At 44.3% G+C, this 230,686-nt stretch carries 168 protein-coding genes, 2 tRNA genes and 1 other RNA gene (2 of these 171 cut by a window edge); 67 read left to right on the plus strand and 104 right to left on the minus strand.

Features of this window, described 5'->3' with window-relative positions:
• The 3 genes from AC07M6_RS08810 to AC07M6_RS08820 form a co-directional block, all read left to right on the plus strand.
• A protein-coding gene (locus tag AC07M6_RS08810) for a M56 family metallopeptidase (RefSeq protein ID WP_494888639.1) crosses the window boundary here: on the plus strand, positions 1-77 show its 3' portion. Its footprint begins 1,744 nt before the window's first position; only the last 77 of its 1,821 coding nucleotides appear in the window; its start codon lies off the left edge, out of view; the stop codon is at positions 75-77.
• A gap of 93 nt (positions 78-170) precedes the next feature.
• Positions 171-1,607 carry a TlpA family protein disulfide reductase gene (locus AC07M6_RS08815; RefSeq protein WP_494888640.1) on the plus strand — a complete coding sequence of 479 codons (1,437 nt, stop codon included), beginning with the start codon at positions 171-173 and terminating at the stop codon, positions 1,605-1,607.
• 109 nt (positions 1,608-1,716) lie between these two features.
• Positions 1,717-2,523, plus strand: a complete 807-nt coding sequence (locus tag AC07M6_RS08820) for a hypothetical protein (RefSeq protein ID WP_494888641.1) — start codon at positions 1,717-1,719, stop codon at positions 2,521-2,523.
• A 4-nt stretch (positions 2,524-2,527) separates the two neighbouring features.
• Here AC07M6_RS08820 and AC07M6_RS08825 read toward each other — a convergent pair whose 3' ends face one another.
• On the minus strand, positions 2,528-3,613 hold the full coding sequence (locus AC07M6_RS08825; protein WP_494888642.1) for a DNA topoisomerase IB: 1,086 nt from the start codon (positions 3,611-3,613) through the stop codon (positions 2,528-2,530).
• A gap of 124 nt (positions 3,614-3,737) precedes the next feature.
• Positions 3,738-4,028, minus strand: a complete 291-nt coding sequence (locus AC07M6_RS08830; protein WP_494888643.1) for a hypothetical protein — start codon at positions 4,026-4,028, stop codon at positions 3,738-3,740.
• 113 nt (positions 4,029-4,141) lie between these two features.
• Between AC07M6_RS08830 and AC07M6_RS08835 the strand changes: the two genes are divergently transcribed.
• On the plus strand, positions 4,142-5,449 hold the full coding sequence (locus tag AC07M6_RS08835) for a tetratricopeptide repeat protein (RefSeq protein ID WP_494888644.1): 1,308 nt from the start codon (positions 4,142-4,144) through the stop codon (positions 5,447-5,449).
• Here AC07M6_RS08835 and AC07M6_RS08840 read toward each other — a convergent pair.
• Together AC07M6_RS08840 and AC07M6_RS08845 are read right to left on the minus strand one after the other, a co-directional pair.
• Positions 5,412-5,996: a riboflavin synthase gene (locus AC07M6_RS08840; RefSeq protein WP_494888645.1), complete on the minus strand. Its 585-nt coding sequence runs from the start codon at positions 5,994-5,996 to the stop codon at positions 5,412-5,414. The genes AC07M6_RS08835 and AC07M6_RS08840 overlap by 38 nt on opposite strands.
• Positions 5,997-6,070: 74 nt before the next feature.
• Positions 6,071-6,568 carry an SRPBCC family protein gene (locus AC07M6_RS08845; protein WP_494888646.1) on the minus strand — a complete coding sequence of 166 codons (498 nt, stop codon included), beginning with the start codon at positions 6,566-6,568 and terminating at the stop codon, positions 6,071-6,073.
• A 42-nt stretch (positions 6,569-6,610) separates the two neighbouring features.
• Here AC07M6_RS08845 and AC07M6_RS08850 point away from each other — a divergent pair, with 42 nt between their 5' ends.
• Complete coding sequence (locus AC07M6_RS08850; protein WP_494888647.1) at positions 6,611-7,075, plus strand: NUDIX hydrolase; 465 nt, start codon at positions 6,611-6,613, stop codon at positions 7,073-7,075.
• 11 nt (positions 7,076-7,086) lie between these two features.
• Here AC07M6_RS08850 and AC07M6_RS08855 read toward each other — a convergent pair whose 3' ends face one another.
• Positions 7,087-7,638 carry a dihydrofolate reductase family protein gene (locus tag AC07M6_RS08855; protein ID WP_494888648.1) on the minus strand — a complete coding sequence of 184 codons (552 nt, stop codon included), beginning with the start codon at positions 7,636-7,638 and terminating at the stop codon, positions 7,087-7,089.
• 214 nt (positions 7,639-7,852) lie between these two features.
• Here AC07M6_RS08855 and AC07M6_RS08860 point away from each other — a divergent pair, with 214 nt between their 5' ends.
• Positions 7,853-9,100: a TPR end-of-group domain-containing protein gene (locus AC07M6_RS08860; protein ID WP_494888649.1), complete on the plus strand. Its 1,248-nt coding sequence runs from the start codon at positions 7,853-7,855 to the stop codon at positions 9,098-9,100.
• On the opposite strand, the gene accC is transcribed toward AC07M6_RS08860, so the two are convergent.
• Positions 9,101-10,585: an acetyl-CoA carboxylase biotin carboxylase subunit gene (accC, locus tag AC07M6_RS08865; protein ID WP_494888650.1), complete on the minus strand. Its 1,485-nt coding sequence runs from the start codon at positions 10,583-10,585 to the stop codon at positions 9,101-9,103.
• A 341-nt stretch (positions 10,586-10,926) separates the two neighbouring features.
• Here accC and AC07M6_RS08870 point away from each other — a divergent pair, with 341 nt between their 5' ends.
• The 4 genes from AC07M6_RS08870 (at position 10,927) to AC07M6_RS08885 (ending at position 15,199) form a co-directional block, all read left to right on the plus strand.
• A complete protein-coding gene (locus tag AC07M6_RS08870; protein WP_494888651.1) occupies positions 10,927-11,598 on the plus strand; it encodes a hypothetical protein in 672 nt (223 codons plus the stop codon).
• A gap of 276 nt (positions 11,599-11,874) precedes the next feature.
• Entirely contained in the window at positions 11,875-12,777 is a 903-nt protein-coding gene (locus AC07M6_RS08875; protein ID WP_494888652.1) for an ABC transporter ATP-binding protein, read from the plus strand.
• A gap of 3 nt (positions 12,778-12,780) precedes the next feature.
• Positions 12,781-14,109, plus strand: a complete 1,329-nt coding sequence (locus AC07M6_RS08880; RefSeq protein WP_494888653.1) for an ABC transporter permease — start codon at positions 12,781-12,783, stop codon at positions 14,107-14,109.
• A 163-nt stretch (positions 14,110-14,272) separates the two neighbouring features.
• A complete protein-coding gene (locus tag AC07M6_RS08885) occupies positions 14,273-15,199 on the plus strand; it encodes a Ppx/GppA phosphatase family protein (protein ID WP_494888654.1) in 927 nt (308 codons plus the stop codon).
• On the opposite strand, the gene AC07M6_RS08890 is transcribed toward AC07M6_RS08885, so the two are convergent.
• Positions 15,200-15,934: a carboxypeptidase-like regulatory domain-containing protein gene (locus AC07M6_RS08890; RefSeq protein WP_494888655.1), complete on the minus strand. Its 735-nt coding sequence runs from the start codon at positions 15,932-15,934 to the stop codon at positions 15,200-15,202.
• 171 nt (positions 15,935-16,105) lie between these two features.
• On the opposite strand from AC07M6_RS08890, the gene AC07M6_RS08895 reads away from it, so the two are divergent.
• The 11 genes from AC07M6_RS08895 (at position 16,106) to AC07M6_RS08945 (ending at position 25,150) form a co-directional block, all read left to right on the plus strand.
• A complete protein-coding gene (locus tag AC07M6_RS08895) occupies positions 16,106-16,504 on the plus strand; it encodes a GNAT family N-acetyltransferase (RefSeq protein WP_494888656.1) in 399 nt (132 codons plus the stop codon).
• Positions 16,505-16,513: 9 nt separating this feature from the next.
• The gene (locus AC07M6_RS08900) at positions 16,514-16,975 is read left to right on the plus strand and encodes a DinB family protein (RefSeq protein WP_494888657.1); all 462 of its coding nucleotides are present in this window, start codon (positions 16,514-16,516) and stop codon (positions 16,973-16,975) included.
• A gap of 94 nt (positions 16,976-17,069) precedes the next feature.
• Positions 17,070-17,444, plus strand: coding sequence for a hypothetical protein (locus AC07M6_RS08905; protein WP_494888658.1), 375 nt, complete (start codon positions 17,070-17,072; stop codon positions 17,442-17,444).
• Positions 17,445-17,672: 228 nt separating this feature from the next.
• Positions 17,673-20,024 (plus strand): TonB-dependent receptor, encoded by a 2,352-nt coding sequence (locus tag AC07M6_RS08910; RefSeq protein ID WP_494888659.1) that lies wholly within the window; start codon positions 17,673-17,675, stop codon positions 20,022-20,024.
• Between the two features lie 4 nt (positions 20,025-20,028).
• A complete protein-coding gene (locus tag AC07M6_RS08915; protein WP_494888660.1) occupies positions 20,029-21,483 on the plus strand; it encodes a hypothetical protein in 1,455 nt (484 codons plus the stop codon).
• A 2-nt stretch (positions 21,484-21,485) separates the two neighbouring features.
• Positions 21,486-21,695 carry a heavy metal-binding domain-containing protein gene (locus AC07M6_RS08920; protein ID WP_494888661.1) on the plus strand — a complete coding sequence of 70 codons (210 nt, stop codon included), beginning with the start codon at positions 21,486-21,488 and terminating at the stop codon, positions 21,693-21,695.
• 15 nt (positions 21,696-21,710) lie between these two features.
• Positions 21,711-22,118: a hypothetical protein gene (locus tag AC07M6_RS08925; RefSeq protein ID WP_494888662.1), complete on the plus strand. Its 408-nt coding sequence runs from the start codon at positions 21,711-21,713 to the stop codon at positions 22,116-22,118.
• Positions 22,115-22,768, plus strand: a complete 654-nt coding sequence (locus tag AC07M6_RS08930) for an SCO family protein (RefSeq protein WP_494888663.1) — start codon at positions 22,115-22,117, stop codon at positions 22,766-22,768. Before AC07M6_RS08925 ends, AC07M6_RS08930 begins: the two co-directional genes overlap by 4 nt.
• A complete protein-coding gene (locus AC07M6_RS08935) occupies positions 22,765-23,184 on the plus strand; it encodes a c-type cytochrome (protein WP_494888664.1) in 420 nt (139 codons plus the stop codon). The genes AC07M6_RS08930 and AC07M6_RS08935 overlap by 4 nt, the downstream gene beginning before the upstream one ends.
• A 102-nt stretch (positions 23,185-23,286) precedes the next feature.
• Positions 23,287-23,659, plus strand: an RNA gene (rnpB, locus tag AC07M6_RS08940) — RNase P RNA component class A.
• Between the two features lie 111 nt (positions 23,660-23,770).
• On the plus strand, positions 23,771-25,150 hold the full coding sequence (locus AC07M6_RS08945; protein ID WP_494888665.1) for a sigma-54-dependent transcriptional regulator: 1,380 nt from the start codon (positions 23,771-23,773) through the stop codon (positions 25,148-25,150).
• A gap of 1,119 nt (positions 25,151-26,269) precedes the next feature.
• On the opposite strand, the gene AC07M6_RS08950 is transcribed toward AC07M6_RS08945, so the two are convergent.
• A complete protein-coding gene (locus tag AC07M6_RS08950; RefSeq protein WP_494888666.1) occupies positions 26,270-26,707 on the minus strand; it encodes a nuclear transport factor 2 family protein in 438 nt (145 codons plus the stop codon).
• A 178-nt stretch (positions 26,708-26,885) separates the two neighbouring features.
• On the opposite strand from AC07M6_RS08950, the gene AC07M6_RS08955 reads away from it, so the two are divergent.
• Complete coding sequence (locus AC07M6_RS08955; RefSeq protein ID WP_494888667.1) at positions 26,886-29,741, plus strand: S9 family peptidase; 2,856 nt, start codon at positions 26,886-26,888, stop codon at positions 29,739-29,741.
• A 68-nt stretch (positions 29,742-29,809) separates the two neighbouring features.
• Here the strand turns inward: AC07M6_RS08955 and AC07M6_RS08960 are convergent, their stop codons facing one another.
• Both AC07M6_RS08960 and AC07M6_RS08965 read right to left on the minus strand, forming a co-directional pair.
• Positions 29,810-31,438, minus strand: coding sequence for an acyl-CoA carboxylase subunit beta (locus AC07M6_RS08960; protein WP_494888668.1), 1,629 nt, complete (start codon positions 31,436-31,438; stop codon positions 29,810-29,812).
• A 677-nt stretch (positions 31,439-32,115) separates the two neighbouring features.
• Positions 32,116-32,700 (minus strand): LOG family protein, encoded by a 585-nt coding sequence (locus tag AC07M6_RS08965; protein ID WP_494888669.1) that lies wholly within the window; start codon positions 32,698-32,700, stop codon positions 32,116-32,118.
• A gap of 188 nt (positions 32,701-32,888) precedes the next feature.
• On the opposite strand from AC07M6_RS08965, the gene AC07M6_RS08970 reads away from it, so the two are divergent.
• Positions 32,889-33,263, plus strand: a complete 375-nt coding sequence (locus AC07M6_RS08970; protein WP_494888670.1) for a PH domain-containing protein — start codon at positions 32,889-32,891, stop codon at positions 33,261-33,263.
• Positions 33,264-33,410: 147 nt separating this feature from the next.
• Here AC07M6_RS08970 and guaB read toward each other — a convergent pair whose 3' ends face one another.
• The 26 genes from guaB to rhaT all read right to left on the minus strand — a co-directional run bounded on the left by guaB (position 33,411) and on the right by rhaT (position 77,947).
• Positions 33,411-34,883 (minus strand): IMP dehydrogenase, encoded by a 1,473-nt coding sequence (gene guaB / locus AC07M6_RS08975; protein WP_494888671.1) that lies wholly within the window; start codon positions 34,881-34,883, stop codon positions 33,411-33,413.
• Between the two features lie 176 nt (positions 34,884-35,059).
• A complete protein-coding gene (locus AC07M6_RS08980; RefSeq protein WP_494888672.1) occupies positions 35,060-36,337 on the minus strand; it encodes a M16 family metallopeptidase in 1,278 nt (425 codons plus the stop codon).
• Between the two features lie 145 nt (positions 36,338-36,482).
• Positions 36,483-37,739 carry a M16 family metallopeptidase gene (locus AC07M6_RS08985; RefSeq protein ID WP_494888673.1) on the minus strand — a complete coding sequence of 419 codons (1,257 nt, stop codon included), beginning with the start codon at positions 37,737-37,739 and terminating at the stop codon, positions 36,483-36,485.
• A 279-nt stretch (positions 37,740-38,018) separates the two neighbouring features.
• Positions 38,019-39,170 carry a glycoside hydrolase family 88/105 protein gene (locus AC07M6_RS08990; RefSeq protein ID WP_494888674.1) on the minus strand — a complete coding sequence of 384 codons (1,152 nt, stop codon included), beginning with the start codon at positions 39,168-39,170 and terminating at the stop codon, positions 38,019-38,021.
• A gap of 110 nt (positions 39,171-39,280) precedes the next feature.
• Entirely contained in the window at positions 39,281-41,428 is a 2,148-nt protein-coding gene (locus AC07M6_RS08995) for a hypothetical protein (protein WP_494888675.1), read from the minus strand.
• Positions 41,429-41,435: 7 nt separating this feature from the next.
• The gene (locus tag AC07M6_RS09000; RefSeq protein WP_494888676.1) at positions 41,436-42,503 is read right to left on the minus strand and encodes a glycoside hydrolase family protein; all 1,068 of its coding nucleotides are present in this window, start codon (positions 42,501-42,503) and stop codon (positions 41,436-41,438) included.
• Positions 42,504-42,507: 4 nt separating this feature from the next.
• On the minus strand, positions 42,508-44,949 hold the full coding sequence (locus AC07M6_RS09005; protein ID WP_494888677.1) for a beta-galactosidase: 2,442 nt from the start codon (positions 44,947-44,949) through the stop codon (positions 42,508-42,510).
• 49 nt (positions 44,950-44,998) lie between these two features.
• Positions 44,999-45,823 carry a rhamnogalacturonan acetylesterase gene (locus tag AC07M6_RS09010; RefSeq protein ID WP_494888678.1) on the minus strand — a complete coding sequence of 275 codons (825 nt, stop codon included), beginning with the start codon at positions 45,821-45,823 and terminating at the stop codon, positions 44,999-45,001.
• A 5-nt stretch (positions 45,824-45,828) separates the two neighbouring features.
• Entirely contained in the window at positions 45,829-46,602 is a 774-nt protein-coding gene (locus AC07M6_RS09015; RefSeq protein ID WP_494888679.1) for a rhamnogalacturonan acetylesterase, read from the minus strand.
• On the minus strand, positions 46,599-47,393 hold the full coding sequence (locus tag AC07M6_RS09020; protein WP_494888680.1) for a rhamnogalacturonan acetylesterase: 795 nt from the start codon (positions 47,391-47,393) through the stop codon (positions 46,599-46,601). Before AC07M6_RS09020 ends, AC07M6_RS09015 begins: the two co-directional genes overlap by 4 nt.
• A gap of 6 nt (positions 47,394-47,399) precedes the next feature.
• Positions 47,400-49,736 (minus strand): glycoside hydrolase family 2 TIM barrel-domain containing protein, encoded by a 2,337-nt coding sequence (locus AC07M6_RS09025; RefSeq protein WP_494888681.1) that lies wholly within the window; start codon positions 49,734-49,736, stop codon positions 47,400-47,402.
• A gap of 23 nt (positions 49,737-49,759) precedes the next feature.
• On the minus strand, positions 49,760-52,693 hold the full coding sequence (locus AC07M6_RS09030; protein ID WP_494888682.1) for an exo-beta-1,4-galactosidase: 2,934 nt from the start codon (positions 52,691-52,693) through the stop codon (positions 49,760-49,762).
• Between the two features lie 11 nt (positions 52,694-52,704).
• Positions 52,705-54,297, minus strand: a complete 1,593-nt coding sequence (locus AC07M6_RS09035; RefSeq protein WP_494888683.1) for a sialate O-acetylesterase — start codon at positions 54,295-54,297, stop codon at positions 52,705-52,707.
• Between the two features lie 240 nt (positions 54,298-54,537).
• Complete coding sequence (locus AC07M6_RS09040; RefSeq protein ID WP_494888684.1) at positions 54,538-56,067, minus strand: RagB/SusD family nutrient uptake outer membrane protein; 1,530 nt, start codon at positions 56,065-56,067, stop codon at positions 54,538-54,540.
• Positions 56,068-56,088: 21 nt separating this feature from the next.
• Complete coding sequence (locus tag AC07M6_RS09045) at positions 56,089-59,355, minus strand: SusC/RagA family TonB-linked outer membrane protein (RefSeq protein ID WP_494888685.1); 3,267 nt, start codon at positions 59,353-59,355, stop codon at positions 56,089-56,091.
• Between the two features lie 167 nt (positions 59,356-59,522).
• Positions 59,523-62,381 (minus strand): glycosyl hydrolase, encoded by a 2,859-nt coding sequence (locus AC07M6_RS09050; RefSeq protein WP_494888686.1) that lies wholly within the window; start codon positions 62,379-62,381, stop codon positions 59,523-59,525.
• A gap of 58 nt (positions 62,382-62,439) precedes the next feature.
• A complete protein-coding gene (locus tag AC07M6_RS09055) occupies positions 62,440-63,669 on the minus strand; it encodes an oligogalacturonate lyase family protein (RefSeq protein ID WP_494888687.1) in 1,230 nt (409 codons plus the stop codon).
• A gap of 19 nt (positions 63,670-63,688) precedes the next feature.
• On the minus strand, positions 63,689-64,444 hold the full coding sequence (locus tag AC07M6_RS09060; protein WP_494888688.1) for a polysaccharide deacetylase family protein: 756 nt from the start codon (positions 64,442-64,444) through the stop codon (positions 63,689-63,691).
• 4 nt (positions 64,445-64,448) lie between these two features.
• The gene (locus AC07M6_RS09065) at positions 64,449-65,783 is read right to left on the minus strand and encodes a rhamnogalacturonan acetylesterase (protein WP_494888689.1); all 1,335 of its coding nucleotides are present in this window, start codon (positions 65,781-65,783) and stop codon (positions 64,449-64,451) included.
• A 468-nt stretch (positions 65,784-66,251) separates the two neighbouring features.
• Positions 66,252-67,856, minus strand: a complete 1,605-nt coding sequence (locus AC07M6_RS09070; protein WP_494888690.1) for an arylsulfatase — start codon at positions 67,854-67,856, stop codon at positions 66,252-66,254.
• Between the two features lie 154 nt (positions 67,857-68,010).
• The gene (locus tag AC07M6_RS09075; RefSeq protein ID WP_494888691.1) at positions 68,011-71,664 is read right to left on the minus strand and encodes a DUF4450 domain-containing protein; all 3,654 of its coding nucleotides are present in this window, start codon (positions 71,662-71,664) and stop codon (positions 68,011-68,013) included.
• Complete coding sequence (locus AC07M6_RS09080) at positions 71,636-73,015, minus strand: FGGY-family carbohydrate kinase (RefSeq protein ID WP_494888692.1); 1,380 nt, start codon at positions 73,013-73,015, stop codon at positions 71,636-71,638. The genes AC07M6_RS09075 and AC07M6_RS09080 overlap by 29 nt, the downstream gene beginning before the upstream one ends.
• Before the next feature lie 4 nt (positions 73,016-73,019).
• Complete coding sequence (locus tag AC07M6_RS09085; protein ID WP_494888693.1) at positions 73,020-74,294, minus strand: sugar isomerase; 1,275 nt, start codon at positions 74,292-74,294, stop codon at positions 73,020-73,022.
• Between the two features lie 18 nt (positions 74,295-74,312).
• A complete protein-coding gene (gene rhaM, locus AC07M6_RS09090; RefSeq protein ID WP_494888694.1) occupies positions 74,313-74,627 on the minus strand; it encodes an L-rhamnose mutarotase in 315 nt (104 codons plus the stop codon).
• 92 nt (positions 74,628-74,719) lie between these two features.
• A complete protein-coding gene (locus AC07M6_RS09095; protein WP_494888695.1) occupies positions 74,720-76,840 on the minus strand; it encodes a bifunctional aldolase/short-chain dehydrogenase in 2,121 nt (706 codons plus the stop codon).
• 24 nt (positions 76,841-76,864) lie between these two features.
• Positions 76,865-77,947, minus strand: a complete 1,083-nt coding sequence (gene rhaT / locus AC07M6_RS09100) for an L-rhamnose/proton symporter RhaT (protein WP_494888696.1) — start codon at positions 77,945-77,947, stop codon at positions 76,865-76,867.
• Positions 77,948-78,146: 199 nt separating this feature from the next.
• Here rhaT and AC07M6_RS09105 point away from each other — a divergent pair, with 199 nt between their 5' ends.
• Positions 78,147-79,178: a GntR family transcriptional regulator gene (locus AC07M6_RS09105; protein WP_494888697.1), complete on the plus strand. Its 1,032-nt coding sequence runs from the start codon at positions 78,147-78,149 to the stop codon at positions 79,176-79,178.
• A gap of 134 nt (positions 79,179-79,312) precedes the next feature.
• Here the strand turns inward: AC07M6_RS09105 and AC07M6_RS09110 are convergent, their stop codons facing one another.
• The 4 genes from AC07M6_RS09110 to AC07M6_RS09125 form a co-directional block, all read right to left on the minus strand.
• Entirely contained in the window at positions 79,313-80,860 is a 1,548-nt protein-coding gene (locus tag AC07M6_RS09110) for an alpha-N-arabinofuranosidase (protein ID WP_494888698.1), read from the minus strand.
• A 207-nt stretch (positions 80,861-81,067) separates the two neighbouring features.
• Positions 81,068-81,529: an IS200/IS605 family transposase gene (gene tnpA, locus AC07M6_RS09115; RefSeq protein WP_494888699.1), complete on the minus strand. Its 462-nt coding sequence runs from the start codon at positions 81,527-81,529 to the stop codon at positions 81,068-81,070.
• Positions 81,530-81,710: 181 nt separating this feature from the next.
• On the minus strand, positions 81,711-82,637 hold the full coding sequence (locus AC07M6_RS09120) for a glycoside hydrolase family 43 protein (RefSeq protein ID WP_494888700.1): 927 nt from the start codon (positions 82,635-82,637) through the stop codon (positions 81,711-81,713).
• A gap of 20 nt (positions 82,638-82,657) precedes the next feature.
• Complete coding sequence (locus tag AC07M6_RS09125) at positions 82,658-84,307, minus strand: glycoside hydrolase family 43 protein (protein WP_494888701.1); 1,650 nt, start codon at positions 84,305-84,307, stop codon at positions 82,658-82,660.
• Positions 84,308-84,527: 220 nt separating this feature from the next.
• Here AC07M6_RS09125 and AC07M6_RS09130 point away from each other — a divergent pair, with 220 nt between their 5' ends.
• Positions 84,528-86,030, plus strand: coding sequence for an alpha-L-fucosidase (locus tag AC07M6_RS09130; RefSeq protein WP_494888702.1), 1,503 nt, complete (start codon positions 84,528-84,530; stop codon positions 86,028-86,030).
• 202 nt (positions 86,031-86,232) lie between these two features.
• Here the strand turns inward: AC07M6_RS09130 and recQ are convergent, their stop codons facing one another.
• Positions 86,233-88,428, minus strand: coding sequence for a DNA helicase RecQ (recQ, locus tag AC07M6_RS09135; protein WP_494888703.1), 2,196 nt, complete (start codon positions 88,426-88,428; stop codon positions 86,233-86,235).
• A gap of 234 nt (positions 88,429-88,662) precedes the next feature.
• On the opposite strand from recQ, the gene AC07M6_RS09140 reads away from it, so the two are divergent.
• Complete coding sequence (locus AC07M6_RS09140) at positions 88,663-89,748, plus strand: mannose-1-phosphate guanylyltransferase (RefSeq protein ID WP_494888704.1); 1,086 nt, start codon at positions 88,663-88,665, stop codon at positions 89,746-89,748.
• A gap of 105 nt (positions 89,749-89,853) precedes the next feature.
• Here the strand turns inward: AC07M6_RS09140 and rlmB are convergent, their stop codons facing one another.
• Positions 89,854-90,663: a 23S rRNA (guanosine(2251)-2'-O)-methyltransferase RlmB gene (rlmB, locus tag AC07M6_RS09145; RefSeq protein WP_494888705.1), complete on the minus strand. Its 810-nt coding sequence runs from the start codon at positions 90,661-90,663 to the stop codon at positions 89,854-89,856.
• Between the two features lie 312 nt (positions 90,664-90,975).
• On the opposite strand from rlmB, the gene dnaB reads away from it, so the two are divergent.
• The 3 genes from dnaB to AC07M6_RS09160 are packed head-to-tail and all read left to right on the plus strand — an operon-like array spanning position 90,976 to position 93,558.
• Positions 90,976-92,541, plus strand: a complete 1,566-nt coding sequence (gene dnaB / locus AC07M6_RS09150) for a replicative DNA helicase (RefSeq protein WP_494888706.1) — start codon at positions 90,976-90,978, stop codon at positions 92,539-92,541.
• 30 nt (positions 92,542-92,571) lie between these two features.
• On the plus strand, positions 92,572-93,144 hold the full coding sequence (locus AC07M6_RS09155) for a YeeE/YedE family protein (protein ID WP_494888707.1): 573 nt from the start codon (positions 92,572-92,574) through the stop codon (positions 93,142-93,144).
• Between the two features lie 3 nt (positions 93,145-93,147).
• Positions 93,148-93,558: a DUF6691 family protein gene (locus AC07M6_RS09160; RefSeq protein WP_494888708.1), complete on the plus strand. Its 411-nt coding sequence runs from the start codon at positions 93,148-93,150 to the stop codon at positions 93,556-93,558.
• A gap of 6 nt (positions 93,559-93,564) precedes the next feature.
• Here AC07M6_RS09160 and chrA read toward each other — a convergent pair whose 3' ends face one another.
• Positions 93,565-94,764, minus strand: coding sequence for a chromate efflux transporter (gene chrA, locus AC07M6_RS09165; protein WP_494888709.1), 1,200 nt, complete (start codon positions 94,762-94,764; stop codon positions 93,565-93,567).
• Between the two features lie 126 nt (positions 94,765-94,890).
• Positions 94,891-95,235: a tetratricopeptide repeat protein gene (locus AC07M6_RS09170; RefSeq protein ID WP_494888710.1), complete on the minus strand. Its 345-nt coding sequence runs from the start codon at positions 95,233-95,235 to the stop codon at positions 94,891-94,893.
• A 47-nt stretch (positions 95,236-95,282) separates the two neighbouring features.
• On the opposite strand from AC07M6_RS09170, the gene AC07M6_RS09175 reads away from it, so the two are divergent.
• The 3 genes from AC07M6_RS09175 to AC07M6_RS09185 all read left to right on the plus strand — a co-directional run bounded on the left by AC07M6_RS09175 (position 95,283) and on the right by AC07M6_RS09185 (position 97,727).
• A complete protein-coding gene (locus tag AC07M6_RS09175) occupies positions 95,283-96,020 on the plus strand; it encodes an electron transfer flavoprotein subunit beta/FixA family protein (protein ID WP_494889368.1) in 738 nt (245 codons plus the stop codon).
• Positions 96,021-96,119: 99 nt separating this feature from the next.
• The gene (locus AC07M6_RS09180; protein WP_494888711.1) at positions 96,120-97,097 is read left to right on the plus strand and encodes an electron transfer flavoprotein subunit alpha/FixB family protein; all 978 of its coding nucleotides are present in this window, start codon (positions 96,120-96,122) and stop codon (positions 97,095-97,097) included.
• Positions 97,098-97,124: 27 nt separating this feature from the next.
• Positions 97,125-97,727: a bifunctional nuclease family protein gene (locus AC07M6_RS09185; protein WP_494888712.1), complete on the plus strand. Its 603-nt coding sequence runs from the start codon at positions 97,125-97,127 to the stop codon at positions 97,725-97,727.
• Positions 97,728-97,788: 61 nt separating this feature from the next.
• Here the strand turns inward: AC07M6_RS09185 and AC07M6_RS09190 are convergent, their stop codons facing one another.
• The gene (locus AC07M6_RS09190; RefSeq protein ID WP_494888713.1) at positions 97,789-98,397 is read right to left on the minus strand and encodes a porin family protein; all 609 of its coding nucleotides are present in this window, start codon (positions 98,395-98,397) and stop codon (positions 97,789-97,791) included.
• A 159-nt stretch (positions 98,398-98,556) separates the two neighbouring features.
• Here AC07M6_RS09190 and AC07M6_RS09195 point away from each other — a divergent pair, with 159 nt between their 5' ends.
• Positions 98,557-99,852 (plus strand): nucleoside permease, encoded by a 1,296-nt coding sequence (locus AC07M6_RS09195; protein WP_494888714.1) that lies wholly within the window; start codon positions 98,557-98,559, stop codon positions 99,850-99,852.
• A 100-nt stretch (positions 99,853-99,952) separates the two neighbouring features.
• Positions 99,953-101,023 carry a DUF3667 domain-containing protein gene (locus AC07M6_RS09200; protein ID WP_494888715.1) on the plus strand — a complete coding sequence of 357 codons (1,071 nt, stop codon included), beginning with the start codon at positions 99,953-99,955 and terminating at the stop codon, positions 101,021-101,023.
• Positions 101,024-101,026: 3 nt separating this feature from the next.
• Here AC07M6_RS09200 and AC07M6_RS09205 read toward each other — a convergent pair whose 3' ends face one another.
• From AC07M6_RS09205 to AC07M6_RS09235, 7 genes are all read right to left on the minus strand, one after another.
• Positions 101,027-101,623 carry a porin family protein gene (locus AC07M6_RS09205; RefSeq protein ID WP_494888716.1) on the minus strand — a complete coding sequence of 199 codons (597 nt, stop codon included), beginning with the start codon at positions 101,621-101,623 and terminating at the stop codon, positions 101,027-101,029.
• Positions 101,624-101,841: 218 nt separating this feature from the next.
• Positions 101,842-103,158: a TolC family protein gene (locus AC07M6_RS09210; RefSeq protein WP_494888717.1), complete on the minus strand. Its 1,317-nt coding sequence runs from the start codon at positions 103,156-103,158 to the stop codon at positions 101,842-101,844.
• Between the two features lie 6 nt (positions 103,159-103,164).
• The gene (locus AC07M6_RS09215) at positions 103,165-103,842 is read right to left on the minus strand and encodes an ABC transporter ATP-binding protein (protein ID WP_494888718.1); all 678 of its coding nucleotides are present in this window, start codon (positions 103,840-103,842) and stop codon (positions 103,165-103,167) included.
• A 260-nt stretch (positions 103,843-104,102) separates the two neighbouring features.
• The gene (locus AC07M6_RS09220; protein ID WP_494888719.1) at positions 104,103-106,511 is read right to left on the minus strand and encodes an ABC transporter permease; all 2,409 of its coding nucleotides are present in this window, start codon (positions 106,509-106,511) and stop codon (positions 104,103-104,105) included.
• A 152-nt stretch (positions 106,512-106,663) separates the two neighbouring features.
• Positions 106,664-109,084, minus strand: coding sequence for an ABC transporter permease (locus AC07M6_RS09225; RefSeq protein ID WP_494888720.1), 2,421 nt, complete (start codon positions 109,082-109,084; stop codon positions 106,664-106,666).
• Positions 109,085-109,192: 108 nt separating this feature from the next.
• Positions 109,193-111,559 carry an ABC transporter permease gene (locus tag AC07M6_RS09230; RefSeq protein ID WP_494888721.1) on the minus strand — a complete coding sequence of 789 codons (2,367 nt, stop codon included), beginning with the start codon at positions 111,557-111,559 and terminating at the stop codon, positions 109,193-109,195.
• A 109-nt stretch (positions 111,560-111,668) separates the two neighbouring features.
• Positions 111,669-114,056 carry an ABC transporter permease gene (locus AC07M6_RS09235; RefSeq protein WP_494888722.1) on the minus strand — a complete coding sequence of 796 codons (2,388 nt, stop codon included), beginning with the start codon at positions 114,054-114,056 and terminating at the stop codon, positions 111,669-111,671.
• Positions 114,057-114,441: 385 nt separating this feature from the next.
• Here AC07M6_RS09235 and AC07M6_RS09240 point away from each other — a divergent pair, with 385 nt between their 5' ends.
• Positions 114,442-114,846, plus strand: a complete 405-nt coding sequence (locus tag AC07M6_RS09240; protein WP_494888723.1) for a DUF1761 domain-containing protein — start codon at positions 114,442-114,444, stop codon at positions 114,844-114,846.
• Positions 114,847-115,086: 240 nt separating this feature from the next.
• Here the strand turns inward: AC07M6_RS09240 and AC07M6_RS09245 are convergent, their stop codons facing one another.
• On the minus strand, positions 115,087-116,784 hold the full coding sequence (locus AC07M6_RS09245) for an amino acid permease (RefSeq protein WP_494888724.1): 1,698 nt from the start codon (positions 116,782-116,784) through the stop codon (positions 115,087-115,089).
• Between the two features lie 318 nt (positions 116,785-117,102).
• On the opposite strand from AC07M6_RS09245, the gene AC07M6_RS09250 reads away from it, so the two are divergent.
• On the plus strand, positions 117,103-119,400 hold the full coding sequence (locus AC07M6_RS09250) for a serine hydrolase (protein ID WP_494888725.1): 2,298 nt from the start codon (positions 117,103-117,105) through the stop codon (positions 119,398-119,400).
• Between the two features lie 296 nt (positions 119,401-119,696).
• Here AC07M6_RS09250 and AC07M6_RS09255 read toward each other — a convergent pair whose 3' ends face one another.
• A complete protein-coding gene (locus AC07M6_RS09255; protein WP_494888726.1) occupies positions 119,697-120,371 on the minus strand; it encodes a hypothetical protein in 675 nt (224 codons plus the stop codon).
• 190 nt (positions 120,372-120,561) lie between these two features.
• On the opposite strand from AC07M6_RS09255, the gene AC07M6_RS09260 reads away from it, so the two are divergent.
• Positions 120,562-121,716, plus strand: a complete 1,155-nt coding sequence (locus AC07M6_RS09260; protein WP_494888727.1) for an MFS transporter — start codon at positions 120,562-120,564, stop codon at positions 121,714-121,716.
• A 67-nt stretch (positions 121,717-121,783) separates the two neighbouring features.
• Here the strand turns inward: AC07M6_RS09260 and AC07M6_RS09265 are convergent, their stop codons facing one another.
• The 3 genes from AC07M6_RS09265 to AC07M6_RS09275 form a co-directional block, all read right to left on the minus strand.
• Positions 121,784-122,026: a hypothetical protein gene (locus AC07M6_RS09265; protein ID WP_494888728.1), complete on the minus strand. Its 243-nt coding sequence runs from the start codon at positions 122,024-122,026 to the stop codon at positions 121,784-121,786.
• Between the two features lie 135 nt (positions 122,027-122,161).
• Entirely contained in the window at positions 122,162-124,165 is a 2,004-nt protein-coding gene (locus AC07M6_RS09270) for a glycoside hydrolase family 127 protein (RefSeq protein WP_494888729.1), read from the minus strand.
• Positions 124,166-124,282: 117 nt separating this feature from the next.
• Positions 124,283-125,473, minus strand: coding sequence for an aldose epimerase family protein (locus tag AC07M6_RS09275; protein ID WP_494888730.1), 1,191 nt, complete (start codon positions 125,471-125,473; stop codon positions 124,283-124,285).
• A gap of 321 nt (positions 125,474-125,794) precedes the next feature.
• On the opposite strand from AC07M6_RS09275, the gene AC07M6_RS09280 reads away from it, so the two are divergent.
• From AC07M6_RS09280 to AC07M6_RS09295, 4 genes are read left to right on the plus strand one after another with little or no spacing between them, the layout of a single operon-like run.
• Positions 125,795-126,604 carry an MlaE family ABC transporter permease gene (locus AC07M6_RS09280; protein ID WP_494888731.1) on the plus strand — a complete coding sequence of 270 codons (810 nt, stop codon included), beginning with the start codon at positions 125,795-125,797 and terminating at the stop codon, positions 126,602-126,604.
• Positions 126,605-126,609: 5 nt separating this feature from the next.
• Positions 126,610-127,383 carry an ABC transporter ATP-binding protein gene (locus AC07M6_RS09285; RefSeq protein WP_494888732.1) on the plus strand — a complete coding sequence of 258 codons (774 nt, stop codon included), beginning with the start codon at positions 126,610-126,612 and terminating at the stop codon, positions 127,381-127,383.
• A gap of 6 nt (positions 127,384-127,389) precedes the next feature.
• Complete coding sequence (locus AC07M6_RS09290; protein ID WP_494888733.1) at positions 127,390-128,385, plus strand: MlaD family protein; 996 nt, start codon at positions 127,390-127,392, stop codon at positions 128,383-128,385.
• A 55-nt stretch (positions 128,386-128,440) separates the two neighbouring features.
• Positions 128,441-128,659, plus strand: a complete 219-nt coding sequence (locus AC07M6_RS09295) for a hypothetical protein (RefSeq protein WP_494888734.1) — start codon at positions 128,441-128,443, stop codon at positions 128,657-128,659.
• Between the two features lie 284 nt (positions 128,660-128,943).
• Here AC07M6_RS09295 and AC07M6_RS09300 read toward each other — a convergent pair whose 3' ends face one another.
• The 7 genes from AC07M6_RS09300 to AC07M6_RS09330 all read right to left on the minus strand — a co-directional run bounded on the left by AC07M6_RS09300 (position 128,944) and on the right by AC07M6_RS09330 (position 136,423).
• Entirely contained in the window at positions 128,944-129,276 is a 333-nt protein-coding gene (locus AC07M6_RS09300) for a hypothetical protein (RefSeq protein ID WP_494888735.1), read from the minus strand.
• Between the two features lie 366 nt (positions 129,277-129,642).
• Complete coding sequence (locus tag AC07M6_RS09305) at positions 129,643-130,083, minus strand: SRPBCC family protein (protein WP_494888736.1); 441 nt, start codon at positions 130,081-130,083, stop codon at positions 129,643-129,645.
• 21 nt (positions 130,084-130,104) lie between these two features.
• Complete coding sequence (locus tag AC07M6_RS09310) at positions 130,105-130,425, minus strand: ArsR/SmtB family transcription factor (protein WP_494888737.1); 321 nt, start codon at positions 130,423-130,425, stop codon at positions 130,105-130,107.
• Between the two features lie 134 nt (positions 130,426-130,559).
• Positions 130,560-131,036, minus strand: coding sequence for a DUF4920 domain-containing protein (locus tag AC07M6_RS09315; RefSeq protein ID WP_494888738.1), 477 nt, complete (start codon positions 131,034-131,036; stop codon positions 130,560-130,562).
• Positions 131,037-131,143: 107 nt separating this feature from the next.
• Positions 131,144-132,460: a DEAD/DEAH box helicase gene (locus AC07M6_RS09320; RefSeq protein WP_494888739.1), complete on the minus strand. Its 1,317-nt coding sequence runs from the start codon at positions 132,458-132,460 to the stop codon at positions 131,144-131,146.
• A 338-nt stretch (positions 132,461-132,798) separates the two neighbouring features.
• Positions 132,799-133,875, minus strand: a complete 1,077-nt coding sequence (locus AC07M6_RS09325; protein ID WP_494888740.1) for an acyltransferase — start codon at positions 133,873-133,875, stop codon at positions 132,799-132,801.
• Positions 133,847-136,423: a DUF3857 domain-containing protein gene (locus AC07M6_RS09330; RefSeq protein WP_494888741.1), complete on the minus strand. Its 2,577-nt coding sequence runs from the start codon at positions 136,421-136,423 to the stop codon at positions 133,847-133,849. The genes AC07M6_RS09325 and AC07M6_RS09330 overlap by 29 nt, the downstream gene beginning before the upstream one ends.
• A gap of 236 nt (positions 136,424-136,659) precedes the next feature.
• On the opposite strand from AC07M6_RS09330, the gene AC07M6_RS09335 reads away from it, so the two are divergent.
• The 3 genes from AC07M6_RS09335 (at position 136,660) to AC07M6_RS09345 (ending at position 141,488) form a co-directional block, all read left to right on the plus strand.
• Entirely contained in the window at positions 136,660-137,391 is a 732-nt protein-coding gene (locus AC07M6_RS09335; RefSeq protein WP_494888742.1) for a proteasome-type protease, read from the plus strand.
• Positions 137,388-138,233 carry a transglutaminase-like domain-containing protein gene (locus AC07M6_RS09340; protein ID WP_494888743.1) on the plus strand — a complete coding sequence of 282 codons (846 nt, stop codon included), beginning with the start codon at positions 137,388-137,390 and terminating at the stop codon, positions 138,231-138,233. The genes AC07M6_RS09335 and AC07M6_RS09340 overlap by 4 nt, the downstream gene beginning before the upstream one ends.
• Before the next feature lie 303 nt (positions 138,234-138,536).
• The gene (locus AC07M6_RS09345; RefSeq protein ID WP_494888744.1) at positions 138,537-141,488 is read left to right on the plus strand and encodes a TonB-dependent receptor; all 2,952 of its coding nucleotides are present in this window, start codon (positions 138,537-138,539) and stop codon (positions 141,486-141,488) included.
• A 70-nt stretch (positions 141,489-141,558) separates the two neighbouring features.
• Here AC07M6_RS09345 and AC07M6_RS09350 read toward each other — a convergent pair whose 3' ends face one another.
• Both AC07M6_RS09350 and AC07M6_RS09355 read right to left on the minus strand, forming a co-directional pair.
• Entirely contained in the window at positions 141,559-142,278 is a 720-nt protein-coding gene (locus AC07M6_RS09350; RefSeq protein WP_494888745.1) for a head GIN domain-containing protein, read from the minus strand.
• A 175-nt stretch (positions 142,279-142,453) separates the two neighbouring features.
• Positions 142,454-142,636 (minus strand): hypothetical protein, encoded by a 183-nt coding sequence (locus AC07M6_RS09355; RefSeq protein WP_494888746.1) that lies wholly within the window; start codon positions 142,634-142,636, stop codon positions 142,454-142,456.
• A gap of 178 nt (positions 142,637-142,814) precedes the next feature.
• Between AC07M6_RS09355 and AC07M6_RS09360 the strand changes: the two genes are divergently transcribed.
• From AC07M6_RS09360 to rnhA, 4 genes are all read left to right on the plus strand, one after another.
• Positions 142,815-143,345, plus strand: a complete 531-nt coding sequence (locus tag AC07M6_RS09360) for a hypothetical protein (protein WP_494888747.1) — start codon at positions 142,815-142,817, stop codon at positions 143,343-143,345.
• Positions 143,346-143,497: 152 nt separating this feature from the next.
• Positions 143,498-143,571 (plus strand) — tRNA-His (locus tag AC07M6_RS09365).
• Between the two features lie 163 nt (positions 143,572-143,734).
• Positions 143,735-145,837, plus strand: a complete 2,103-nt coding sequence (locus AC07M6_RS09370) for a heavy metal translocating P-type ATPase (RefSeq protein WP_494888748.1) — start codon at positions 143,735-143,737, stop codon at positions 145,835-145,837.
• Positions 145,838-145,929: 92 nt separating this feature from the next.
• Positions 145,930-146,400, plus strand: coding sequence for a ribonuclease HI (rnhA, locus tag AC07M6_RS09375; RefSeq protein WP_494888749.1), 471 nt, complete (start codon positions 145,930-145,932; stop codon positions 146,398-146,400).
• A gap of 80 nt (positions 146,401-146,480) precedes the next feature.
• On the opposite strand, the gene fbp is transcribed toward rnhA, so the two are convergent.
• From fbp to AC07M6_RS09390, 3 genes are all read right to left on the minus strand, one after another.
• Positions 146,481-147,530, minus strand: a complete 1,050-nt coding sequence (gene fbp, locus AC07M6_RS09380) for a class 1 fructose-bisphosphatase (RefSeq protein ID WP_494888750.1) — start codon at positions 147,528-147,530, stop codon at positions 146,481-146,483.
• Between the two features lie 22 nt (positions 147,531-147,552).
• On the minus strand, positions 147,553-148,044 hold the full coding sequence (locus tag AC07M6_RS09385; RefSeq protein ID WP_494888751.1) for a metallophosphoesterase family protein: 492 nt from the start codon (positions 148,042-148,044) through the stop codon (positions 147,553-147,555).
• A 101-nt stretch (positions 148,045-148,145) separates the two neighbouring features.
• The gene (locus tag AC07M6_RS09390) at positions 148,146-148,853 is read right to left on the minus strand and encodes a tRNA1(Val) (adenine(37)-N6)-methyltransferase (protein ID WP_494888752.1); all 708 of its coding nucleotides are present in this window, start codon (positions 148,851-148,853) and stop codon (positions 148,146-148,148) included.
• Between the two features lie 99 nt (positions 148,854-148,952).
• Between AC07M6_RS09390 and AC07M6_RS09395 the strand changes: the two genes are divergently transcribed.
• Entirely contained in the window at positions 148,953-150,155 is a 1,203-nt protein-coding gene (locus AC07M6_RS09395) for a DUF763 domain-containing protein (protein ID WP_494888753.1), read from the plus strand.
• A gap of 95 nt (positions 150,156-150,250) precedes the next feature.
• Here AC07M6_RS09395 and AC07M6_RS09400 read toward each other — a convergent pair whose 3' ends face one another.
• From AC07M6_RS09400 to AC07M6_RS09410, 3 genes are all read right to left on the minus strand, one after another.
• Positions 150,251-150,784 (minus strand): DUF4142 domain-containing protein, encoded by a 534-nt coding sequence (locus tag AC07M6_RS09400; RefSeq protein WP_494888754.1) that lies wholly within the window; start codon positions 150,782-150,784, stop codon positions 150,251-150,253.
• A gap of 94 nt (positions 150,785-150,878) precedes the next feature.
• On the minus strand, positions 150,879-151,601 hold the full coding sequence (locus tag AC07M6_RS09405; RefSeq protein ID WP_494888755.1) for a ThuA domain-containing protein: 723 nt from the start codon (positions 151,599-151,601) through the stop codon (positions 150,879-150,881).
• A 3-nt stretch (positions 151,602-151,604) separates the two neighbouring features.
• On the minus strand, positions 151,605-154,187 hold the full coding sequence (locus tag AC07M6_RS09410) for a phosphoenolpyruvate carboxylase (RefSeq protein ID WP_494888756.1): 2,583 nt from the start codon (positions 154,185-154,187) through the stop codon (positions 151,605-151,607).
• Positions 154,188-154,358: 171 nt separating this feature from the next.
• On the opposite strand from AC07M6_RS09410, the gene AC07M6_RS09415 reads away from it, so the two are divergent.
• Positions 154,359-156,548 carry an FUSC family membrane protein gene (locus AC07M6_RS09415; protein ID WP_494888757.1) on the plus strand — a complete coding sequence of 730 codons (2,190 nt, stop codon included), beginning with the start codon at positions 154,359-154,361 and terminating at the stop codon, positions 156,546-156,548.
• A gap of 177 nt (positions 156,549-156,725) precedes the next feature.
• On the opposite strand, the gene AC07M6_RS09420 is transcribed toward AC07M6_RS09415, so the two are convergent.
• Positions 156,726-158,075, minus strand: a complete 1,350-nt coding sequence (locus AC07M6_RS09420; protein ID WP_494888758.1) for a PhoH family protein — start codon at positions 158,073-158,075, stop codon at positions 156,726-156,728.
• A gap of 182 nt (positions 158,076-158,257) precedes the next feature.
• On the opposite strand from AC07M6_RS09420, the gene AC07M6_RS09425 reads away from it, so the two are divergent.
• Complete coding sequence (locus AC07M6_RS09425; RefSeq protein ID WP_494888759.1) at positions 158,258-159,049, plus strand: class I SAM-dependent methyltransferase; 792 nt, start codon at positions 158,258-158,260, stop codon at positions 159,047-159,049.
• Between the two features lie 214 nt (positions 159,050-159,263).
• Here the strand turns inward: AC07M6_RS09425 and AC07M6_RS09430 are convergent, their stop codons facing one another.
• The 13 genes from AC07M6_RS09430 to AC07M6_RS09490 form a co-directional block, all read right to left on the minus strand.
• Entirely contained in the window at positions 159,264-159,584 is a 321-nt protein-coding gene (locus tag AC07M6_RS09430; RefSeq protein WP_494888760.1) for a hypothetical protein, read from the minus strand.
• A 526-nt stretch (positions 159,585-160,110) separates the two neighbouring features.
• On the minus strand, positions 160,111-160,881 hold the full coding sequence (locus AC07M6_RS09435; protein ID WP_494888761.1) for a sterol desaturase family protein: 771 nt from the start codon (positions 160,879-160,881) through the stop codon (positions 160,111-160,113).
• A gap of 8 nt (positions 160,882-160,889) precedes the next feature.
• Entirely contained in the window at positions 160,890-161,786 is an 897-nt protein-coding gene (locus AC07M6_RS09440) for a S1 family peptidase (protein ID WP_494888763.1), read from the minus strand.
• A 56-nt stretch (positions 161,787-161,842) separates the two neighbouring features.
• Positions 161,843-163,159 carry a MutS-related protein gene (locus tag AC07M6_RS09445; protein ID WP_494888765.1) on the minus strand — a complete coding sequence of 439 codons (1,317 nt, stop codon included), beginning with the start codon at positions 163,157-163,159 and terminating at the stop codon, positions 161,843-161,845.
• 5 nt (positions 163,160-163,164) lie between these two features.
• Positions 163,165-164,475 (minus strand): MutS-related protein, encoded by a 1,311-nt coding sequence (locus AC07M6_RS09450; protein ID WP_494888767.1) that lies wholly within the window; start codon positions 164,473-164,475, stop codon positions 163,165-163,167.
• A 4-nt stretch (positions 164,476-164,479) separates the two neighbouring features.
• Complete coding sequence (locus AC07M6_RS09455; RefSeq protein ID WP_494888769.1) at positions 164,480-166,825, minus strand: Gldg family protein; 2,346 nt, start codon at positions 166,823-166,825, stop codon at positions 164,480-164,482.
• 14 nt (positions 166,826-166,839) lie between these two features.
• Positions 166,840-167,766, minus strand: a complete 927-nt coding sequence (locus AC07M6_RS09460) for an ABC transporter ATP-binding protein (RefSeq protein ID WP_494888771.1) — start codon at positions 167,764-167,766, stop codon at positions 166,840-166,842.
• 10 nt (positions 167,767-167,776) lie between these two features.
• Positions 167,777-168,544 carry a hypothetical protein gene (locus AC07M6_RS09465; RefSeq protein WP_494888773.1) on the minus strand — a complete coding sequence of 256 codons (768 nt, stop codon included), beginning with the start codon at positions 168,542-168,544 and terminating at the stop codon, positions 167,777-167,779.
• A 15-nt stretch (positions 168,545-168,559) separates the two neighbouring features.
• Positions 168,560-170,041, minus strand: a complete 1,482-nt coding sequence (locus AC07M6_RS09470; protein WP_494888775.1) for a RagB/SusD family nutrient uptake outer membrane protein — start codon at positions 170,039-170,041, stop codon at positions 168,560-168,562.
• 11 nt (positions 170,042-170,052) lie between these two features.
• A complete protein-coding gene (locus AC07M6_RS09475; RefSeq protein WP_494888777.1) occupies positions 170,053-173,394 on the minus strand; it encodes a SusC/RagA family TonB-linked outer membrane protein in 3,342 nt (1,113 codons plus the stop codon).
• Between the two features lie 70 nt (positions 173,395-173,464).
• Positions 173,465-174,610 (minus strand): redoxin domain-containing protein, encoded by a 1,146-nt coding sequence (locus tag AC07M6_RS09480; RefSeq protein WP_494888779.1) that lies wholly within the window; start codon positions 174,608-174,610, stop codon positions 173,465-173,467.
• A 54-nt stretch (positions 174,611-174,664) separates the two neighbouring features.
• Positions 174,665-175,831, minus strand: a complete 1,167-nt coding sequence (locus AC07M6_RS09485) for a FecR family protein (RefSeq protein WP_494888781.1) — start codon at positions 175,829-175,831, stop codon at positions 174,665-174,667.
• A 73-nt stretch (positions 175,832-175,904) separates the two neighbouring features.
• Positions 175,905-176,492, minus strand: a complete 588-nt coding sequence (locus AC07M6_RS09490) for an RNA polymerase sigma factor (protein ID WP_494888783.1) — start codon at positions 176,490-176,492, stop codon at positions 175,905-175,907.
• Positions 176,493-176,832: 340 nt separating this feature from the next.
• Here AC07M6_RS09490 and AC07M6_RS09495 point away from each other — a divergent pair, with 340 nt between their 5' ends.
• The 6 genes from AC07M6_RS09495 to AC07M6_RS09520 all read left to right on the plus strand — a co-directional run bounded on the left by AC07M6_RS09495 (position 176,833) and on the right by AC07M6_RS09520 (position 181,116).
• Positions 176,833-177,051: a CHC2 zinc finger domain-containing protein gene (locus AC07M6_RS09495; RefSeq protein ID WP_494888785.1), complete on the plus strand. Its 219-nt coding sequence runs from the start codon at positions 176,833-176,835 to the stop codon at positions 177,049-177,051.
• Positions 177,052-177,290: 239 nt separating this feature from the next.
• Positions 177,291-178,868, plus strand: a complete 1,578-nt coding sequence (locus tag AC07M6_RS09500; RefSeq protein WP_494888787.1) for an AAA domain-containing protein — start codon at positions 177,291-177,293, stop codon at positions 178,866-178,868.
• 148 nt (positions 178,869-179,016) lie between these two features.
• Complete coding sequence (locus tag AC07M6_RS09505) at positions 179,017-179,394, plus strand: hypothetical protein (protein WP_494888789.1); 378 nt, start codon at positions 179,017-179,019, stop codon at positions 179,392-179,394.
• A gap of 215 nt (positions 179,395-179,609) precedes the next feature.
• Positions 179,610-180,470 carry a sigma-70 family RNA polymerase sigma factor gene (locus AC07M6_RS09510; RefSeq protein WP_494888791.1) on the plus strand — a complete coding sequence of 287 codons (861 nt, stop codon included), beginning with the start codon at positions 179,610-179,612 and terminating at the stop codon, positions 180,468-180,470.
• Positions 180,471-180,644: 174 nt separating this feature from the next.
• Positions 180,645-180,929 (plus strand): hypothetical protein, encoded by a 285-nt coding sequence (locus AC07M6_RS09515; protein WP_494888793.1) that lies wholly within the window; start codon positions 180,645-180,647, stop codon positions 180,927-180,929.
• A 28-nt stretch (positions 180,930-180,957) separates the two neighbouring features.
• Positions 180,958-181,116 (plus strand): hypothetical protein, encoded by a 159-nt coding sequence (locus tag AC07M6_RS09520; RefSeq protein ID WP_494888795.1) that lies wholly within the window; start codon positions 180,958-180,960, stop codon positions 181,114-181,116.
• A gap of 185 nt (positions 181,117-181,301) precedes the next feature.
• Here AC07M6_RS09520 and AC07M6_RS09525 read toward each other — a convergent pair.
• Positions 181,302-181,375, minus strand: a tRNA-Pro gene (locus AC07M6_RS09525).
• Between the two features lie 297 nt (positions 181,376-181,672).
• Here AC07M6_RS09525 and AC07M6_RS09530 point away from each other — a divergent pair.
• From AC07M6_RS09530 to AC07M6_RS09540, 3 genes are all read left to right on the plus strand, one after another.
• Positions 181,673-188,842 (plus strand): beta-propeller fold lactonase family protein, encoded by a 7,170-nt coding sequence (locus AC07M6_RS09530; RefSeq protein WP_494888797.1) that lies wholly within the window; start codon positions 181,673-181,675, stop codon positions 188,840-188,842.
• Between the two features lie 90 nt (positions 188,843-188,932).
• Positions 188,933-189,403, plus strand: a complete 471-nt coding sequence (locus tag AC07M6_RS09535; RefSeq protein ID WP_494888799.1) for a helix-turn-helix transcriptional regulator — start codon at positions 188,933-188,935, stop codon at positions 189,401-189,403.
• Positions 189,404-189,549: 146 nt separating this feature from the next.
• Positions 189,550-191,295 carry a hypothetical protein gene (locus AC07M6_RS09540; RefSeq protein ID WP_494888801.1) on the plus strand — a complete coding sequence of 582 codons (1,746 nt, stop codon included), beginning with the start codon at positions 189,550-189,552 and terminating at the stop codon, positions 191,293-191,295.
• Positions 191,296-191,372: 77 nt separating this feature from the next.
• Here AC07M6_RS09540 and AC07M6_RS09545 read toward each other — a convergent pair whose 3' ends face one another.
• Positions 191,373-191,714: a cupin domain-containing protein gene (locus AC07M6_RS09545; RefSeq protein WP_494888803.1), complete on the minus strand. Its 342-nt coding sequence runs from the start codon at positions 191,712-191,714 to the stop codon at positions 191,373-191,375.
• Between the two features lie 267 nt (positions 191,715-191,981).
• Between AC07M6_RS09545 and AC07M6_RS09550 the strand changes: the two genes are divergently transcribed.
• Positions 191,982-193,829, plus strand: coding sequence for a CocE/NonD family hydrolase (locus tag AC07M6_RS09550; RefSeq protein WP_494888804.1), 1,848 nt, complete (start codon positions 191,982-191,984; stop codon positions 193,827-193,829).
• A 144-nt stretch (positions 193,830-193,973) separates the two neighbouring features.
• A complete protein-coding gene (locus AC07M6_RS09555) occupies positions 193,974-194,315 on the plus strand; it encodes a hypothetical protein (RefSeq protein ID WP_494888805.1) in 342 nt (113 codons plus the stop codon).
• 22 nt (positions 194,316-194,337) lie between these two features.
• Here AC07M6_RS09555 and AC07M6_RS09560 read toward each other — a convergent pair whose 3' ends face one another.
• Positions 194,338-196,257 carry an AAA family ATPase gene (locus AC07M6_RS09560; protein WP_494888806.1) on the minus strand — a complete coding sequence of 640 codons (1,920 nt, stop codon included), beginning with the start codon at positions 196,255-196,257 and terminating at the stop codon, positions 194,338-194,340.
• Between the two features lie 204 nt (positions 196,258-196,461).
• Here AC07M6_RS09560 and AC07M6_RS09565 point away from each other — a divergent pair, with 204 nt between their 5' ends.
• The 3 genes from AC07M6_RS09565 (at position 196,462) to AC07M6_RS09575 (ending at position 199,454) form a co-directional block, all read left to right on the plus strand.
• Complete coding sequence (locus AC07M6_RS09565) at positions 196,462-198,147, plus strand: GH39 family glycosyl hydrolase (RefSeq protein WP_494888807.1); 1,686 nt, start codon at positions 196,462-196,464, stop codon at positions 198,145-198,147.
• 81 nt (positions 198,148-198,228) lie between these two features.
• Positions 198,229-199,203, plus strand: a complete 975-nt coding sequence (locus AC07M6_RS09570) for a glycoside hydrolase family 43 protein (protein ID WP_494888809.1) — start codon at positions 198,229-198,231, stop codon at positions 199,201-199,203.
• Positions 199,204-199,271: 68 nt separating this feature from the next.
• Positions 199,272-199,454 carry a hypothetical protein gene (locus AC07M6_RS09575; protein WP_494888811.1) on the plus strand — a complete coding sequence of 61 codons (183 nt, stop codon included), beginning with the start codon at positions 199,272-199,274 and terminating at the stop codon, positions 199,452-199,454.
• Between the two features lie 52 nt (positions 199,455-199,506).
• On the opposite strand, the gene AC07M6_RS09580 is transcribed toward AC07M6_RS09575, so the two are convergent.
• From AC07M6_RS09580 to AC07M6_RS09635, 12 genes are all read right to left on the minus strand, one after another.
• Positions 199,507-199,851 (minus strand): phosphoribosylpyrophosphate synthetase, encoded by a 345-nt coding sequence (locus tag AC07M6_RS09580; protein ID WP_494888812.1) that lies wholly within the window; start codon positions 199,849-199,851, stop codon positions 199,507-199,509.
• Positions 199,852-200,004: 153 nt separating this feature from the next.
• Positions 200,005-202,470, minus strand: a complete 2,466-nt coding sequence (locus AC07M6_RS09585) for an ABC transporter permease (protein WP_494888814.1) — start codon at positions 202,468-202,470, stop codon at positions 200,005-200,007.
• Between the two features lie 86 nt (positions 202,471-202,556).
• A complete protein-coding gene (locus AC07M6_RS09590; protein ID WP_494888816.1) occupies positions 202,557-204,938 on the minus strand; it encodes an ABC transporter permease in 2,382 nt (793 codons plus the stop codon).
• Positions 204,939-205,016: 78 nt separating this feature from the next.
• Positions 205,017-207,392, minus strand: coding sequence for an ABC transporter permease (locus AC07M6_RS09595; RefSeq protein WP_494888818.1), 2,376 nt, complete (start codon positions 207,390-207,392; stop codon positions 205,017-205,019).
• Between the two features lie 106 nt (positions 207,393-207,498).
• Entirely contained in the window at positions 207,499-209,970 is a 2,472-nt protein-coding gene (locus tag AC07M6_RS09600; RefSeq protein ID WP_494888820.1) for an ABC transporter permease, read from the minus strand.
• Between the two features lie 226 nt (positions 209,971-210,196).
• Positions 210,197-212,575, minus strand: a complete 2,379-nt coding sequence (locus AC07M6_RS09605; protein ID WP_494888822.1) for an ABC transporter permease — start codon at positions 212,573-212,575, stop codon at positions 210,197-210,199.
• Positions 212,576-212,683: 108 nt separating this feature from the next.
• Entirely contained in the window at positions 212,684-215,044 is a 2,361-nt protein-coding gene (locus AC07M6_RS09610) for an ABC transporter permease (RefSeq protein ID WP_494888824.1), read from the minus strand.
• Between the two features lie 107 nt (positions 215,045-215,151).
• Positions 215,152-217,521, minus strand: coding sequence for an ABC transporter permease (locus tag AC07M6_RS09615; RefSeq protein ID WP_494888825.1), 2,370 nt, complete (start codon positions 217,519-217,521; stop codon positions 215,152-215,154).
• A 106-nt stretch (positions 217,522-217,627) separates the two neighbouring features.
• Positions 217,628-219,997, minus strand: a complete 2,370-nt coding sequence (locus AC07M6_RS09620; protein WP_494888826.1) for an ABC transporter permease — start codon at positions 219,995-219,997, stop codon at positions 217,628-217,630.
• A 104-nt stretch (positions 219,998-220,101) separates the two neighbouring features.
• On the minus strand, positions 220,102-222,498 hold the full coding sequence (locus tag AC07M6_RS09625; RefSeq protein ID WP_494888827.1) for an ABC transporter permease: 2,397 nt from the start codon (positions 222,496-222,498) through the stop codon (positions 220,102-220,104).
• 101 nt (positions 222,499-222,599) lie between these two features.
• The gene (locus tag AC07M6_RS09630) at positions 222,600-223,277 is read right to left on the minus strand and encodes an ABC transporter ATP-binding protein (RefSeq protein WP_494888828.1); all 678 of its coding nucleotides are present in this window, start codon (positions 223,275-223,277) and stop codon (positions 222,600-222,602) included.
• A 106-nt stretch (positions 223,278-223,383) separates the two neighbouring features.
• Positions 223,384-224,634, minus strand: coding sequence for an efflux RND transporter periplasmic adaptor subunit (locus tag AC07M6_RS09635; RefSeq protein ID WP_494888830.1), 1,251 nt, complete (start codon positions 224,632-224,634; stop codon positions 223,384-223,386).
• A gap of 410 nt (positions 224,635-225,044) precedes the next feature.
• Between AC07M6_RS09635 and AC07M6_RS09640 the strand changes: the two genes are divergently transcribed.
• Positions 225,045-226,400, plus strand: a complete 1,356-nt coding sequence (locus AC07M6_RS09640; protein WP_494888831.1) for a sigma-54-dependent transcriptional regulator — start codon at positions 225,045-225,047, stop codon at positions 226,398-226,400.
• Positions 226,390-227,739 (plus strand): sensor histidine kinase, encoded by a 1,350-nt coding sequence (locus AC07M6_RS09645; protein ID WP_494888833.1) that lies wholly within the window; start codon positions 226,390-226,392, stop codon positions 227,737-227,739. The genes AC07M6_RS09640 and AC07M6_RS09645 overlap by 11 nt, the downstream gene beginning before the upstream one ends.
• Positions 227,740-227,748: 9 nt before the next feature.
• Here AC07M6_RS09645 and AC07M6_RS09650 read toward each other — a convergent pair whose 3' ends face one another.
• The 3 genes from AC07M6_RS09650 to AC07M6_RS09660 form a co-directional block, all read right to left on the minus strand.
• Positions 227,749-228,243 carry a hypothetical protein gene (locus tag AC07M6_RS09650; RefSeq protein ID WP_494888835.1) on the minus strand — a complete coding sequence of 165 codons (495 nt, stop codon included), beginning with the start codon at positions 228,241-228,243 and terminating at the stop codon, positions 227,749-227,751.
• Between the two features lie 367 nt (positions 228,244-228,610).
• Positions 228,611-229,954 (minus strand): RIP metalloprotease RseP, encoded by a 1,344-nt coding sequence (rseP, locus tag AC07M6_RS09655; protein ID WP_494888837.1) that lies wholly within the window; start codon positions 229,952-229,954, stop codon positions 228,611-228,613.
• A gap of 3 nt (positions 229,955-229,957) precedes the next feature.
• On the minus strand, positions 229,958-230,686 hold the 3' portion of the coding sequence (locus AC07M6_RS09660; protein WP_494889369.1) for a 1-deoxy-D-xylulose-5-phosphate reductoisomerase. The gene runs 459 nt beyond the window's last position; the window shows 729 of its 1,188 coding nt (coding positions 460-1,188); its start codon lies beyond the right edge, outside the window; it ends in the stop codon at positions 229,958-229,960.

Below are 230,686 nucleotides of genomic sequence, written 5' to 3' on the forward strand. Positions count from 1 at the left end.
GAGATGATGCGGCTATTAGTAAATATGGCGATAAAGCAAAAAAAGGCGTTTTAATTATCACCACTAAAAAGAAATAACTCCCCCCTCACAATAATTTTTTGATTCAAAAATATAATAGCTTACTCATGCAATGTTTATGTATAATATCCATCTTATAAATAAACATTGCCATGAAAAAAACCATTTCCTTAGCACTCCTTCTCCTCCTGCCATTCGTTTTAAACGCTCAAACACACACACTGAGCTTTGAGGTAAACGATACCACAATAAAACAGATAAAGGTAGCAATGCCTGTAAACGGCGCCTACTTCCCGGATATGCATTCTTACGATTTTAGTAAGGATGGTCATTTTACGGTTAGCAATAATATTACTGTGGCCGGTAAAGTACAGGTATTATGCGGAAAAGGTTTTTCATTTTTTATCGAACCTAAAAAGAGTTACTCCGTTATATTTGATCATACAAACACTGCGCAATCATTCAAGTTTATTGGGGATAATGCAGAAGGCCAATACCTGCTAAATAAACTCCATCACTATAAGCAATACCAGGATGCAGGCGATGGATATTTGGCTAAAGATACCATTTTTGTCAGCTTACAATCGGCCTTAGACCGCGACGCCGATGCTGAAATAGCGCAGTATGCAGATCTGCTGAAACAAAAAAAGATCGACCAAACTTTTTACCAGTTTACCATTAGCGAGATCCGTTATTATTATGGAGCAGTATGGTCATACATCTGCTATACTAAACGCGCCAATAAGCAGTTTGCAGATGCCTGGCCGGCATTATTTGAAAAGTTAAGCTTAACCGATCCAAAGGCAATGACAGCAAGCACCTTTTACGATTATGCCAATGAGTACGCCGGGACTTACAAAACATCATATTACAGAGAGCTCACTAATACAGTGAAGCGGTTTAACATTAGATTATCAAACGATTACCTGGTAGACTGGTATCAAAAATACGCCAATAATTTAACAGGCCCCATTAGGGAATATATGTTAGCCCGGTTTTTAAACCAATTCACTTCCATGAAAAAGTATGAGCCGGAACTGGTTGACCTGTACAATGATTTTAAGAAATCATATCCGGCAAGCGTTTACGACAAATTACTGCTGCCTAAAGTAAACGATATTATCGCCTTCCATCAAAAAGCAAAGGGACAAGCCAGTGCCGAAAATAAGATCGCCGATAATTACTTAGCTATTAATTCGTTAGATGAGTTGCTTAACATTTATAAAGATAAAACGGTATTTATTGATATATGGGCTACCTGGTGCGGGCCATGTAAAGAAGAATTTGCTTATAATAAACCCCTGCACGATTTTCTAAAGGATAAAAAGGTCACTATGATTTACCTATCTACAGACGTGGCTGAAAGGGATAAGGATTGGCGCGATATGATCACCTTTTATGGCCTTTCCGGCACCAATATCCGCACAAATGATAAACTGCGCCAGGATCTGATCAGTAAAATATGGGGTGGTAAAGGCTATGCTATACCGCGTTATCTGATCATAAAAAACGGGCAGATTGTAGAAAAAGACGCGCTACGTCCAAGCGATAAACAGAAACTGTACGATCAGATCAGTAAGTATCTATAATGCTATGTTATTTTAATATCACGTTATTTTAACTGGCTTCGGCCAGTTTTTTTTTATGCATATTTTAATGTACGAATCTTATCGTATATCTTTGTTTAAACGAAACGATATGAAAATGACACTTAAAAACATATTAATGATCAGCGCGCTGCAAGCCATATTAGTTACCGCATATGCGCAAAAGCTCCCTAATAAGCAAATTGTTAGTTTACGCGCGCCAGTCAACATAAAAATTGATGGTAAAACAAACGAGTGGAATGATCTGTTACAGGCTTACAATCATGCTACCGAAGTTTTTTATACCCTATCAAACGATGATAATAACCTGTATCTTACAATTAAGGCCAGTAGTTATCCGGTTATTAACAAAATCATAAACGGCGGTATCACCTTTACTGTAACCGGGTCTGATAAAAAAAGCAAAGATGGGGTTAGCATTACCTATCCTGTTTTTGAGGGGAATAATAAACCTTCATTAAACATCAATAAATCACTTTTTGAACAGTCTGCATCCCATTCAGTTATACCCGATTCGATCGTGCTTGTCACCGATCGCAAGCTCGAAGAAAAATCAAAATTGATAATGGTTACCGGGATGAAAGGTGTAGATACCCTTATTTCGATTTATAACGAAGACCATATTAAAACTGCCGAAAGATTTGATAACAAGATGGCGTATACCTATGAACTGTCTGTGGCTTTAAGCCAGTTGGGCCTTTCAATAAATGATGAAACAAAATTCAATTATCATATTGTATTAAATGGCGAAAGTATACTCCCTGTTAAAAAATCGGATAATATGAAAAAACTAAGCCCTGATGTAACTAACGGATTGATATTTGCAAAGCTTGTCCTTGAAAACCAGACAACCGCCCCGACAGATTTTTGGGGAGAATATACCTTAGCAAAAAAATAATTACTTAGCTGGCTTCGGCCAGTTTTTCGTTTTCTAAAAGATGTAACAGGGCTTTTTCGGCAGTATTTAGTTCTGCGGTTTTAATGTCATGATGTTCATCCAGGTCTGTTATATAACGAAACAGATGGCCTTCCTCGTAACTTTTAATTACCGTAGGGTGCACATAATACTTTTTACAAACAGTGCGGGTATTGCCTAAATTTAACGCAACCTCATCCAGTACACTAACAATCTTCCTTTTACACTCGCTTATGGTATCAAAGCCTCCCGCTTCTTTAAAAGCATACAAGGCGCTCACACTGCCCGTCCAGGTACGGAAATCCTTAGCGGTAAAATCCTCCCCTGTTATTTCCTTTAAATAGTTGTTCACATCACCCGATCCCACCGTGCACCTTTGGTCATCGGCATTATAGTATTGAAATAGCTCCTTACCCGGTATATCGCGGCATTGTTTTACCAACCGGGCCAGTCTGCGGCTTTGCAGGGTTACTTTATGAAAGACACCTTTTTTGCCCTTAAACTCAAAATTGATCTTTGCACCATCCAGTTTAACATGCTTATCCATCAGCGTGGTTAAGCCAAACGAGCCATACAGCTTCTTGTACGATTCGTTCCCTACCCTGATGCTGGTTAGTTCCATCAAACGTATAATCAGCGCCACTACTTTTTCATGATCCATATTGGGCCGGGTCAAATCCTTATCTACCCGTTGCCTGATGCCCGGCAATGCCGCGGCAAAACTTTGCAGGCGATGATATTTTGATTGGTTACGGATCTGGTTCCAGTACGGGTGATAACGGTACTGCTTGCGTCCAACCGCGTCAACACCGGTAAATTGCAGGTGCCCGTTCTCTTTCGGCGAGATCCAAACATGGGTGTATGCCGGGGGAATGACCAGCTTTTTAAACCGGGTTAGCAGTTCCTTGTCCTTTACCAACTTACCATCGGCATCATAAAATGAAAAACCGCTGCCCGATTTTTTGCGGGTATATCCGGGCGTACTATCCGAAACATAGCATAGGCCTACAGCTTTTGCGGTCACCTTCGGGTCGCGGCCTATTTTTTCAAGTTTTTTAAGCAGGCGGTTCATGCCCCAATCAACAAAAGGGTATTATATAAGTTTTTCTTGTCCGTTATTTTTTAATAAAAAGCTTGTCAGCCAGGCATAAAAAAGGCCATTCAAATTGAATGGCCCTCTTCTATTCCTCTTGAATTTACAATTTACCGATAGCTTCCTGTTCGCGCAAGGCGGCAACATTATTTTTATCGCTAAACTTATCAGTTTGGGTAGCAAAATCTTCCAATATACTTGCAATAGTATCCAGGTTATCTGATACGCGCTGATGCATATCGGGCAAATCTTTATCCAGTCTTTTATTGCCCAGGTCGATATTATCAACTTCTATCTTAGCTAATTTTTGTATAATGGCCTGCTGGCTGTTCTTCAAGTCTTCTAACTCATGGACTATTTTTTCCATCAGGGCAAATTTCTTCAACGTATCCATTTTGTTTTACGATTTATGGTGAATTAATATTTACTCAACACCTAAAAACAAAATTTGTTCAAATATTTGGATGTATCATTTATAACTAATACTTTAGTTTTATATTAGCTGTTATGAAAACTACACTCCTCACCTTCGCATTGCTCTTTTGCTTCTCGGTTTCCTTTGCCCAGCAATCCACTAAGGCAGATGATGCCCTGCTGCTGGAATATTACCAGGCCCAGCGCTATCAGGATGCAGTTGATTACCTGAAAAAAATATTTCCCGAACCAATTACGGATGTTAAAGTACTGTCGCGCCTGGCTTATACTACCAATATGGCCAATAAGTTGCCCGAGTCGCAAGCTTATTACCAGCGCATTTATGATATCGATACTACTAACGAGGCGGCTTTATTCAGCATCGGTAATATTAACCTGAAACGTGGTAATAACCAAAAGGCCGAGGTATTTTTCAAAAAGATCTTATTAATGGATACCACCAATATTTCGGTATATACCAAACTGGCTACCATTGCTGCAGATAAAAAGGATACCGTTGCAACGGTTAAATACCTTCAAAAAGCTAATAAACTGAATTATTTTGATGTTGATATAGCAGTTGATCTCAGCTCGTTCTACATCGCTCAAAAACGCTTTGACCAGGCGCTTGTGGTGTTAAACAAAGCCGCGGAAAGCGACCCGGACAATATCTTTATTTTACAAAGCATGGCGAGCCTGCTTTTTAAAGAAAAAAAGTATGCTGAAACCATTGATGTGTGCCGAAAATTAGTAACGCTTGAAGCCGCGGATGCGCAGGTCATGTATAAAATGGGGGTATCCTATTATAGTTTAAGAAATTATGCCTGCGGGGCAGAAATATTATCGGCTATAAAAGGCATCGATCAAACCGAATACAGCTGTTACTATACATCTTTATGCTATAAAGGATTGAAGGATTACAATCAGGCCATTGTATGGTTAAACAATACGCTGGCACAGGCCATATCTGGTAACGCAGCGTCGTACTACGGCGAAATAGCTGATAATAATGAGCGCAAAGGCGCTTACAAAAACGCGGTGCTGGCTTATCAAAAAGGCTTACAATTTAGGGAAGACCCGGCTATTTATGCCGCCATGGCCGATCTATACGGTACCCAATTAAAAGATAAGGCAACCGCAGCAAAATATTATAAAATGGCGGCAGCCGCCTATCAAAAATCAATACCCGAGACAAGTAACCCCATGAATTATTATATACTGGCCAACCTGCTTGATGCCCGCTTAAAGGACACAGCCAGCGCCATAAAATATTACAAAAAATTCCTGGAATCGAAACCGCCAAAAATGCAGCAGGACTTTATTAATTATACACAAAGCCGTATCAATCAGCTTCAGAATAAAACTACCGCTGCATCAGCCGGGCAACATACTTCCCAATAATATCAAACTCCAGGTTTACGGTATCGCCTTCGCGTACGTTTTGCAGGTTGGTATGCTGGTAAGTATAAGGGATAATAGCTACCGAAAAGCTGTTATTATTTGAATTAACCACTGTTAAGCTGATGCCGTTGATACAGATAGAACCTTTCTCTACCGTTACATTGCCCTTGGAAGCATCGTATTCAAAGGTATATTCCCAACTGCCATCCAGTTCTTTGTAATGGGTACACAGCGCGGTTTGATCAACATGGCCCTGCACAATGTGGCCATCTAACCGGGCATTCATTTGCATGCAGCGTTCCAGGTTTACCGGGTCGTTTACTTTCAGGTGGCCAATATTGGTTTTATTCAGTGTTTCTTCAATAGCGGTAACGGTATGGCTGCCATCGGCAATAGCTACAACGGTTAAGCAAACGCCATTGTGGGCAACCGACTGATCTATCTTTAACTCGTGCGATATATCCGAAGTAACAATAATATGCAGGTTACCCTGATCGTGCTTTAAATCGGTTACTTTTCCTAAGGTTTCTATAATTCCGGTAAACATGGGGGCAAATTTAGTGATTGGCGATTAGAGATTGGTCATTAGTGCGACAGATTTAAAGCCCCCCTATTGCACTGCTATTTAAAACTGCTGGGTACATCTTCCCTTTTACTACGCAGATCTATACCACCTTCCAGTATCGATTTCAGGTTAGCCATATAAAACAACCAGCCCGTTTGGCATCCTATAAAAAGATTTTTGGCTGGGTCTTCCTCTACCGGGATATTTTCCTGCACCAGTTCGGCTATGGTTAAACCGTATTTGCTTCCGATATTTACGCTTACCACGGTGCCGCCCGAAAATGTGAATTTCAGGTAATCGCTCCCGTTTGTTTCTAAAATAGCCCCTGTCTCAAAAACCGAATCGGCGTAACCATGCCAGCGCCACAAGTAGGTGTCTTCTTTTAGTATAAATTCATCATTAGCGCGCTGGCGCCCGGCAACGGTATAAAACAAGGCATCGCGCAAAAACCAGCTCTCTAAGCCGGCCTGAGTGGTCCAGGCTTCATAAACTGCCCGCACAGAAGCATTATAATCTGCAGTAACTTTAAATTTTGTCCATCTTTCGTCAATCATAATGGCAAATAATTGGTTATCCTTATATTCAAATATAATCAATTGAAACAAAGCGCTGGCATATTAGTATATCGCAAAAAAAATAAGGTCTTACAGGTTTTCCTGGTGCATCCCGGCGGGCCTTTTTGGAAAAACAAGGACGTGGGGGCATGGTCCATCCCCAAAGGTGAGTTTTTGGAAAATGAAGATGCACTTATTGCCGCTAAGCGGGAATTTCTGGAAGAAACCGGTCAGCCCATTGATGGCCATTTCATCAAACTAAAACCTGTTAAACTTAAAAGCGGCAAAACCATACACGCCTGGGCTGTCGAGGGCGATATAGACGAGAACAATATAAAAAGCAATACCTTTCCCTTTGAATGGCCGCCCAAATCGGGCAAAACGATAGAGATACCCGAAGTGGATAAAGCCAGTTGGTTTGATTTAGTTACTGCGCGGGAAAAGATTAACCCGGCGCAAATTGCACTGATTGATGAACTGGCTGTAAAGATTATATCTGAATCGTGATTTAATGGCCGTTACTGTTTGATGTAATGAAGTGCCACAAATCCTGATTTAAGCACCTTAGCATCAATCAGTTTTATATTAAACTTTTCCGAGAGGCTGGTATCTTCCATTAATCGTCTTCCTTCCCCAGCCAGTACGGGATGAATGACAAAGTAAAATTCATCAACCAAGCCGAGCGCTATCAATTGTGATGGCAGATCTACCCCTCCGATTGAAATATTTTTGCCCGGCTGCTGTTTCAGTTTTAAAAATTCGTCAGCCAGGTTTTCACGAATAATCCTGGTATTACCACCGGCATTTTCTAATGACCGGGAAAAAACAACTTTATCTATGGCATCAAATGTTCGCGCAAATTCATTTTCTGTTTTTGACCCCGATAGATTTTTCGCTACTTCGGGCCAATAAGGAACCATCAACTCGTAGGTCTTGCGCCCATAAACAAGCAGGTCAACATCGTGCATCAAATCTGTAAAATATTGATGGATCTCTGCACTGGCGTTCCCTTTGGTATGGTCGCAGCAGCCGTCTGCTGTCAGGTTAATTCCATAAATTACCTTTCTCATTTTGGTTGGTTTATTTAAATCTGTTTACTAAGATAATACTATCAAAAACAACATACCTTACCCCATACAATGAGGGCAATCCGCGACAAAAAAGGGGGCGTTCATGCTAAAGTGCTATATCTCATTGCAAGGATCACCTGCGGTTTAAAATATTTTTTAATCTTACTGCAACCTTTTAATCTTGTAAAACATCTTATCAAAAAAAAATTACGCCATGCAGAAACTATTATTAACTACCCTTATTTGCTTCGTAACCTTATTTGCAAGATCCCAATCGCAACCGGTACCGGCAGAAGTTACTGAATTTACAAATTACACTACCAAACTCGAAAATGACCGCCGCGCTGCGACAGAGAAAAAAGAGTACCTTACAGCCGGTAATTTATGTGCCGAATGGATAGATAAGTATGAGCATGCTTCGCCAGCCATACAACGGAGTGTTAAGGTGTATTATCCAGGCATGTACTACAACCTGGCCTGCTATATTAATTTACAGGGCAAAAAAGAGCAGGCACTTACCGCGCTTGAAAAATGTGTAAGCCTGGGCTATGCTAATTATGCTAATACCAAAGTTGATACCGACCTGGAAAGCCTGCATAATGATAAGCGCTTTAAAGCCGCTTTAAATACACTGCGCGGACGCGGCGATATGGGATACATCCTGACAAAAGCCGGGCCTTATAATAAAGCTACAGGCAAAGATATGCCATCGTTCAGCTATCAACAGGCTACTGACCCTGTGCTGGTTAACCTTAAAAGCAAGTTTAATTTAGATTCTGTCAGTGGTACCGGTAACGAGATCAGCAAATTTAAAAACCTGCTTTATTGGGTACATAACGTGGTGCGCCATGATGGAGGCTCGAACAATCCGCCATCAAGAAACGCGATAGACCTGATTGCTGTTTGCCAAAAAGAAAAACGGGGCGTTAATTGCCGTATGATGGCCACCATACTAAGGGATGTTTACCAGGCCGAAGGCTTTAAAGCAAGAGTGGTTACCTGTATGCCTAAAGACACCCTGGATAATGATTGCCATGTAATTACGGTAGTATGGGCTAACACATTAAACAAATGGGTTTGGATGGATCCAACTTTTAACGCTTATGTAACAGATACTAAAGGTAACTTATTGAACATTGAAGAAGTTAGGGAGCAGCTGGTAAAAAGCGGCACCGCTAACCTTATTTTAAACCCCGATGCCAACTGGAATAACCAAAACAAACAGACTAAGGATTATTACCTGGGTTACTATATGTCTAAAAACCTGTACTGGCTGCAATGCGCGTCAAAAAGCGAATGGGACATAGAAACCTCCAGGCCAGGTAAACCTGCCATTCAGTATATTAACCTATACCCGGGCAATTTCACTACACTGCATATTTCAGGTGGTTCGGTAAAAGAATCGAACAGGTACGCTACTAATAACCCAACTTACTTTTGGCAAAAACCGGCGGGCATATAGTTATAGCATCCTGCGTTTGGTAACCCAATTTGAAGTAATTGCTGATGTTGATGTACTGCCTTTTACCTGCTTTTTATCACTCAGCAATTGCTCCATTACTAATGCGGCAATAAATGCTTCCTGCGGTTTTTCGGTTTGCAGCAACTCGGGGGTAAAATATTTCTTTACAAAATGCGTATCAAACTGCCCCGATGTAAATGCCGGGTGCTGCATAACAAACTTGCCGAAAGCCAGCGTTGTTGTGATGCCGGTAATGATATATTCGTCAATAGCGCGCACCATACGTTCGGTTGCCTCGGCGCGGTCTTTACCGTATACCACCAGTTTAGCTATCATCGGGTCGTAATAGATGGGGATCTCCATGCCTTGTTCAAAACCGTCATCTACCCTAACCCCAGGGCCTTTGGGTGTGATATAGGTTTGCAGGGTACCGATGTCGGGTAAAAAGTTATTGGCCGGGTCTTCGGCATATACCCGCAGTTCAATAGCATGACCGATAATATTCAGGTCTTCCTGCTTAAAACTGATCGCTTCTCCCCTTGCAATCCTGATCTGCTCTTTTACCAGGTCTATACCGGTTATCAGTTCGGTAACCGGATGCTCCACCTGCAGGCGGGTATTCATCTCCAGGAAATAGAAGTTAAGCTGTTCGTCCAGGATAAACTCAACCGTGCCGGCGCCGGTATAATTTACAGACCGTGCAACATCTACCGCGCATTTGCCCATTTGCTGGCGTATTTCGGGCGTTAATACTGATGATGGCGCTTCCTCAATTACTTTTTGGTGGCGACGCTGTACCGAGCATTCCCGCTCAAACAGGTGCACGATATTACCATGTGTGTCTCCCAATACCTGTATTTCGATATGCCGTGGCGACGATACATACCGTTCAATAAACACCGATCCATCCCCAAAAGCCGAAGTAGCTTCGGATACCGCTAATTGCATTTGCTCTTCAAAATCACTCGCCTGCTCTACTATACGCATGCCTTTGCCACCGCCACCCGCGGCCGCTTTAATGAGGATAGGAAAACCCACTTCAACAGCGCGCGCTTTGGCTTCGGATACATCGGTTATGGCTTCTTCGGTGCCGGGCACCATGGGAATATCGTATTTTAAAGCAGCAGCTTTCGCAGATAGTTTATTACCCATCACCTCCATCGCCTCGGGCGAAGGGCCGATCAGGATCAACCCTGATTCTCTGACCAGGCGGGCAAAAGCCGGGTTTTCTGAAAGGAAGCCATAGCCCGGATGGATAGCTTCAGCGCCGGTTTTCCGGCAGGCATCAATGATTTTTTCACCGACCAGATAGCTTTGGTTACTGGGTGCCTCACCTATAAAAACGGCTTCATCGGCGTAACGTACGTGCAGGGCATCCCTATCGGCAGCCGAATATACTGCTACGGTTTTGATCCCCATTTCGCGCGCGGAGCGCATTACCCTTAAAGCTATTTCACCACGATTGGCTATCAGTATTTTCTTCATGCAAAATCAAAGTTATAAGAAATGTTGAATTGTAGATATCAAAAATATTTGCATGATGTATTGGCTATATCTGGATCATGGTAAATATAGGGCAAACAACAGCACGCCTGTAAATCAAACTTTGGGTTAACACAACTTAACACAATTCACGCATAATTTGATACAAATATTTGATAGTCAATATTTTAACTTTTAAACGTGTTAACCCTAAATAACACATTTTTTTGACGCTGAAAAACATCTAAATGTTGTGCCCTTCACTAAATGATTTAGATGCGTTTACCTGTTATAACTAACTATCTCATTGGCTTTTAAAAAGATTTTATTATTTTCGCGTCAATATGAAAAACCTTATCCCTATCACATTAATCGCCTTTTTATTATTCGCATCAGGCTGCGGTTTAAAAGAAGTTGTTGGCCCCAATGCCGAAGGCGGTACAACCAATTCAGATAGTTATCAACCCGTAACTAAAGGTTCTACCTGGAAATATAGTATACAGGTAGCAGGGCAAACCGCGCTTGATCAGATTACTATGACCATGACCGGTGATGTTAAAACCTTTAACGGCCGCGTATATTATAAATGCCTGGCCGTCTCATCAACAGAGACCTCCGAAGGCTTTTTCGGTCACAGTAACGGTAGGTATGCCAGTCTTAATGAAGAAACCGACCCCAAAGAAAATATTGAAGAAACTTACCTGGACGATACTTTGCCGGTTGGCGGCACCTATACTGCCAAGGGCAATTACAGCGGCCCTATTTTTGGTACTGACATCCAGTTTGTTGGTACCATAGTTGAAAAAGGCGCTACTAAAACAGTAAACGGAAAATCTTTTAAAAATGTGATCCATACCCGGGTAGAATCCCAATCAACCATAAGCAGTGGCCAATTTGTTACCGATGGCGTAGTTGAATACTTTGTAGCCAAAGGCGTTGGCATAATTGAAGTTGACGTTTATTTTGGCACACAGGTAATTGCCCGACAAACTATTGTGAGTTATAATATAAAATAGCAAACATCAATTTAGGCCACTGCTTGCTTATTTGTCTGTTGATACTACGTATTGCTCAGCCTTTTCCGGGTAAAAATTAGCAGGTTATCTTCATCCGGTTGATATACGGGCGCTTCATCTGATGTGGTAAATTCAATAACCCGTTTGCTTTTGGTATGCCCGGAAAACTGCTATTCTATTGAAATCACACTAAAATAATCCGGCATTTAAATGTAACATAATAGTTGTACTTTCATCTAAAATTGAAATCACACTAAAATAACTGAACTACCAAAAATGTTAAGCATCCGTAATATTGTTAAACAATACGCCGGGCATCGCGCGTTAAGCGATGTAAGTTTAGAAGTTGAAAGCGGGCAGATCTTCGGTCTGTTAGGCCCTAACGGCGCCGGCAAAACTTCCCTCATCCGCATTATCAACCAAATTACCGCGCCCGATAGCGGCGAAATACTTTTCAATGGCGAAAAGCTGAACCAAAGTCATATCGAACGCATTGGCTACATGCCAGAAGAACGCGGCCTGTATAAAAAAATGGAGATCGGCGAGCAGATGATATACCTGGCCCGCCTGAAAGGCTTAAGCCGCGACGAGGCCCGCAAACGCCTGAAATACTGGTTCGAAAAACTGAAGATAGAAAGCTGGTGGTCTAAAAAAGTAGAGGAGCTATCGAAAGGGATGCAGCAAAAGGCCCAGTTTGTGGCCACTATTTTGCACGAACCCGAACTGATCATTCTGGATGAGCCGTTTAGCGGGTTCGACCCGGTAAATGCCGAAGAGATAAAGGACGAGATACTGGAGTTGAATAAAAAAGGCGCTACCATACTGTTCAGTACCCACCGGATGGAATCGGTTGAGGAAATGTGCAGCGCTATCGCCCTTATTAATAAATCTAAAAAAATACTGGACGGCAAAGTGCGCGATATCCGCAACTCGTACCGTAACGATACTTATTTGGTTGAATATAGCGGCGATAAGTTGAACCTTGACGGCAACCAACCGTTTGATTTGATAGAAGACCTGCCCGGTATGGATACCCATACCATGCGGATTAAACTGAACGGAAAAACATCAAACGAGATATTGCAATACCTGATCCCCAAAGTGCATATCACTATGCTGCAGGAAGTGATCCCCAGCCTTAACGAAGTATTTATTAATAAAGTAAACCAGAATAAATAAGCCATGAATAAAGTATTACTCATTATACAACGCGAATACCTTACGCGTGTAAAAAAGAAATCGTTTGTGGTAATGACCTTGCTGGTGCCCGGGTTAATACTGGCTATGTATGGTATAATTTTCCTGATAGTTGCCAATAGCGACGAAATAAACACCGCCCACATAATACGCGTACATGACGAAAGTGGTATTTTTCAGGGTAAATTTCACAATAAAAAGAATTTACAGTTTATAGATGCTACAAACGCGGCACAACAGGCTAAGGCAAATGAAAAAAAGGATAAAGATGATTTTTTATTACAGATCCCTGCCGATTATACCAAAAAGGGCCAGGTTAAAATGTTATCGCAAAGCAAGCCTAACTTTAGTATCTTAAACGATATTGAAAACCAGATGAATCAGATTGCCAGCGACTACAGCATGGTTAAGGCAGGTATTGATACCGCTAAATTAAGGGCGATAAAAACCGACATTTCTATTAAAGCTTTAGAAATAACCGACAATGGTGTGAAGGACAGCAGTGTAGGCGCGGCTTATGGCGCAGGTATTGCTGGAGCCATACTGATCTACATCTCTTTATTTATTTATGGCGCGCAGGTGATGCGTGGGGTTATCGAAGAAAAAACCAATCGCATTATCGAGGTTATTGTTTCTTCGGTTAAGCCTTTCCAGTTAATGCTGGGTAAAATTATTGGTGTAGGCATGGTTGGCTTAACCCAGTTTTTGCTGTGGATCATATTATCAACCGGTGTAACTATCATTGCCGGCAAGGTATTTATGAAAGATAAGATTCCTGTTCAAACGGAAAAAACCTATCATAAACCCGGCGAAAAAACAGCTGTAGCAGCACCCACTACCGCTCCAAAAAGCCCTGTTATTGAGTTTTACGACAGCCTGAATACGATTAACTTTACTTTCATATTAAGCTGTTTTATATTTTATTTTATAAGCGGCTACCTGCTTTACAGCGCACTATTTGCGGCGGTAGGTTCGGCGGTTGATAGTGAGACAGAAACACAGCAATTTATGTTCCCTATAACCTTACCGCTGCTGTTTACGTATATACTCTCATTTGCATTTTTGATCAATAATCCGGATAGTTCATTGGCATTTTGGTTATCAGTGATACCGTTTACAGCCCCGGTGGCTATGATGGTGCGGGTACCTTTCGGCGTGCCCGACTGGCAACTGGCCCTATCGGCTTTTATGATGATCATTGGGTTTTTATTTACCACCTGGGTGGCCGCGCGTATCTATCGTGTAGGGATCCTGATGTACGGTAAAAAGACCAGCTACAAGGAACTGACCAAATGGTTTTTTTATAAAGAATAGTAAAGAAAATTGAATATACCTCTGTGCCCTTTGTGATTTCTCTCTTTGTGGCCTTTGTGGTTAAATTCTAAATCAGCACACCAAACCCAAAACAATATCAACAATTACTATCCCCGTAAATTTTGCTAAAACATTTACGGGGATTTTTTAGTTTTACAGCTACATGAATAAACCTATAGCCGTAATGGACCTTGGCACCAACACTTTTCACCTGTTGATTGCCGAAGCAAATATTGACGACCCAAAGGAGCTTTTACATTTGTACGAACCTGTACGCCTGGGGCAGGGTGGTATTAACAAAGGGATTATTCAGCCTGATGCTTTTGAGCGCGGTATTAAAACCATGGAGAAATTCAGGCAAAACATGGACAGGTATGATGTTGGGGAGGTTAAAGCCATAGCCACATCTGCTTTGCGCAGCACATCAAACGGCCCCGATTTTATTGAACAGGTAAAGCAAAATACAGGTATCAGTATTGAAGTGATAGATGGCGACCGTGAAGCGGCTTATATTTACAAAGGCGTTAAAGCATCGGGCTGCTTATCAAACGAGAATACGCTGATCATTGATATTGGCGGCGGCAGCGTTGAGTTTATTATTTGCGATCAGGATCATATCAGCTGGAAACAAAGCTTTGAAATTGGCGCGGCACGGTTAATGGACAAATTCCACCACGATGACCCGATAACCGCCGAAGCGATCAGTAACCTGCAGGCCTATCTCGATCATATCCTCGCTCCTCTTTTCGAAGCGACAAAAAATGTGTCCATCAAAAAACTCATCGGCTCATCGGGCGCGTTCGAGACCTTTGCCGAAGTGATAGAACTGGAGAAAGGCCATCCGTTCGATCTGAAAGCCATTAAATGCATGGAATTTAACACGCACGAATTTATGGAATTAACCGCCCGGCTGATCTCTTCATCGCACGATGAACGGAAAGCCACCAGGGGCATTATTCCGCTACGGGTAGATATGATTGTGGTAGCCTCACTGATTACCCGCTATATGATGGACAGGCTGCAGATTGATCAGGTGGCTATGTCCATGTATTCGCTTAAAGAAGGGGTTTTGATGGATTTGCTGGGATAATCAACCAAAAATTTTCCTGATAGGGCGTTTGATAAAACGGTAATACACACGTGTAAAAAAGGAAGCTCTTTTTACTACAATTACTTCACCCATTAATGCCGCCTGCATTTTTAAAGCTATCGGCTGTATTTGTTCAGATTTAGAATCGATCAGGATGGATTGGCTATTATAACCCACAAAAGAAACCACCAACCGGGTGGCAGATACAGGAACCCGTAACATAAATTTACCTTCGGCATTGGTCATCGTTCCAATAGTTGTTCCTTCCACTTTAATGGTAACACCTGGTAATACCGATTTGTCGGCTGCATCAATAATACCGCCAATTACGGTGTGGTAAGTCGAGTCTTTGGAAGCTATCGCGACCTTTCCCATCATAATACTGATAGGGGCTTGTTCGGTGTTTGGCTTTGCAGGTGCAGTTTGCGCTTTCAGGTACTGTGCCGATGTCAGCATGGTCACCGCTAAAACCACTCGCTTCCACCAACTGGCCGATGGCAAATTATCCGCGTATAAACGATGATTGATGGCACTATACTGCGCTTCACTAAAGCGCCCGCATGTTTTTTGATGCGCTGCGGACAGGTAATCAATAACCTGCCGGTCGGTCATGCTTGTAAAATCAACAACCGTTTTACTGCAACTGCCACAAAAACGGCCACTGTTGCTTTCAGTCATATTATCCCAGTGCTCGTGGCAGGGTTGCGGAATAGTGATTTTGGTAATGGGCTGCATATATTGATTATTTTAATGGATAATTAATATTACCATGATGCTTTACCATCTGCTTTTCCATAACCGACTGATAAAAAAATGAAATTCACTAAATCATCGCCAATAACTTTTAAAAAGAACCCCGATTAATCCGGGCTCTTTTTACATTTGTACCTCAAGCAAATCACAAGCATGAGCATCACTTACAGCACTACCATAAAACCCGGCACTCAACAGGTTATCAGCCTGTATGAAAGCGCCGGCCTTAACCGCCCTACTAAGGACGAGGCCCGGATCCAAAAAATGTATGATAATTCTAACCTGTTTGTAACCGCCTGGGATGGCGACCTGCTGGTTGGTGTGGCCCGCTCGCTGACTGATTTTTGTTATTGCTGCTACCTGTCTGACCTGGCTATCCGTGAAGAATATAAAAAAGCTGGCATTGGTAAAAAGTTGGTAGCCCTAACCCGTGAAGCAATTGGCGAGGAAAGTATGCTGCTATTGCTATCGGCCCCGGCAGCTATGGATTATTACCCCAAAATTGGCATGGATGCTGTTAAAAATGGTTTCATCATCCCGCGTAATAAATAATTGACTAACATGATCGCTCACTTTAAAACACTGTTTGATTACGATAGCCATACCAATTTAGCTATCCTGGATACCATGATAGCATCGGGCATGGATACCGGTAAAGCGGCCGGTTTAATGGCCCATATGCTGGCTGCGCAGCAAGTATGGCTGCTGCGTTGTAAAAACCACCCCTTGCCCACAGGCCCGCTATGGCCCGATTGGTCGGCCGAAGAAATGATTGAAATTACCGGGAAAAACCACCAGGACTGGATAGATTACCTGAATGAGTTGCAGGATAAGAATGTTGATGATACCATCACTTACAAAAACTTACGCGGCGATACCTTTACCAGTGTAATACGTGATGTGCTGACACATGTCATCAACCACGGTACCCATCACCGGGCACAAGCGGGGTACCAGTTAAAGTTTGCCGGGGTGGAGCAATTACCGGTTACCGATTATATTTTCTATGCCAGGGGATTATAATCGGATATTATGGTGCTGAACTTGCCGAACCATAACAGCAGGGATATCGGCAAATTTCTTTAAAACACCCGCTGTTTCTGTTACCTTTGCACCGATGTTTCAACGCGGTATAATCATATTGCTGATATTTTGCACCCTGGCGGCTAATTTTACCCGGTTGTTTGTATTTGCAGGCTTTGAAATGAACCAAAAATACATTGCCAGCACCCTTTGCGAAAACCGCGACAAACCCCAATTACACTGTAACGGACGCTGTTATCTGATGAAAAAGATCAGGCTGGCCGAAGACAAGGAAAAAAGCGAAGAGCAACAAACGCAAAAAAACCTGATACAGCAGGTCTTCTGCCCATCGGTAAATAAGATAAATTTTCCATCCGTCCTGCTGCAGGTTTTCCCCGACCGGTATAAGGCTATGGCGCTTCAAAACGTACCGCTCAATCTGTTGCGCCCTCCGCAATTTGCTTCATAAATTTTCTTTTAAGATAGGATAAAATAGGTCATGCTGACCTTGTTACATGCTTGCGCTCGTTTGTAACGAGTGCTTAACATGGTTTGGCGTCTGCGACGCCTTGCGATGCAATCGCTATGCAGTATGAAGCACTCGTTACAAACGAGCGCAAGTGTAATTCTCTCCTATCCAATCCTTTAGTTTATTATTTAATAATAATCTGTAATACAGATTATTAAATTAACTTATATGAAGCAAATTCTTATTTGTATTTATCTCTCCATCCTATCAATTCCGGGCTATTGCCAAACCATAAAAGGCACAGTTACCGATGACATTACACATGAGGGGCTCCCGGGTGTAACCATCAGTACAAGCGATAACGCGCAGCATACTACAACCGATGCCAAAGGCAGGTACAGCATTACCCTGACAGCACATTCAGCAGGCTATATACAGTTTAGTTTGATGGGTTATACCAACCAATCTGTTAGTATGCAAAATATACCATCGGGTGATGTATTAGATATCAGATTAGTCCGTTCATCCATAGATCTGCAGCCTGTTATTATCTCGGCCAACCGCGAGCGACAGGCACGGCAGGATGCGCCTATCGCCATCAGTAAAATCAGCTCTGTACAGATACAGGATACAAAAGCCACGGCGCTATACCAATTGCTGAACAAGGTAGCCGGCGTTTACATGGTTAACCTTGGTAACGAGCAGCATACCATGGCCATTCGCCAGCCTATTACTTATAACGCGCTGTATCTGTATATGGAAGATGGCCTCCCTATCCGCCCCACGGGGATCTTCAATCATAATTCCCTTTACGAGATCAATATGTCGGACGTACGTGACATCGAGGTGATCAAAGGGCCGGCATCATCATTATACGGCAGCAATTCGGTTGGCGGCGCGGTGAATTTCATCACACAAAATCCGCCATCGGGTTATGCGGGTAACGTGGCTATACAGGGCGATAGCTATCATTACCGCCGTGTTGATGCTGACGGCGGCTTTAGTTCGGGCAAATTTGGCATGTATGCCGGTGGTTATATCGCCCATCAAAAGGATAGCTGGCAGGATTATTCTGATTTTGACAAGTACTCCGCCAACCTGAAAGCCACTTACGATTTTGATAATCATACAAAATTAACCGCGGCCGCATCATACAATAACCTCGATACCCAAACACCGGGCAGTTTAGATAGTACCCGCTTTTATAGCCGCAGCTATGGCAGCAACCAGCGCTTCACCTATCGTAAGGTAAACGCCTTCAGGGCCAACGCGCGGTTGGAGCATAATTGGAATGTGCAGAACAGTACTTTTATTACCGCTTTTTACCGTGATAACTCAACCGCGCAATTACCCAGTTATTATATCTCGGATATGCGGAGTGCAAGCGGTGCTTATCTTAGTTCCAACGGGCAGGTAAACGATCAGAAATTTAAAAGCTATGGCTTACTGGCACAACACCGTGCTAATTTTAGTTTCCTCCGCTCCCGTTTAATTGTTGGCGCTTATCTGGATGACAGTCCGAGCGGTTACTATGCGCAGTTCCTCAACATCCAAAAAGATGTAGCTAATAACTATTACACCGGTTTCACCAATACAGGTACTTATATTGACGATTACCATATCAAACTATTCAATTATGCAGCTTACACGCAATATGAGATCAGGCCGTCAGATCCTGTAAGGATAACCATGGGCTTACGGTACGATCGTGTGCACTATGCCTTTATTAATAGTTTGCCGGCATCAAATACAAAATATAAACAGCAGGAAACCAATAACTTTAACATTGTTGCGCCAAAGCTGGGTTTAACTTATAACCTGGGTAATAACAAAGGTTTATACGCCAATTATAGCGTCGGTTTCCAGCCGCCGGAGACGGGCGACCTGTATAGCTCGCGCCAGGTAACCCCGCTAAAGCAGGCCACCTTTAATAATTATGAATTAGGAGGCTGGTTCTCCGCACTGGACAAAAAAGTGTTTGTAGAGGTAAGCATATATGATCTGGAAGGCCGTAACGAGATCATTAACCAGCTGCTCCCCGATAATACCACGCAAAACCAAAACGCGGGTGCAACCAGGCACCGGGGTATAGAATATGCGATAACCTACGCTCCTGTTAAGCAATTAACCATCAGGTTTAACGGCACTAATGCCCGCCATACTTATCTGGATTATAGTGAAGTGCGGACAAACTACGCCACCGGGCAAAATTACAGCCTGGTTTATAATGGCAACCGCATGAACAACGCCCCTGCCTGGATAGCCAATTCAGAGATCACTTATAAACCTGAATGTTTTTCAGGCTTCCGCGTCTCGGGCGAATGGCAGCATATTAATCATTACTTTACTAATCCGGCCAATACTAAAACTTATAGCGGTTATGAGATCTATAACCTGCGCATGGGTTACGATTTTAAGCACGACGCGCTAAAAGGTATAGGTATTTGGTTTAATGTATTGAATTTAACTAATCAACTATACGCCACCACCGTAACCAGCAACCAATATGGTGATACCTATAACGCTGCACCGCCGCGCATCTGTACTTTAGGTATCAGCTATTCATTCTCAAAAAACTAAATTGATGGAAAAATCAACAAGCAATCTTCGCCGCAGTCTTTACAAATGGCATCGCATTTTAGGGCTGATAGCATTGGTACCCATTATCGGCTGGACGATCAGTGGTTTATCACACCCCTTCATGTCTAACTGGTTCAGGCCTTTCCTCCCTGTGGAAACTTATCAGCAGCCGGTACAAAGTGAGCTGAAGCCGGCGCTTAACCTGCAACAGGTGATGGATCAAAACCATATGACCGAATTCCGTAATTTCGGACTGGTCAGATTTAATCAGGACACTTATTACCAGATCCTGCAAAAGGATAGCGCTTACTATTATTACTCGGCAACGGATGGCAAATTTCTGCCCAACGCCGACCGTGATTATGCCATTTACCTGGCCCGCTATTTTACACAGGATAGCATATCGAAGATCAGATCCGTCACGCTGCAAAAAAACTTCGACGGTCAATATCAGTACATTAACCATCTGTTGCCTGTATGGAAGGTAAGCTTTGACAGGCCGGACGGAATGGACATTTACATAGAAACCGGGCAAAGCCGCATGGGGACATTTAATAACAATACCCGCAAAGCCTTCCTTTGGGTATTTGAACAACTGCATACCTGGGATTTTTTGGCCGCCTTATTTGGCGATAAAATAAGGTTAGCGGTGATGATTGGTGTGGTATGCATCATGTTACTGGCATTGTTGAGCGGCATAACTGTTTACGGTTTATTTTGGAACCGCTTTAAAGAGATAGCCCAAAAACGTAATGCACATAACACGGATGATAAACGCTGGGTACACCGCTATCACCGGCAACTGGGGTTGATCGTATCTTTTTTAATGCTGCTGTTTTTTATCAGTGCAGGGTTCCATTTATTAGTGAAGCTGCGTAATACCAGCCCTGCGCATAAATCCTATGAATATCTAATTAAGCGCGGCGATTTGAAGCTGGATAACCTGCATTTGCCCATAGCGGATAGCTTGATTAAAAAACAAGCCATAGTGAAGATATTTGAAAAATGCTATTACCAAAATACTGATATCAAGAAGAATATCTTTTACTACAATACAAACGATGGCAAACTGTCCCCAGACGGTGACCGGGAATATGCCGATTACCTGACTTATTTTTATATGTGGCCAAATGTGTATGAGGGCAAATCAGCTACACCAAGGGCAACGCCCATAAGGCAGTTTACTAACGAGTATGGTTTTATCAACAAACGCCTGCCCGTGCAAATGGTCATTTATCCGGGTAACGATAACTGGTACATAGAAACCGGCACATCTAAACTGGCAGCGCACGTTGCGGGGATTGATCGTGCCGAAGGCCTCTCATTTATCTTCCTGCATAAGTTTTTTTGGATGACCTGGGCCGGCAAGGATATTAGGGATGTAGTGAGCATGTTGTCGGCATTAAGCGTACTTTTGGTAGCTTTATTTGGCTTTGCAGCCTTTATTAAAAACAAATGATCATGAAAAACCATATCATAGCGGGGCTATTTGCGCTAATTGCGATATCGGCGGGCTGCAGTAATCCCAATCAGAAAAAAAATGTGCCTGCTGATGGAAAAAACCATAAAATTGTAAAACAATATACCTGCACCATGCATCCCGATGTATTGAAAGACAAACCCGGCCTGTGTCCCAAATGCGGAATGGAACTGGTAGAAAAAGACAAATAATTAAAAATCCAACACATGAAAACAAAAATATTAATAGCAACATTGCTGATAGCATGCACCTTTAGCGCCTGTAAGGATGAAAAAGCTGAAGAAAAAAAGACGATGGACGACGTGATCAAAATTCACGATAAAGTGATGGGCAAAAGCGAATTGATTGTGCAGTACAAAGCAACATTAGATAGCCTGACCAAAGCCACAACCGATTCGGCATTGATGGTAAAGGTGGGTGATTTAAAGAAGGAACTAACCACAGCCGATGCCGCAATGGAAGATTGGATGCACAAATTTAATCCGGATTTTACAGGCAAATCGCATACGGATGTAATGGTGTACCTGCAAGATCAGCAAGTACAAATACAGCGCGTAGATTCGTTGATTAGTAACGCGCTTGATAAAACCGGCAAATACCTTAAAGCAAAATGAAAAAGACAATATTTGTAATAACAGGTTTAGCTATAATTATAGCTTCCTGTAAATCAAAAACAAACAATGCCTTACCTATACTTGGCAACCGCGATGCGGTAACCAAAACGGTGAATGGTAAAACAGAGACAGACACCATTTATCAAACTATACCAGCCTTTAAGTTTGTAAACCAGTATGGCGATAGCATTACCGATAAAAGCCTGAACGGTAAAATTTACGTGGCCGATTTCTTTTTCACCAGTTGCCCGTCTATTTGCCCGGTGATGCACCGTAATATGCTGAATGTATATAACGAGTTTAAAAACGTAAGCGATTTTAAGATCATATCGCATAGCATAGATCCTAAATATGACAGCGTAGCGGTGATGAAAAAGTATGCTGATAAGCTGGGTATTACCGGACAAAGCTGGTGGTTTTTACAGGGAAAAAAAGAAGAGACCTATAAATTGGCAACCAGCTACCTCAGCATGGCCGGTGAGGATAAATCGGCCCCCGGCGGACATGTACACGATGGCTATTTTATCCTGATCGATAAGCAAAAACATATCCGCGGAAGTTACGACGGCACCCAGCCCGACCAGGTGACCAAACTGATTGCCGATATTAAAACCCTGCAGGCCGAACCCGATCAAAGTATGGCACAATGATGAGGACAGGCGCCATTATAGGATCGATTTTATTGCTGATAGCGGTGATGGTTTCTTGTCAAAGCGAGCAGCAGGTAGAGTATTACCGTTATTATTCGGCCGGAGCGGCCGTTTATCAAAGCCATTGCCAAAACTGCCATGGCGATAAAGGCCAGGGATTGGCCGCGCTTATTCCGCCGCTAACCGATACGGCTTATCTTAAAATCAACAAAAAATACTTAGCCTGCTGCTTAAAAAATGGATTAGATGGCAAAATAACCATTAACCATATGGAGTTTGACGGGAAAATGCCGCCAACAGAACTCAGCCCAATAGAGATTGCGCAGGTGTTAACCTATGTCACCAATTCGTTCGGCAATAAAGCCGGGTTAATGAGTACGGATGATGTAGAGCGGGATTTGAAGAAATGCAGGTAAGTTCTAAGTCTGAAGTCCTAAGTCCTAAGTAACTTCCGACTTTGGACTTCAGACTTCAGACTTAGAACTTCAGACTTCCCAACTTATTCCCTACCTTTGTACAAAGCAAATCGTTCTATCGCTGCCCGTTTAGGCGGGCGGAGGAAAGTCCGGGCAACACAGAGCATCCTGCTTCCTAACGGGAAGGCGCCGTCAGCCGGCGACAGCAAGTGCCACAGAAAATATACCGCTTCGCAAGAAGTAAGGGTGAAAACGTGAGGTAAGGGCTCACGGCTTTCCCGGGCGACCGGGATTGCGGTAAACCTCAGGAGTTGAAAGACCAAATAGGTGTCGGACGCGGAGCTGCTCGCTTCCTTTTCGCAAGAAATGCCGGCATGGGTAGGTCGTTTAAGCTGTGCAGCAATGTACAGAACAGATTAATGATAGAAGTCGCCGCAAGGCGAAACAGAACCCGGCTTACAGCTTTGCTGCTGATATTTGCCCCCTTGTAAAAAAGGGGGCATTTTTTTTAACACAATTTGCAAAGTGTTTTGTTTACTATACAAATCCCTATATTTAACCCGAAACATTTCACACCAGATACAGAATGGCGAAAATTTTAATTATTGATGACGAGCGGGCAATCCGCAACACCTTGCGAGAAATATTAGAATACGAAGATTATACAGTAGACGATATTGATAACGGTATTGATGGATTAGCCCTGATACGGGATAACGATTACGACCTGGTACTTTGCGATATAAAAATGAACCGGATGGACGGCATGGAAGTGCTATCCGAAGGATTGCTGATCAAACCCGATCTTCCTTTTATCATGATATCCGGCCACGGTACGGTTGAAACCGCTGTAGAGGCCAGCAAAAAAGGCGCGTTCGACTTTATCTCTAAACCACCCGATCTAAACCGGCTGCTTATTACCGTCCGTAACGCGCTGGACAGGGGCAGTTTGGTTACCGAGGCAAAAGTTTTAAAACGTAAAGTTTCTAAAACCCGCGCCATACTGGGCGAATCGCAACCGATACATAAAATAAAAGAAACGATTGACCGCGTTGCCCCTACCGATGCCCGTGTATTGATCACCGGCGCTAATGGTAGTGGTAAGGAACTGGTGGCCCGCTGGCTGCACGAAAAATCTAACCGGGCCAACGCGCCTTTAATTGAGGTTAACTGTGCGGCCATTCCTTCCGAATTGATCGAGAGCGAATTGTTCGGGCACGAGAAGGGCTCGTTTACATCGGCTGTAAAACAGCGGATCGGCAAGTTTGAATCGGCCACGGGAGGTACTTTGTTTTTAGACGAGATAGGCGATATGAGCCTATCCGCGCAAGCGAAAGTATTACGCGCCCTGCAGGAAAGTAAAATTACCCGGGTAGGCGGCGAAAAGGAGATTGAAGTAGATGTACGCGTAGTAGCGGCAACCAATAAAGATCTTTTAAAAGAAATTGAAGCAGGTAACTTCCGGATGGACTTATACCACCGCCTGAGTGTGATCCTGATCCATGTACCGCCGTTGAACGAGCGGAAAGACGATATCCCGCTGCTTACGCAAAACTTTTTAGAAGAGATTTGCAACGATTATGGTATGCCGGTAAAAAAAGTATCCGAAGCCGGTATCGAAGCATTAAAGGCATTGCCATGGACCGGCAACATCCGCGAGTTGCGTAATATGGTTGAACGTTTGGTGATCCTGAGCGATAAAGTAATTACCGATAACGATGTCAGGGCTTTTGCTAATCCATCGGCCCCGGTTAGCGCGACCGCCGGAGCAGCAGCCGCGCCCCAAACCGATTTCGACCAGTTTAAGAACTTCCAGGAGTACAAGGATTTTGCCGAACGCGAATACATCAAATTCAAGCTCGAAAAAAACAACTGGAACGTATCAAAAACCGCTGATGATATTGATATCCAACGAAGCCACCTATACAGTAAGATCGAAAAATTCGGTTTGAAGAGAGGGGAATAGTTTTTTGATGGTGATTTAACCACAAAGGGCACAAAGAGAGAAGCCACAGAGTTCACAAAGACTTTGTGGCTTTTTTTAATTTAAAAATCAGGATGACGCTGTACCCCCAATAAGGCTTTGTGCTCTTTGTGGAAAACCTTTGTGCCCTTTGTGGTTAAATCACCACTATCCCCAGAAAAAATCCGTATAAAACGAAAACGGGAGCCGCATCTTTCGAATTGATCTCCCGTTTCCAACCCTGCGTGCAACCGTAGTCGCGCTCAAGGCACCAAGTTTTGTGTAGTTCTGACCGGTGTACTCCTATCATTGTCTTCCGCATCCTTCCGAAATTCGTCCGCTCTGCTTCCGCCGCTTTTGCAAGCTGCCTGATGCCGCGCTTCTGTTATCTTCGTTATGCCAACGCCGATATTATGTAGCACCTGTTACCTGTTTTCGCTTCTTACCGTGGTCGCCTGCGATCAGCGTAATGCCTGTTTTAGTCTCCCCTTCAGTTTAGAAGCCTCTCGGCCTTTGTGTTTCTGGGTAACTCAGCAAACTCTTTATGATCTTTAGTTCCCCCGAAGGTTCACCCGATTCATACGTTGTATTACTGTAAGGCTGTCAAAGTACGTCGTTCTTGATGTTATCTAAGGTAGCAGCTAAACCTATATCTGTCAAGTAAAATATCATCGTTTTTACAAACAGCTTATTAACAGTTATCGGGTAGTTATCAACATTGATATTAATTGCTTCTATATTGATTACAAGCGCATTATGCCGATTTAGTGCTGTGTTATTAACATTTTAGTTTTTAACAAAACGATTAAATTATACCCTGTTCTGCAACATTAAAAAATCGTAAAGTTTGTATTAAGGCAATTTGACAGCGATTTTGAACGTACACGCTCACGTTTAAATTAAGCGTGGACGCTTAATCAGGAATGGGTTCAAGCGTGGACGCTTGAACCGGCGACGATGATAAACAAGCAAAGCGATCAGTTTCCGATCGCTTTGCCTGTTTAGTCCCAACTTGTCATTGCGAGGTACGAAGCAATCGCACACTCAAAGAGCGGTCATGTATAGTTCGTCCCGATAGTTATCGGGATACCTCGCAATAACAAGTATAATATAAAGTCTGATTTACGGCGTAGGCAACTTATATGCCTGACGGGCCAGCAGCAACCAGGCTCCTTTTTGCTTTTGAAATACCAGCATAATGCCTAAAGCTACAGTGCCGGGCTTGCCCCCGTCGTTGGTTTGGGCGGCTAATTTGTGGCGTACAATGGCGGTATTGCCAACTATCTTTATGGTTTGCTCGGTCAGGTCTATGGTTACAAAGTCAGATGCACCGCTGGCAATGGCTTCTACAAACTCGGCTTTGTTCTGTATTTTTCCGCTGGAGTGGCCATAGCCCAGGTCTTCGGCAGCCAGCTTGGTCAGGTTGGCACGGTCGCCGTCAACCATGGCTTTACGCATAAATTCAACCGCGGCAGCAACATCCTTTTCGTTTTTTGATTGTGCGAAGGTGCCCGCCGTAAATAATATGCAGGTAAATAGTAACAGAGATAATTTTTTCATCGGGTTTATAATTATGGTTACGAATGTAGTTTGACTGCAGCAGATATGCAAGGGTTTAAGCTATCAAAAGCGAAAGCACCTCTTCGGCAAAATATATTTAAATGTAACTTTTTAAGTACCATTTTTTAACTAAGCGGCATTTTTAGCATCTTGTAACAGCAAATTAAAACTAAACAACATGCGTAAACTTTTACTGCTAAGCTTACTATCAGCAGCGTATATAGGCGCTCAGGCTCAAAAGAAACCTTTAGATCATTCGGTGTACGATGGCTGGCAAGCTGTAAGCAACCAAAGCATCAGCGACAATGGCAAGTGGATATTATATGTAGTTAAGCCACAGGCGGGCGATGCCAACCTGGTGATCACCGATCCGCTGAAATCCTATCAGCTACAGGTGCCGCGCGCAGATACCGCCCGTTTAACATCCGATTCTAAATTTGCGGCCTTCCTGATCCGTCCTTTTTATAAGGATGTACGTATGGCTAAGATCAAAAAGAAAACCCCGGCCGAAATGCCTAAGGATACCCTTGGCCTGGTTACGCTGGGCACCAATAGTATTACCAAAGTACCAGCCGTGCGTTCGTTCAAGATCGCCGAAAAGGCCCCGGTTATCGCCTACCTGGCATCAGCTAAAACCGATACGTTGAAAAAGCCCGCGGCAAGCGACACCTCGCGCCGTGCCGTGCGTAATACCATTGCCCCGCCCACCCGCGAAGGTGATGACCTTACTCTTAAGCAGCTATTAACCGGCAAACAGCGTACCTTTAAATACGTAACCGAATATCAGTTAAGCAAAAACGGCAAACTGCTGGCATTCGCGGCTACGGCACCGTTGCGTGGCGCGCCAAAAGGCACCAAATCGGGGATGTTTGTTTATGATATTGAAAAAGACTCGTTAAAGGCCGTTAGCACTGGTCGTGGTAATTACCGCAGCCCGGTGTTTGATGATGCCGGCAGCCAATTGGCTTTTACCGCCGAAAAGAATCCTGAAAAAGCACAGGTAAAACCATTTAAACTATACTATTACAATACCCAAAAAGACAGTGCGGATGTACTTGCAGGCCCTGGTTCGGCTGGTATGCCGGCTAAATGGGCTGTAGCCGGTGAAGGGCGCTTATTATTCAGCAGGAACGGCAGCAGTATCTTCTTCGGCACCGCCCCTATCCCTAAGCCGCTTGATACCACTATTGTTGATTTTGAAGTTGCCAAACTGGATATCTGGAACTATAAAGATGAATATCTACAACCCGAGCAGTTAAAAACGCTTCAGCGCGACCTGCGCCGCAGCTACCTGGCCGTAATACGCCCCGGCGAGGCAGATAAAAAATTGGTACAATTAGCCGATAAATATATTGAACAAATTACCCTGCCCGAAAACAATGACGCCCGTTATGCATTAGGCACTACCGATACCGGATCGCGCGTGCAGGCGCAATGGAACGGCGGCGGTTATAACGAAGCCTACCTGATAGACACCAAAACAGGCGAGCGTAAAAGGATCATTAACCGTACCAAGGCCCGCTACAGCATGTCGCCGGCTGGCAATTATGTGGTTTGGTTCGATTCAAAAGACCAGGCTTACTACAGTTATAATGTAGCTACCGGTAAAAAAACAAACTTAACGGCCTCAACCGGCACTAAAATGGGTGACGAAGATAACGATGTACCTGATGACCCGGGGCCATACGGCATTGCCGGCTGGACTGCCGGCGATAAAACGGTGTTGTTATACGACCGCTTTGATATTTGGCAGATTGATGCCGCTACCGGCGCAGCAACCAGTTTCACCAACGGCATGGGCCGTGCCAATAAACTGATCTTCCGCTATCCGTTTATAGACCGTGGTCGCGGCGGTCGTGGCGGCGCAGCTGCCGGTGGTGTAGAAGAATTAAAATACATCAGCGAAAAGCAACCCTTGTGGCTGTTAACCCAAAACGACGAAACCAAGCAATGGGGTTATTACAAAAAGCAGTTAGGCAGCACCAAAGCCCCCGAAAAAGTGATAATGGGCGATTATAATATCAGTCCGCTGCAAAAAGCTAAGGAGGGCGATCTGTTTATCTATAGCAAACAAAGCTATCAGCATTCGCCAGATCTGTATGTTTCGGCCGACCTGAAAAAAGAAACACAGCTATCGGCCATTAACCCTCAGCAAGCCGATTACAACTGGGGCACTGCCGAGTTGGTGCACTGGACTACGCCAAAGGGTTATAAATCTGACGGGATCCTGTTTAAGCCTGAGAACTTCGACCCGAACAAAAAGTACCCGATGATCTGCTATTTTTACGAGAAAGTATCAGAAACGATTTACAACTATTTACCTCCTTCGCCTACCCCGTCACGCCTACCTATCTCCTTTTTTGTGAGCAACGGCTACCTGGTATTTACGCCGGATATCAGCTACGAAACCGGCCACCCCGGGCAATCGGCTGTAGAGTTTGTTAACTCTGGTGTAGAAATGCTGAAGAAAAACCCCTGGGTTGACGGCGCGCATATTGGCATACAGGGCCAAAGCTGGGGCGGTTACCAGGTGGCTTATTTAATTACGGCTACCAATATGTACGCGGCAGCATGGGCTGGCGCACCTGTTGCCAACATGACATCGGCTTACGGCGGTATCCGCTGGGAAAGCGGCGTTAACAGGCAGTTCCAGTACGAAAAGACACAGAGCCGCATTGGCGCTACACTTTGGGAAAAACCCGAACTGTATATCGAGAATTCGCCGTTGTTCCATTTCCCTAAGGTGAACACCCCCGTAATGATCATGAGTAATGATGCCGACGGTGCCGTACCATGGTATCAGGGGATTGAAATGTTTACCGCCCTGCGCCGCTTAAACAAACCGGTATGGCTGCTGCAATATAATGGCGAAGCCCACAACCTGGTACTGCGCCAAAACCGCAAGGATATCAGTATCCGCGAACAGCAGTTTTTTGATCACTTCCTGAAAGGCGCGCCTATGCCGGTATGGATGAGCAAGGGCGTCCCCGCGGTTGATAAGGGTAAAGATTGGGGTTTGGCACTGGATAAGTAAGGTCCTTAAATGACAAGTAAAAACAATGGAGCTATGGATAATAGCTCCATTGTTATTTTAACCCAAATCTACGTTTGTATAATGCCTACGTTAAAAGCTTTCTCAATCGGCGCGTGGTTAGCCGCTTCTATGCCCATCGATATTACTTTACGGGTTTCCAGCGGATCGATAATCCCATCAACCCAAAGCCTTGCTGCCGCGTAATACGGCGTGGTTTGGCTGTTATAACGGTCGGTGGTTTGTTTCAATAATTCGTCTTCCTTTTGTTGATCTACCGCTTCACCTTTGGCCTTTAAACCTGCCGATTGCATTTGCACTAACACTTTTGCCGCCTGAGCGCCGCCCATTACGGCTATTTTGGCCGTTGGCCAGGCATAAATAAGCCGTGGATCATAAGCCTTACCACACATGGCATAATTACCCGCGCCGTACGAGTTACCTATTACAATAGTAAACTTAGGCACTACCGAATTGGCTACCGCGTTCACCATTTTGGCGCCGTCCTTTATAATGCCTCCCTGCTCACTTCGGCTCCCAACCATAAAACCGGTTACATCCTGCAAAAACACCAGGGGGATCTTCTTTTGATTACAGTTCATGATAAAGCGGGTAGCCTTATCTGCCGAGTCGGAATAGATCACCCCTCCAAATTGCATCTCGCCTTTTTTTGACTTTAATACTTTACGCTGATTAGCTACGATACCCACTGCCCAACCATCAACCCGGCCAAGCCCGCAAATAATAGACTGCCCATACCCGGCTTTATATTCTTCAAACTCGGAGTTATCTATTAAGCGATGGATGATCTCCATCATATCATATTGCTTCTCGCGATTATCAGGCAGGATGCCGTAGATCTCTTTTTCATCCTTTTTAGGCGCGGCGGCTTTTATGCGATCGAACCGTGCCTTAGGGTAATCGCCAACCATACTCATGATGTTGCGGATGCTATCCAAACAGGCCTGATCATTAGGGTGCTTATAATCTGTAACGCCTGATATTTCGCAATGCGTAGTAGCGCCGCCAAGCGTTTCGTTATCCACGTCCTCGCCAATGGCCGATTTCACCAGGTATGATCCGGCCAGGAACACCGAACCGGTTTTATCTACGATCATGGCTTCGTCGCTCATAATAGGCAGGTAGGCCCCGCCTGCCACGCATGATCCCATAATGGCCGAGATTTGGATAATGCCCATGCTGCTCATCTGCGCGTTATTACGGAAGATGCGGCCAAAATGCTCCTTATCGGGGAAAATCTCATCCTGCAAAGGCAAATACACCCCTGCCGAATCGACCAAATAGATAATAGGCAAGCGGTTTTCCATGGCTATTTCCTGCGCGCGCAGGTTCTTTTTAGCCGTGATGGGGAACCAGGCGCCGGCTTTAACGGTGGCATCGTTAGCCACCACCACACATTGCCTGCCCGATACATAACCAATACCGCAAACCACCCCGCCCGATGGGCAACCGCCGTGCTCGGCATACATGCCATCGGCTACAAAGGCGCCCACTTCCAGCCAGGGTTTGTCTTTATCCAGCAGGTAGGCTATGCGTTCGCGGGCCAGCATTTTACCTTTTTCTTTTTGTTTGGCTGCTGCTTTTTCGCCGCCGCCTTTGTAGATCTGTTTCAGACGGGTAGTTACGTCAAACACCAGGTGCTTGTTGATATCTTCGTTCTTATTAAATTCAATATCCATATGGGTTTACAATGAATGTAATGTTAAACAAATTACGGCAAAATAGGCGTGAATGTTTAACCGCGTTTGTGGAAAACCTAATTCTAAATAAATTTGGTTAAAGTATAAAACTTGTTACATTTGTATCTCTCGCTCATCCTACCGAAAAGCAATACAAGTTTTAGTTTGATTATAAATGATGAAATAGCCTACAGCTTTTGATCATAAACTATTTAAATTGAATGGCGTATAAGGAACTAATTGATTAAACTTATTAATAAAGAACGCGATGATTATCCTAACGTTAATATATTTATGTAAGCGGTTTAACCTGGTCAGGTTTTTTAGGAAAACTCCTGTGGTAGGAGTCTAAAGTCTTTAGTTTCAAGTCCTAAGTCTGTCTATTGACTTAAGACTCCTGACTCTGATTTAAAGTCTTAAGCTTCAAGTCCTCAGTCTGTATATTGACTTAAGACTCCTGACTCTGATTTAAAGTCTAAAGTCTTAAGCTTCAAGTCCAAAGTCTGTAAATTGACTTAAGACTCCTGACTCTGATTTAAAGTCTAAAGTCTTAAGCTTCAAGTCCTCAGTCTGTATATTGACTTAAGACTCCTGACTCTGATTTAAAGTCTAAAGTATTAAGTTTCAAGTCCTCAGTCTGTATATTGACTTAAGACCCCCGACTCAGAACTTAAGACTTATGTCAAATTCCTGTCCCTGAACCAAACTTCATCCGGCCTGGCCGTGAAATTACTCATCAGGTTCACCAGTTCTATCGGGTCGGCAGAGGTGATCACCAGATCGCGGTTGGCTTGCTTCAGAAAGCGCTGATCAACCATTACATCCATTTGTTTGAGTAGAAAATCGTAAAACCCGTTTACGTTCAGTACACCTACCGGATTATTGTGCAGGCCTAATTGCAGCCAGGTCAGCACTTCAAAAAATTCTTCCAGCGTGCCAAAGCCGCCGGGCAGCATGATGATCCCATCACACAGATCATTCATCATTTGCTTGCGCTGATGCATATTTTCAACAATATGCAGTTCGGTCAGCCCGGTGTGGCCTACTTCCTTATCCATCAGGAATTGGGGAATAATACCAATAGTTTTACCGCCATTAGCTATCATGGCATCGGCTAATAAACCCATTACACCTACTTTGCCACCACCAAACACCAACGCAATATGCTGCGCTGCCATTACCTGCGCTAATTGTTCAACAGCTTGTTTTAATACCGGGTCGCCGTTAAAATTGGCCCCGCAGAAGACACAGATGCTTTGCATAGAGATTAGTTTATTTCTGGTCCGAAAGTCGGTAAAGTATGGGAAGTCCGGAAGAAAAAGTTATCAAGACTTACTAAGTTTATAAAACATAGCAAGACTGAACATCTTAATAAAAAACTATTTGTGCATTTAGATGTAACTATATAATCGAAACCGTATCCAAATATAAAACCACATCTTAAAACAACATGAAAAAATCAATATTACTCAGCCTTTTATTTTTAGGGCTTGGTGCAGCCTCATTTGCGCAGAACAAGCCAAAAGCCAGGTCAAAACAAATTGTCGATTCTGTTAGTGTCACATCCCAATCATCACATGATCCTTTTGGTGGAATGATGGGCATGATGAATTCCTTTGGACCAATGATGAGCAACATGGCCAAATCGTTAATGGATGCACAGCTTGATTATTATAAACAACCGGGAAAATTAGAGGAGATTGCTAAATTAAACAAGCAATATTTTGATGCCTTAGTTAAAGAAGGTTTTACTAACGACCAGGCGTTAAAGATCATTACTTCTGATAGCCTTTTGCCCAAATCATCGGGTAGCGGAATGAAGTAGAGATTAGTTAATCGGAGATTAGAGATTAGTTATCCAGCAGTCGCTCGGCTGGAGCCGAGCGACTGCAAAAGGATATAACAAAAAAAGCGATGGGCAAACCCATCGCTTTTTTGTTATCCTAATCTCTAATCTCCGATTAACTAATCACTACCTCGAATAATTCGGCGCTTCCTTAGTAATCGTAATATCATGCGGATGGCTTTCGCGGATGCCTGATGAGGTGATGCGTACAAACTGCGCCTGCTGCAGGGTATCAATATCCTTAGCGCCGCAATAGCCCATGCTGGCACGCAAACCACCAACGTATTGATACATCACCTCGGCCAGGGTGCCTTTGTACGGCACACGGCCTACAATGCCTTCGGGAACCAGTTTTTTGATATCATCCTCTACATCCTGGAAGTAACGGTCTTTAGAACCCTGTTCCATAGCCTCGATAGAGCCCATGCCACGGTACGATTTAAAGCGGCGGCCTTCATATATAATACTTTCACCCGGGGCTTCCTCCACGCCTGCAAACAACGATCCTGCCATAATGGTGCTGGCGCCGGCGGCAATAGCTTTGGCTATATCGCCGGTATGTTTAATACCGCCATCGGCAATAACGGGAATGCCTGTACCTTTAAGCGCCTGTGCGCATTCATAAACCGCGTATAACTGCGGCACACCTACACCGGCAATAATACGGGTGGTACAAATAGAACCCGGACCTATACCCACCTTAACCGCATCGGCCCCGGCTTGTGCCAGTGCGCGGGCTGCATCGCCGGTTGCTATATTACCTGCAATTACCTGCAGTTCGGGGTATTTGGCTTTAACTTCTTTTAATTTATCTATCACTCCCTTTGAGTGGCCATGGGCGGTATCAATAGCAATTACATCCACACCGGCTTTTACCAGGGCATCTACCCTATCCATGGTATCGGCGGTAACACCAACGGCAGCGCCAACCCGTAAGCGGCCATGATCGTCTTTACAGGCAAAGGGGTAGTTTTTCAGTTTCAGTATATCGCGGTAGGTGATCAAACCTATCAGTTTACCTGCATCGTCAACCACCGGTAGTTTTTCAATCCTGTGGCTTTGCAGTATTTCCTGTGCCTGGGTTAAGGTTGTACCTTTTGGCGCGGTGATGAGGTTGTTTTTAGTCATTACATCACTCACAGGTATGGTCATATCTTTTTGAAAACGCAGATCGCGGTTGGTGATGATGCCCTTCAATATACCACCGGCATCCACCACCGGGATACCGCCAATGCTATGCTCTTTCATGATCTTTGCCGCCTCGCCTACCAATGCCGCTTCGTGCAGGGTAACAGGGTCCTGGATCATACCGCTTTCCGACCGTTTTACTTTCCTCACCTCATCTGCCTGCGCGGCGATGCTCATGTTTTTGTGCAACATACCCAGGCCACCTACTTGTGCAATAGCAATTGCCATCTGCGCTTCGGTAACGGTATCCATAGCAGCGGATACGATAGGAATGTTCAACTTGATTTTTTTGGTGATGTAGGATTGCGTATTTACCTCGCGCGGTAAAACTTCAGAATAGGCCGGAACAAGCAATACGTCATCGTACGTTAAACCTTCGGCAATAAATTTTGAGGAATCTGGTGGGTGCATAGCAAATAATTTGTGAATGATTACTTGCCGGGCAAAGGTACGTTTTAATGTGTGAATGTGCAAATATGCAGATGTGCAAATCGAATAATATGTGAAAATGAAATTTCCATTACAAACTGCTTAAACCCGCATCAACTCATTTGCATATACGCACATTTGCATATCTGCACATCAAACTAATACTTCCCCGCTACCACTTTATAAAAGCTATCATAATCCAAATACTGGTTAGCCAGTTTCAACAGTTTTTCACTGGTGATGGATTTGATGGTTTCGGTATAGTAATCGTAATAATCGTAACCTAACCCGGCGAAATAAATATTCTTAAACTTATCGGCGTGCGACATTACATTCTCCAAACTCCCCAGCAGCGAACCTAACATATAGTTGCGTACCAGCGATAGTTCCTCTTCGGGGATCAGATCGGTTTTCAGGATGTTTACTTCCTTCTCAATTTCATTTAGCGCGGCCTTACATACATCAGCCCCTACTTCGGTAGCGATAAACCACGCACCTGATTGTTTTAACGAAGTCATGCCAGAGCCAATGCCATAAGTATAGCCCTTATCCTCGCGGATATTAGTCATTAATCTTGACCCAAAATATCCGCCTAAAACGGTATTTAAAACCTGCACCGCCGGGAAATCGGGATGGGTACGGTTAATGGTTGGGATCCCCATACGGATGGCCGATTGCAACGCGTCCGGCTTCTCGATAAAATAGAACTTTTCGGCCGATGGTTCCAATGCCGGCTGCGAGGTATTTGCCGGGCCCTGGTTATCCTTCCAATTGGTTTCAAAAGTATCTGTCATTAAGCCCAACAAGGTATCGTCCACCCGGCCTGCAACCAATATAGTACAGTTTGATGGCTGGTACATCTGCTTAAAGTGGGCCTGCATATTAGCTTGTGTAAGCTGTTGATAATCGGCTATTTCTGATGCGTACCCATAAATGGTATCGCCATACAGCGCCTTGTTAAATTTACGCCGGGCCAGCACATCGTTCTTTTGCAGGCCAACCTGCAATTTTTGCTGCTGGGTCATCTTAAACGTTTCTATTTCCTTTACGGGAAATATCGAATTGTTTAAAATATCGTGTAATACCGGCAAGGTTTCGGCCAGGTGCTTGTTAAGACTATATAGTGTTACCGTGCAATTGTCATAACCGTAATCAACCTGTAAAAAGGCGCCGTAATAGTCTATTTTATCGGCAATCATGGCCGCATTCAGATTTTCTGTACCCTCGGTTAACATGGCATTTACCGCTATGTTTAACAAGGGGTTTTTAGGGTTAAAACGCAGGTTACCGAAGATCCATTCTATACGCACCAGTTCCTGGTCGCCAGAGTTAAAATGGAATAAGTTGCAGCCATTATTAAATTGGATATGGCCCGGTTTAATAAGTGTAATATGATCAACCTGGTTTGATGCAGGCGCGATAGTTCTGTTTAACATGATGTTCCTTTAGTCGGAAAGTCCGGAAGTCCGGAAAGTCCGAAAGATTAATACTTTGTCATTTCGAACGAGGTACGAGGAGAAATCTTCTACTTCCCACTTGTCGCATGCAGAAGATTTCTCCCTTCGGTCGAAATGACATATTTTATACTACTTCATTAACCGGCTCTTCGGCCAAATAAACCATTGTGGTCGAATTTTTTTTCCTGAATAATTTATTGGCCTGTTGCTGTATCTGTTCGGCTGTAACCTGCAGGTACCTCCCCGATTCCTGGTTCATCAGGTCGGCATCGCCCAGCAGTTCAAAAAATGCCAGGTTCATGGCTTTATCCAGTAAACTCATTTCACTAAATACCAGAGTCGATTCTGTTTTATTTTTCACCTTGATCAGTTCATCGGCCGGTACAGGGATAGTTTTAATTTGCTCTAACTGCTCCCATATCGCGGCTTCAGCCTGTTCAATACTTACTCCCTCCAACGGCTTACCTTCTACCACAAACATGGCTTTATCAATACTGCCCGATGAATAAGCGTTAATATCGCTGAATAATTGCTGCTCTTTAATCAATTTACGGTGCAGGCGCGACGAGTTACCCCGCGACAGGATATCCGAGATCAGGTCAGTTGCATAATAGCTGTCCGAAGTCCGTTCATCTGCCAAAAAGGCTATATAAACCGAATTTAACGGCACCTTACCGGTAAAGATTTCGCGGCGTTCGTCAGTTTGCTCCGGTTCCTGTGGCAGGTTCCGGTGATATTTTTCGCCGGCGGGTATAGGGCCAAACCATTTTTCGGCCATAGCTTTAATATCTTCCGTTTTGATATTGCCCCCCACTACCATAATGGCGTTTTGCGGGTTATAATGCTTTTTAAAGAATGCTTTAACAGCATCAATTTGGGCGTGTTCAATATGCTCCAGTTTCTCGCCTATGGTGGCCCAGCGGTAAGGGTGCTTTTTATAAACTAAGGGGCGCAGCTTCAGCCAAACATCGCCGTAAGGCTGGTTCAGGTAGCGTTGTTTAAACTCTTCCATTACCACGTTGCGCTGTACCTCCAGGCTTTTCTCGCTAAAGGCCAGGCTCAGCATCCGGTCGCTTTCCAGCCAGAACGCTGTTTCCAGGTTTTTAGCCGGCAGGGTGATATAATAATTGGTAATATCGTTGCTGGTAAAAGCGTTATTTTCGCCGCCTACACGCTGCAGCGGTTCATCGTAGTTAGGGATATTGACCGATCCGCCGAACATCAGGTGTTCAAACAAGTGCGCAAAACCGGTTTGCTCCGGATCTTCGTCGCGCGCGCCAACATCATATAGTATATTTAGTACGGCCATGGGCGTGGTATCATCTTCATGTACCAATACACGCAGGCCATTAGTCAAAGTAAAACGGTTGAACTTAACCATGTATCGTTATCAAATTTGGTGAACAAAGGTATAGAAAGTCCGGAAGTCCGCAAGGCCAGATGGCCGAAAGATTGCTTTTAATTAACAGTGTGGAAAGACCGAAAGACCGTAAGTCCGGAAGATTGCTTTTGAGCATCTGATTAAAGAAATTTCAGGTACGATCAGTAAAAGGTTATTAAGCAAAGCCATATCCAGATTGAAAAAACATAGGTCAGACCGGACTGATCGATCTGACCTTTTATGCCGATAGCAGGATTGCTTTATATCAGGCGGCCGGAATTACTTGCCTGTCAACCTATAAACCTCCGTCCCGGCTAACAGATAACAGCCTAAGCCATAATCCTCAAAATCAGGAACATTATCATAACCAACCGGCTGACCGTCTTTGGGCTCCTTACCAGTGCCTTGTACATAGCCTAACATACCATCAGGATGCAAACATTCAGTACTCATGGCGTTCCAGGCTTTGGTTAGTATGGGCAAATAGGTTTTCTTTTTCAGGATGCCGTTGTTAATTCCCCAGGCCATGCCGTAGGTAAACAAAGCCGTACCCGATAATTCCTTGCCACCAAAATGGTTAGGATCTTTCAGGCTTACGTTCCAATAGCCATCCTCGCGCTGCAGCGGAATCAGGGCTTCCATCATTTCTTTATAAACCGTCAGGTATTCTTCGCGATGAGGCGCGTTCTTAGGCATAATTTCCAGCACACGCAGTAACGCAGCCACAACCCAGCCATTCCCGCGCGACCAGTAACAATCGGCGCCGTTGGGTTCTTTGTAAGGTGGCACAAAATCCTTATCCCTCCACCATAGGTGGTCGGTTGTGTTGTACAAACCTTTGCCGCCATGTACGGTTTTGCTGTACAGATATAGATCGTACATTTTTTCGTAGTACTTGTTATCGTTATACATCACCCCAAACTTGGCGAAAACCGGCATGGCCATTTGTAAGGCATCAATCCAGTTCCAGTCGTCCTTTTTCTCGCTGTTCACCATCAGGTCAATACATTCCTGCATTTTGGCAATGCGCTCGGGCTTCTTATCAATCAGGTACAAGTCGATGTACGTTTGGGCCGCGCACTGGTTATCCGCGTTACGCGTGATTTTACTGTCCCGCGGGTTCCATTGATGTGTTTCGCCCCATTGTACCGCATAATCGTAGTATTCCTTTTTAGGATCAAGCTTATACATAGCCATTAAACCCTCGTAATAAACCGCCCTTGTCCACAAGGTACTTTCGCGGGTAACCCCCTTCACGGTCACCTTAGCGCCCGGGTCGGGCCATTTTTTCATAAAATAGCTGTTGGCTAAAGCCATATCAGCCATTACCTTAGCTTTTTTAGGTAATTTTTGTGCCGTAACACTCGCCGCTACGGCCAGCGCCACGCCCAAACAGATCGCTCTTTTCATATTGATCAGTAGATTATTCATTTATTATTTGATTAGGTTCTATATAAGTTATTAGATATTAATTAGAGATTAGATTCTATCGTAATTTTGCATTCAAACTAATCACTGATCTCTAATCACTATTAACTAATCTATGGCATTTTCTTCAACCCCTCCCATTTCACATTCCATTTACCATCTTTCGGGAAGCCCGGATTTTTAACCGTATTGCCATCCCATCCGGCACACATCATAGCTATGGCGGTCAATAAACCACCGTTGCCCGGCAGGTATATGGTAAGGCGTCCGTCCTGGTAATTATGGCCGTTAGGCAAATAGGTATTGGTTTTTATAGGCATCAGCAAAGCTTCGATAGCTTTTTCAGGCATATTTAAACGGGCTGCGGTCATGGCTACCATCGGGAAATCCCAGCCCCAGGTTTCGGGCCAGTTCCAGCCTTTCCAAATTACGTCGAAAGTTCTGTGCATTACGGCCGTATCCATCAGCCTGTTTTTAGGCATCATACCAAAAGCCGCCAGTGTAGATGGGTGGTCGGTAATATTTTTAGGATTGGTGTATGAGTCAGGCGCGCTTTCGGCCTCCAGGTAAATACCATCTTTTTGCGGCAGCGGCGATAGTTTAGCCATCACCTCGTCCCAGTTTTTATCGCGTGGCAGTTTTAACCGCTGTTTCCATCTTTGCGCTACATCTAAAGCCCAATCCCAATAAACCAACTCGTAGGGTGGGTTAAAGGTCAGTTCGGCCTTGTGTACCTCCTGCGATGGGATCAGCCCTTTGCCTAAGATATAACGCCCGGTCTCCTTATCAAAATAAGCGAAAGATGCCATAAATTCAGCGGTAGCAAATACCAGGTCTTTATACTTATCCAGTGTTTTTTGATCAGGATGCGCACGGTAGGCTTCCTCGGCCATGTAAATAAAGTGCGGCTGTTGCCAGATAAGGAATGCCCCTACGGATGACGGACTTTCATTACCCCAGTTATCCGTCATTTTGGGCCAGCGGATGCCTTTATAACCCTGGCGCTCGGCTATGGCTTTGCCTTTATCTTTTATTTTATCGTACCAACTCAGACTGCTTTCCATCAGTTCCGGCCTGCCCCATAGCGGGAAGTGGGCCGCGTGCCACCAATGCATCTCCAAATGCGGGCGCCCGTACCAGCTGTTGTAGGTTAAACCTGTTTCCTGCGGAGGATAATCGCCGGCGCAGTTTACTTTGGTGAGATATTGCGATAGTATAATGCGGCGCTCTAACTCCTTAGCCCTCGGATCGGTACTGCCCGAAAGATCAACGGCACCACCACTTGTCCAAAATTGTTGCCAGGCTGCTGTACTACCGTTCTTCACCAAGTTGAAGCTAACCGGGACCAGCATTTTGCGGGCATAGCGCGAAAAATTGCAGCTAAACTCTAAATCATTACCGCTTTTGTCGGGCGATAGCACAAACTCGTGCTCCCTGCTTTTAGCCAAACTGGCTTTGCCCGTCCAGTTCATATCGGCCCAATAACGCAGGCCGTTTATCTGGTGCTCAACACTGGCTTTGTTTGCAAAACTGGCCCCGATTGCTGACGTATGTTTTTCCGGATTTTTATAATTTACCCCCATATCGGCAAAGCCGTTGGTTGGGAATGGAAATCGCAACCTCACTTTTAAACGCCCAGCTTTAACCAGAGTAGATGTTACCTTTGCACTAACTACATTTCCCAGATTATAAGTCGACACATCAACCGGCTCACCCTCCACCGTAAAATGGCTTTTAATGCCGCCCGTCCAAAGGTCCAATTCCTGACGGATATCTTTGATATCGGCAGGAACAGCTTCCGACCCATCCTTTTTCAGGATTAGGAACCCTAAGTTGCCCAGTTGCAAACGGTGCGGGTTTTCGCGGTACCAGGCAACGGCTTCCTTGGTGCGTGGTGTGGCATTTTGCTGCACCGAATAGGTTACATCGCGACCGTTAAAATGGTATGTTTTTAATGTCTCATTAAATTTATAGTCGCCTGTATTAGGGAAATTACCCCAACCCCATTCAGACTGTGTACCCAGCGGCACACCTTTAGCATAATACTGCGGGAAAGTTTGCAGACCGGTAGCATCTACAGTGAACGCGAAACGACCGTTGCCTACCGACAAGGAGGCCAAAGTGTCCATCCATGTGTTCACTACATTGTGCCGGCTAACCAATGCCTTGCGGTCGATTTTTTGAACAGTTTTTTGTGCCGATAATAGTCCCGGCAGCAGAACCGTGAGGGTAAGAAAAGAAGCAGATAGTATTTTTTTCATAGATATATTAGGATTCGATCTTAAAGATAAACGGAGCGGCGGTCATATACTTGCCCCCTTGCGATGTGGTGAACAAATAAGTAGGCTTCCCTTTTTGAAACAGCAGTTGCGGCCTTTCAAAACGCCCGTATTTATTGAGGTATTTTGGCGGCGGCGGTTGATTGATCTTGTAATATTCGGCGTTAAAATAAGCAATCTCGGGCTCGTTCCACTTTTTGCCGGTCTTTGATTCCAGTATCAGGCCATATTGATGGTTATAAACACCCATATCCCGCGCCAGCATTTTGAATTTGCCCTTATCCAGCCATACAAATGCATCCTCTAACTGGGCATTGTTACCCTTGCCCGAGAAATCGACAACCGGGTTGCCATCGTACTTTACATACGGACCTTCCAGTTTATCGGCTATAGCCAAACCATATTTGCGGTTACCCTTTACCAGCGGATCGGTAGATGTGGCGTATTCTTTAGTGTTCCACGATTTATAGAACAGCCAGTATTGCCCGTTGGGATGTTTGATGAATGCAGGGTTGGTGGTACAATGATCGTCCCAGGCACCTTCGGGGCCGGGTAATAACAGCGGTGCCTCCGGGCGTGTCCACGGCCCATCCAATGAATCGGCTGTAGCCAAACCTATGCGTTTGGTATTGGTTTTCCCGTTGGAGTTGCCCATAAAAAACAGGCAATACTTACCATCAACAAATTTAATAGATGGATTATGGCAGGTAGTGGCATCCCAAAAGCCAAGGCCTCGTGGCGCTAAGATCACGCCCTTAAAAACAAACTCGCTTTCGGGTGTATCAGCCACGGCATGGCAAATTTCCGAACCGTTGATCCAGCCGCTCATCTTTTTAGTATCCACCCAGCGCGAAAAGAAAACGTGGATCTTACCGTCCGGGCCTTCTATCGGGCTGTTGCACCAAACGTAGTAGCCTTCCATTTCCAGCGTACGGCCAATGGGTTTCAGCTTTTTAGCAAAGGCCGATATATGGTCATCCTCGCCCAAAACCATTCCAGGCATAAGCGCCAGCGCCGAAACCATGCCTATTTGCTGTATAAAATCCCTTCTCTCCATCCTGTTAAAATATTACCTGGTATACAGGCTTTACGGTTATACTGTTAAGCACAGCGTGTGCGCCATCTTTAAAACTAATATCGGTACCAGGCTCAAAATAGATGCCCGCTTTACTCATCAGCGGACTGATCTGTAATACAAATTTCCCTGTACCCAATTGATTTTGATACCGCCTTAAACTGAAAGGCATAGGTTCAATACCATAATAATCATCGGCTGTTATTTTGCCATTGGCATACAAAGCCGCCGTATTACCCCGGTAGTTAAAGGTAGCCAGCAGATCATAAACATTTGCAGGTAAGCGCTTTGGCAAGTTTAACTGATAAGATTTGTAAGGTAGCGTATCTACATAATTAATACCGTAAGCCGGCTTCAGCGGTGTTTCTGTAGATGATGCATACTGCTTTAGTTTATCATCGTTAGATACCTGTTGAAACGGAATAGCAATCGGAGCTGCTGGTTTCAATACCACATCGTACCTGCTAAAAATACCAGAGGCCGGTTCGCTATGCACACCCTTATTTTTTATTCTGATTGCGGGATAGGTGTAAAACGAAAACTGGGCCTGGTCTATAGAACGCATGGTTAGCGAGTCTTTCACCTCATCGTAAAAAACCTGGTTTTTAGACAATAGCAGCGTATTAACTCCTTTAATATTAAAAACATAGCTATACTTAGCTTCATCACGAGGTAAGATAATCAGCTTTACTTTTTTGCCCCCGGTAGTAGTAATATCCACCACACAGTTTTTGCCCGGTTTAATATCGGTAAGATAAGTAGAGTTACTCTCCTTAATCATTTTACCAGTGGCGAACGTGATGGTTTTGAAAGTATTGTTATCCAGTTTAAATTCAGGCTTGATACCATCTATCGGGTAATAAAAATAGCTGTCGCCTAAAATAGCAGCCGGATGTACTGTGGCATATTTGATCAGCAGACCACCTGCGTTATCATTAAACGGGATAGCGCCGTAGGTGCCGTTTTTGATAGCTATCCCTCCCTTTTCAGGGATACGGATGGTTTCAGTCGGCGTTTTAATGGTAAAGGCTACCTGCTGATGATCGGCCATCGTAAAATGCCGTACGTAGTTATTAAAAAACACAAAGCCTGAATTGCCTTTATTACGTACCGAATATCTAAGCGTTTGTAAATCATCTGCCTTAGCAGGGTTATCTGCAGGAATAGTACTGATCATGGGTGCCAGCTTTTCTGAATAGCTGCTTACAAACTGGTGCAGCAGTTTTAAATCGTGATAGCTATCGCGGGTATAGCCCCACTCGGTTAGCGGCGCCTGAAAATCGTACGATATCAGCGGGTAATCGTTAGGGTAAGGATAGATGCCTGTTTTTGATTCCTGGGTCGAATAGGTTTTATCCCAGCTTAAGGGATGCTGCGTACCATGGAAAACATAATAACCCAGCATGTTAGCCCCGGTACCTAAACGGGTATACATCATCCCCATAATATCAGCCGGACTAATAACCGGCCGGCGCAAATAGGTAACCTGGATACCCGGCCCCATCTCCACGGTTAGGAACGGGTGGCGATAAACAGGTTTATTGGGTTCTTCGTTTATAGGCTTGTTAATATCGTTTCCAATGTTTTTATCGCGCCTATCGGTAATAAATGTGTACAAGTTATTGGCCGGCAGTTCTTTAGTGTTTTGTGTCCAGGGGGCATCGGCATAGCCGCCCCACAGCGGTAAAACTTCGTCTTCGGGCACAATTGGTCCGGGCCAGCCGGTCACCACATAATAGGGCACATCCATACCTACCTGTACCGCCAGTTTCTTTAAGGCGGCCATATATTGGTAGCCCGCACTTTGCGGACTGGTACTGCGCACTTCGTTATCTACCTGCAGGCCAATGATGGGTCCACCGTCTTTATAGTATAAACCTTTAAATTGTTTAGCCAGTTCGGTGTACCAGGCCACTACCTCGGGCTGGATACTGCCGTTGGTAGTTGAACGGTCGGTACCGCTTTTCAGTTTCTTTTTTACATACCAATCGGGGAAACCGCCGTTGCGGGCCTCGCCATGCGCCCAGGGGCCAATGCGCACGATGGCTGTAAGCTGGTGCTTAGCGCACAGCTGCAAAAAGTAACGCACATCGCGGTTATCATCAAAACGGAATTTGCCTTCCTGCTCTTCGTGATGGTTCCAGAAATTATAGAGCGCGATAACCTGGATCCCGGCCGCCTTCATTTGCAGCAGGGCCTGCTCCCATTCGGCACGGGGGTAACGTGAGTAATGGATCTCGCCCATTATAGGCAAAATCGGTCTGCCCGATTGTCGCAGAAAGTAATTATTCAGGTCTAACTTTTGCCCTTTGGGATTAACATTAGTACCCTGTTTAAAATGGTTATCTTCAATATACGCCGGGTCTTTCCCTAAAACCACCTGGTGCTCTTCCACAGCCGATTGCCCATAGGCTTTCATCAAAGCCATTGAGCAGGCAGCAATTAACAAACACCTATGTTTTATGGGTTTACGCATCTTACTTCAGGTATTTATTCAATGCCAGATCGGGAAACGATTTGATGCCGTCTACTACTAATTTGGTATTTAACCGGGCACCTGCTTCAATGGTATGCGTAGCATCGGCAGCAAAATAGGTAGAGCGCACTTTGGCCTCGCCTTCGGCATCGTAATCATCTGATATCATTTTGTTCAGATCGATAAAATACGTTCCGGTTTGTTCAGCTACTTCTTTTGCCCACTGCCCATAGCTGTTTACATTATTGCGGCCGGCTGCTTTGCCATCTTTCCAGCTATTACGCGGGATAGGCGAGCATATGATAGGGATAGCACCTTTAGCTTTGGTATCGTTAATATACTTACGCATATACCAGCCGTAGCTATGTACCACTTCCTGCTTTTTCATATATGGCATAGGGTTGTATACTTCTTTCTCCTCGTCGCCAATACCTTTTATGGTGCCGCGGGCGCGGGCCGTATCATCCAGCGGGCCGCCATCGTTGTGGCCAAATTGCATAATCACAAAATCGCCGGGTTTTATTTTTGCCAATACCTTATCCCATAAGCCCATATTAATGTACGACCGGCTGCTGGTGCCGCCCAAAGCGGCATTATCCATATTAATGCGGGTACTGTCAAAATACTCGTGCATATAATGCCCCCAACCCCACTGACCGCGCTCGCCTAATTTCTGACCATCATCACGGCCATTCTTCACGGTTGAATCGCCGATCATAAAAAAGGTAGGTTTATCCTGCGGTTTAATAAACATAAAGGATGACAGTAATACTACTACCGATATCAGCAGGCTTAAACCCGCGTTTTTACGTATAAATTTTTTCATGGTCATTACTGTTTAAGGTAATTGTTCAGGGTGATGGACGGCTGTAATTTCAACCCGTCTACAAACGACTGGGCGTTGATGACCGCGCCGGCCTTGTTAGTATGGGTATGGTCGGTACCAAACAGCGCGAAAACCTGGTCGCGGGTAAGCAGGTTGTATTTATCTGCCGTAATGGTATTGATGTCCACAAAGGCAACGCCTTCCTGTTCGGCTACTTGCTTTGCCCACAGGCCATAATCCTTATTGGCTAAAATAATCTTACCATCCTTATCCCACTCCCTGCGCGGGATCATAGAAACTACAATCGGCGTAGCGCCTTTGGCTTTGGCTTCCCTTACAAACTTACGCAGGTACCAGCCATAGCTATGTACTATTTCTGCCGGTTTGTTGGCCCAGTTTACGGTAACCGAATCATCGCCGGTCCCTTTTAAAACGCCCCGGTCGCCACTTTTTTTAGCGGTATCAACTTTCGATCCTTCGTTGTGTCCGAAACCCATGATCACGTAATCGCCGGGTTTAAGTGATGCGGCCACTTTTGCCCAGCGCCCCTCCCTTGTGTACGAGCGTGTACTGCGTCCTGCCTGGGCGCTGTTGACCACTTTAATTTTATTGGTATCCAGCAAATCGGCAATGGTGGTGCCCCAGCCCCACAATTCCTTATCGTTATTGTGCATGGTTGAATCGCCAACCATATATAACGTCGGCTTTTGTTGATTGATAAATGCCAGACCGATAACAGCTGCCATCAGTAAGGCTAATCCGTATTTTATTCTTTTCATTGGTTTAAGAGGTATTTGTTCAATGGATTTTGCGGGTTGGCCCGGATGCCGTCTACCACCGACTGTGCATTAACCGTAGCGCCCAATTTAGTAGTATGCGTTTTATCCGGCGCGAAGAATTTCGCCACCGAATCAGGTCCCCATTTTTCGTATTTGTCGGCGGTGATATTATTCATATCGATAAACAGTACGCCTTCCTGATCGGCCACTTGTTTAGACCATAAGCCGTAATTCATATCAGCACGCGGCACTTTGCCATCCCTGAACGCATTATGCGGGATCATCGATAATACGATCGGCGTAGCGCCTTTGGCTTTGGCATCCCTGATAAACTTGCGGAAGTACCAGCCAAACGTATGCACAATCTCCAGCTTGCCATCTGGCCAGGTTAAATGTACGGTATCTTCGCCAATGCCTTTTAATACACCGCGACTGATAGCCCGCTGCGCCGCATCGGGATTGGGGCCAACTACACCAGGCTTGGCACCTTCGTTATGGCCAAATACCATCATCACATAATCGCCGGGTTTCAACAGGGAATCTACCTTGTCCCAACGGCCTTCTCTTACAAAACTGCGGGTGCTGCGCCCGGCCATGGCGTGGTTGGCTATGCTGATCTTGGTGGTATCAAAAAAATCGGCAATAGCGGTGCCCCAGCCCATCATAGGCAGGGTATTCTTCGTGGTCGAATCGCCAATGATGTAGATGGTTGGCTTTTGCTGGATAGTAAATGCTAATCCAATTACACCGGCTATGGCCAGCAGCAAGATTAATTTCAATGCCTTTTTCATAGCTGATTATTTTACAATATCGATAACCACACTACCGGCGGCTAAACCTGCAGCCGTAGCTTTAATAGTTGTTTTACCAATGGTTTTACCTTTAACAATGGCAATACATTTACCACGGTAAGTGTGCCTGTCCAGCATCGTAAACGCATCGTGATTAGCCAGATCGCCATTATCAGTAACCGCAATTACACCGGCACCTGCAGCGCTAAAACTGATCACATTATCGCCGTTAGGGCATGGTATGCCGTTAGCATCAACCACACTGGCGGTTACATAAGCCACATCATCCCAATTATTGTTGATCTTAGAGCGATCTACCGTTAACAATATTTTGGCGGGCGCACCGGCTGTTTTCAGTTCCTCCCAGCTTACTTCCTTACCTTTATTTTTACCGATGGCTTTAATAGTGCCTTTTTCAAACGGAACGCTCCAATCGCGCGGCGAATCGTTGGCCGGTTTGGTTTTTGATCCCAATGATTTACCATTCAGGAACAATTCCACCTCATCGCAATTACTGTATACCGATACACGGGCATCGGTGTAAGCGGCCATATCGTTAGGAGTCCAGTCGGCTACCAATGGGCCAGCACCTGCGTTATCGCGTTTGCGAACAATATGCACCACCGGTTTTTCCGACCACCAGCTTTCGCGCTGGAAACTTAACGGGCGCGATCCTCCGGTACGGTCAAGCAGCGCCTGTCCGTTCACTACGTTTGGCCAATCAGCCTCGCCCAGGTAATCCACACCTGTCCATAAAAACTGGCCGGCCACATAAGGGTAATCACGCAGACCTAACCAGGCGCTTAGCGTATGCCCGTTTTCGGTGCCGATCACTATCCAGTCCGGATGTGCCTCGTGCGCGGCAACCAGTTCGTTTTCACGGTAGTTTTGGCCTACTACGTCCATCATTTTAGCAAAGCCGTTATCATATACCTTCGATACATTTGGACGGAACAGCGCCATGGTAACCGGGCGTGTGCCATCGGTAGCATGGATCAAATTCTGCATATCGCGGTATTTTTTAAAGCCCGACGAATCGCCCAGGTTATCGTGGATCTCGTTACCCACGCTATAAATCACAATCGACGGGTGATTGCGGTCGCGCATCACCATATCGCGGGTATCGGTTAAACCCCATTCTTTAAAAAACTTGTCGTAACCGCCGGCGCCGCGCACTTTGTTGGCTTCCCAGGTGTCAAAGTTTTCGTCCATCACCAAAAAGCCCATCCTATCGCACAGGTCTAAAAACTCCGGCGCTACCGGGTTGTGCGATGTACGGATAGCGTTTACGCCGATATCCTTTAACAACTGAAACCTGCGCTCCCATACCCTTAAAGGTACGGCCGCGCCTACCGCCCCGCCATCATGGTGCAGGCAAACGCCTTTCAGCACAACTTTTTTACCATTCAGCAAAAAGCCTTGTGCCGCATCAAACTTGGCCGTGCGGATCCCGAAACTGGTGCTTTGGTCATCTATTACTTTACCACCGGTAGTTACCGATGTAAGGGCTTTGTACAATACCGGGTTAACATTGCTCCACAATTTGGGGTTAGCTATGGTGTAATCATTTTCTACAGTAACCGATTGCCCGGGTTCTACCGTGCGGATAGCGCCTGATACTGCTATCGCGTTTACCGGTTTGCCATCGTCACCCGAAAAAGTTGTTTTAACTGTAAATGTGCTGGCTTTTTTGCTTTCGTTAATAACGGTAGTCTTTACATGTACCGTTGCTTTATCAGCGGTTATTTTGGGTGTGGTTACAAATACGCCCCATTTATCGATATGTAAAGGATCGGTCATAGTTAAACGTACGTGACGATAAATACCCGCGCCGGTATAATAACGTGAGGCTGGCTGAACAGAGTTATCGGCACGCACGGCTATCACATTGGTATTTCCCTTGCCAAATTTCAGGTGGCCGGTTAAATCATAAACGAAGCTGATATAGCCATAAGGGCGTTTACCCAAATGATGCCCGTTGATCCATACATCGCTGTTGGCCATTACGCCGTCAAACTCAACCGAGATCTTTTTCTGCGCGTCGGCCGCGTTCAAATCAAAATACTTGCGGTACCAGCCAATACCGGCCGGCAGGTAGCCACCGCCGCGACCCGTTGGGTTGCTTTTATCGTAAGTACCCAGCGCCATCCAATCGTGCGGTACGTCAACATTTTGCCATTTGGCATCGCTAAATACGGTTTGATCCGCTCCCGTCGCGTCGCCCAGGTAAAATAACCAGGCTTTATCAAAGGATTGTGTTTGGCGCCCGGCAGGCCCGGTTTGCGCGTATAATGTTACTGTTGCCAGCAGCATTAAAAACATGGGTAAGTAGATCTTTCTCATATCAGCAGGGTGTAATTGGTTTATTATTGGGTTTTTGGTTTTGGTTTCAATTCGTCGGGCGCGCCGTTGGTATAGGATATAAACACCTCTTTCGATTTGGTTTTAAAGATCTCGTCGATAGTATTGACATCTATTGCCGTTGTTGGTTTAAACTGTGGCGATGCCATATATTTCATGATGCTATAATATAACTGGCGGGCGGCAGGCCTGTCGGCACTGATATCGGGCGATAGATCGGCGCTGCTGACGATGATACTGCCCCTGCCTACCTTAGCTTCAAATAGCAATCCCAGCGGACGGTTCATAAACCAGGTATCGATAGGTTGTACTAAAGCGCGGAAGCCTTTCGGAAAATCTTCCAGGTGCATTACCTGCGCGTTTTTAAAGATATCCCACCAATTGATCTCGCTATAGCCGGTATTGGGGAAATTGGCGAATATGGGATGCTTCGGATCGCATACAAAGCCCATGGTATGCGGCGGGCGCATTTTAAACCACGATGTATTCCAAAAAACGGGTGTAAAGTTTTGAATGATCTCTTTGCCTTTCACTACCTTACCTGTACCATTCAGGAATACTTTGCCGCCATCGGCTAATACCTGTTTGGCTTTATCATCCAGCGTGGTGGTGTAATAAACATCGGTTTTTACTTCGGCTACCTTTTCGGGATATACCCAAAAATCCCAATCGTTTACAAAAGCGGTATTGGGTACCGATACCTCCAGGTTTAACTTTGCCGTGGCGTTGATAGCTGATAGCGCTACGCTGATCTCGCCCGATGGCTGACAATTATCCAGCACATAATCTTTTTTAGCCAAACTGCCCTGGGCAATTACTTTATGCTGCTCATCAGTTAGTTTCCAGCTTAAAGCGACGCTCATGGGCCGAGTGTAGTTGAATAGTTCCACTTTAGCCTTCAGCGTTTCGCCGGTATTGTACACAAACTTATCGGTGCGGATCAACGGCACAGTTGAATTACAGAAACGAGAGAATTGCTTCGCGCTGATGTACCCTTTACTATCCCAAAAGGCATTTAATACCCCAACTAAAGCGGTACCCTGACCTGGATAATCATTCAGCGATAGCAACTGGATACCCGAATAGCCGGGCGTACGCATAATTTTTTCGATATCGTGCTTATAACACAAGGCTTGCAATTTCCCGGTGGCGGTCAGGAATTTCTCGGCTTCATCGGCCATGCCATGGTCTTTCAGGTCTTCCTGAAACAACTCAAAGTTTTTGGCTTTGTAAACGCCGGTATATTTTTTGATCTCCTTAAAATCGGGGAATGCGCAGTACTGCCCAATCTCGTGCCCAACAAAAGGCACCTTAAATTGCGAGATCTCCTTACTGAAATCAGAATTAGTTTCGGGCTCCTTTGTCCAGGCCAGTCCACGGGCACCAGCACGCACCATATATTCATTGTTAGGGATCACCGGCCAGCTACCACCAACGGACGCGCCGGTGTATAAACGGCGGCTATCTTTCTCTTTCCAGTAGTCTACAAACTTGGTTAAAAACTCAACCTGCTTACCGGCGGGTTCGTTACCATAAGCCAGCATGCAGAACGATGGGTGGTTACCATACAATTTGGTCATACGGTTAGTTTCATCATAGATGTATTGATCGATCGGGCGGCCCAAACCGATACCGCTACCGTGATTAGCCCAGGTTGGCCCTTCGGGCTGCAGGTAAAAGCCGGCTTTATCGGCGGCGTCAAAAGCAGCCTCGGGCGGGCTCCACGAGTGGAAACGCATGTGGTTTAAACCGTGCGCCTTGCAGATGGCGAAGATCCGGGCCCACTCCTTCTCGGTGGTTGGCGCGTAGCCTGTTAAGGGGAACTCGCAGTTGTTCACCGTACCACGCAGCCAAACGTTTTTACCGTTCATGGTAAAATTGCGGCCATCAGCTTTAAACTCGTGCATGCCAAAGGTGAGTTGTTTGGTATCCACCTCATTTTTGGCTGATGTAAATTTGGCAGTTAGTTGGTACAGGGCCGGGTTAAATTCATCCCATGTTACCATTTTAGCGCCCAGGGGCAAATCTATGGTTAGTTCAGCCGTGCCGTTTGTTAGTGTAACGGCTTTGCTTACCGCGGGTACCTGCTGTATGGTAGTTGTGTTAAACGTTTTTGCTGATAATACTACTGTTCCCTTCCCATCAGCGCCATTGCTTTTCAAAACAATTTTTACGTGCGCCGTCTTGGCTTTCAAATCAGGATAAACCTGCACATCTTCCAGCCAGGTAGTTGCACCTGCCCGTAGTTCCATTTTACCGGTAATGCCGTTCCAGTTGCCCTGGGTATGGTCGGTAATACTGTGCGAATCGGGGCCGACGTTGATGGCTTTGATCCGGTTATCTATACAAACCGTCAGCGTATGCTTCCCAGTTGATATTTTGCCGGTCAGGTCAAATTCGTGCGGGGCAACCAGGCTGTTTTGCATCCCAATCTCGGTACCATCTACCCAAAGTTTTGTTTCGGTATGCGGGCGTTCTAAAAATAAAACCACACGCTTGCTTTTCCAATCGGCGGGTACTACCACCTCTTTTTGATACCAGGCGGCTCCGGTATAATGTTTAGGAGGTGTCAGCCAGAAAGGGATTTTGATATTACCCGGCTGGCGATATTTAGCCATGCGCGGATTATAAAACCACGAGCTATCATAAATACTGCCGGTCCATTTGGTTTTCAGGGTGATATTGTTGCCCTTCAACCGCTGTGTCATCGATGCCGGCAGGCAGATAGTATCGCTTAATGATTTGGAGAACCATTTATCCGTTACGCCCTTATCTGTCGAATCAATTTGAAACTTCCATACCCCCGCTAAGGAAATCACATTGCTCACCTTTACAGGCGGGCCTGACATAGACATGGCGCAGCACAATACCGCTACCGCCGCAATGGCCGATGTTAAAATTCTCTTTAAATCGCTGTATGGGTTATTTGTCGCCCGCATTTAAAATCAGTTTAGTTTTTTCCTTCTGTTACACCCGGCCAGCTATCCGTACGGAACGGCGAAGCAGGCAGCCCGGCTGTGTTATATAAATTAGGGGCGGGTATAGCCCGCCATGCAAAACGCACAGCCACAGGTTTATCAACCTGCGGACTGCTTACTACCAGTGTATTGCCATCAATTTTCGCCTGCGCGCCATGAAACACATGGTCTTCACCGGCAATAATAAATTCTTTCAGGTCGCCATCTTTAGCCATCAATCCACCATTAACCTCATCAAAGCTGATCCTGATCTGGCCGCCCTCTACCTTCATTGATTTATAAATCGGGCCTGAATATACCAGATCTTTAAAACCATAATCGTGGGTTAAAGGCCATAATGCCAGTCGTTTGCCAACAATCTCTTTATTCCGTGGATGGATATTGGATGAATCGCCGTTATCTGTAGTTACCACCATACCTGTATGCGGTACCGTTTTATAAGTTAATAATTGCGCTTCGCGGATCTCGGCATTTTGGGTGTAGTGCGGCGAGATCTGCACAAAGTAGAATGGCAGGTTTTGGTTGTGATGATCATCGCGCCAGCTTTTGATCATAGCCGGGAATAGCTTCCGGTATTGGTAAGCCCTGTCGGCATTGCTTTCGCCCTGGTACCATATTACGCCTTTAATGGTATAAGGTACAATAGGCGCTATCATGGCGTTATATAGCTTACTTGGCGATTTACTGTTAGTTACCGGATTGGCCGGTTTTGCAGGAGCTTTTGGGGGTTTAGCATTTTTCAGGCGGGCGGCAGTAGTGTCTTTTTGCCACTGTGCAAATGCCGTATTATAGTTTTGCGTATCCTGCGGATAGGTCTGCACGCTTTTTTCGTAACGGGTTAAAATCGCATTCAGGTCAGGATCAGCTTGCAGGATATCCTTCCGTGTCCACGATTCGGCTGGTGTGCCGCCCCAGGTAGAGTTGATCAAGCCAACAGGGTAGCCAGTTTTCTCGCAGATCTCCCTTGCATAGTAATAGGCTACAGCCGAAAACAGGCGGGCGTTTTGCGGATTGGCTTCCTGCCATTCGCCCTGCGTATCGGTTGCCAGGGTATCGGCTATAGCTTGCTTCACCGTAAAATGCCTGATCATGGGGTTGTTGATTTGAGCTAATACATTCTCAAAACCGATCACGCCGTTTTCCCAGCTGCTGGGCCCCTTACCTATGGTGAACTGCATGTTGGATTGGCCCGAACAGAGCCAAACCTCGCCTATCAGCACATTCTTGATCTCAATTGTGTTTTTACCTTTAAAGGTAAGTGAGTAAGCCGTTTTGCCGGCGGCTGGTGTATTTATGGAGGCCTGCCAGCTTCCTTTAGCATCTGCCGTTACGCGTATAGCTGATTTACTCCAGCTACCTCCTACTTCCACGCTTTCTCCCGGCGCTGCCCAACCCCATAGGGTTACTTTTGATTTTTGCTGCAACACCATATTATCGGCAATTATTGCAGGTAATTTAATATTGGCACAGGCACAGCAGGTGGTTAAAAACAGCAGGGAAAATGCTTGCAGTTTTTTGGTAATACAGTTTACGCTGATCAGTTTAAAAATCATTCTTCTCTTCATAGCTCATATTGGTTTTTAAAGAATTTAAAACTAAAAATTCTTAAAACCATATATCAGGACTGGTTTGCAATTTATTCAGCAGGAAATACCTTACTGAAGCTATAATTGGGTATACGAACTTATAAGATAATTTGCCAAATGGCATCCTGTAGCATCCTGATAAAACCATAAAAAGCGGCCTGTAAGGGCCGCTTTTCGCGATTATAACCAATTTATTACAGAAGAGCAGTTTAATGCATATTAATAGCCGGTGTTTTGGCCATACAGCCCCGGCGCTGCATCTAATTGCGATTGTGGTACAGGATATATTACATAACCCGCTGCTACCGGGTTCATTTGCTTGCGCGAGTCTTCAGCAGGTATCCACTTATTCATAATAGTAAGCAGGTTACCGCTTCTTTGCAGATCGAACCAGCGTGAGCCTTCATCGGCAAACTCTTTACGCCTTTCTTCAAAAAGCCGATCAAGCGTTACACCGCTTATTGCAGGTAAACCAGCACGTGCGCGCACCTGGTTAACCACGCCATCAACATCGGTCGCTAACGAGCCGGGCCCTCCATGCAAAACACATTCGGCTTTTAACATTAGGATATCGGTATAACGAATGGCTATAAAATTAATACCCCAATCAAACCTGCTTGTAGTAGGAATTTTAGTGAAATCAATATACTTTTTAAAGAAAGGCCTTGATTCTGTACTGCCGGCATCAACAAACGATGTGGTATTAATAGTAAATGTTTTACGCACATCAGCCGCATCATAACTATTAAGCAGGTCATTTGATACCGGGATCATCTCAAGGCTGCCGTTTGATTTAGTATCACCTTTAGTTTTAAAATAGCTGTTAGGTGCTAATACCCATGGATAAGTAGCACCGTAAATAGAACTGGTACCGCTTAAGCCTGATTGATACATTACATCAAACACCGCTTCCTTATTACCTGCCGGAGTTGGGCTTTGGTTAGCGTACGAAAATATATTGGCGTAGTTAGGGTTAAAAGCAAACTGGTTACTGGCAATAATATCATTCAATAATGGTACAGCCAGTGCCCATTCGTTTAAACCAAGCCCCGGGCCATCAATACCATAGGTAGGTCCTGACCGGGTCATGTATACTAAGGCCAGTGTGGCTTCGGCCGCGTACTTAGATGCACGGCCTACGTCTACTCCGGTATGTACAGCAGGTAAATTGGCTATTGCAAACTGTAGGTCTGCGATGATAAATTTATAAACATCGACAACCGGACTGCGTGGCACTGTGGTAGCCTCGGATACCAGCAACGGACGATCTACAATAGGCAGTTTACCAAAATAGCGGACCAAATCAAAATAGTAAAAGGCACGTAAAAACCTGCTTTCGGCCTGTAAACGGGTTGATAAACTGGCCGATGCAATGTAGCTGCCGTTTTTAGCTATTTGATCTAATACCGTATTAGCCCTGAAGATGCCGTTAAAATCTGTGCTCCAGGCTTCTTCCACATATACATTACCGGTAATGGCTTTTTGGAAATTATTGATAGGGTCCCAGTCACGCACACCTAATGAGGATACACCGTAGATATTGTCTGACCGGATCTCGGATAGGTTTAGCAACCTGTCGGGATAACCTCTCAAACTGCTATATATGGCGTTAACACCTTGTATAAAATCGCTTGGCGATTGGTAAAAAGTTACCGTCGTACCTGCCGAAATAGGCACCTGGTCTAAATCTTTTTTGCACGATGCAACCAGTACTACGCTTACTATGAATATTGAAAATATCTTTTTCATTTCTTTAATGTTTAAAACAGATTAAAAAGTAATGTTTACACCCATTATCAATGATTTAGCTAATGGCAAACCACCATAATCGCCTGGGGCAAGGTAACTTGCATTACCGCTTAAGTCGGTATTTGTAGCATCGGGGTTGGCACCGCCATAATATTTATCATGACCAAAGAAGTTTTCGGCGGTAATAAATATTCGTGCACTTTGTACAAATTTCTTTTTTGATATGGCACCTAAATTATAACCCAATGTGATATTACGCACCCTGATATAATCAGATGAATACAACCAATCGGTATTAACTATACGGCCAAACGTAGAGTAAACTTTACTTACACGACCTGCTCCCGGGTCACTTGGCGATCGCCAGCGTTGCTCGTAAAATGCCGGTGCATTATCAGTAAAGCCCTGCCCGGTACGGGTGATTGCCCTGCCTAATAATGAATAAATAGAACCGCCGTTTTGGCCTTGCACTAAAACACTCAGATCAAAACCTTTGTAACGGAACGTATTGGTAATACCCCAAATAAAATCGGGGTTAGGATGGCCTACTATTTGGCGGTCGTTGGCATCAATAACACCATCCGGTACGCCATTTGGCCCACTGATATCCTCATATTTTGGGTCACCAACTGTTTCTGTGCCGAAAGTTGCAGCATGTGCAGCAATATCAGCCTGCGACAGGATACCTACCTGTTTAACAACAAAAATACTGTTAACCGGTTGCCCTACCCTCAAAATAAAGTTAGAGATATCAAATGATGAGGGAAGCAGAATTTGTGATTGGCCCGGGCCCAATGCCACTACTTTATTAGTATTATGGCTGATATTGAGTGTGGTTGTCCATTGAAACTTACCAATCAGGTTACGACCGGTCAATTCCAATTCCTGGCCGATATTCCTTACCGAGCCAGTATTGTTCAAAAATGTTGGGAAACCTGTGGTTTCAGGCACTTGTACATTTAATAATAGCTGTGTGTTTAGCTTATTGTAATAATCAAATGAACCGGTAATACGGTTATTTAATATACCAAAATCAAAACCCAAATCGTACGTTACCGATCTTTCCCATTGCAGATCGGGGTTGGCTATACGGGCGGGCGCCTGACCTAAAGCGGCAACCTGGGTAGCGCCAAACACATAGCCGGCTGATGTTAAAGTTGGAATAGCGCCGTAATCGGTGCCTAAATTATTACTACCATTAACACCTACACTGGCACGCAATTTCAAGTCGCTGATAATCGTTGCTTTACGCATAAAGCTTTCCTGATTTACCCGCCAACCTAAAGATGCCGAAGGGAAAACCCCATATTTAGTATTAGCACCAAATCTTGAAGAGCCATCTTCACGCAAACTGGCCGATAACAGGTATTTCTCTTTGTACGCGTACTGAACCCGGCTGAAGTACGATACCAAAACGTTTTGGGTGGCCGATGTACTGCCGGTAATAGCCGCAGCCGCGTTTAACGTTTGTATAACACTGCTGGTATACCCCCCGCTTGATGATGCGGATGAATTATCCGTCCTGTCCCAGTTATAGGATTGGCCTAACAATACATTTAGGCTATGATCTGTATTAAAAGTGGTATTATAAGTTAGCGTATTTTCGTTTACAAAAGTTTGGCGTTTGTAAGTATTATAAGTACCCGATGTGTTGGCCGCAAGGTTTGGATTGCTTGTGGCGTTAAATGTACGGCTTTGTAAGGTACTTGATACGGTATATGGCACGTAGCTGCGCGATGTATTATCTGTATTATCAAAGTTTACAGAACTCCGGAAGGTTAGGCCTTTTAATATTTGATATTCGCCATAAATAGTGGCCAACGTGCGGTATTTTTTACTTTCGCCCACAATATTTTCCAGTTTGGCAACCGGGCTGTTGGTGGTATTACTCCACAGGTATTGCGCGTTTTTAAAAGTGTTAGCATAATTGCCTACCGTATCTTCCTGCACGGGGCTCATACTTAATGCTTGGTGGTAGATATTATCCTTGCCTTCCACGCCAGGGTCTTCGGTTATGGAGTATGTCGGCGCCAGGTTTAAACCTATTTTCAGGTTTTTTGCGGCGCTTACTTCTACATTGGCCCTGGCCGAATACGATTTATAGCCGGTATGTATTACGAAGCCATTTTGATTAGCAAAATTGCCGGATACAAAGTATTTAACTGATTCGGTACCACCGCCTACAGAAACTTCGTGATTTTCCATCAAGCCTTTTCTAAATATCTTGTCTTGCCAGTCAATAAACTGCAAACCCGGATGCCCCGGTGTCGACCAGCGAGGATCAAGAAAATAGGCTACATTTAACTGCCCTGGCTGAAGTTGTTTGGTTGGGTCGCTAATGGTTAAATTAATTTTTTGCCTGCGGGTTTCGTAATTATCACCAGCGGTGGCGCCCTGCGCAGCGTAAGTGCTTACATATTGCCCGTTAATAATTTCGGTAGCACGGTCAATCCAACCCTGGCCGTCAAGCATATTTACTTTACGGCTGGCCTGGTTGTAGCCAAAATAACCATTGTAACTAATTTTGGGCGCACCAGTTTTACCGCGTTTGGTAGTGATCAAAACCACACCATTTGATGCCCTTGAACCATAAATAGAAGCAGCGGCGGCATCCTTTAATACTTCTATAGATTCGATATCATTAGGATTGATATTATCCAAAGGGTTGCCATTGGAGAAATTACCCGCACCGTTTGTAGAGGCCGTTGATAACGGAAAACCATCTAAAACATACAGCGGTTCATTACCGGCGCTTATAGAACCTGTACCGCGAATTTGAATACTAAACGGTTTACCGGGTGTTCCACTGGTTTGTTTAACCGTTACACCCGCCAATTGCCCTACCAAAGCCTGGTCTACACGGGTAATAGCCCGCTCGTCCAGGTTTTCGTTTCTTAATGTGGCAACAGCCCCGGTAACATTCGATCGTTTTTGTGTGCCGTAACCTATTACAACAGCTTCGTTTAACTGGCTGTTAGTTTCGGCAAGGGTTACGTTAATTACACTGGAATTAGCTACAATAATTTCTTTTGTTTCGTAACCTATCGATTTAAAAACCAACACCTGGCCCGAAGAGGCCTTGATGGTATATTTGCCGTTTACATCGGCAACTGTACCCGTTGTTGTTCCTTTTATTTGCACTGAAGCGGCCGGGATAGAGAGGCCTTTAGCGTCGCTGACAGTGCCGGAAATACTCAATTGCTGAGCCATAACACTTTGCAGAACCATTACCGTAAAAAAAAGTAATAGCAATAGCTTTTTAGGGGGGTAACTAATCGCTTTTTTCATAGAAGTTAATTTAAGGTTAAAACCGATTGGACAGTTTGGTTTATAATTAAAAAGCGAACATAAAATTTAACCATAAAACAAGCATCCTGTAGTATCCTGCTTTGTATGGTTAAAACTTACAAAGCAGGATACTATAGGACAGCTGTCGAAAAAAACCTTAATATTTATTACCTGGGAGTGCCTGATTTTAATGGCGTAAGTGTTACCGGCCCCATTAATCCCGATGGTTTTACGTCCCATCTGATGGCGGTAAACAAGCCATCGGCACCCCGCGAATCGCGCCCGTGAGATGGGAAGTTAGTGTTATAGAATATGCGGTATGGGATATTCTTTTTATCCATATCAATAATGCGGTTGGCCATTAAATTGGCTACCCTTACTTCCAGCTTGTTAACCGTTTTTAACCATGCCGACGGGATGTTTAAGGTATACTGCGGGCCTATCAGCGTAGCCAGTTTAACGCCGTTCAGGTAAACCTCCGCTTCTTCGTGTACTTTGCCTAAATCCAGTTGCCAAGTAGCGGCTGTTTGTGCCGGTTTGTTAAAGGTAATGGTATAACTACCTGTTCCTGAAAATGCTTTGGCATCCTCCCCACCCAAATCAGTCCATGATTTTAGCTGATCGGTTTTAATATCTGCAGGCAGGCTTGGGCCACCTGCTATAAATTTCAGTGTCCAGTTACCGGCAATGCTTACAGGTTCGCCGGCTGGTTGATAATAAGGATAAGCCGCTCCGGTTATTACGGTTGGCGATGTTTGCAATACACAGCTTTCGCCGGGTTGCAGTTGCAGGTAAACACTGGTTTTCCCGTTAACTTGTTTCGTGGTTTTGGCTAAGCCCGATGCTTTTGTCATTGGGTTAAACACCACCACCGATGTTGCTTTGCTGGCCAACTGTACCCAACCATCAAACGCCTTATCGGTTTTGTTGGCTACAAAATAGCTGTTACCCGTTTTATAAGTACGGCGTACAAATTGCAAGCCTGCATCGGTCATGCTTTCGCGACTGATAGCGGCCGCTTCCATCAGCGGCGTTACTTCATCCGACATTAAGAAACGCCCTTTGCCTACCCTGGCTTCTTTTACGCCATTATTGGTATTGGTGAATTGCAACGATGATAGTAATCCTTTCAACGCAGTTTCGCGCTCGTTCAGCTTGCCGTAGCCCGGCACGGTTGATGGCAGGTTTTTATAAATCACCACGGTAGCGCCGGCTTTGGCCATGGCTACTATCTTAGCAAAAACATCAAGCGGGATATACTTACAATTAGGCAGCATAATGGTTTTATAGCTATTGCCGCCGGTGGTTAAACTGGTGCCGGCATTTTGCACATTCAATATTTGCCTGTCGGATATAAAATCGAACGTAAACCCTTTCTGCAACATTTCTGCCGAAGCGGTTTCAAAGCCCGTGCCTACAAAATCAGGGCGCATGCCTGCATAATGCTTTAACAGATCGCCGCGGCCCATGTCCGAATAGCTATCGAACAAGGGATAATAAACCAGTACATCATTGTTTGGCTTACCTTGCTGTAAAAACGATTGTACACGGGCAATATAATTGTTCAGCGTAGAGAAATCATTCCAGAAAGGATTGGTTTGATTAAAATGTACAGCTGCATAAAACAGCCATCCGGGCCAGGCGGCATCCTTAGGCGAATAGCTTACGCCGTGATAAAAAATATGGTTTACACCGCCAATAAAAAATTTATCTACCGCCTGCTTTACATCGCCCAATGACGACAGGAAGTGATCATTCAACCAGGTAGCCGATTCGGACGAAGCCAGCGGTTTACCCATTACGTGCGCGGCAGATGTAGCCGGTTTATAGCTCAGCACATCATTTCCTTCCGTTTCCGGGATATCAATAGCGCCGTACAGATCTAAAATATTAGCGGGCGAACCGTGCGATTGGTTACGGATGATAGCGCCTTTTGATTTGGCCCAACTGTGCCATGGCCTGGTGAAGTTATCCAGTAACAGGTCGGATATGGTTTCGCGGTAATCGCAAACAACCCGGTTGCTCCGGTCTTTATCACCTTTACCAAAAAGGGCATCCAAATGACCACGCAGGTCATAACCCCGGCGCTTCATAAATTCATCAAAAAACAGCGGTGTAAAGTTTGATTGACCACGGGCGTCGTCAACCTCGTACGAATCGTTGAAATAAGCACGGATCCCGCTCAGATCTTTACCGGCAAAGGCCTTATCAAACCTGTCCAGGTAATGGTCTAAAGCCGGGCGGGAGAAATGATCGATCACGTAACCCTCGCCACCGGGCGCGGCACGTTCTACCATTTTGCCATGCCAGCCCAAAAACAACGCGTATAGTTTCCAGTCGCCTGCAGGCGCTGTCCAATCCAGTTTCCCCGTTGCATCTACCTTATTGGTCAGGTTAATATGCTGGCCTTTGCCATCATAAGCCACTAAAATGGTTAAGGGAATCCGTTTTTCAAACCGCACCTGGTCAAGCGCCATCAATTGCAGGTTTTTGTTGCTGGCAATAGGTTCTACCAGGTCGGTTATTTTAGGTGCCACACCATCCGACCGTACTAAGGGCTGTTGTGTGTAGGTCACCGCTTCGTTCAGCTTTTCGCCGCCTTTTACATCGTAAGTTTTCCAGTATAATTCCTTGCTGGCATCTTCGGTAGTAACCCAGGGGCCGCCAAACGGCCAGCCGGTAGCATTGGCCAAATCAATACCCAGATCCAGCCGTTTACCTTCCTGCAAGGTATGCTGCAACATGTTCACCCATTGCGGCGACAGGTATGGTATAAACTCGCTTTCGCGGCCCTTAACACCATATATGGGCGTTATTTCCAATCCGCCCAAACCGGCTGCACGGTAGCTTTCCATGTTCCAGGTCAGGTCTTTTTTATTAACCGCGCTGCCTTCCCACCACCAGCGGGCCCAGGGTTTGGTTTGTTTGGTAATTACCGGCCAGGTAACCTGCGCCGAAGCATAATAACTGCTCAACGAAAGTGCCACCGCGGCAGCCATTTTAAAGTTTTTATTCAATGTAGACATATAAAGTTTATAGTTGTAAAAAGAATGACTCAATGACCTAATGACTCAATGATTAAAATTAACGCTTCGCTATCTCAACGGCGTAAACTTGTTGCGTTCCCTCAAAATTGGCCCTGAAGATAATCCATTTTTCATCGGGCGAAAAATGCACATTTGGTTCCAGTTTATAGCCATGGTGTTTCATATTTACCAGTTTTTCTGATTTTAAACGGTCGCCCACCGGTTTAAACAGGTAGATCCATTGACCATCCGGCGCTTTGGCCACCTGACCGGGGTCGCCCCCATCGCCAGCAAAGGTTTTCTCGTCTTTGGTAACATTAAAATGGATGGACCATTCGTTCCTGTCCATTTCGTAGATCTTGTCTTCCTTACCGGTTTTCATATCAAAGGCAGCCAAAAAGAATGTTTTGCCTTTAGGTTTTTGCAGATCGAACCACTCGTGCTGACCGCCTATACCAAAAAACTCGTGCCCGGCTATTTCCATCGGCATGGTGCGTTTATGCATCAGCGTGTTTTCAAGGGTTTTAATATTGATGTTCCAGATCCGGTCGTTCTTTTCCCACGGCCCTTCGTGGCAATAGGATAAAATATCCGGGTCAACCGGCGAGAAAAGCAGGTGGTTTGTCCACTCATTTTCGCGGTGGATCTCTTTCAGCTCTTTGGTTTTGATGTTTAAGGTATAAAGCGTATGCTCGATATGCGCATCATAGATCCGGTTAAAGTACTGGCTCTTTTCAGGATATTTTTCATGGATCTCGCGCTCCAGGTCGCCGGTTGCTTTTACACAGGCCAGGTAAGTACCATCGGCATTAACCGTGCCCACCCTGCCCTTAAAAGCCGGATCGAAAGCATAGATGAACCTGTTTTTACCGGTGATGGCATTAACCGCCCATACACTATCGCCGCTTTGATAAAAGGCGTCGTTGGTTTTAGGGCAAACCATCTCGCCCGAAATTTTGGCGTGATTGGTTAATTGCTTAGTCTCCAACGTTTTCAGATTTACGGTAAACAACTGATTCCCCATGGCCTTATCAGCCACACTGCCCGAAAACACCATCAGGTCGCCCTTATCCCCCTTTTGCGGGATGAAACAATAGTTATTAAAATAAAAGCTGCCGTTGGTAGTGCCCGGCCGGCGCACCAGACGGATCACTTTGTGGCCGGTATCCTTATCTATCCATTCATCGGGCATGGGTTTACCACCGGTTTCCATAGCCTCCTGTGCCTTAACGGTAAACATGCCTGCCTGTAACAGGGCAAAAGCAAGTAAAGCAATTTTCTTTTTCATAATTATAGGTTTGCAGATGTTAGTTATCCGTGCTGATATATTTGTCCAGATCGCGCATGGCAATCACATGATAATGGTTCTCTTTCAGATATTTCAGGTAGCCTTCAAATACTTCGGGCGATGTAGTGACCCATGGGTGCGCGTCGTCCGGTACACCATGAATGGTTAAAACGGCTATTTTGCCATCCTTAGCCTGCTTTAAAATTCCGTAAGCGTCATCAGCCTTTTCGGTATGGGTAGTATAACCCGGCATCAATAAAGGCTGATCGGTTTTAGGATCGTAAACCCTATCCCATCCGCCACGGGCAAACTTGTAGCCTTTATCCTTCAGCACCTGCATAGCACGCTTGCTGGTATCATAACCGGGATAAGCAAAGGTTACCGGCTTGGGGATATGGTATTCGGCACATTTTTGCTCTACATATTCCAGTTCGGCTATCAATTTGGCGTTATCCAGTTTGTTCACATGCACGTGATGCTGGGTATGGTTGCCAATTTCAAAACCCATTTTGTTGAGTTGGGCTATTTGTTCCCAGCTCATATATTTGGTTTTATCGCTAAAATTGGGTGTCCCGCCAAACTCGCACACATAAAAAGTGGCTGTGAAACCATACTTTTTTAACAAAGGGGCAACATTGGTGTAGTGACTCAAAACCGCGTCGTCAAAGCTAAGTACTACTAATTTATCAGGAATAGCCTGCTTTATACCCTGCGCGAAGATCCCGTTAAGGCATCCCGTCATCAGTACAAATCCAAAAACTAATTTCCTGATCATGTCGTTAATTACCTTCGGGTTTTACAGTGCTCCATTTGCCGCTTAATGGCAAGCTAAAAGTATCCGGCGAATCTGGATGCGATGGATCAAACGTAGACGAATCGATGATATACTTTTTGATACCTAAGTTGTTACTCTTGATCCCCTCCATTACACATTTGGCAATTTCATAAGCGCCGTAGCTGTTAAAATGCGTGTTATCGGCCAGGGCCTTGGTTTGCCCGGGAAAAGTATTGGCCGGATAATGTACAAACGCTTTGGTTGACGCATCCTTACCCAAAGCCTCGTAAAACTGAGTGGTCATCGCATTAACGTCAATCAGGGCTACATTCATTTCCTTAGCTACTTTGCGGGCTGCATCGGGGAAATCGCCCAGGGAGTTAACTACCTTACCGCTATCGTTAAAGTTACGGCGGGCAGTTGAAGTAACTATCACCGGGATCATCTGCTTTTCGCGGGCACGGCTGATAAACACCTTAAAACGTTCGGTATATGACTTGTAGGCGCCATCGTTAGGGCCTTTTTCTTTCTGATCGTTATGCCCAAATTCAATAAACAGGTAATCGCCGGGTTTGGCCATGCTCATTACCTTATCCAAACGTTTGCTGCCAATAAAGCTACCCAGGGTAAGGCCTGATTCGGCATGATTAGCAACCGCCACGCCCGGCTTTAAAAACCGCGTGATCATTTGTCCCCAGGCGCACCATGGCTCCTCGTCCTGGTCAACCACAGTGGAGTTACCGGCTAAAAATAGGGTGATCTGGTCGTCCACCTTTTCAATTTCAACCGCATCTACACAGGGTTGGCTGTCGTTAAATTCAAGGGTTAGTTTGTTATCCCAATCATACTTACCTATTTCGCGCGGGTTACGTTTTACTGCTCCCCCGGTACTGATCTCCGGCCTGCGGATATTAACTATAAAGGTTTTCTTCTTCGTATCGCCATTGCCTGTTACCTCTTTTTCCAGCATCAGCCTGCGCGATTCGGCACGGACAGTAGTGGTGCTGGTTCCTTTGATATCGCCCAGTGTTACCGTTACTTTATAATTGCCCTCCGGTACGTTTACCGAAAAATAAAAAGGTTTATCGCTGGTAATATAATCGCCGGTGAGTGATTTTTTAGCATCGCGGATCACCGCCGTTACTTTCGATCCAAAATCAAAGCCATAGCCCGTTTTATCGGCGGTGGTATCCTGTGGGGTAACCTTGGTATAGCCTTTTGCTGCTTCCCCGCTGCCAAAATCAAATTTGAATTTGGTTTGGACGTCCTGCGCAAAAAGGTTTGCTGCACAAGCGGATACACAGAAAATGGACAATAGGATTTTCGACAATGATCTCATCAGGATGGATAATATTAAAAGATTATAATGGCTGCCTGCAATGGCTGGTTTATATATTTAAAGGTAGAGCAAGCACCTGCAAACAGCATCCTGTTCTATCCTGATAAAGGCGGTTTGGAGTGTAACAAGTTTATCACGAGGAACCCTCATCGCCAATTCAAGCGTCCACGCTTGAATTAGGTCCTGAGTGAGTGTTCACGCTCACGTTTTAAACTCTTACGTAAGCGCGGACGTTTGAACTGGCGATGTCTTTTTTGGGGTTAACACTTTTCAGCCTTAAAAAATGTTAATTTATTTATAATCAACAGCTTATAGAAATAATTTGGCGAATTGTGTTAAGTTATGTTAACCCATTATCCATCGCCAATTCAAGCGTCCACGCTTGAATTAGGTCCTGGGTGAGCGTCTACGCTTACGTTAGTGTAAGTTCAAGCGTGGACGCTTGAACTGGCGATAAGTGAATGGTATTTACAAATCCCCCTTACCCTTGCTCAATTTCTCGAACGGAACAACCCCCGCCCGGTCGGCCCATGCAGTATATAGCGCTTCCATTTGTTTCACCTTATCGGGATATTGCGCTGTTAAGTCGTTTAACTCTGCCCGGTCGGTTTTGATGTTGTACAAAGCCCATTTGTTTTCGGGGTACTGCGACACCAGCTTCCAATCGCCCTGCCGTACGGCGCGGTTACCTTCGTGTTCAAAAAATATGGCATTATGGCCTTTCCAAACTTTGCCCTGCATTAAAGGCAGCAGACTGGTGCCTTCTGTGGGTGTAATGGTATTGCCGTTGTAAGTTTTAGGATAAGCCACGCCCGCCGCATCTAAACAAGTAGCCATCAGATCAACCAGGTGCGCCGGCTGTGCGCTTTGGATATGCTTTTTAATTAACGATGGTGAATTAGCTATAAAGGGTGTGGCGGTGCCGCCTTCATATTCCCAATGCTTAAATAAACGCAACGGTGTGTTGCTTACGTTAGCGCCGGGGATGCCATAGGTTGTGAACGAGGTTGGATCACTGGCTGGTTTTTTACTGGCGGCAATGATCTCGGGCAGGAAGCCTGCACCTTTGGTGTATTCGCTGCTGGCGCCATTATCACTCAGGAACATGATGAGTGTATTTTGATCAACGCCTGTTTCCTTCAATGCCTGGCGGATGCGGCCAATATTCTGGTCCATCCTGTCAACCATAGCCGAGTATACCGCCATTTTATCATCAAAGTCCTTCTTCTCGTCTTCGGTCAGCGAGTTCCATTCGGGCACGCCCTTATCACGCGGCGACAGTTTGGTATCTTTTGATACGATGCCCAGCTCCTTCATTTTTTGCAGGCGTTCCTCACGCAGGACATCCCAGCCCTTCATGTATTTGCCTTTGTATTTGGCAATATCTTCGGGCAGGGCATGGAGCGGCCAATGCGGACTGGTAAAGGCCATGTATAAAAAGAAGGGCTTGCCGGTGGCTTTGTTATCCCTGATATACTTCACCGCGTAATCGGCATAATTATCAGTTGAATACCAGTTTGGCCCCGGCGTAAATGGCTGATCATCCAGCGCGACGGTTAGTTTTTGATTAGGGCGATATGGCGCTATTGGGTTAAAGTAACTGCCCGCGCCATCAATCAAACCAAAATAATGATCGAAACCGCGCTTAACCGGCCAGTTTTGGGGCGCGGTGCCTACATGCCATTTGCCGGCCATATAGGTATTGTAGCCGCCGGCTTTCAACGCCTCGGCAATGGTGACGCAATTATGGTTCAGATAGCCCTGGTAAGCAGGTTCGGTACGGGTGTTTACCATATCGCCTACACCGGCCTGGTGCTGGTACAAGCCGGTTAACAGTGAAGCGCGCGAAGGACAGCAGCGCGAGGCATTGTAAAAGTTGGTCATCACCAGGCCGGTTTTTGCCAGCGCGTTAATATTAGGCGTTTGGATATCCGACCCAAAACAATTGATATCCGAGTACCCCATATCATCGGCCAGGATGATAATGATATTGGGCTTTTTAGTTGTCTTCTTCTGCGCGAAGCCGGTAGCCCCTACACAGGCCATCAGCGTTATGATCAGTAACTTTTTCATGGTTGTAAATTATCAGTCTTTCTATTATTTAACAGTTTGTCATTACGAGCAATAGCGCGGCAATCTCGTAGTTCGCAAATCAAACTACGAGATTGCCACGTCGCCCCAGCGCACATTTCCCCACTGCTCCTCGCAATGACAAAGGAGTGGAGGTTTATCTTATCAAAGTCAACCCCATTAAACCAATCACCACATCGTTAGCCAGTGTTTTCAGTTGCAGGGATTTCAACTGCTTACTTTTATCCAGCGGCAGATCGAGCACAGTAGCCGCGCCGCCATCAATTGCCTTGTTGCTGAAACCTTTTATGCTGGTGAATTTCTTGTTGTTATCCGTTACTTCGCCGGTTTTCAGGTGTACACGCAAGGGCCTTGTGGCACCGATATCAAAAGCGAAGCCGTCATTATCGCAATCCTGTTCAATAGGCCACCAGTTCTCGGGGTTTTTCAGTTCAAGTACGGCTTTTGTTCCATCAGTATAATTGATGGTCACCGTACCATTAGTGATCCGGCTTTGCATCGGGTTGGTTGATCCGGCCATCAGCAAATAAGCGTGGGATGCATTGCCCGATAAAGGTACACTGATCTCCTTAGGGAAATTATCCCACTCGGATGTGAACATGATATTTTTATCATCGCCCGGTGCGATAGCAAAAGATATCCCTTGTGGAATGGTAAATATCCCGCCTGCGGCAGCCTTTTTTAAACCGCTGTCATCAATATTAGCGGTTACCAGTGGGTAAGCCCAATTACCTATCCCTTGTGTGGGTAATTGCAGCGTAGGCGATTTTGGCCGCGGCGACAGGTATTGATTTTTGAAGATATTGGTCACCTTATCGTTAAAGTAGGGTTGCAGGTTAATGGTTTCGGTGTTAAGTTTTTGAGATGGGGTGATATGCCAGTTGATGAGGGTGGTATCGTATGCAAAAAAAACACCTTCAGGCCGAATATTAATAATATTAGTCCCTGGTACAATATTTTGCTCCGGTATAATTATATCTTCTGATAAACCGTCTTTAAGTGGAACAGACTTTATTAAACTCTTGTTAGTGCCACCATTAATAATAATCCTTTCCCTTGCCGCCCCCCTATCGGTTATTTTAAATAGCAACTTCTGCTCTGGTTGATATACATCGGCTATTAAAGGCATATCATAAGTCACCTTCATATTTACGGGCTGCCACCAGGTAAATGCCCCCTGCTTTTGCTGATAGAAATAAGTATAATCACCGTGACGAAGGTTTGCATGTTGATAAACGTGCTGTGGGTCAAATATTTTTGCCTTTACGTCCTGTTTGCCTGACGGTTTTATCGCCCCGCCAGCCCAGGTTATTTTTATATCATAGCTATCATGTTTTCCTGCACTGACAGTCAAAACCGGCACACCAACGGCATCTGCTACGGCCATCCATTTAACCGTTTTGCCATTTACCGTAACTGATGCAACGGCGGCAGCCCTAGCCGATACTTCAAAACGCAGCGAGGGTATTTTGGAGAAATGACTTTGTATGTGATAGCTATCGGTCACACCTGTCCGCTTAAAATCAAATTTGATATCCGGCACGTTTAACGATGCATAGTCCCATTCAGCCGGGAAACCGGGTTTGATCACTATCTCGCCTTTCAACAGATCAGGCCTTATGCCAAACAAGCCTTCTACCAGCGAACGTGCTGCCATGCCTATCGGGTCACCAAAATCGCGGTATAATTCACCGCGCACGGCATCATAAAAGGAGATCTGCTGGAAATTACCCGGACTGGCGCCTAAATACATGCTTTCAATAATGGCGCTTTTCCAGAGCGCATAAGCATCTTCCTTCCGGTTGCCCTGCCAGTAAGCCAAAGCGGTGTGCAGGTTCTCGGCCATAACCACGTTATTCAGCGACCAATCATAGGGCAGCCAATTGGTAGTAGACAGTACAAAGTAATTCCCCGTTAAGCCTTTTGCAATAACCGGGATATGCGGGATCTTAGTATCTACATAGCGCAAAGCCTGATAGGCCTGAAAAGCATCCGGCACTTCCGAATCGATGGCATGATAAACCGTCCACAACCCTGCAGATGGGTGCAGTAATTTATTTCCCAGCAAATCTTTATACTCGGCGTATTGTCCTAATCCGGGCATCCATAATTGTTTATTAATGGCATTCAGGATATGCATAGCTTCCTGCTCGTATGGTTTAGGATCATCGCCAACCAGCTTAGCCAAATAAGCAGCCGATTTGTTAGCGCGGTAGTTATAGGCTGATGAATGGGTTACACCCCCTCCGGCATATTGCAGGGCATCGCTGGCCCAAATGGCGCAGTAGGCATCGTACAAACCATCGCCGTCGGCATCGTAGTTGCGTTTCTCCCAGGCTAATGAGCGTTTAATAGTCGGCCAAAGTTGTTTCACCTCATCTAAATTGCCGGTCCACTTAAAGTGGTTCAACAATTCATCAATATAAACCAGGTTCATATCGTAATGGTGCGGGCCGATCTTGCCGCCCGGGTTACGGCTGATATAACCGTTGCTGAACATAGCCGTACCTAATTTTTCCTGGTGTCGCGCTAAATGCAAAGCGGTATCAGCCACTACAGGGCCGATTGCAGGGTCGGTAATTTGCGATAAAGCGTAGCTGCTAAAATGCGACCAGGCCCTATCGTGCCAGCCCAGTGGATCGGCCACGTAAGGCCCGCGCCAGGCGGGTAAACGCATGCGCCAGGCCACAGCCCCGTGCATGTACGACGGGCTTTCCCAAATCCCATCGGCCGCGACACTGAGTGCCCCGCCGAAGGTATTGATGTACGGATCGGGGGTTTTTACCTGTACACGTGATGCCAGTTGCTTACGGACAGCCTCGGCCGAGGTGAATAATTGTGACGGGGTTACGGTGTTCAGGCTTTTTCCGTTTTGGATCACCCAAAACAGATCCTTGCCCGGTACTGCGTCCAGCAAACCGGTTAGTAATGGTTGTTCTTTTCCTTTAGAATTTAATAATGCAAGTGGTGAGTCTTGTGCCTTGGCATCGGCTATATGTACCTGTTCCGAAGTTGGGAATTGCCCGAACAATATGCTTTTTACAACCGTTTCGGTTTTATTCTCACCTTTACCTGTATGGTCAATTTCATAACGCCCGGCTTCGCTCATGGCTTTGCCGCTAAAATTGAGGGTGAATTTTTGTTGATCGGTAGTAAATACGTTTCCGGTACAGTATTCAGGTTTCAAATAAAATGATGATTCCGGGTCGGCCCCGATATCCCCATCGCGCGAGAATTTTTTACCTGTAGCGCCGCCGAAAGCCCAAAGTAGTTTAACGGCTTTATTGGTGTTGCTGAAACTGGCTTTTACAATAATGTTCTCTTCGGATGAGCCGGCCAATACCTGTATCGTTAATGTTCCATTGCCCAATAAACCATCCTTAATAGTATAGATCATGGTACCCGGGCGGTATCTTGCTTCAATAGACGCGGCATTGATCAGCCATTTACTTTCATTCCCGCTGATCAGTCCGAATTTAAGGTTGCCACCCATGCCGGGCAGATACAGGGCAAATTCGGGCAGGTCGCCTGCCTCTACGCGGAAAGCGGTATTAGTGCCATACAAGGCACGGTTAAAGCGGCGTTTTCCGTTTTTAATCACAAAATCCTCCCCATCGGGGCGATATCGTAACTCGCGCTCAATACCATGCCATAAACGCGGTTGTTGGCCCTGCGCCGTATTAACTACTATCTGCAAAAACCCGCTAAGTAAAAAGGCAAACAATAATTGTTTGCCCTTAAATTTTAAATAGCCATTTGCCTTACATTTCAACGTTATGTGCAACTGCATAATATTTCAGCTCGATCATATCGGCCGGTAGTGGTTTATTGTTCCAGTATTTGTGAATAGAAAGCGCGGCGCCAATAGCTGTTGCCTGTGCAACCGATGCGGCATATACCTCAAAATGAGGGAAAGCCTTGGCCAGCAAATTCATATAGATCGGGTTTTTGCTGAAACCACCGTCTACAAAAATGCGTTTTACCTGGGTATCCTGTATGGCCAGATGGGTTGATACCCGCTGCTGCTCCATAATATCGGCTATCAGGCAATGATAAGCTTCTTCGTACGATTTAAACGTATTCAAATCACGATCTACAAAGGCCGATTGCTTCAGCAGGGTGCTATCGCTTCCCTTAATAGCAACTGTCTCTGCCGATGGAACCAATTCCGGATCGTAGTTTACCATTTTATAGTAGAAACCCGGTTTATCAAAATGCGCAGCCAGTTTTTTGGTTTGCTGCTCATGCTCGTTACCGGCAAACAGACGCGATGCCTTTACCGGTTTACCATGGTACTCCATATAGCAAAGGCAATCTTTAGCCAATTCTTCGGCTGTAAGCACATTATTGTTAAACGGGTTCATGCTGATACACCAGGTACCTGTCGATATCAGTACAAAGGGCTCTGCAAAATTGGCCAGATAAGGGATCAGCGCGGCCGAACTATCGTGCAGACCTACACCTACCGCATATTGCTTGCCTTCAACAGACACCTCATCTACTTTATCCGATGGAAATATCGGGGCCAGGATCCTGTCGATACCTTCTTCCTTCACCCAGGCATGATAGGCGTTTTTACCAAAATCCCAAAGTTGAGTATGGCAACCAATGCTGGTTATATCCGAATAGAAATTACCGCTTACCAAATGGTTTAAGTATTGCGGTAAGTGCAATGAGTATTTAATCCGATTAAACAACTCGGGCTTACGGTGCTTTATGCGGTATAACTGCATCCCCGAGTTAAGGTTACCCAAAACCGGCGAAGCCGTTTCCTGCGCTATTTTTTCCTCGCCGCCGTGCTTGCTGTAAAACTCCTGCTTCAAATCTTCAGGAAAATCCTTCAGATAATTGCAAAGCGGAGCGGTAACCTTATTATCCTGATCTAAATGCACAAAGCTGGCGCCGTAGGTAGAGAAATTGATCGCCTTAATGTCGAACTTTTTCTGCGAAAGTGCGTCGTGCAGCGTACCCTCTACCCAGCTTTTCAGTTTAGCCACATCCTCGCAAGGGTCGCCATCATCGTCGGTGGTTTCCTCAAAGGCTGTTGTGCGCTCCAGCACAATTTTGTAATACTCGTTGATCAGGAAAAACTTTTTGTTGGTTTTGCCAATGTCAAAGATCGCTATTACAGGTGTAGTCATCGTATTATAATCCGGTTGCAACGGTTTTTTCGCCGCGTTCTTTAATCAGGTTAGCTCTTACCTGTAAATCTCTAAACAGGCCAATCGGGTTCAGCGCACCGCCTGAACGCAAGCGTGATTCGGCCACTAACGGGCGAACATCTGTACGATAAGCTTGCTGTAGTATTTCTTGTGCTAAAGCCGCATCGTTGTTTAACTGCGCCTGTACCAGTTTCTTTTTATCAACCAGTAAAGCCTGGGCATAAGCAATTTTAATCGCTTCAACCGACTGTAACAGGTCTTCAATCGGGTCTTTTACGTTGTGTGATGCGTCGATCATCCAACCCAGATCGGTAGCATGGTTCATTCCACGTGCATCCATACCTTCAACCAGTTCGTTAAAGATCAGGAACAATTGATATGGGTTGATGCTGCCAACGGTCAAATCGTCATCGCCATATTTGGAATCGTTAAAGTGGAAACCGGCCAGCTTGCCTTCCATCATCAATAAAGCAACAATTTGCTCGATGTTGGCATTTGGCAGGTGGTGACCTAAATCAACTAAGGTATAGGCCTTAGGGCCAAGTTTGTTTACGTATAATAATGATTGTCCCCAATCGGCTACTGTGGTTGAGTAGAAGTTTGGCTCATAGCATTTGTATTCTAAATACATCTTCCAATCGTCCGGCATAGCGGCGTAGATCTCCTGCAGGCTCTCGTAGGTATTTTCGAAAGCTTTACGGAAATTCAGTTGGCCCGGGAAGCAGGACCCATCGGCCAGCCAAACGGTTAAAGCGTTTGATCCTAAAGCGATGCCTTGTTTAATTACTTCGATATTATGCTCAACTGCTTGTTTACGCACTGCTTTATCCACGTGCTGTAATGAACCGAATTTATAGCTATGCGCCTGGTTAGCCTGATCCTGGAAGGTATTGGAGTTCATGGCATCAAAACGCAAACCATATTGCGCGGCCAAAGCTTTGGTAGCAGTTGGGTTTGATGGGATATCCCATGGAATATGCAACGATATAGCGCCGCTTGATTGGTTAAGGGCATGTAACAGGCCCACATCCTCAATTTTTTCTTCCAGGTTACGTGGTTCGCCACCGCCCGAAAAACGGCCGAAACGGGTACCGCCGGTGCCTAAAGCCCAGCTTGGTATAGCAATGTTAAATGCCGCTAACTTCTCCATCACTTCATCCAGGTTGGCAACGCCTTCGGCTACAAAATCAAATTTGCGCTGGTGTGCTGCCGATTGCTGATGATTGATCTCGTCTACTTTATACTTCTCTAACTGCATAATTATTGGTTGTATTGGTTATGGTAAATAAAAAACCTCTTTAAGCGATACACTCACCGGCGAATTATCGGGGTTGCTATCCATAATATCGCCCATGTAGGCCCACCATTTTTGCATAATGGCTTTGGCGGGCAGTGTATCAAGGTTGGCTTTATCGGTTACTTTTAAAACGCCAAAAAGGCTATTGGTCTCTTCATCCAAAAATATGGAATAATCACTTACGCCCGATTCTTTTAATAACGCCGATAACTCGGGCCATATTTCGTCGTGACGTTTTTTATATTCTGCCTCCTGTCCGGGAAACAGCTTCATTTTGAATGCTACTCTATCCATTGTAATTCATAGGTTAATAGACCATAGTCGATAGACCATGGTCCATAGCAGAAACTATGCATGGTCTATGGACTATGGTCGATGGACTCGCGTTAGCGCACAAATCCCGCGGCTACGCCCCCATCAACATTCACTACGTTTCCTGTCGATTTGTTTAGTAATCCACCGGTAAGCGCTACGCAAGCGTTGGCAATATCATCAGGCAATATAATGGCGCCTAATAAAGTACGTTTGGCGTAATAAGCAGGCAATTCGGCCACGGTAATACCGTAAGCTTTTGCACGGCCCTCAGCCCAGCCACCAGCCCAGATATTGCTATCGCTGATCACCGCATCAGGGTTAACCACGTTTACACGGATCTTATCTACACCCAGTTCAGCAGCATTTAGGCGACTTAAGTGCAGTTGCGCGGCTTTGGCACTACCGTAACCTGCATTGTTTGGCCCGCTCACTAAAGCGTTTTTGCTAACGATGTTAATAATGTCGCCACCAATGTCCTGTTTTTTCATTACAGCAACGGCAGCCTGGGTAACCATAAACTGGCCTTTCACCAATACATCATATAACAGGTCCCAATCCTTTTCGGTATGGTCGGCAATGGTTTTAGAGATAGATAAGCCCGCATTATTTACGATCAAATCCACACCGCCAAATGCCAGGATAGCGGTTGCTACCGCGTCCGCAATCTGGTCGCCTTTGGTTACGTCCAGCACAGCTGTAGCATAAATATCCTTACCAAACAGCTTTTTAAACTCTTCGCCGGCTTCAGCCAAACGCTCGGCATTCATATCGTTCAGTACCACTACGGCACCTTCTTCAGCAAATTTTTTGGCGATAGCTTTACCAATACCACCGGCGCTGCCCGTAACTAAGGCAATACGGCCAGATAAAGCTTTTGGCTTAGGCATACGCTGTAGCTTGGCTTCCTCTAACAACCAGTATTCGATGTTAAAAGCTTCCTGACGTGGTAATGAGGTGTATTCTGAAATAGCTTCAGCGCCCTTCATTACGTTTATCGCGTTAATATAAAACTCGGCAGCAACACGCGCGGTTTGTTTGTCCTTAGCAAAGGTGAACATACCTACGCCCGGATATAAAATAACTACCGGATTAGCATCACGGATAGCAGGGCTATTGGGGTGCTTACAGGTGTTATAGTAATCTTCGTACATTTTGCGGTAAGCCTCAAACGCAGGGGCTAAACGCTCTTTTAACGCGGCTACATCGCTCAAATCTTCTCCCGGTGCCAGTTCCAATACCAGCGGACTGATCTTGGTGCGCAGGAAGTGGTCGGGGCAGCTGGTACCTAATGGCGCCAAGCGGTCCAGATCGTTTGAGTTGGTGAACTCCAGCACACGGGCATCATCGGTAAAATGACCGATCATTTTTGTTTTAGACGAGCAGAAACCACGCAGTATCGGCGCTAAAGCAACCGCTTGTGATTTACGTGCATCGGCTTCCAGGCTTTCTATTTTCTGGCCACCAAAGATGGGGCCTTTTTTGCCATAGTTTTGCTCCAGGTACTCGGCACATTTCTCAATCACCTCCAGGGTGTTCATGTAGCTTTCGTAAGCAGTATCGCCCCAGGTAAATAAGCCGTGCGACCCTAACATGATACCGCGGGCATCGGGGGTTTCATCCAAACATTGTTTCAGTTGCAGGCCCAGGTCAAAACCCGGTTTTTGCCACTCAACCCATCCTACCTTACCACCAAATAATTCCTGGGTGATCTTTTTGCCATCCTTGGCGGCAGCAATAGCTATCGCCGCATCGGGGTGCAGGTGATCGATATGTTTAAATGGTAAAAATCCGTGCAGCGGAGTGTCAATAGAAGGTGCTTTTGAAGCCAGATCGTAAATGCAATGGTTAAACAGCTCTACCATTTCGTCCTCGTGCTCAATACCCCGGTAAACATTTTTCAGGCTGCGCAAACGGTCAACATATAAAGCAGCCAGGCCGCTTTTTTTCAGGGTACCGATATCACCACCCGATCCCTTGATCCACATTACTTCTACTTCCTCGCCGGTTAGCGGGTCTTTAGCCATGGCTTTGCAGGATGTATTACCACCGCCGTAATTGGTCAAACGCAAATCGGCTCCTAATAAATTAGAGCGATATATTAATAAAGCTACCTCATCGCCGGCCAGCTCTGCTGCCTTTGCATCATCCCACAGGTAACTAACGTGTTTAAAATCAATCGTATTAACTGACATATTATTTATTAAATTATATTAAAATTAAGGTTTTATGGAGTTGCCATACCCCACTATCACTACCGAAAGGATAATGGTGATAATACCAACTATTACTGTTGTAAATGCTTTTGTGCTTACGCCTTTCCACTCTTTTAAAATGATGCCCCACATATTGGCCACTAAAATAATAAAGGCCATGTGCAATATCCACGAGCTGGCGCCATTACCCAGCTTACTTTCGCCCATGCCGTAAAAAAAGAACTGCAGGAACCAGGTTGTACCGGCTAAAGCCGAGAAGATATAATTCTTCAATAATGGTGTTTTGCTATCGGTATAGTTACTAAACGTTTTGTTACGCGCGTTTAATATCATACACCATACAAAGTTGGTGGTTAAACCGCCCCATAGTATTACGATATAAGTAACGTTGTTTTGATACAAAAAGTTACCCTGATTTGGGTGGACAGCTTGCCAGGCAACGTTGGCAGTTTCTGCCATGCTTTTACCCGCATCAATACCAAATGCAAAGCAAGCGCTTAATACACCTGATACGATAGCTACAAAAATACCCATGCCAAAACGGTACTCTTTATTTTCGTTAACTACCGCGCCGGCTTTAGCCAGGTCTTTTTCTTTCAAAGTACCCGCACGGCCGCAAATGATAATACCTACCACGCAAATAAATATGCCTAATAGCACTAACTGCCCCCAATGGGTAGTAGCCAGGGTGCTGATGCTATCCTTGCCGGCTGTTGGTACAAAGTTATAGTATACCGCAGGCACCAAGGCGCCGAATACCGAGCATAAGCCCAATATAATGGTACTACCTAAGGATACGCCCAGGTAACGTACGCCTAAACCATAGGTTAAGCCCCCGATACCCCATAACAAACCAAAGAAATAAGTAAGGAACAAAATGTTACCATGGGTGGTACGGATGATATCCATAAAACCCGGAACTGTTAAAAAGGCAGCCAACGGTGGAACGATAAGCCAGGAGAAGATCCCGCCTACTATCCAAAAGCTTTCCCAAGCCCATCCTTTTACCTTTTTATAAGGTATGTAAAAACTGCCTGAAGCGAAGCCGCCTATAAAGTGAAAAATAACCCCAAAAATGATTTGCATTGGTATATTTGTTATAATTGGTAATTGACGCAATAAATTTAGAAAAGCAGACTACAACAGCTATCATGCACTGTCATGGTTATATTACAAAGCCGGCTATCATGCACCATCATGATTATAGAAACTATATTGCGAAATTACCCCGAATAAATTTACATTTAAGGCCCCATTATTTACTAACCTGTTTTTGTGATAAGGCATGAAATCTTCTTTATTTTTAGAATACATTTATATTGATTATTACTCATCTACCCCAAAGTACCTGCAGTTAGCTAACTCTATTATCCAAAGCGTGCGCGAGGGCAAACTCACCAAAAACGATACCCTGCCCTCTATTAACGAGTTAAATTACAATTTCGAAATCTCGCGCGATACTGCAGAAAAAGCCTATAAGTATCTGAAATCCATTGGTTTATTAGGATCTGTACCAGGCAAGGGTTATTATATTAAAAACGCCGAGGCCGAACAGCAATACAAGGTGTTCCTGATCTTTAACAAGCTAAGTCCGCATAAAAAGATATTGTATGATGCTATTGTAGACGGCCTGGGCAACGAGGCCGCTATAGATTTTTACATCTATAATAACGACTTCGCTTTCTTTAAAAAGCTGCTGCAAAATAAAAATAACGACTACACTCACTACGTAATTGTCCCGCATTTTATGGATGGCGGCGAAAATGTACATGAGATAATTAATACCCTGCCTAAAGAAAAATTAATTTTATTAGATAAGCTGGTGCCCGGCGTAAGCGGCGAATTTGCTGCCGTATATGAAAATTTCGAGCACGATATCTTCCACGCGCTGGAGGAAGCATTGCCGCAACTGAGCAAATACAACACCATTAAGATCATTTTCCCCGAGTATACTTACTTCCCTAACGAGATATTAAAAGGCTTTTTTAGTTTTTGTATCCAGTACGCCTTCACTTATAAGGTAGTGCACAATATACAAACCGAGCCTATTAATAAAGGTGAAGTTTTTATTAACCTGATGGAGAATGACCTGGTGATCCTGATAGAACGGATCCTATCTACCAAATTAAAGATAGGCGAAGACATCGGTGTGATATCCTATAACGAGACCCCGCTGAAAAAGATCATCCTGAACGGATTGACCACCATATCTACCGATTTCCAGAAAATGGGTGAGATGACGGCTGATATTATTAAGAACGGCGCGCATACGCAAATGGAAGTGCCGTTTTATTTAACGATAAGGTCGTCGTTATAGTTATCATGTCATTGCGAGGAGCAGTAAGGCCCCTGTGCGATGGGGCGACGTAGCAATCTCGTAGTTTGCAAATCAAGCTACGAGATTGCCACGCTATCGCTCGCAATGACATGATGTTTTAGGCAGGGAGGGGTTTACTTCAACTCTAATACCACTACGCTATGCGCGGGTAATACTACCGATACGCTGTTGCCATCCTTTTTAGCGCCTGCAAACGAGGTTATCTTTAGTTTATTGGGGTTTTCGAAAGTATTGATATCAGTCAGGTTAGCCGATGTAAGGATCTGGCCATCAACTGTATTCCATTTGATATCACCCAAGTCGGTTTTGATAGCGATATCCTTAGTGGCATCCAGATTAACAAACGAGATATGTACCCTGCCCGAAGCATCCTGCGATGCGGAAGCATTAACCGAGCTGATCTTTTGGCCGTTCATTTCGTAATCAGGCACATCCAGTTTAATTGGCAGTAAGCGGGCATCCTGGTGCACTTTATACAGATCGAACACATGATAAGTTGGTGTCAATATCATCTTCTCCTTTTGGGTTAAAATGAGCGATTGCAGTACATTTACGGTTTGGGCCAAGCAAGCCATTTTTACACGCTCGCAATGATTGTTGAAGATATTTAAGTTAGTACCAGCTATCAAAGCATCGCGCAGGCTGTTTTGCTGATAAAGGAAACCCGGATTAGTGCCTGGTTCCACATTGGTCCATATCCCCCATTCATCCACTACCAGCGCTACCCTTTTATTAGGATCATACTTATCCATAATAGCCGAATGCTTGTTCAGCAATTCTTCCATTTTCAGGGTATTTTGCATAGTTTTAAAGTAATCAGCTTCGGTAAATTTAGTAGCCGATCCTTTATCTTTCCAATCACCGGTTGGCAGGGTGTAATGGTGCAACGCTAAGCCCCACATGCGGGTGCCTACGTTTTTCATTAACGATTCTGTCCAGTTATAATCAGCATCGCTTGGGCCGGTAGCTATTTTTTTCAGCTTAGCGCCTGGATAATCCTTGGCAAAAGCTGCGTAACGGCGAAACTCATTACTGTAATATTCCGGCGTCATATTGCCGCCGCAGCCCCAGCTTTCGTTACCTACACCCCAAAAGCTTACCTTAAAAGGTGCCGGGTGCCCGTTTTGCTTGCGCAGATTAGTTAGCGGACTGGCGCCATCGAAATTCAGGTATTCTACCCAGTTAGACATTTCCTGAACCGTACCGCTGCCTACGTTGCCAGATACATACGGTTCGCAATACAGCAATTTACATAGTTCTAAAAACTCGTGTGTGCCAAAGCTGTTATCTTCGGTTACGCCGCCCCAGTTGGTGTTTACCATTTTAGGGCGGTTAACGCGGGGTCCAATGCCATCGCGCCAATGGTATTCATCGGCAAAGCAGCCGCCGGGCCAGCGCAGGTTGGGGATCTTTATTTTCTTCAGCGCATCCACAATATCCATCCGGATACGGTCCTGTTTTTTTACCGGGAGGTTTTTATCTACCCAAAAACCATCGTAAATACCACGGCCCAGGTGCTCGGCAAACTGGCCGTAAATGTGTTTGCTGATGATCAGTTTTGAATCGTTGCTAATGGTGGCTTTAGCTGTTTGTGCAAAGGATGAAAAACTTGCCGTAGCTAAGCAGGCAAGCAGCGCAATGCCCGTGTATAATTTCTTCATATCAGGATTTGTATTGGTTTATACCTGTAAATGTAGAAAAAATTTAATAAATGTAAATAATACAATTAATATTATTTTTTATCTCCGCTCTGTACTATATTATCTAAACACATGATAGATTGAGTAAACTAAACTTGTTCCGTAGGAACATCTGGTTGGTAGAAAAAAAGGTACTAGCTGGTTTGCGTTCCATAGGAACGCTTCGTGTTATTCCGGTTCCTTAAAGATGTATTGCTCATCCCATTGCACATCAAATGCTGTTAAGAATTTCCTGTATTCATCTAAAAATGATTGTTTAGCATGATGTTTTTCCTGATTCTGAATATATTTCACAACATCACCTACCTGACTTTTAGCATAGGAGAACGCACCATATCCTTCTTGCCAAGCAAAAGGGTGCGAACATAATTTCTCAGCTTTTATCCATTTACTACTCTCCGTTTTTACATTTTGTATCAAGGTGGAAATTGACTGATCAGGCCGCATGCCAATAAAAATATGAATATGATCAGACATACTATTTATCTGAAGCATTTTATGCTGATTTGCCTGAAAAATACCGGTTATATATTGGTGCAGCCTCTCTTTCCAATCTTTGCCAATAAGTGCATCTCTATATTTTACCGCAAATATAAATTGGATATGAATTTGAGTGTAGCTATTTGACATGGTTTAGTTTCATGCAATTTATCAAATAATCACCAATCGTTCCTACGGAACGATCTAAATTTTAATTTGTGACTTTCTACCAACCAGATGTTCCTACGGAACAAAACAGCGTTTACTATCGCAAGTATATAGCTGGAATAATTACTTAAACTTTATTAGATTGTACTGTTATTCCAGCAAATCAATGTTGCAGTTTAGCTAATTCTTCTGATGTTATTTTTAAGATTGTACCATGCCTGATACCTTTTGGTAGTTTGATCTGGTCAGATATTTCGGTCCAGTTTTTTAGGTCGGTTGAGGTGATGGCGCCATATTTATGGTCGCGGTATTTATCAAAATATACGATCCATTTACCGTCAATCTGCAATGTGGTTGGCCCTTCCGCCCAATAATTGCCGGTAATCGGGTCGGATGGTTTGCTGTACGGACCGGTCAGTTTATCAGCGTAAGCTATTTTAATGTTCTTGTGCACAGGGCGTGGCGTTTCATCTTTAACAAACATGATAAAGCGCTTGCCATTGGGTACAATAGTGGCATCAATGCTGTTAAAACCGGGGTCGAACAATAATTTAGTGGGTGTATAGGTTTTAAAATCCTTAGTGGTGATGTAATAAATGCGGTGATTATAACCGGCCTCTAAAGTACTGTCGGGGTTTGGGAAACGGCCTTTAATGGTGGTTGCCCAATAGATCATATAGGTTTTTGATGATTTATCATAAGTAATCTCGGGCGCCCAGCAATTGCGTGCTCCCTCCTCTTTTTCCATTACGGGTAATTGCTGCTGCTCCGACCAATGTACCAAATCGGTTGAGCTGGCGTAACCGATGCCTTTATCGGTCCAGCTATCTGTCCACACCATGTGAAACAAACCATCGGCGCCACGGATAATGCATGGGTCGCGCATCAGTTTATCTTTGGATACCATTGGGGTAAGGAAGGAACTATCACCTTTCAGTGCCGTCCATTGCAAGCCGTCTTCGCTATAAGCTAAATGCAAGCCATCCTGCCCATTGTTTTTGAAATAGCTGAACAGGTAAACTTCCTTTGATTTTTGTGCCTCCGCTTTAAAGGCAAACAATATGAGTAACAGGTATATGATCTTTTTCATGGAGATATTTTTCAGGATGATTATTTAGGTAAAGCGCTAACCCTGAACCAGTCCACATCGGCATAACCAGAGTCATTGATCTGCGTTTCCCGGATACAGAACAGGCCCACCTTAGCCCCTATCCAGCGGCCAACTTCAGCTTGCAATTGCGTGCCGGCGTCTACAAAGTTTTGGCCATCGGTACTATAACTAAAATCGCATTTGGCGCCGGCACTCACTTTTACACGTAACCAAACAGTGGGATTGCTTAGCTTAGTAATTACCTTTTCATCTTCAGCTTTGCCTTTCACCGCGTCTTTACACAAATCAAAAACCAGGTACAAACCGTCTTTTTTACTCTTAACAGCAATATTAGCATAGCTGAAACCCATTACCGTTAAACCCGCCTTTTCATTTTCAAGCTTTGGGTTGGGTTTAAAGGTTAGCCTGGTAGTCATCATAAATTCATCGGCCGGGAACTTTTGTAACAGCACATTAGGTACATCCCACAGGTTTTTGGCATCCACAGGCACCTTATCCGAGTATAATCTTAACGATCCCTTAGCCGGGTTCATATAGTACCAGGTGGCTTTAGCGTTGGCCATCCATTGCCATTGCTTGCCTAAAGTGTTTCCATTAAATTCATCGCTTTCGGCAGGGGTTGTTATAGGATACACCTTGCCTACATTAGGTTTTTTGTAAGTAATTACCGGCTCGCCTTTACCATCGTTATCTTTATCAACACCAATTACCGGCCAGTCATTTTTCCATGTCATGGGTTGTAAATGCACTACCCTGCCATAAACCTCCTTATCCTGGAAATGCAGAAACCAGTCCTCGCCGGTCTGAGTATTTACCCAAGCCCCCTGGTGCGGGCCGTTTGTGGTACTCTTACCCTGATCCATCACTACCTTGCGTTCGTATGGCCCATAAATGTTTTTAGAACGCAGCACCAACTGCCAGCCGGTAGGCACCCCACCAGCCGGAGCAAAGATGTAATAGTAGCCATTACGTTTATAAAACTTAGGGCCTTCAATCGTTTCATCTATTTCGTGGCCATCGTAAACAATTACGCCTTCGTCAATTACTTTTGTACCGGCCTTGTTCAGCTTATTTACAGCGATGATACTTTTTATGCCTGCCCTGCTGCCCGCAAAGGCATGTACCAGGTACATTTGCCCGTCATCATCAATCAGCGGACAAGGGTCTATCAGCCCTTTGCCGGGCATCACCATTATCGGATCGCTCCAGGGGCCGGCCGCGTTTTTGGCTTTTAATAAATAGATGCCAAAATCGGGGTCGGGATAGTACAAATAAAACTCATTGTTATAATAACGGATAGCGGGCGCCCAAACACCTTCGCCATGGCGGGGTATGCTAAAATGATCGTAAGGCGGCTGGCGCAATAAGGCATGGCCTATGATAGTCCAGTTTACCAGGTCTTTTGAATGCAGGATAGGCAAGCCGGGCATATCCTCAAAGCTGGATGATACGAGGTAAAAATCGTCACCTACGCGTATAGCATCCGGATCAGAATAGTCGGCGTTCAGGACAGGGTTTTTATAAGTGCCATTACCCTGATCGGCTACCCACACCTTGGATACATCATTATTTTTATCAACTGTTTTTACCTGTGCATCACACAAATAAGCAACTGTAGTTAAAGCAAGCGTTAATATAATACGTTTCATAATTGGTATTGTAATATATAGGTTCGATGTTTTTGGCAGGTCAATCTACAAAGAAAAACACTAAATAAGCCGCTGTTCTCCACAGCACAGGATAGTTTATATGTTTTAATAAATATATTTGCTATACCAGTTAACCGTCAAAACTACGTTTATTTTATAAATGTGTAAAAACTTATTTACATTGCAAACAGCGCACTAAATTATTTGAGCCAATTAACCAATGAAAAAAACATTACTTACCGTCATAACATCGTTATCGCTGCTTATTAACGCGCAAGCCCAGCAAACCGAAAAATTTAGGCCTACCGATGAATCGTTGAAGCAATATCAATATCCGGAGTGGTTCCGCGATGCCAAATTTGGTATATGGTCGCACTGGGGGCCGCAGGCCGTACCGCGCCAGGGTGATTGGTATGCCAAAAATATGTATATGGAAGGCAGCGGACAAAACAAGTATCATGTGGCAAATTACGGCCCCCCATCCAAATTTGGCTATAAGGATATTATCCCGCTGTGGAAAGCGGAGAAATGGGATCCGGAGAAGTTAATGGCTTTGTATAAAAAGGCAGGCGCTAAATACTTTGTCAGCATGGCATCGCACCATGATAATTTCTTTTTATGGGACTCCAAAATCCACAAATGGAACTCGGTAAATATGGGGCCGCATAAGGATGTGGTTGGCCTATGGCAAAAAGCAGCAAAAAAAGAAGGCTTGAAGTTTGGTGTTTCCGAACACTTAGCCGCCAGTTTTAATTGGTATCAACCCAGTCACGGTGCCGATAAAACAGGGCCGTATGCTGGCATTCCTTATGATGGCAAAAACCCGAAGTATGCCGATCTATACCACGCAGCCAATCCCGATTCGGCCGATATGAAAAAATGGATCACTGATAATAAGGATTGGCAAAAAGAGTGGTTAACCGATGTAAACGAACTGGTTGACCTATACCATCCCGACCTGCTATATTCGGACAGTCCCCTCCCATTTGGCGATGTTGGCCGCACGATGCTGGCACATTTTTATAATGATAATATCGCTAAGAATAGTGGCAGGCTAACCGGAGTTTATACTCCAAAACAACCATCGGAAGGTAAATGGGCGCAGGATGTGGAACGTGGCGTGCTGGATTCCATCAGTCCATACCCCTGGCAAACGGATACCTCTATAGGCGACTGGTATTACAAAACCGGGCAGAAATATAAAAGTGCCGACGATATTGCCCAATTGCTGGCAGATATCATCAGTAAAAACGGCAACCTGCTGATTAATGTCGTACAGACGCCCGAAGGCGACCTTGAACCGGATGTAATTAAGATTATAGAGGATATTGCTGTTTGGACAACCGTTAACGGCGAGGCTATATACGCCACCCGCCCATGGAAAATATACGGCGAAGGACCATCTACCATAAAGACTAATCAGCAAAAAGGGCGTTTTGGCGGCCTGAGTGATACGCATGGTTACCAGTCGACTGATATTCGTTATACTGTTAAGGCCGGCAACCTGTACGCCTTTTGCATGAATGTGCCTGAAACAGATGTTAAGATGATATCCCTGGGTAAAAATACTAAGTTATTGGATAAGCCCATTGCTAATGTAACCCTGCTGGGCAGTAAGCAAAAACTAAAATGGGCGCAAAGGGACGATGCCTTGATCATAAGCAAACCTTTTAACATGCCTAAATGGAAGGTAACGGTCTATAAAATTGAATTTAAAAAATAGTGCAGACTGTATTAAAACACCTGCCACCGCAAGTTTAGCGTAGCATAATTTGTGGTACGTACAACTGAAGTCTTTAGACTTCAGACATTTCAGGCACAAGTTAATCCACAACATATATCCCTGCCCTTAAACTTGCGTCAGCAGACTGTTGAAAACAAAAAAGCCGGCTATTAACCGGCTTTTTTATATCTGTTAAATGAGACTAATTCCCCAACTCCGACATAAACTTGATGCGCATCAGCTGTACCTCTTCGCGGGTATAATCGTCGCCACCTAATTCAACAAGGGCATGATCTATGGAATCAACTTCGGCCGTGCGGAAATAATCAAATACTTCCTCCTGCTTGTCTTCGTCTATTACCTCGTCGATATAGTAGTTCAGGTTTAATTTAGTACCCGAGTTAACAATAGTTTCCACCTCTTTTAAAATATCTTCGTAGGTGATCCCTTTCGATGCCGCAATATCCTCCAGGTTCAGGTGCCTGTCGATATTTTGAATGATGTAAACCTTCAGTGCCGATTTGTTAGCGGCGCTTTTGATCACCATATCAATTGGGCGGTCTATCTCGTTATCCTCCACATATTTTTTAATCAGTTCGATAAAAGGCGCGCCAAATTTCATCACCTTACCAGCCCCAACACCTGAGATCTGTTTTAGCTCATCTGTAGAAATAGGATAATGTGTACACATCTCCTCTAACGATGGGTCCTGGAAGATCACAAACGGCGGTAATCCTTTTTGCTTGGCTATTTTTTTACGCAGGTCCTTCAGCATTTGCAGCAATTCGGTATCCAGCGCGCCGCCGCCACTTTTAGGATTATCATCGTCCGAGTCATCGTCGGTAGCACCTATCGGCCGGTTTAAAATAAAGCGGATGCTGTGCGGATTCTCTAAAAAGTCGTGCCCCTTTTGGGTCAGTTTTAATAAACCGTAATAATCAATATCCTTTGATAGATAGTTATCCAGCAAGGCCTGGCGCATCAGCGAGTTCCAAAGCAACTCGCCCTGCTCTTTACCCGATCCAAACGATTCCAGCAGGTGGTGTTCATAATGATGCACCTGCGGATTGTCCACACCCATTAAAACGCTGATCACGTGATGATCGTCAAACTTCTCGCCCAGCTCTTTGATCAGGCTTAATGCCCTGTGCAAATGCTCTTCGCCGTCAAACTGCTGTTTGTGGGCGCAGCAATTATCGCACATGTTATTACAGCCAGCCTCGTTAAAATTTTCGCCAAAGTAATGCAGGATCTGCTTACGGCGGCAAACCGACGATTCGGCATAGTCGATCACCTCTTTCAATATCTGCGTACCAATTTCTCTTTCCGAAACCGGCTTATCTTTCATAAACTTCTGCAGCTTATCAATATCCTTTTCCGAATAGAAGGCCACACAAATACCTTCGCCGCCGTCACGGCCGCTCCGGCCAGTTTCCTGGTAATACCCTTCCATGCTTTTCGGCATATCGTGGTGTATTACGTAACGCACGTCGGGTTTATCAATCCCCATACCAAAGGCAATAGTAGCAACAATCACCTCAATATCTTCCATCAGGAATTTATCCTGCGTATCGGCACGTACCTTGGCATCTAACCCGGCATGGTATGGCATGGCATTAACCCCGTTCAGGGTGAGTGCCTGGGCCACTTCCTCTACTTTTTTACGGCTAAGGCAATAAATAATGCCCGATTTACCGGTATGCTGCTTAACAAACTTTACAATCTCCTTCAGCACGTTTTGCTTGGGGCGTACTTCGTAAAATAAGTTAGACCTGTTAAACGATGATTTGTAGATAGTAGCATTGTTCATTTGCAGGTTCTTCTGGATATCCTGCTGAACCTTTGGCGTTGCTGTAGCGGTTAAGGCAATAATGGGGATGTTATCGCCAATATTACTAATCACCTGCCTGATCTTACGGTACTCCGGGCGGAAATCATGCCCCCATTCCGAAATACAATGCGCCTCGTCCACCGCCACAAACGATACGTGGTTAAGTCTTAAGAAATCAATATTATCCTGCTTGGTTAACGATTCGGGAGCTACATAAAGCAGTTTGGTTTTACCAGCCAGCACATCTTCTTTAACCCTGGCAATTTCTGATTTTGTTAACGAAGAATTTAAAAAGTGGGCAATACTATCTGACCCGCCGAAAGCCCTGAGCTGATCGACCTGGTTTTTCATTAATGCAATTAGTGGAGAAATTACTATCGCGGTGCCTTCGCTCATTAATGCGGGCAACTGATAGCACATAGATTTGCCGCCACCCGTAGGCATGATCACGAAAGTATCATTGCCCGACAAGATATTGGTTATAATCGCTTCCTGCTCTCCTTTAAAATTATCGAAGCCGAAAAAATTCTGAAGATTGTCAAAAAGAGATTTTTTTGTCTCTAACATTTATATACGTTTACGTCTGTTTTAAAAGTTCAAAATAACAAAATTTTCCATATAAACCATGCACATAGTTGATATTTTTAAATAAATATGATAATTGCTACAAACAATTCATTTTTTTATCCATTTTTATCCTCGTTATAACGGTGCTAATCTAACGCACAATTTTATAGAAATTGTATAACGATAAGCTTGTTTTAATTTTATAACGATCACTATTACGATAGTAAAAAACAAATGAACAAAAACTATTATGCCATTATCATGGCCGGAGGCATCGGAAGCCGTTTTTGGCCCATCAGCCGCACATCACACCCGAAACAATTTATTGATATTTTAGGAACGGGAAAAACGCTGATACAGCAAACTTACGACCGTTTTTTAAAAATATGCCCCCAGGAGAATATCTACATCGTTACCAACGAAATTTACAGCGACCTGGTTAAAGAGCAGTTAAAAGGTATTGGCAATCAGCAGATCCTAACCGAGCCCGTAATGCGCAACACAGCCCCTTGCGTAGCTTATGGCTGCTTTAAAATTGAAAGCCTGAACCCGGATGCTGCCATAGTTGTTGCACCATCGGATCATTTGATACTGGACGAGCCCGCATTTGTAGCTACCATAGAGAAATCGCTGGAAACCGCTACTAATAACGATTGCCTGATCACGTTAGGCATTAAGCCGTCGCGGCCGGACACCGGTTATGGTTACATTCAGTACACCGACAAAACCATTAACAGCGACTTCCATAAAGTGAAAACCTTTACCGAAAAGCCTACGCTGGAAATTGCTAAAACCTTTATTCAAAGCGGCGATTTTTTATGGAACGCCGGCATATTTGTATGGTCGGCTAAGGCTATTGTAAACGCGTTTGGCAAATACCTGCCCGATATGAACGATATATTTGCCGACGCCCGTTCGGTTTATAATACCGATGACGAGAAAGCGCACATCCATACCGCTTACCAGCAGTGCACCAATATCTCTATAGATTACGGCATTATGGAAAAAGCATCAAACGTATACGTATTGCCATCTGAATTTGGCTGGAGCGATTTGGGTACCTGGGCATCTATTTACCAACTGGCCGAGAAAGATTATGTAGGTAACGCCGTAATACCGTCGGACAAGGTGATCATGTATGATTCATCAAACTGCATGGTGAATGTGCCCGAAGGTAAACTGGTCATCATTAAAGGCCTTCACGATTTTATAGTTGTGGAATCGAACAACACACTGATGATCAGTCCGCGATCTGAAGAACAAGGCGTAAAACAAGTTGTTGCCGATGTAAAGCAACAGTTTGGGACGAAGTATATTTAAGTCTATAGTCTTAAGTAATTAGTCTTAAAGTCAGCATGATACGAAAAGTCCCGATTGTTAATCAATCGGGACTTTTCAATTTTGATGCTATTCTGGACTTTCGACTCAAGACTTAGAACTTGAGACTTCCCTCTGCCTTATCGCTTCGTATAAAATAACCCCTGTTGATACTGATACATTCAGCGACTCAATTTCACCAAACATGGGGATCTTGGCCAGGTGATCCGAGATCCGGATCAGCTCGTTACGGATACCCTCATCTTCCGAACCCATAATAATAGCTGTGGGCATGGTATAATCGGGTTTATAGATGTAATCATTGGTTTTTTCGGTACAGCAAACCAGTTGCAGGCCGCTTTCCTGTAAAAACTTAGCCGATTGCAGCAGGTTATCATGCCGGCAAACCGGGATATTGTATAAAGCCCCGGCCGATGTTTTAATCGCGTCCGGATTAATCTGTGCCGATCCTTTTGATGGGATAACAATGGCATGCACGCCGGCACATTCGGCCGTACGGGCAATGGCGCCCATATTACGCACATCGGTAATATTGTCCAGTATCAAAATCAGCGGCACCTCCCCTTTCTCAAACACCTGCGGGATAATATCCTCTATTTTTTGATAGGTAATAGGCGATATAAAAGCTACGGCGCCCTGATGGTTTTTCATGGTCAGCCGGTTCAGCTTCTCCACTGGTACCTGCTGGGCGGTAATTTGATATTCTGTCAGCAAGCTACGCAACTCATGCCATAACTCGCCCGAAAGGCCGCGCTGAATATACAAGGCTTCTATCTCCTTACCCGCGGTAATGGCCTCCATCACTGCCCTGATACCAAAAACCATCTGATTACTCTCGCGCTTTTCCCGGTTATGATCTCTATTGTTACTAAAATCTCTATGATTATTGAATGCCATGCTGTTAACTATATAAGGGGTCAAAAATAGCCATATTAATTAAATTGAGCGGATATAAAAAGTCTGCGAAATTTTAATCATTATTTTTTGATAAATAAGCAAAAATTTTTTACCAACAGTTATCCAAAACTACTGTATATCAATGTATTAATAATAATTACCAACATACCATTGTTAACAATAGAATTTAAAAATGTTTTAAATTATGAGCAATCAGCGTATTTAATTTTTTTAAATAAAAAGATGCTAACTACTGCTATATCACCCAATTTTTAGTATATTTTTGTTGTCCATAATTTCCGAAGACAAGCGATGATTTCCGATAACGAACAGCACAACAAATCAAACTTTAAAAGTAACGACCGCAGAGGGTTTAACCGAACCAATACATCAGGCAGTGGTTTGATAGGCAAACTACCACCGCAGGCGCTCGACCTTGAACAGGCCGTTTTAGGCGCGCTGATGCTGGAGAAAGACGCCTTGTCGTCGGTAATTGACATTATTAAACCAGAAGTTTTTTACGAAGAGCGCCATCAAAAGATCTTTGAGGCCATCCGGGTATTGTTTGAGCGTACCTCCCCTGTCGATATTTTGACGGTTACCGCTCAACTGCGTCAGCAAGGCGAACTGGAGATCATCGGCGGCGCCTACTATATTACCGAGCTGACCAACCGTGTGGCATCGGCAGCCAACATTGAATATCACTCCCGTATCATTATCCAAAAATACATTCAGCGCGAGTTGATCCGTATCTCAACCGATACCATTAACAACGCCTATGATGATACCTCCGACGTGTTAGACCTGTTGGATAAGGCAGAAAAGAATTTGTTTGAGATAGCCCAAAACAACCTGCGGCGCGATTCGCGTAAGATGGACGACCTGGTACACGAGGCCCTGAAAGATATTGAAGCCCTGAAAGATAAAAAAGACGGTTTAACAGGTATCCCATCCGGCTTTACCGATCTGGACAGGATGACCTCGGGCTGGCAAAAATCCGACCTGGTGATCATCGCTGCCCGCCCGGCAATGGGTAAAACAGCCTTTGTATTAACCTGCGCCCGTAATGCCGCTGTTGATTTTGATAAGCCTGTGGTAGTATTCTCGCTGGAAATGTCCTCGGTTCAGTTGGTTAACCGTTTGATATCGGGCGAAACCCAGATCGAACAGGAAAAGATCCGTAAAGGTACGCTGGAAGAATGGGAATGGCAGCAGATCCACTCGAAAGTTGGCCGCCTGGAACAAGCCCCCTTAATTATTGACGATACCCCCGCCCTGAATATATTCGAATTCCGTGCCAAATGCCGCCGTTTAAAATCGCAATATGATATCCAGCTGATCATCATTGACTACTTACAGTTGATGCATGGCAAGGCCGATGGCAAAGGCGGTAACCGCGAGCAGGAAATTGGCAGTATCTCCCGCGCGTTAAAATCGGTTGCTAAAGAGTTAAATGTACCGGTAATTGCGTTGTCGCAGTTAAGTCGTGCCGTTGAAAGCCGTCCCGGTGGTTCTAAAAAACCCATGCTGTCAGATTTACGTGAGTCGGGCTCTATTGAGCAGGATGCAGATATGGTACTATTCCTTTACCGTCCAGAATATTATGGTTTAACCGTGGATGAGGATAATAACCCCACACAAGGCGTTGGCGAGGTAATTATAGCCAAGCACCGTAACGGCGAAACAGGTACCGTACGCCTGAAATTTGTTGGTAAATACGTTAAATTCACCGACCTTGACCAAATGGATTTTGGTGGTAGTAATTCACCCGGCGCACCTTTTACCGGTTTAACGCCATCTGCTAATTTTGATAAACCAAGTAACTTTATTATCCGGCCATCCAGCATGAATGATATGGAGGATGAAAGTCCGTTTTAAGTGACGCTAAATGCTGATTAAAGTAAATTGATGGATATTGTTACCTATCTTAAACAGCCCTGGCCATGGTATGTTGCAGGCCCGTTAATTGGCCTGGTTGTACCCGCGTTGTTGTTATTGGGTAATAAAACCTTTGGCATATCTTCCTCTTTAAGGCATATTTGCGCGGCGTGCCTCCCCGCAAATATTTCCTTTTTTAATTATGACTGGAAAAAGGAAACATGGAACCTCTTTTTTGCAGCCGGTATCATCATTGGCGGTTACATAGCAACCAGCTTACTTTCAGTCCCCGGGCCGGTAAACTTAAATCCGGATACCATTGCCCTGCTTCAAAAACAAGGTGTTAAAGATTTTAGCGGTTTATTGCCCGCCGATATTTTTAGCTTCAGCAGTCTTTTAACTGTAAGGGGCTTTATTTTTATCATATTAGGCGGTTTTATGGTTGGTTTTGGCACCCGCTACGCAGGCGGCTGCACATCCGGACATGCCATTATGGGGATCTCATCCTTACAGTGGCCATCATTAATTGCTACCATTTGCTTTATGGCAGGCGGTTTTTTAATGACCTGGTTAATAATACCTTACCTACTTCAATTAACATAGCAGATGAAGCAATTAAAATATTTAATTCTCGGTATTTTGTTTGGGATCATCCTGGTAAAATCGCAGGTAATATCATGGTTCAGGATACAGGAGATGTTTCGTTTACAGGCGTTTCACATGTATGGAATTATAGGCAGCGCTATCTTCACCGCGATGATCTCTATCGCGTTAATCAAATATTTTAAGCTGAAAGCCATTGACGGCAGCCAAATTATAATCCCTGCAAAAAAATTCAACTGGGGGAATGTTTATGGTGGTTTAATATTTGGCTTAGGCTGGGCTGTTACCGGCGCCTGCCCCGGGCCGCTCTTCGCGCAAATAGGCAGTGGTTTTTGGGTTGTTACGCTTACTTTGCTTAGCGCAATTGCAGGCACATGGGTTTATGGCCTGCTGCGCGATAAATTACCGTACTAACACCAATCAAAACACCAGCCCCAACACTATCCCAATAATAATAACAACAGGGGTTTTTATTTTGGTGAAATAAAGCAAGGCAAACGTCCCTATCATTAATCCATAGGCCAGCCAATCGCCAAAAAAAGGTTTGGTTAACAAAATAAACGCCGTTGCCATAAAACCCACCGCTACCGAATTAATACCGCTCAGCGAGTTTTTGATGCGGGTTATCTTCTTGAGGTCTTCCCAAAAAGGGACTATAAAAAGGATCAGTATCAATCCCGGAAGGTTAATGCCAATTACTGCTACCAAAGCTCCAACTATTTGTCCGGCAATACTATAACCATGGTTACTTAAAGTAATTCCACCTACAAAAGATGTAAATGAAAAGGTTGGCCCGGGTAATGCCTGCTGTAATGCATACCCTGAAAGAAATTCAGAATTGCTGAGGTAATGCTTCACTTCAACAAACTCGGTATACATTAAAGGCACCAGCACTTGTCCCCCACCAAATATCAGAATGCCGTTACGGTAAAAGTTTTCGAACAAACGCACTGGCAAACTAAAGGGCGATGTACGATTGATCAGCGCGCCCATGGCGGCAAACAACAGCAGGATGCCGATAAAGTAAGTTACCTTTCGCCGGTTTACATTGGCAAACAGCTTTATCCTGATCTCATCCTCCTGCGGCTGCGTTTCCCAGGCCGATGAAATGATGCCCCCCATCATAATCAGTATCGGGAAAGCGTAAGCATTTTGCAGGATCAGCGTGGCGATTAACGACCCTATGGCCAGCATTACGCTGGCCTGTGTTTTCAGGCATTTAACGGCAAAGGTATAGGTGGCATAAGCCACAATACCCACCGCAATGGGTTGTATATACTTTAATACGTCGGCAATTTTATCCTGGCCGGCAAAGGTTTTATAGCAAATAGCCGCCGCCCCCATAATGGTTGCCGACGGCAGTATCCATATTAAAAAAGTGGTAATAGCTAAACCCAGGCCCCCTACCTTCCAGGCTATCCCTACTAAGGTTTGGGTTGATGAGGGGCCCGGCAATACCTGCGCTAAGGCGTTCAGTTCCATTAACTCATCTTCGGTGATATAACGGCGCTTCTCTACAAAATCGCGCAGCAGCATGGCTATATGGGCCTGAGGGCCGCCAAACGAGGTAAAGGTATACACCAACACATCACGCAGGAATAATAATTGCCGTTTGCTCATTCTTTTTTAGTCCATAGTTGATGGTCCATAGATCATAGTTAGGATTTTTTTAGTCCATAGTCGATGGTCAATAGTCCATAACCAGGATTTTTAACCATGGTCCATGGACTATCGACTATGGACTAATTAATAATCGTCATCATCCTCATCACCAAACCCATTTAACTGGTTGTAAACCGACTGCAATTCGGACAGCGCGTGGTTATCCCGCAGTTCGCGGGCTATTTTCATGCCGTTTTCGTAAGTGCTTATGGCATCCTCCTTACGGTTAAGCGCTTCATAAAGCTTACCCAAGTGATAATAAGTGCCTACATATTTCGGATGATCGGTTACCAGGCGTTCATAATAACCCAGGGCCGTATCTGCCTGATTTAAACGCAAATACTCGGTAGCCAGGGCGTATAGTAAAAATTCATCATCGGGTTCGTTCTTTAAAAACTCCAATAACTTTTCTAATCGGTTAACCTGCATTTTAAACGCTCTCTTTTTTTATATAAATTTGCAAAAACCTCTGCATGATGAAGATATTAGTGTGCATAAGCAATGTGCCCGACACCACGACAAAAATAACCTTTACCAACAACAACACCCAATTTAATACAAACGGCGTTCAATTTATATTAAACCCGTATGATGAGATTGCTTTGGCCCGCGCTATTGAGCTAACCGATGGCGGCAATGGCAGTGTTACCGTTATCAATGTTGGCGAAGCCAGTACCGAACCTACCATCCGCAAAGCGCTGGCTATTGGCGCTACCGATGCCGTGCGTGTGAACGCCCTGCCGCATGATGCCTGGTTTGTGGCCAAACAAATTGCGGAATATGCTAAAGCGAACGCTTTCGACCTGATACTGACCGGCCGTGAATCCATCGATTACAATGGCTCTAAAGTAGCCGGAATGCTGGGCGAACTGTTAGATATCCCATCCGTATCCATCATCAAAAAACTGGATGTGAATGGGACAGCAGCTACCGTTGAACGTGAGATTGAGGGCGGTAAAGAAGTATTAACCATTCTGCTCCCATTTGTAGCCGGTACCGCTGAGGGCGTTGCCGAACCTAAGATCCCTAACATGCGCGGCATTATGTCGGCCCGCACCAAGCCTTTGCAGGTAATTGAACCGGTTGCGGTAGATGTTAACTTAAATGTAACCGCTTATGAAACCCCTGCCCCCCGCGGACAGGTAAAATTAGTAAGCGCCGATGAAACCGCTAAGTTGGTCGACTTGTTACATACCGAAGCCAAAGTAATATAAACGAGATGTGAGAGCCGAGATGTGAGATATGAGACCCTTACATCTTCGGTTAATCGGTTGGTCTCAAATCTCATATCTCACGTCTAAAATCTAAAAAAAATGCCAGTTTTAGTATATACAGAAAATGCCGGGGGCAAATTCAAAAAATCCATATTCGAAGTTGTTTCCTACGCGCGTGCCATTGCCGATGAGCTGAAAACAACGCTTATCGCAATCTCTATTGGTGATGTTGGCGCTGCTGAATTAACCGCTTTAGGTAAATACGGGGCAGATAAAGTGCTGAATGTATCAAACGCCAAATTAAAGAATTTTGTTAACCAGGCCTACGCCTCGGTAATTGCCGACGCTGCCAAAAGCGAGAACGCTGATATTGTGGTATTATCCAACTCCTTTTCGGGACGGGGCCTTGCCCCACGTATCGGTGTTAAGCTGGATGCCGGCGTGGCTGATGGCGCGGTATCGCTGCCCGATGTGACCGGTGGTAAATTCAGCATCAAAAAAACCGCTTTCTCGGGCAAGGCGTTTGCCACGGTTGAACTGACATCGGCTAAAAAAGTAATTGCCTTAACACCAAATTCGTACAAAGTTGTTGATCAAGGGACAACTGCGAAGGTGGAGGATTTTAGCGTGGATGTAAAGGAATCGGATTTTAAGGCGATGCTGAAAGAGATCGTTCAATCGACAGATAAAGTGTCATTACCGGATGCCGAGATCGTAGTATCAGGCGGGCGTGGTTTAAAAGGCCCCGAAAACTGGGGTATGGTTGAAGAATTAGCTAACCTGTTAGGAGGCGCAACTGCCTGCTCAAAACCGGTATCAGACGCCGGCTGGCGCCCACATAGCGAACACGTTGGACAAACTGGTATTGCTGTCAGTCCAAATTTGTATATTGCAATAGGTATTTCGGGGGCCATACAGCATTTGGCAGGCATCAGCCGTTCAAAAGTTATTGTGGTGATTAATAAAGACCCCGAAGCGCCGTTTTTTAAAGTTGCCGATTATGGTATAGTTGGCGACGCGTTTGATGTAGTTCCGAAATTAATTGAAGCAGTAAAAGCATATAAAGCAACAGCATAAAGGTTTAGCCGGGATATGGGTAATAACATGAAAAAAATACAGCTGGATATTGTTGGCCTGTCATACAGCCAAACACAGTCTGGCGCTTATGCTTTAGTTTTAGGCGAAGTGAATGGCCGCCGCAGATTGCCTATCATCATCGGCAGTTTTGAGGCGCAGGCCATCGCTATTGAGATAGAGAAGATGACGCCCAGCCGCCCGCTTACACACGACCTGTTTAAGAGTTTTGCACAGGCCTATAGCATCCAGATACAGGAGATCATTATCTACAATTTGGTGGATGGCATTTTTTACGCCAAGCTCATTTGCTCTGATGGTAAAAAAACGGTCGAGATAGATGCCCGCACATCCGACGCGATTGCTATGGCTGTACGGTTTGATTGCCCTATACATACCTACGAGTTTATTCTGTCTACAGCCGGTATTGTGATCGAAGGCAATGATTTTGTATATCTGGAAAACCTGAACGAATCGCCCACCGAAGAAAAAAATCCAACGGCGCCGGCCAGCAACTACAAATCTGTAAGCATAGATGAATTGAAAACCATGCTCCAGGAAGCCCTGGCTGATGAAGCTTATGAAAAGGCGGCAAAGATCCGCGATGAGTTGAACAAGCGCAAAGCATCATAAAACAAAAAGGGAAGCTACATTTGGTAACTTCCCTTTTTTGTTTTTAGCTGATTAGACTTTGTTAAAAGGTAAAACCTACGTTAATAGCCGATACGCTATTCCTGACTGTGGCCCCTGAAGTGCCATTACCTAAATCGGCAATGCCGCCCTGGCCGTTGGCTTCGATAAAGAACTTAGATTTGGCCGATACCGGGAACTTTACACCTATCCCTAAATCAAGCCCTGCATCGGTACTGTTAAACAGGCTTTTAACATCTCTGCCACCTGCGGTTTCTGAAGCGCTTAATAAAAACCCAACGTAAGGGCCAAAGTTTAAGTACCAGTTTTTAGTGCGGCCAAAATGCCAGTTTGCATACAACGGAACAGTTAAATAATCTAATTGATAATTTGTAGTTGTGGTTGAAGTACCGACGGTGATATAGCCAGTATTCCAGCCTTTTTGATCGTACAGTAACCGGCCTTTAAAGCTCCAGCTTGGCGAAAAGTAATGCTCAACTGAAACGCCGGCGTTAAACCCGCTCCGGTAATCGCTGTTGGTAAAATTACCAGATGTTACGGTTGCAGCGTTATAGCCAACAGTAATACCAAAATCTGTAGTGCCTTTTGATTGTGAAAATGCGGCTGTACCTAAGCACGATACAGCAAATAGTGCGGTGAGAATTTTTTTCATAAATTGTAAATAAAGTTTGCACTAAGATAATCCTTTACCAAAAAAATCCCGGGGGTATTTAAAAAAAATCTTGTGCCTGCTGTTTTTGCTATATCGCATTATTTCGTTACTTTCCGTTTTTAATTTAACACTGATCAATATTTTAAAACCAGGCACCGTATGAATATTAAGTTCCGCTTAATACTGATGAATTTTATGCAATTTTTTATATGGGGAGCATGGCTGCTTACTGTGGGCGCTTACTGGTTCCAGAATAAAGGATGGTCGGGCGCGCAATTTGGGGCTATTTTTTCTACCATGGGCATCTCATCCATATTTATGCCTGCGTTGGCGGGTATTGTATCGGATAAGTGGATAAATGCAGAGAAGCTATACGGCATATTACATATTTTAGGTGCGGCAACATTGTTTTGTGTACCGCTGGTTAATAACCCAACTACATTTTTTTGGGTGATACTGGTTAATATGATATTTTATATGCCAACCTTATCTTTATCTATCACAGTTGCCTACTCTGCTTTAAAAGGTGAAGGTAAAGATGTTGTTAAAGATTATCCCCCAATACGTGTTTGGGGTACTATTGGCTTTATAGCCGCCTTGTGGGTTATAGACTGGACTAAAAGCGAAACGTCGGCTAATCAATTTTACATTGCATCGGGTGTGGCTTTAGCCTTGGGTTTATTTGCTTTCACGCTACCTAAATGCCCGCCATTATTAGGCAAAACCGGTAAAAAGACGCTGGCCGATGCACTAGGCCTAAAAGCATTTGAATTATTTAAAACACCAAAATTTGCCATATTTTTTGCTTTCTCGTTACTTTTAGGTGCGGCATTGCAACTCACCAACGCTTACGGAACTACCTATATATTAGATTTTGCCAAAGTGCCTGCGTACAAAAGTTTATGGGCTGTAGAACATTCGAGCGCCATCATCTCCATTTCGCAGATATCCGAAACACTGTTCATTTTAGCTATACCCTTCTTTTTACGCAAATTTGGCATCAAGAATGTAATGCTTTTTAGCATGCTGGCCTGGGTGCTGCGTTTTGGGTTGTTTGCTTTTGGTAACCCGGCCGATGGCTTATGGATGATCATCTTATCTTGTATCGTTTACGGGATGGCTTTTGATTTCTTTAACATATCAGGATCATTATTCGTGGAAACACAAACCACGCCCGAGATCCGCGGAAGCGCACAAGGTTTATTTATGATGATGGTTAATGGCTTTGGCGCATTTTTCGGCAGTATTGGTAGTGGTTTTATTATCGATAAGTTTTTCACAAATGCCAATGGTGGAAAAGACTGGCACGACATATGGCTAACCTTTGCGGCTTATGCTTTGGTTATTGCCGTAATTTTCCCGTTTGTGTTTAGGTATAAACATAATTTAGCATTGGCACATAGCATAGAGGATGCCCATCCACCAATGAGAGGTGGGCTTGATGCACCATTATAACATTTAAAGTCCCGCTTTTAGCGGGACTTTTTGTTTTAGCAAATCACCGTTTTTTGCTATTTTTAAGCACTATTACATTTCGACCCGAAGTACTTATCTAATGAAGAAACATTATCGCCATGAACAAGACTGTCTGAACTGCGGCACTGAACTGCAAGGCAAATTTTGCCATAATTGCGGGCAGGAAAACCTGCAGATTAAGGAAAGTTTTGGTCATATGCTTAATCACGCGATAAGCGATTACTTCCATTTCGATCACCAGTTTTTCCACACCCTTAAACCATTGATGACACAGCCGGGTAAACTGACTGTTGAGTATATGGCAGGCCGCCGTGCGCAATACCTGCACCCGGTTAAAATGTACATTTTTATTAGTTTGGTGTTTTTTGTACTGCTCTTTAAAAGCAACCATGAAATAGTTAAAATAAACAATGGCAAAAAAGGGGTAAAAAAAGAAATAACCGACGAGGTAAAAAAGAACATCAATAAAGATAAGAGCCTAAGCGAAGCTGAAAAACAAAAATTGGCCGACCAGGTAAATAAGATTGCAGGGGATGATAAGAGCTTAGCAATAATAAAAAAAGGCGAACCTGTTAAAATCACAAACGCCAAAGTCGACAAAAGAAGCGACGATGAGGATAGTACCCTTGCCCAGTACAACCTAAATCAGCAAAAGCTGCCTGCAAATGAGCGCGATGGTTTTTGGCAGCGAATATATACAGAGAAAAAGCTGGTATATACCGAAAAGTATGGCAAAGAGAAAGCAATGGAGCATTACATTGAAGATCTTAGGCATAACATCCCTAAAATGATGTTTGTATTGTTGCCCCTGTTTGCTGTTATACTAAGGCTGGCTTTTTGGAAAAACAAAAAATACTATGTAGAGCATCTGATATACGCCATTCACCTGCACTGTTTCATTTTCTTATTTTATACCATTATATTATTAATACAAATGGTGCTACCCAAAAGCTGGTCGACGCTGGATGAATGGCTGACTACGGGTTTATGGCTTTACACCATTTATTACATTTACCGTTCGTTACGAGTGGTTTATCAACGCAGCCGCTGGCGTACTATCAGTAAAATGTTTGGTATGAGTATTATGTACTGGGTAGCTTTTGTTATTTGCATATTTGGCCTTGCAATGGCTACAGCTTTCTCGGCTTAGCCCTTACAGTGAAAATAACCGGTAACTTACCGACAAATTAAACAGGTTGATGCGTGTTTTATCGGTATTGTTATTGTACGATTGTTTGGTAATGCCGGCCTCGTAACGCAGATCGACCGAGATCTTTTTTACATCTACACCAACACCAAAATCCCAGGCCATGTTTTGATCTTTATGGTTCAGCGTTACCGCATTGCCTAAGGCATTACTAAAGCTTTGATCGTTATTAACGGCGAATGAAAATAACGGGCCTGTATAAAACCTGCCGCCAAACCCAAACGCGCCAATTTTGCTGCCTAATAACAAAGGGACATCAATACTGGTGAACTTTACTTTGGTTGTTGTACTGTTATTGCTTACATCTACATTTTTGCTGGTTACATAAAGTTCGGGCTGAAAGTTGAAGCCTAAGCCACCTATCCTGGCATAAACACCACCCAGGTAACCGGCACGGTTATCGGTATTAAAAGTAGATTTGGTAGAGAAACTGGACATATTAACGCCGGCTTTGGCGCCAAATTCAAATGAAGGAATGATCTGTGCCGAAGTCAGTTTGGCGCAAATCAGTATAATAGCAATGAAGTATAAACTCTTTTTCATAGTTGTGTAGTTTCAGGATAAACGGTTGAAAGATAATTTTGTGCTAAATTATAAAAAGAACCTTGATTAAAGGATTTAAAGATTAACAGGATATGGAAATCGTGTAATCGGATAGATCTGCTTGATGTTATGAAAAGAACCTTGATTAAAGGATTATCGGATTAAAGGATTTTTTGAAATCTTGTTAATCTTTAAATCCTTTAATCAGGGTTTAATTTTTAGAAAGAGAGTTTTCCCTGGTAGTAATCCAGTATTTTGGTGCGGATAAAGTAATCGTACCGGGCATTGATCAGGCCGGTTTTAGCCCGGTCCATATTTCCCTTTGCTACCATATAATCAACCGAGGTTAAAACACCGTCGTTAAACCTCACCTCGGCCGTACGGAAAGACTCGGTATAGGCATCCACCTGCTCCTGGAATGTTTTATAACGCTCGTACGCGGCTGTCATATTCACATACGCCTGTTCTATGTTTTGCTTTAGCTGTATTTTAGTAGCATCGTTAGTATACTTGGCGTTTTGCAGGTCAATTTTTGCCAGCGATACCCGGTTGCGGGTTTGGAAACCATTTAGGATAGGGATACTTAGCCCCAGGCCAAAGCCGGTATTGTAGTTGTTCTTAAACTGATCGGTATAGCTGCCTTGCGAACCGCTTGAGTAAAGTGTACTGATGCCACCGTTAAACGATAGCGTTGGAAACAGGTTCCCTTTAATAGCGCTTACATTCTTCTCGGCGCTTTTTACACGCAGCTCGGCGGCTTTTACCAGTGCAAGATCATTCAGGGCCGTAGTATAAACTTGCGATGACGATGCGGGATAATTTCCGGCTAACTGATCGGCAGATAAGCGGGCCAGCTTTACATCCTTATTAAACATTACGTTCATAATCTGTAATAAGCTTAGTTTGGCCGTATAAATGGCTACCTGGGTATTAATTATGGACAGTTTATCGTTAGCCAATTGTCCGCGCAAATCATATAACTGCGATGGCGGGATGTTACCATCCTTGTTTAATATCTCCAAACGCTCCACCTGTTTGGTCGAAACTTCTAATTGCGTTTTGGCTTGCGCCAGTTGGTCTTCGTTATCCAGCACCTGTAAATAAGTAGTGATCACATTCAGGCTGATATCATTTTTGGCCTGTTGATAATCCATTTGGCCGGCCTGGTAGGCTAAAGCGCTTTTTTTAATAGTGTTCATCAAACTTAAACCGTTAAACAAGGTGAGGCTGCTGCTCAGGTTGTAATTAGCATTGGTTATCTGGCTGTTCACATAAGTTAAATCGGCATTTTGGCTGCGGCCGCTGTAAATGGTATGGTTTACCGTGCCATTAAGACTGGGCAATAGGTTCTCGCGCGCCTGCTGCCAGTAAATGCGACTGGCTTCCATTTGCAACTCGGTTTTCTGCACATCCAGATTGTTTTTGATGGCTATATCAATGCATTGCTGCAGGGTATATATCGTATCAGCAGGGCTTTGGCTAAAGGCCGGGGTGCTAAAGCAAGTAAGTATCAGTAAGTATTTTAAGTAACGCATTTTCAATTAAAATTTTGTAGATGAGGCAATTTTACCGTCTAACAGTTCAACGATCCTTGATCCGTATGCCGCATTTTTTTCGGAGTGGGTAACCTGTATAATGGTAACCCCGTGTTCTTTATTCAGCTTACGGAAGATCTCCATAATCTCCTCCCCTTGTTTCGAATTCAGGTTACCGGTAGGTTCATCGGCCAATAACAAACGCGGCTGGGCTATCAAAGCACGGGCTATACCTACCAGCTGCTGCTGCCCGCCTGATAATTGCGCCGGGAAAAGATCTTTTTTACCTACGATCTGGAAACGGTCGAGCATATCGGCTACCAAAGCTTTACGCTCGGCACTTTTAATATCCTGATAAATTAGCGGGGTTTCAATGTTTTCGTAAACGGTCAGTTCATCAATTAAATGATAGGCCTGAAATACAAACCCGATATATTGCTTGTACAAGGCCGAACGTTGTTTCTCCTTTAACTGGTGTACCGCCTGCCCCATAAAATAATGGTATCCTTCTGATGGTTCGTCCAGCATGCCAATGATATTAAGCAAAGTAGATTTACCCGAACCGGACGGGCCCATGATAGAAACAAATTCGCCTTCGTCAATCTCCAGGCTAATATCATTTAATACAAAGTTTTTATTGCCGCCGGTCTGGTAGTATTTAGAAATGTGCTGAAGTGATAACATGAACTATTTATTGAGTATGTGAATTGTTGAATGTTTGTGCTAAAATATTTATAATAATGATACCCATATATTGAATAGCGTACCAAACCTTAAATAAATTGATTATCAGATACTTAAAAAGAAAATATTTAAGTATACCGTACGCTTACGTAACACGGAGCGTACGGTTATGATACACCTTTAAGTAAGAAGTCTTAAGTCCTAAGTCTGTAGTTTAAGACTCTGGACTTAGGACTACAGACTTAAGACTCAGGACTTGATCACTCGCTCCTCAAACTCTTTACCGGGTTTAATAAGGCAGCTTTGATAGATTGAAAACTTACCGTTAAAAAAGCGATAAATACCGATAAGCCGCCAGCCAGTAAAAACACCCACCACTGTATAGATACCCGGTAGGCAAAGTCCTGCAGCCATTTGTCCATTACGTACCAGGCCAATGGCGACGCGATGAGCACGGCAATGAAAACCAGCTTTAAAAAGTCGGATGAGATCAGTGCGACGATACTGCTTACACTGGCACCCATTACTTTACGGATGCTTACTTCCTTAAACCGTTGTTTGGTGGTAAATACGGCCAGCCCAAACAAGCCCAGGCACGATATAAATATGGTAACTATGGTAAATACATTCAGGATGTTACCTGTACGTTGCTCGGCACGGTACATGGCTTCATATTCCTGATCAAGGAAGTGATAGTCGAAAGGGATATTTGGATAAAAGGTTTTCCAGCTGGTTTTAAGGCCTGCAATGTTTTTTTCCATATCCTTACCCGATGCTTTCACCAGTAGTTTCCCAAACCAGTCATATTCGGCAAATAGTACAACCGGGGTAATTTCCTGGTGAAGGGATGCGAAGTTAAAGTCTTTTGTTACCGCCTTGATGGTCCCCACGCGCATGCTGCCCATGGATATACGTTTACCAACAGCCTCTGTGGGTTTCCAGCCTAAAGCGTTCGCGGCCGATTCGTTAATAATAAAACTATATCTCCGGTTGGTGTGACTGGTATCTAACACCTGTTTTTCATCCATCAAAGTAAAGTTGCTGCCTTGTAAAACTTTAATGCCGAGCGTATTTACAAAATTACGTTCAACAGGTATAGCCGTTATAGATAGCTTAAAACCCGAAGCTTTGCCTTCGGCCTGTGTAATCACGTACCCGCCGCGGATGCTTACCGGCGAATCGTACGAGGCCGACGTACTTAATATCCCCGGCATGCTACCCATACTGTTTTTAAAGGCCTCAATCCTATCGTATGGCATCCCGCCAATATCCAATATTAATACTTGCGACCGGTTGATACCCGTATTGGTATTTTGAATATAATGCAGTTGATTGCCCACTAATATGGTACAAATAATAAAAAATACCGAAACAGAAAACTGGAATACCACCAGCACTTTGCGCAGGTTACCGCTTTTGTTGCTGCCCCGGCCTTTCATAGTCACTACCGGTTTAAAAGCCGATAAATATAACGCCGGATAAGTGCCTGCAATAAATGTGACCACCACAAACAGTGCAACCAGCAAGCCAACAAGCCATGAGGTATGCCAGGTACCAAAACCAAGCTGCTGCGCAGTAAAGTTGCTAAAGCCCGAAAAGCTAAGCCATGTGAGCAGCAATCCGGCGAGCAGGGAGAACAGCGTAATCAAACCCGCTTCGGATATAAACTGTATAAACAACTGCTTGCGCTCGGCCCCCATTACCTTGCGTACACCAATCTCGTGCGCGCGTTCGGCGGCTTTTGCAGTAACCAGGTTCAGGAAATTGATACAGGCCAATATTAGCAGTATCATGGCTACTATGCTTAAAATATAAACGTATTTAATGCTGCCCGATGGTTCTAACTCATCCTTTAGCTTTGAATAAAGGTGTACCGATGTTAATGGATCTAATGTAAACCAGCTTTTGCTGCCCGATTTATCATTTTTAGACAGATCAGCTAAATAAGCCGCCATTTTTTTCTCTACAATTTTTGGATCGGCGCCGGGCTTTAGCAGTAAATAAGCATAATCGTTAGCCGAATCCCATTTGCGGGTTTTAGAACGCGCGGTAATATCGTAATTACCTAACATATCAAATTTAAGCTGCGAATAAGGCGGCACATCTTCAATAACACCCGTAACCAGCATATTTTTGGTTTGGTTAACTTTTAATATTTTACCCATTGGGTCATCGTTACCAAAATACTTTTTAGCCGTGCTGGCGCTGATAACAATAGAATTTTGTGTAGACAAGGCAGATGCCGCGTTCCCCTTTAAAAACTTAAAGCTGAATATTTTAAAGAATGAATCATCGGCCAGTAATACGCTTTTCTCGTTAAAAACATTATCGCCATACTGTACCGTAGCCGGTCTTCCGTCTGAATAATTATAAACACGCGCTCCGTCCGCAACTTCGGCCAACTGTTCCTTAAACACCGGTACCGCCGCGGTTGGAGTAACCGCAAGATCGTTTGGCTGATCATCATTAGCCGATTGGTAGTGGTATCCCACACGCATAATCCGGTCGGCATTTTGATGGAAGCGATCGTACCGCAACTCGTTCAAAAGATAGGTGGCCAGCAGCAGGAAGCAGCAAATACCTACAGCCAGGCCCGTAACACTAATAAAGGTGGTGGCCTTATTGTTCAGCAAATAACGCCACGCTGTTTTGAAATATGTTTTTATCATGGGTATTGGATTAAGTCCGGATTCGGTAAGACCGAAAGTCCGGAAGATTACTATTTATGATTTCATTTATTGTCTTTCCAACCTACGCGGTCTTCCAGACGGATTTACATCCTACTTTCGGACTTTCGGTCTTACCGACTTCCGGACTATTCTCATTCACTCTTCAAGCTCTTCACCGGGTTGATCATTGCCGCCCTTAACGACTGGGAGCCGACCGTTACAAAAGCGATAACAACGGCCGCAAAGCCGGCCAGCGCGAAGATCCACCACTCTATATCTATCCGGTACACAAAATCGGCCAGCCATTGATGCATTACCCACCATCCTATCGGGAACGAAATAAAGGCGGCCAGCACCACCAGCTTAATGAAATCGCCCGAAAGCAACAGCACAATACCGGTTATGCTTGATCCCAGTACCTTACGGATCCCTATCTCCTTGGTACGCTGCACCATGATCATTACGGATATGGCTATTAAACCTATGCACGAGATAATGATAGCAATAATAGCACTGCTGATAAATATGGTAGATAAGCGCTTTTCCTTTTTATATTGTTTTTCGGTATTCTCGTTCAACCAGCTGCCTTTAAACTCAACACCGGGAAAGGTTTCTTTCCATTTCTGGCTGATTTGATCAAAAGACTGCAGCAGACTGCCGGGTTTCACCTTAATAAAAATGTAGTTGATGGGGTAATTTTTATCCATTACCAGGGTTAAGGGCGCGATATCAGTATGCAGCGAGCGAAAATTATAGTTTTTAAACACCCCTATCACCCGCGATGGTTTTTTGTCGTCCATTGGTAATGCCACACCTACCGCGCTTTTATTAGAGATTAATTTGGCCATATTCTCGTTCACTAATACGGCGCTGCTGTCGGTAGCCATCGCGCGCGAAAAATCACGACCGTCTATCAGTTTAATATCCAGTGTTTTTAAATAATCGTAATCCACCTTTTGCATAGTGGTACGAATCTCGTGCCCCTTGTAATTAAAACCTGTTACCGATGTACGCTGCGCGCCATCATTACCCCTGCCCAAGTTATCGTAAGCGCCGGTAATGGATACCACATTAGGGTTGCCGTTTAGCACATTCCTGAATAATTGCAGGTTTTTGTCGCCATTTTCCCCACGGCCTATGGGGATACTTAAAACCTCTGTTTTATTAAACCCTAACGGCCTCTTCTGCATGTAATCTATTTGCCGCCAGGTAATCAAAGTACAAATGATGAGTAAAGTTGAAATAGCGAACTGGATCACCAGCAAAGTATTACGCACCTTGCCGGGTTTAACCGCGTTTACCGTACCCTTAAGCACCAGCACTGTTTTATAACGCAGCATCAGCATAGCCGGGTAAAAGCCCGCTATAATAGTAATCAGGATAAACACACCTATTACTGTAAGTAACTGGGTTGGCTGCAGCAACATTTGCATACTGATATTGCTTTTCATGGTGGCCTTAAAGCCGGATAGTACCAACGAGGCAATTACCAGGCCTATAACCAGCGCGCCGAAACATATCATAATAGTTTCTACCCAAAACTGGCTAAGCAGTTGCCATTTGCTTGCGCCCAAAGTTTTACGCACCCCAACCTCTCGCGCGCGGGTAAATGAGCGTGCTACCGATAGGTTTACAAAGTTGATGCAGGCGATCAATAATATAAATATACCGATAACCAATAGCGAAATAACCGACGCTTTGCTGGTTGAGCCGCCTTCCAGCCCGTCCATTGCTGTATTAAAATGATTGGTGGCATAAGGCAGCACATTTAAGGTGAATACGTTCCCGTCGGCATCGGGCCGGGCGCCGTCGCGCTTAATATTCTTAATATCATCTGAGAAATGTTTGGGAACAAACGTCTGCAGCCGCTTTTCAAAGCGCTGTACATTGGTTTGGCTATTTAACAGTACGTACACAGAGTGGTTTTGACTATCCCACTGGGTTAACCCATCATGATACTTCGGAAAGTTCTCAAAACGTATCAGTATATCAAAGGCGATACTGGAGTTATCCGGGAAATCTTTAGCTACCGCGGCAACGATATAACTTTGTACCTCGTTACCGATATTGAGTTCTATTGTTTTACCAATAGGGTTTTCTTTACCAAATATCGCCTTGGCCGAATATTCGGTAATTACCACGTCGTTTAAGTTTTTTAACGGCCGGTTTGTATTCCCTTTTATAATAGGGTACGTGAAGATCTTAAAAAAGTCCTCATCCACAAAATGAAGGCTTTGCCCAACTTTCTTATCGCCGTAGGTTACCAGCGCGCCGCCATTGCCCAGCCGTGTAATAGCGGCAATATCCTGATAATCGGCCTTAACAGCCGGGGCCAAGGGAATAGGCATGGCTGTATTTTTCTCTATTTTTTCAGCCCGGTTTGATGTGAAATATAACTGGTAAATATTAGGCAGGTTCTTGTTGAATTTATCGAAAGAAAATTCATAATAAATGGTAAGGAACAACAAAACACAACAGGCTATAGCTACCGATAAGCCTACCAGGTTCATCCCATTAAATACGCGCCCTTTCCACAGGTTGCGCATGGCTATTTTAATATAATTTTTTATCATGGTAATTTTATTAGTCCGAAAGTCCGGTAAGACCGGAAGTCCGAAAGATATTAATGTTATACTTCTGCTTCCGGACTTTCCGACTTGCGCGGACTTCCGGACTTACATTTATTCACTCCTTAAACTTTTAATCGGATTGCTCAATGCCGCTTTAATGGCCTGGTAGCTTACTGTAAGTAAAGCTATCCCTATGGTAATTATACCGGCCAATGCCAGTATCCACCAGCTAAGCGCAATGCGGTATTCGTAATTTTGCAGCCACTTATTAAGCGCGTAAACAGATAGTGGTACCGCTATTACAATAGCTATGGTTACCAGTTTCATAAAATCTTTTGATAGCATAGCCACCAGGTTGCCTACACTGGCGCCTAATACTTTGCGTACGCCTATCTCTTTCGTACGCTGTTCGGCCGCGTAAGCCGCCAGTCCGAACAAGCCCAAACAGGATATCACAATAGCCAGACCGCCGAATAAATTAGCCAGGATACCCAGCAGCTTCTCGTTTTGAAATTTCTTTTCGAAATCAGCGTCTACAAATGATATGGATGGCGGATAAGCCGGATTGATTAATTTCAGTTGCTTTTCAATGGCCTCAATATGATGACTAATGCTATTACTGCTGCTCATGCGCATGGCTATTATACTTACATTGCCACTATAGGTAGTGAACATGGGCGCTGTTTTTTGATACGGAGACCCCCAAACAAAATCCTTATAAACACCAATTATTGTAATCGGCTGACCCCATATTTTAATCATACTGCCCACAGGGTTCTTTAAATTCATAAGCTGCGCAGCCGTTTCATTGATCATGACGGTTTTACCTGCTGTATCGGCAAGGTATTCGGCCGAGAACTCCCGACCGGCAATTAACTTGACCCCTGTTGTTTTAGAGAAATCGAAGCCTGCGCGAAACGTATCAAACAAAACCCGCTGGTTTTCCTGCTTACCCGGCCAGTCCACATCCCAGGTATTGTTACCGTTAGTGGTAATGTCCTGCGACAAGGTGGTAGCATGGGTAATTACCCCGGCGCTTTTTAATTGGTTTATTAATACTTCACTTTTGTCGCTTAAGTTACCTTCGGCTTTTACCTGGATCAGGCTTCCTTTATCGTACCCGATGCTTTTATCCTGCACATATTTAATTTGTCGATAGATGCATATAGTTGATGCGATCAAAAAAACAGCGAATACAAACTGAACTACTACCAATACCTTACGCACGGGTAAGCCGCCTGCACCTGCTTTAAAAGTGCCTTTTAATACTTTAACCGGGTTAAATGACGATAAATAGAATGCCGGATAACTGCCCGATATCAAACCGGTTAAAGCGGCCATAGATAATAGCCCCACCCAAAAATACCATTCCTGGTAAGGAACTGATAGCTGGATATTCAGCAGGTTGTTAAATGATGGTATAACTGCCAGCAAAAGAATAATAGCGGCTACCATTGAAAACAGGCATAACAACACCGATTCGCTGATAAACTGCCAGATCAGCATTTTACGGCCCGAGCCGATGGCTTTGCGGATACCCACTTCTTTGGCCCGTTCTTCTGACCGGGCGGTAGATAGATTCATAAAATTCACACAGGCTATCAGTAAGATGCAAAGCGCCAGTATCTCAAACAAATGGATCTGGTCTATCATCCCACCGGTTGATTTACCGTTCTCGAAAGTGGAATGCAAATGTATTTGGCCGTAAGGGAACAGCATGGCGCTGGATTTATCTCCATCATGATTTTTGGCGATCAGGCCGCGTACTACCCCGTCAGCCTGTTTAAAATAGCCCGGGGGTTTCAGTTTTACAAAGGTGCGGCAAAAATTACTGCCCCAGCCTGATGTTTTAACCCATAGTTGTTCATTCTCCAATACAGCCCAGGGCAACAGGTAATCAAATTTGAAAGTGATATTAGGCGCCGGGTTTTCTACTACCCCGGTTACGGTTAAAGCGGTTTTATCATTACGTTTAATTACCTTATTAATAGCATCTTCCTTACCAAATAAGGCAATGGCAAGGTCTTTTGTAATAACGATAGAATTTGGCTGTGTTAAAGCATTTGCAGCGTTACCTTGCAAAAAGCGGTATTTAAATATAGAAAGGAGAGATTGGTCTATAAAAAGTCCGTCCTTTTTAAAGCCGTTATCTTGATAAGTAAGCAGCCCACCTGCCGTATATGAGCACAACCTGCCAACGGTTTCTACACCCGGCACCTGCGTTTTAATAGCATTAGCCATTGGCGCAGGAGAAGAGGTAAAAGTATAGATCTTGCCATCGCCGGGCTGGTTATTCTCTATGATATAAATGCGGTCTAAATTGTCAAACTGCTTATCAAAGTTTAAGTGATAGCTCACATAAAGCAATAACAGCAGGCAGCTTGCCATGCCAAGCGATAAACCACCCGCATTAATGAGGGAAAAACCTTTGTGCCTTTTTATATTTCTCCAGGCTATTTTAATGTAGTTTTTTAACATAATTTTTCAATTAGTCCGGAAGTCGGAAAGACCGAAAGTCCGAAAGGTATTTGTGTATATACATTCTGCTTCCGGACTTTCCGACTTATGCCGACCTCCGGACTTACATTTATTCACTCCTTAAACTCTTTACCGGGTTGCTTAATGCCGCTTTCATGGCCTCAATACTGGTTGTAAGTATAGCGATAAACAGGGCAACCGAGGCCCCTATCAAAAACACCCACCAGGATATAGTTATACGATAAGCAAAATCCTGCAGCCACTTATCCATAGCCCACCAGGCTATCGGGAAAGCAATAACGCTGGCGGCGATCACCATCTTCACAAAGTCTGTTGATAGCAGCGTTACGATATTACGTATACTCGCTCCCAATACCTTACGGATACCTATCTCCTTAACACGCTGCTCGGCTGTGAAGGCGGCAAGGCCCAGTAAACCCAGTGCCGACACTAAAATAGCTATCCCGGCAAAAAAGGTGATCAGTGTGGATAACCGCTCATCGGCCACATAAAGGCTGTTATATTTATCATCAATGAAACTAAATTCAAACGGTTCTTTTAAAACATACTTTTGCCAAACCCGGCGTGCGGCTTCCAATGCCTGCGGCGTACCGCCCTGACGTGTTTCCACGTAAAAGGTACTCAGGTATTCGGGATGATTATCCACTAACAGCGAGCCTATTTTCTCGTGCAGGCTTTGGTAATGAAAATCTTTAATAACGCCGATCACCATACCCGAATCGTCCCGGTTAACAAAACGCTGCCCGATAACCGGTTTACGGATCCCCAGTTCTTTAACCGCGGTTTCATTCAAAATCACATTATGCCGGTCGGCGTTGGTAAACCAGTGACCTTCTTTTAGCTTAAACTGCATCATGGCATTAAAATCAACCGAGGCCGATATCGGTACGATAGGCGGATCGAACTTAGGGTCGCGCCCATTCCAGTCAAAACCGCCCGAGGCCCCGCCGCCCATTTCAACAATGTTATTACTGGCCTGGGTAACCCGCAGTACCGAACTTTGCTGCTGCAGATCGTTTTTAATGGCAGATAATAAGGTGGTATTCTTTTTAGCGTCCCTGGTAAATGTGCGCCAGGGGATCTCTATAGTAAATATGTGCGATTTGTTATAGCCCACATCGGTATGGTGCAAAAAACTCATTTGCAGGTAAATTACCAAGGTGGCAATAATTAACACCACCGATATAACAAACTGGATAACGACCAGCGATTTGCGTAATCCGGTATCTTTAATACTTAGCAAACTTTTACCCCTGAACACATTTAACGGTTTGAATGAGGACAACATTATGGCCGGATAGATACCGTTAAGCGCGGTACAAACAAACAGTGCCGACGCCAGGATTACCAGGGTTGTGCTGTTAGCCAGCGGCTGTGTAAAGTGTTTATCGGTAACGGCGTTAAACAAAGGCATACTCAATTGAATAACAACAATGGCAAATAGCAGCGCAAGGGCCGTTACAATAAAAGATTCGGCCATAAACTGCCCGAACAGTTGCGGCCTGCCGGCTCCTACTATTTTGCGTACGCTAACTTCTTTCGATCGCACACTGGCACGTGCGGTGGTAAGGTTTACATAATTTATGCAAGCAGTGATCATCAATAACACTGCTAAAATGGAAAACACTTTTACCATTTTAGGATTACCATGCTGTAAAAAAGACCGTTGAATGTCGCTCTCAAAATGGATATCGCTCAGACTTATTAAACTAAACTCGGCCGACGACTTTTTTTGATTACTGCGCTGTATGTGGGTCAGCTGCTTTCCAACTTCCTTTATATTGCTGCCCGGTTTAAGCTTCATAAAGGTCATGTAGCTATAATTACCCCAGGACAGGTCATTGTTTTTTTGATTTTCGGAAGCAAACCTCGCTGCTGTTGGGATGAGTATATTAAATTGGAAACTGGAGTTAACCGGGTTATCTTTAATAATAGCTTCAACCTTGTAATTAATGGTATCAATTTTTAAGATCCTGCCGATCGCTTCCTGTTTGCCAAAATACTTTTTAGCCGTCGATTCGGTTAGGATAAGGCTGTACGGATTTTTGAGGAAAGGGTTCACACGTCCTTCAACAAAATCATAATGGAACATATTGAACCATTGCTCATCAACATAAGCGCAATCTTTCTCTTTTATTTTGTCGCCGTTAATATCCAGCAATAAGCCCCCGTAAGCTACAGCTATCCGCGTTAACTGTTCTACTTGTGGTATCTGTTTTTTGGCAAATTCACCTAACCTGTAAGATGAACTTTCCCAAATCCAGGTTTCGGTTGGTGATATGGCTAATTTGGTTTTGATACGATAAATGTTTGCCGCATCTTTATGATAATTATCAAAACTTACCTCATTTTTAACCCAAAGCGTAATCAGTACCGATGCTGCAATGCCGATAGTTAAACCAACCAGGTTGATAGTAGTGGTTTTTGGATGTTTCCAAAGGCTACGCCAGGCTATTTTAATGTAGTTTTTAATCATTGCAATTATTTAGTCCGAAAGTCCGTGTAAGTCCGGAAGTCGGAAAGATTTTTAATGTTACACCTGCTTCCGGACTTACCGACTTACACGGACTTCCGGACTTAAATCAATATATTGATGCGTACCTGATGCTTCGCTATCCTAAAGCTGTACCATACAAGCAATTAATTGACTATTAATATTTTATATTTATTAAAGGACGTAATTGTGTACGCATGTGTTACACTTGCTGTTCGGTTATGATACAGTTTATGGGCCAAAATGTATTGACTGGCGGGGCCATCCATAACTCTCCACCCTTTTAGGGTGATTTGTCCCTGCATATTTTTTTAATTACTTAATACACTTATATTTATTCATCAATTAAACTAAACACAATTAAACTATGGATCCTAAATTAATTAACTGGCCGGCTGTTATAGTAGCAGCGCTTTCGGCATTTATGGTTGGCGGCCTGTGGTATTCGCCAAAAGTTTTTGGTACCGCATGGATGACCGATAACAACATAACCATGGAAGACGCACAAAAAAGCAACAAGGGTAAAATTTTTGGTATGACGGCCGTTTTCTCGCTCATCATGTCGGCTAACCTGGCTTGTTTTTTAGCTGAGCCCGCCACTACGGTTCAATGGGGAGCTACAGCCGGTTTTCTGGCCGGCGTGTGGACCTTCTGCGCCATTGCCATACACAGCTTGTTCGAGCTAAAAAGCTGGCGGTTGATCTTTATTAACGGCGGTTATAGCGTGGTATCATTAGTACTGATGGGCGCGATATTGGGTTGGTGGAGGTAAATCTTCTACTATAACGTTAAATTACCATGTCATTTCGAACGTAGAGAGAAATCTTGTACGAACGGACAGTCTGCAGCACATCCCGCTCAAGAGATAGTTCTCCTCACTCCAATCCACAACCTCCGCAGGTTCGTTCGAAATGACATGGTGTTTTAACAAACCCTTCGTGTTTATCCTTATCCCTACAGGATCTTTAAAATAATAATGACATCGTGTTTAAAGCAACACACCGGAAACTGACTAATCAGCCTTCTTCCCTAACACGCTATGCTTATACCCGTAGGTAAAATACAGCGCGAGCCCAATTACCAGCCATACCAGGAAACGGATCCAGCTTTGGTACGTTAGCTCGGTCATCAGGTAAAAGCAGCTCAACAGGCCTAATACCGGTATCAGCGACAGGTTTTTAAGTACAGCCAGCACTGTTAATATAGTCGACAGGATAATGAACAGGAAAAAAGGGAAATTCTGATGCACATTCTCACCATCGAATAAACCCAACAGCGGTTTCCAAAAGAAGGCCATTACGGCTACATACAATACCGGCGCTATCCACTTGGCATTAACATATGGCAGGTGGAAACGGCCTTTTACAGCAGCTTCGCGCGGCATTAATAACACACCGCCGCACACCAATACAAAGGCAAACAGGGTACCTATACTGGTTAGGTCGGTTACCTCGGTCAGGTTCATAAACAGGGCTGGTATGGCCACCACAAAGCCGGTTACAATAGTGGCAAATGATGGTGTATGATATTTGGGGTGGATCCGCGAGAAAGCTTTAGGCAGCAAACCATCACGACTCATGCTCATCCATATACGGGGTTGCCCTAACTGAAAGATCAGCAATACGCTGGCCGTGGCTATTACCGCGCTGATGGATATCACATAGCTTACATTATTTAAGCCTACTCTTTTAAACACAAAAGCCAATGGATCGCCTACCTGCAGTTCTTTATAACTTACCATACCGGTTAATACCAACGCGATCAGAATATACAAAACGGTACAGATCACCAGCGAATAGATCATACCTTTAGGTAAATCCTTTTGCGGGTTCCGGCATTCCTCGGCTGTTGTAGATATGGCATCAAAACCGATATAAGCGAAGAATACGCCTGATACCCCCTTCATTACCCCACGGAAACCGTTAGGCAAAAACGGGTGCCAGTTAGCCGGCGAAACGTAAAAGAAACCGATAATAATAACCGCTATTACAATGGCTATCTTCAAAAACACCATGGCGTTGGTGGCCTTTTTGGTTTCGCGGATACCAATGTATACCAGGTAAGTAATGGCAATTACAATGCACAATGCCGGGATATTGGCTATCAGTTTAAGGCCGCCAAAACCGGGGGCCGTATTCCAGGCCATGGCGGCGGTTTTCATACTATCGGTCATATCAGCCAGGTGACCACTTTTGGTAAGCTCCTGTACCTGTTCATGCGCGCGGAAAGCCGAGAAGTAATCCAGCGTCAGATATTCGGGCATGTGGATACTGAAGCCCTCTAAAAAGTTAACAAAGTAAGTGCTCCAGGATATGGCTACGGCAATATTGCCTATGGCGTATTCCATCAGCAAATCCCAGCCGATGATCCATGCAATCAGTTCGCCAAAGGTGGCGTAGGCATAAGTATAAGCGCTGCCTGCAACGGGTATACGCGATGCAAATTCGGCATAACACAAGGCCGAAAAACCGCAGGTAACGGCCGTTAGTATAAATAGTATGGTAACACCGGGCCCACCGTTAAAAGAGGCTTCGCCAATGGTTGAGAAAATGCCCGCTCCTACTACAGCGGCAATGCCCATCAGTGTCAGGTCCTTAACACCTAATTCTTTTTTAAGATGACTGCCGGGATGCTCGGCATCACTAAAACCGCTTTTAATATCTGTGAGGATGTGTTCGAGGGACTTTTTACGGAAAAGGTTTTTGGACATAGGGCGTTACATCAGTTAATATGCAAACCAAACATAATGATTTTTTCGGAAGTATGAAATATGGACAGCATGGTGGATGCATTGGGGCGATTTAACCACAGAGATCACAGAGATTTTCACATAGTACACAGAGATTTATTTTATTTAATAAATTCTTAATTACATAGCAAGGCTCTGTGATCTCTGTGATTCCTCCCTCAGTGCACTCCGTGGTTAAATAGCCTCTCCCCATCAAATGTTAATATTTGTTAAGTACCAGCTATTTTACAATCCTTAAAACAGATTTTCTTTAATTTACAGAAGATTAAAAGCCCCCTGATGATAAAGAAATTCAACCTTGCGCTTTACACCTTGTTGTTTATCCTGTCGGCCTATCATGCCCGCGCGCAGCAGCAGACCTATATCAGCATCAGCGGTAAAATAACAGATGCCGAAAACCACCAGCCTATCCACGGGGTAAGCATCAGTATCGACAGAAAGGGCGTGGGTACGGCTACCAATATCGATGGCAAATTTGCCCTGATGATACCTGCCGCCAATTTTAAGGATACCCTAAAGGTATCGTGCATTGGCTTTAAAACTAAATATTTACCTATAGCCAATCTAAAATCGGGCGACGAGCACAATATTTCCCTCGAAAAAAACAGCACCCAGTTAAAAGAGGTAAGCGTGGCCTATCACGATCCCTTAAAGATCATTCAGAAAGCCATAGCCCGCATCCCCGATAATTATATCAACCACCCGCATATTACCCGGGGCTTTTACCGCATGTATACTTACAATGGTAAAGTGCCACTGCAACTATCCGAAGCTGTTTTTGATGTTTATAATTTCGGGTATGGCGATAAACGGGCCGATCTGTTCAGGCTGATTAAAGCGCGTGATGAAAAGAACGAACGCGATTTTAACTCGATAGAACTGGGCCAAAAGCCCAACTCGGTTTTTGAGGATGATATTGTAAATCACTTATACACCAGCGGTTTTTTAAGCGACCGGGGTATCAAAAAACATAAGTACGAGGTAATGGGTATTGTTGATGTTAAGGGTTACGAGGCTTACGAGATCGATTTTAAGGAAAAATCGGCAGATGACGATGAAACCTTTCGCGGCCGGATGTTTATTGATACCCAAACCTATGCCTTTATTGATTTTGATTTCGGGTTAAGTCCGAGCGGTTTAAGTCATTTTATGTTTGGCAATTTTGCCAAGCGTGTTTTAATGGGGATAGCCGGTGTTAAGGTTGAAATGAAACAGGACCACTCTAAAGTAAGTTATCAAAAGGTGGGCGATAGATGGGTACTGGCCGGTGTAACCAGTGATAATGCGCTGTATATTAAAAGCCCGGGCCTGAAATATGATTTTACCGCTAATGTAAAGTTCAATTACCAGGTAACAGCTGTTGATACGGTACAAACCGCATCTTTCAACACCAAGATAGGTCGGGGTGAAAACATTAACGACCATGACAGTAACGATGGCGAAGAATTTTGGAAGGATTATAACATCCTTTTAGCAGATTACAAAACCGAAGACATTTTTAAACAGATAAAAGCCATTAACGGCTTGGGTAAATTAAAAGGCAGGTTTGAAGATAAAGAACGCAAACTACCTAAAGACCCTGCTATCCGGTTGGATTCGCTGCTAAGTTTTTATCATGCCAACGGACAGTTTAACGGCACGGCTTTAATTAAACACGACGGCGCCGTTATACTCAGCAAAAGCTATGGTTACGCTGATAAGGAGCAGCAAAAGGCGGCCAATAGCCATACCACCTACCGGATAGGTTCAACATCAAAAACATTTACATCGGTTATTATTAACCAATTGGTGAGCGAGGGCAAACTGTACATAGATACGCCGATAAAACACTATATGCCCTATTACAAACACGGCGGTATCACTATCGGGCAATTGCTTACGCATCAATCGGGCATACCCGAATATTTTGCAAATGATGATTATAAAGCGGAGATCATTACTAAATCGTTCAGTCTGAAGGATATGGTAACTAAGTTTTGCAGCGATCCGCTCGACTTTGAAAGCGGGACAGAATTTGAATACAGTAATGCTAATTTTGAAGTGCTGGCCTTAATTGCCCAGGAAGTAACCGGTAAACCCTTTGAAACCCTGTTGCAGGAACGCATTTTTACACCGCTAAAAATGACCGATACTTATTTTGGTAATTATAAAGGCAGCGACAACCACCAGGCTAAAGGCTACTCGGAAAACATGCCGGAACTGATCTACGATGTGGCCAATGAAGCCGGCGCCGGCGGCATATCATCATCGGCCGAAGACCTGCTGAAATATCATGATGCCTTGTTGGCTAACCAGCTATTATCCAAAGAAGCCAAAGCCCAAATGCTGAAAACAAGGGTAGAGTTTAAGGATTATGATGCCTGGTACGATTACGGTTGGATGACGGATAAAAAGGCTTTCAGCGCATCGGGTAAACATGTGATCACCTATCATCCCGGTACCGATCTGGGCTTTTTTACCATGTTTGCCCGGCAGGAAGACGCCGATAACTGTATTATCCTGTTAAACAACACCGGCGATTTCCCGCGTTACGATCTAACTGATCTGATACTGGATATCCTAAACGCGCAAAAATAATCCGGAAAAACGGAGGCCCTCTTTGCATCGTAATAGTCCATGAATAGACATTACGGATATGAGTTTATGAGGGTAGTCCCCGCTGGGGACAATTTTATTTTTTTCTTCCATGCTACAAACAGATAGTCCCTCTGGGACACAGAAGCATAATCGATATGTTGGATTAGCCAGGTTCTATGTCCCAGAGGGACTACCTGTTTGTAGAAAGCGTAACAGAAACCATAATGCCCCGGCCAGGGGCTACCCTAAAATGTCTATTGATGGGCTATTGCTCTTTGTGGGAGGACCAGTGTTTTTTACTCGTTCAGTATATCGTTAAGCAATATATCCTTCCGGCGCTTTCGGCGTACTACCAGTATTACAAATACCACAATCAATACAGCAGAGATGATCAGCACAATCATTGTACCGCTTAGTCCCTGCCATTTACCAAAGGTGAGATACTGGTCGCGTCCATCCAGATCGGGGTCTGTTTTAATGCTGTTAAAAAACGCGTCCATTTCCTTTTTACCCACATCCTGGCGGCTTTCATCATACAAAAACTCGAAAGTGTAGGTTACCGGCCCGGTATAAAGGATCCGGAATTTTCGCAACTGCACCCCGCTGCCGGTATCGGTACGGATGGTAAAATCGCGCACCTCCAGCTTGTTAATAATGGTATCATGATCGTTGATCACCGTACCGTTCGACAGGCTTGCTTGTACCTTGCGGATATATTCCTTAAAAATATTGTTCAGTTCCCGCTCTTTTTTCAGCGTTTTATTGGTAGACGGGTTCGGCGACCGGCTGGCCACCAAAAAACCATATTGAGAACTGGCGGTGTATGTTCGCTGCCCTAAGGTGTCCCGTTTGGTATAATCGGCTGGCAGCGTAACGCTTACCAGGCTATCCAGCTGTACCGTTTTTTGCGTTTGGCAAAAAGCCGGCAAGCCTAAAAGTATCAGGCTAATATTAATGAGTATCTTTTTCATAGTTTATTTACAACTCAAAAAACACATATAGGTTTTCTTTTTTAAGTTATTTTACAGATTATCAGCTATATAATACCCACAAAAAACATTATTAAAACCAGCATTAATCATTAGCAAAGCTTGAACTAAGTGTATTTTTTACACTATTAAAACACAAGCATAATCACTAATCCGTATCTTTGCTCCAGATATGGAATTACAGGCTACTTATTCAACTTATCCCCGTAAAATGCTGCGTATAGCGGTAGGCTGTATGTTTTTTTTGGCGGGCATTTGTTTTGCCAGCTGGGCATCGCGCATTGCCAGTATCCAGCAAACATTAGGTTTAACCGATGCGGCCCTGGGCGCGGTACTGTTTACACTGCCGGTTGGCCTAATGCTTTCACTTCCGTTTGCCGGCTGGGTTATCAGCAAAACAGGCAGCCGTAACCTATTGATCATTGCCCTGATATTTTACGGGATTGCTTTGGTAGGATTAGGATCGGCACAGCAGGTTTGGCAGTTAATTGCCTGTTTGTTATGCTTTGGTTTTGCCAGTAATAGCGTTAACATAGCCGTAAACACCCAGGCCGTTGCTACCGAACGTTTGTACGATAAACCCATTATGGCATCATTCCATGGTTTGTGGAGTTTAGCGGGCTTTGCCGGTGCCGGTATTGGTACGTTTATGATTGGTAAAGGTATTATCCCGCAACACCATTTTATATTGATACTGGCGCTGATGATAGCCGGGGTAATCTATTATTCACGCTACCTTAACAACGATAAAAGCGGGGCAACCGACGGCCCTGTGTTTGTTATGCCGGATAAGTCGCTGATCAAACTCGGCATTATCGCTTTTTGTTCGATGATGTGCGAGGGCGCGATGTTTGACTGGAGCGTGATCTACTTTAAAAAAGTGGTTTTAGCCAATGGCGCCTGGATTGGTGCCGGGTATACCGCCTTTATGCTGACGATGGCCACCGGCCGTTTCATTGCCGATTGGTTTGCCCATCGTTTTGGGCTGAAACGCACTTTGCAAATCAGTGGATCGTTAACCGCGATTGGTTTGATCATTGCCGTAATATTCCCCTACCTGTTTACAGCCATCGCCGGCTTTTTATTGGTCGGATTCGGGGTATCGTCGGTAGTGCCTTTGGTTTATAGCGCTGCGGGTAAATCAAAAACCATGTCGCCGGGTGTGGCATTGGCAGCAGTTTCTACCATTGGTTTTATCGGCTTCCTGGTAGGTCCTCCGGTAATTGGCTTTATAGCCGGGGCAGCCAGTTTAAGGTTATCGTTTACCCTGATTGCCGCCATGGGCATCAGCGTTGTGGTGGTATCTACAAAAGCAAGGCTTTCTTAAGTCCTGAGTCTTGAGTCTTAAGTCACGTCATAATATTACTTTAGACTTGGGACTCAAGACTAACGACTTAATGAATCACATAATCAAATTCCTCGTACCCATTTTTGATAATAAGGCGTAAGGGCTGCTTGGGTTCTTCCATATCCAGCGCAAGCTGAGCAATAATGGCTGGCAGGTTATCACGGATCACTTTCAGATCGGTTACATGCGGCATTACCACTAAAATATCATCGCCCACAGGCGTAATTTCCCAGCCTTTTAAGTTAGCGTTGTTTAGTATCTCTATCCATTTCTGCTGATATGCGTTCATAAAGTAGTTTACTATAAAAAAGGTGCTATCACCATAAATTGTTTTTACAAAGACTATAAAAAGCAAAAAGCCCGAAAGACGAGTTATAATACCCATCTTTCGGACTTCCCGACTTATGCGGACGTTCGGACTCTCTTATTGCGCCACCAACTCCACTTGCTTTACCTGGCTGGGGAACCATACCATCATTTCCCCTTTGCCCCGGTTAGCCCAGGAGTAATATGGAATAGCTATCAGTTCTTTACTGGCTGTACTTACATTCTCGCCGCTGGCGTCTACATTAACTTGCTTTACGTTACCTTTCAGTACGGTTACACCATTAAGCAAGCCCGCGTTAAATTCAGGTTGAAAAGTGGTGCTTGAAGGGATAATCAAATTGCTGGTTTTGCCGCCGTTATCGGCCCATTCGGCGCAGTACATAATGGGGCCGCGCTGCAGGGCTATTTTGCCAATATCTTCTTTAATTTGGGTATTGGCCACTACCCGCCTAACTTCCATAGGCAGGGTTACGTCTACCTTATCGCCGGCTTTCCATTTTTTGCTGATAGTGGCATATCCATTTTGTACGGTATACTCAACCGGTTTGCCGTTTAGTTTAATTTCTACCTTATTATTGCTGTTTTGCTGATAGCTGTACAGGTCGGATGGTACAGCCTCATTGCGGGCCCAGCCGGGGATACGGATCTTTAAATTCATCTCCATTGCCGATGCCGGGTTAACGATAAAGGCCAGTCCCCCATCCCATGGGTAGTTATTTTGCTGTACAATATTGAGCGCTTTGCCGTTCACCTTTAAATTACCCGTACCGCTGATAAACAGATTAACGTATACATCATTACCTTTTTGCGCGTAAACATAACCCGGTATGGCCGGTATTAAACGCACTAAGTTTGTAGGGCAACAAGAGCAGGTAAACCAGCCTGAACGTGCGGGCTCGGCATCGGCATGGGTAAAGCCTGTAGTAATTTGCATGGCATTGGTATAAAAAAACGATTTACCATCTAAACCTATCCCTGATATTAAGCCGTTATACAAGGTTTTTTCCAGCACATCAATATATTTAGCATCGCCATGAAGCAAAAACATCCGCTGGTTCCAGAATACGCTGCCAATGGCGGCGCAGGTTTCGTTATAAGCGGTGGCGTTGGGTAATTCGTAGTTATCGCCAAAGCGTTCACCATCGCCCTTCGCGCCAATGCTGCCCTGCACATACATTTTTTTGGTAACCATATTATCCCAGATCTTATCAATTGCGGCCAGGTATTGCTTGTCGCCCGTTAGCGCGGCTACATCAGCCATACCGGCATACAGGTACATAGCACGTACGGCATGGCCTTCGGCTTCGTCCTGGTCAACTACCGGTTTATCATCCTGAAAATAAACGCCATTCTCCCAAACGTTCTTGCTTTTCTTGTTATAAGCCTTTTTACCACGCTGATCGATAAAAAACTTGGCCAGGTTAAGATACTCTACCTTATTAGTAATACGGTACAGGCGTACCAGGCCCATTTCTACAATTTCGTGCCCGGGCGCAACGCCCCTTTTGCCAGGTCCGAATGTGGCTACCAGCAAGTCGGCATTTTTAAGTGCGATATTGAGGAAGTTACGTTTGCCGGTAGCCATAAAATGCGCGGCAGCCGCTTCAAACATGTGGCCGCTGTTATACAACTCGTGGCTCATCTTGTCCTCGTTAACCCAACGCTCGGGCCCGGCCCACGATTGCGGGTGTACCGGATCGATGGTACGGGCCGTATACAGGTAACCATCAGGCTCCTGCGCCTTGCCAACAATGGTAATCAGCGAATCCATGTAAGCATCCAGCTTTTTATCGGGCCTTAAGGCCAATGAGTACGATGCCCCTTCAATGGTTTTGTAAATATCAGTATCGTCAAAAGGATAGGTAGTGCAAAACTTCCCGCTTTTGGCTGCTGCCATTTCAAAGTTTTTTACCCTTCCGGTGCTCACGCAACGCTCAAACGATGCAGGTATGGTTACCGTACGGTTAGTTTCTATCCGTGGTGTCCAAAACTTATCGGTAAACTTTACGCTGGTAAAAGGGACCGGTTGTACGGGGTAATCCTGCTGGGCATAAGCTGCAGCCGATAAGCAGATGGCGGAGAAAAGGGCAATGGTTTTCATATTGATTTTATATAAAAATGTCATTTCGAACGTAGAGAGAAATCTTATACAAGCGAAGAATCTGCTCGCAGAAGATTTCTCCTCGTACCTCGTTCGAAATGACAAGGATTTAGTGTCTTACTTATTTGTAAACTTATAAATGCTTACTGTTTTATAAACCTGCCCCGGTTTTAACTCGGTTGTAGGGAAAGCCGGTTTATTTGGCGAATCAGGGTAATGCTGGGTTTCCAGGCAAAGCGCTGTACGGAAATCGTTTTTAGCGCCGCCTTTAACAGTGTATTTACCAGCCATAAAATTACCGCTGTAAAACTGGATGCCCGGCTCGTCGGTATAAACCTGCATAATGATACCTGTCAAATCACCTGTAAGGGTAGTAATTGGTTTGGTGATATCGTGTTTGTTCAGCACATAGTTATGATCGTAACCCTTGCCGCTTTTCAGTTGTTCATCAGCCTGTTCAATACGTGCGCCAATAGCTGTAGGTGCACGGAAATCAAACGCGGTGCCTGCAATAGGCGCTATTTTACCGGTAGGGATCAGCGTAGTATCAACCGGGGTATAAGCATCCGCGTCAATTTGTAAGGTATGGGCCAGTATGGTACCGCTGCCGCAACCATTCAGGTTCCAGTAAGCATGATTGGTCAGGTTTACAACGGTTGGCTTATCGGTTGTGGCCTCATAGCTGATCTTCAGACTGTTATCATCTAACAAATCATATACAACTTTTACTTTAAGGTTACCGGGAAAACCCTCTTCCCCATCTTTAGACAGGTAGCTTATTTCCAGCGCATGCTCGTTCAGTTGTTTAGCATCCCAAACTTTGGTGTCGAAGCCAAATTTACCGCCGTGCAGGGTATTGGGGCCGTTGTTAACCGACAGGTTATATACCTTACCGCCTAAGCTGAACTTTGCACCGCCAATACGGTTACCGTAACGGCCAATGGTAGCGCCATAAAAATCGCCGGCTACCTGGTAGGTGGCCAGGCTATCAAAACCAATCGCCACATCAACCATTTTGCCTTGCTTATCGGGCACTAACATGCTCACCAGCCTGCCGCCCCAATTGGTAATAGCAGCTTGTACACCATTTTTATTTTTCAAAAAGTACAGGTCGGTTGCTTTGCCGTCAACTGTTTTTTGGAAGTTGGCCGCCACCGGCAGGGCAATAGTTGTTTTTGTAGTGGTGCTGCTGCTTGTACTATCGGTTGTGGTAGTAGTACTGCTTTTGGTGCCCTGATCGCAGGCTGTTAGTGCGGCAATGCCGGCCAGTAGTAACCCGGCTGTAATGTTTTTCACGCTGATGTTCATATCGCTTTAAATAGAGTTTATAGGGTTGGTTTATTAAATGTAAATCTAACAGTAAATATTTTTGATTTACTAATTTGGAAAAAGATTTTAAGAAATTTTTAAATAAATTGTGTAATTAACCAAAAAAGAATTTATCAAATAAAAACAAGCTAAATAATTGATTTAAAGAGTTAAAAAGTCAACTTTTTTCAATCTTTACGTTACCATAACATTTAACCTTAACCTTATCACCTAAACATTGTTACATTTGCATCGTAAAACAATTTCGGGGACATAGCTATTACAAGTTATGTCCACCGAAAAACGATGTTAATGATATAGATGAATACCCAGGAAAAGCTTACAACCGTACAACCGCGAAAATACAACTCTTTCAAGCGCGGCCTCAACGATTTTTTTCTGAGCCTTTATAAAATCTACCTTTTTTTAGCCCGTTTTTTTAAGGAAGTATTTTTACCGCCTTACGAATGGAACGAGGTAATTAAACAATGCTACCAGGTAGGTGTACGCTCGTTTACACTGATTACCGTTACCGGCTTCATCGTCGGGGTGATCTTTACCAAACAATCCCGCCCCTCGTTAGCCGAATTTGGCGCCACATCGTGGTTGCCCGGCCTGGTATCCATTGCCATTATGCGCGCGCTTGCCCCTTTGGTAACCGCGCTGATAGCCGCCGGTAAGGTTGGTTCAAGCATTGGCGCCGAACTGGGATCGATGCGGGTAACCGAGCAGATAGACGCCATGGAGGTATCGGGCACCAAGCCTTTTAAATATTTGGTTTGCACACGTATTATCGCCACTACTATTACTATACCCCTGCTGGCCACTTATGTAGGTTTTATAGCCATTATAGGCGGTTTCCTGAATGTTAACCAGGGCGAAGGCACAAGCTTTAGCACTTATATGCAACAGGTTTTTGAGCCGCTTACCTTTATAGATTTTGAAGCATCCTTAGCCAAATCCATTGTGTTTGGCTTTACTATAGGCGTGGTAAGCTGCTACCAGGGCTTTTTTGCCGATAAGGGCACCGAGGGCGTTGGTAAAGCCGCCAACGGATCGGTAGTTACAGCCATGTTCCTGGTGTTTATTGAAGAAGTGATCATTGTACAAATAGCCGGCTGGTTCCGCTAAGCAATATGGAGAAACCTACGGGATATATCGACTATAATAACACGGTTATTAATATACGCGGGTTAAAGAAATCATTCGGCGACCTGCACATTTTGCGTGGCGTTGACCTTGACCTTTACCAGGGCGAAAACCTGGTGGTGCTGGGCCGGTCGGGCATGGGTAAATCTGTACTGATCAAGATCATATCCGGTTTACTTAAAGCAGATAGTGGCAGTGTGAAGGTATTGGGACAGGAGGTTACCACGGTTAACGATGTACAGTTGCAGGAGATCAGGATGAACATTGGCTTCTCTTTCCAGAACAGCGCCTTGTACGATAGTATGACGGTACGCAATAACCTGGAGTTTCCACTGGTGCGTAACCAGCGCAACTTAACCCGCGCCGAAATTAATACCGCGGTTGAAACCGTGCTGGATGCGGTTGGTTTATCGCAAACCATTAACCAAATGCCATCCGAATTATCGGGCGGACAGCGTAAAAGGATCGGGATTGCCCGTACACTGATATTGCAGCCGCAAATTATGCTGTATGATGAGCCAACAGCCGGACTTGACCCGATTACCTGTATTGAGATAAACGAACTGATAAACGAGGTGCAGGAACGGTATAAAACATCATCAATTATTATTACACACGATATGACCTGCGCCAAAAGTACAGGCGACCGGATAGCGATACTGCTTGACGGGCAATTTCAGCGCCAGGGCAGCTTTGAAGAAGTATTTGATACCGACGACGCGCGTGTGAAACCATTTTACGACTATAACTTTATACAATAACCAACCATGGATACAGGAGAAAACAAACGGGCCATTATTGTGGGCATATTTATAGCCCTTGGCATTGTTATATTTGTATTAGGGATATTTACCTTAGGCAGTAATCAAAAGACTTTTGGCGGCGGTATCCAGATCAGCGCCGTGTTTGATGACGTGGCCGGCTTGAAAAAAGGCGGCGCCGTTTGGTTTTCGGGCGTTAAGGTGGGCACTATTAACAGCATTAAATTTAAAGGCGTATCGCAGGTTGATGTACGCATGACCGTTGATAAAAGCCTGCAATCATACATCCACCGTAATGCCGGGGTGCGGATCAGTTCGGACGGCCTGATCGGCAATAAGATCATTGTGATAGATGGCGGTAGTCCGCAGGCACCGCCTGTGCAGGATGGCGATGTGTTACAGGCCGAGAAACTATTATCAACAGAGGATATTACCAAAACCCTGCAGCAAAACAATCTGAATATTTTAGCGATCACCACCGATTTTAAAAAGGTAAGCCATCAATTAGCTGAAGGCAAAGGTATGATAGGCGCGCTGATGGGCGATACCGTACTGGCCATGAAATTTCGCACGATTGTACAAAACCTGAATAATACTACAGCAGCCACCACCCGCATGGCGATGGAACTGGATAAGTTTGGCGCCAAACTAAACAGCAAGGGCACCCTGGCCGATAACCTGTTGACAGATACCAGCACCTACAAAAAACTAAGGGCATCGGTTGATAACCTGCAAAAAACTACCACCAGCGCTGCCGCAATGGTAGAGAACCTGAATAAGGCTACCGATAAACTGAATGGTAAGGATAATGTGGTAGGTGTTTTGCTGGATGACCCTAAAACCGCCGCTAAACTGCGCAGCAGTATTGATTATTTACAGCAAAGCTCGGTAAAGTTAAACGATGACCTACAGGCGTTGCAAAGTAATTTCTTTTTGAAAGGTTTTTTTAAAGACCGGGCAAAAGCTAAAGCCGATAGTTTAAAGAAAGCCGGAAAGCAATAATTTTGATTGAAAAAGGTTTATTTTTAATAATCATTTACATTAAGTAAATTTGAATATGAACCTGCAGGCTGAAAAAATAGAATTAGCTAAAATGCTGTTAGAAACAGAGGATCAATCTTTGTTGAAAGATATCAGGTCTTTATTTGCGCGTAAAAAAGAAAGCAGTACCACACCGCAATTTGTAATAGACGGCATTAAGAAGAGCCAGGAACAGTTTAAGAACGGCCAATATTTACCTTACGAAGAAGTAAAGGAATTATTGGGTAAAATATGAGTCTTAGGATATTGGTTTCTGAGGAAGCGATCGAAACTTTAATTTCCACTACCATCTTTATAAAAAATAATTGGGGCAATGTTGCTTCCGATAAATTCAAAAAGCGGGTAGACCAAGTCCTGATAAATATATCAAATCAACCTTACTTATTTAAGGCAGTAGAATTTGATAGCAATGTCCGAAAAGGCTTAGTTACAAAGCAATGTTAGGTATATTACCAAGTACACGCAGAACACATTCAAGTTCTGTTTTTCTGGGATAATCGGCAAGAACCAATGTTTTAATTATTTCTTAACTAACCGCTCAACTTCCGGCTCCACTCCTACTAATTCCTCGGCATGCTCTTCGGCTGCTTCAGCTGTAGCGTAATTGAGCTTACGGAAACGCCATAAGGCAAAAGCCGGTTCCTGGAATTTGTTGATCAGCTTAAAGTATTTGGGGAAGTTGTGGATCTCATCCAGCAGTACGCCGGGTACAATGCCGTTGTTATCCAGTATTTCGCGGATGGTATATTCTTTATCCTTGGTTACCCAGATCTCAAAATCTCGCCTGATCTCCTCCGATTTCTCTGGGTCGATCTTCGCATCGATACAAATTACTTTATCTCCCGGTTTCATAGCTGCTCCTTTGCAAGGGTACAAAGATACAACACCGTTGAACTTGTATCGTTTAAAAAATGTCATTTCGGTCACCAACACGTCATTGCGAGCGGAGCGTGACAATCTCGCCACCCTCTCTCGCATTCCAACACTGCGACCCATGACGTATCTGTTTTAAACACCATGTCATTTCGATAGAGCAAGGGCAGGGATTGCGTGGAGGGCGAAAGAGAAATCTTGTACGCGCGATAGGTAAATCGTATAAGATTTCTCCTCACCCCAACACATAACCTCCACAAGTTCGTTCGAAATGACATGGTGGTTTTAACGTTGCCCCTTCTCACAGTCCCCGCTGCTCCTCGCAACGACAATCAGAAGTAAACACTAAACCTTCTCTACAAAATCCTTCAAACTGGTACCCAAAATAGCGTTCCATCCCGCGTCAAAGTTTTTGGGAGCAAATGCTTCAATGGCGGGGAATGTTTCTAAGCCGGTATGGGTTACCTTAACATGCGTTCCGCTAGCTTCCTCCGATAGCTCGAACGTAACCAGCGAGTCGCCTTCATACCCGTCATAGCGCCAGCTGTAAGCTAACTTTTTATTCGGGATAACTTCTTTCACCACGCATTTATGCAGGTATTGCGTCCCCTTGGGGTCGCCGCCAGTAAATTCAAACTCAAAGCCAACTTCGGCTTTAAAATCGGCAAGCTTAAAATACCATTGCTTCATTTTATCGTTATCGGTAAGGGCCTCCCAAACTTTCGCTACGGGCGCATTATAGCTTTTTTCTGCCACTATCGGTTGCGCATTTTTTTGTGTTTCCATATTGATGTTGTTTTTAATTGATTATTCCGTTTTATCATCTCCTAAAGCCAGAAATTTATCCAGATCGTCCAATTTAGTGTTCCAGAACTGGCGGTATTGATCTACCCAGGTAGCTACTTCGCCCAGTTTTTTATAATCGGCTTTGCAATACCTGTCCCGGCCCTGCTGTTTAATAGTCAGCAAACCGCATTGGCTAAGGATCTTAATGTGCTTTGATATAGCCGGGCGACTGATCTCGAACCTATCGGCAATAGCGTTCAGGTTCAACTGCTCGTTAGCCAGCATGGCTATGATGGCCCGGCGGGTTGGGTCGGCAATGGCCTGGAAAACATCTCTTCTCATCTCTCTTGATATAAGTAACCGTTCGGTTACAATTATAAGAGTAACCATTCAGTTACGCAAATTTATTCAGACTTTTTTCCGCAAAAAAATAGCCCCTGCTTTTCAGCAGGGGCTATCAAATCATATTCTGTTACTTATTTTACAACAAGCACGCCGTCGGCAACTATTTCCACATCCTTTTTAGGTGTTTTAATAGCGGCAATTTCTTTTTCGGTTTTACCGGCATCTTCGGCATAATGCTGTAATTGCTCAACCGATGTTTTGCTTACTTTAGCAGTACCGGCTATCACAACTGTTTTACCCACAATATTTTGCGGCATAAAAAATCCGTAATCTTTAAAGGTTACCATAATGGGCTCGCCACCGCCAGCCTGGGCCAGTTTCATAAAGCAGCCTTTTTTGGTGCAAACCTCTACAACTTCGCCTGTAATTTTCCCTTTATAAACCGAGTCGCCCTTAAACGATGCAGCCAGCGCCTGTACCTTTACGGCATTATCGGCAGTTAGTGTTTTCCCGTAAGTAACGCCTGGTGCAGCAGGTGTTATTTTGTCCTGCGCTTTTACGCCAATGGTAAGCAGTAATGCAGCAGCAAATAATAAAATAGATTTCATAGCGCTTTGATTAGTTTTAGTATCTGCATCAAAACTAAGCATTTATCCAGTTATTGCAAAAACTGACATGATGCCTCCTGCTGATGAGCAAATATGCTGATTGTCCTTTATTCTGTTACTGATGGAGCCGGGGCATTACCCGCCGATTCATTAGGTTTTCTATCGCCTGATGGCTTTTTGCGGGGCCATTTTTTCTTGTTACGGTTATTATTTCCCCCTCCACTCTTAGTACTTCCGCCGCTATGCGGGCGACTATGCGACGATGAATGGCTACGCTCGTCCCTTGGGGCCGGCGATTCGCCAATTTCGGCAGGCAGCGGTGTTTGCGGTACCGGTTTGCCAATCATGCTTTCAATACGCTTTAGTTTTTGCTCATCGCGATGATTGATGAGGGTTATAGCTGTACCGGTTGTAGCGGCACGGGCCGTACGGCCAATGCGGTGGATATAATCTTCGGGATCGGGCGGCGCGTCGTAATTGATCACCAGGTCTATACCTTCCACATCAATACCGCGCGATAAAGCATCGGTACCGATAATAATAGGCAGGGTTTTGTTTTTAAAGTCAAGCAGGATCTGCTCGCGTTCTGATTGTTTAAAATCCGAACTGAACGCGCTCACTTTTAATTTAGCTGCCCTCAGTTCCTTATTAACTTCTTTAACCTTATCCTTGGTTGAGCAAAAAATGATAGTGCTTAAGTATGCACCGTCCTTTAACAATAGTTTGATCAACGGTATCTTCTGACTATCGTGCACCCGGTAAACCTGCTGATTAATCCCCACAGCCGGCTGCGACAGCGCGATATTGATCTGCTCGGGGCTGCGCATAATGGTATTAGCCAACTGGCGGATCCGCGGCGGCATAGTGGCCGAAAATAGTAAGGTTTGCCGCTCGGCGGGCAGGTAGCGGATAATACGGGTAATATCATCGTAAAAACCCATATCCAGCATCCGGTCGGCTTCGTCCAGTATCAAATGCTGCAGCTTATCCAGTTTAACTATACCCGATGTTAGGTGGGCAATCAGCCGGCCAGGGGTAGCAATTACAATGTTTACATGGTTTTGTATGGCCCGGCGCTGCTGTTCGTAAACAATACCGTCGCCACCGCCAAATACCGCTACCGAACTAATGCCGGTAAAATAAGCCAGGCCTTCAACCTGCTGGTCAATTTGCTGGGCCAGTTCGCGGGTAGGAGCTAATATCAGTGTATCGATATAAAGTTTATCGCCTGCGCCAATTTTGTTGAGCACTGGTAATAAGTATGATGCTGTTTTGCCAGTGCCTGTCTGCGCGCAGGCTATCAGGTCTTTTCCCGTCATAATAACAGGGATGGCCATAGCCTGTATGGGTGTTGGCGTGGTGTATCCCATGGCGTCCAGCCCCTCGGCTAAATGTTCGTTAAAATTAAAATCTTCGAAAGTCACTATATAATATTGATGAATTGTGCAAGATAGCAATTTTAAACGGGCTTATCATAAAGCGGGGCTTACTTGCAGGCATCGCTTTTAAAAATACCGCTACCGGTAATATTATTCCAGGTCCCATCGGGACTTTGGGTTGGTAGTAAGCAAAAGATAGGGATGATAGGATTTACTCACAAATCCGTATAGCTATTTCAGGGAGGTTCAAAATGACTTTTAAGTCATTTTATGTTAACCCCGAAAAGACATCAAATAACTGATTATCAATTACTTAATTATAACAAAAATTGAATTATGTTAAGTCGTGTTAACCCCCTATATACCTTGCCCTAAAAGGTCAATCAACCAGAAATGTACTTACCTATAAAGGGTATCTTGTTAATCAGATAGATCATTAGTAGCGTCAACGCAAAGCAAACAAAGGCCGTAACCGGGATGCTCACAAAAGGATTAAACGATTTATAACTGAGACTGAAACCGGTCAGGTCGGGGTCGTCCAGCAAGGTTAAAATTAATGCGTGGCCAAGGTAAATGCCATAGTTGTATTTACATACCAGATCCCTTACCCTTATTAAAACAGGCGATACCTTAGGTTGGGCAAACCGCATCAGCAAAAACGCGCTTGATGATAGTAGCACTACCGGCCAGCTTAAGGGCTCGTACATCAGCGTACTGATGCCGTTATAATAATGATACAGCATGGCTGTGCCGAGTGTGATTAACCCTACGCTTAGCACAAACAACAAGGCCATTAATATCACCATCCGGCTGCTGTTAAAGACCTTGTTTGCCAGGTAATACCCTAAAACCAGGTACCCGATATAGCCGCCAAAATACCGCACATCAACCTGCGGATTGTAACGCATTAAATAGGGCTGACTAAACAGCATAACCAGCAGCCATACGGCCAGGAAATAGATTGTTTCCTTTTGGGATGCGTTACGGATAAACTTGCCCAGTACGGGGATGATCAGGTATAATCCTATCAGCATATACACATACCATAAATGGTACGAACTGCCATATTTCAGCTGATGCAGTACCTGCTTAACGGTAACCCATGCATGGCCGGTATACGGAATTTCGTCGATATAAAAAGCGTAAGCCACATACACCAGGCTCCAGAACAGGAAGGGCGCCACTACCCTGCCCAGGCGTTTTTTAAGGAAAACAAATACATCCTCTTCCTTACCTAACAGTAAGGCTCCGGTAATCATTACAAAAACCGGCACCGCGAAACGGGTGAGCGCGTTATAAAAATCGGCGGCCAGCCATTGGTTATAGGGAGCTTTACTATAGTCGGCCAAAAGCGGCGAACTGCAATGCAGCATGATCACCGCAAACAAGGCAATCAGCCGCAGGTTATTGATCCAGCCCAGCGGTTGCGCCTTATTGTTCGGCAAGCTCTGGCTTTTCATAGCTGAAATTATAAGGCGGATGCGGTACAATAAATGTTTCCTGTACGCGGGTCGACCGCTTGAAATATGGGATCCATATAGCTGCCATAATGATACTGCGCACCAGGCTGCTGATAGACGATGTAGAATCTTTATTTAAGTTGATAGCCAGGCAATAATCAACCAGGGTTAAAACCACACCAAAGGCGAAGTATACAATTATTGCATTGGGTAATATGTCCCTTTTATTTAACAGCAATACCAGGCAAAAAACAGCTAAGCAAAACACAATGATATTACCCACCGTTTCCCATATTAATATCGCCCTGAATACAAAATTCCCGCTATGGTGCGCATAGACATTCCAGGCAGACAGGTTGAAATAATCGCCATCAAAAAATATGCGGGCAATGTTTAAAGGAGTAACAAATAAGCCTATAACTATCAGTATTAACCAGCCCCCTATCGGCACAAAAGATGCTCCCGGTGCAAATACAACGCCCGGTGTTTCTCTATGGTAGATCCAGATAGCCAGGCCTGTGCAGCTTAATAATGTAAAAGCTGCCAGTGCAATCATCCATACATTGGCTTTTGGTACCGCGCCGGCAACATTGGCATCACCCGGGGTATAAGTAAAGCTATAGGATAGTTTTTTATCTTTTAACAGGCTAATGTCTTTTCGTGCTTCCTCTAACTGATTGAGGGGGATAAAACCCTTCAGGAGTGAAAACCGGTAGTGTAAAAGCAGGGAATTGCCCGAGGTGCTGTAATTTGATACAAAAGTGTAAGCCTCGCGTTTAATGGCGTAATTCCTTTCGGTAATACCCCAACCCGACGGCAGGATCACCTCTATGGTATAATCAAGATCATAAGGATAATTCAGCGATACCGGGTTTTTAGTTTGATTGGTGATAGTCGGTAATTGTTCGTCGATACAGTTAGCATAAAAACCGGCCTGGTACGTGCCCGTATTGGTGGAATCAGGCGTAAAGAAATCAGGGATCAGGTAACTTTCAATTGTAACCAGTTCATTCTTCTCTTCATCATCCTTAACAATCAGCGAGTCTTTGGTTTCAATTTTGGGGTAGATCTTGGCATAGTATTTCAGGTAGTTCTTCTCGGCCGTATAAATCCCCGACAATGCCAGCCGGCTGCGTACATCATCGGCTTGGTTTAGCGTGTAGGTAGTGGTAACATCAAGCCGCACCTTCTTTTTTACACCGGTAACCGTATATTTTTCCCGGGTGGTCATTTTTCCGGTCGGGCTTAGCGGGATATCTACCAATCCATTATTACCCGCTTTAAGCTGCAGCCCTTTTCCATAATCAGGGAAATAGATATCGCTCCCCTTGCCCCGCTGGTACGATATGGTTGCATCAACCCAAACCTGCTTACCATTTAATGCGGCTACTACAACCGCGTGGTTAAAGGCTGCCGTTGTTGGTAACAGCCTGTCTATTTTACCCCCCAGGGAGGTATTAACCAATACCATGTACGCTTCTATCCCATTGGCCCGCAGCATGGATGCCAGCAGTAAGGCTTTATCCTTACAATCGCCATAACGCTGGTTAAACACATTTTCGGGGTGATTGGCCCGGTGCGAGTATTCCCCTATCTCGATACCCATATAGCGCACCTCATCCTGCACTATCTTAACGGCTTCCCTAAAGTATTTCTCCTTGTCATTGCCAGCATCGGCTTTTAGTTTAGCCACTCTTTGGGCTAGTTCACCGCTAAGGCTGTTGGCTACCGGGTTTACTTTAAGCGCCCAGTTAATTACCTCGGCCCAGGTATTGTATTCGCTAATTTCAACATTGGCATAGGTATCGTACCAGCCGGGGTTGTTGCTGCCGTCGTCGCCGGGGGGCACCTGGTAGCTTTCCCAAACATAATGCTTTACGCCGTTTGCCTGGGTAATAAGCGGGTTTGGCACCTTATTAAAGGCTTTCATATTCAGTTTACGCGCTGCCGAAACCTGCAGACTAAAATAGGCATGCGCGATAGTTTGACCGCCCTGCATATAAATATTATCGCAGTACTTGCTGCCAAAAACCGGGTTACGCCCAGTGATAGTGTAGGCATATTCAATACGGTCTCCTTTCCGGATATCGGGAATAATATAATTGGCCGAATAGCTCCCCTGGTAAATAAATTTGGAAAAATCGGCCTCATCGGCCATCAGTTTAAAATCGGCAGGGTTTAAACGGCTTTGGGGTTTATTGCCACGCCAGATGATGATCTGATGGAAATCCAAACGCTCGTAAGCCGGGTCAAAGCTCACCGAAATTTGCGATCCGTTCTGGATGCCTGCTTCCGATACAATTTCGCGGATGTAATGATGATAATTGGCTTGCCGGTCTACATCTATCTGCCGCTCTACCAATGCCAAAAAATAACCGTTCTCGATACTGCGGGCAGGCGGGCGGACATCATAAGGTTTGTACGTGTTAAGCCAGTTGGGTTTAGGTGATATATGCACAACCGGATTAGCGGCCTGTGTTTTCAGCAACCCCGGTACCAGCAGCACAAACAGCAATATAACAAAAGCCTTAATTTTTTGGTATTTCATACAGGCTTTGAAAATATAAAAAAGATGATGATTATACTATACCGTCCATGTTAATTTTACTGCAAGTTAATTTAGCCACAAAGGGCACAGAGCAATCCGGTTAAATATGATCATAATACATTCTCTGTGAACGCTGTGCAAATCTCTGTGAACGCTGTGGTTAATTTTCTATTATAAAAAGCCCTGCCTTTGGTTTATTTAATTTATTTTGGCGGTTGAATAATCGATTATAAAGAATGACCTACTGTTTAGGAATAAAAGTTAAAGAAGGATTAATAGCTATAGCCGATACACGCATTACATCGGGCACGGATACTACTATAAAAAAGAAAATTTCGGTGAAGCAAAAAGACCAGTTTTCGCTCTTTATCATGACCAGCGGCCTGCGCTCGGTACGCGATAAAGCGATGGTTTATTTTGATGAGATGATGGAGCATAACGAGTATAACAAGCTTTATAAAGCCGTTAACGCCTTTGGCGAACAGGTAAAACGTGTAGCCAACGAAGACCGGGCCACGCTTGAAAAGGCCGGCTTTAAATTTGATTTGAATACGGTTATAGGCGGACAGTTAAAGGATGATGAAGAACACAAGCTGTTTCTGCTGTATCCCGAAGGTAACTGGGTGGAGTTGGGCAACGGAGCGCCTTTTGTTATCATCGGTAACTCCGGCCATGGCAAGCCGATACTGAACCGGGTGCTTAAAGAGGATTCATCTATGCGACTGGCCTTAAAGGTTGGCTTTTTATCGTTTGACAGCACAAGGGTAAGTTCTAATAATGTTGATTTCCCGATAGATGTGGTGCTGTATAAAAAAGATTCGTTTGATATGGTGGAGCAGCGTTACGAAAAGAAAGACCTGGAGTATATATCAGACCAATGGGCCCAGGAACTGGGTACCGCCCTGCAAAATGTAGGCGAAGACTGGATGGAAAAGGCATTCCATAATTTACCGGAAACAACTATATGAAGTTTAACGTATCGGCACAACTTAATTATACCATCAACTCGGCCAGTACGCTGATATTGAATATCCATGCCCTGCGCACGCCCGAACAAACAGTTTTGCAGGAAACATTTACGGTAAGTCCGGAGGTAAGGATTGAAGAGCTGAATGCTGTTGGGGGTGAAAACAGGCTGATACGACTGGACATACCCGAAGCCGGCAGCTTGTCTGTTTCGTACAACGCGGTTGTTAATAATTCGTTTAAAATAAGCGATCACCGCGATGTGGAGGAAATAACTATTGCCCGGCTTGGCCCCGAGGTACTACCTTTTTTAAACCCCAGCCGTTATTGCCAATCGGATAAACTATACCGTTTGGCTAACCACATGTTTGGTTATATTAATAGTCCGTTTGAGCAGGTAATGGCGCTCACCAACTGGATCCGCAACAACGTTTTATACTTAAGCGGATCAACCAACTCCCAAACATCGGCCTATGATACCGTGACCGAACAAGCAGGCGTTTGCCGCGATTTTGCTCATTTAGGCATTGCCTTATGCCGCGCGCTTACCATACCTGCCCGGTACTTTACAGGCTATGCCTATAAACTAAAACCGGCCGATTTCCATGCCTGTTTTGAAGCTTACCTGGGCAACCAATGGGTTTTGTTTGATGCTACAGGCCTGGCCCCGCTGAATGGCATGGTTAAAATAGCCACCGGCCGCGATGCCGCCGACGCCGCCGTTGCCAGCATTTTTGGCGATGCCTACGGCACCACCATGAACATCAGCTGTGAACTGGCCGAAGAAAAATTTAAGCCTTATTTTTATCCCAGCGGTAAGTTTGAGGGGTTAACGTATTTGTAAATCCCGCCATTACTATTGCGAGTGTGATGCGGCAATCTCGTCGCAGGCAGAGCGAATTATGTGATTGCCACTTTGCTCTGATCTTCGGAGTAACATTATAATCAATTCATTACCAATTACTTAATATCTATTTCAAAATATTTCTTGCACTGTGTGTTATTCTTTTTACATTTGTACTACTAAATCGATAGACATTATATACAATGCAAGTATTTATCTATATGCCAACCTGTTGCTGTTGTTGATCTGCACCCCGGTCAATTAACAGATTACATCATCTTAAAACAATTTCTCAAACACTTCATGAAACTTTTTACAAACAATTTAAAAATTGCTGTGCTCCTTTTTGCACTTTTCCCGCTCACGGGCATGGCACAATTAAACGGATCGTATATCCTGAGCGGCAAAGTGAACGACGATAAAGGCCAGCCATTAATTGGCGCCACCGTAAGCATAAAGGGCACAACTAATGGAACGGCTACCGATACAACAGGTAAATTCAGTTTAACTACAAATGCTAAACTACCTTATACGCTCGTATTTCAAGCCCTTGGTTATCAGCCACAGGAATTTCTGATCAAAAACGCAGGCAGCGCGTTAAATATCCAACTCACTACACAATCATTATTGATCAACGAGGTAGTAGTAACAGCATCCCGCAAGGAAGAAAAACTGCTAAAGTCGCCGGTGGCCATTGAGAAGCTGGATATCAGGGCGCTGAAACAATCGCCCGGCCCCAGTTTTTACGACGCGCTGGAAAATGTAAAAGGCGTACAAATGACCACCACCAGCTTAACCCTAAAAGTGCCTAATACCCGCGGCTTTAACAGCCCCAACAACTTCCGCTTTATGCAGCTGACCGATGGCGTTGATATGCAATCGGCTACCTTAGGTGTGCCGCTGGGTAATGCTATTGGCCCAACCGAGCTGGACATTGCCAGTATAGAGATCACTCCCGGCGCGGCCGCGGCCCTGTATGGCACAAACGCGCTGAATGGTTTATCAAACCTGATCACAAAAGATCCGTTTAAATACCAGGGGCTGAGTTTTTACCACCGCACAGGTGTTAACCACGTGGATGGTATTGGCATTAAACCCAGTGTGCTGACCGAGGACGCTTTCCGCTATGCCAAAGCCTATAACGATAAATTTGCTTTTAAAGTGAACGTAAGTTATTTACAGGGGCAGGATTGGCAATCTAACACTCAGGCCGATCAAAACCCCGGCAATTTAAAAACTGCCAACCCCGGCTATCCCGAACTAACGGGCGCCAGCAATGCCGCTTATGATGGCTGGAATAAATATGGCGATGATGCGCTTGCCGGCAGTAATACCGTGGTGATAAAAGGTATTACGGTTAACGGCGTTGCCCGCCCTAACCTTACCGTTGCCCGTACCGGTTATAACGAGGTTGATTTGGTTGACCCCAAAGTATCTAACCTGAAGTTTGACGCAACACTGGCTTACAAATTGAGCCCTACCACCACCCTATCCTATACCTACCGCATTGGCCGCATGGATGGCGTATTTCAACGGGGGAATAAAATAGCATTGAATGGCGCTACCGTGCAAAACCATAAGGTAGAATTAAAAGGTAAGGACTTTTTGGTGCGTGCTTACCAATCAATAGAAAATACAGGCGATAGCTATAATGTGAAGCCATTGGCTGATAACCTCGACCTGAATCATGCCAGCAACTCGGCCTGGGGCACCTTATACAAAAACGCTTTAACCGCTTATGCAACAGCAAATGGTGGCCTAACCTCAGCCAACCTGGCTGCTGCCACCAATGCTGCCCGTGCCGCCGCCGATGCCGGCCGTGTAGAACCGGGTACAGCAGCGTTTAACGAATTAAAGAAAACGATTATAGGTATTAATAACTGGGATATTAAATCCAGCCTCATCCCCAACGCGCCGGTTACCGGGGGTGCAGCGCTGGTACAAAAAAGCCACATGTATAATGCAGAGGCACAATGGGATTTAACCGACCGGATCAAGATCTTCGATTTGCTGGTTGGCGGCGATGCCCGCATTTACCAGATCATCCCCGACGGTAATAACTTTGTTGATTTTAGCCGCCCGATTGCCGACCGTAATACCCCGCTTGCCGATGGCAGCTTTGGCAAGGATGTTTATTACAAAAAATTTGGTGGCTTTGCACAAGTAACCAAAACCTTGTTTGATAATAAATTGAAGCTGTTTGGCTCGATACGTGGTGATTATAACCCATATTACGATCCTAAATTCACCCCGCGCCTGGCGGCGGTTTATTCGGCGACTGAAAATCATAATTTCAGGTTTACATTCCAAAACGGGTACCGCTTCCCGGCTTTGTTCGAGGCCCTATCGTATGTAAACAATGGTCGCGTTAAGCGGGTAGGCAGCTTGCCTTTTATTAACGATGGCTTAGGTTATTTGGGCAACAGCTATACCCAGGCATCGGTAGCTACATTTAACGCTGCTGTAAATGCCGCGGCAGGTAGCGCCAGCGGTACGGATGCTACCGCTTTAGCTAACAGGAATTTACTACAGGTTGCCGATTTGCCAAAGGCACGCCCCGAGCAGATCACCTCATTTGAGGTTGGGTACAAGGGCATTATATTGGATAACAAGGTATTTATTGATATCGATGCCTACACCAATCGCTACAATGGCTTTTTAGGCCAGGTGCAGGTATTTGTACCAAACGGCGCTACTGTGGGCAGCGATGCCGCGGTATTGGCCATGCTGGATATTAACCGCGACCCAACAACAGCTACAGCCAATAATGCAGCCAGTTTAGGGCAAAGCCGTTACCGGGTTTATACCAATGCCAAAAACGTTTATCATAACTACGGTTCATCGGCAGGTATTACTTATAACTTTTATAAACGCTATACCGTATCCGGCAATGCCAGCTTCAATAAAATGCAGTCGCAGTCAACATCAGATATTTTTGTGACCGGCTTTAACACCCCTGAATGGTCGGGTAACTTATCATTCGGTAACCGCGAGATTGTGAAAAACGTTGGCTTTAATGTAGTTTATAAATGGCAGCAAGGCTTCCTATGGGAAAGCCCGCTGGTAACCGGCAGGGTTCCGGCTATTCATACGGTTGATGCCCAGGTAACCTTTAAAGTACCGCAATACAACGCTATATTTAAAGTTGGGGGTACCGATCTGTTTAACAAACGCTACCTGCAATATGCGGGCGGGCCAACCATTGGGGCTATGTATTATGCTTCAATAACGCTGGATGGATTACTGACTAAGTAAGTATATATTAAAACAACAAAAGGGGCCATTATACTATAATGGCCCCTTTTGTTATTGATGGAGAAGGTTATTAGTCGATCTTTTTCACTGATGAAGCACCTGCTTTGCTGGTGTTCACGTTTGTAGGGTTACCACGGTATTCTATTTCAGATGCGCCGGTGGTATGTACATTTAAATCAGTCAGCACATTAATTTTGCACTCGCTGGCACCGGTAGTTTCTATATCATATTTGCCCACCACAAAATCAAGCGCGTAAACTTTCCCGCTGCCGGTTAAATTTACAGTGTGGCTGGCCGCCTGGCCTTTCAGGTTAATTTCGGTAGCGCCGGTACCTTTAGTAGTTACCGAGGTAGCATTTAAATCAAGGTTTACCTTGCTGGCGCCCGAAAGCTGGATAGCCAGGTCTTTAACGTTCAGCTTGCCGTCTGAAGCTATTTCAATAGCGCCCGAACCTTTCAATCCATCCAGGTTACGCACACCGATAACAATCTCGATGGCTTTTTTGGCGCAGATATTCTTTTTGGTAGATATACGCAGCTTATCGCCATCAACTGTGGTACGGATGTATTTCATCACATTATCATCAGCCGTTATTTTTAATGAAAGTGAGCTATCCTGTTTTAAGGTGATCTTATAACCGCCGGATACATCTATTTTGGTAAAATCATCCACTTTACGGTCTTCTGTAATGGCATTGCCCGATCCGTGGACACAATTAAACATGCACGAGCTTAGTACCGTAAGGGCTAATAAGCCGGCCAGTAGTATTTTAGTTTTGAGAGTTTTCATGAGTTTTTATTTTTATGACGTGGTTTGCCTGCCTGATGTTACACCAAAAATAGAAAAAGCTTTGATAATGGCGCTATCTTTTAGCAAGCCGCTATCAAACCGATTTATTTTGATCTGCATAAAAAAAGCGCCTTCCAATTTTTGAAAGGCGCTTGTAATTTATTTAATCTTATCCTCAGGATTTTTTATGCTCGGGTTTATGCATACTATCCCTGCTTGATGTTTGGTCAGACCGCTGCCCGCCGGCATTGCTGATCCCCTTTTGTTTCTGATCTTCGCGCTGATTAGCAAAAGCCCGGTCTGATGTAGACCCGCCCTGCATGTTTCCACTTTTCTTTACATCCTGTTGCGTTTTCATAACCATTAATTTTTAGGTAAATAATTATCAAGGCGATATATCCATCGCTTATTGATAATGAAGCAACAACTATACCGATTATTAAATGGCCGGCATATATTTTATGATCCTATAGTTAAAACATTTAGGGTTTGCCAATGCTTTATGTTATAATATTTAACCAGTAAACCATAACGTTATGAAACATGCATTCATTTTTGGAACCAACGTTTATTTGAGTAGCCACAATACTATTAGCTACAATGATGGTCATACTAACACTATTTTTTTAACCATCCGCGATTATTACAGTCCGCAAAAAAACGGCCCCCATCAGCAATTGATCATCGACGCTGACATTAACACCGTAGATGACCACCATCCGGTACGCGTTACCAGCAATATGGTTCAGGAAGGATCTGATGTACGCGCTGTAACCGAATCTAACCGGGTAAGGTTATACCATACCGGCCACGCCGAGCCGATATTGGATGTTTACCAGCTGGATCCGCACGAGTACCACGGCTTATCGAGCCATATCCTCAACGAGATCCACTCCCAGCACCCCGACCCGGTTTTTACCATTAAGGGAAACTTTACCGTAGCCGGCTCTCATATTTATATCGAAAATGAGAAACTGCTGGTTGATCATGATAGTTTTGCCAATGTTACAGAAAACGCGCATAACGGCGTAGTACTGTTAACCAGTGAGAAAGTGCATGGGCATTGATACGCCTAAAACCATAGGTACAGCAACTGATTATGATGGGCTTTCTCTTTTTTATAGCCCCTATTATGACCGGCTTACCATATACTTGCATTAATTTGCAAAAAAGCATTTGACATTAAAACCGATTTTTATACATTTGCACTCCCAACACGGTAGATGTAGCTCAGTTGGTTAGAGCATCGGTTTGTGGTACCGAGGGTCGTGGGTTCGAGCCCCATCATTTACCCAAAGGCCTCTCATGAAAATGGGAGGCTTTTTTGTTTTTAAATTAAAAACATCATTTATACCCTCTTAGGAAACCAAGAGTATTCCTTTAAAATCATTTTAAAATTACACAAGGCTTACTTAATTATTTAGAACCCATCTAAACTAATAGGTAAATTTGTTGCATGACAGAATCTTTCGTCGAATTGAATGTAACCGGGATGCACTGTAATAACTGCGCGATATCTGTTCATCGCCTGTTAGAGAAAAAAGGGCTGCAAAATATCCTGGTTGATTTTGCAGGCGAGGAGGTAAAATTCTCTACTGCCGATCAAACCATCATCCCCACTATTATTAAAGATATCGAAGGCCTGGGCTTCCGTGTGGTTGATGATCTGTCAACCCACCAGGAAAAGTTCTACCAAAAGATCGAAAACAAATTCATTTTCTGCGCCATTTTTACCGCCCCGCTCCTGCTGCATATGGTTTTACCATGGCATTGGCTGCACAACGCTTACGTACAACTCATTTTATGCATGCCTGTATTTATTGTTGGTTGCATACACTTCGGTAAAAGCGCCTTCAATTCTATTAAAGGCGGCGTGCCTAACATGGATGTGCTGATCTTTATCGGCTCCACGGCGGCCTTTGTTTACAGCTTGGCAGGTACTTTGCAAAACCTGGGCGGGCAATACCAGTTTTACGAAACCTGCGCTACCATTATTACATTGGTACTGCTGGGTAACCTGTTCGAAAAGCGTTCGGTAACGCAAACCACATCGGCTGTAAAAGACCTGGTAAAGTTTCAGCAGGTAGATGCGCGCCGCATGGTTGACGGAGCAATTGAAGTGATCAATGCCCGTGAGGTTAAATCCGGTGATATCTTACTGGTGAATACCGGCGATAAGATCCCTGTAGATGGCGATATACTGGAAGGCAATGCCACTGTAGATGAATCGATGCTCACCGGCGAAAGCGTACCGGTTGAAAAGCAAAAATACGATAGCGTTATCGGCGGTACTATCCTGCAATCGGGCAGTATCCGTATCATAGCCACCAAAGTAGGTTCAAATTCGGTGCTTGCGCAGATCATCGACCTGATGAAGAAAGCGCAGGCAGCCAAACCTCCCATCCAAAAACTGGGCGATAAAGTAGCCGGGATATTTGTCCCAACTGTGATACTGATCTCGCTGATTACTTTCGGTCTTAGCTATTTCGCTTTTAACATTGGCTTGCAAAACTCGTTGATGCATGCTATCGCGGTGCTGGTTATCTCCTGCCCCTGCGCCATGGGGTTAGCCACACCTACAGCCGTTATGGTTGGCCTTGGTCGCGCGGCAAAAAACGGTGTGCTGATTAAAGGCGGCGATACCATTGAAGCCGTAGCCAATACCAAATATGTAGTGTTTGATAAAACCGGCACGCTCACTACCGGCAGGTTTACCCTGCGCGATATAAGGGCGCAGGACGACACTTCGCTTGAAACCATACGTGGCGTTATCGCCGCTATAGAAGAACGCTCAAATCACCCCATTGCCCGCTCCCTGGTAGAACAATTGAAGGGACAGGCACAGCAAAAAACCATCCTGAAATCGGTTACCGAAGAAAAAGGCCTGGGCATGCGTGCTGTGGATATAGATGGTAATAATTACTTTTTAGGCGCGGTTAAATCTGATGCTGAAAGCGATTATAATTTAGCCCTTTATAAAAACCAAAAGCTACTGGCGCAAATTGCTATCCAGGATGATATTAAACCCGGCGCGGCTAACCTGATCGCCAGTCTGAAAAAGATGGGGATTACCCCTGTACTGTTAAGCGGTGATAAAGGAGTGCGTTGTAATGCCGTGGCGCAAACCTTAGGCATTACGGCGGTTCATGCCGAAAAACTGCCGGATGAAAAGCTCTCTATCATTGATGTTTACAAGCAGAAAGGCAAGACCATTATGATTGGCGACGGGATTAACGATGCCCCTGCCCTTACCAAAGCAGATGTTGGCGTATCTATGAATGATGCCAGCCACATTGCCATACAATCGGCCCGGGTGATTTTGCTGAATACTGATTTAAACTCCCTGCTGTTCTTTTTACAGATCAGTAAACATACCCTGCTCACCATTAAGCAAAACCTTTTTTGGGCATTTGCCTATAATATTGTGGCCATCCCCATAGCTGCATTCGGTTTTATGAGCCCAATGTTTGGGGCCTTTACCATGGCATTTTCGGATGTGGTAGTTATTGGCAATTCGTTGCGGTTGAAGATCAAGAAGGTAAGCCCCCCAGCCCCCTAAAGGGGGAGTTTTTAGGCCTACTTACATCAGAAATACTAACTTTGCGTTTAACAATTAAAAAAACATTCCCCCTTTAGGGGGTTAGGGGGTTTATGATCGAACTATTTACAGACGGCGCATCAAGCGGAAACCCGGGTCCGGGTGGTTACGGCACTATTTTACGTTCGGGGCAACACTATAAGGAATTGTCGGGCGGTTATCGCAAAACCACTAATAACCGTATGGAACTGCTGGCCGTAATAAAAGGCCTGGAAGCGCTGAAGAACCCCAATCAGCAGGTAACTATCTATTCCGACTCTAAATATGTGATCGACTCTGTTGAAAAGAAATGGCTGCAGGGCTGGGTTAAAAAAGGTTTTGCAGGCAAAAAAAATAAAGATCTTTGGATGCGTTACCTGGAGGTAAGCCGCATACATCAAATTAAGTTTGTGTGGGTAAAAGGCCATGCCGGTCACCCCGAAAACGAGCGCTGCGATCAGTTAGCCGTTGCGGCAGGCAAGCAAAAAGACCTGTTGATTGACGCTGTATTTGAAACCGAAGCCATGCGGGCAGATTTGTTGTAAAACCTCACCCCGACCCTCTCCAAAGGAGAGGGAGATAAAGATCTTAAAGTCCTCCCCTTCGGGGAGGGTTGGGAGGGGTGCTACTGCACCGATACCACTCCCTCAAAATTCTTCTTAGTTACCTGGGGCGAAAAGCAGGCCATCATTTCTTCGGCTTTCTTAACCATATTTTCCGACCCGATAAAAATAGCCGATCGCTGGTGTAGTTCGGTTACCTCCAGTTCGAGTATGCGGTTATAACCATCGCTGGCTTTACCACCGGCCTGCTCAATAATATAGGCCATTGGGTTGCACTCATAAACTAAACGCAGCTTACCTTTGGGAGATTTGGCCGTGATCGGATAAATAAAGATCCCGCCCTTGATCATATTACGGTGCAGATCGGCCACCATTGATCCCGTATAACGGGATGTATACGGGCGATAGGTTTTATCATCTTCAACCTGGCAAAACTTAATATATTTTTTTACGCCGTCAGGGAAATGAGCGTAATAACCTTCGTTTATGGAATAAATAATGCCATCCTTAGGGATAGTCATATCCGGATGTGATAGACAAAATTCGCCAATTGACGGATCAAGCGTAAAACCGTTAACACCTTTACCTGTGGTATATACCAGCATGGTTGACGATCCGTAGATCACATAACCGGCCGCTACCTGTTCGGTGCCTTTTTGCAGTACATCCTCCATGGTAGCCTCGCCATCCTTGCTTTTACGGCGAAAGATAGAAAACACCGTACCCACTCCCACGTTCACATCAATATTTGATGAGCCATCCAGCGGATCAATGGCCACAATGTATTTGGCATTTTTAGATATTTCATGGTCGATATAGATGTACTCGTCATTCTCTTCCGATACAACGGTACAGCATTCGCCGCCACTTTTAAGTGCCGAGATAAATTGTTCGTTTGCATATACATCCAGCAACTTTTGCCCTTCGCCCTGCACATTAATGCTGCCGGCATCACCTATAATATCAGCCAATCCTGCCTTGTTTACCTCGCGGTTAACAATTTTTGCCGCAATGGCAATATCCCTTAATAAACGGGAAAGTTCGCCTTTAGCATAAGGAAAATCGGCTTGTTTTTCAATAATAAACTGGCCTAAAGTTTTAACTACCTTCATGTACTTAGTGTATTTTTTACAACTACTTTAACAATTCTACTGCTTCTAAGGTATGGATTTTTTCGTCAGAAATACAAAATTTTATCAATGTCCGTACCTTATGCCAGCCCTGTTTTCCTGCCGCTCCCGGATTAATATGCAAACATTTTATCTTCGGATCAAACATTACCTTTAAAATATGCGAGTGCCCGCAAATAAACAACTGCGGGGGCTTAGTGTAAATCTCATCCCTGATAGCCGGCGCGTACCTGCCAGGGTAACCGCCAATGTGCGTCATCCATACATCTACCTCTTCGCACTTAAAACGCAGATGCTCGGGAAAGGTTTTGCGCAACGCTCCCCCGTCTATATTTCCATATACACCGCGTAAGGGCTTCAGGGCCGCCAGCCTGTCGGCTACTTCTATGTTACCAAAATCGCCGGCATGCCAAATTTCATCGCAGTTATCAAAATGTTTTAATATGTTATCGTCCAGGTAACTGTGGGTATCCGAGAGTAAACCGATTTTAATCATTAGTCATTGGTCAATAGTCATTGGTCATTAACTTCGGAATTACTTCATCAGGCCTGGTACCAATGACGAATGATAGCGAAGCGGAATGACCAATGATTAATTTACGGGAAAATAGTGAAAAAATCTTGTAAAACCGTACGGTACTGTGCTGAATATTGCTTTGGCCCACCATAAATAACAAAATTTGTTTGGGTCGCTTTTGTTTGTGCAAATCCAAAAGAAAGCAGTTCGCGATGGGGTACCGATTCCGGGTAAGATCTGATCGTCACCACCTGCTGCATAAATAACCTGCAATTCATCGCTAATGGCTTAATTAATTCGGCCGTATTAATGGGTAATATCAGCCAAAACAAACCCTTTCCCGACAAATGCAGGGCAACAGCCGATACCAGCTTGTCAAAAAAACCGGCATCCGCATGCTTAGCCAATTTCTTCCCCGCTCCTGGCGATTGCAATGAGTTAATGTAAAATGGCGGGTTAGAAACGATCAGGTCATATTTCTTATCTATATGCGCTTCAAAAAACGCTTCAAACGATCCCGGATATAATGTTAACCTATCGGCAAATACCGAGCCTGCAAAATTGCCCTCCGCGGTTTTAGCGGCACCTGCATCTATTTCCACCGCGTCAATCATCGCGTTTGGATAGCGTTGCGCCAGCATCAGCGCAATAACGCCGGTACCGGTGCCTATATCTAATATGGTTTCTGGCTGATCAGCCAGGGCAATAGCGCCTAACAATACACCATCGGTATTGATCTTCATGGCGCAGCCGCTCTGATCTATGGTAAATTGTTTAAAACGGAACATTGGACGAAAGTATAGATAAACTGTTTAATTAAATATAACAATGATGCCCGGTTCCATCTAATTATTAAATTCACCATAATATTACTAACTTTGTTAGTAATGAAACGATCGGGCAGCACAGATTTACCTTTACATTATGGCTATGTACCCAAATGGCTAGCCGAACGTATGGCTAAACTGGGCTTAGCTATAGTAGAATGCCTGGTAATGGACTACGGTACCGAGGAAGTTTTACGGCGACTGAGCGATCCGTTTTGGTTCCAGAGCCTGGGCGCTGTGATGGGTATGGACTGGCATTCGTCCGGCATTACTACCTCGGTTATGGGCGCGCTGAAACGCGCGGTTAACCCGCATGCCAGGGAATTGGGTATCTATATCTGCGGGGGCAAAGGAAAATACTCCCGCGAAACGCCTGATGAATTACTAAAACTGGGCAATGCAACAGGGCTGGATGGCAATTACCTGGTACGCTGCAGCAAGCTAAGCGCCAAGGTTGATAATACGGCTGTGCAAGATGGCTTCCAGTTATATACCCACAATTTTGTGGTAAGTAACAGCGGTAAATGGTCTGTTATACAACAAGGTATGAGCGCTCACAACAGCACAGCCAGGCGCTACCACTGGCACTCTGACGATCTGACTTCATTTGTTAGTGACCCGCACAGCGCCGTTTGCGGGCATAACTATGGCCAGATTTTAAACCTGGCTGATAAACATGCCGGTGTTACCCGCAATGGGATAATGGATATCGCCAATGTTCAGCCCGATCTGATGCTGAATGAAATAAAACATCTAACTATGCCTGCGCATCACGATGTAAAGGCTAAGGATGTTGATCTGAAACGTTTAGGTGCTGTACTTTGGCTGGCCCACGAGAAACGGCCATCGGACTTTGAAGACCTGTTACTGCTGGAAGGTTTAGGCCCGCGCACTTTACAATCGTTAACACTTGTAAGCGAAGTGATCCATGGTACGCCATCCCGCTTTAAAGATCCGGCAAGGTTCTCTTTCGCGCATGGCGGTAAGGATGGCCACCCCTTCCCCGTCCCAACTAAGGTTTACGACGAAACAATCGGCACATTGCAGACGGCTATTTATAAAGCTAAAATGGGCCAGTCAGATAAAAATGAAGCGATTAAACGTTTACATCATATTGCTTGTAAAGCCGAGCAGGATTTTACACCCAACGCTAACTTTGATGCTGTAATAGAACGGGAAAGAAATAATTCCTGGAAATATGGCGGCCGCACCGTATTTGGCCGAGCCAAGCCACCTAAAGAGCAGCAGTTGAGTTTGTTTTAGGAATGCGGTGTCACGCTGAGCTTGTCGAAGCGTGCGTGCGAGGGCCTGCCCGCCATGGTTCGACAAGCTCACCATGACACCCAATACCAATTCCATTATTTCAAACTCGCAGCTATTACCCGTGCCGAATCCAGGTGCATTTTAAGGGCCGGTAACATTTTCCTTGCGAATTTTTGTACCGCGTTATTTTTATTTGAGCTTGTCTTTTCAAATAGCGCTACAGCCTGAATATGGTCATTCACCATCATATTCATATAGGCTTTATCAAAGCTTGGGCCGCTTAATTTAGCGATACTGTCAATCGTTTTTTGGTGTTCGGGCTTTAACAGGTCAGATTGATCAACCATTTTATCATCGGCCAGGTCTGTTAACTCCTTACCTGCTTGTGTATGATCATCGATCATCATTTTTGCAAAACCGATAACCCGCGGATTTTTTGACATGGTGCCGGCAATGGTAGAGGCTTTAACTTCGGTTAAACCGGCTTCGTTAGCGGTTTTAATAAATTCCATCCCCTGGCCGTCAACCAGCGTTTTGTTATTGAAATTTTTTGCTTTTTGATTATCTCCGCAGGATGCGATGATGCTTGCCAATAACGGCAATAGTAACATGGACCTTAAATTTTTCATCGTTTACAGGTTAGCAATAATTGGTTAACAATTATAACGCCTTGTGGTTTACAAAACAATGACAATTTATCAAATAAGAAAATATTTTAATTAATTAACGGCCTAATGCATAATTAATACCGCCGGTTAGGTGCTGTAAAAAGAGCTGGTCGATCGTGTAATCCTCTTTAGTGTGGCCAAGCGCGGTATAAAATACCCTTCCACCTTCAAACTTTTGATACCAGGCCATGGGGTGGTCGCCGTTCATTTCGCCGCCGGTATAGCTGCTTTCATCTATCTTTATCAGCACATGGATATCAGGGCTTACCTGCTTAAAGTTATACCATTCGTCGGTATGCTGCCATTTATCGGGCAGTTGTTTGGTGGATAGATGTTTATGATCAATCACATTCAACATGGCCGGCTGTATTTTGGGATGTTTGGTAAAATAAGCGCCAACCAGTTTGCCATACCAATCCCAATCGTACAAACAATCGGTAGCGGCGTGGATCCCTGCAAAACCGCCGCCTTTATGTATATAATTCACAAAGGCCTTTTGCTGGTCAGGGGTAAACAAGTTATCCCCTGTGGGGCTTAAAAATATAATTGCCTTGTATTGCTTCAGGTTCTCGTCGGTAAACAACGCCGGGTTTGTGGTGGTATCCGCGGTAAAGTTATCGGTTTCGCCAATTTTAATAATAGCCTGGATACCATCTGCTATACTGGCATGATGGTATCCTTTAGTTAACGAAAATATCAAAACCTTATCTTTTGCTTTTCGGGAAAACCCTAAAACCAAAAAGGCGCAAACTACAATTAAAGCTACTTTTTTCATCATCGGTTAAGCTGAATTTCGGCCGGCATTTACAATACCGTAAACCGTACGGATCACTAATTTATTGTAAATATCAGTAAATTCATCGCTATGATGGTGATTTAATTTATGCAGCGCGTAATGCTGAATAATAACCAATGGCAAAACTATCCGCTCGCGTAAGGCTATGGAACGCTTTTCAATCGGATATTCCTCCATCAGGCTTTCACTGCCGGTCAGCTCCAAAAGCAGTTCTTTGGTCAGCTCGTATTCTTTATGTAATTTCTGCCAAAACTCACCGAACGTTTTATCGTGCTCCAAATAAGCGGTTACCCTGAAATCGGATTTGGACATAGACATCATACAGTTATCAACTACTGTTTTAAAGTAGCCCGAATTATGGTATAGTTCTTTTACCTCCTTCCAGCGTTTTTCGCTTTTCATTTTCTTAAGGGCCGACCCTACGCCGTAAAAGCCGGGGATATTCTGTTTCATTTGTCCCCATGCGGTTACAAAGCTAATAGCGCGCAGGTCTTCCAGCTTCAATTTGGCATCGGCATTGCGTTTGGTTGGCCTGCTGCTGATATTGATGCGGGAAAGTAATTTCAGCGGACTTAATTTCTCCAGGTATTCTACAAACAAAGGGTCTTCGCGCAGGGCCAGGAATTTTTTATAACTCTCATCCGCCATTTCCGAGATCATTTTTTTGTGGCTGCTATCCAGCAAGTCGTGCCGGTTAGGGTTAAGCGCCGATACAATACCCGCGTTAATCAATTGCTCGGAATTAAACCGTGCCGTATCAACCGAACCATATTGTGAGCTTACCGTTTGCCCCTGAATGGTGAGCTGGATATGATCATTAGCGATATCTTTACCCATAGACGAGTAAAAACGGTGTGTTTTACCGCCACCCCGTGCCGGAGGGCCTCCTCTCCCATCAAAAAACGCCAGTTCTATATCATATTTGCGGGCCATAGCGGTTAACTCAACCTTGGCCTTGTATATCGACCAGTTGGCCATCAGATAACCGCCATCCTTGGTGCTATCGCTAAAGCCCAGCATAATGGTTTGGCGGTTGTTGCGATTTTTCAAATGGCTTTTGTAGAATGGATGTTTGTACAATTTCTCCATAATCTCGGCCGCGCAGCCCAAATCGTTCACTGTTTCAAACAGCGGCATAAAATCAACGGTCAGCTCATCTTTTTTCCAGCCGCTCCATAAAAACAGGTCCATCAGTTGCAATATATCTGATGCCTGCTGGCAATTGCTGATAATAAAACGCTGGCAAGCCTTTTCGCCATTACTGTGCTGAATGGTTTTCATTAACCTGATGGTGTTGAGCGTGTCTTTAGTCAGGTCGCTGGCATCATCCCCGCAAAACAGGTTAGCTTCGTTAAAGGTTAGTTTGGCTAATTTATCAGCCTCGCTTAATGCTAAATAGCCGTCTTTTATTTTATCATCAACCTGGTGCCCTTCGGTACAATATTTAAATACATCGCGCAGTACGCGGCTATCCTGCCTGATATCCAGCGTGGCGAAATAGCATCCAAAGGCACGCACTTTATGGATCAGGTCATCAACCAAATTCACAAAAAGGTTATCATGCTCTTTTACAATGGTTTCTTTCATAGATGATAACAAACCCAGCAACTCATCCTGTAAATTAACAGGGTTGGTTTGCTCATTAAAAGCATCCTGGTAGATCAGTTTCTCCAGGGCAGCCATCGGCCCTTCAACCCCACGGAAGGTAATACGGCGTTTCATCACCCTAAAATCGCGATAATAACAACGGAAGATGATCTGCCTTAAAGTAGCAGCCACGGTTTTAGTGGTTTGCGCGTTTACGTTAGGGTTACCATCGCGGTCGCCCCCGGGCCAAAATCCAAGTTCAACCACCTGGTTTGCGCCGGCCTCAATATCAAATTCTTCTTCCAGGTTAGCCTGTATGGCGGTAACGGCATGGTAAAACACATTCTCCAAAAACCATATCAAACTTACGGCTTCATCAACCGGGGTCGGCGATTTTTTATTGAAGAAGGGCGTTTTACCCAACTGTTGCAACAATACATTGATGGTATTGATATCATTGACTTTCAGGGCTTCTATCAGGTCGGTCATGATACCTAAAACACGGCTTGGGTAAAACTGTGTAGGGTGCGCGGTCAATACCAATCGCAAGGAAAATGTCTTTAATTTTTCCTTTATCTGGTTGCGTATATCTTCATCACCATCAACCTGTTGTAAAAGGCTTTGCATGGTGCCGGTCTTTTCAAAATGGCCTATTTTACCAAAGGATGAATCTTCGATAGCATCAAACAAAACTACCTGTCTTTCTATATACTGGATAAACCTGAACAAGCGGTTGATCTGCTCCTGGTGATCAATATCGGGTACATATTTTTTAAAGAACGATTCGATAACACTGGCAGGCGATTTTTGCTTAATGGTCTCCTTTTCGCAATGCGAGCTAAAAAATGGCAGCAAAATACCAGTATCTTTAACCTGGTAAAAAGGGAGGGTCAGGAAAAGGCTATCGTATAACTGGAAACGGCTTTCAACCTCCTGGTTAAAAATAGTTTCGCGTTGACTAAGCTTTGATAATGAAGGCATATAATTTATAATGGTTGTTGATGCCGATAAATACGACTAATTTTGTGGGGATTAAGTTAAGCACTATTAATATATTTTCCGGCAAATGGCTTAATAATTAACAAATTTATATTTTAAACAGCCTTAACGGTTAATTTGTTTAATTTTACACTCAAATTTCACCTGATATTAATGAACCTTCAAACCCGTGAAATAAAAAGTTTTTTCTATAGCCAGTATTTTTCTGACGGGTTACGCATCTCTCTGGGTATTTTACTACCTACCCTTATCCTAACACAGTTTAATTTATTTGATACCGGGCTTACGTTATCCCTTGGCGCACTGTGCGTTTGTGTAGTTGATGTGCCCGGGCCAACCATGCACAAGCGTAATGCAATGCTGATTTGCAATGGGTGCATTTTTGTTGTGGCCATTATTACCGGCTTCGCGCGATTGAACCTTTATACGCTTGGGATAGAAATAGCTTTGTTCTCTTTCCTGTTCTCCATGTTCACCGTTTACGGTAACCGGGCGGCATCGGTAGGTACGGCATCATTGCTGATCATGATATTTATGATGGATAAGGCCAACAAACCCGATGAGGTTTTAGGCTACAGTGCCACGCTTTTGGCCGGCGGCGTTTGGTATATGCTGCAAAGCCTGCTGTTTTTCCAGATCAGGCCCTACAGGGCAGCCCAGCAAGCCCTTGGCGAGAATATGCTGGATGTGGTGAAATTTTTGCGGATCAAAGCCGATTTTTATAAACCTGATACCGATATAGACGAGAACTATCACAAACTGGTATCGCACCAGATACAGGTAAGCCAGCACCAGGATGTTGTGCGCGAGATCTTGTTTAAAAGCCGTATAACCGTAAAGGAGTCGACCTATGCCAGCCGCATTTTAGTGATCACTTTTGTGGATCTGGTTGACCTGTACGAGCAGATTATGGCTACGCATTACGATTACAAGGATATCCGCGAAAAATTTGGCCATACCGGTGTGCTGGAAGAAGTTTCGGCCCTGCTGCACCAGATGGCCAACGAACTGGATAACATAGGTTTTGCCATATTATCCAATACCCGGTATAAAAACAAATTCAGTTTTGAAAAGGAACTGGAACAGTTAAAAACCATGATAGATGGTGTAGGTAAAAACGACCTTGCTACCAGTAATTTGGTGCTGAAAAAAATCCTGATCAACCTGCGCGACCTGAACCAGCGGATCACCGATATATTTAACTACTACAACTCCAAATCATCCAGCCTGTTGATGGAAGACCGTAAGGATGTGGAGTACTCCAAATTTGTTACCCACCAGGAGTATGCCCCGCGGATATTTTTGGATAACCTGTCGTTTAGTTCGGCAGCATTTAAGCATGCCTTAAGGGTAGCGCTGGTTTGTATCTTTGGTTTTTTTGTCACCAAAAGCGCCGAGGTACTGGTATTTGCCGATTATATTACCGGGCGTAAACTGGTTTTCGGGCATCACAGCTACTGGGTATTGCTTACCATTATCGTAATATTGAAGCCCGGGTACAGCCTTTCCAAACAGCGCAATTATCAGCGCTTAATAGGTACCGTTGTTGGCGGTATTATTGGCATCCTCATCCTACTTTTTGTGCATAATACCATTGTGCAATTTGTTTTCCTGGTTATATTTATGATGGGCGCCTATAGTTTCCAGCGCCTTAATTATGTGGTGAGCGTTATAATGATGACCCCCTACGTACTTATCCTGTTTAAGTTTTTGGGTGTTGGGCATTTGAATATAGCGCAGGAACGTATTGTGGACACCATTATTGGCTCGGCTATCGCTTTTATTGCCAGCTATGTGCTGTTCCCGGCCTGGGAGTCGGAACAGATCACCGAAAGCCTGCGCGATGTGATTTACGCTAATACCCAATACCTGGTTAAAATTTCGGAGAGCATGACCGGCGTATCTACCAATACAACCGACTACAAGCTGGCCCGTAAAGAAGTATATGTAACATCGGCCAACTTATCTGCCGCCTTTGAACGGATGACCTCCGAACCTAAAAGCAAGCAGAAGAAAAGCAAGGAGGTACATAAATTTGTGGTACTTAACCATATCCTGTCATCTTACCTGGCAACGGTAGCTTCTGTTGCATCTTCGGCTAAGATAATGGCTAAGCCACATCCCGATCACCTGAAACTCATCAGGCGCAGCGTTGCTGTGCTGAACGAAACCGGTAAAAAACTGGGCGGTAAAACAGTGGAATTTATTGCTGACAGGAATATTTCCCCAACAGAAAACCAGGCCGATTTAAGTCCTGATGAAAAATTGTTAAAAGAACAATTGGGCTTTATAAATAAAATAGCGAATGATATAGCTAAGGTGACGGATAATTATTTGGCGTAATATCGTGTGGCATGATGGCGATTTAACCACAAAGGTCACTAAGAAATCTCATTGTGGCAAACACAAAGGTTACAAAGATTTAGCGATTCAATCAACCAATAGCTTTGTGTCCTTTGTGGTTCTCCCTTTGTGTGCTTTGTGGTTAAATCACCACCATTTTTTTATTACTATTTTTATTTACAACAAATCATTAGCCAAATTAGCCAACTCACTCCGCTCCCCTTTTTGCAGGGTGATATGGGCATATAGCGGGTGCCCTTTAGCTTTATCTATCAGGTAGGATAAACCATTACTCTCGGCATCCAGATAAGGCGTATCAATCTGGTAAATATCGCCCGTGAACACAAACTTGCTATGCTCGCCAGCCCTTGATATAATGGTTTTTACCTCGTGCGGCGTAAGGTTTTGGGCTTCATCCACAATAAAAAAGATCTTGGTAAGCGTACGGCCGCGAATAAAGGCCAGCGGCGCTATGGAGATCTTATCGTTGGTTACCAGTTCATCTATCTTGTGCTGCATTTTATCATCATCACTAAACTGCTCACGAATAAATTTCAGGTTATCCCAAATCGGCGCCATGTATGGGTCTACTTTAGATTTGGCATCGCCCGGCAAAAAGCCAATATCCTTATTGCTCAACGGCACGATGGGGCGGGTAACAAAGATCTGCCGGTAGTATTTACGCTGTTCCAGCGCGGCGGCTAAGGCCAGTAAGGTTTTACCCGTACCGGCATTGCCCTGCATGGTTACCAGTTTAATATCGGGATCAAGTAACGCGTGTAAAGCACAGGCCTGCTCGGGGTTTTTTGGGTAAATATTAAATACAGGCTCTTCTTTTACTTTTTCCAGGTGATCTATCTGGGCGCTGTAAAAAGTGGCTAAGTTTGACCGCTTGCCGTTCAGTAAATAAAAATGGTTGCCATGGCCTGGTGTTATATTTAAATCGGCAGGCATAATTACCGGCTCTTTATTTAACTGATTAATGAGTTTGTCGGTGGCTTTGGTAATGGTTGTGCCCGTATAAAGTTCATCAAGGTTTTTTACTTTACCAGTTTCGTAATCTTCGGCGTTAATGTTTAGCGATTTAGCCTTTAAGCGCAGGCAAATATCTTTGGAAACCAGCACAATCTTTTTGTCCGGGTTTTCCTCTTGCAGGGCCAGCGCGGCATTCAGGATACGGTGGTCTATTTTGCCATCACCAAAAACCTGTTCGGCATCAACTTCGGCGGTTTTCCTATCCATCACCACTTTAAAGCTGCCTTTGTTTTGGCCGTTTAAAGGTTGCCATTGATTCAACAAGCGTTTACGCGACAGGCCATCCATTAACCGTATAAAGCCGCGCGCCTCAAAATTGCGGGTATCATTACCGGTCTTCATGTTATCCAGTTCTTCCAGCACCTGAATAGGTATGGCAACATCATGCTCCTGGAAATTCTCGAACGCGTTATGATCGTACAGGATAACGGAAGTATCTAAAACAAATATCTTTTTCTTACCTGCAGTTTTGCTCCTGCCCTCTTTAGTCATAAGGCTAAAATTAGGAAATTGTTGGGATAAATGACAAGGAAAAGAATTACAACCTTAATTAAACACAGGATACACAAAGAAAAAAACCATGAAATACATAATTGATTTATATGCTATTGCTTGTTCTTGTTCCTTATATTTATATAAGGAATGCCGAAACCCATTCCCCTTCAGAATATATTATGAGAACATTCCTTAGAAAGATAACTCCTTATCCTTTTATAAAAGCATACAGATATATTTTACAAAAAAAAGAGGAATTGATATACCGCGGAAATAATGTGAGTTGTCCGCTTTGTAAGTCAACATATATAAGTTTCGCTGCATACAGACCCACTAACAGGAAAAATGCGCGATGTATAAATTGCGGTTCGTTAGAAAGGCATCGGTTGCAATTTCTATATCTCACCGAAAAAACAGACCTATTTAACGAAAATAACAACCTGAAGTTATTACATTTTGCCCCGGAAAGGTCTTTGTATACCATACTTGCAAAGTGCAGGAATATAGCATATACAAAATGCGATCTTTCTCCAAATTCTCCCGATTTTCGTGAAATAGGTGACGTTCAAAAAATTGACATTACCAATATGGCGTTTAAGGATAATACATTTGATGTTATTTTGTGCAATCACGTTTTAGAGCATATTGAAGATGATCATAAAGCGATGAAAGAATTATATCGGGTGCTTAATGAAGGTGGATGGGGTATTTTTCAAGTACCGATCAAACATAAAAGCGAAAAAACCTACGAAGATTGGTCAATTACATCCCGAAGTGAAAGAAAGAAAGCTTTCGGCCAGCATGACCACGTTAGAATATATGGGCAAGATTATACTGAACGGCTTAAAAATGCAGGCTTTACCGTTATTAAGGATGATTATGCGAAAAGCTTTTCTGAAGCGGATAGGCTTAGATTTAGAATAAATCCCCGGGAAATTATTTTCTTATGTAAAAAAGATAATCGCTCATAGCATTAATCGATTCATTTTTTGTCATCGGGGTAGTTATGATCAGGAAATTAAAGTTAGGACAGTACCGCATTTATTCCAGGAAAGTTGATCCGGAAACACATAAGTGTAAAAATCTGAGCATTCGATTCGAAGGAAGCCAGCCGCCCAGAAACACGAAAAGGAAATCCAGTATTTTAAACGCCATTAAACTATCATCAGGGATAAAAGCAAAGTATTAGTTTATCCCTACATTTGGTTTGTATAAAAAGAAAATGCCCCATTGTTTAAAAAACGATCTTACTTTTTCTATGATCTTTTTTAATGGGGAAGCCGCAGGCGGAGGCGGCGTTTTTTGCTGACCATCGCGGGAATGTAAAGCCCAATTTTCCATCTCTTTTAAAACGAACTGATAGACCGACGGATCCCGGTTGATGATCTCGTCCATTTCCGCTAATTCCTTTAACGTTGGTTCACCCTCAATGCGTTTTTTCCAAAGCACTTCAAATCGTTGTTGTGCATCGGTACGCCTAAAGATAAACTTGTTATTTGAACTCATGGCATTTATAGTAAGCTGTAAACGTCAAAACCTATGCCATATTACTATCTAATTGATAATCATACAATTGTGCCAGATTCCCTATTCGGACATCGGTCGGTTTCGAACGCTAAGTGTCCGGCGATGACACATATTATATTTGACTGATCCTGAATTCGAACCATACTTTGGCGGGCAGTTCCCTTTCGGCATACAACAACAGGTTCCATAAAAAACAATCAACCCCATCTGTTTTTTAATCTCTTTAAAAACATCCAAAATACGTACGTTATCCTTAACCAGGGTGGTTTTTCGGTGGGTTGCGCCTGCGTTAAAACGGGGGACAACAAAAAGAAGATTAACAAAGCCAGATAACAGAAGTATCGATACAGATGCGAGTGTTCGATCAGGTCTGCTAATCTTTGATGACAGCACATAATCGTATTAAAAACGTTCCCGGCTCTTTTCCGGGAAAACGTTTTTTATTTACTAACTAAACTATTAACTAAATTAAAGAACACTAAGAGTATTTTAAAGACGCCCGTAATTATTTATTCTGCCTGTTTTTTTGAACGCTGTCATAATTATTTACATAATCAGGGTGCTCAGTTCCCATTAGCCTGTCCCATATCCGGAAATACAAACCGTAATTACCTTTAAATTTGCTATGGTGAAGGTTATGGTATACGGATGTATTGAATACCTCAAAAAGAAAGGTCTTTCGAAACCACAATGGAGCAATCTCATAACCCAAATGGCCGTAAACGTTTATGATAAAAGCAAGGATCACAAACATAAAAATGCCGGTTGGGTGCATAGGCATAACCAATACAATCACAAATACTACAGCGCCCTCGGTAAAACTTTCAATTAAATGAAATGAATAAGAAGCCCAGGGCGAAGGGTTAGTAGATCGGTGATGCAACAGGTGGATATAGCGGAATAATTGGGGGTGGTGCAACAAACGGTGCATCCAGTAAAAATAAGTATCATGTATTACCAAACTTAAAATCACACTGGCAAACAGCCACCATAAAGGGTATTGGCCAACACTGTCATAAATACGGGTGAAGTGCCGCAAAGGGGTATATAAAACGATATAGGAGATGCCTGTTAATACACCGATTGTTTTAAGTGAGTGCAATACTTCCCTGATAAAATCTTTCCGCACAGCGCTCCGTTGCTGTATTTTAAATCTTTTTAAACTGCCTTTAAGTATATAATAACATATGACAAAAGGAATACCGGCGATAATAAAATACCTTAATACGCTCAGCGTAAATAGTTTTAAGAAAGGTTCGGTAAATGGTTGCATCATCAATAATTTTACTTTTTCAGAAGATCGGTAAGTGCTTTTACCGGCGCCGTGTTTTTCACAATCATTTGTATGTAACCGGTTTCTTTGCCTTGCCCATCCGCCATTGTGTAAGCTATCGGCGTGGTTGACACAACTACCCCCACCACATTTCCGCATTTATCCAGTATCGGCCCGCCACTTGCCCCTACCCCGTAATCTGCCGTTATTTCCATCCTTATAGACGGCACTCCTTTGCGGTTATATTGTGGTCCGGCGTCCAGCGTGTCAATTGCCGTATTCCTGGCTACAATCCCCTTACTAAACGAATAAAAATGCGCACCCGGGTTAGAAAGGCAATAAACGGCAGCGCCAATGTTTGCCGGCTTACCCAGAGGGAGGGGATCGAGCCGATCACCTTTGGTGTTCACTTTAAAAACCGCGAGGTCGTTGTTTTGAGAATAAGCTAATATTTTGTCGAGTAAATAAAGTTTATTGTTGGCCGTAATAATAAAATAAAGGCTATCCTTTTTCGCCTCCGGGTCTTCCGGATGGAATATACTTTTTAATACGTGATAATTGGTTACGCATGTACCATCGGCAGAGATAGCAAACGCTGTACCGATCAGGTCAAAATCTACTGTTACCATACTGTTGAGTACCGTGGAAGTTAATTTCCCAACGATATATACGCCGCTTTTCCGTTTTGCAAAAACAGCTTCATCGCTCAGCACTTTCCGGCTGCCATGCAATAATTGTATGGCGCTTTCCGGCGGCGCATCATCGGTTAGTTTGAGTACCTCAGCTTTAATTGCACCCAAAGTGGTATGAGGAACTTCCTGTTTCCAGGATTGGAGCATTAATTGGATATCACGGTAATAAGCATCATATTTCACATACACCGGTGTGGGTTGCTTACTTTGACTCATTGCGCTTGCTGATGAAAATAAAAATAAGAATAGCAGGTGTTTTTTCATTTTATTGATCAATTGCCTATCAATTCTAATATGCCTTCGTTTCTGATGATCATCATTCCCTGCCGGTCTTCAGTAATTCCTTCCTGCAGTTTATAGGTGTAACGGGGCCGGGAGCCTTCCATAACTGTAGGCATATAGCCAAACTTGATATTACTGCGGGCCCGCAGGGCCTCTCCTACTTCTATAATATGCGTCGACACAATAAACAGACAATTGGTATATTCCGAAAACCCTTCGGTTACGGCAAGGGTACCGTCATAGGCATCCTTTACATTTGTCCCCTTAAAAAGCTCGTCGAACATGAGCAGGAGCCTTTTCCCACTGCTGGCAGCTATGGCGGCCTGTTTTACCCGGACTACCTCGGCAAAAAAATGACTGTAACCCAGACTAATATTATCGGCCACATTGATAGAAGAATAAAGCCCTTCCCTAACTGAGAATTTCATAGCGGTTGCAGCCACCGGGAAGCCGATATGTGCCAGGTAAAGGCTGATACCAACCGATTTCATAAGGGTAGACTTACCAGCCATGTTTGCTCCTGTTAAAAAAAGCACGTTACTATTTTCGGATAGTTCTAACGAATTGCCTATAGCCTTATCTACCGAAGGGTGGCGCAGATCTGAAACAGACAGTACATTTTGCCCGGGCGGCAATGCCGTAGCAAAAACAAATCCTTTATCGTGCGCAACGGTGCTTACGCTTATGTACACATCCAACTCGTAAATAAATAGCAATACTTCTTCTACTTCATTTTGCAGCTTGGTTTTTAGCAGGTGGTTGTAATAAATAAGCGCTTTCATAGGCAGCGACTGATAAATATCAACGTTCCTTAACCGCTCAATCCGCTTATCGGCTAAAATGGTTTGTATCGCTTTCACCCGCCCCGCGTATGGCCCCGGTATCGGCGGCATCTTGTCTAAAAAGTTGAAGCATTTATTCATTACCGCTATAACTGCCTGCAGGCCCTGGATATTTTTTTTATACCGGTCGTCACGCGTTAAGCCGGATAGCACCCTTTTAATAACCGTGCCTGCAAATACCGACAGGATATTTTTCATGCCCCCCTGATCGAGATACTCCCGCATTAAACCTACCTGCTGCGCATCTACCGGGAAAGCCAAATGATGCTTTTGAAAAAACTGAAAAATGCTTATCCGCTCGTTTATCTGCGCGTCATCTTCCAGCGGCAAGCGGAACATTTTATCGAGTAGTTGTTCGCCGCCCCGGGTTTTTACCTGATTGAACAAATTATAGATTGACCCGTTACGGAATTTACCAAGCAGGTTCAACTCATCAAGCGTTTGTTTATCTATACCAAAACCCATCTTTATTAAGCTTTTATTTTCTGTTTAAGGCCATTTTTCAGGATGTCCAATATTCCTTCATTTTTTATAATAGTCATACCATGGCGGTCATCTGTTACGCCTTTTTTCAGTGTGTAAGTATACTCGGGCACGGCGCCATTCATAATGGTAGGGAGATAAAGGAAATCAACATTGTCTTTTTGCTTTAACTCTTCGGCTGCTTCCACGATATGCGAAGAAATAATAAACATACTGGTTCTTTTTCGCGCGAAGGCCCCGGTTACCGCAACAGTTGCTTCGTGCGCGTCTTTTACATTGGTCCCCCTGAATAATTCATCAAAAATGACAAAAACCGATTTTCCCTGGCCCAGTTCTGTTGCCACTTTTCGTACCCGCAATACTTCCGCGTAGAAATGGCTGGCGCCAATCCCTAACTTGTCTGGTAAATTTATCGTGGTATAGATGCCGTCCATCACCGAAAATATCATTGATTTAGCCGCCACGGGGAACCCCATGTGCGCAACGTAAATTGCAGTGCTTACCGCGCGCAAAAAGGTAGACTTCCCGGCCATGTTTGCCCCGGTGAGGAACAGGATATTTTTTTCGGGACTTATTGTAAATGAATTACCCACCGGGTTTTTAAGTTCGGGGTGATAAACATCTGTTAATCGTAGTTCACACGCTTCTTTTTGGAGGGCACGCGGAAAAATAAAGTGCCGTTTAACAGCCGTTTGTGCTACAGACAAATACACATCCAGCGTATAGATATGGCTTAACAGTTGTATTACCTTGTCATACTCACGCACTCTGAAAAGAATATCATAAGCGGTTATGGCAGCATAGGGTAATTTGCGGTTTGGCTTTTCCCTTAGGGCCGGTTCAAATGCCTCATCATTCACTAAAGCCAAAATGGCTTTATACTCTTGCTGATAAGCATCGATATTGATGATCTCCTGCTTATCTATAAACATTTTGGTCGTCCACAAGATCTCGATAACGGCCGAAACTCCCTGGTGCATTTCCTTTTCACTTAATGATGTGGCATGATGTGTGGCGCTTTTTGTTTGCTCATGCTTATTCATTAAATACTTTTCTGCCATATCAAATGAACTGGCCGGGAAAGGAAAATCCATTTTCAGGCGGGCCATATTTTCAATAATGCTGCTCCGCTGATTGATGGCCTGTCTGTCTGACAAAGGGTTACGGAACATTTTTTTTAGTGCCTCCTCGCCTCCCCTGGTGTGTGCAGAATTATAGATATCATAGATACCACCTGTATTACGGTTGCTAAAAAGCCCCAGGTCTTCTATCGTTTGTTCGTCGGTGTTTAAAAACATGTTATTATTTTCTTTTACGCCTGATCATGAGTACGGTGCCTGCCAGTATTAAAAGCCCGGGCATTATCCACACAAATATTATTCTTAACAGGTCCACACCCGGAGCTGTTATATTGAACCTGTTATCCTGCGGCTTTCCGGCAGGCAGGTATACCGGATATACCGAGTTATTTAACCAGCTGTAAAATGCATTAACAGTGCCGTCTGAAAATATCCGGAGATTGTTTCTAAAGTCGGCGTCACCACAAACAATGATGCGTTGTTCTTTACCCTGCAATTGCCTGGTTAACTTAACGGCAACATCAAACGATGGTACTTTTACATCCCCTTCTTTGGGGCTGAATACAGGCGGCACCGAGTCGGTAACCAGTACACCCTTTTTAAGCCATGTTTTCCATTTTAAAGTTTTTAATATCGGGGTAATTTTAAATGAACCGTTATTACTGTAAGAGAGTGGCGCTACGCCGGGCATCATGTCCATCAGCGTATCTTTATATATCTTTTGGTCGCGCTCACTCTTGTACCCTGTTAAGGTTACCTCTTCAGCAAGGTTATAAGCATCGGTAGTGCCGTAGATAATAACTTTATCAGGTGTTTCGTCCTTGCTTAATTGTACCAGTGTACCGTCATCCATCTGTATGCCAAACGGTTTTAAAACCGGATTGATCACCGCCTGCTTTTTCGGCTCACCAAAAACAAGCATATTGCCGCCCCCATCAACATAGCTTTTTATCCTGCTCAAAGTAACCGGCGACAGGTCGGTTTTAGGATCGGCAATTACCAGCATTGAAGTATGAGAAGGAATATCCCTGTTTTCAAGAGAGATGGTGTCGGGGTCAAAACCCATATTGATCAGGGATGCACGATAATTTTTATCTGTCGATTGCCTCGAATACTCCCGTTCCCCGGTTTTATAAATATCGCGTTCCAGGTTACCGGTCGCAAAATACACTTTGGGCGTGTTTACTTCAACCAGCCGCTTTAACACGGCTGCCACCTGCGATTCATTAGGCCAAAATTGCGTATCCTCAAAAGTCCTCAAATTCGCTTTTCGGCCTTTATACTCCACGCTGAGGTACAGTCTGCCGTTTTCATCGTTAGGATTCATAATCTTACGTATCTCTTTTGGCCCCATGAACATGGATACATCAGTTTGATTCATCTTTGCAATTATGCCGGCAATTTGCTGTTCTGTTTTGTGAGGAAACTGCTTGTAATAAAGACTATCATCAATGCTGCCATCGCTATAGTAATAATAAACGTATTTAAACCGAATGTTGGGCTTAAAGCGCAGGTATTTATCCCAAAGCGCCGATAAATAAAGGTTACGCATCTGCGGAAGGCCCGATTGCAGCGAACTGGCGTTAAACAGGTTGGTATACATGGTTACCGTAAAAGGCTCATCGCCCATTTTTTTGATGATGGCCTGGGTGCGCGGATGAATAGTATTGACCTTTAGCGCGGTGGTGTCCCAGTAAACTACCAGGGCAGGGCGTGAAGTAATATAACCGATCATAACAGCTACAATAACCACGCTGATATACCTGGCGGCTTTTACCGGCCAGGGCTTAAATTCCCTTTCGCCTTTAAGTTTAAGCAGCGTAAAGCTGAGGAACATAAAAATTACGGCCAAAAAGTAAATAACATCCTTAGTAGTGATGAGCCCATTGAGCATTTTCTCGGTGCGGCCGGCTGTTGATAAAAAATAGGTAAGGTCCCTGATAAAATCGTAGTTCTGCCATAAAGTACCGATACGGCCCAGAATGAAGATGATAATAAAAGTGCCGATTCCTGATACAACCTGGTAAGTAGAAAGGCTCGACATAAACAAGCCGATGGCTGAAAGCGCGCATACTAAAAGATAGAAGCCAAATTCGGCCGATAACAGCAAACCAACATCCGGAGATTTTATATTAAACATGCCTATTACAGCAAACAACCCCACAATAGCAACAAGGGCCAGGTTATAGATCATGATGGCCAGGTATTTCCCCAGTACTATTTCGCGTAGCCTGATTGGCGAAGAATACAATAATTTTATGGTGCCGCTATTAATTTCGCGGCTCATGAGGCCCATCGTGAGCAAGGGAACAAACAAGTAAAGGTTTTGATAGGCATTTGCCAGCAAGCCGTCGCCTTTCAGAAATTCGCCCTTGGTTAACGCAGCTGCAAAATCTTTCCAGGCGGGCACATTCTGTATCAGCTGGTCTTGTAAAATAACATCCCCATATATACTTGCGAAGTAGAAATAAGCGCATTGAATAAAAAAGACGACCGCTACAAACCAGGCTACCGGCGAAAAAACAAGGTTGCGTAGTTCATTCTTTGCGATCTTGAATACAATTTTCATTTTACTGGAATTATTTAGTGAGATTGTGGTGATGACAAATGTTTGAAAATATCATCGAGATGGCCTTTTTCAAGGGTGATTTCGCGAAGCTGCCATTTATGCTGAACACCGGCGGCGACTAATCTTTCGGTTACTTCTTCGTCACCGTCAAAATATACACGCACTTCCCTGTCTGTAATAAAATCAACCTTGCTCACTCCCTGAATTTTTACAAGATCGCCGATTGGCGGTGGATTTTCCATGCGTATAAGCAGGCTATTGGGTTGGATATAGTTATCAAACGCGTCCATAGAATCAGAGAAAACAATACGCCCACCTTCTATCATCACAATCTCTTTACACAGGATATGGATCTCCGACAGCACATGAGAGGATAAAAGCACGGCGTGGTCAAGTGATATTTCCCTGATCAGCTTTCTTACCTCAATTAACTGATTTGGATCTAATCCGTTGGTAGGTTCATCCAGTATCACTAACCTCGGTTTATGGATAATAGCCTGTGCTATGCCAACCCTTTGCCGGTAACCGCCCGATAAATTATTGATGAGGCGATTGCTGAAATGCGCTATCCCGCATTTTTCCTTTACTTCGTTTACAGTACTTTTTATCTTGTGTTTCTCAATGAACCGCAGTTCGGCACAATAGGTAAGATATTCATCAATAGTAAGATCTGTGTATAGCGGCGGGTTCTGCGGTAAAAAACCAATTTGTTTTTTTGCTGATTCGGGCTGGGTACGTATATCAAATCCGTTTATGAATACGCTCCCCTCAGTTTGGTTCACTACACCGCATATAATGTTCATCGTGGTAGATTTTCCCGCGCCGTTTGAGCCCAATAAACCCGTTATCCCATTTTGGTTTATCTCCATATTGATATCACGTATAGCCCAGGCGCTGGTGTATTTATGTGATAGTTGTTCAATTCTTAATATGCTATGCATGTTGATGTGTTTATTGGTGGACGTTTTCATCGATAATGAGTACCCGGTCCGGTGCCAGGCCACCCGGCGCACCCAAAAACGCGAGGGTGTAATTACGATAACGCCTGATGTTGGGCGTTGCAGTTGAACCGTCGTTGTTTACGCCGTCAACCACACAGCTGCCAATTAATGTCCCGGTGATTTTATCCCTGAATTCAAATGTGTAACTGCTGATTGCAGTGCCCGCCGGATAATTTTTAAATGAGGTAATGCCTTTGTAAGGCAGATCTTTTACTTCAGAGCCATTAGCCTGGCCCATCAAATTAACGCTTACTGCCGAAATGTCTTTACTTAAATTCACAAACCGTATACCCATGGTCGAATCGGTAGCGGCATGATACGGCAGCACATCTGTGGTAAATAGCTGATCGGACGCGGCTGTAGTACCCGTTAAAAAAAGCGTATGGATAGTGTTCACCGGCATATCCAGGGTGAGGCTCAACACTGGTTTACTATTGGCAGTTGTGTCCTGTGGCGCGTACAAACCAAGTTTCTGCTGGCCAAAGTAACTGTTAAAGAACTTGGAATTGCCATAAGCAATTTGAACCATGCCCTGATAGTATGTGCCATTTGACTTATCACCATTAAAATTGGTATACAAAAAGCTGTTATCTGTTACGCCATTTACAATGGTTAAGGCCGCTGTTCCGCTCACTTTAGCGGTTAATTCCTTTTTACAGGAACTTAATAAAAGCAGTCCGCATATGATTGAGAAAAGGCCAAAATATATTTTTTTCATGTCTGTTGATATCTATTAATAGCCAGGATTTTGTTTCAGGAAAGGATCGAAAGTTATTTCAGCCTGCGGGATGGGATATAGCAACTGATAGTCTCCGGCCCAGGGTTGCTTTGCCGGAATTACCGAAAGCGCATCATGGGCCTTGCCCGTCCTTCGCAAGTCAAACCAGCGGTGCGCCCACTCTGCAAAATACTCTATCTGCCATTCGTGCGCTACAGCTGTTTTTACCTGTTGCTCTGATAAACCCGGCGCCAGACCCGGCAATCCGGCCCGGCCTCTAATCGTGTTCAGATCTGCAATAGCGGCATTAACACCGCCTGGCGCGCCATTAGCCAATGCTTCAGCGTGTATCAAATAAGCTTCTGCCAATCTTAAGGCTGTATAATATTGTGGTGGGGCCTGGCTTGCATCTGCGTTGGCACTGCCAATAACATACTTATGGGGATAATAACTAAAAGGAGGCGAAGAAGCGCCATAGCTATAATCGGTACTATCTACCCACTTTTCACGCCGTTTATCACCGCTTTCAAAAGCCGATAATAACTGGTTGGTTAACACATAGGGCGCAAGGCTGTGATGATCAAGCACCAGCGGTATAAAGATAAAACCTTCAGGCGTACCGTTCTTTAGTTGCGGATCGGCAGTGGTTTGTGCCAATTGCCAAACAGCCTCCCTGCTTGCTGTAGCGAATACATTGTTTAAATCGGGCTCCAATTGATATAAGGAATTATTGCTGATAACTTCACTTGCCTGTGCTGCCGCCCCAGCGTAATCGCGGGTATACAAATAAACCCGCGCAAGCAGCAACGTCGCTGCCGATTTGTTAGGTATTATCCTTTGGCCGTTACCGGCAGCATAATCGGCAGGCAGCACGGCTTGTGCAGCTTTTAAGTCGGCAATTATTTGCTGATAAACCTGTTGCTGCGGCATTCTTAAAGCGTTACGCGTTTTATTAAAATCAACCGTAAGCGCCATAGGCACGTCACCGAAAAAATTGGTCAGGTAGAAGTAGCTGAAAGCTCTTATAAATTTGGCTTCGGCTGTTAGTTCAACCCTCACCTGATCATGTAATGCCGGCGATTTAGAGAGCTCAATTCCTTCGATAACTGAGTTTGCCTTGTATATAATATTATAAGCAGATATCCATAATGAACTTGAAGCCTGCGCGTTGAGAACCGTTAAATGGTTACTATTATACACATCTGTCGAGGCGGAGTTTAGCTCGTCTGCCGATAATGCCCCCAGCGATGTTGAAAGCCCGCCGCTGAATATGGTTGTGGCACTATTGACGGAACCGCCGTTAGTTCCGTTAATCATAGTTGAATAAACGCCGGCCATCGCAGCTGTGGCTGTTGCATCAGTACTAAATATCTCGGTAGTAGTAAGCGTGTTGATCGGCTCGTCAATTGCTATCAGCTTTTTGCATGATATATTGATTGTACATGCAAAAACGCCGAGTATGCAAATTACTTTTGTTTTAACCCTATGTGTTTTCATTTGATGATCTTTTAAAAAGTGAAGTTTAGCTGCCCATTAAATGTCTTTGCCTGTGGTTGTGCGCCAAAAGGCAGCTCAGGATCTATACCAGGGTATTTGGAAAGTGTAAATACGTTTTCCATACTTATCATTAATCTTACCCCCTGCATGCCTATCTTCTTCGCTATTTTAGCGGGCAGCGAGTAAGCAACAGCTGCATTTTGTAAGCGCAGGTAAGATCCATCGGTATAAGCGCCATCCGACTTGAGGAAATAACCATCACTTGCTGCCTGAACTGTTGTAAAACGTGGATTGGGGCTAATATCACCGGGTTTTTGCCAGTGATTTTTAAAAACATCTAATGGCACATTTTCATTAAATATTCCTCCGCGACTGGTATTGGGCACTACTGCCATCATTCTCCGGTAGCTCAGCTGTAAATCCAGCGAAACACCTTTGTAGGTTAACCGGTTCACTATTGATGTTTCAAACTTAGGGCTCATATCAATAGCTACAACCCTGTCATCTCCGGCGCCTCCGGGTTGCGTATTTCCTATCCATATAAGGCCATCCTTATTACGGTCTTCATAACTCCGCTGGCCGGTTTGTGGATCTACCCCCTGGTAATGTAAAAGATAAACCGAATTGAGAGATTTACCAATTAACTGGCTGGTGTAGTAAGATGTATACTGGATACCCGGAAATGCCAGCAGCTTATTCTCGTTATGGCTGAAATAAACATTTGCCTGCCAGGTAAAATCGCGGACATTAATAAGCCTTGCGCTCAAAGCAACTTCTATTCCGCTGTTTTGCACGTTAGCTTCGGAATTGCCCTGCACATTTGCAAAGCCGGTAAATAAAGGGGTTGGTATTAACGCTAACTGATTATAACTGCGTTTACGATAAACGGCTGCGTGCAAACTATACCTGTCGTTCAGGAAACTCAGGTCTGCCGCCATGTTCAGTTCCTTATCGGTCTCCCACCGGTAATCCTGGTTCACGGCATGTATGGGTACTTGCGGTACAATTCCGTTGTAACTATATAAAGGCTGGCCAAAAGCCATTGCACTGCTTGCCCATTGCGAAAGGTATTGATAGGCAACGTTAGGATATTGGCCGGTTGTGCCGTAGGACGCTTTAAGCTTTACCAGGCTTATCCACGATGGCAATATTGGCCTTAACCATTTCTCTTCTGTTGCTATCCAGCTTGCGCCCACTACCCCAAATGTGCCGAACTGCCGCCCCGCGCCGAAATTTGAAGAGCCATCATAGTTCCCCGAAACTTCAACAATGTATTTATCCAGCCAATTGTAATTTATGCTGCCATGCAAGTCGACATATTTACTTTCCGAATAATTTTGATTGGTGCTTGAAAAACCAGCATTATTAATAGATTTTAACAATTGATCGCTGGTATAACCCAGGCCAAAAGTAGTTATCCCGCTGGCTATGGCATTGTTCAGGTTTCCACCTAATATCACGTTCAACTTGCCCTTACCTATATAGCGGGTATAATCAATTTGGGGTGTGATGTTCCAGCCTTTGGTTTTACTATTACCAAAATACACCTGCCCGGTAGGGTTAAACAAAGGATTTTGCGAGGCAATAGGCGTGGTAAGAATGTTATCGTTTAAGCCAAGGTTATAGCCTAATAACACACTCAAGGTTAATCCATTTACAACCTGGTAACCGACACGGAAACTGCTGTTCAAAAGATCTGAACTTGATACGGATGGCTGCAGCAGGCTTGCAAATGGAAAACTATAACCCAGGCCGGCAGCATTCCATTCCGCATAGTTCAGGTTATCGTTTTTATCATAGATAGATGGCAAATCGGGCGCTAATGTTGAAGCAAACCCGTTAGAAATTTGGTTAACACTGTTATAACCATAAGTTGCACTGAACTGTACACTTAACTTGCGGTTTAAACTGTTATGATTTAGGTTGAAAGAAATGTTCGTTGATTTATTTGTGTTCAAATTTGATAAAGGAGATACATCTTTTGCCGCGCTATACCGCCCACTCACTCTAAATGTAGTTAGCTCCCCCCCTCCGGATATAGCCGCCTGCGCAAATGTGCTCCGGGCCGATTTCCAAAGCTGTTTCTGCCAGTCTATATTACGGGTAGTATCCCAAAGTGCAATATCAGGGGCATTGGCTATTGTAGCGCTAAGTCCGTCATTTTTTAACGCTTCGCGACGCATTTGCAGGTATTGGCTGGTGTTAAGCATAGGATAATGGCCAATAACTATATTGATCCTTTCCCCTGCGCTTGCCTCTACTTTTGTTTCGCCGGCCTTTCCCCTTTTGGTAGTGATAATGATCACCCCATTGCCCGCACGTGAGCCGTACATCGCCGTTGCCGCCGCATCTTTCAGCACCGAAATACTTTCGATATCGTCCGGATTGATATTGGCAAACGGACTTTGCCCGCCCGAATAAGTGATGCCTGCCTGTTGAAGCCCGGTAGATCCGTTCTGATAACTGGAAGACTGGAATGCCCCAATGTTCGACTGGATAAGCGGTACGCCATCTATAATATATAAGGGATCGGATATCGAGGTAGGGTCGATAGATGTCCTGCCCCGTATTTCTACCTTTACGGGCGCATTGCTGTAACCGTTAACCGGGGATATCAGCAGACCGGGCACCATGGCTTTCAGGGCCAATAAGGGGTTAGCTACCGGTTGCCGCTCGATATCCCTGGCATTTACCTGACTGATCTCGCCAACAGCAAGGCGTTTGGTTGTAGTACCATAGGCTTGAATTTCGACTGCATCAAGTTCGCTTGTGCTCTCTTTAAGCTGCACTTTAAAGTCGGTTTGGGCCGATACCGGTAATTCGGTAGTGGTGTAACCGATGTAACTGATCCGTAATGTATCGTTACTCCTCACATTATCAAGCGCAAACTCTCCTTTTTCGTTAGTAGTGGCCCCCTGATGAGTACGTTTGATAATAACAGTGGCGCCATTAAGACTTATCCCCTGCATATTATAAACCGTTCCGCGTATGGCCCCCTGCGAAAAAAGATCATAATTTAGTTTGAATGTGCCATCTTCGTTTTTTTTTGAATTTTTATTGACCAATACAATAATGTTCCCCACAATACTGTAAGTAACAGGCGTATTCTTTAAGCATAATTTTAATACACTCTCCGGACTGGCTTTTTCAACCTGAACGGTTACTTTTCCGGCTGCAGCCAGTATCTCTTTATCATAAAAAAAACTAACCCCTGTTTGTTTCTTTATTTGCGACAGCACAGTTTCCAGCGGCACATTTTTAACCGAAAGTGTAACTGTTGGTGTTTGTTGCGCATACAATTTAACACCGGTTAACAGGCTAATAATAATTAGTAAAAGTTTTAAAAATTTCATAGGCAATACAGTTTAATATAGCTTTTAATAATTGAGGGTTTTTGATACATTTTACAGTGCAAATTCATATTTATATTTTACCAAATATTTCTGTGAGTTTCTTTTCCAGTTCATCACCAAAAACATTCCTGGCTATAATTTTCCCATTGGGGTCAATTAAAAAATTCTGTGGGATGGCCCTTATACCGTATAATTTGGCTGCATCATTTGCCCAAAATTTCAAGTCAGACACCTGCGTCCATACCAGGCCATCGTCATGGATCGCCTTCAGCCAGGCATCCTTTTTACCAGGCTGGTCAAGCGATACGCCAAGTATGGCGAAGTTTTTACCTTTAAAGCTGTTGTATGCTTTTACAACATTAGGGTTCTCATTTCGGCAGGGCCCGCACCATGACGCCCAAAAGTCGACCAAAACGTATTTACCCCTAAATGATGATAGCTTGACGGGCGTCCCGTTAATGTCGGGCTGAATAAACTCCGGCGCAGTGGCACCTACCATTACCGCCGCAAGTATGTCGAGGCGCTCTTTGAGTTGCTGTCCGGCCTTAGTTGCCCGGATATCCGGCGAAAATTTTGAAAATTGCGCCCGGTAGTACGTTGCATCCGGATAGGATTCGGCATCCAACCGCTCTTTTAACGATTGTAAGCCTATATACGCATCCGGATTTTGAGCAATAAAAGCATCGCTTAGTTCCTTTATTTGTTTATTAAGACCTGCTATTTGATTTTGAAGAGATTCATTAAAATCCGGTGATGCCCTTTCTTCAGCAGAAGCAGCGTTATACTTCGCCTTTAGGGCTTTGGCGGCGACAATTACAGGCTTTGTGAATGCCTTATACCGCATATAATCTTCGTTTGCCTTTGTACCGCTAACATGGGCGTTGATGACCGAGTCGGCACTCGTAATCGCTGTTACACCTGGTTGTATAAGTATACTTACTAAATCATTCGCCTCGCCGTTATAACTTTTCAAACCTGTACCCTTATGGTCAATTACCAAGGTTGCCAACGTAATATCTGCTATCTGTCCGGAAAATTCGAACAAGCCATTTTTCAGCAATACCGAGTCTGTATGGGCCTGGTTATTAGCGGTGTAGGTTAAATATACCTTTGCCGGGGTATTAAGGCTGCCAATCTTCCCTTTTATGCGGTATGGCGCCTGGGCATACAAAAATGAGGGCAAAGCCGTAGCTATAAAAAAGATAATTCTTTTCATTTTTATTTAATTAACAATAAGTTTATATTTTATTTCTGATCACGCATTCCCACATCAGGGAGTCACTATTATTTTTTTACCGACGACTGTAAAATGGATATTTGCAACTTGCAGAACTTTTAATGCTTGAGAAAGATTGATGTTGCGTGGAATTTCACCTTCAAACAATTTATCGGGTAAATCACCTTTATACTCAATCTCGATATCATACCAACGTGAAAGTTTCCTCATAACACTTTCAATCTTTTCATCTTTAAAATTGAAGTACCCGTTTTTCCAGGCCAGGGCATGTTCCATATCGGCATTTGATACCGTTAACCTGTTATTTTGCAGGGAGGTTTGTTGCCCTGGTTTTAACAATATGCCTTCCCTTTCGGAAAGAGAAGCCGCCCTGGGATAAACAACCTTAACGGCACCTTCCAGCAAGGTGGTTTTATAGGCAGGCTCATCATCGTAGGCGTTCACATTGAATTTTGTTCCTATATCTTCAATTACCTGGCCTTTAGTGATCACCCGGAATGGTTTAGCGGCATTATGCACAACCTCAAAATACGCCTGTCCGTTTACTTCAACTTTCCGCTCGTTGCCCATAAAGGTAATTGGGTATTTTATGGATGATGCGGCATCAAGCATAACTTTGGTGCCATCGGGTAGTGTTACCGGCCATTGTCCGCCGCGTGGAGTAGTGATGGTATTAAACACAAGCTGATGATCTTTAGCAACAGCGCCATTGGTGATATACACTACCGAGCCTTTACTGGTCTTCTTTATAAGCTGATTACCGTCTGTAGCTATGGTACCATCGCCTGCATCGGTTAAGCTTATCTTTTTACCGTTTGACAAGGTTAATACGGCCTTATTACTACCAGGGGCAATTTCATTCACAAGTTTGTTTTCAGTAGCAAGCTGGGGTGCCCTTTTATGTAACAAAAAGTATCCGCCAATTGACAAAACACATAAAATAGAAGCGGCAGCAGCTATTCGCGGCCATAAGGTGACACGTTTAACCGCTATATGTTCAAGCAGTTTGTGTTCTACTTCATCTAAATCAGCAATTAATTCTTCAATCGAGCTTTCAATTGGCCGGACTTGCTGGTTTAAATACCACGTTTCAATCCATGCAACTTCCTGTTCAGTGCATTGGCCCTGCTCATATCTTTTTAATAAATCTTTTATTTGCTGCACATCCATATTTCTATAAACCGTGTATAATTCCGGCATATATCAAATAAAGACCTTTAAGATACCCGCAGGGTGTAGAGGGCGGATGAGAAAATATTTAATATACTGATAATCAATTAAAAAAATATCTAAAAATCATTACAAGCCATAGTAATAAGCCTAATTTTACGCGTAATATTTTTAAAGCATTACTAATCTGTTTTTTAACAGTTGTTTCTTCAATCCCCAGTTGCAGGGCAATTTCCTTATTGCTCAAATAATGCTTTCTGCTTAGTATAAATACCTCCCGCATTTTTTCGGGAAGCTCATCAATTTCTTTTTCAATTATTGCCGCCAGGCTATTTTCCCTTGCTTTATGATCTGTAATACAAAAACCGTTATTAATGGAAGTTGCAAGCGAGGTTAGATAATTATCTTCTACTTGTTGATGCGAATAAGCTTTAATGACGCGGTTACGAACCGATGTGTATAAATAACCCGACAAATGCGATCGCAGGTCCAGATCATACCTTTTATCCCAAAGGGTAGTAAAAAGTTCCTGTATGATATCCTTTGCATGCTCCCTATCTCCAATCCTTTTTAACGCATGGACAAACAACACCCACTTATACCGCTGATATATTTCAGTAAACGCAGATTTGTCTCCGGATTTTAACAAACCAACTAATTCTTGATCCGAAAATGAACTGTAACCTCCCATGTTTTAAAAATACAGATTTAGCGTAATTATAGTTATTTTTTTTACAAAGTGTATAATCCACCAGTTTCGTTAAGATCAATACTTAACCGCATATCAATTGAATAAGGGCTTAACCGTGGCGGTTCTGTAGCGAATACAGAACTCCAAAAAACCATTGCCATTTTCATAATTTTAAAAAAAGTATAAATATTAGCTCCAATATATATTTTACATAAACATTTTATAATCAGATAATAATGTTGATTATCTACATTAAAATATCAATATCGAATTTACCGATGTACTATCTATAGTGTTGGAAACTGTCTTTTTAGTATCATTGTGGTGCACAAACATATTGATGAATCCTAAATCGCCTGACCTCGTACAACTCGTAGCTACCTATATCCCCTTATCGCCGAGCCGCCGGACTTTGCGGGGCAACTGCCCTTTCCATCCCGATACCGCCGGTTCTTTTATGGTTTCCCCGGAAAAGCAACTCTTTAAATGTTTTGGCTGCGGCCAGGAAGGCGGCATCCCGGAATTTAAATTGGCGATCGAAAAACTGGCGCGGGCATGAATACATATTTCAAAGACCTTCAGGTTTTACTGGCTGCGGAACGCTCGACAGATGAAGCGGCCTTTAACCGGTTGACGGCCGGTACGGGTGCGGCGCAGCGGCGGGCAACGGGTATGGCCTGGTACCCCATCGCCATCCGCAATACCGAACCGGTGCGGGGGGATTATCTGAGTATCGAAATCGAACGGACGACCCACCAGGACCTCAGCCACCAGTTCCGCTTCGGCAGCGCGGTCGCTTTGTTTTCCAACCACGACCAAACCCACCGGGTAAATGGCACCATCACTTTTGTGGGAGGCCATCGCATGAAGATCACCCTGCTAACGGAAGAACTGCCCGAGTGGGCCAGCGATGGTAAACTGGGTATCGACCTGCTGTTCGATGCTTACAGCTATGAGGAAATGCGCGACGCTTTAAAACAGGCGGAAAAAACGGACAGTCATTTAGTCCGGCTGCTGACCGGAAAAGAAAGTCCAAATATCACTGCCGCAGTTTATACCAATCCAAATCTTAACGCTGCACAGGAAACAGCTGTGCGCTGTATACTTGGTGCGCAGGACCTGGCCATTGTGCATGGTCCGCCCGGAACGGGTAAGACCACCACCCTGGTCGCCGCTATCAGCGCTTTGATTGAGCGCGGGGAACCGCAAATCTTAGCGGTCGCGTCCAGTAATACCGCCGTCGATCTGCTCAGTGAAAAACTGGCGGAAGCCGGTTTAAACGTATTGCGTATCGGTAACCCGGTACGCGTCAGCGAACGCTTGCAGCAACTAACCCTGGATAGCCGCATGGCCGAACACAGCCAACTGAAGGAGGTTAAAAAACTCAAAAAGATGGCCGCCGAGTTTAAAAACATGGCGCACAAGTACAAACGGAGTTTTGGTAAAGCAGAACGTGAGCAACGTAAAGCCTTGTTTGAGGAAGCACACCGCATTATGCGCGAGGTTGCTAAGATCGAAGAATTCATCAGCGAGGATGTCATCAGCAAGGCGCAGGTGGTCACCGCTACACTCGTCGGCGCCGATCATTATACCATCCAAAAATTAAAGTTCCATACCGTTATCATGGATGAGGCTGGCCAGGCGCTGGAACCGGCGGCCTGGATACCCATTTTAAAGGCGCAGCGCCTTGTTTTAGCCGGCGACCACCTCCAGCTACCACCAACGGTTAAATCCGCGCAGCGCGGCTTAACGACTACCCTGCTGGAAAAAAGCGTAGCACTGCACCCCGAAGCAGTGACCTTACTGAACGAGCAGTACCGGATGAATACAGCGATCATGGGGTTTTCCTCCTTCAAGTTTTACGGTAATCAATTGACCGCACACCCGCTGGTGGCTAACCGTTTATGGCAACCTGGCGACCATCCGTTTACCTTTATTGACACGGCCGGGGCCGGGTATGAAGAGCAGGCAGATGGTACGAGCAGTATTAATCCTGAAGAGGCGGCCTTTATTGTCCGGCATATCGCGGCGATGCCTTATACCGGCGTTAGTATCGCCGTCATTGCGCCCTATACCGCGCAGGTTAACTTGCTCAAATCTTTGCTGCCGGGTACGCCAGTTGAAGTGAATACAGTAGATGGCTTCCAGGGACAGGAACGCGATGTTATTTATATTTCGCTCACCCGCAGCAACAGCGAAGGCGCGATTGGCTTCTTGTCAGATTACCGCCGGATGAATGTGGCCATGACCCGCGCCAAATTAAAATTAGTCCTTGTCGGGGATAGCGCGACCTTAGGACAGACCCCGTTCTATGCCGATCTCATCGCCTATGCGGAAAGTTTGGGTGGTTATGAGAGTGTCTGGTCGTATCACTAAACATGGGTACCTTATTCCAGTTTTTCCAAGCTGTCATGGTAGGTGCTGCCCACGGGCTGGTCTGCAACGGTTCAGGCTGTTTGCTCAGCGGCCAAAAACCGGGGCCCGCAATTATGTTTTATAACCAAGCTAAATTACCTTTGCTGCGATGAAAAAGCCCATGCCTTTCGATTTCCTACTGGATTACCTGCCAGCTAACGTAGTCATTAAGCCTGCTATCGGCATGTTTTATATTTATCTGGAAGGCAAGATCGTTTTGATATTCCGCAAGGTCGGCAAAAATCCACAGCACAATGGGATTTGGATCGCTACCAGGCGCGAAGATCACGCGAGCCTGAAAGCTGATATTCCAGCTGTTACGGATTTTGAATTTGACGATGAAGTCTTTGAGCCGAACTGGCTGCAACTCAAAGATGGTCACGACGATTTCGAGGAAGCCGCGGTTCAACTCTGCGAATTTATATCACGCCGGGATAAAAGGATCGGCAAACCGACCGCGAAAGCCGTCCAGCTTACTGGTTTATGATAAAGCTTAAAATTAACAGAAGCCGCTTATCTTCTTGACTTTCAGTTAACACAATTTTTGCGTTTCCTGCTTATCTTTGTATGTTAAAGATCTTTTACGATCCCTTTCTACCGCAGGCATAAGCAACCCGCTGTCATTCTTTTGAGAATCTTTTTTGCTCTTCGCGCATACCAAGGCACCGGATCTTTAGCATTCACATTTAACAATTTACATAAATGAGGCAACTTAAAATTAGTGAGTCGATCACCAATCGTGAGAGTGCATCGTTGAATCAATATTTGTCAGATATCGCAAAGATTCCGATGGTTACTCCGCAGGAAGAGGTGATCTTAACGCAAAAGATCAGGGAAGGCGACCAGGCCGCTTTAGAACGCTTAACCACTGCGAATTTAAGATTCGTGGTTTCGGTAGCTAAACAATACCAGAGTTCGGGAATGACGCTTGGCGACCTGATTAACGAAGGCAATGTCGGCTTGGTTAAAGCAGCGAAGCGCTTCGACGAAACCAAAGGTTTCAAATTTATATCCTACGCGGTTTGGTGGATCCGGCAATCCATCCTGTCGGCCATTAATGAACAATCGCGCATGATCCGGCTGCCATTGAACAAAGTTGGGGATCTCTCCAAAATTGCCAAAGCCGCATCGCAGCTGGAACAACAATATGAACGGCAGCCGACTCCCGAGGAATTAGCAGAAAGCCTGGAAACTACCGCTGAAAAGGTGAGTGATGTGCTGGGGCATTCCGGCAGGCATATTTCCTATGATTCGCCGTTTTCCGCTGAGGAGGATAACACCTTACTGGATGTGCTGCAAAGCCCGGAACCGGGGACAGACAAGGGACTAATGACGGAATCCTTATCTACCGAGGTTGCGGAAAGCTTGCGGGTCCTGGGCGAAAAAGAAAGAGATGTATTAACCCTATTTTTCGGTCTGAGTGACGGGCAGGCCCACAGCCTGGAAGAGATCGGCGATAAATACGAACTCACACGCGAACGCGTACGGCAGATCAAAGATAAAGCGCTGGCCAGGCTTCGGACAAGTTCACGCAGCTGGATATTGAAAGGCTATTTGGACTAATCACCTGTCATTCCGGCCCGTTTCCCCGCAAATCTTTATAAGTGATGAGTTGAAAGGTATAGGGTGATGATATCTGCATGTAAAGAGACCGTTAACAAGTCATTAAGTTTTCAACAGTTCATACGAGTGAAACGATAGTTTGCTTATCTTGTAATTCATCTTTAACACTACGCTATGAGAACAGAAAACAGCTTGACCTTTTTAGGTCGTCTTTTGGACAAAGTACGCCCTTCTGATCTGCTACAACGCGAACATCGTTTGGCTTTGGGTGCCCGCATCGAACATTTGCTGACGGAAACCGGCTTGAACCGTTTGCAGTTTGGTAACCATATCCGGGTGGAAATGAATGAACTGCGGGGCTGGCTATCCGGCACACGCGACCTGACACTGGAAACATTGACCGAGATTTGCGGTTTGTTTCACATCAGCATCGGTGACCTGGTGACCGAACAGGGTTAAACTTTCATGGCTTTGCCGGATTGCAATAATGGCTGGCCAGCGTAACCACCTGGGCGCGGCCATACTTGCCAAGCTATATGCCTGGGGCTTTCATGTTTCCCGGGAAAAAGACACAATGCGGCCTGTCCCCTTGAAAAATGGTACAGATTTGAATAAAAAAAACAGAGATCAAACCGTATCGAAATAGATCAATTAATTGACTATCAATGTATTATAATAATTTTTATTGCCCCAAACGTAAGTAGTTAAAATGAGTAACCGAATAGGTCTCATTTTCTTTGGTTTTACTTGAATAACTTGGGTAAAGTAAAAAGAAAAACCCCTTAAATCATACGATTTAAGGGGTTTTCGACTCGATTGGTATCGCTTTTGTCGGGATGGCAGGATTCGAACCTGCGGCCTCCACATCCCAAATGTGGCGCGATACCGGGCTACGCTACATCCCGTTGTTTCCGTTTGGGAATGCAAAGATAGCGTTTTATCACTTTGCTGCAAGACTTATTTTAAAAGATTTTACCTAAAAACAAGTCGGTATAATTTAGCAACGTTCAATCAAATGTATTTCAATACGTTACAGTAGAAATAAGTTTGTAAATATTTTTTTGTCCTTCGCCACCATCCTGTTCTATGCTGAATTAAGTGTATTATTAACAGATAACCGTTGGCACCCGCTTGTTTATTGTAAAAATCGGGTATATTTAAGCTCCAATTATTTTACCGGTAGCATGTAACCAAACCATTACATGAATAAAATTTTACATGTTATAAGTGTTGTACTATTACTATCTGCTTTGTTCCTGAATGTAAGGGCACAAACCCAGATTGTTATGAACGGTAACGCTACCAGGCAGATTACTGTACCGGCAGAAGGCTGCATTTATAATTGGGTTAATAATAATCCCGCTATTGGCTTACCGGCCACGGGTACCGGCGATATCCCGGCATTTACAGCTACAAATACAGGCACCAAACCCATATATGCTACTGTTACCGCATACCCTTTAAATGTGCCGTTGGCTTACGTTCCGGACGCCAGTGCAAAAACTATCAAAATAATTAACACCAGTACTAACATCATCATCAATACCATCCAGTTAGATGATTCGCCAAACGCGATGGCGATCAGTCCTGATGAAAGCAAAATATATGTAACAGGTGGCAGTAAACTTTATATTATCAGCACATCAGGGCAGAAAGTAATTGACGCTATTAATACAGGTATTACAAATGGAATAGTAGCAAGCCACGATGGTAAGCGGCTGTACCTGGCTTTTACAACGGGGGTAGATCCCGCACCAAAAATTTCGGGGATAATGACCGTTAATGTAGCAACAAAAGCTATTGGGCGTTACTATTTTGATTTCGATTACGATACAACACTATTTTCGAAAACTATCAGTACCATTTATTTAAGTAATGATGATACTAAATTATTTGCATCCTTTGATGTTGTTGATATCACTGATCCTGATCCTCTTAAACATTTCCCTCTTCCGGGTTATGTAGCTGTGTATAATACATATAAAGGCGAACCTGAAGCAAAAATTGATGTTGGAAGATCCCCATTTGGACAAGCTTTAAGTAACGATGGTAAAATACTGTATGTTGCAAGCAGTTCTTCAAACACGATAGCCAGAATAAATACATTAACCAATCGCGTTATTGACAGTATTACTGTTGATGAATCCCCTACAGGTCTTGCTATAAGCCCGGATGGCTCACGGCTTTATGTAACAAACCAAACCAAAGGTAATGTGGCTATAGTAAACATAGCAACAAAGCAAATTCTGACCAGAGCTATGGCTGGTTCTGCACCTGTTGGCCTTAGTGTTACCCCCGATGGCAGTAAGGTGTATGTAATTAATGAGGTATCTAATTTTATAACTCAAATTAATACCGCTTTTGCAACCTCAACAAATGTAAATATAGGCGGCCGGCCATTCACGCCCTGGTTAGGAAATTTCATCATCAACCCTACCGGCTGCAGCCCGGTTACGGTAAACTACGTAATTAACCCCACTCCTGCTGTACCCACTATAGTGGCAACCGGCATGCCTGCTCCGTTTACAACAATTGCCGGTACACCTTCCCAATCACAATCCATTACGGTATCAAGTTTTAAATTAACACAGGGCATATTGGTTACCCCGCCGCCGGGTTTCGAAGTAAGTAAGGATAATATTACCTTCGGCCCAACTATTACCATAGGCACTGGTGGCGATATACCGGAAACCCCGGTTTATATCAGGCTGACAGGTACTACGGCTGGTAGCTATCCCGGAGATATTGTGCTTAAATCGCCTGGCGCGACAGACGTAAAGGTTGCCATAACCGGCAACGTATCCCCAATAGGCAACAAAGTGCCCAATCAAACTGTAAATAACGGGCAGTTAACTCAGCCTGTTATACTACCGGGTATTTCATGCGCCTATAAATGGACCAGCAGTTCATCAATCATTGGTTTAAAAAACGATATAGGTCACGTAATACCTTCCTTTACCGCTATTAACACCGGCATCGCACCCATTACCGCCACTATTACCGCCAGCCTGGTTAACGATATAGAAAACCAGGCATTTGTGCATGTAGTTAACCAGCTTACAGGCCGCACCTTCGAGGTATCTGTTCCGGATTATATTGTCCAATACGGCTATGTCACCGCTTCCGAACCTTATGGTATCACTGTTAGTCCCAATCGCACATCGATCTACATATCAAATCGTTCATCGGGATCTGTTATGCAGATAAAAAAGACAGTCATGAGGCCACCGGGGCAACCGCCCAGTGTAGATTATAAAGTAACAGGTCAAACCCTTGTGGGGAAATTCCCGGAAGGCCTGGTAATAAGCCCCGACGCCAGCAAGGTTTACGTTGCTAACGCCGGCGATGGTACTATCTCCGTAGTCAACACTACAAATAATAAAATATCGGCCACCATTCCCTTAGCTACGCTGCGCCCATCAGGTGTAGCCATAAGTCCCGATGGCAGCCGGTTGTACGTATCAAACAATGGGTCGGGCAGCGTAACGGTCATCAATACCGCTGATAACAGTATATTTCATGTATACCAGGTAGGAGCATCCCCCAGGGGGATAGCCGTAAGTCCCAATGGCAATATGGTTTATGTAGCTAACCAGGGATCAAATACTGTTTCGGTTATTGACGTTGCAAGTGGTATAGTAAATTCTATTGGTGTCGGCACCCAGCCGTTTGGAGTAGCGATAAGCCCTGATGGCAGCCGGGTTTATGTATCTAACCAGGGTTCAGATAATGTTTCTGTTATCAATACTTCCGATTACTCAATTGCCCGTACAATTGCGGTTGGTAAGAAGCCAAGTGGTATAGCGGTAATGACCGATGGCAGCAGCGTGTATGTTGCCAATTATGATTCGGATAATGTTTCGCTCATCAATACGGCCGATTATTCAGTAACCAATCCTATTTCATCTGATGGCGGGCCGTTTTCCTTTGGTAATTTTGCTGATGGCGTAGCCGGCTGTGCAATTGGCCCTTTTACATTTACCATAACCGTTAACCCAACCCCAAAAAGCATTGCGGCCACCGGCACCTTATACCCGGTAACTACGGGTTTCGGTATAGCATCACCTTCTACAACGTTTAATGTGTCGGGACTTAGCTTAACCGAGGGTATTTTGGTTAAAGCGCCTCCAGGCTTTGAGGTAAGTACAGATAGCGTCCATTTTAGCCCTACGGCTACCGTAGGTACAGGCGGCAATGTGCCATCTACCCCTGTTTATGTCAGGCTTGCTGCAACTACGCCTATGGGTAGTTATGATGGTGATATTACTTTAAGCAGTGCAGGCGCTACCGATGTGATTGTTTACATGCCGGCAAGTACGGTAACCGGCCCCGTACCTACCATTACGGTAAGTAAAGCAACCGGCAATATCTTCAGCTGCGTTGGCAGTCCTTCAGTCAACCCCAACATTATGCAATTTACAGTTTCGGCTGTTAATTTAAACGGCGTTTTAACCGTGGCGGCACCTTCGGGTTTCGAGGTTTCGCTTTCTGCGGATAAGGATTATCATCCCAGTTTCGATATTTTCGATACAGCCGATAATCTCACTATTTATGTCCGGTTAAATTCCGCAACGGCAGGTAAATTATCAGGAAATGTAAATATAACCTCGCCCGGGGCAACTACTATGCGGGTAGCGATTGCCGGTGTGGCTTACGCGATACCTACCGCCGATCCTGTTGCTTCGCAAACGGTGGTGAACGGCTTTAACACAACGCCAATCCATTTTACCGGCACCGGAAATACTTTTAACTGGACAAATAACCAACCGGGTATAGGTTTAAGTGCCACCGGTGTGGGCGATATTGCCTCGTTTAAAGCTATTAATACCGGGAATGTTGATATTGTGGCTACCATAACAGCTACCCCTGTATCAGCGGCGCTGGCTTATGTCACCAATTTTTCTGCAAATACCCTTTCTGTTATCGATGTTTCAACAAACGGCCCCCCTATAGCCACTATCCCTGTGGGCACCGCCCCAAGGGGAGTTGTAGTAACTCCTGATGCTACCCGTTTATATGTGGTGAATTATGCATCTAATGATGTTACAGTAATTGATGCCACAACTAATACTAAAATTACTACCATCCCGGTAGGGCTGCAACCGCAGGGCATCAGCATGAGTATTGATGGCAGCCTTGTAAAGGTCCATAATGTGCTCGATCGTACGGTATCCACTATCAGCACGCTTACCAATACGGTTGTTTCTACCGTCCAGGCCGATATGTACCCGCCAGGTACCCCCATCACTCCTGACGGTAAAACGGCTTATGTTTACGATTATTTTTATTTCTATTTTCATATTTACGATACGGCAACCAATACTACAACTGCGCACACACCTGGCACCACAAGTCCGCAAGGCCTAACTATAAGTGCTGATGGTAAAACCGTATACGTATCTCATGACCTAAAAAACAAATTGTATGTAGTAGATATTGCAACTAATATCATTACCAATACCATCGATGTTGGCGCGTTTCCGCAAGGGGTAGCGTTAAGCCAGGATGGGAAATATTTATACGTGGCCAATGGCGATCAGGGCACCGTTTCGATCATTAACACCGCTACTTACGAGGTAGAAAACGCTTTGCAGGTAGGTGCTTTCCCGGCAGCCATTGGCGTTACAGGCGGCACCAGTTGCGGAGGCATACCCGTTACCTGTACTATTACCGTTAACCCTACCCCACCTACCATTACGGCCACGGGCACACCGCAAGCGGTAAATACCTTACAGGGCAACCCGTCGCCATCCGCCAATTTCGCTGTATCGGGCGTTAAAATGCAGGAAGGTATTTTAGTTACCCCACCCGCTGGGTTCGAGGTAAGCCTTAATGATATTGACTTTTCCCCAACGATAGTTGTGCCGGGTACCGGTACAATTATTACTACCCCGGTTTATATCCGCTTAGCTGCAAGTACTGCTGTTGGTACATATTCGGGCGATATTGTATTAAGCAGCCTCAATGCCGAAAGCGTAAAAGTGCCTATGCCGCTAAGCACCGTATCCGAACCTACTTCAAGCATTGTGGCTGGTTTGGTATCGGGCAGTATTTACAGTTGCTCAGGTACGCCATCTGCAAGCCCCAATATTCAGCAATTTACCGTGTCCGGATATCTCTTAACTACCGCTATCACGGCTACTGCACCCGCTGGGTTTGAAATATCGCTAAATGCGGCAAGCGGGTATGCGGCCAGCATTGTTATACCTCAGTCGGGAGGCAATATTGGCAATACCATAATCTATATACGGTCATCGGCATCTGCCACAGGCAATATAACAGGCAGTGTATCCTTAACATCAGCGGGTGCAACTACCCGCTATGGGTTTGTAAAAGCATCAGTAGGCACCACGCCTATGGTGAATAAAGTGGGCGATCAAACCCTATCAGGCGGCATGCCTACGCAAGCCATCAATTTTACAGGCACCGGCAATACATATACCTGGACAAACGACCTAACCACCATCGGCTTATCCGCAAAAGGCAGCGGCAATATCCTATCATTTACAACTATAAACCCGGGCGGCACGCAATTGGTAGCCAATGTTACGGTTACGCCTTTTTCGGCAGCGTTTGCTTACGTAGCTATGAGTAACGGCCAGGTTAATGTGATCAATACAGCCAGCAACGCGGTAGTTACCTCCATTACTATCGGAAATTCAACGCCTTATGCTGTATCAGCCAGTCCCGACGGCAAATTTGTTTATGTAACCAACCAGTTAAGGGGAGAAATTGTTATTATCAATACAACAACTAACGCTATTGCGGATAGAATATCTGTAGGTAACCGGCCATCGGGAATTGTAATAAGCCAGGATGGAAAAAAGGCTTATACAGCCAACAACGGTTCCAACGATGTTTCGATAGTAGACTTATTTACTAAACAGGTAACTAAAATTAACGTGGGCCTGGCGCCGGAAGGTATAGCGCTAAGCCCCGATGGTAACACTTTGTATGTAGCTAACAAAAACTCCACCACCGTTTCGGTAATCAATACGGTTACAAATACTAAGTTACCTGCAGATATTCCTGTTGGTGCAAGCCCCGAAGGTTTAGTGGTAAGTCCCGATGGTAGCCGGGTTTATGTAACAAATTACAATGGCAAGTCTGTTTCCGTTATTAACGCTATAACCAATACAACCATACTCCCGGCTATTCCTGTTGAGATCAACCCGCATGGAATTGCCATTAACCCCGATGGTACAAAAGTGTATGTTGGCAACACCGGATCGGGTACAGTATCGGTAATTAACACCGCCACAAACGCGGTGACCAAAATTACCGTGGGCGGGAGGCCGGAAGGTGTATCTATCAGTCCGGATGGTAGCCTGGTTTACGTGGCCGGTACTAATAGCATGTCGGTCATTAATACCATCACGGGTGCCTTAACCACCGTTCCTAACCTCGGTCAGGCTTATTCATACGGTAATTTCATTACCGGCGGTGCCGGCTGCGCAGGCGAGCCGCAAACATTCAAGATCATAGTAAACCCAACCGCGCCTTATATTACTGCCACGGGTACACCAAACGCACTTAATACCACTTATGGCACCCCATCGGCTGTAAGCAGCTTTAGTGTATCAGGTATTAGTATGAAAGCTGATATACTGGTAAGCCCGCCAGCCGGGTATGAGGTGAGCTTAAATCAAAACAATAATTTCGCCGGTACCGTTACTTTTGGCGCGGCTGGCGTAATTGCCGCAACTACAATTTATATCAGGCTGGCTGCAAATGCATCAGCTGGTTCGCATACTGGTAACATTATCCTGAGCAGCACCGGGGCTGCCGATGCCACCATACCTGCCGATGGTACGGTAACAGCCGTTCCGTTAATTATTACCGCGCAAAATGCCGAGAAAGTTTCGGGAGCAACACTTACCGGCGGGCCAGGTTCAAAAGCTTTTAGCTACACAGGGATCCAAAACCAGGAAACCATTGGCAGCGTAACCTTAAGCTACGGCATCGGGGCCGAGGCCGGCGCCGCGATAGGCACCTATACAGGATCGGTAATTGCAAGCGCGGCTACAGGCGGCACTTTCACCTTAAGTAATTATATCCCAACTTACCTGCCGGGCGATATTATTGTTAAAGCCGCGCTTAGCCGCGACCTGGTAGTTATACCCAATACGTTTACGCCTAATGGCGATGGGATAAATGACAAATGGGAGATTAGCTATTTACTCAACTATCCAAACTGTACGGTTTTAATATTCGACCGCTCGGGGCGGCAGATATTTAAATCGACAGGATACGGCACCGCATGGAACGGTACTTATAATGGTCAGGCCCTGCCATACGGCACCTATTATTATGCTATTGATTTGGGTAACGGTAGCAAACCACTTTCGGGTTATATCGCATTGATAAGGTAAAGCGCTTATATTTGGCTAATGGATCAGGAGAAAACAATTAGCTCCCTTTTAAATGCATAAATTGTTTAATTTAAGATCTAACTAATAAAAATGACTTTGAATTTCCTGTCGCGTAACCGTTCTGTTTTAATTTATGGCATATCGCTGGCTGTTTTATTATTATTAATGAAATGGCTGGAGTGGCGGTTTATTATAGTAGACCATGCTTTTGAGCTTTATGCGGGTGCACTGGCCATTATTTTTACTTTACTTGGTATTTGGCTGGCCCTTAAACTTACCCGCCCGAAAACCCATACGGTAATTGTAGAAAAAGAAGTAATTATTAAAAGCAGCGATTTTGTTTTAAACGAGCACGAACTTAACAAACTTGGTTTAAGCAAACGCGAAATGGAAGTTTTGCAACTGATGGCCGGCGGCTTAAGCAACCAGGAAATTGCCGACCGGTTGTTTGTATCATTAAACACCATCAAAACGCACTCATCAAAAGTGTTTGAAAAACTGGAGGTACAACGCCGTACACATGCTGTAGACAAAGCCCGGAAACTAAACCTGATCCCCTGACAACTTATCATTTAACGGTTTTAAATATCAGCGTAACTTCCCGGTTACAACCATCAAAATCAGAACAGTACAGGATGCTGCCCTGCAAATAAAAAATGATTTTTATACATCCAATTAACCTGTTTGCCATAGCAACAACCTTAACAATGATGAAAACACATTTAAAACTAACAGCCTGTTTATGCCTGTTGATCAGCCTCTCGCTGGCCGGTATGAATGCCCGTGCGCAAAAGAGTGCTTCGGCCGGTACGGTTATTATACCTGCGTCCTCCTTTTTGGGTGGCTTGCCTAAAGGCGATATCATTGCCGATGCACGGGGCGATTCCTGGTATTTTAACAACACGGCGCTGGTGCTTAATTCGCTTACCAATCTCATCACCTGGGTAAATATTCCGCAGGCCGGCAAGTATTACGTTTATGTACGCAGTTCGGGCGAGCGCCGTACGGGCTTTAAAGTAGTGGTAGCCGATATGGTTACGCCCGAACGCTTTGGCGATACGGTACTGCGCTGGAAACGCGGCCCGGCATTTGATTTAAAAGCCGGAAGGACAGTGGTGAAGATCACCCGGATTAACCCCGCCCCTATAGTTGATGTAATTGTCCTGAGCAAAAACCCCGATCTGAAGGAAGAAGATATCCTGCCCTACCAGCTTAACCCGGATGTAGTGTTGCTGAAAGAGTATAAATCTCCTCTTTTCCCCGGACTGCCTAAGTTTGGCGATATAGATGGTGATAAAAAGACCGATTTCCTGATCCTGTCTAACGATTTTACGGCCACCATGTTCGATAATTCGGGCAAGCAGCTTTGGCAATACGCGGCCCCGCCCGAAAATGCCCGGCTACGATCGGAGTTTGAAGCGCCGGGTGTGATATGGGATTTTGACCACGATGGCAAAGCTGAAGTGGTACACTGGCGCTTTATTGACGGCAAGGAATGGCTGGTAATAGCCAACGGCCAAACCGGCGACATCATCCGCAAGGTGGAATGGCCTACACAGCCCCTGCCCCATGTGTATAATAACTTCCGCCTGGCTATTGCCAAACTCACTAAAGGCGCACCTAACGAGATTGCCGTATTTACCGATATGGGCGGCACCATAAACACTACCCTGTATGACAGTAATCTGAAACAACTTTGGCAGCATACCGAAAAACGTTTGAAGGATAACCAGGGCCATTACATTTATCCGCTGGATATCAACGGCGACGGGATAGATGAAATACTGGTAGGTTCGCAACTGCTGGATGCCAAAGGCAAAGAAATTTGGAACCGTTTTGATTTGGTGAACGATAACCACGACCATGCCGATAGTTACAAGGTGATAGATATGGATCATGACGGCAAGCTGGATATCATCATATCCAACAGTGAAACCGGCGTATATGCCATTAAAGGTATGACTAAAGAGATCATCTGGCAAAACGTTGCCGAGCATAGCCAGCAACTGGAAGTGGGCGATTTTTTACCGGGTGTCCCCGGCCCGCAAACGGTAATTGGCGGCCGCACTTATGGCAAAGCCCCCGGTGAGCCCGGATTAGCCAGTCAGCTTTTTTGGTACGATAATAAGGGCAACCTGGTTAATATGTGGCCGCACGGCTTCCCGATAAACGGCAACCCTAATTTTGTGAGCGGCAACTGGCATGGCAAGGGTGTAAAAGAAGTTTTTTGGTACAAGTTTAAGTTAGATGATAAAGGCGAAGGCGTACAATACTTCCCCGACCAGGTATACCACATGTTTGATTTTACCGGTCGCGGCGCAGATGAGGTTGTTACTTTTGGCCGCGGTGTAATGCGCATTTATGGCTCGCGCACGGCAGTGCATACCGGTAAAGACAGGAAGGCCGACCTACGGTATTTACAGCTGAATGTGGCTAATCATACACATTATTAATAGATTATTAAGCAACAAAGCCCTGATGCAGAAACATCAGGGTTTTGTTGCTTAATACAAATAATCCTGCATATTAATTATTCTACCCGTACAGTTTCCATATCTGCCAGTTCGATAGTAAGGTTGACCGAACGTTCTCCTTTAGGCCGCGTACGGTGCCTTGCATTAGCGGGAACACTGAACAGTTGGCCTTTACCGATCTCCACAGTACCGGTTTCAAGGTCAAGCAGCAAAGTACCTTCCAACACAATAAACGTTTCGTCTGAATTTGGGTGATAGTGCCAGTAAAAGTCTTCGGTCATTACGCTGATCCTGACTACGTGGTTGTTGACATGGGTAAGGATATGATTGGCATAATTATCCGAAATAGCCTGTTGGTATTCGTTTAAATCAATTAAATTAAGAGGCAAAATATTCATTGGTTCCAATTTAAACTATCACACGAATTTTTGATAACCCGGCCACTTTTTTCAATTCGTGAAATTCGGCTAATTCGAAAAAATTCGTGTACTTATTCAATTCCTGAAATTCGAAAAAATTCGTGTACTTATTCAATTCGTGAAATTCGACTAATTCGAAAAAATTTGTGTACTTATTCAATTCCTAAATATAACACGCTGATATATCTTTTAGTTTACGATACAGCCCAAATTCAATATATTTACGTTCGTTGTTAAATATATCAAATGAAGAAGATCGCCTTATTTATCACCATTTTATTTCCGTTTGCCGTAGCTGCTCAAAATGCCGACTCTGTATGGTTTGTAAATAATTACGTTAAAAAAGAAGTGACCATCCCCATGCGCGATGGGGTTAAGCTTTTCACATCCATTTATATACCGAAGGATCAAAGCGAAAAACACCCTATCCTGCTAACCCGAACACCGTATTCTGTTGCGCCCTATGGCACCGCTTATAAGGCTTACTGGCGCGGTTATATGATGCGCTATTGCCGTGATGGTTATATTATGGTAAACCAGGATATCCGTGGCAAATACATGAGCGAGGGATTGTTTGAAGTAGTGCGCCCTTTTAATCCCAATAAAAAAACTAATAAAGATATTGATGAGGCCAGCGATAGCTACGATACCATCGACTGGCTGGTGAAAAATATAGAGAACAACAATGGCAATGTAGGCGGCATCGGCATCTCATTCCCGGGCTTTTATGCTACCATGATTGCTTTAAGCGGTCACCCGGCGTTAAAGGCGGTTAGTCCCCAGGCACCGGTAACCGACCGTTTTTTTGGCGACGACGATCATCATAACGGCGTAATGATGCTGATGGATGCTTTCGATTTCCAGGTGGTTTACGGCTTTACAGCGCCAAGTCGTGCGCCATCGGTAAGCGGCGCCCGGGGAACTCTGAAATTTAGCAGCCAGGATAATTATGAACAATATTTAAAGGTAGGCGCCATGCCCAATTTCACTAAAATGAGTGGCGATACCATGCGATTTTGGAGCGATATGATGAACCACCCCAACCTGGATGCCTGGTGGAAAGCGCGCGATGCCCGCAGCGGCATTAAAAACGTAAAACCCGCTATGCTGATCACCGGCGGCCTGTTTGATGCCGAAGACGGCTATGGCGCCTGGCATACTTATGATGCTTTGATTAAGCAAAGCCCTGCAACCAACAGCAAATTAATAATGGGCCCATGGTACCACGGGCAATGGGCCAGTAAAGATGGTAGCCGTTTAGGCAATGTACTATTTAACAGTAATACGGCTACCTATTACCAGGATTTGGAGGTGCCCTTTTTTAATTATTACCTGAAAGGCAAAGGGGCCGATACCTTAAGCAAAGCCACCATCTTTTTTTCGGGCGAAAATAAGTGGCGCAGGTTTAGCCAATGGCCGGTAGCCGATATAAAGCCAACCCCTGTTTATCTGCAGGCAAACGGAAAATTGTCCTTCACGGCTTCGAACAGTACAAAACCGGCGTTTGATACTTATATAAGCGACCCGGCCAAACCTGTGCCTTATGCAGAAAAAGTGCATGCCAACCGCACCCGCGAATATATGGTGGACGATCAGCGTTTTGCGGCCCGCCGTACCGATGTGCTGGTATATGATACAGGCATATTAACCGATGATATTACACTGGCCGGGCCAGTAGTGGCCGACCTGATGGTGAGCCTATCCAACACCGATGCCGATTTTGTAGTGAAACTGATAGATGTATTTCCTGATCGTACACCTCCCGATCCGATCACTAAATATCCCATGGGCGGTTACCAGATGCTGGTGCGCGGCGAGATTATGCGTGGCAAATTTCGTAACAGTTTCGAAAAACCCGAGCCATTTGTACCCGGCAAGCCAACACGGTTAAAATATATCCTGCCCGATGTAGCGCACACCTTTAAAAAAGGGCACCGCATCATGATACAAATACAAAGCTCGTGGTTCCCCCTAACCGACCGCAACCCGCAGCAGTTTGTTGATATTAACAAAGCGAAAGATGCCGACTTTGTGAAGGAGACGATCAACGTTTATCACAATAGTTCAAAAATAATATTGCCGGTAATCAAATAGCGGTGGAATAATCTATTACTTACTAAGTTAACCGTTGAAAAGATGAATCAGGAGGCTTTTAATTAACATCATATTGTTAATCAAATAAAATCAATTTAACATATTGGCAAATCCATGGGTTATTAATGGTAGCTTTACACCCACATGGAAGAAAGAAAATACTTAGCCACCTGGAGAAAATATTTGCCTGTAATTCGTTTACACATTAAAAGAAGCCTGAACGAAGAACAGAGTTTTAAACTGAACATCACCGATTTTGAATCAGCTGGGGACCGTGGTAAATCCGGTTACACGTTCAACATCACCATGGAAAACGGCAAAGTAGTTAATAACATCAGCGGATCGGCCGTAGCACGCGACCTATACGAACTGTTAAAAACCGACGAAGTTATTAAAAGCATTCTTTCAGATAAAAACGTAAAGATCAGCGTAGGTAAATCATTTTTACTGAGCATCAAAACTACTTACGTTTCGGTTTATAAATAGGCGTTATCGAGAGAAGCTTCATTTAGGCGATTACTGATAATTCTGCTATGTTTAACTGAGCATTGGCAAATTGCTGTGTCCAGAAGCCATGCATTTTTCCATTTTGGTAATTTTTATCTTTCTCCCTAATTTCAATAATGCGTTCCCTTGCTAAATAACTCATTGATTTTATTGCAGCCAATCTTGAAGTCTCGTCAATTTGCATTAAAAGTCTTTTAGGTATTTGGTGAGCCTTTAGCCTCCCATCTCCTCTTAAATCGAAACATGAAAAATCTTTATCTTTTTCCGTTATCTTAAACAGATCTTTTAATTGTGGGGTATCTAAAACTAAAAATCCTTTTTGATATGCCTTTTCTCCAATTGGAATTTGGTGATCCTCTACTAATAATAAAACACCTTGATCCGTTAAAAGATCTGATATGGTTCCATTAGTCTGAAAAAGTTTTATCCACTCTTTTGGATCAATTTCATGCAAAACATTACACATGATTACGACATCGAAGCTCCCTCTATCGTAGATTGAAAACAGTTCATTGAAATCGTTAAAGTACCTGTTGCTACAATCTCCGTAAGCTTTTCCTAAAGCTTCCTCACAAAACTCTTTATCATCCCCAAACTTATCATAAGCGATGTAATCGATTTTTTCAATTAGTTTATCCTGATCGCTTTGATCTAAATCAACGATATTAGATATTAATCGGCCCTTTCCGGCACCATAATCCAAAATCCTTAGTTGGCTTGCTGAAGTTAATTTTAGAAGTTCTTTTCTTATTTGCAATGACTGAGGATCATTCGAATCTGTACTAACAACAGATGGATCAAGAAGGCATTCAAATGCATACCGGCTTGTTGCATATTGAGCAGGTAAAGAAATAAAATCCTGAAGTTTTGCAATTTCATTTTCATCTCCCAATAAACTCTTTAACACCTTTTCGGGAGTTTTACCTGCGTGTCTTATAGTTCCATTTTCAACGTACCAAAGCAATGATGGATCAAAATGTGCTAACAACGGGATAGAGTGCGTGGCAATCCAAATTTGACCATTTGAAACACATTTTTGAATCCTCTCGATGGTTTCAATTATAACTGATGGATGCAAATGATTTTCCGGCTCGTCCAATATTAATATTAAGTCCTTCAAAGCGGTTTCCTGGCTATAAATAGCTAAACAAAATTGAAGTAATATTTTTTGCCCGTCCGATAATTGTGCTTGCCCCATTGGAAAATTAAATAGCGTAGGTTCTCCATTTAATGTTCTTCCAATTTTTGTATTGAGAAAAATATAGATTAATTTTTCTAATTTTTCATAGTCATTTGTTGCTTGAACTTTTTCCGCATCTGATGCTTCAGATAAATGATGTGTTGCACCAAACCATCGATCTTGAATAATTTGAATTTTTGCAAGTGTTCCCTGTGGTAAATTATCTACTCCAACTGCATCAATATTATTTGCAAAATTCACAATTGAATTTTTTGCAAACGTGCCACTATCCTGTAAATCTAAATTCTTAGGAACGAACCTTACAGATGTGTATTTTTCTGCCAATTCTGTTGTTTCAATTTGTTTCCAGTCATATTGTAGATTTAAGTTTTCTATTTGCTTAATAGCTCTATCTTTTGCACCACTATATTGCCGTATTCTTTCGTTCATTACTTCAATTTGCACTTCATCTACCGTGTTAATCAATAGATTATTGACCATTATTAATTGTTGTTCGAAATTATCTATATCTTTTTGTTCGACATCAATTTGCATTTTGGCATTTTTGACGGAAATTTCATTCGGTTTAGATGGAAACATATTAAATACTTTATTTAGTATACGAGTTTTTCCTGACCCATTTTTTCCTGCGATTAAAACAACATTACTTAACTTGTCCATTTTAATCTGATCAAGTCCATCAGTTCCGTGTTTGGGTATATTAATTTTTGTGATTCTCATTTCGGCTTAGCTTGATTTCTTCTACACAAATCTATTTAAACATACTTCATTAAAGAATTCTTTTTCGATCAATCTTATGCCATCCTGCACTATCCCGATTTTATTAAAAAAATCTGTTACAGTGGCCTATTTTAATAAATGTATTTCTTACATTTAAAATAGTTTTATAAACCCAATTATTTACTCATTTTACCGAATCTACAAATGAAGGAACTTTACCGTGCTTGCCGGATATTGGTATTGGCTGCCATATTATTCCATACGGCCTATGCACAGCAAATATCACCCGTTGTAACCAATATCAATGTAGATTTGAACAAGCCTGTAGGCGATATGACCCCCATTTGGGCCTGGTTTGGGCATGATGAGCCGAATTATACCTATATGAAGGATGGCCGCAAGCTGTTAACCGAACTATCGGCCCTAAGCCCGGTACCGGTATACATGCGCGTGCACAACCTGCTCACATCTGGCGATGGTACACCTGCGCTGAAATGGGGATCGACCAATATTTATACCGAAGATGCCAAAGGTAACCCGGTTTATAACTATCGTATAGTCGACAGTATATTTGATACCTACATAAAACGCGGTATGAAACCACTGGCGCAAATAGGCTTTATGCCCGAAGCGCTATCTACCCATCCCCAACCCTACCAGCATAACTGGAAACCCGGTGTAGAGTATAAAGCCATCGAAACCGGCTGGGCTTATCCGCCAAAAGATTATAAAAAATGGGGCGAGCTGGTTTACCAATGGGTAAAGCATTGCGTAGCCCGTTACGGCGCTAAAGAAGTAGCTACCTGGTACTGGGAAGTTTGGAACGAAGCCGATGGCGCTTATTGGAAAGGAACCGTTCCCGAATTTTATAAGCTATATGATTACGCCGCCGATGGTGTAAAACGCGCGCTACCAACCGCCCGTATAGGAGGCCCCAACGTAACCGGCGGTGGTATGAAATTCCTGACCGGCTTCCTGAACCATTGTTTAAAGGATACCAATTACGTAACCGGCAAAATAGGTTCGCCGCTGGATGCAGTGCTGTTCCATGCCAAGGGATCGCCAAAGATCACCAACGGACAGGTGCGCATGGGCATATTGAACCAGTTGCGCAATATGAACAATATGTTCAAGCTGATCACCTCGTACCCCCAACTGAAAAACATCCCGGTTATCATTGGCGAGTCCGACCCGGAAGGCTGCGCCGCCTGCGGGATGAGCACCAATCCTGAGAATGCTTACCGCAACGGAACACTTTATTCAAGCTATACAGCCGCCTCATTTGCACGCGCTTATGAACTGGCCGATCAGTATAAAGTTAATTTGATTGGCGCCGTTAGCTGGTCGTTTGAATTTGAAGACCAGTCCTGGTTTGCAGGCTTCCGCGATCTGGCTACCAACGGTGTTGATAAACCGGTACTGAACGTGTTCCGCATGTTTGGTATGATGAAGGGCAAGCGCGTACAGGTGCAAAGCGATGCCATGTACCAAATAAAACCTATCCTGGATTCAGGCATCCGTAAGCAGCCGGATATCGGCGCATTAGCCTCGGCTGATGCCAAAACCGCCGCGGTAATGCTATGGAACTATCACGATGATGATAACTCCCGCACCCCGCGCGGCGTATCGCTTAAACTGGATAACATACTCGCCAAATCGGTTACGCTTACCCGCTATGTGATCGACTGGACGCACAGCAACTCGTACGAGGTATGGAAAAAGATGGGATCGCCGCAACAGCCTACCGCCGCGCAGATTGGTACGCTTGAAAAGGCCGGCATGTTGCAAAGCCTGGGTAAAGCTCAAAAAGTGACGGTGCACAACGGAACATATACGGTAAAAACCACCCTGCAAGGCCAGGGTGTGGAATTGGTGAAGATGGATTGGTAGATACCCCCATTGTCATTGCGAGGAGCTGCGAGGCCTGTGCCGCGCTATCGCTCGCAATGACAAGTTAATGAATATATAAACATGAAAACACTCAACATACTCCTAATCAGCGCCCTAACCTTATCGGGCATCGAAGCAATTGCACAAACCAAAGACACCGTTATCCATTCCAGCGGTAACCCTATTATCCGTCATCAGTTTACGGCCGACCCGGCCGCGTTGGTTTATAAAAACAAGGTTTATCTGTACACCGGGCATGATGAAGCCCCTGAAAAGGTAAGCAGTTACCGTATGCATAACTGGCTTTGCTTTTCGTCAACAGATATGGTGACCTGGACCGAACACCCCTCACCTTTAAACGTAAAAGATTTTGCCTGGGCTAAAGATGATGCCTGGGCCGGACAGGTGATTGAGCGTGATGGCAAGTTTTACTGGTATGTAGCTATTACCCATGGCGCCATCCACGGTAAGGCCATTGCTGTGGCTGTGGCTGATAAGCCCGAAGGCCCTTTTAAGGACGCCCGCGGATCAGCATTGGTGACCAGCGATATGACCACACAAACCAAAATTAGCTGGGACGATATCGACCCCACCGTTTTTATTGATGATGACGGACAGGCTTACCTGATTTGGGGAAACACGGTTTGCTACTATGCCAAACTAAAAAAGAACATGACCGAACTGGACGGCGATATCAAAACCTTTAGTTTACCACACTTTACCGAAGCGCCCTGGATCCATAAACACAATGGCTGGTATTACCTGTCGTATGCTTATGAATTTCCCGAAAAAACGGCTTACGCCATGAGCCGCAGCATCACCGGTCCCTGGGAATATAAAGGCATCCTGAATGAAATTGCCGGCAATAGCAATACCAATCACCAGGCCATTATTGATTTTAAAGGTAAATCGTACTTCGTATATCACAACGGCGCGCTGGCTGCCGATGCGGGCAGTTTCCATCGTTCGGTTTGTATCGATTACTTGTATTACAACCCGGATGGCACGATGAAACGCGTAGTGATGACATCCGAAGGGGTTAAACCGGTAAAATAACACATCAAAAACAACAGTCTGATGACTACCTTATTCCTGCAACCTCTCCCCAAAAACTAATAGCTGTTATGTTATTAGTACCCGCTTTTGTTTTGCAATTATCCGCGCAAAGCAAGCCATGGCAAACGGTAACATTACCAACCCGTAACGAGAAGGCAGCCAACTTGAAAAACTACCCGCTGCCCTATGCCGAAACCGTAACCTGGGGATTGCAGGGACCGGTGAATAAGGAGAGTATTATTATTTACTGATTTTCTACAAGGCGTTTGCTCCTACGGTGCAGCATCTGCTTTTTATCGGTTTTTAAGCCGTTGGCCTGTCCGATCCGTGCAGGTTTTTACTTACCTGGTAATGGTGCAGCTTAGCCAATACAGCCGAATCGCTATCATCGGCATAAGTACCGTAAGCGTTTACCAATGCGCCTTTCAGGTTATATTTTGGCGATGATATAGCGTAAAGAATGGACATATCAGACGGGTTACTGGCGCCCTCAAAACGGTAAAACTCGTCTATTTCAAAATCATCAGGCCCCATTTGTATATTGGCTGATTTATCATTTATCGTATTCCCATCTAAGCTTAAATTTGCTGAATATCCCCTTTTATTAAGGTCGTTCAATGCATCGACCATCGTCTCGTAGTTTTTCATGGTTATTGGTTTTTAGGTTTGATGTGTTTCTACCTGATTAACCATAAAAAGACGGTTGTTGTTTTAATAAAGTAGTCCGAAAGACAGAAAGTCGGGAAGTCCGAAAGACTTGTGCTTACGGACTTCCCGACTTATACGGACTTGCGGACTTTTTTATTCGCTCCTCAAACTCCTTACCGGGTTAGCGATAGCTGCTTTTATGGTTTGGAAAGCGGAGGTAAATAAGGCTGCAGATAGCATGGCCATACCACTCACAACAAATATCCACCAGCTGATGGCTGTACGGTCGGCAAAATTTTGGATCCATTTATTCATGGCCCACCAGGCAATAGGCGCGGCTACCGCAAAGGCCAGTAAGGTTAAGCCCATTAACTCGGCCGATAGCAGGGTTACAATCTGCGCTACCGAGGCGCCAAGCACTTTGCGTACACCAATCTCCTTTGTGCGCTGGGTGGTGGTATAAATAGCCAGGCCCAATAAACCAAGGCAACTGATCAGGATAGACAAGCCGGTTGCCCAGCTCAATAAAGTGGCTGTGTGCTGTTCCTTTTCGTAAAAACGGGCAATGGTTTGGTCAACAAACTCATATTCCATATCATCTTTAGGGTATACTTGCTTCCAGGCTTTTTGTATGGCGGCGAAAGCAGTTGCCCAATCGCTGCCTCCACCTGTTTGCGGTTTTAAGGCAATGTGAAAGGTGCCCTGGTAATTTACATCAGTACTGGTCATCATCACCAAGGGAGTTATCGGCGCATGCAGCGACTCCTGCGGAAAATCCGAGATCACCCCGACGATCTGCATACGCTTATCACCGTTAAAACCGTCAATGATTTTCCCAACTGCCTCGTTCGGGTCTTTAAAGCCCAGCATTTTTGTTAAGGTAAGATTTGCCATAAAAGCCCTGTTAGTATCGGCCGGCAGCAGATTGCGGCCCGCTAATAGCTTGATATGATAGAGCCTGATGTAGTTGGCATCGCCAAACTTCATGGATAAGTTAGACAGTTTAATCTCCTTTTTACCATCCTTATAAGTGGCTTCTGTTGAACTGGTGTTTTCTGACGATGGCGCATCGTTACCGGCGCTTACCATTTCAACCTGTGGTATTTCACGCAGCTTATCCAGGAAAAACTGATCGCGGCTTAAAACCCGGTTCTTCCATGGCGAACTGATCATCACAATACCATCCTTTTTAAAACCCAATTCCTTATGCGTGGCGTAGTAGATCTGTTTGCTTACCAATACTGTGGCCATAATAAAAACCTGCGCAATAACAAACTGTGTAACCGTTAACGATTTACGCATTAAGCTATTACGCGTTTTACTTAAACTACTTTGCGATTGATTTTTAAGCACCGAAACAGGTTTATAACCCGATAACGTGATAGCCGGATAGAAGCCTGATAACAAGCTGACCGCAATTGACAAACTGATTAAAAACAGGATGATCCCGGGTTGATGCAGCAGATCAAACTTAATGCCCGGCGGGATAAAACCCGAAAATAACTGCAGTATAAATGGTGTAATGAATGCCGAAACCATAACAGCTATCAGCGTTACCAGGTAGTTTTCGCTTAGAAACTGGAATATCAACTGGGCACGGCTGCTCCCCATCGTTTTACGGATACCTATCTCTTTAGCCCTTTGTGTGGCTTGTGCGGTAGTCAGATTAATAAAGTTAATGCAACCTAATAACAACAGAAACAGGGCAATACCTAATAAACTGTATAAAGTAGTTTTGCTGGCAACCTCATCATAGCCGGCAATGCCGCCATACCGGGCATTAAAATGGATGTCGCTGAGTGGCTGTAAAGCAAATTTCTGTGTTCTGCCGGGTTTGGCCGGGTTGTTTTTTATCAGGATATCGTTGAGCTGTTTTTCAATTTGTCTTACTGTAGCTTTTGGCGATAGCTTGATAAACAACTGGTGTTTTACACTGGTACCGCCCCAATTATTTAACCGCAGTTCGGCTTTTAAGTCTGGGTTAGCTAATCCTGTTGCGAACGAGATCATATCGTGATAAGTAAAGCCCGAGTTTTGCGATAAGGTTTGCACAATACCGCTTACCGTTGTTTTTATGGTATCGTACATCACTGTTTTACCGATCATATCCTGATAGGCGGTATGCGGGAAATACAGTTTGGCCTGCTCCGATGTCAGCACCACCTGGTAAGGGGCATTCAGCGCGTCCCTGGCCGATCCGGCCAGCCATTTGTAAGGTATCAGGTCAAAATACCCCTTATCGGCAAGCGCGACGTTTTTTTGTGCCTTAAACTTAACCGGGGCAGCCTTGCTTTGCGGGATAGAAACATCGGGCAAAAGTATCCTGTATAGTGGGGCCATGGTTTGTAAACCGGCAACCTGGTTTTTAACTGCACCCGGCAAGGGGCCGCATACACCGGGGTTAGGAGCAATTTGTCCTGAATAATCAAAATTGGTTACCACGCGGTAAATGCGGTTATTATCCGGCTGAAATTTATCAAACGTCAAATCGTAATGGACAATCAGATAAATTACAATAGCAGCGCTGATGCCAATAGACAGCCCGATTACATTGATAAATGTAAACAGCTTATGCCTGCTAATACTGCGTAACGCAACTTTGAAATAGTTTTTGATCATGCTATTGAATTAGTCCGGAAGTCGGTAAGACCGAAAGTCCGAAAGATATTATATGTAACTCCAACTTCCGGACTTCCCGACTTGATTTATTCATTCCTTAAACTCTTCACCGGGTTAGCTATCGCCGCTTTTATGGCCTGAAAACCAACCGATATCATAGCGATGATAAAAGCTACCCCACCGGCCGAAGCAAATATCCACCAGTGGATTTGTACGCGATAGGCGAAGCTTTGCAGCCACTGGTTCATTGCCCATACCGATAGCGGCGCGGCTATGACAAATGCCAGTAACACCATCCACATAAAATCGTTAGAGAGCATTAAACAGATCTGACTAACCGACGCGCCTAATATTTTGCGGATCCCTATTTCCTTGGTGCGCTGCAGTGCAACTAAAGAAACCAGGCCTAATAAACCTAAGGAACTGATAACTATTGCTATTACCGCCGCCAGCCAGATCAGCTTTTGCTGGATGTTTTCCTTTTTGTATAAAGCCGCGATTTGATCATCAATAAATTGATAGCTGAATACCTGTTCGGGTAAAACACGCTCGTACTCCTGCTGTACTGTGTTTAAAGTGGCATGCAGGTTATTGCCCGAAAGTTTTACTGCCATATTAGTTTGCAGGGTACTGTCTTCCAATATTACGGATGGTTCAATGTCTTTCACTAAGGAGTTGACGTTAAAATCTTTCACAACGCCTACAATTACGCCCTTAACATCACCGGCTGATAGTTTTTTACCCACAACCGCATCTTTTTGCCGGCCCAATAGCATAGCAGCCATTTTTTCGTTGATCAGGAATTCGGGGACGGCTTGCGCGCCGCGCATATTACGCCCGGCTATAATTGTCAAACCAAAGGTGCGGCAATAGGCCGAATCGCCCAGGGCATAGCGGGCGGGCCATTTTTCCCAGTTCGGCCGGTTATTAAACAGCACCGTAGCGCCACGCATGCTATTGCTTGATGGGGTATTTAAACAAAAACTAAGTGACTGAACACCGGGTATCTGCTTCAGCTTTTGTGTAAGCTGATATTTTTGTGATGTATTTACCTGGCCAACCGGCATAGTAACTACCATTTTTCGGTTAAAACCAACATCGGTATTCCTAAGCAGGTTTACCTGCAGCACAATGATAATAGTGCAAACAATTAAGGCTTGTGTAACCGTATTTTGAAATACCACCAAAACCTTGCGGCCGATACCTGCAGGCAGGTTCATTACATTGTTTTTAAGCGCGCCGGCAATACTTACGCGGCTTAGCAACCAGGCCGGATAAGTCCCGGTGCTTATCGTGATCATAAGTAATAAAATACCCGTATACAAAAACAAATTGGTGTACGAAAGGATATAAACCGGCTGATCTGTAAACAGCCAGCTATTGGCCGCCGGCAAAACCATAGCCACCATAACAACAGCGGCAATAACCGCGATAACCGAGGTAACCAGCGATTCGGTAATAAACTGCATAAAAATCTGCATGGCCGTACCACCCAATACCTTACGGGTGCCTATCTCTACACTACGTTTGGTTTGCTGGGCTACTACTATATTAATGTAGTTGATGACTGCTATGGCAATAATCAGCACACCGATACCAAACAATGTCCATAGCAGTGATTTTTGAACTACTCCCCCATAGCGGGTATCAAAATGCACTTCCTTTAGCGGCAATAAGGTAAAGTCAAATATTTTGGCATCCTTACCGAACATTTTATGAGTGACGGCTTTTAATTGTTTTTCAACAGCAGCTTGATCCGACGTGTTTTTTAAAACAACAAAACCGGCGTATTTAGTGCCCGAATAGTTCCAGTCTTTTAAAAAGTCTTTATCACTGCCATATGCCGGAATTATGGTGGTAAGCGAACTAAAGGATACAAATATATCCGACCGGATGTCCGAATTATAAGGCCCATCGGCTACCAAACCGGTAACTATAACCGGGTGGCCATCAAACGCAAGTGTTTTGCCAATTGGCGATACTTCACCGAAATATTTATGCGCTGTTCTCTGGCTTAATACTACATTGCCAGGCACATTCAAACTGGCAGGACTGCCGGACAGCCACTTGTAACTAAAAATGTTAAACCATTCGGAATTGGTAAACGCTACCGTATTTTCTTCTTTAAACCGCTTGTTATTATTACCCGCAATGCTCACAATAAAACTTTGGCGTTCTATCATAAAAGCGGCTTTTTGTACCTGGGGTACATTAGTTTTCATGTACTGGTATTCTGCATACGATGTCCCCCTGTCGTACTCCGTTTTATCTAAATGCAACGCATGCACCAACCGGAAAGTCCTGCCCGGGTTTTTATGGTAAGTATCGAAGTTTAAGTTATAACCGATATACAAATAGATCAGGATGCAGCAACTGATAGCCAATGCCAATCCGCTTATATTCAGGAAAGTATAAAACTTCCGGGTAATGATGTTACGATAAGCTATTTTAAGATATATCCTGAACATAATTATTTCATTGGGTCATTGAGTCATTGGGTCATTGTATCGCCACATTAATAATGACCCAATGACTCGATGACAAATTTATTCCGACCTTAAACTATCCACCGGGTTGGCTACCGCAGCCTTAACCGATTGGAAACTGATAGTGGCAAAAGCTATCACTGCCGTTACAAAGCCGGCCAGCACAAATATCCACCAGCTTAAGTCTACTTGATAAGCAAAGTTTTGCAGCCATTTATTCATAAAATAATAGCCTAATGGCATGGCTATCACAGTAGCTATTAATACAGGTTTCAGCAAATCTTTTGACAACAGGAACAGGATGTTCTGTACCGAAGAGCCTAATACTTTACGTACGCCTATTTCCTTTGTGCGTTTAGCGGCGGTAAATGATGCCAGGCCAAACAAGCCCAAACAGGCGATAAATATGGCCAGGCCCGAAAATATGCTCAGGATGGTTTGCTGGCGGATATCGTTTTTATAAGTAACATCAAATTTTTGATCAAGGAAGCTGTATTCGCAAGGGTAAACCGGGGCCACCTGGCGGTAAGCGCTTTTAATGGCTGCCAACCCACCGTTTATAGCGCCGGGTTTTAGTTTAATTACCGCTACCCTCCTGTCATCCGCTGGCGAGATAACCAATGCATCCATGTTCTCTTTCAGCGACAGGAAGTTAAAATCTTCCACTACGCCTATTATTCTGCGTCGGCTGCTATCCCTGAACCTGTTCTGGATCCATTTGCCTACAGCCTGGTTGGGCGTAAAACCCAGTTTGGTAGCGGCTGTGCGATTGATTAATACAGACTGTGTAGTATCGGTTTTAAACTGCGGCGAGAAATCGCGACCGGCTATAACTTTCAGGCCAAGCGTTTTTACGTAATCAAAATCGGCAAATTCGGTACGGGGCTTAAATTGCTCGCGCTGGCCTTCAGCATCAAAGCTAAAAATATCGTAAAAACCGCCCGGCTCGCCCGACATTAACGAAACCGCCTGGATATTACTATTTTGCAATAGCTGCTCTTTAAAAGCGATACGGTGATTATAAATATCATCATTATCTATCGGCACAGTAACGGTTTGCTCTTTATCATAGCCCAAACTCTTGCTTTTTACATAGTTCATTTGGTTCATAATTACGATAGTGCCGATGATGAGCAGTACCGAAATACTAAACTGCACCACTACCAGCGCCTGCCTAAAAAACGAACCGCCTTTACCCAATCTCAGCTTACCCTTTAAAGCCTGTATAGGCGAAAACGCTGATAGGAAAAACGCCGGGTAGCTGCCGGCCAAAAAGCCCACAACCAGTATCACACCAATTAAAAACAGGTAAATAGGCAAAGCATTCCACGATACGGTTAAACTGTAGCCCAGCAACTGGTTATAATAAGGCATTAACAGTAACAGCAACCCTATGGATAAGATACAGGATATAACAGTTAACAAAATAGACTCGCCGATAAATTGCATGACCAAATGATCGCGCAGGGCGCCCATTACCTTACGTAAGCCTACTTCCTTTGAACGCTCAACCGCGCGGATGGTAGACAGGTTGGTGAAGTTAATACAAGCGATAAGCATAATGAGTATGGCGATGGAAAGGAAAATATAAACCACCTTTTTATCACCATGCTTCACATTATCAAAGGATGAGGCATCCTCAAAATAAATATCCTTCATGGGCGTAAGCGACAGGGTAAAATGAAACCCGAATTTGGCCATATCCTTACCCATATACTTTTGCATAAATGCATCAAACTGGCTCTCGAGCCGGGCTTTGTCGGTATGCTCGTTCAGCAGGGCGTAAACAAACATGCTGTTATTAATCCAAACCTTAAAGTTATCGCTGTTGCTGTAGTTTGATATCGGCACTACCATATCAAAATCAAGGTGCGAGTTTGACGGCACGTTCTTGGCAATGCCGGTTACCTTTAACTGCAGGCGCTTATCTAATGTTACCACCTTACCCATCGCGTTAGCAACGCTGCCGAAGTATCTTTTCGCTGTTTTTTCGGTAAGGACAATGCTGTTAGGATTCTTGAGCACATCTGTAGGGCTACCTGCAATCAGCGGAAAAGAAAATAACGTAAAAAAGCCGGCATCGGCGTTATAGATCTTCCTTTCAGAAAAAGCCTTATCATCAAATGATACCAAATTATTTGTTGCCTGCACCCGCACAGCCATTTTAATATCGTTCGGGAAATCGTTCAGCAAAGCCGGCGCGTACGGGCCTGATAGATAGGGCACGCTGGTTTTCATTTTATCAAACTTGCGCATCACCCTATATATGTTTTTCTCGTTTTTGTGGAAGCTGTCCACGCTAAACTCGTTCATAATATACAGGAAGATCATCAGGCATACCGTAATGCCAATGGTTAACCCCAAAATGTGGATCAACGAAAAAGCCTTACGCTTGTACAGGTTGCGCCAGGCAATTTTGATATAGTTTTTGATCATAATTTAAAATTAGTCCGGAAGTCGGAAAGACCGGAAGTCCGGAAGATGCTTCTTGCTATTTTTTACTTCCGGACTTTCCGACTTATGCGGACTTCCGGACTTTTTTCTACTCAGACCTTAAACTTTTAACCGGGTTAGCTATGGCAGCTTTCATCGACTGGAAACTAACGGTAACCAAAGCAATTATTACGGTTAAGCCACCCGCCAATGCAAATACCCACCAGCTGATAGCTGTTCGGTAGGCAAAGTCTTCCAGCCATTTATTCATGGCATACCAGGCCAGCGGGAATGCAAATACCGAGGCGATAATAACCAGCTTTAAAAACTCCTTCGATAACATTTGCACCACATTTTGTACAGATGCCCCCAATACTTTACGGATCCCGATCTCTTTAGTGCGGCGCTCGGCCGTGTAAATAGCCAAGCCCAGCAGGCCTAAACAAGCCACGGTAAGCGATAAAAAGGTAAACACGCTAAATACCTTGCCTACGGTTTGATCGGCGCGGTACAGGGCGTCAAACTCGGCATCCATAAAGCTGTATTCAAATGGCGCATCCGGCGAAAACTGTTTCCATTTACTTTGCAGGTGACTGATGGTTTTACTGTAATCGCCGGGTTTTACCCTTACGGTGATATAGGACACGCCCACACGGTAAGTTTTGGATGTAGTATAAAACAAAGCAAAAGGCGATACCTCGTTGTGTAAGGATTCGGTATTAAAATCTTTAACCACACCAATCACTGTAAATTTTTGATTGCCGTTGCCAGGATAGGTAATTGTTTTGCCGATGGGATCCTTCCATCCTATTTGCTTAACGGCTGTCTGGTTCAGGATGACAGCAGACGAATCGGCAAAGGTTTTGGAGAATGCGCGGCCCTGTGCCATCTTTAAGTTTAAGGTTGGTATAAACGCGTCGTCGGTAATGAAGGAAGACAGGGCGATATTATTTTCGCCTTGCTTAATGTTATCCAAACCGGTTTCGGGCACATAAAAATCGCCGAATGACCTTCCTGAAGGGATACCTGTTGTGATACTGGCGTTCAATACTTCGGGCATTTTCAAAATTTCCTGCCTCAGGCTTTCCTGGCTCTGGCCCAGCCGGCCGGTGTTGGATATAATTACTACGTTTTGTTTATCCAGGCCCAGGTCTTTAGTATGGTTATATATCAATTGTTTATACACTACTATGGTACAAATGATCAAGGTAGTTGATACGGTAAACTGGAACACCACCAGCGCGTTGCGGGTAAAAAAAGTGCTAACCGATCCTTTAAATAAACCACTGCCTTTTAATACGCTCACCGGTTTTAACGATGTAAGGTAAAACGCCGGGTAACTGCCGGCCAGCAAACCGGTAATGCTAATCAGTATAATCAGATACATCCAGGTAGATGCGCTATAAAACACATTCAGGCTAAGCGCTTTGCCCGATAGATTATTAAATAACGGCAAGGCGATGATAACCATTGCAATAGCAATAAACATAGCCAGTATGGTGTATAGCATGGCCTCGGCAATAAACTGCCCGATCAGTTGCCCGCGTTCAGAACCTAATACTTTACGGATCCCTACCTCTTTGCCACGCTTAGCCGATTGCGCGGTAGAGAGGTTCATGAAGTTTACACAGGCCAGCAGCATAATAAATAAGCCCACTGCCGAGAAGATGTAAACGTTTTTGATATCACCCTGCTCAATAAAACGACTGGCAATACCTGCCGAATACAAGTGCACATCGGTTGATGGCTGCAGGTGCAGGTCCCAGCGGCCGCCTTTCTTTTTAAATTCATCAAAAGGTTGGCCAACACGGTTGAATGCCGCGGAAGCCTGTTCTTTGATCATAGCCGGGAATTTACTTTCCAACTGTTTAATCCCGGCTGCATCGGTAGGTTTATGAAGTTTTACATAGGTGCCCATTTGCAGCCATATCCAGCTCCAGTCAAACCGTTTAACCGGGGGCATACCTATATTGGATTGTAGTACTTCAAATTGTAAGGAGGATTGTGCGGGGATATCTTCCAGGATGCCGGTTACCGTAAATGGTTTGGAATACTCATCAAAAACCAATGTTTTACCCATTGGGTCGGCATCACCAAAATAACGCTTGGCAGCCTTTTGGGTAAGCACTACCGAATTTGGCCCATCCAAAGCGTTAGCCGCATTGCCGGCCAGCATCTTATAACTAAAAAATTGCAGAAAATTACTATCAACCGATAACAGGTTCTTTTCGGTGAGTGATTTTTTCTCGCCCTTTATTTCGTAATGGACAATCTCGTCGCCCGGCAAAAAAATACGGGTATAACTCTCAATTTCGGGAAAGCTATTGCGTAAGGCGGCGCCTGCTGGAGGCGGGGTGTGCCCGGCCGTTACATCAGCATCGCCCATTTTAACGTTCACGTTAACACGATAAATGCGGTTATTATCCTTAAAAAAACGATCGTAGCTTAACTCATCCTTTACATACAGACCTATCAATAACACACAAGCCAAACCTATAGCCAGGCCGCTGATATTAATAATACTGCTCACTTTATTGCGGGTTAAATTCCGCCATGCTATTTTGATGTAATTCCTGATCATAGATTCAATTTTGAATGATTGTTTATTGAATGCAACAACAACTATGAATACAATAATATACCAAATAATCAACTAATTGATTATCAATAAATTAAACACATACAACATGATATTAACCGTACGCTTACGTAACAGAAAGCGTACGGTTATGATACAATTCAAGTCCTAAGTCATTAGTCTGAAGTCTTTGAACTAATGACTTAAGACTTAGAACTTAAGACTCCCCCTACTCGCTTCGCAAACTCTTAACCGGGTTAGCCAATGCCGCTACAATCGACCGGTAACTCACCGTTATGCCCGCTATTATAAATGTCGATAAAATAGCCATCAGGAATATACCGGGGCCAATGCTTATCCGGTAGGTAAAATCCTGCAGGTAATTGTGCATGGCCCACCAGGCCAGCGGCGCGGCTATGGCAAACGCTATTAACAACAGGTAGGTAAACTCCTTACCAAATAGCCACAGTACGTTCAGTATGTTAGCGCCTAATACTTTACGCACCCCAATTTCTTTGGTTTTGCGTACTGCCATAAACGATACCAGTCCATAAAGGCCCAGGCAACCTATCAGAATAGCTATGCAGGCAAACGATTCGATCAGCTTTAGCTGGATATTATCCATCTCGTAAAACTTGGCAATAGTGTCGTCCAAAAACCGGTGCGAATAAAGTTCATCGGGGAAGGTACTATTCCATATTTTCTCTACCGATGCCAGTGTGGTTTTGGCATTACGCATATTAATTTTCAACGCTACGCTATGACACCTCTCCATACTGGGCATAATACATATCGGCGCAATTTCAGTATGGAACGAGTAATTGTAAAAATCCTTTACCACACCCACTATAGGGCCGGTTAATGTTTTGCCGTTAACGCCGATAGTTTTGTTGATCACATCCCCGGGTTTTAAACCAAGTTTGCGTACAAAGGTCTCATTCACCAAAAACTCGCGCGCGCTATCAGCCGGGAAGAAATTGCGGCCGGCCACCAGTTTAATATTAAAAGCCGACAGGTAATTCTCATCCGCCGATTTCATGTTAATACCCCAATGTTCCTCTTCAACACGATGGTCATAATTAACGCCCGTGGTGCTGTTTGATTGCGATGCCGGGGCCGCATAACAAAATGAAACTTTCTCTACTCCCTTTACCTCGTTAAACCGATTGCGTATGGTGCTGATAATAGCCTTATCGTTATTAGGCATGGGTAACATTACAACCGCGTCCTTAGTGAAACCAAGATCGGTGCTTTGCGAGTAATGCAGCTGCGCCACAACAATGATGGTACCAATGATCAGTACCTGCGATATGGCAAACTGCGTAACCACTAACACCCGGCGTAAGGAAAACCCGCCGATATCCTTTTGTGATAGCTTGCTTTTTAATGCCAAAATAGGCTGGAAACGTGCCAGTACCAAACCAGGGTACGAGCCCGATAAAAAAACCACCACCACGGTAGTAAGCGTAATAAATGCCCCCAGTTTCAGCCAGTCGAAACTCATTGTAGACGTAAACAGGTTATTAATGACCGGCAACGCCAACTCGGAAAGCCCGCAGGCAACAATTACGGCCACAACGGTAATAATAGCTGTTTCGGCAATAAACTGCCAGAATAGTTGGTGTGGCAAACTGCCCAATACCTTACGGATCCCAACTTCCTTCGAGCGGTTAAGGGCTTGCGCCGTAGCCAGGTTAACAAAATTAACACAGGCGGTAATAATGAGGAACAAGCCAATGAAGAACAGCGCCCACAGGTACTTTTTATCAGCATAGCCATCCAGTTCGGCATTGAAATGGATATCGTTAAGCGGCTGCAAAACAAAATGCCACACTTTTTGATCCCTTGTGCCTTTTAAGTTTTTTTTCACTAATTCGGCTAAAGCTTTATTGGCTTGTGCTGCGCTAACACCCGTTTTCAACAAAGTAAAAGCTTCGCTACCGCTGTAAACACCGCCCCAGGCCTTTTCAAGTCCGCCGGCATATTCTTTAAAATTGCCATATGATACATAGATCTCCTGTTTGCGGTCGGTATTGGCCGGCAGGTTTTTTAAAACACCGGTAACTGTAAAACTGATCTGGTTATCCAGGCGGATCACCTTGCCAATAGCCTCGCCAGTGCCAAAGTACTTAGTGGCTATCTTCTCGGTGATCAATGCCTGCCCCGGTTGCGACAGCAAGCCTTTTTTTTCACCTTTTATTAAAGGGAAATTAAGGATATCGAAATATTCTGGCTCGGTAAATGCAACACCCGTCTCTTCACGAAACTTTTTCACCTCGCTACCGCTGTTAAATGAGATCAGCGTCTTATTATAGCTAATGGTACGTGCTGTTTTTTCGCCCAGGGTATAATCTGAACGGAAGGCCTCGCCCACAGGCACTGGCACCGCGTTTGATTTATCTACTTTCTCATCGTGCCATTCGGTAGTGATCCGGTAGATCCTATCCGGGTTGTGATGAAAGTTATCAAAACTTAAATGATAAGTAATGAGTGTAAATATCAGTATGCCGCAGGCCATGCCCAAAGCCAAACCAATAACACTGATGCTTGCATAAGCCTTGTTGCGCTTTAAATTGCGCCAGGCAATTTTAATGTAGTTTTTTATCATAATTTTTCAAATTAGTCCGGAAGTCGGAAAAGACCGAAAGTCCGAAAGGTATTTGTGTATATATATTTTGCTTCCGGTCTTCCGACTTATGCGGACTTCCGGACTTTTCTATTCACTTCTTAAACTTTTAACAGGGTTAACAATTGCCGCTTTTACAGCCTGGTAACTGATGGTTAACAACGCGATCAGCATGGCACTGCCACCAGCCAGTACAAATACCCACCAATGTACTTCGGTACGATAGGCAAAGCCTTGTAGCCAATTATTAATGCCGTACCATGCTACAGGGGTGGCTATGATAACGGATAACAGTACCAGTATTAAAAAATCAAACGAAAGCATACGGGTGATATTGGCAACACTTGCTCCCAATACCTTGCGTACACCAATTTCGCGGGTACGTACCTGCGCGGTATAGGCCGCTAAACCCAACAGGCCCAGGCACGAAATAAATATGGCTATTCCGGCAAAATAAATAAACAGTATGCCCTCCTGCTGTTCGCCTTTGTAAAGCCGGTTAAAATCATCATCTAAAAAACTATAATTAAATGTAAAGTCGCTGTTGTAGGCTTTAAACTGTTTATTAGATGCAGCGATAGCCTTTTGTGCATCTTGCCCCGTGGTTTTAATATAAATTGAACCCAAATGGTCGGGGTTGTAATAAAATACAGCCGGGCCGATCTTCTCTTTCATGGATGAAAAGTGGAAGTCCTTAATAACCCCCATAATCACACCATCGGTTTTCCACATTTTAAAGCGTTTGCCTATGGGGTTCTTTAGTCCTAATTCTTTTACAGCCGTTTCATTTAGTATAAAGCGATTGGTATCGGCAACACTACCAGTAAACGCGCTGCCCAAAGTCATTTTCATTTTAAAAAAAGATACAAAGTCTTTATCAACCGCCATGGGGCGTACAATAAAGGTTTGGCCCGGTAATTTGCCTTCCCAATCGGTAGAGCCGGTGATATTGCCGAGGCTCACAATATTGCCCGATGCGCGTGTAACGGCCAGTACACCGGGTTGCTTTAACAATTCGGCTTTTACGGCTTCGTAATGCTTAAACATGCCCCCCATATTATAGGTAAGTACATGCGCCCTGTCATAACCCAATTGCTTAGTACGTATGTAATTCAGTTGCATGGTAATTACAATGGTACCGGCTATCAGCATAATGGAAAAGGCAAACTGCGTAACCACCAAAATTTTACGGAACAGCACATCGCCAATACTGTTGGAGATTTTACCTTTTAACGCTTTTAATGGTTGAAATGATGAAAGCAACAAAGCCGGATAAATGCTGGATGCTATTAAGGTGCCTGTAATAGTTAACAGGATAACCAGCCAAATATGATAATCAGCCGGATTAAATACCAGTTGCTTGCCCGATACCTGGTTAAATACCGGCATCAGCACATAAATAAGGGCGATGGCCAGTGTTGCTGCCAATACAAAAAGCAAGGCCGTTTCTACCATAAACTGCATAAACAGATGCGATTTAGCCGCGCCGATAATTTTGCGCATGCTGATCTCTTTAGCCCGCAGCATGGAGCGCGCGGTAGAAAGGTTAACATAATTAATGGCGGCAATTACCAATATCAATAAGGATATGATAATAAATACCCGTACTGTTTCGATACCCTTGTTACTGCCATCGGCATTATATAAGTGCATTTTGGCAAGCGGTAACAACAGGTAATCGGCATCAGTATCTTCGGCGCGGTGTTTAAGGTGCAGCTTGTTTAATTTTGCCGATAAGGCTTTTAATGATGTACCCGGTTTTAAAACCAGGTATGTATTGTACATATACTGGTTAAAATCATTATCTACATCGTTTTTCATATTAATCAGCTGCTGGCGCATAAAGCCCATGGGCATAATCATATCAGCTTTGATATCCGAGTTTTGGGGGAAATCGTTGATTACGCCGCTTACCTTGAAGTTTACTTTCTCATTTTTAGTTTCGATGGTTTTGCCCATGGCATCTTCATTGCCGAAATATTTACGGGCCGTGGTTTGTGTAATAATAATGGAGTTATTATCCGGAAAAGGGTGTTGCGCATCTCCTTTCGTAAGTTTAAAATCAAACACCGAAAAGAACGACGGATCGACAAATACCCCTACATTATCGCTGAATGATTTATCCTGGTATTTGTAAAGCGAAAAGAAAAAATTATTAGCTATACGTACCTGCTCGGTTACTTCGGGGAATTCCTGTTTAGCCAATGGCCCCATTGGCGCCACTGTGCTTTGCCATATCTGTTTACTGGCACCGGTGCCCCCAAAAAGCTCCATACGGTAAATATTTGGCGTTTGCTTATGGAAACTGTTAAAACTCAGTTCATCCTGTACCCATAGCAATATCAGTATACCTATGGTTAAGCCCAGGGTTAAGCCCGAAATATTGATAAACGAGTAGAACTTGTTTTTCAACAAGTTTCTCCATGCGGTTTTGATGTAGTTTCTTAACATAGCGCTTTTTTTAGTCCGGAAGTCGGAAAGACCGAAAGTCCGAAAGGTATTTGTGTGTATATATTCTGCTTCCGGACTTTCCGACTTATGCGGACTTCCGGACTTAGTTATTCACTCCTTAAACTCTTTACCGGGTTTGCGATAGCCGCTTTAACCGTTTGAAAACCAATTGTTAACAGGGCGATACCGATAGCAATTACCCCCGATAACAGGAATATCCAGCCGTTAACATTAATTTTATAAACAAAATTTTGTAGCCATTTATTAATAGCCCACCAGGCTATCGGCGATGCGATAACGATGGCGATTACTACCAGCTTTAAAAAATCTTTAGATACCAGGGCGATAATACCGGCCACACTTGCACCTAATACCTTACGGATACCTATCTCTTTTGTCATGATCTGCGCGGTGTAGGTAGCCAGCCCGAACAAGCCCAGGCAGGATATGATAATGGCTATTACCGAGAATACATTAAACAAGGTGCCGCTGCGCTGATCTGATTGATACAGCTTAGCATAATCATCATCCATAAAGCTATACTCAAACGGGAAGCCGGGGTTGTATTTATCCCATAAACGCGCGGTGGCTGCTATGGCCCGGGCCGCGTTTTTTCCGGTGGTTTTTACATAAAGCCGGTTGCCCTGTTGCTCGTAGTAAATTACGGCGGGTTCAATCCGCTCTTTAAATGATGCCGCGTTAAAATCCTTCACCACGCCTATTATCGTCCCCTCTGTTTCCTGAAACTTAAAGCGCTTACCAATGGGGTTTTTAATGCCGGTCATTTTTACAGCCGTCTCATTCAATATAAAATGCGCCGAATCTGCTTTCGAGGCGGTGAAATTATTCCCGGCCAGCATCTTCAGTTTCATTACCGGTATAAAGTTTTCATCGATACCAAAATGATGAATAATAAACTGGGTTGTTACATCCTTGCCATTCCAATCTACCCCGGCGGTGGTGTTGGTATTGTTTACCAGTTTATTATCGGCAGTAGTTACCGCCAAAATACCCGGTTGATTCTTTAGCTCGGCTTTTACGGCATCAATATGCTTGCGCATTTGCCCTACACGGAACGAGAAGACCTGCGACCTGTCATAACCCGGATTTTGCTCGCGGATGTATTTCAGCTGCCTGCCAATCACCAATGTAACAATGATCAACGTAACCGAAAATACAAACTGTGTGGTTACCAACATTTTGCGAAAGGTGGTATTACCAATACCCAATGATAATTTACCCTTTAAGGCTTTCAGCGGCTCAAAGGATGAAAGTAATAATGATGGATAAACCGATGATACAACCAAGGTACCAACGAAGGTGATCAGCACTATTTTCCAGATATTCAGATCAAGCAGGTTTAAGTGCAGGTGTTTGCCCGAAATATTATTATAATAGGGCAGCAATACCGCCATTACCATAAAGGCTAATACCAGCGACAGGCAAAAAAACAATACCGACTCTACTATAAACTGGCTGAACAACTGCTGTTTTTGCGCACCCACTATTTTACGGATGCTTACCTCCTTAGCCCGCAGCATAGAACGCGCGGTAGACAGGTTAACATAGTTGATACAGGCAATCAGCAAGGTAACAATCCCGATGATTAAAAAGATCCGCACCGTTTGCATCCCCGAATCTGTTCCATCGGCAGCGTATAAATGGATCTGTGAAATGGGTTGTAAACGATACGCGTTTTCTTTCACGCTTGCTTTAATGTGCGGCGCGTTCTTCATCTGTATGCGGATCAGTTTCTCACCCACCTGTTTTAAATCGGTACCCGGCTGCACTTCTAAAAAAGTTGTGTAGCCAAAGTTGCCCCAATCCGTATCCAGCGATTTCCAAAAATTCTTCCCGGTATACCATTTGGCGCAGATATTCATGCTGAACAGCATATTGTAATTAATGCTGGAATTATCCGGAAAATCGGCAATTACGCCGCTTACCGTATAATTATCTTTATGGTCTTGCTGGATAACTTTGCCTATGGCTTCATCGCTACCAAAATATTTGCGGGCGGTTGATTGGGTGATGATAACAGACTGATCAGTCGGGAACGGATTTTTCTTGTCGCCCTCAATCAGTTTAAAATCAAACAGTGTGAAAAAGGAGGGATCGGTATAGGCCTGGCTTTCTTCCTTTAATTGCTTGTCTTTGTAATTGTAGATACTGTTGCCTGCCGATGTTATACGTACCGCATGTATAACACCCGGTATTTCTTTTAATGCTACAGTAGCTACCGGCCCCTGCGTAGTGTTCCAGATCCTTTTGCTATCACCTGTGCCTAAGAAGGAGTTAACCTGGTATATCGTTTTTGTTTTGGTATGAAAGCTATCGAAACTCAATTCGTCCTGTACCCATAATAATATTAACATACCAATAGCCAAACCAATGGTAAGCCCAGCGATATTGACAACCGAATAAACCTTGCTTTTCAGCAGGTTGCGCCATGCAATTTTGATATAGTTTTTGATCATGTACTTAAAATTTAGTCCGGAAGTCGGGAAGACCAAAAGTCCGGATGATGATGCTTTTTATTCCTAACTTCCGGACTTTCCGACTTATGCGGACTTCCGGACTTTTCTATTCGCTCCTTAAACTCTTCACCGGGTTAGCTATTGCCGCTTTGATAGACTGGAAACTGATAGTTACCAAAGCAATTACAATGGCGGCCGCTCCGGCTGCTCCAAACACCCAAAAGGCTATACCAATGCGATACGGGTATTGCCTAAGCCAATCGTGCATAAAATAATACGCCAGCGGGAATGCCAGCACACACGAAACAATCACCAACTGTAAAAAATCCATAGATAGCAGCCTGGTTACACTGGATACACTGGCACCCAACACCTTGCGGATACCTATTTCTTTCGTTCTGCGCTCGGCGGTATAAGCCGCTAATCCAAATAAGCCAAGGCAGGATATAATAATAGCCAGCGCTGCAAATACCCGCGATAGTTTACTTACCAGCATTTCACCGGTAAATAATTTATTAAACTCGGTATCCACAAAGCGGTAATCGAACGGATATGCAGGATTATCTTTTTTCATTACGGCTTGTAAGGCATCAATTGCTTTTCCCACATCATGGCCCGGTTTGTAGCGGATGTACAAGTAGTTGGCGCGCTCGGGCGGCAGTCCCAAAAACACCACCGGGTCTGATTTACCATACATAAAACCATACACATAATCCTTTACCACACCAACTACCTTAACCGCAGTTCCGTTACCATCATGCCTGATAATTTTACCTATGGCGCTTCCCTTACCCATCAATTTTTCGAGGGATTGGGTTATTACTACACCCGATGTTACTGTGGTATCCAAAACCGTCAAATTGCGGCCTGATACCATATTCATACCTAATGTGGCCATAAATTCGGGGGTAACATACCGGCGCGATATTAATACCATCGCATTTGCAGGCTTGCCCTCCCAGGTATAGCCCGATGTATTATTTCCATCGTACAAGGTTGGATGATCCGTGAGGGCCACGTTCTCTACACGGCCAGTATTCAGCAAATCCTGCTTTATACGGCTAAAGTTTTTTACAATGGCGCCCTGCGCGTCCATCTCTATCAGGTTATCCCTGTTAAAGCCTAATTGTCTGTTTTTTATATGTTGTATTTGCTGGTAAACAATAATGGTGCAAATAATAAGTACAATAGATATCGTAAATTGTGTAACCACTAATCCCTTGCGGATAAATGCCGCGCCGCCATCTTTTAGCTTAATCCCCTTTAATACCGATACCGGGTTAAATGATGACAGATATAAAGATGGATAACTGCCCGCCACCAATCCGCAAACTATGGCGATAAGCAATACGCCTAAAATATGCGACGGGTTATTAAACCCAGCCGTTAACTGCTTTTCTACCAATGTATTAAAGGCTGGTAATAACAGTACTACTATCAATACAGCAATAACGGCTGAGAGCATTGCCATAAACAAAGCCTCGCCAATAAACTGCGCGATGAGCATTTTTTTACCGGCGCCAAGTACCTTACGCACACCTACCTCCCGTGCACGCTTTTCGCTGCGGGCGGTAGCCAGGTTCATAAAGTTAATACAGGCAATAAACAGGATGATCCACGCTATTATAGAGAACATACGGACACTCTGTATGCGGCCGCCACCGGTTTGCTTCCCATCTTTAAAAACATCGTACAGGTGCCAGTCCTTCATACCAAACAAAAACACATGACTAATTGCGCCCGGCAATTTTTTAGGTATAAAATTGTAAAGCTGTTTGTTTACCGTTTCCGGATCTACGCCCGGTTTTAGTTCGATATAAGTATGCAGCGAATTATTTCCCCAGTTTTGCAACCACGGACTGGCATCAAAAAACACTTTAAAAGGCATCAGCCATTCAAACTGAAAGGTTGAATTAGCCGGGTTATCTTTAATTACCCCGCCAATTACATAATCTTGCTTATTATCAACCCTGATGGTTTTACCTACGATATTTGTTTCGTTGCCGAAAAACTTTTTAGCCGTTGATTGGGTGATCACCAGCGAATGTACCTGCGCAAAAGCCGAGGCCGCGTTGCCTTGCACAAAAGGCATGGTAAACATGCTGAATATGGATGGCTCGGCATATTTACCGGTGGCATAAAATGCCCTGTCGCCCTGGGTAAACAAAAAGGTTTGCTCTTCACTGGTGCGGCAGATATTTGCTACGCCTGGCACCTCGGCCAGCACAGCAGGCCCCATCAATCCGGGTGTGGATGAGTGGGTGAAAATATGATCGGTATATTGTTGGTTTTCGCGGGCTATAAACAGCCGGTCCTTTTTTAGGTGAACATCATCAAAATTAAGCTCATCTTCAACCCATAAAAAAATAAAGGCCGCGCAGGCAATGCCAATAGCCAGGCCAAAAATATTCAAAAAGCTATAAGTCCTGTTTTTTAACAGGCTGCGAAATGCGGTTTTGATGTAGTTGCGTAACATGTTTAACTATTTAGTCCGGAAGTCGGAAAGACCGAAAGTCCGAAAGATATTATCTTAGATTCCTACCTCCGGACTTTCTGACTTATGCGGACTTCCGGACTTCTTTACTCACTCCTCAAACTTTTCACCGGGTTAGCTATAGCCGCTTTTACCGATTGGAAACTGATAGTTATCAATGCGATAAATACCGATAGCAATGCTACAAACACAAAGGTGAACCAGTTAATTTCAATTCTGTAGGCGTAATCCTGTAACCATTTATGCATGGCATACCAGGCTAATGGCCAGGCAATAATATTGGCTATTAAAACCAGTTTTACAAAATGGCCTGATAACAATAGCACAACGTTTTGTACCGATGCGCCTAATACTTTGCGTACCCCAATTTCCTTAACCCGTTTCTCGGCCGAGTAAGATGCCAGACCGAATAAGCCCAAACAGGATATCAGGATAGCCAAACCAGCCAGTATCCCTACAATTTTACTTACCTGGTTATCGGCACGGTATACTTCGGCAAAATGATCGTCCAGAAATTTGTATTCGAAAGGTTGATCGGGATTAATATTTCGCCATACCGACTGGATAAAAGCAAGCGCATCCGCCTGTTTACCGGCCTTTATTTTAACCGACATTTGGCCAAGGCCCCAGTCACTGTGATTGGAGAGAAACATGGTTTCAATTTTATAGTGCAGCGAGTTGAAGTTGAAATTTTTAGCGATACCTACTATTGTCCCTAACGAATCGAAACCAAACCGTTTCCCAATCAGCGATTCGGTTTTTACATGCGGCAGGTCCTTTAATAATTCTTTAGCCAGTGCTTCGTTAATGATGTATTGCCTCCCAATGGCCGATTTTTCAGGTGAAAAGTCGTTTCCGGCAGCCAGTTTAATATTATACAGTTTTAGATAATCATAATCAACAATCAATCGCGTAGTGGCTAATTCGCGCAGGGGCTCGTTACCGTATCTAAAACTTACGCCCGACTGATCCAGGTGGCTGCCCAATAAATCTTGTGCGCCTGTAACACCTGAAATAAGGGTGTTACCTGATAGTTGTTGTTTCAGCAGGTCATAGTTTTTACGTGCCGAGTTGTCCAGCGGGATGGTTACAATCTGGTCGCGGGTAAAGCCGGGATCCTTTTGCTGCATAAAGCGTAACTGCTTCACTACAAAAATGGTGGCTATCATCAGGAATACCGCGCTGGCAAACTGACCGACAACTAAGATGTTGCGGAAATTGCCTTTATTCTTTCCCGTTTCAACCGAGCCTTTTAACACTTTAACAGGTTGATATGACGAAAGGAACACAGCCGGATAAATACCGGATAACACACCAACTAAAACCGTCCCGCCAATAATAGCCAGTATAAAACCAACATGATGGAATAATGGCGAGCTGATATCGCGCTGGCTTAATTCATTTACATAAGGCAGTGTGCACACCACAATAATCAACGCGAATATCAATGCTATAAGCGATAACAAAACCGTCTCGCCCAGAAACTGCAGCGATAGTTGGAACCTTTGCGCCCCTATTGATTTACGGATACCCACCTCTTTTGCGCGCTCGGCAGAACGCGCGGTAGAAAGGTTCATGAAATTGATACAGGCAATTATTAAAACAATAATGGCAATTATGGCGAACAGGTTGGTGGCGTTTTTATCAAATTTTTGAAAGTTGAGATAATCCAAACCGATATCCTGGGCATTTGCATGGATATCTTTTAGTGGCAGTATAAACAATTCGTAATGTTTCCAACCATCACCATCCATGTGTTTTTTAAGATAAGCCGGGAATTTTTTTTCCAGCGCCGCGATATTGGCTTTCGGGTCTATTTCAAAATAAGTATCCAGCCAGTTGCCGCCCCAGCTATTCATCCATGGTTTATAAATGGTACGGAACGAAAACAGCCCATCAAACTGCATTTGCGAGTTTTTAGGCACATTCTCCAGTATCCCGGTAACCGCATAGCTGGTGGTATCGCTGCCGTAATGGGTAATGGATTTACCAATAGGGTTTTCATCGCCAAAAAGTTTTTTAGCTGTTTCTGCCGTAAGCACAACGGTATTGGGTTTTTCTAAAGCCGCCAGTCTGTCGCCACTGATCAGTTTAAAATCGAACATTTTCAAAAATGTCGAATCGACAAAAAACACTTGCGGCAAAAACAGTTTCTTATCAGCATAAGTAACCTGGAACTTATTATTCCATTTTACACGGGTAAAGTTTTTGATCTCGGGGAAGTCACTTTTAATAGTTGGCCCCATGGGATACATGGATAAGCCTACTTTTTGAGAGGCCACCATTCCGGGGAATTTCTGCACCTCGTTTAACCGGTAAATGTTTTTAGTATGGAAATTATCAAAGCTTTTCTCGTAGAAAACGAACAGCATGATCATGATACAGGCAGCCATACCTACCGATAGGCCCGCTATGTTAATACCCGAAAAAACTTTGTTTTTCCACAGGCTTCGCCAGGCAATTTTGATGTAGTTTTTAAGCATAGACAAGGCGTTTAATCTTTCATTTGGCCCGTTCCTTTTCGCGGAAACGGGCCTCAGAAAGCACTTTAATTAACTGATATAAATTTTAGGTTGGCTGCGTATTATATCATGATGTTTTCCATCACAGTCTGCCCATCCAGTAAACGGATAATGCGGTGACTGTAGCGGGCATCATGTTCAGAGTGGGTTACCATGATAATGGTTGTCCCCTGTTCGTTCAGGTCGGTCAGCAATTCCATTACATCGTTACCGTTGCTGCTGTCCAGGTTGCCTGTAGGCTCATCCGCCAGTATCAGTTTTGGGTTGTTCACTACCGCGCGGGCAATAGCCACACGCTGTTGCTGGCCGCCCGATAACTGCTGCGGATAATGGTTGCGGCGGTGCATGATCTGCATTTTATCCAACACCGCTTCTACCCTTTTTACCCGCTCGGCGGCAGGAACACCGGTGTAGATCAATGGCAGCTCTACGTTTTCAAAAACGGTCAGCTCATCAATCAGGTTAAAGCTTTGAAATACAAACCCGATGTTATGCTTGCGCAGATCGGCGCGTTTGCGCTCGTTAAAATCGGCCACCTCAATATCATTAAACAGGTAGCTGCCGCCATCCGGGTCGTCCAGCAAACCCAAAATGTTCAGCAAGGTTGATTTACCGCAACCCGAAGGGCCCATTATAGCCACAAACTCCCCTTTTTTAACTTCCATGGATAGCTTGTTTAAAGCAATGGTTTCTACTTCTTCGGTACGATAGAATTTCTCAAGATTTGTAATTTTTATCATTTGGCCTCCCAAAACCCATCAGGGCTTATTTATTTTTTATTGTGATTGTTTACTAATTATATCTGTTTTACATTCAATATTCCCCCTTTAGGGGGTCAGGGGGTGCTTATTTAAGCACCAGTTCCTGTATATCCCCGTAGTTTTCATAGCTGCTGGTAATTACCTTGTCGCCTGGTTTTAAGCCCTGCAGCACCTCAAAATAATCAGGGTTTTGGCGGCTCAACTGTATATCCACGCGGTAAGCTGTTTTACCATCGGCACTTAGTTTAAAGATCCAGTTACCACCTGTTTGCTGGAAGAAACCACCACGTGGTACCAATATAGCCTGCGTTTCATCGCTCAGTGCCAGGGTTATTTGTAAAGTTTGGCCACGGCGTATACCTTCGGGCACTTTGCCCACAAACTGCATATCTACCTGGAACTTGCTATTGGTTATCTGCGCATAAACTTTTTTTACAACCAGTTTATAGGTTTTATCGCTTAAAGTAAAGGTGCCCGGGATACCCACATATACCTGCTGTAAATAATGTTCGTCAATATCTACCCGCACCTTGTAGCCGGTTATCACATCTATCTGGCCCAGGTTAGCGCCTTTTGCTTTATTTTGCCCTATCTCCGCATCCAGCGATGTTAATTGCCCGTCAACAGGCGCACGTATGGTCAGGTCGTCCACTTTTTTGCGCATCAGTTGCAGGGTGCTTTTCATGTGGGCATATTGCTCTTTAGATTGCTGTTCCTGCTGCCTGCTCATGGTAGTGTCTTGTGACAGGATCTGCTTGGTCAGCTTTTCACGGCGCAGCTGGTAATTATAATCATTCTCCGATTTCTTAAATTCCTGCAGGCCAATCGCTTTTTGATCGTACAAATGTTTGTTTAGTTTATATACGCGTTCGGCTTCTTTAAAGGCATTGTCTACATCGGCCATTTGGTTTAGTTTACCAATAGTGCCCTGCATTTGCGCGGTATGCGAGATCTGCATCTGGGTTAACTCGGCAAACACGGCGGTTTCCTGATTGGCCAGGCTCAATTCCAGATCGGTATTAGATAACTTCAGTATCGGCTCGCCCTTTTTCATCATGGCGCCATCCTCAACAAACCTTTTCTCAACACGTCCGCCTTCGGCAGCATCTATATAAATGGTAGCAACAGGCATTACAATACCGTTTTCGGGTATGGTAACCTGGAAAGGGCCTTTATGTACTTCACTAACAGTAATGCGTTCTAATTCTACATTCAGTTTGCTTTTGCCCACCATTGATGTGTACAGGAAGTACGCTACAACCAAAGCAACTGCAATTCCGCAAACGAGCATGATCCGTTTGCTATCCCATGTTTTTTTCTCAATTTTTCTGTCCACGTAATTTTAGCTATTTTGGTATAGGCTAATACAATCCCATGCCACAAATTAATTAATTGTTTATCAGCATATTATACAACACAGGCAAGTGTACGGCGTTCGCTTCTGTTACATCAGGTGTACGATTATGATACAGTGTAATTTGCACTTAATAAATAAAAATACTGTTTATCAGTTAGTTGACAATATGGGTATCAAATTGGTATGTAAGGTATTATAATATTTGATGGTGATTTAACCACAAAGCACACAAAGAAGAAAATCACAAAGAGCACTAAGCCTTAGTTACAATAAGTATTTTTTCTTTGTGAACTTTGTGAAAAAAACTTTGCGCCCTTTGTGGTTAAATTTCCGAACAGCTACTAAACAATTATTTTAATTACATTAACCGCTTCAATATATCGCATAAAATGATACTAAAAAAGGCAACCGTTTTAATTGTTGACGACGACACCGATGTGCTTACCGCGGTAAAGCTATTGCTAAAAACCGAAGCGCAGGAAGTGATCACCGAGAAAAACCCCGAGAACCTGAACTGGTTGCTGCAACGTAACCAGGTTGACCTGGTATTGCTGGACATGAACTTTAACAGCGCCATTAATACCGGCAACGAGGGCATTTACTGGTTACGCAAAATAAAGGAATGGAAGCCCAATGTATGTGTAATTATGATTACCGCTTACGGTGATATTGACCTGGCGGTACGATCGTTAAAGGAAGGCGCCAATGACTTTATTGTAAAGCCGTGGCATAACGAAAAACTGATAGAAACCATTAAGGACCTGCTGGATAAACAGGAAGGTGTTAAAACCGTTAAAACCCCGGCTAAAAGCACAGCGGGATCTACCTCTATTCTGGGCGAGTCGGACTCGATGCAGGATATTTTTCATAAAGTGAATAAGATAGCCCCTACCGATGCCAATATCCTGATACTGGGCGAAAATGGTACCGGTAAGGATTTAATGGCTAAAGCCATCCACGAGCGGTCTATGCGGGCCAATAAGCCTTTTATTAAGGTGGATGTTGGCGCGCTGACCGATAGCTTGTTTGAAAGCGAACTCTTTGGCCATAAAAAAGGGGCCTATACCGATGCGCGTGAAGACCGCCCCGGCCGTTTTGAAGATGCCCATGGCGGCACCTTGTTTTTAGATGAGATAGGCAATATCAGCCTGCAGCAGCAAGCCAAACTGCTTACCGTATTACAAAACAGGCAGGTTACCCGTTTGGGCACCAATAAGCCGATAGATATTGATATCCGCCTGATATGCGCTACCAATATGCCTTTGCAGGAGCTGGCGAACGAAAACAAATTCCGAAAGGATTTGATCTACCGGATTAACACCGTTGAAATAACGATGCCGCCTTTGCGCAAGCGTAATAATGATATTGTACTGCTGGCCCGTCATTTTGCTAAACTGTATGCGGCTAAATATGCCAAACCGACCATGGATTTTGAACCAGCGGCTTTAACTAAGCTAAAGCAATACAATTTCCCCGGCAACGTGCGCGAGTTGCAATACTCCATAGAGCGCGCCGTAATTATGGCCGACGACCATATCCTGAAAACCGACGACCTGATCTTCTCATCGCTGGAAACAGCTATAGAAACCGTTGAGGCAGATAGTAACGTTCCGCTGAGCGCCATGGAAAAAAGCGCTATATTACGTGTAATTGAAAAGCATAATGGCAACATCACCCGTGCCGCCAAAGAACTTGGCCTAACCCGCACCGCCCTATACCGCAGATTAAGCAAATATGATATATAAACAATACGAATGGCGCTTTGTACTGCGTGTACTAATGCTGTTTATCACCATAACTGCTGCTGCTTTTATTATTGTTAAAGGGTTTTTTATTTACCTGGTGTTTGTGCTGCCGGTTATTGTTTATCAAATGATTGAACTGATCCGCTTTCAGAAAAAGGCGCAGGACGAGGTTAATCAGTTTGTAGAGTCGATCCATTACCGGGATTTTTCGCGCCATTTTGATGAGCGCCGGGCACCTAACGAACTGAAACCTTTACGTAAAGGCTTTAACGAGATCAACAGTACCTTTAAATTGATCAGCCGCGAGCGCGAAACGCAGTACCATTATCTGCAAAAAGTATTGGAACTGGTGGATACAGGCATTGTATCCTACGACGCGGAAACCGGTGAAACGGGCTGGATCAATGAAGCATTTAAAAACCTGCTGAGCATCCCCTACCTTAAAACCATCCACTCGTTAGAGAAACGGGAGCCGGCGCTTTACCACGATGTGATCAACATTAAACCGGGCGATAGCAAAGTGGTATCGCTAACCCGCAACCAGCAGTTGATTAAAGTTTTGGTAACCGCCAGTGTTTTGCGCAGCGACAACCGGCTATATAAATTACTGGCCTTCCAGAATGTGAGCGAAGCCCTGGACGAAACCGAATCTAAAGCCTGGCAAAAACTGCTGAACGTAATGACGCACGAGATCATGAACTCGGTTGCGCCTATTTCGTCCTTAGCGGATACTTTGAAGAACAGGCTGAAAAGCCCGGAGATTGCCAATAGCCCGGTCAGCAGTCAGCTGGAAGACCTGGAATTGGGTATTGATACCATTAAGCGCCGCAGCGAGGGATTATTAAAGTTTACCGAAAGCTACCGCAACCTGAATAAGATCACCAAGCTGGACCTGAAAAAAGTGCTGGTACGCGACCTGTTCGAAAACCTAAGCAACCTGATGCAACCTACGCTGGAGAAAAAACACATCGAACTGGAGATCATTCTGCGCGACCCTACTCTGGCTATTGAGGCGGATATTAACCTGGTTGAACAAGTATTGATCAACCTGCTGGTGAACGGTATCGAGGCCGTAAAAGACCGCGAATCTCCACGTATCGTACTATCGGCAGAATTACAGGCTAATCATAAAACTATAGTAAAAATATCAGATAACGGCGTAGGTATGCCACCCGAACTTTTGGATAAGATCTTTATCCCGTTTTTTAGTACCCGCAAAACAGGGAGCGGTATTGGGCTAAGCTTATGTAAACAGATTATGCTGCTGCATAAAGGCAATATCCAGGTACAATCTTCAGAAGGTATGGGCTCGGCATTTTTACTACAGTTTGTGCCTTAATTTGGCTTATTACTTCCCTATGTAAGGTTTGTACTGTACCGAGTAGCCTGCCGCCTCATCTGTTAGCTGACGGCCTGTTTTGGTATCTGTTTTTAAAGGTTTTTGCAGCAGTTTATTGCCTGCCAGTTTATATTTTACCCTGATGCTATCAGTTATACCTTCCTGCTTAAATGTCCATAAGGCGTTAATGGTATCGCCTTTTTGGGTACCGGTAAGGATGCCTTTACGCCCGTCTTTTTGATAAGGCGTCCAAATCATTTCGCCGGTAACTGTACTGCCTTTTATAGAAAGCTCTATAGTAGTGCTGTCCCGGTTTTTAGCGCCCTCCGTGCGCATAAAACATAAGGAAGTAATGGTGGGCGTATGATTGGTTTGTTGTGTTGATGCCGATTTGGCCAGGGTATCCCCGGCTATAATGGTATCGGTGCCGGCTGTTTTGCCTGATGGCGACGAGCAGGACACGATAGTTAACGCTGCGATAGATAGGATTACGATCATTCTCATGCGGTTAGAACGTTTATTAATCCGAATAGTTTGCAGTTTAACCTGATTGAATAATAAGCGGCAGCGATATATTATTTTGCCCCCGAATTTGTTTCGGGATCCCACAGGCTACGTAGCGGATACTACGGTTCTTTGCATGTGCTGGCTGAAACAAGTTACCCATGTGAGATTTAGCGCAGGGGTGTCATGGTGAGCCCGTCGAACCATGGTGGGCAGGCCTAAGCACACACCCTTCGACGGGCTCAGGGTGACAGCCCTCCCACCTTGTAACTCCACCTTCAAAATCCCACTGAGATTTGATAACTCAAATTTTTAAACAACAAAAGCCGCGATAAGCGGCTTTTGTTGTTTAAAATATCAGGTGATCTTATTTCTTGATCAGCCTTGTAATATCATTACCAAATACAAACACCATCAGACTGATCAGGATTACGAAGCCTACCAATTGGGCACGCTCCAAAAACTTATCGCTCAGCGGCTTGCCCTTTATCATTTCAATAATCAGGAACAGGGCGTGGCCGCCGTCCAGCGCGGGGATGGGCAACAGGTTCATTAACGCTAATGCCATACTTAGTAAACCTACCAGGCTCCAAAATTTTATCCAGTCTACACTACCGCCAAACATTTTGGCCATAGCAACCGGGCCGCTTACGGCTTTATTGAATTTAATTTCACCTTTAAAAACCTTGCTCAGCCCCTTGGCATTGTCAGAGAACATACCCCAGGCCCTTGAAGCGCCGACAGGCAATGCACTTATAAAACCATAGCTTTCGGTTTTTGAAAGCGGCTCATCGGGTTTAATGGAGATACCTATGCTACCATCTTTAAAACCAAGTTTGCCGTCTTTATTTATATCGGTAGGCAACTGCAGGATATTGCCGTTACGTTTTACAGTAAGGTTGGCTCGCTGGTTTTTATATTTCAGCAACTCATTCTGAAACTCGTCAAAAAACTGAACAGGTACATTGTTTACGGCCTTAATACTATCGCCTTTTACTAAACCGGCTAATTGCGCGTTACTACCTTTCAATACCGAATCGATCATGAATTTGGTACGCGGCGAAACAAATTCGCCAATACCATAATCCGAAATATCGTTTAAAATATTGCCGGGTACAGTTATCGGCATTTCCTGCCCGTTACGCACCACCGTAAGGTGGGTGTTGCCTAACAATACTTTAGAACTGATCAGTTCTTCAAAATGCTCAATCTTTTTCCCGTTTACGGCAATGATCTTATCGCCGGCTTTCAGGCCAATACGTGTACCTATTTTTCCGGGTACAATGCCATATTTTATATTTCCGTTAGGCACATAGGTTTCGCCGTAGCGCAGGGTCAGCATCCAAAAAATAAAGACGCCCAAAACTATGTTTACAAAAATACCACCCAGCATTACTATTAAACGCTGCCAGGCGGGTTTAGAGCGAAACTCCCAGGGTTGCGGCGGACCGGCTAATTGCTCGGTGTCCATAGATTCATCTATCATACCGGCAATTTTAACATAACCACCTAAAGGCAGCCAGCCAATACCATACTCAACCCCTTTGTAATTAAACTTAACCAAACTAAAATTCCAGGCATCAAAAAACAGATAGAATTTTTCTACTTTGATCCCGAACGCCCTCGCCGCCAAAAAATGTCCCGCTTCGTGCAGGATCACTAAAATTGAAAGGCCCAGCAATAACTGGCCCACCATAATCACTATACTCATTCTCTATTTTATAATCAAATTGTTAATGCCATTAGGGGCATTTGTATTTATTAAACTTTGTGCTAATATGCGTGTTTCTTTGTCAGTATTCAAATAATCCTCTACACCCGGGTTTTCTTTAAATTCAATATCGGCCATACATTGTTCAATTATATCGCTCATGGCTAAAAACCTTAATTCATCCTTCAAAAATCCGGCCACAGCAATTTCATTGGCAGCATTAATAATGCATGGCATATTTCCGCCCTTCTCCAAAGCATCAAACGCTAAAGCAAGATTACGAAAATTCTTGATATCCGGTTTTTCAAAACTCAAGTTAGGGTAATCGGTAAAATTAAAACGCTTAAAATTATTGCTTACGCGATGCGGATAGGTTAAGGCGTACTGGATAGGCAACTTCATATCAGGCAAACCCATCTGGGCTTTGATCGATCCATCCCTGAATTGCACCATTGAATGTATAATAGACTGTGGATGAACGATTACATCAATTTGATTAACATTTAAGTTAAACAACCATTTAGCTTCAATCACCTCCAGGCCTTTGTTCATTAATGATGCCGAATCGATAGTGATTTTAGCGCCCATTACCCAGTTGGGGTGTTTTAAAGCAGCCTCGCGGGTAACGCCGGCCAAAAAATCAAGCCCTTTACCACGGAATGGACCTCCCGACGCTGTAAGGATGATTTTCTCTATCTCGTTATGCTCCTCGCCTGCCAGGCACTGGAAAAT

This window comes from Mucilaginibacter sp. GW821-FHT07H05 (genome assembly GCF_059418485.1).

Bases quoted from the DNA above. Each gene is read 5' to 3' on its own strand.
- AC07M6_RS08815 (WP_494888640.1), top strand. From the start codon at position 171: ATGAAAAAAACCATTTCCTTAGCACTCCTTCTCCTCCTGCCATTCGTT.
- AC07M6_RS08820 (WP_494888641.1), top strand. From the start codon at position 1,717: ATGAAAATGACACTTAAAAACATATTAATGATCAGCGCGCTGCAAGCC.
- AC07M6_RS08825 (WP_494888642.1), bottom strand. From the start codon at position 3,613: ATGAACCGCCTGCTTAAAAAACTTGAAAAAATAGGCCGCGACCCGAAG.
- AC07M6_RS08830 (WP_494888643.1), bottom strand. From the start codon at position 4,028: ATGGATACGTTGAAGAAATTTGCCCTGATGGAAAAAATAGTCCATGAG.
- AC07M6_RS08835 (WP_494888644.1), top strand. From the start codon at position 4,142: ATGAAAACTACACTCCTCACCTTCGCATTGCTCTTTTGCTTCTCGGTT.
- AC07M6_RS08840 (WP_494888645.1), bottom strand. From the start codon at position 5,996: ATGTTTACCGGAATTATAGAAACCTTAGGAAAAGTAACCGATTTAAAG.
- AC07M6_RS08845 (WP_494888646.1), bottom strand. From the start codon at position 6,568: ATGATTGACGAAAGATGGACAAAATTTAAAGTTACTGCAGATTATAAT.
- AC07M6_RS08855 (WP_494888648.1), bottom strand. From the start codon at position 7,638: ATGAGAAAGGTAATTTATGGAATTAACCTGACAGCAGACGGCTGCTGC.
- AC07M6_RS08860 (WP_494888649.1), top strand. From the start codon at position 7,853: ATGCAGAAACTATTATTAACTACCCTTATTTGCTTCGTAACCTTATTT.
- accC (WP_494888650.1), bottom strand. From the start codon at position 10,585: ATGAAGAAAATACTGATAGCCAATCGTGGTGAAATAGCTTTAAGGGTA.
- AC07M6_RS08870 (WP_494888651.1), top strand. From the start codon at position 10,927: ATGAAAAACCTTATCCCTATCACATTAATCGCCTTTTTATTATTCGCA.
- AC07M6_RS08875 (WP_494888652.1), top strand. From the start codon at position 11,875: ATGTTAAGCATCCGTAATATTGTTAAACAATACGCCGGGCATCGCGCG.
- AC07M6_RS08880 (WP_494888653.1), top strand. From the start codon at position 12,781: ATGAATAAAGTATTACTCATTATACAACGCGAATACCTTACGCGTGTA.
- AC07M6_RS08885 (WP_494888654.1), top strand. From the start codon at position 14,273: ATGAATAAACCTATAGCCGTAATGGACCTTGGCACCAACACTTTTCAC.
- AC07M6_RS08890 (WP_494888655.1), bottom strand. From the start codon at position 15,934: ATGCAGCCCATTACCAAAATCACTATTCCGCAACCCTGCCACGAGCAC.
- AC07M6_RS08895 (WP_494888656.1), top strand. From the start codon at position 16,106: ATGAGCATCACTTACAGCACTACCATAAAACCCGGCACTCAACAGGTT.
- AC07M6_RS08900 (WP_494888657.1), top strand. From the start codon at position 16,514: ATGATCGCTCACTTTAAAACACTGTTTGATTACGATAGCCATACCAAT.
- AC07M6_RS08905 (WP_494888658.1), top strand. From the start codon at position 17,070: ATGTTTCAACGCGGTATAATCATATTGCTGATATTTTGCACCCTGGCG.
- AC07M6_RS08910 (WP_494888659.1), top strand. From the start codon at position 17,673: ATGAAGCAAATTCTTATTTGTATTTATCTCTCCATCCTATCAATTCCG.
- AC07M6_RS08915 (WP_494888660.1), top strand. From the start codon at position 20,029: ATGGAAAAATCAACAAGCAATCTTCGCCGCAGTCTTTACAAATGGCAT.
- AC07M6_RS08920 (WP_494888661.1), top strand. From the start codon at position 21,486: ATGAAAAACCATATCATAGCGGGGCTATTTGCGCTAATTGCGATATCG.
- AC07M6_RS08925 (WP_494888662.1), top strand. From the start codon at position 21,711: ATGAAAACAAAAATATTAATAGCAACATTGCTGATAGCATGCACCTTT.
- AC07M6_RS08930 (WP_494888663.1), top strand. From the start codon at position 22,115: ATGAAAAAGACAATATTTGTAATAACAGGTTTAGCTATAATTATAGCT.
- AC07M6_RS08935 (WP_494888664.1), top strand. From the start codon at position 22,765: ATGATGAGGACAGGCGCCATTATAGGATCGATTTTATTGCTGATAGCG.
- AC07M6_RS08945 (WP_494888665.1), top strand. From the start codon at position 23,771: ATGGCGAAAATTTTAATTATTGATGACGAGCGGGCAATCCGCAACACC.
- AC07M6_RS08950 (WP_494888666.1), bottom strand. From the start codon at position 26,707: ATGAAAAAATTATCTCTGTTACTATTTACCTGCATATTATTTACGGCG.
- AC07M6_RS08955 (WP_494888667.1), top strand. From the start codon at position 26,886: ATGCGTAAACTTTTACTGCTAAGCTTACTATCAGCAGCGTATATAGGC.
- AC07M6_RS08960 (WP_494888668.1), bottom strand. From the start codon at position 31,438: ATGGATATTGAATTTAATAAGAACGAAGATATCAACAAGCACCTGGTG.
- AC07M6_RS08965 (WP_494888669.1), bottom strand. From the start codon at position 32,700: ATGCAAAGCATCTGTGTCTTCTGCGGGGCCAATTTTAACGGCGACCCG.
- AC07M6_RS08970 (WP_494888670.1), top strand. From the start codon at position 32,889: ATGAAAAAATCAATATTACTCAGCCTTTTATTTTTAGGGCTTGGTGCA.
- guaB (WP_494888671.1), bottom strand. From the start codon at position 34,883: ATGCACCCACCAGATTCCTCAAAATTTATTGCCGAAGGTTTAACGTAC.
- AC07M6_RS08980 (WP_494888672.1), bottom strand. From the start codon at position 36,337: ATGTTAAACAGAACTATCGCGCCTGCATCAAACCAGGTTGATCATATT.
- AC07M6_RS08985 (WP_494888673.1), bottom strand. From the start codon at position 37,739: ATGGTTAAGTTCAACCGTTTTACTTTGACTAATGGCCTGCGTGTATTG.
- AC07M6_RS08990 (WP_494888674.1), bottom strand. From the start codon at position 39,170: ATGAATAATCTACTGATCAATATGAAAAGAGCGATCTGTTTGGGCGTG.
- AC07M6_RS08995 (WP_494888675.1), bottom strand. From the start codon at position 41,428: ATGAAAAAAATACTATCTGCTTCTTTTCTTACCCTCACGGTTCTGCTG.
- AC07M6_RS09000 (WP_494888676.1), bottom strand. From the start codon at position 42,503: ATGGAGAGAAGGGATTTTATACAGCAAATAGGCATGGTTTCGGCGCTG.
- AC07M6_RS09005 (WP_494888677.1), bottom strand. From the start codon at position 44,949: ATGGCTTTGATGAAAGCCTATGGGCAATCGGCTGTGGAAGAGCACCAG.
- AC07M6_RS09010 (WP_494888678.1), bottom strand. From the start codon at position 45,823: ATGAAAAAATTTATACGTAAAAACGCGGGTTTAAGCCTGCTGATATCG.
- AC07M6_RS09015 (WP_494888679.1), bottom strand. From the start codon at position 46,602: ATGAAAAGAATAAAATACGGATTAGCCTTACTGATGGCAGCTGTTATC.
- AC07M6_RS09020 (WP_494888680.1), bottom strand. From the start codon at position 47,393: ATGAAAAAGGCATTGAAATTAATCTTGCTGCTGGCCATAGCCGGTGTA.
- AC07M6_RS09025 (WP_494888681.1), bottom strand. From the start codon at position 49,736: ATGAGAAAGATCTACTTACCCATGTTTTTAATGCTGCTGGCAACAGTA.
- AC07M6_RS09030 (WP_494888682.1), bottom strand. From the start codon at position 52,693: ATGCGGGCGACAAATAACCCATACAGCGATTTAAAGAGAATTTTAACA.
- AC07M6_RS09035 (WP_494888683.1), bottom strand. From the start codon at position 54,297: ATGAAGAGAAGAATGATTTTTAAACTGATCAGCGTAAACTGTATTACC.
- AC07M6_RS09040 (WP_494888684.1), bottom strand. From the start codon at position 56,067: ATGAAAAAGATATTTTCAATATTCATAGTAAGCGTAGTACTGGTTGCA.
- AC07M6_RS09045 (WP_494888685.1), bottom strand. From the start codon at position 59,355: ATGAAAAAAGCGATTAGTTACCCCCCTAAAAAGCTATTGCTATTACTT.
- AC07M6_RS09050 (WP_494888686.1), bottom strand. From the start codon at position 62,381: ATGTCTACATTGAATAAAAACTTTAAAATGGCTGCCGCGGTGGCACTT.
- AC07M6_RS09055 (WP_494888687.1), bottom strand. From the start codon at position 63,669: ATGAAAAAGAAAATTGCTTTACTTGCTTTTGCCCTGTTACAGGCAGGC.
- AC07M6_RS09060 (WP_494888688.1), bottom strand. From the start codon at position 64,444: ATGATCAGGAAATTAGTTTTTGGATTTGTACTGATGACGGGATGCCTT.
- AC07M6_RS09065 (WP_494888689.1), bottom strand. From the start codon at position 65,783: ATGAGATCATTGTCGAAAATCCTATTGTCCATTTTCTGTGTATCCGCT.
- AC07M6_RS09070 (WP_494888690.1), bottom strand. From the start codon at position 67,856: ATGAAAAAGTTACTGATCATAACGCTGATGGCCTGTGTAGGGGCTACC.
- AC07M6_RS09075 (WP_494888691.1), bottom strand. From the start codon at position 71,664: ATGCAGTTGCACATAACGTTGAAATGTAAGGCAAATGGCTATTTAAAA.
- AC07M6_RS09080 (WP_494888692.1), bottom strand. From the start codon at position 73,015: ATGACTACACCTGTAATAGCGATCTTTGACATTGGCAAAACCAACAAA.
- AC07M6_RS09085 (WP_494888693.1), bottom strand. From the start codon at position 74,294: ATGCAGTTAGAGAAGTATAAAGTAGACGAGATCAATCATCAGCAATCG.
- rhaM (WP_494888694.1), bottom strand. From the start codon at position 74,627: ATGGATAGAGTAGCATTCAAAATGAAGCTGTTTCCCGGACAGGAGGCA.
- AC07M6_RS09095 (WP_494888695.1), bottom strand. From the start codon at position 76,840: ATGTCAGTTAATACGATTGATTTTAAACACGTTAGTTACCTGTGGGAT.
- rhaT (WP_494888696.1), bottom strand. From the start codon at position 77,947: ATGCAAATCATTTTTGGGGTTATTTTTCACTTTATAGGCGGCTTCGCT.
- AC07M6_RS09105 (WP_494888697.1), top strand. From the start codon at position 78,147: ATGAAATCTTCTTTATTTTTAGAATACATTTATATTGATTATTACTCA.
- AC07M6_RS09110 (WP_494888698.1), bottom strand. From the start codon at position 80,860: ATGAAGAAATTATACACGGGCATTGCGCTGCTTGCCTGCTTAGCTACG.
- tnpA (WP_494888699.1), bottom strand. From the start codon at position 81,529: ATGTCAAATAGCTACACTCAAATTCATATCCAATTTATATTTGCGGTA.
- AC07M6_RS09120 (WP_494888700.1), bottom strand. From the start codon at position 82,637: ATGAAAAAGATCATATACCTGTTACTCATATTGTTTGCCTTTAAAGCG.
- AC07M6_RS09125 (WP_494888701.1), bottom strand. From the start codon at position 84,307: ATGAAACGTATTATATTAACGCTTGCTTTAACTACAGTTGCTTATTTG.
- AC07M6_RS09130 (WP_494888702.1), top strand. From the start codon at position 84,528: ATGAAAAAAACATTACTTACCGTCATAACATCGTTATCGCTGCTTATT.
- recQ (WP_494888703.1), bottom strand. From the start codon at position 88,428: ATGTTAGAGACAAAAAAATCTCTTTTTGACAATCTTCAGAATTTTTTC.
- AC07M6_RS09140 (WP_494888704.1), top strand. From the start codon at position 88,663: ATGAACAAAAACTATTATGCCATTATCATGGCCGGAGGCATCGGAAGC.
- rlmB (WP_494888705.1), bottom strand. From the start codon at position 90,663: ATGGCATTCAATAATCATAGAGATTTTAGTAACAATAGAGATCATAAC.
- dnaB (WP_494888706.1), top strand. From the start codon at position 90,976: ATGATTTCCGATAACGAACAGCACAACAAATCAAACTTTAAAAGTAAC.
- AC07M6_RS09155 (WP_494888707.1), top strand. From the start codon at position 92,572: ATGGATATTGTTACCTATCTTAAACAGCCCTGGCCATGGTATGTTGCA.
- AC07M6_RS09160 (WP_494888708.1), top strand. From the start codon at position 93,148: ATGAAGCAATTAAAATATTTAATTCTCGGTATTTTGTTTGGGATCATC.
- chrA (WP_494888709.1), bottom strand. From the start codon at position 94,764: ATGAGCAAACGGCAATTATTATTCCTGCGTGATGTGTTGGTGTATACC.
- AC07M6_RS09170 (WP_494888710.1), bottom strand. From the start codon at position 95,235: ATGCAGGTTAACCGATTAGAAAAGTTATTGGAGTTTTTAAAGAACGAA.
- AC07M6_RS09175 (WP_494889368.1), top strand. From the start codon at position 95,283: ATGAAGATATTAGTGTGCATAAGCAATGTGCCCGACACCACGACAAAA.
- AC07M6_RS09180 (WP_494888711.1), top strand. From the start codon at position 96,120: ATGCCAGTTTTAGTATATACAGAAAATGCCGGGGGCAAATTCAAAAAA.
- AC07M6_RS09185 (WP_494888712.1), top strand. From the start codon at position 97,125: ATGAAAAAAATACAGCTGGATATTGTTGGCCTGTCATACAGCCAAACA.
- AC07M6_RS09190 (WP_494888713.1), bottom strand. From the start codon at position 98,397: ATGAAAAAAATTCTCACCGCACTATTTGCTGTATCGTGCTTAGGTACA.
- AC07M6_RS09195 (WP_494888714.1), top strand. From the start codon at position 98,557: ATGAATATTAAGTTCCGCTTAATACTGATGAATTTTATGCAATTTTTT.
- AC07M6_RS09200 (WP_494888715.1), top strand. From the start codon at position 99,953: ATGAAGAAACATTATCGCCATGAACAAGACTGTCTGAACTGCGGCACT.
- AC07M6_RS09205 (WP_494888716.1), bottom strand. From the start codon at position 101,623: ATGAAAAAGAGTTTATACTTCATTGCTATTATACTGATTTGCGCCAAA.
- AC07M6_RS09210 (WP_494888717.1), bottom strand. From the start codon at position 103,158: ATGCGTTACTTAAAATACTTACTGATACTTACTTGCTTTAGCACCCCG.
- AC07M6_RS09215 (WP_494888718.1), bottom strand. From the start codon at position 103,842: ATGTTATCACTTCAGCACATTTCTAAATACTACCAGACCGGCGGCAAT.
- AC07M6_RS09220 (WP_494888719.1), bottom strand. From the start codon at position 106,511: ATGATAAAAACATATTTCAAAACAGCGTGGCGTTATTTGCTGAACAAT.
- AC07M6_RS09225 (WP_494888720.1), bottom strand. From the start codon at position 109,084: ATGATAAAAAATTATATTAAAATAGCCATGCGCAACCTGTGGAAAGGG.
- AC07M6_RS09230 (WP_494888721.1), bottom strand. From the start codon at position 111,559: ATGTTAAAAAACTACATTAAAATAGCCTGGAGAAATATAAAAAGGCAC.
- AC07M6_RS09235 (WP_494888722.1), bottom strand. From the start codon at position 114,056: ATGATTAAAAACTACATTAAAATAGCCTGGCGTAGCCTTTGGAAACAT.
- AC07M6_RS09240 (WP_494888723.1), top strand. From the start codon at position 114,442: ATGGATCCTAAATTAATTAACTGGCCGGCTGTTATAGTAGCAGCGCTT.
- AC07M6_RS09245 (WP_494888724.1), bottom strand. From the start codon at position 116,784: ATGTCCAAAAACCTTTTCCGTAAAAAGTCCCTCGAACACATCCTCACA.
- AC07M6_RS09250 (WP_494888725.1), top strand. From the start codon at position 117,103: ATGATAAAGAAATTCAACCTTGCGCTTTACACCTTGTTGTTTATCCTG.
- AC07M6_RS09255 (WP_494888726.1), bottom strand. From the start codon at position 120,371: ATGAAAAAGATACTCATTAATATTAGCCTGATACTTTTAGGCTTGCCG.
- AC07M6_RS09260 (WP_494888727.1), top strand. From the start codon at position 120,562: ATGGAATTACAGGCTACTTATTCAACTTATCCCCGTAAAATGCTGCGT.
- AC07M6_RS09265 (WP_494888728.1), bottom strand. From the start codon at position 122,026: ATGAACGCATATCAGCAGAAATGGATAGAGATACTAAACAACGCTAAC.
- AC07M6_RS09270 (WP_494888729.1), bottom strand. From the start codon at position 124,165: ATGAAAACCATTGCCCTTTTCTCCGCCATCTGCTTATCGGCTGCAGCT.
- AC07M6_RS09275 (WP_494888730.1), bottom strand. From the start codon at position 125,473: ATGAACATCAGCGTGAAAAACATTACAGCCGGGTTACTACTGGCCGGC.
- AC07M6_RS09280 (WP_494888731.1), top strand. From the start codon at position 125,795: ATGAATACCCAGGAAAAGCTTACAACCGTACAACCGCGAAAATACAAC.
- AC07M6_RS09285 (WP_494888732.1), top strand. From the start codon at position 126,610: ATGGAGAAACCTACGGGATATATCGACTATAATAACACGGTTATTAAT.
- AC07M6_RS09290 (WP_494888733.1), top strand. From the start codon at position 127,390: ATGGATACAGGAGAAAACAAACGGGCCATTATTGTGGGCATATTTATA.
- AC07M6_RS09295 (WP_494888734.1), top strand. From the start codon at position 128,441: ATGAACCTGCAGGCTGAAAAAATAGAATTAGCTAAAATGCTGTTAGAA.
- AC07M6_RS09300 (WP_494888735.1), bottom strand. From the start codon at position 129,276: ATGAAACCGGGAGATAAAGTAATTTGTATCGATGCGAAGATCGACCCA.
- AC07M6_RS09305 (WP_494888736.1), bottom strand. From the start codon at position 130,083: ATGGAAACACAAAAAAATGCGCAACCGATAGTGGCAGAAAAAAGCTAT.
- AC07M6_RS09310 (WP_494888737.1), bottom strand. From the start codon at position 130,425: ATGAGAAGAGATGTTTTCCAGGCCATTGCCGACCCAACCCGCCGGGCC.
- AC07M6_RS09315 (WP_494888738.1), bottom strand. From the start codon at position 131,036: ATGAAATCTATTTTATTATTTGCTGCTGCATTACTGCTTACCATTGGC.
- AC07M6_RS09325 (WP_494888740.1), bottom strand. From the start codon at position 133,875: ATGAAAAGCCAGAGCTTGCCGAACAATAAGGCGCAACCGCTGGGCTGG.
- AC07M6_RS09330 (WP_494888741.1), bottom strand. From the start codon at position 136,423: ATGAAATACCAAAAAATTAAGGCTTTTGTTATATTGCTGTTTGTGCTG.
- AC07M6_RS09335 (WP_494888742.1), top strand. From the start codon at position 136,660: ATGACCTACTGTTTAGGAATAAAAGTTAAAGAAGGATTAATAGCTATA.
- AC07M6_RS09340 (WP_494888743.1), top strand. From the start codon at position 137,388: ATGAAGTTTAACGTATCGGCACAACTTAATTATACCATCAACTCGGCC.
- AC07M6_RS09345 (WP_494888744.1), top strand. From the start codon at position 138,537: ATGAAACTTTTTACAAACAATTTAAAAATTGCTGTGCTCCTTTTTGCA.
- AC07M6_RS09350 (WP_494888745.1), bottom strand. From the start codon at position 142,278: ATGAAAACTCTCAAAACTAAAATACTACTGGCCGGCTTATTAGCCCTT.
- AC07M6_RS09355 (WP_494888746.1), bottom strand. From the start codon at position 142,636: ATGAAAACGCAACAGGATGTAAAGAAAAGTGGAAACATGCAGGGCGGG.
- AC07M6_RS09360 (WP_494888747.1), top strand. From the start codon at position 142,815: ATGAAACATGCATTCATTTTTGGAACCAACGTTTATTTGAGTAGCCAC.
- AC07M6_RS09370 (WP_494888748.1), top strand. From the start codon at position 143,735: ATGACAGAATCTTTCGTCGAATTGAATGTAACCGGGATGCACTGTAAT.
- rnhA (WP_494888749.1), top strand. From the start codon at position 145,930: ATGATCGAACTATTTACAGACGGCGCATCAAGCGGAAACCCGGGTCCG.
- fbp (WP_494888750.1), bottom strand. From the start codon at position 147,530: ATGAAGGTAGTTAAAACTTTAGGCCAGTTTATTATTGAAAAACAAGCC.
- AC07M6_RS09385 (WP_494888751.1), bottom strand. From the start codon at position 148,044: ATGATTAAAATCGGTTTACTCTCGGATACCCACAGTTACCTGGACGAT.
- AC07M6_RS09390 (WP_494888752.1), bottom strand. From the start codon at position 148,853: ATGTTCCGTTTTAAACAATTTACCATAGATCAGAGCGGCTGCGCCATG.
- AC07M6_RS09395 (WP_494888753.1), top strand. From the start codon at position 148,953: ATGAAACGATCGGGCAGCACAGATTTACCTTTACATTATGGCTATGTA.
- AC07M6_RS09400 (WP_494888754.1), bottom strand. From the start codon at position 150,784: ATGAAAAATTTAAGGTCCATGTTACTATTGCCGTTATTGGCAAGCATC.
- AC07M6_RS09405 (WP_494888755.1), bottom strand. From the start codon at position 151,601: ATGATGAAAAAAGTAGCTTTAATTGTAGTTTGCGCCTTTTTGGTTTTA.
- AC07M6_RS09410 (WP_494888756.1), bottom strand. From the start codon at position 154,187: ATGCCTTCATTATCAAAGCTTAGTCAACGCGAAACTATTTTTAACCAG.
- AC07M6_RS09415 (WP_494888757.1), top strand. From the start codon at position 154,359: ATGAACCTTCAAACCCGTGAAATAAAAAGTTTTTTCTATAGCCAGTAT.
- AC07M6_RS09420 (WP_494888758.1), bottom strand. From the start codon at position 158,075: ATGACTAAAGAGGGCAGGAGCAAAACTGCAGGTAAGAAAAAGATATTT.
- AC07M6_RS09425 (WP_494888759.1), top strand. From the start codon at position 158,258: ATGAGAACATTCCTTAGAAAGATAACTCCTTATCCTTTTATAAAAGCA.
- AC07M6_RS09430 (WP_494888760.1), bottom strand. From the start codon at position 159,584: ATGAGTTCAAATAACAAGTTTATCTTTAGGCGTACCGATGCACAACAA.
- AC07M6_RS09435 (WP_494888761.1), bottom strand. From the start codon at position 160,881: ATGATGCAACCATTTACCGAACCTTTCTTAAAACTATTTACGCTGAGC.
- AC07M6_RS09440 (WP_494888763.1), bottom strand. From the start codon at position 161,786: ATGAGTCAAAGTAAGCAACCCACACCGGTGTATGTGAAATATGATGCT.
- AC07M6_RS09445 (WP_494888765.1), bottom strand. From the start codon at position 163,159: ATGGGTTTTGGTATAGATAAACAAACGCTTGATGAGTTGAACCTGCTT.
- AC07M6_RS09450 (WP_494888767.1), bottom strand. From the start codon at position 164,475: ATGTTTTTAAACACCGACGAACAAACGATAGAAGACCTGGGGCTTTTT.
- AC07M6_RS09455 (WP_494888769.1), bottom strand. From the start codon at position 166,825: ATGAAAATTGTATTCAAGATCGCAAAGAATGAACTACGCAACCTTGTT.
- AC07M6_RS09460 (WP_494888771.1), bottom strand. From the start codon at position 167,766: ATGCATAGCATATTAAGAATTGAACAACTATCACATAAATACACCAGC.
- AC07M6_RS09465 (WP_494888773.1), bottom strand. From the start codon at position 168,544: ATGAAAAAAATATATTTTGGCCTTTTCTCAATCATATGCGGACTGCTT.
- AC07M6_RS09470 (WP_494888775.1), bottom strand. From the start codon at position 170,041: ATGAAAACACATAGGGTTAAAACAAAAGTAATTTGCATACTCGGCGTT.
- AC07M6_RS09475 (WP_494888777.1), bottom strand. From the start codon at position 173,394: ATGAAATTTTTAAAACTTTTACTAATTATTATTAGCCTGTTAACCGGT.
- AC07M6_RS09480 (WP_494888779.1), bottom strand. From the start codon at position 174,610: ATGAAAAGAATTATCTTTTTTATAGCTACGGCTTTGCCCTCATTTTTG.
- AC07M6_RS09485 (WP_494888781.1), bottom strand. From the start codon at position 175,831: ATGCCGGAATTATACACGGTTTATAGAAATATGGATGTGCAGCAAATA.
- AC07M6_RS09490 (WP_494888783.1), bottom strand. From the start codon at position 176,492: ATGGGAGGTTACAGTTCATTTTCGGATCAAGAATTAGTTGGTTTGTTA.
- AC07M6_RS09495 (WP_494888785.1), top strand. From the start codon at position 176,833: ATGAATCCTAAATCGCCTGACCTCGTACAACTCGTAGCTACCTATATC.
- AC07M6_RS09505 (WP_494888789.1), top strand. From the start codon at position 179,017: ATGAAAAAGCCCATGCCTTTCGATTTCCTACTGGATTACCTGCCAGCT.
- AC07M6_RS09510 (WP_494888791.1), top strand. From the start codon at position 179,610: ATGAGGCAACTTAAAATTAGTGAGTCGATCACCAATCGTGAGAGTGCA.
- AC07M6_RS09515 (WP_494888793.1), top strand. From the start codon at position 180,645: ATGAGAACAGAAAACAGCTTGACCTTTTTAGGTCGTCTTTTGGACAAA.
- AC07M6_RS09520 (WP_494888795.1), top strand. From the start codon at position 180,958: ATGGCTGGCCAGCGTAACCACCTGGGCGCGGCCATACTTGCCAAGCTA.
- AC07M6_RS09530 (WP_494888797.1), top strand. From the start codon at position 181,673: ATGAATAAAATTTTACATGTTATAAGTGTTGTACTATTACTATCTGCT.
- AC07M6_RS09535 (WP_494888799.1), top strand. From the start codon at position 188,933: ATGACTTTGAATTTCCTGTCGCGTAACCGTTCTGTTTTAATTTATGGC.
- AC07M6_RS09540 (WP_494888801.1), top strand. From the start codon at position 189,550: ATGATGAAAACACATTTAAAACTAACAGCCTGTTTATGCCTGTTGATC.
- AC07M6_RS09545 (WP_494888803.1), bottom strand. From the start codon at position 191,714: ATGAATATTTTGCCTCTTAATTTAATTGATTTAAACGAATACCAACAG.
- AC07M6_RS09550 (WP_494888804.1), top strand. From the start codon at position 191,982: ATGAAGAAGATCGCCTTATTTATCACCATTTTATTTCCGTTTGCCGTA.
- AC07M6_RS09555 (WP_494888805.1), top strand. From the start codon at position 193,974: ATGGAAGAAAGAAAATACTTAGCCACCTGGAGAAAATATTTGCCTGTA.
- AC07M6_RS09560 (WP_494888806.1), bottom strand. From the start codon at position 196,257: ATGAGAATCACAAAAATTAATATACCCAAACACGGAACTGATGGACTT.
- AC07M6_RS09565 (WP_494888807.1), top strand. From the start codon at position 196,462: ATGAAGGAACTTTACCGTGCTTGCCGGATATTGGTATTGGCTGCCATA.
- AC07M6_RS09570 (WP_494888809.1), top strand. From the start codon at position 198,229: ATGAAAACACTCAACATACTCCTAATCAGCGCCCTAACCTTATCGGGC.
- AC07M6_RS09575 (WP_494888811.1), top strand. From the start codon at position 199,272: ATGTTATTAGTACCCGCTTTTGTTTTGCAATTATCCGCGCAAAGCAAG.
- AC07M6_RS09580 (WP_494888812.1), bottom strand. From the start codon at position 199,851: ATGAAAAACTACGAGACGATGGTCGATGCATTGAACGACCTTAATAAA.
- AC07M6_RS09585 (WP_494888814.1), bottom strand. From the start codon at position 202,470: ATGATCAAAAACTATTTCAAAGTTGCGTTACGCAGTATTAGCAGGCAT.
- AC07M6_RS09590 (WP_494888816.1), bottom strand. From the start codon at position 204,938: ATGTTCAGGATATATCTTAAAATAGCTTATCGTAACATCATTACCCGG.
- AC07M6_RS09595 (WP_494888818.1), bottom strand. From the start codon at position 207,392: ATGATCAAAAACTATATCAAAATTGCCTGGCGCAACCTGTACAAGCGT.
- AC07M6_RS09600 (WP_494888820.1), bottom strand. From the start codon at position 209,970: ATGATCAGGAATTACATCAAAATAGCATGGCGGAATTTAACCCGCAAT.
- AC07M6_RS09605 (WP_494888822.1), bottom strand. From the start codon at position 212,575: ATGATAAAAAACTACATTAAAATTGCCTGGCGCAATTTAAAGCGCAAC.
- AC07M6_RS09610 (WP_494888824.1), bottom strand. From the start codon at position 215,044: ATGTTAAGAAACTACATCAAAACCGCATGGAGAAACTTGTTGAAAAAC.
- AC07M6_RS09615 (WP_494888825.1), bottom strand. From the start codon at position 217,521: ATGATCAAAAACTATATCAAAATTGCATGGCGCAACCTGCTGAAAAGC.
- AC07M6_RS09620 (WP_494888826.1), bottom strand. From the start codon at position 219,997: ATGTTACGCAACTACATCAAAACCGCATTTCGCAGCCTGTTAAAAAAC.
- AC07M6_RS09625 (WP_494888827.1), bottom strand. From the start codon at position 222,498: ATGCTTAAAAACTACATCAAAATTGCCTGGCGAAGCCTGTGGAAAAAC.
- AC07M6_RS09630 (WP_494888828.1), bottom strand. From the start codon at position 223,277: ATGATAAAAATTACAAATCTTGAGAAATTCTATCGTACCGAAGAAGTA.
- AC07M6_RS09640 (WP_494888831.1), top strand. From the start codon at position 225,045: ATGATACTAAAAAAGGCAACCGTTTTAATTGTTGACGACGACACCGAT.
- AC07M6_RS09645 (WP_494888833.1), top strand. From the start codon at position 226,390: ATGATATATAAACAATACGAATGGCGCTTTGTACTGCGTGTACTAATG.
- AC07M6_RS09650 (WP_494888835.1), bottom strand. From the start codon at position 228,243: ATGAGAATGATCGTAATCCTATCTATCGCAGCGTTAACTATCGTGTCC.
- rseP (WP_494888837.1), bottom strand. From the start codon at position 229,954: ATGAGTATAGTGATTATGGTGGGCCAGTTATTGCTGGGCCTTTCAATT.